The sequence below is a fragment of the Desulfonatronum lacustre DSM 10312 genome (assembly GCF_000519265.1).
GTDB classification, from domain to species: domain Bacteria; phylum Desulfobacterota; class Desulfovibrionia; order Desulfovibrionales; family Desulfonatronaceae; genus Desulfonatronum; species Desulfonatronum lacustre.
Window position 1 is genome coordinate 1 of the sequence record NZ_KI912608.1, and the last position, 230686, is coordinate 230686.

Below are 230686 nucleotides of genomic sequence, written 5' to 3' on the forward strand. Positions count from 1 at the left end.
TCGCCCCCATCGCCATGGAACTTGGCGTGCGCTTCGCCATCCGCGAAGGCGGCCGGACCGTCGGCGCCGGCGTCATCTCCGAAATCGTCGAATAGGGTATGACTATGAACAGCGACCGCATCAGGATTAAACTCAAGGCCTTTGACTACAGAATTTTGGACAAGGCCGTGGCCGAGATCGTCGACACGGCGCGGAATACCGGAGCCGGACTTGCCGGGCCGATTCCCATTCCGACCAATATCCATAAGTACACCGTGAACAGGTCCGTGCACGTGGATAAGAAGTCTCGGGAACAGTTCGAGGTCCGGGTTCACAAACGTCTCCTGGACATTCTGGAACCGACGCAACAAACCGTGGACGCCTTGGGAAAACTCAATCTTCCCGCCGGCGTCGACGTGGAAATCAAGTTATAACGGGGGCAAGTCATGTCGAATACACTGGGAATCCTTGGCCGAAAGCTGGGAATGAGCCGAATTTTCGGGAGCGACGGAATGGTCATCCCGGTAACGGTGATCCAGGCCGGGCCGTGCCCCATCGTCCAGGTCAAGGAACGCGCGAAGGACGGATACTCCGCTTTGCAGGTCGGCTTCGAAGAGTCCCGGCCCAATAAGTTGAACAAGCCGCTGAAGGGCCATTTGGACAAGGCCGGAAGCGGGTATTATCGGCATCTGCGTGAATTTCGTCTCGAATCCGTCGAAGGGTACGAAATCGGACAGGCTCTTGGGCTGGAGATCTTCACGCCTGGTGAAAAGGTCAAGATCACCGGCAACTCCAAGGGAAAGGGCTTTGCCGGCGTTGTGAAGCGCTGGGGGTTTCGCGGTGGATCAGCGTCTCACGGCGCTGAAAAAATCCATCGTAACGCGGGCTCCATTGGGTGCAACACCAAGCCCGGACGCGTCATCAAGGGAAAGAAAATGGCCGGTCACATGGGAGACCGAAAGACTTCATACAAGAATGTCGAGGTCGTGGCCGTCCGTGCGGGTGACAATTTGCTGCTGGTCAAAGGGCAGATCCCCGGGCCGAAGAACGGGCTTGTGATTGTCAGAAAGCAACAGGCGTAAAGAAGAAAAGGTGGATGAAATGGCTGTGGTCGATATTTTTAATCAGCAGCGACAGGTTGTGGGTGAATTGACGCTGGATCCCGAGGTTTTCGAGGTTGAAGCGCGCCCAGAGATTCTCCATTTGGTTGTACGGTCGCATTTGGCCGCGAAGCGCTCTGGAACCGTTGGCGTAAAGACCAGGTCCACTATTCGCGGCGGCGGGAAAAAGCCTTGGCGGCAAAAGGGAACGGGCAGAGCTCGGGCTGGCTCGAATCGCTCGCCTCTGTGGCGTTCCGGTGCGGTCACCCATGGCCCCACGGCCAGAGATTACTCTTTCAAGGTTAATAAAAAGGTTCAAAAGCTGGCCATGCGCATGGCGCTTTCCGCTCGCCTGGCCGACAAGAATCTGACCGTGGTGGACGGCATAGGACTTGAAGAGGTTAAAACCAAGACGTTTAATCAGTTCGTGCAACTGTTCGACATGCCGAAGGTCTTGATTGTTCTTTCGGAAGTGGATAACAAGCTTACGCTTTCGTCCCGGAACATTCCCGGGGTGTCCGTACGAACCGCCGACGGCGTCAACGTCTATGAAGTGTTGCGTCATCCGCGGCTGATGGTCTCCGCCGCTGCCATCGAATCACTTCAGAAAAGGTTGAAATAACCATGAACTACACGCAAATTTTGCTTCGACCGCATGTCTCCGAAAAGGCGACGCTGATCAAAAGCGCGGCCAACCAGGTGGTCTTTCAGGTCCATCCTTCCGCCAACAAGATTGAAGTCAAGAAAGCGGTGCAGGACGCCTTTGACGTGAAGGTCAGCAAGGTCAACATCGCACGGAAAAAGACGCTCACCCAACGCAAGGCCAATCGTCGACTCGCTCGCGATACCGGTTTCCGGAAAGCTTATGTGACCCTTGCCGAAGGCGAAAAAATCGATTTCTTTGAAGGGGTCTAACCAATGTCTATACGTAAGCTCAAACCGACTTCTCCCGGGACACGGTTTCAATCCGTATCGGAGTTCGCCGAGATCAATCGTGGCAAGCCTGAAAAGTCGTTGACCAAGGGACGCGCCAAAAAAAGCGGACGAAACAACCTTGGGCGGATTACTTCCCGCCGGAGAGGCTCCGGTCACAAGAGGCGTTTTCGGGTCATCGATTTCAAACGAGATAAATTTGATGTTCAGGCCAAAGTGGCCTTCATTGAGTACGACCCGAACCGCAGTGCCCGCATTGCCTTGCTGCATTACGCCGATGGCGAGAAGCGGTATATTTTGGCCCCTGACGGCGTCAAGGTCGGAGATACCATCGTCGCCGGAAACAAGGCGGATATTTTTCCGGGCAACGCCATGTACTTGTCGAGAATTCCCGTGGGAACGATCATCCATAACGTGGAGATGACGCCCGGCAAGGGCGGTCAGCTTTGCCGCAGCGCCGGGACCTACGCGCAACTCGTGGCCAAGGAAGAAAAGTATGCCTTGCTGCGGCTTCCTTCCGGTGAAGTGCGTAAAATTTTGGCAACCTGTCGAGCGACCGTTGGGCAGGTCGGCAACACGGACCACGAACAGGTTTCCATTGGAAAGGCTGGACGAAATCGCTGGCTCGGCCGTCGTCCCAAGGTTCGCGGCGTGGCCATGAACCCGGTGGACCATCCTCTTGGCGGCGGTGAAGGCAAGAGTTCCGGTGGCCGGCATCCCTGTACGCCATGGGGGAAACCGACCAAGGGCTATAAGACCCGCAATCGCCGGAAGCCCTCTTCGAAGCTCATCGTCAAACGTCGCGGCCAGAAATAGGAGTCACGGATATGCCACGATCAGTAAAAAAAGGTCCTTTTGTCGACGGGCATGTGCTCAAGAAAGTGACCAAGGCCAATGAAACGAATGATCGGAAAGTGATCAAGACATGGTCACGTCGTTCGACGATTGTTCCTGAAATGGTTGGGCTGACCTTTGCCGTGCATAACGGCAAGAAGTTCATCCCCGTCTTTGTTACGGAAAACATGGTTGGTCATAAGCTTGGTGAGTTTTCACCCACCAGGACCTTTCATGCCCATGCCGGTGGCAAAAAGAGCGCTGTAAAAGGCAAAAAGTAGTTCTGGAGGCTTGTGATCATGGAAGCGAAATCTGTCGCGCGGTTCGTGCGCATCTCCTCACAGAAGGCTCGGCTGGTGGCCGCCAATGTTCGGGGAAAGAATGTCGAGGAAGCGCGGAAAATTTTGAAGTTCACTCCGAAAAAGGCCGCCGCCGTATTGGACAAGGTATTGCATTCCGCCATTGCCAACGCGGAACAGCTCGGCGGTGTGGACGTAGATACGTTGTTCGTTAAAAACATCATTATCAATGATGGTCCTTCATGGAAACGTATTCGCCCACGGGCCATGGGACGCGCCTATCGGGTCCTGAAGCGGACAAGTCATATCACTGTCATTGTTGAGGAAGCGTAGGAGGATAAAGAATTGGGCCAGAAGACGCATCCCATTGGGTTCCGGCTTGGGTACACCAAGAATTGGCAGTCCAGGTGGTTTAGTAAAAAGGATTACGCAGCGTTTGTGCATGAAGATCGCCTGATACGTAATTTTTTGAAAAAGACCTTGTACCACGCCGGTATTTCCAAAATTGAAATTGAAAGAGCCGCCAGTAAGATCAGGCTGATCCTCTTTACCGCGCGACCCGGTATCGTAATTGGACGCAAGGGCGTTGAAATCGAGAACTTGCGGGCAACCTTGAAGAAAAAGTTCCAAAAGGATTTCGCTCTGGAAGTCATTGAAATCCGTCGACCGGAGACCGATGCTCAATTGGTCGCGGAAAACGTCGCGTTGCAGCTGGAGCGCAGGGTGGCTTTTCGTCGTGCCATGAAGCGGACCGTCGGGTTGGCGAGAAAGTTCGGCGCGGAAGGGATCAAGATCAATGTCGCCGGACGACTGGGCGGCGCTGAAATCGCCCGGAGCGAATGGAATCGTGACGGACGCGTTCCGTTGCACACCTTGCGGGCCGATATTGATTATGGGCAAGCCATTGCAAAGACCACGTACGGCGTGATCGGCGTGAAGGTTTGGATTTTTAAAGGCGAGATTCTCGATGAGGTGATTCAGTAATGTTGAGTCCCAAAAAAGTTAAATTCCGAAAGCAACAAAAGAACCGCATCAAGGGTTCGGCCCTCCGCGGCAGTTTGGTGGTTTTCGGCGACATCGGGCTGAAGGCTTTGGAGCCCGGGAAGTTGACCAACCAACAGATTGAGTCTGCTCGTATTGCCATGATGCGGCACATCAAGCGTGGCGGAAAAGTCTGGATTCGGGTTTTTCCCGACAAACCCATTACCGCCAAGCCCGCTGAAACCCGCCAGGGGAAGGGAAAAGGCGCTCCTGTCGGCTGGTGCGCGCCGGTCCGGCGAGGTCGGGTTTTGTACGAAATCAAAGGGGTCAGCCTGGAGCTTGCTTCCGAGGCCCTGCGTCGGGCTTCCTATAAGCTGCCCATCAAGACCAGTATCGTGTTGCGGGAGGCCTAAGTCATGAAATCTAAAGAACTGCGCGAACTCTCCAGCACGGAACTCAACGAAAAGCTTCTTGAATTTCGCAAGGAACTGTTCAACCTGCGCTTTCAGCATAAAACGGCTCAGTTGGAGAACACGCAGCGGCTGCCTTATGTACGAAGGACCGTGGCCCGAATACTGACGGTATTGTCTGAGCAAAACGCTGGAGCAAAATCATGAATGCTGAGTTGAAACAGAAGACCAAACGCACGGAAGTCGGTGTCGTTCTCAGCAACAAGGCTGAGAAAACCATCGTCGTCTCGGTGAACAAGCTGGAAAAACATCCTTTGTTCAAGAAGTACATCCGAAGACGGAAAAAAATGATGGCGCATGATGACCTTAATCAGTGCAACATCGGTGACACCGTCGAAATTATTGAAAGCCGACCCTTGAGCAAGCGCAAGTGCTGGCAACTCAAACAAGTACTGCAAAAGGCTGTCTAAGAGGCTATTATGATCCAGGTTCAATCTTTACTCGACGTCGCCGACAACTCTGGTGCCAAGAAGGTGTTTTGCGTCAAGGTGCTCGGCGGGAGTCACCGCAGATACGCATCCATCGGCGATATTATCGTCGTTTCCGTCAAGGAAGCCATGCCGCACTCCAAGGTCAAGAAGGGCGAGGTGATGCGTGCCGTCATCGTCCGGACCAAAAAGGAAGTCAATCGGCCGGACGGATCCTTCATCCGGTTCGACAACAACTCAGCCGTACTTCTGAACAAGCAGAACGAGCCCGTGGGGACACGTATTTTCGGCCCGGTCGCTCGGGAGTTGCGATCCAAGAATTTCATGAAAATCGTTTCCTTGGCTCCAGAAGTACTGTAGGTAAGTATCATGAAAAATCGAAAGATCCATAAAAACGACAAGGTCATGATCATGGTTGGAAAGGAAAAGGGAAAGATCGGCAAGGTCTTGAAACTTTTTCCTAAAACGGAACGTGTCCTCGTTGAGGGTGTAAATAAGGTCAAGCGGCATTCCAAGGGCAATCCCTACAAAGGGGAGGCCGGCGGGATCCAGGAAAAGGAAAATCCTTTGCACTTGTCCAATGTGACGCTGGTTTGTGATAATTGCGCCAAACCCACCAGGGTTGGGTACAAGATCATCGACACGGACAAAAAAGTGCGTTTTTGTAAAAAGTGTAACGAAATTATTGCGTAAGGTGCGTCATGTCTAGGCTGCAGGAAATATACAAGAGCAAGGTCGCCCCGGAACTGATGAAGGATTTCGGGTACTCCTCTCCGATGGAGATTCCTAAAATCCAAAGCATCAGCCTGAACATCGGCCTTGGTGAGGCTTCTCAGAACAACAAGCTGATCGAAGACGCCGTTTTGGAGCTGACCCAAATTGCCGGGCAGAAGGCCGTCGTCACCAGGGCGAAAAAGTCCATCGCGGCCTACAAGCTGCGCGAAGGAATGCCGGTCGGTTGCCGCGTCACCCTGCGTCGGGAGCGCATGTGGGACTTTTTGGATAAGTTGGTGTCCTTCTCCTTGCCTCGTGTCCGTGACTTTCGCGGCATTCCGGATCGCGGCTTCGATGGCCGAGGCAACTTCACCATGGGCATCAAGGAACATACCATATTTCCCGAGATCAACATGGATCGCGTCGACCGGGTTAAGGGTATGAACATCACCATCGTGACCACTGCTTCCACCGACAAGGAAGGCAAGGCCCTTCTGCAGTTGTTGGGCATGCCATTTAAAAAATAACGCAAGGAGGATGCTTTGGCTCGCACCGCTCTTAAAATCAAGGCCGCAAGAAAACCAAAATTTTCAACTCGCGCCTATAATCGCTGCCCCTTGTGCGGCCGGTCTCGTGCTTTTTTACGGCATTTTGGTATTTGTCGCATCTGCTTTCGCAATATGTCCCTGGCAGGAGAATTGCCCGGGGTAAGAAAATCCAGTTGGTAAACGAGGTCTGCCCATGTTGCTTAATGATCCCATAGCGGACATGCTTACGCGAATTCGGAACGCCCAAAAGGCTCTGCACAAAGATGTCCACTTCCCCGCGTCTCGGATGACGGAGTCCATTGCCGCTATCCTCAAAGATCATGGTTTTGTTTCAGATGTAGCTCGAGAGGAGCGCAATATCCGCGTCGTCCTGAAATATCTCTCTTCCAAGGGTGCTATTTCCGGATCTCGACGGCTGAGCAAGCCCGGTCTTCGAATTTACGTCGGAGCGAAGGAAATACCCGCCGTTCAGAACGGTCTCGGCATCGCCATCCTTTCCACGCCCAAAGGCGTCTTGGAAGGGCGAGCCGCAAGTGCCGAGAATGTCGGCGGTGAACTCCTCTGTGAAGTTTGGTAAGGAGAAGCGATAATGTCACGCATTGGTAAGAATCCGGTTCCGGTGCCCAAGGGCGTCGAGGTCCGTGTCCACAAGGACGTGATCGAAATCAAGGGGCCCAAGGGGGAGCTGAAAACTCCAACCCACGCCAAGATTTCGTATGAGTTGAAGGACGATGCCGTACATCTGTCTCGGGTAGACGATTCTCGGTCCGCCCGGGAACAGTTCGGTCTGCGGCGGACCCTCCTGGCGAATTCCGTTCAGGGAGTGACCGAAGGCTTTCAAAAAATTCTCGAGGTTATCGGCGTCGGGTATAAAGTCGCTGTTGATGGCTCAAAAATCACCCTGAACGTCGGTTTTTCTCATCCAGTCGAGTACAGCCTGCCGCAAGGCATGTCCGCCAAGGTCGAGGGAAATAAGCTGACCTTGCAGGGAATCGACAAAGAGCAGGTCGGCGAAGTTGCCGCGCAAATTCGTCGCTTCCGCCCGCCTGAGCCGTTCAAAGGCAAGGGAATCAAGTACGCGGATGAAGTGATTCGGCGTAAGGCTGGCAAAACAGGTAAAAAGTAGGATTAGTTCATGAAATACACTAAAAATCAAGCCAGGATGCGTCGTAGGCAGCGCATTCGGAAAAAAATTAGTGGTAATGCCCTGTGTCCTCGCTTGGTGGTCTTTCGTTCCAATGCATACATTTATGCGCAATTGGTCGATGACGCCAACGGCCATACCCTTGCTTCATCTTCATCCTTCAATCTGTCGAAGGACGGCGGCGTAAGCGGTTTCACGCGGGACGCAGCCATGCAGGTCGGGAAGGACCTGGCGAGCAAGGCCAAGGAAAAGGATATCCACCAAGCCGTATTTGATCGCGGCGGCTACATCTATCACGGGAAGATCAAGGCTCTTGCCGATGGCGCTCGTGAGGGCGGACTTAAATTTTAATGGGGACCTTCATGGAACAGACGCAGTTAGGGTTCATTGAGAAAATCGTGTATCTGAATCGCGTGGCCAAAGTGGTCAAAGGTGGTCGTCGATTCAGCTTTAGTGCTCTTGTCGTCGTCGGCAACGGCAAGGATTCCGTTGGATACGGCCTCGGCAAGGCCAACGAGGTCCCTGAGGCGATTCGCAAAGCCACGGAAAGAGCGCGGAAGACCATGCAAAAAATCAATCTTGTCGATGGAACCGTTCCGTACAAGGTTGAAGGACAATACGGCGCCGGACGCGTGGTTTTAAAGCCCGCCTCCAAGGGAACGGGAATCATAGCCGGTGGCCCGGTTCGAGCCGTCATGGAAGCCGTCGGCGTGAGCGATATTTTGACGAAAGCCATTGGGACCAACAACCCGCATAACGTGTTGAAGGCCACCGTGCAGGGCCTTGTCTCCCTCCGTTCCGCGGAACAGGTGAGCGCCTTGCGCGGACAGAACGTCAGCCTTGCCCGTTAGGGCGGTTTTCTACGATACCGTCTCCATCTTCAAGCACGTAAACGCGCGGGGAAATTCTTACGCGCGGCCCCTGGAAGGACACTATGCAATTACATGATCTCTATCCGTTTTATGAAGAGCGCAAAAACAGAAAGCGTGTCGGACGAGGGTCCGGCAGCGGCTGGGGATGCACTTCCGGCAAGGGAAATAAGGGACAAAAATCCCGCAGCGGGGGAACCAAGGCGCCCGGTTTTGAAGGCGGTCAGATGCCTCTTCAACGGCGACTCCCCAAGGGCGGATTCAAGAATCCCTTTCGAACGGAATACGCCGTCGTCAATTTGGATCGGTTGTTGGAATTCTTTCCGCAAGCCGAGCATATTTCCCTGGAAGCCATTTATGCCGCTGGATTCGGCAAGCGCGGACTGCCGATCAAGGTTCTGGCTAGAGGGGATATCTCCACCGCCGTTCAGGTAGAGGCGCATCGATTCAGTAAACAGGCCATAGAGAAGATTTCCAAAGCCGGTGGCCAAGCCGTTGCCATGGAAGGCGAACAGAGTGCAGCAAACAACCAGTAAATCCGGTGGTCTGGCGGAATTAAAACGCAAGATCCTGTTTACGTTTTTGCTCTTGGCGACATGCCGGATCGGGGTGCATATTCCCGTTCCCGGGGTCGATTCCAGGGCCATGGCGGATTTCTTCGCCAGCATGCAGGGAACACTGTTCGGAATGTTCGACATGTTCGCCGGCGGCGGGCTGAGCAATCTGTCCATTTTTGCCTTGGGCATTATGCCCTATATCTCTGCATCGATCATCATCCAGCTGTTGACGGTGGTCAGTCCGGAGTTAAAGCGCCTCAAAGAAGAGGGGGCTTCCGGGCGGAAGAAGATAACGCAGTACACCCGGTATGGAACGGTAATGATCGCCGCTGTTCAAGGCTTGGGCATCGCTATCGGGATCGAGAACATGACCAGCCCCGGCGGGGCTGCGGTGGTCATGGACCCAGGCTGGGCCTTCCGCCTGACCACGATCATCACCATGGTGTCCGGGACCGTCCTGTTGATGTGGATTGGTGAACAAATCACCGAATACGGCATCGGCAATGGAATTTCATTGATCATTTTCGCCGGTATCGTCGCCCAGTTGCCGGGGGCGATCATCAATACCTTTCGGTTGATGAGCGCGGGCCAGATTTCGTTGTTCGTCGCTCTGCTCCTGGCTTTGCTTGTCGCCGGCGTATTGATCTTCATCGTTTTCATGGAGCGAGGACAACGCAGGATACCCATCCAGTACGCCAAGCGGATGCTTGGCCGAAAAATGTACGGCGGACAGACGACGCATTTGCCGTTGAAGATCAATACCGCTGGAGTCATTCCCCCGATTTTCGCGTCCTCCATGTTGATGTTTCCGGCAACTTTGGCTTCTTTTTCTCAGTCCGAGATTTTGAATAGAGTTTCGATGATGTTTGATCCCGCGACGATTCTTTACAATACTGTGTTTGTCGCGTTGATTATTTTCTTTTGTTATTTTTATACGGCTATTATTTTTGATCCCAAGGATATCGCCGAAAATATTCGTAAACAAGGCGGCTTCATTCCTGGTATTCGTCCCGGTTTGAAAACACGAGAATACATCGACACCGTTCTTAGTCGGATAACCCTTTGGGGGTCGTTGTACATTTCTGCCATCTGCGTTTTGCCGATGTTGCTCATTTCACAGTTTAACGTTCCTTTTTATTTTGGCGGCACAGGCGTGCTGATCGCGGTGGTCGTCGCCATGGACACCATGAGCAAGGTCGATTCGTATCTCATTACCCATCAGTACGAAGGACTGATGCAGAAAACACGGATTAAAGGCAGGCGGTAGGTGTGAAGAAGTATCTGGGCATCTATTTGAAAAATGAGAAAGAGATCAACATCCTCCGCGAGGCGAATCGGATCGTTTCCATTATTCTGGATGCATTGCAGGAAAGCGTCAGACCCGGCATCAAAACCATCGATCTTGAGGATATTGCCCTGACGTGGTGCTCACGGTTCAATGTGAAGCCGGCTTTCAAGGGGTATCGTGGTTTCCCATACGCAATATGTTGCTCGGTCAATGAACAAGTTGTTCACGGCTTTCCCTCTGATCGGATACTTCAGGAAGGCGACATCGTCAGCATCGACTTTGGAGTCATATACCAAGGATTTTATGGGGACTCCGCTCGGACGTTTCCCGTGGGCGCGATTTCAAACAGCACCCAGACGTTACTTGATGTTACTCGTGACGCACTGGATATCGGAATACAGTCGGCCGTCGTCGGTAATCAGCTCTATGACATATCTCGCGCTATTCAACGGTATGTCGAAGACCAAGGTTGTTCGGTGGTCAAGCGATTCGTGGGACACGGCATCGGTAGAAGCCTGCACGAAAAGCCTGAGATTCCAAACTTTATTCCGCAACGATATTCCGACATACCGCTGAAGACCGGCATGGTTCTGGCTATTGAGCCCATGGTCACGGCGGGCAAGGACGAGGTTGAGATCCTTTCCGATCGTTGGACGGCTGTGACTAAAGACAATAGCCTCGCGGCTCATTTTGAACATACCATCGCCTTGACTTCCAATGGTCCTGAAATATTGAGCAGGAGTTACGCGGAATATGGTCAAGGAAGAAGCCAATAAAAGAGATGGCATGAAGGTTCGAGTGGAAATGTCTTCGTACGATCTCAAATGAGGTCGGATCACTTATCGATTGAATAACCGTTGGAGTACCAAATGAAAGTCAAACCGTCCGTGAAGAAAGTTTGCGACAAGTGTCAAATCATTCGCCGCAATGGAATTTTACGGGTTATTTGCGAAAACCCCCGTCACAAGCAACGTCAAGGATAATGGAGGAACACCGTGGCACGAATCGCTGGGGTTGATTTGCCCAAGAACAAGCGAATGGATATCGCTCTGACCTACATCTACGGAATTGGTCGAGCTACTGCTTTAAAAGTCCTGGATGCGACGAGCATCGCTTGGACGAAAAAGACCGACGACTTGAACGCGGACGAGATCAACGACATTCGTAAGGAAATTGAATCCACCTATAAAGTAGAGGGTGATCTGCGTCGTGACGTGACCAGCAACATTAAACGCCTGATGGACATTGGTTGCTACAGAGGTTTGCGGCACCGCAAAGGCTTGCCGGTACGTGGTCAGAGCACTCACGCCAACGCTCGAACGCGCAAGGGACCGAGACGGTCCATCGTCGGGAAGCGGAAAAAGTAGCCGACGATTTTAAGGGCTGTTGAACAATATTCAATCAGGAACATACAGGGACAGGAGCAAGAGAAGATATGGCAAGACCTGCTCGAAAAGCCGGCAAACGGAAAGAGAAGAAGAACATTCCAGTAGGAGTCGCTCACATCCAGGCCAGCTTTAACAACACCATCATTTCCTTTACAGACCAGAAGGGAAACGTCGTCAGTTGGGCCAGTTCCGGAATGGCCGGCTTTAAAGGATCACGTAAAAGCACCCCCTTCGCGGCGCAATTGGCCGCGGAATCCGCCGCGCGCAAGGCGCAGGAACAAGGAATGCGTACCGTCGGCGTTCTGGTCAAGGGACCGGGGTCCGGCCGTGAAGCCGCCATGCGGGCCATTAACAAGGTCGGCTTTCAGGTGACCTATATCCGTGACATCACGCCGATTCCGCACAATGGTTGCCGTCCGCCCAAACGCAGAAGAGTCTAATTCAGGAGAGGGGAGGTAGGAGATTTTGGCCAGATATACTGAAGCAAAATGCCGATTGTGCCGCCGGGAAGGCGCAAAGCTTTTTTTAAAAGGTGATCGCTGTTTCACCGACAAATGTGCTTACGAGCGGCGTTCATACGCACCCGGAGAGCATGGCCGCGCACGCAAGAAATTCAGCGACTATGCGTTGCAGTTGCGGGAGAAGCAGAAGTTGCGCCGAACTTTCGGAGTTCTCGAGCGTCCGTTCCGAAATTATTTTTCCAAAGCCGACAAGCAGCGAGGCGTGACCGGCACCAACTTGTTGGTATTGTTGGAAACACGCTTGGACAACGTGATTTATCGCATGGGGTATGCCAACTCTCGCGACCAAGCCCGACAGTTGATCCGCCATGGTCATTTCACACTGAACGGCCATAAAGTGAACATCCCCTCCTTACGGATGCGCATTGGAGACGAGATCGTGGTCAAGGAGTCGAGTCGAAAGATTCCCGTGATTCTGGAAGCCCAGCAAGTCATCGCCCGACGCGGAACTCCCGCTTGGTTGGAAGTCGATGGTGCTCAGCACAAAGGCAAACTTGTCTCTGTTCCGACTCGCGAAGATATATCTTTTCAGATCAACGAACAGCTCATCGTTGAGCTGTATTCAAAATAATCTTTGCAGGTGCATAGAATGTTCATTCGTAAAGGCGACAAGCTCCTCAACACCCGCAATTGGACGGAATTGGTCAAGCCCGACCAGCTTGTCAAAGACAAGCGCTCCTCCAATACCTACGGCAAGTTTATCTGCGAGCCGTTGGAACGCGGATTTGGGACAACCATTGGCAACGCCCTGCGTCGCGTCCTGCTGTCGTCCATGCAGGGGGCGGCCATCGTCGCCGTACGCATCGAGGGCGTCCAGCACGAGTTTTCGACAATTCCAGGAGTTCTGGAGGATGTCACGGATATTGTGCTCAACCTGAAGCAAGTCCGATTGGCCATGACCACCGACGAGCCGCAACGTCTTCAGCTCACGGCGAACTCGAAAGGTGCCGTCACCGCCGTCGCCATCCAGGAGAATCAGCGGGTTAAGGTTTACAATACGGATCAGCTCATTGCCACGTTGACGGAGGACATCGATTTTCGCTTGGAACTGGAAGTCCGGATGGGCAAAGGATATCTCCCTGCGGAAATGCATGAAGGGGTGGACGAAGAGATCGGGTTGATCGCCTTGGACGCGAATTTTTCTCCCATACTCAAAGCCGCCTATTCCGTGGAGCAAGCGCGAGTCGGCCAGATGACCAACTATGACAAGTTGGTCATGGAAGTCTGGACCGACGGGTCGTTGCGTCCCGATGACGCCATTGCCTACTCCGCCAAGATACTTAAAGATCAACTCTCCGTGTTCATCGCCTTTGACGACAGCGAGGATGAACAGGGAACAACGGACGCCGCGGACCAAAACATCGATCCGCTTTTGTTCAAGTCCATTGAGGACCTTGAACTATCCGTAAGGGCAACCAACTGCCTGAAGAGCGCCGGGATTTCCATCTTCGGGGAATTGGTTCAAAAGACGGAAAACGAAATTTTGGAAACGCGGAATTTCGGTCGCAAGTCGCTGGAGGAAATTCGGCGCGTGGTCAATAAAATGGGCTTTGATTTTGGGACCGACGTTCCCAACTTCGAAGAGAAATATCAGGAATGGCTGAAGAAGGAAGATACTCATGAGACACAGGAAGAGCGGTAGAAAGTTCAACCGGACCCCGGCTCACCGAAAGGCCATGTTTCGGAACATGGCCAGCGCGTTGATCCAGCATGGCCGTATTCAAACCACGGAAGCCAAGGCCAAGGAACTCCGCGGCGTGGTCGAAAAACTCGTGACCAAGGCAAAACGCAATGACCTGCATTCCAGACGGCTTGTGTACAAGGTATTGGGCGATCATGCGTTGGTTAAACGCTTGTTCGACGAGGTTGCTCCCTTGTATAGGGATGTTCCCGGCGGATATACACGCGTATTGAAGCTTGGGGCTCCACGCCCGGGAGATTGCGCGCCTTTGGCTTTTATCGAATTTACGAAGCATCAGGCCGTGACTGGGCAAGCTGAACAGGGAGTAGCCCCCGCGACCACTGCTCCGCAAAGCGCGGCTCCACTCAGTCCTGCGTCCGAGGAAGCCTCTCCGGCTTCTCGGGAAAAGTCCGCTGAGTGAACCGTCGAGATGCATGATAAAGGCAGAGCAATTGCTCTGCCTTTTTTTTGATTTGGTTGATAGTTAAAAGCTATTGTTTGGATCGTGAATATGGATATGCGTCAACTGCGAGCCTTTGCCAAGGTCTATGAACGCAGGAGCTTTTCCCGGGCGGCGGAAGATATGGCTTTGTCCCAACCAACCATCAGCGCGCATGTGGCCTCGTTGGAACAGTCCATCCAGGTTTCGCTGTTTGATCGCTTGGGGCGCAGTATTTTACCGACCCAGGCCGCTGATATTCTCTATAGACACTGCGCGTCCATCTTCGCCTCCCTGGACCGAGCCGAGTCCGAAATTCGTCTGCTGTCCAACGACGTATCCGGCGAGTTGAAGCTGGGAGGAAGCACTATTCCCGCAAACTACTTGTTCCCCGAATTGCTCAGCCGTTTTTTGCGAAGATATCCCAATGTGCGCATCTCGCTGGCCGAAGGCGATTCCTTGGATATCCTGGACTTGATTTCACGGGGCAAGCTTTGTGTCGGCGTGGTCGGCGCCAAGGACGAATCGTCGGAACTGGAATTTCAGGCCCTGGTGGACGACTCGCTTGTGGTCTTGGCGGCGCCAAGTTTTTTATCCGGACGTCGTCCACCCTTCAGCGTTGAATCCATTGTTAAAATGCCTTGGGTGGCGCGCCAACCCGGATCCGGTACGCGACTTGCCGTGGAGCAGGCTCTGGAAAAAGCAGGATGTCCGCCCAAGGAACTAAACGTGGTGAGCGTCGTGGACGGCACGGAAGCCTTGTTGCGTTTCGTGCGTTGCGGCATGGGAATTTCCGTCAGCTCCCGTCTGGCCGCTCGGGAATACCTTCAACGCGGAGAATTGACCGTCGTCAGTATTCCGGAACTGCACTTCGAGCGCAGTTTTTTCGTTGTCCACCATCCCTTGCGCCACCAGTTTCCGGTCGTACGGTATTTTTTGAAATTCGTCACCGAAGCAGCCGAAACGTTGGAACAACCCGAGGCGAGCCAGCATCAGGCCGAAGGGAACGTGTTCGACTTGGTGCGCCGATCCGGTGGCCACTTTGGTTCACTCCATCATCAACAAGGGTGAGATTATGATCAATCTTGATGCATGCGCTCTGGTCCGCGGCGTCAGTGCCGCCGGTTGAGCCTCTAAAATATCTCCAGGGGACCTGGAGAGCGTTTTGAAAGACCTCGCCATTCGTTCGGACGAGCGCGTACTTTCAGGAACGGCACATGCCGAGGACGCGGCGATACTGCGTTTTCCGCCGAACATGGCGCTGGTTCAGACCGTTGATTTCTTCACGCCCATTGTCAACAATCCTTATTGGTTCGGGCAAATAGCCGCGGCAAACTCCCTTTCGGACGTCTATGCCATGGGCGGGACCCCGTGGTGCGCCATGAACATCGTCTGTTTTCCGATCAAAAAGCTTTCCAAGGATATCCTTAAGGAAATTCTGCGCGGCGGATTGGACAAGATTCAAGAAGCCGGCGCGGTGTTGGCCGGCGGTCACAGCGTCGAAGATCAGGAGGTCAAATACGGTTTGGCGGTCACCGGCTTCGTCGCTCCGGAAGGCTTCGCGACCAATGGCGGTTTGCGTCCCGGCGATCAGCTGATCCTGACCAAGCCGTTGGGCTCCGGCGTCTTGGCCACGGGACTGAAGGCCGAATTGCCCGGCGCGGAAGAGCTGGAAAAGCTTTTGTACCACTGGGCCGGGCGACTGAACCGAATTGGTGGGGAAGTCATTGCCAAGCTGGGATTAAAAGGCGCCACGGACGTGACCGGATTCGGCCTGGGCGGTCACCTGCTGGAAATGGCCAATGCCTCGGATGTGCGGATTATCCTGGAAGCCGAAAGCGTCCCGGTTCTGGATCAGGCCATGGAACTGATCGCCATGGGCATGCTCCCGGCCGGGAGTTTCGCCAACAAAACGCATTGCGCCCGGCAGGTGGAAATCAAGCCCGACGTGGATGCTCTGCGCGCGGACTTGATTTTCGACGCTCAAACTTCTGGGGGCTTGGTGCTAGGGGTTGCCGAGGAGCAAGTGGCCGAGGCCCAAAGGATGCTCCAAGAGGGTGGGGATCTGAGCGAAGTCATCGGGCGGGTCGTTCGGCATCAGCCCGGGGAGCCACGCCTGGAGATCGTGTAGTTGCACGGCCCCGGGAGCGACGAATCAAACGCCGTTCGTTCCGCCCGGGTTCAGGGATGCGCGTCTGTCAGCCCTCCACGACAGTCCTTGCAGCGTCCGAACAGGAACACTTCGTGGTCCTCCAATTCAAACCCTTCCGGAACCATGCGGTGCAGGTCGGCGGGACATTCGTGGACTTCGAAGACGCGGGAACAGACACGGCACTGAAAAAAATGGTGGTGCGAACGATGCGCGTCTTCGTATCTTGGGATTTCACCCGGAATGCCGATTTGTAAGATTGCGCCCTGTTCCAGCATGTCTCGAACGGTTCGATAGACCGTGGCAATGCCCAAGCCTGGCGAGTAGTCTAAGGCCGCCCGGTGAATCTCGGGGATGGTCAGCGGTCCCATGGCTTTGCCAAGGGCCGATTGAATGCCTTGGCGTTGTTGCGTTTTTCGTTTCATTGTCGGCCTTTTTGCGGTCGCTTCCGCTCGGGGCGTTTTTGTCGTGGTCGCCCTCTCCTCTCTCTTTCTCCTTCACCATTAGCCCGGAAGGCTATCAATTGACTCTCAACAAAGCCTGTTGCTTGCCATTGGTTTGATGATATCGCAAGATCAATATCATCGAAAGGTAAAGAGGATAGGCTTACCGTATTGCGTACCGTAACCGGGAGGATGTGAATATGCGCAATTGGAGTTTAAGGTTGGGGATTGCTTTGATCGCGTTCTTGTTCGTGACGCTGGGCGCGGAATCGGTTCGGGCACAGCCTTTTGAGGTGTTCGTGAGCATTGCGCCGCAAAAGTACTTCGTGGAACGCGTCGGCGGACGGTTCGTGAATGTGTCCGTCATGGTCCCGCCGGGAGCCAGCCCGCATGTTTACGAGCCGAATCCGGCCCAGATGCGGACCTTGGCCCAGGCCAAGATATATTTTGCCCTGGGGGTGGAATTCGAGAAAAATCTTTTGCCTAAGATAGCCGCGCTTAACCCTGAACTGCAGCTCCTGCACACGGATGCGGGCATCGATAAACTCTCCATGATCCCCCACCATCAGCACCGTGATTACGGGCACGACCAGGGAAAGAACCACGATCACGGACCCGAAGATGCTAACGGAAAGAGCCACGGCCATGATCATGGGCATGGGCATGGCCAGGGGCATGAACACGCTCACAACCATGGTCATGGCCAAGACCGCGGCAACGACCACCAGCATCACGGCGGACTGGACACCCATATCTGGCTTTCACCGGACTTGGTCCGCATCCAGGCGCGGCACATCCTCGAGGCCTTGACGGCCCTCGACGGTGCTCATGCTCCGGTATATGAAGCCAACTTCAAGGCGTTCATGGCCGACCTGGACGCCCTGGACGCGGACATCCGCCATACCTTGGCTGGAAAGCAGGAGGCGGCGTTCATGGTTTTTCATCCCGCCTGGGGATACTTTGCCCGCCATTACGGGCTGGAGCAGATCCCGGTGGAGCTGGAGGGCAAGGAACCCAAAGCCCAGGACCTACAGCTACTGATTCAGCGGGCCAAGGCAGAGGGGATTCGCGTTGTCTTCGTCTCCCCGCAGTTCTCCACCCGTAGCGCGGAAACCATTGCCTCGGCCATCGAAGGCCAGACCATCGCCATCAACCCGTTGGCCGAAAACTGGATGGAGAACATGCGCACCGTGGCCGAAAAGTTCAAGCAAGCGATGCAGTAACGGAGTTTTCCATGTCCTCCCCAGTCGTGCATGCCCAGGGCGTGTGTTGCGCCTATGACGGACATCCCGTCCTGGAAGACGTGGAATTGCGTGTGCGCCAGGGAGACTTTTTGGCCGTGTTGGGGCCCAACGGCGGAGGCAAGACCACGCTGCTCAAAGTCTTGCTGGGCATCCTGAGGCCACACAAGGGCGTCGTCTCCGTGCTTGATGCGGCCCCTGGGAAAATGTCCCGCAAGGTGGGGTACGTTCCGCAGCACACCAATGTTCACACCCAGTTCCCCGTTACGGTTGAAGATGTGGTGCTGCTTGGTCGTCTGCCTCACCGTACCTTTTGGCGCGGTTTCGACGCTGCAGACCGGGGGGCGGCGCGCCAAGCCCTGGAGCGGGTGGGCATGTGGGATTTGCGTGGTCGGCGCATCGGCCGGCTTTCCGGCGGTCAGCGGCAACGTGTCTTTATCGCCAGGGCGCTGGCCAACGCACCGGAATTGCTCTTCCTGGACGAACCCACGGCCAGCGTGGACCGGGACTTTCAGACCGCGCTCTACGATTTGCTCAAGGAATTGAACGTCTCCATGACCATCATCGTGGTCAGCCACGACCTCTCCATTCTCTCCAGTTACGCCACGTCCGTGGCCTGCGTGAACAAGACGCTGTATTACCACGACCGGGCCGAGTTCACCCAGACCATGCTTGAATCCGTCTATCACTGCCCCGTGGAGCTGGTGACCCACGGGCCGGTGCCCCACCGGGTGCTCAGGGAACATCGCTGCTCATGACGCCGGATTTTTTCCAGTACGAGTTCATGCGCAACGCCTTGACGGCCTGTTTGCTGATCAGCGTCTGTTGCGGGGTGATGGGGGCCCTGGTGGTGGTTAATCGTTTGGTTTTTCTTTCCGGCGGGATCGCCCACGCCTCCTATGGCGGGGTGGGGGCGGCAATCTATCTGGGCGCTTCGCCGTATCTCGGGGCCGCGTTGTGCGCATTGCTGGCTTCCCTGGTCATGGGCGGGGTCAGCCTGGGCGCGAAACATCGCAGCGACTCCACCATCGGCGTGATCTGGGCCGTGGGTATGGCCGCGGGGATCATCCTGGTGGACATGACCCCCGGGTACAACGTGGATTTGATGAGTTACCTGTTCGGGAGCATTCTGTTGGTGCCCGATACCAACCTGTGGCTGATGGCCGCGTTGAATTTGGTGGTGCTGGGCTGGGCGCGGCTTTTCTATCACGACCTGCTGGCCATGTCCTACGACGAGGAACACGCCCGGGTCATGGGCGTCCCGGTACGCGGCTTGTATTTCAGCCTTCTGGCCCTGGCCGCGTTGACCGTGGTCACGGTCATCCAGGCCGTGGGCCTGATCCTGGTCATCGCGCTGTTGACCATTCCGGCCGTGATGGCGGAAGGGTTCGCAAGGTCACTGGGAACCATGATGGTTTGGTCCGTGCTGCTGAGCACAGTGTTCTGCGTGAGCGGATTGCTTCTGGCCTACTACCTGAATCTGACCGCCGGCGCGGCCATCGTCATGGTGGCGGCCGGTGGGTTCTTCATATCTCGTTTTTTTGGAAAAATGAGAGGAACAACTTAAAACCATTGACACGCTCCTCAATAAAATATCCCCTCAGCCCTCAGCCCTCAGCCCTCAGCCCTCAGCCCTCAGCCCTCAGCCCTCAGCCCTCAGCCCTCAGCCCTCAGCCCTCAGCCCTTGTGGGAGGAAAATAAAGTTGGTAACTTTTGTCGCTGGGAAGTAAGCAAATACGGGCAGTGAAATTTCTGAAAAAAAATAAAGTTGGTAACAAATCGCTTACTCTCACTGTCAGACTGCCAAATTTTGTAAAATAAAGTTGGTAACTTTTGTAATTGATTTGACTATCAGCTACCGCTTGTAGTGTGGTAGCAAACCAAAATTGTCAATGCCTTGTGCTGTGACCGACCTTTTTTTTGCCCGTGTCCCGTTATCCTGCTCCCAGCAGATCACCCCAAAGCAACCTTCGCCTTGCACTCAGCTGATATCTTGCCCTCTTCTCTCATGTTATGAACTCCATGTAGATTGTCCAGTTAGACCACAGACCACTGTACTAAAAAAAAACATAACCATGCTCGGCAAATCATTAAATAATTAATGATTTGCCTTCTGTGGCCAAGGCTGTTCATTTAACTCATTCCCCCCTTGTGCATTGGCGTATAAGACGTCAAGCAAAATAGAATGCATTCCGGCACTTGCAAAAGGTATCGTCCTGAGCTACGGCAATTGTCAAAATAAACTTCTTTGATAGGCTAGGATGCCGTTTTCTTGTTGCATTATGCTATTCCGATGAAATGACCAGCTATCCTTGCAAAGTAGGGAAAGTATTTGGGCGATGTGGATATATCAGGAAAGTCTAATTACAAATTAAACAATATCAATCTTGAATTGAAACGTTAATGATTTGGAGGTGATTTGATGTCGCAGATAGATGAAACGAAGAAAGCATTTGAGAGGATGCAAAATTTTGATGTCTCATTATTGCCAAGAAGTGGTGATTTGGGCCAAGAGCTGTCTTTTTCTGCTGCAGTCGAACCAGCCAAAAGATTAATAGAATTGTACTCAAGAATAAGTCTTTCTGCATTGGATGATTTTCCTGAATCTGAACTTAATGGTTTAGAAAACCACGCAAACGCTGATTACAATCATTTTAAAAATATAATTGACTTTAAGGTTCAAGGAACACCAAACCCAGATCAAGTTAGAGACCAATACGTAAAAGCCATTGAAAATAGGTATGCACCAAGCTTCCAAAAACTAAAAGATATAATATCGTATTCTGCTTGTAGAACAACAGATTTTAGACTCATAGAGCATGAAGCACGTGGCGTTTTTCAGAAAATTGAAGATAAATCTGAAGAAGTAACCCGACAGCTAGAACAATCAAAAGAGCAGGCTGAGAGTATTCTTGAAGAAATACGTAAAGTTGCTGCTGAACAAGGTGTATCTCAACAAGCAATATATTTTAAAGAAGAGCATGTTTTTCATGACAATGAAGCAAAAAAATGGTTGAAATATACTCTAATAATGGCTTGTATTTTAGCTGGTATCTCACTTTTGTTTGTACTTGCAAGTAAATGGGATTGGCTTTCCCCCAAGGATAATTACGAGGCTCTCCAACTTATAGCGAGCAAAGTTTTTATTTATGCAACTTTATCCTATCTACTCTACTTAGCTGGTAAGAATTTTCTAAGTCACAAACATAATGCAGTTCTTAATAAGCATAGACAAAATGCGCTTATGACTTTTAAGGCAATCAGTGATGCTGGAAACACTCAAGAATGTAAAGAAATAATTTTGGCTCAAGCATCTTATTGCATGTTTAACCCTCAAGAGACTGGATATATAAAAGTAGTTTCCGGTGATGGGAGAATGAAGACGTTCTTGGAGTCAATACCTAAGACTACAGTTAAAATAGACAGCTAGCAGATATTAAATTTAATATTATCTTTGATTACTAAGACGATCGAGACTGTAGATTCATATCTTTGCTGAGATTTAAGTAAAGAGAAAAATCTTGGATTATGCCATGACAAATTTTCTGCCCATTATAACCCGTCAACAACAAAATGCATTACTTATAAGACCGATCATCGAGATTGAGGTGGAAAAACGCCTCCTATTCGGGGGGCTAGGGATTGATCCCGACATGATTGATACACAGTATCTCGTACTTCAACTCATAGACTATATAGCTGAACGCAACGCTACCGATGAAGGAGCAAGGCGTGATGATATATACGAGACCTGCGGCCAAATGGTACTAGACATGGCACCTAATGCCACTGAAGACGAAGTGAGGTTGATTCTTCGCAAGGTTTTGGATCGTTTAATTAATGCTCCAAACAAGCGATCAAAGTTCATCTTTAACTACTTTGATGGCGAAGAGAGGAAATTCCGGGAGCACTCGTTCTGGCTTGTGGAATTCAAACAAAATCACGTCCATGAGCCATACGCCTATTATGTGACCGTGGAGGCGATGACCCTCTTTGCATCCATGCTCAGCGTGAACCTCATGCTACAGCAGGAGGCCCATGATGCCATGATCTCCCGTCTCCTTGAAAAGGGTCGCATCGAGGAGTCTGTCGTTATGGCCCAGAGCGCGAGACAGATTTCCAGGGATATGAGTTTTTTGCTACGCCAAAAGGTTCTGCTTATTCAGCGAAACCCCCGGTATGAACAGTGGATTGACGAGGTGTCGCCTTCAATCACCGAGGCACGTCAGCACATCTCGGGGCGTTTGGAAGAGGAGGGTGCGATTTTACGGCAGATAGCATTCATTATGGAGACTTCTGAAGGGGAAAAATTGGAACGATTGGTGCAATTGAATGAGATCGTCCAGGAGTGCCGCAACAGGCACAATGACCTCTACATCAAAGTACTACAAACTTTGGAGAGTTATTTGGAGCACCAACTTACTGCCTTGCACACGATTAAGCCCTCGACTCTGCCTGATTTGGAAACTCAAATCTTACCGGAACTCATGACTCGACCTCTTGCGGATCTCCTCCGGATGTCGAAAGAGAAGAGCTATGTGTTTTCCGCAGTGGAGTCTCCCAAAATCCTTGACCTTTTGACATTGTTTGAAGCATTGCTAGAGGCCCAGAGACGTGAACAGGGTCGACCTGTCGAGGACGAGCAGTGGGAGCAGATAGATGTGGAGGCCCTTTTTCGTGATCGTTTCACCATGGAGCGACAAAAGTTCATCCATGACAAGGTGGTGCAGATTCTGCGATCAAGCGGGAAGGTGAGCATCCTAGATATTCTCACAATGATGGAAAATGACAAGAAATTTGAAGATGATGACCTGCTGTGCGCCATTTTTAAGATGGATTGTGCCTTTTCAGATCCGGAAATCTTTAAAGGCTTGGCGAGCCTAAATGGCGACTTCGCACATAGAGTAGCCTCGGGCAGCAACTTGTTGTTGGATCTTCGTCAAGATACGGAGGATAGAATAGGTGGAGTATGACCCCACTGCGGGCAATGCGGCCCGCCTTATTCACAAGGCTCTCGCCCCCCGGCCTAATCCCCACAGGGATGATGTTTACCGAGGGTTGCTCAAACTTTATGCTGAAAACACCGATTTCCAACTTCTCGTAAACAATATCGCCTACGGTTTTGAACTCAAGGTCCTTTACGGAACATCTTATGGTCTTGTACTTGGGGCGATGAGCAAGGACAGCAGATGCTCTGTACGTCTGACGGAAATTAACAATTACTTTAGCGAAGTAGATAAGGCAGCGCTGGTCATCTGCTTCGCGGTCGTGACTATGGCCTTTTTCCCTACAGCCCATGATTTGGAAGACCCCGATTTTACTCCCAAGCCACACTTACTTGACGACATTTTGTTTCACCTCAAGGGATTCATCGATCGGTTCGCAAACAAGGAAAAAAGTGACCCAGAGTCGGTTGATAAAATAATGAAACCTGGATGGCGGTTTCTCGCGGAACTCCCTGACGGAGAACCCGATAGCAAAAGTGGCTCCAAGTTCACCAAAAGCGGACTACTTCAGATCGTGGCGCGATTTCTTCGAAACTATGGGTTCCTCGAAGTGGATGAAGAAGATGGATTGGTCATCTACAACGCAACACAACGTTACAAGATTCACGCCAGGGAACTTCTTTTTAGCGAAATATTTCTGTGGATTTTGGATAATTCGGTAGAACAATCTAACCATTAGCTAGCCGGAAGATGGATAAAAGGCGAAAGAATTGTGAAACATCTGCTACGCTATTATTTACACAACGTCGGCGTCTCCAATGCTTGGTTCAACGATCTGCTCGTGGAATGCTGCAACGAAACTTCAGAGAAGCCCCAGGACACGGTGATTGTTGCCGACAACCAGACTGGCAAGACAACAACCTTGTCGTTGCTCTTTACGGTACTTCAGCCGAACGAGCAGAGGTTCATTCAGGCATCTTCTCAGGATTCGAATCGTAAGTTCGCAGATTATTTTGATTCTACCTATTTGCGCCCTGGAATCATGGTTCTGGAATTTGATTCCGGAGCAACCAACGCCCGAGGGATTATTCCCGGTTTAGCTTTTGCCACAAAACATTTCCTAGTTGGACAAGTGGTGGTGATGGATGCACAGGGAGGGTATCAACGAAGATATTTCTCCATTCGTTGCCTGCGCGGCGTAACACTCAAGGCACTTATCCACGGGGATGAGCCATGTAAAGGTCTAGCATTAAACGCTTTGGCATCATTATCCCACTTCAAAGAGTGGGTAGTAGAAATGCGGCAACGGTTCAGGGGCAGACGTGATGATCCAAACGCTGAATGTGACTTCGAGATTTTCGACGCGCAAGGAGTCTGGATCAGACACCTGTGCGATTCATTCGGAATTGATCCAGAACTTGTAAACGTGCAGGTCCAGATGAACCTGCGTGAGGCTGGCATCAAGGATGCCGAAATGTTCAAATATAAAGATGAACGGGATTTCCTACGCAAGTTCATGAAGTTCTGCCTTAACGAGGGCGAGTCAGATAAAGTGGTCGAATCAGTGCGGCAGGGCTTGGAGCGAATTAAAGAAATTCCCCGGTATGAGAAGATGCTCTTTGCGCTTGAGGCCATCCAGCTTAAGTTTCAGCCATTCAAAGAAGCTTCCGAACGCTTAGTCCAGGCCCAGGCTGCACTAGCTCAGGAGCAAAGCAAGGGGCTGGGGCTCAAGCGTGCTGCCGAACTGGAACGTGATTTGGCTCTTGTGGCCCAGAGTCAACACGAAGGAAATCTTCTGCGTGTAAAGGAGGATTGGGTGAAGGCCAATCAGGAGCTCGTCCAGACCCAGAATCAAATACGCGGCATCGAAGACTTTCAGCGTGGAGTCCAGCACCGCATATTTACAGAACAGTATGAGCAGGAGCGCAATAACTTAATGTTATTGAAGCGCCGCCATAACCTCCTTATGGCCCGAGAGGTGTTGAATAGCCTGGATACATTGCGGGCGCAGACTAAAAATTATCTCGAGTTGTTGAACCAAGAACAAGCAAGCATTGCAGATCTAGCTGAAGGAGTCATGGTCGCCGGTAGGGATTGTAAGGTTGCCATAACAAACAATGTTTATGAAATAAAGAGCGAAATCAGTAAATTGGATGATGAGATCAAGAAGCTTGATTTAGAGGTGCGCGGATTTGCAACACAACGGAAGAAAGCAGGTCGCGAGTTATCCGATACGGTCTCTCTGGCCTCAAGTCTTGATCAGAAGCTGGAAAATGGGAAGTCCGAACGGGAGCACCTTGTCAAGAAGAATGTGCTGCTGGCGGACGAATCAGCGGCGGCTGGACTCACACGTCTGAGGGTGCAGCGGCAGGCCCTTGACGCGGACGTGGCGGCTCTGGATGAACATGTCTCGGAGCTTCGCAAGGAGATTGCGAGGCTGGACAAAGAGATTGAGAACGCTAATCCACGGCTGGAGAAGCTTGGCGGGAACATTTTGGAGATCCAGAAACGTCTTGACAAAGAGGAGTCAACTGCGAAGCATCTGCGCGAATTGTGTCGGGAACTGGGACTTGCGGATACCACAGAAATCGACCTGAACTCGCCACTCATCAGGTCTGGCCTTGAGGAGCGGAGGTGTAAGACCGGTGAGTCCTTTGCCCGGTTGCACATTGAGAAGGAGGCGCTGGCAAAAGACAAACGATGCATCGAGAGCTTCCATGTCCGAGGGGTGGACCACGACGTGACAGCGGTCGTGGAGCAAATCCGTGCCCGCGGTGGAGACGCCATGCCATATAGTTTGTGGCTGGCTAAGCAGTATCCTGATGAACCTGCCCAGGCCAGAAATCTTTTTCTTTCAGATCCTGCCCGGTTTTCGGGAGTGCTGGTGCATACTAGTAAAAAATTTAATAAATTACGTGAAGATACAACCTTTTCTGAATCTTTGCCATTAACACGGACAGTGACTGTCTCGCTCCCCAGTCTCGAAGACAGGTCTACGCTTGAGGATCAGTTCGTGCTTGGGCCTGATGGGGATGCACTCTATAATGAACGTGCGGCGCAATTGCTTCTGCACGCGCTGGACGGCCAGGTGGCCGAGCTCGACCAGAATATCTCACAACTGGAAGGACAGCGGAATCGTTTTGATAGGCTACAGGCCGCGCTTGAAGCATGGAGCCAAGAGTTCGGAGATGGCAGGCTGAAGTACACTAGGGACTCCCTGGATCGGTTGAAAGAGGAAAAGGCCACGTTTCACCAGCGGTTGGCTGGTATAAAAAACAATATTATCGAAAAGAAGGATCTCCTTCATCAAAAGGAAGAAACAAAACGCGAGTTCATAGGGGAAGTTAACTCAATCCTTTCGCTCCAAGATAGTGTCGAGCGCTACAAGAGAGAGCATGAAGATCATCGAGCTAAGTATGAGGAGAAACTGATTGAAGCAAACCACAAAATCAAACAGTTAGAGCGAGAGCAGGAAGAACTGGATAAAGCCAGCGAGAAGGCTATCGCAATAAGCAAGCGGCTGGAGCAGGATAAATTGCCCCTTACGGCACGTCGCGGAAGCTTGTCCCAACAAATGCAGCAAATACATATGTCGCATGAGTTGATCCCTGGACAAGTTGTTGCCGAGTCCATCGAAGAGCTTATGGCAATTTATGAAAATCGATACACGCATTACCAAGCTGCGGCATCTGGAAAAGTCGTCCAGTACCAGGATTTGTTGAGGGCTTTAGAAAAACAGGTTCAAGAAAAAGAACAAACATTGAAGACGAAGTATGCCGATCTAGCGGAAGAAGAGATACGTGCGGTTCAAAGCGTGGACTTGACAGCCGACCTTTCACGGCTTTCTCCAAAACTTGAAGACCTGGAGCTCCAAGTTAATTATTTGTCCAAACAACGAGACAAGTTAGAAAATGAGAGGCAAAACTGGCGCAAGATTTGGAAGAAACAAAAGGAAGAGTACTGGCCTCCCGAGGACATGGACGAAACCAAAGCGACTACTGGATGTGTTGTCGCTCTATTGCAAGCTACTCAGCACCAGGAAAAGGATATTAACCATACATTGATTGCTCTTGCCGCAACCCGTTGTGAAATAGAGAAAGCACTTCAGGAATCTAAAGACCGGCATAATACCTTTGTGGTCGCTGTTCGCAGCCTTGAGATCATGGAACATCCCGAACTTGCTCCTGAACCTATTACGGGAACGCTTGAAACTGCTCAACTTGACGCAATAGTTGAAGCTGCAGTGAAAGGAAAAGTTGCTGCAGAACGAGAAGTAAACAAAGCACAAAATAAAGCTTTCTCCAGTCACAAGGAATTTCGTAATATTCTCGATGACGAGCAGGTCAGAAAATACGCACAGCACGAATGCGCGATCATAGCCGCCAATGGCGTTGAGCATTTTGACTCCTTCTGCGAACAGTCCGTGAATGTCTCCCAGCACCTTGCCAATAGGATTCGGGCTGTGGACCAGATGATCCAGGATAAGGAAAGCGACATAGAGATTTGTGCTAAAGCCCTGCAAAAGCTGGTCGAAGACGGCATCCGACTTTTAAAGCGCGCCATGGGCATTACTATTCCTGGAGGTGTTGAACGCATCGGTGGGCAACCGATTCTCACTTTAAGGCAGGTTGCACTCGACCTGCAGGCTCCATTGTTTGATCTCATGAAAGAGCGCCTACGCCAGATGGTCAGGGACGGGGATTCTCCTGAGAACGGGCAAGCTATGGTGGCTAATACTCTCTGGCACATCACGGCAGAACGAAGCAGAAGTCTACAGATCAAACTGCTCAAGCCGGAACCCACGCTTGATGGCTACAGCCTCGTGCCAGTTGGTAAGTTAGCATTATCAGGGGCCGAGGGGATCACTGTAGCCATGATGCTCTACTTGGTATCGGCCCGTCTTCGCGCTGAGGCCCACGGACGTCAAGTTGGGAGTTGCGGCGTCCTGCTCATGGACAACCCTTTTGGTGAGGCCAACAAGCCTTGGCTCGTGAAGATCCAACGTGCCTTGGCCCAGGCTATGGACATCCAGCTTATATATTTCAGCGGTGTCAAAGACCCAAATACTCTATATACGTTTTCGCGTCATATTCATATGCGTCAATCCGGTCGACTTGAGCGGACCACAGGGCGACAGTGTGTAGAGGCAATTCGTTTGCAGGTACATGAAGATGCTGGAACATAAGAGTCAACTCTTTTTAAGCACATTACAGGCCCATCCACGAGCAAGAGTTCCCTATCAAACAGTAGTTGAGGCCTTTCTCAATGCCTATCCGGAATATGATGAGCTTGACCGTAATGTTCATCACGACGTGATGGATGAACTGGAGGCAATGGCACAGAAAGGACTCATTGGCTTCCCGAAGAACCGCAAGAACTGGAATATTCAGACGACGCCCCACCGACCAGATTGGATTAAAGCCATGGCCGTAGCAAATGGTGGCTCTGAAGAAGGCAGTGAAAAATGCGTGGCTTGGTGCCCAGAATTGGCAGATATTCAGGGCATGTTGAATGCTTCTCAGCGTGAAGCGTTACAACGCATCAACGAGTTTCTTATAGCACGACGGGGTCAGTTCGAACCTGTGCCATTTCGGGAGCGTGCACTTGAAATATTCGGGGACGAACACTATTTCGATAACAAACACAATATAAGAAATGGGGCTATATTTGGGGGGCGTCTTCCTCTTTCAATAATCGGTGCACTTGATATAGGTGATCCTCTGCCTTTTGAACGTCCACCTGATTATCTTGGAGCGAAGGGAAGACCGGTGCTTGTGGTGGAGAACCAACATTCTTACTGGAGTTTGAGTCGCGCTAATGCTCGATATGGTTGGTTTGCTGCTGTGGCTTATGCTGCTGGCAAAGCGATATTCAAAAGAATCACAATGCTTGATCAAATTGGGGAACTAGTAGGTAGTACAACCTATCGATATCTTGGAGATATAGATCCAGCCGGGATCGAATTTCCGGCCAAGGTGGATGAGAAACGTCGTGCAAACGGACTCCCTCAGCTAAAACCAGCGGTTGCTGCCTATCAGTGGCTTCTAGATCATGGCAAGAGATTGGACTTGAAGGGAAAAAAAGAAGGGTTCGAACCCTATTTTCAGTGGTTTGATTGTGCGCCAGTTATAGTGCCAAGGTTGCTTATACTATTTTCATCTGGCCAACGAATAGCCCAAGAAAGCCTTGGTTATGAAACGTTGTTAAATGAAGGCAGTACCCTATTTTCATAAAATGCTGGCATATGAGGGATCTCAAAATTGTACAATGCATTTTCATCTACGTGAGAATCTGTCACCTCACAATTCGGGATGAGATTTCAAAAAACCCTCGGCAACTCTCGCCAGTCCGATGTGTACCGTGGGCTCAAATGCGCCTGCCGCATCACCCAGCGCTGGCCCGTTCCTTCCGCGGCCACGCGCATGGTCATGGCTCCCCATTTGGCGTTGACCCGATCCATGGTGTCCATCAGAGCCTTGCTCCGCGCCCGTTCTTCCTGTGACGGCTCGAACAGGTTCAGCCTGCGGCCCTGTTCTTTTTCGATTCCGAATACCATCACCCCGGCCTTGCGGTACTCGTAGCCGGGCTTGAAAATCTGCTCCAGGACTCTCCGGACAGCCCTGATCAGGGCTGGCGTGTGGCTTGATGGCACGGCCAGGGAGACGGTGGCCGCGTTGCTGTATTGCGGTCTGTCCAGGCGGAAGCGGTCCGTGAGCACGAAGACCTGAAGCTGCCCGGCCAAGCACTTCTGGCCGCGAAGCCGCTCGCCCACCCTGGCCGCATATCCGGAAACAATTTGCTCAAGCTGCTCCTTGTCCGTGACCGCCTTGGCAAAAGTGCGCGAACAGACGACGCTCTTGGGCGTGGCTACGGTCTGATCCAACGGGATACACGGGATGCCCTGAAGCTCCAGCAGGGTGTGCATCCCGTTCACGGTCATCCGCTTCTTCACCCAATCCTTGTCCAGCTTGCTGAATTGCAAGGCGTTGCGAATGCCGAACTCGCGAAGTTTCTTGCTGTATCGTCGCCCGATGCCCCAAACGTCCTCGATTTCAATCCCGGCCAGAATCCGGTCCTGATCCGGATAATCCGCAAAGCTGAAGGCCCCTCCGTGCTCCAGGTTCTTCTTTGCCACACGGTTGGCCACCTTGGCCAAAGTCTTGGTCGGGCCGATGCCGATGGATACCGGGATGCCGGTCCATTGCAGGACCGTGGCCCTGATCTTGCGGGCGAGGTCCAGGGGATGGCCGTGCATCCGGTCCAGACGCAGAAACGCCTCGTCGATGGAATAGATTTCCATGTCCGGGGTGAACCGGGAAACCGTGTCCATCACACGCCGGGACATGTCACCGTACAGGGCGAAGTTGGATGAAAAAACGTGGACTCCGTGCTTTCTGAACAACGGCTGGAACTTGAACGCCGGTGAGCCCATGGGGATGTCCAGGGCCTTGGCCTCGTTGGACCGGGCAATCACGCAGCCGTCGTTGTTAGAGAGAACCACGATGGGTTTGCCCCGCAGCTTGGGGTTGAACGCCCGTTCGCAGGAAGCGTAGAAATTGTTACAGTCCATCAGGGCGAAAATCGTCGAGGGTGGCATGGTCAACCTTGAGTAGCGTCAGTTAGCAGGACCGGGACGATGCATTCCGGATCGTTGTTCTTGGCGTTGTTGATCCTGGCGCTGACCGGCTGCATCAGAGTGGGCATGCCGGTGAAGGGCTGAAGCAGGGTGTCAATCTGCTCCCGAGAACTCTCCAGCGCGAGCCATGTTGGATATTCCTCGGGCCTGATAACCACCGGCATCCGGTCATGGATGAGCGCCACCGCCTCGTTGGAATTGGTGGTCAGGATGGCGCAGGAGTCGATGACCTCGCCCGTCATTGGATTCTTCCAGGATTCCCAGATTCCGGCCATGGAGAATAGTTCCAGGTTCTCGAAGCCAATCAAGTATGGCTGCTTTTTGGTTCCGGACTTCTTCCACTCCAGGAACCCGTTGGCCGGGATCAGGCACCGCCTGTGCCGGATAGCGGAACGAAAACTGGATTTATCCCAAGCCGTCTCGGACCGGGCATTGATGCTCTTCGGCGCTTTTGTCAGGTCGCGAGTCCAGGAAGGGATCAGGCCCCATCTCAGGCGAGCAAGGCTCCGGCCTGAAGATCCCTGGCGCAGCACCATGATTTCCTGCCCCGGCGCTATGTTGTAGCTCTGCTGGATGGATTTCCCGGGTCCAGGAAGTCCGTAGTGCTCGGGGATGGCCAGGGTGATCCAGAGGACAAAACGTCCGCACATTGTGGCAGGCCTCTCTTCCGGTGGTGTCAGGGCATCTTGCGGATCACGCTCGTCACCACGCCCCAGACTTCGCAGTCCATCTCGGGCGTGAGTTCGATCTCCGGAAAGTCGTCATTGGCCGGAACCAGAAAGGCGTGCCCATTGCGCCGTTTTAACGTCTTGACCGTGAATTCACCGTAGACAATGGCGATTACAATCTTGCCGTCCGCGGCCTCGACGGACTTGTCCACGACCAGCACGTCCCCGTCATGGATGCCCACCCCCTGCATGGAATCGCCAGACGCCCGGACCAAATACGTGGCAGCCGGGTTCTTGACCAGGTACTCGTTCAGGTCCAGGCGCTTCTCCAAAAAATCATCAGCAGGTGAGGGAAAGCCCGCTGTCACGGGCGACAGGAACAGCGGCAGTTCAACATCCAGACGCTTGGTGACGCCAGAAATCAGGGCCAAGTCCTTAGATAAGGGAGTCTCTTGAATTTGGTTCATTGAACAAACTTCACGCTGGTTTGCATGGCGAAATTCTAGCGATCCGCGAGTGGTGAGGCAATGGCCTCGCAGTCCAGGATGTTTTCAGGTGTCTCGCTGGTGCTTTTTCCACTCTCCGTGCCCGTTCTTGATTGTCAGGGCCAGCTGGACAGGTACATGGTAGAGCAAAGTTTCGCAAAGAGCTCAAGTTGCCAGGTGCTTCACGCTACGCCCTATGCGGTGCACTTCCAGAACACCAAGTATCGCTATCTCGTAGTACTTCAAGCGCTTGGCCAGCCCTGGAAGGTCTACACGAGTTCCGCTCACCATATCTTCAAAAATTTCTCACAATCCGGCCTTGGCCAAGACTTCCTGTTGCAAATTCAAGTTTTGATCTGTAGTAAATACACGACTTTGGATGTGGAATTGCATAACGGTCTGACTTATTGCAATCCTTGTGGAGCCCTCGCCGGTGGCATCCCCGTCCGTCACCCAAATGAAGCACCAGAAAGCCAAGCCCATCAAGGCATGGCCTAAGCCATCCCCGTAGGGGTCTGCCTTGATGGGCTTGAGCTCGTATCTCCAAGGGGCGAAACTAGTCTCCGTCACTACATGATTTTGTGGTCAATTCCATTCCATGATCGAGGAACCCGGGCATTTATCACTTGAATTCAGCATGCTGGCGCAGTCCAGCCCCAAGTCTCATAGCGTATTTTCCAGTCATCGCAGAACATGGTATGGGGTGATAATAAAAAAATAAGCACAATAAGCCGATGGAGGATATATTCTAGATTCTCCCAAATAGTGCTTAATTTCATCGTTATCCAACAAAAGTTGATAGGTTATATATGATTGAAGAGCTAGTTGATTATCTTTGTAAATTATTTCCAGGTACAAATTTAGATTTGAAAACTAACAAACGAAGTAATGAAGAAAATGGAGTTTACATAGGTAAAGGTAATAAGAGCCTTGAGATCATTCACGATAAAAAACTATATAGAATTATAAGACCTGAAAACTTCTCAAAAATAGAAGAAAAGTGCGTAAAAAAAGCTTTACTGAAAATTTATTCATTCGAGAATAAAGATATTAATCCTTTAATGAAAAAAGTAATAATAGAAAATTTTCTGGACAGTATTATATTAGAAGAATTTATAGGGTTTAATCAAAAGTTTGATGATATTAATAAATACTCTGACCAATTATTTGATGAGATATTAAATTCAATATATTTTTGGAGGAATAAAACTTACGAGGGAAATAAAATATCAATAGGGATTATAATTACACCAGAAAAAAACGACTCCGAGATAAGTATATTTGATACTATTAGAAGTGATTATTTCGCTCCAATCACTGACGGAATGAATAGTTTTATAAGGATAGATATGTATGGAAAAATAATTGGATATGAACAGTTTGATCAGTTCTATGATAATACACTATTACCTTATAGATTCAGCACTATAAAAGAATTAAGGAAAGAAAAAGTTATAATATTAACACGAATGGGAGATATACTTTTAATTTCTGATGGTAGTTTAAGATATTCAAAGAAAAGTAGGCAATGGATACAATATCATGCTGAAAAAATCATCATGAGGTTAACAGCAAGGGCTAATATTAAGGATAATCAACTAAAATATGCTATTTATCAGACTGGTTTAGATGTTTCATTTGCAAAAACTGGTTGTGTTATAGGAGTAATAAATGATGCAAATATAAATTTTAATGAAAATTTAATAGATAGCGAAATGATAAAAGACAGTAGATATATCAAAAAAGTAGAAATTTTAAATAAACTATCTAACAAAAAAAGATTTCAAGATTTGAGAAGATTATTGAGAAAGGAAATGGCAGGCATTGATGGTTGTTTTGCTATTGATAATGAAGGAAATATTATTAGCATAGGTGCAATATTAAAAATAGGGGGAGGAAGTTTAGGTGGCGGGCGTACAGCTGCCGCTGTTGCGATTTCTAAATATGGGATTGGTATCAAAGTATCAGAAGATGGATACATACAACTATTTAGAGATGGCCATAAAGAAGAAGCGTTTAGAATTGAATAAATTTATGGTATATCACTTGAGTTCAAAACATTAGTCGAATAATCTTTGATTTTTAACTAGATGTGCGGATTTGGCTTTGCAATCTGCAAACAATACTAGCTGATATAATTCAGCATTCTTGAATAGCGAGCCGCACAAGGCCCATAGAATTGTGTAAAGTAACCCTCTATTTTAAATGTTTTTTCATGATTGCCACCTACAGAAATGGCGATCCAAATTTGCTTTATTACTACATATCGAAAGTACACAACTGGGCAAGACGGCATGATAAAAATTGTGAAACTTCAGTAGATTTTATTCCTTAAAAATATCTTCTCGACGTGAAGCAATTTTATCTAATATTACTTCATAGCTAGGGTGAGAAATTGCGACAGTTCCATTCTCATGAATTTCTCCGCGAATAGGCATTCCCAAAAACAGTGCCGTAAAGCATAATTTGCTAGGAATTTGAGGTAAATTAATATTGATGCATTTGATTGCTTCTTGAACATCTTTTGAACTAGCTAGAGACATCGTGCACTTCAAACTATCCGAAATATTAAATTGATTGTACGATATCTTTACTGTCATGAATTTTTCAAACAACGTGTTAAGCATATTTGTTGTAGATATGATGTTTAATTTGCAATCGCTGACTGTAAACTGAAGTTTAGTTTTCGATAATAAATATGTTATAATGGTTGATGCTCGCCTTGATGGATTTATTATTAGGATTATATGGTTACTATATATAATAAATGAAGTGCTAAAAAAAGTATATCGATCAAGTTCAATTATTCCATTTACAGGATCGTCGATCTTCTCTGTGTATATAATTTTTTCATAATAAGTAGCTTTTATTTTTTTTTTTGAGTAATCATTTATCTTGATTCCGCGAAATTCTTCATTTGTATATCGCGCGCTATCCAACATTTTCTGTAGGTCTTCCCAGTTTGATGCGAATGAATAAGGAAATAGCTTAGCTCTTATCATTTGTTACTTCCTGTTTTGAAAATCTAGCAGCTTCTTCTAATTTGGACTTATAAGAAATTTTTTCTGGTTCAGATAATTTTTTCCTTGTTGTGCTAAAGGTAGAGTTTTCTTTTTTAAAAGTATATGCACCTTTTACCGCATATTGAAACCCCTTGCAATCTTGGGGATCAGAAAATCCAGCTTCAAATTCGACAAGCTGGTTAGGTACACATGCTATGTCTAAAGACTTCCATGTTAAGTTCGAAATGAAGAAACCTTTATCAACAAAATCTATGTATTCTTTTTGGCTCAGTAAGGCTTTTCCCTTGATTGCTACTTCTCTTATAAATCCAGCTAATTCTGGAGTTGGAAGAACCTCTTCACCGTTGTCTGATTCATGTTCCTCATCGATAGGGGCTCCACCAAACCGTGAAATTTTTACTCCTGAAACATCATCTAGCTGTAGGTCTGCAATACTATTGATTAGAGCAAAGAAGAAGTCGTTTCTTTTTTTTCCATCTGCTACATTCGCTAACTCTATCTCATCAACATCAAGATTTTCATTTTCTGCCCTTTCTATTTCTTGAATTATCTTTTGTATTAATTCTTTGCATTTTTCGTTTGCAGCTGTCCTAATATTAGTTTCTATAATATTGTGTGTAAACTCAATTCTATCCTTTCTGATAACCTCTTGAAGCATAGTAGCTTTGCCATAATCTATATCTTTATATTCATATTCAATTATCAATGTCGGAGAATTTGGATTAGTCAAAATATTAATTTTTTCTCCAATATTAGCTAGCTGTGTAGACAAAGCTTCAACTGAATTATGTATCTGGTCATAAGTTAGAGCTTTTTTGATCTGTTTTGTTGTAATTTTTTCTCTTCGATAGTCCTGTTCAATAATTTCGTACAAATTTACTATATCGTCATGATCAAATGGCAATTGCGAAACATAGTTCGCTAATTTTTGTCTTTCTTCATTTTGCGATACTAAGATATACTTTTGCTTTGCCATGTCTATCAAGCCATGAGCACCGATTTTGCGACCCTTTGCCATCAATGTATCAAAAATATCAATAGACGTGACATGAAATTTCCTACTCATTTCTTAAACCTATTTCCTTGCTAAAAAAATGAGGGACAACTCTGTTGATATGCTCATAATTTATTAGAGGATTAAGTTTCTTTGCGAAATTTTCATCAACTGTTTGTTCATATATCTTCAAAGCTTTTTGAAAGTTGTTTCTTGTCGTTTCCTTAGAAAATGGGATGAAAATTCGAACTTTATTAACACTCTGCAGGCAATTGTATTTTCTTAGATAATCAAATAAATGCTGAAAATTTTCAAACTCATTTTCTTTGTCTTCCATATACACGTCAAGACCTCCAATTGTGTTTGTTTCTTTTGGCTCAGAATATCTATAAATGTGGAAAGAACCACCTATCTGTTCAATCGTAAGCGGAAGTCTTGCTGGATCGTGATATATATTCCGTATTGGTTGTTCAGGATAAAAAAAACCGCAGAATTCTTCATCAGGAAGGTCCTTCTTGCCGCGCAGCCGTTCAATATTTGAACATATATTTGCAAGATAACATATTTTCTTAGGTCCAATTACGGAAATAACATTACCCTTATCGATTACTATCTTTTCAGTAGCCTTTTTGAATAGTTCAAAAAAATCACTATCATACTGATTGTCATTATTAAAAATAAATAGCATACCTTTTATATTAATTGGATCGCTCGTATGTACATAATTTTTGTTCCAGTCTATGCTTTTACGGGCGCATGTAAGTGATTCGTTGAGATTCTCTATAGCTTTTTTTAGTTCTAGTGGTTTTATTGAATTTTTTGAATAGCTTTTTAAATCACATAATATATGAGTTATTTTATCTTCATACGGCTCTGCATATGCGAACACAACATCAGCAGGATGTGTCTTCCGATTATGTGATTGTTCGACACAAGAGAAATTTTCATTGCGTGGACCATAAATAGACCAACCAAAATGAGTTGTTATCTCTTTGCTTATTATTTCAGCCATGGATGATATATTCACTGTTTCCGCCATGTTATGTTTCCTTCGAAAAAGTTATTTGTGCTTTTGTTTGGCTTGTGCTCTTTTTTCTGTTCATAAAAAATAAATAGCGTAATTATTTTAAGTTGACAATAGCACGCTTAATCTAATGCGTATAGCAGGCTTTGAATGAATGATGTCCCTGCAAAAAATCAGCGCCAATTATGCAGACAGCCCCCAGTGTTGCCCCTGTAGGGGGATTCTTTTACCGTTTTCATCGAGTGTGAAGTCAATGACTCCAAGGCCATCCGGTGCTTGCCCCGTGGGCGGACAAACCAAGTTGACTTCGTGTTTTTGAGTTCCTGGTGATTGTCATCAATATCGTAACGTTGACAGCCAACATGCATTATGAAGATTCCATAAAAAAGTTATCCTAGAAGGGGTATGCATAATCAGCCTTTCTTAGCAATAGGTGAGAATATCAGAATCAACCCTCCATCGCTAGGAACCCCTCTCACAAACTCCAACACAGAACATCACCAATTCCACCAGAGCTCTTATTCCCGCTATTTGCTCGCAATGCTCTCTACAACCATCCCGAAGACTTCCCGGATGCGCTCGACTCAATGGAAATTTTGCCTGAAAATATGGCAAAACCAGGGTCTCGCTTGTCGTTGCACCAAGCCTTAACAGCCGCCGGCTCTGGTCGACCGAAAGAGCCCAGGGCCTCGGCCTACCTTGGGCAACGAAAAAACATAGAACCAGCTACTCTCAGGCTCAATAATACTGCACGATATACCCATACGCCTTGTCGAACAGGTCCTGATCCTTGATCTTGTATTTCACGTAGATCACTTTGCGCAGGGCTTTTTGGACTTCTCTTTCACCGGCTTTGGTGTGCTGCCAGCCGGGGAAGCGGACGAGGCGGACGATTTCGTCGATGTCGGCCACGATGCGTTCAACCATCACTGGAGTGTTGCCGCCTTTCACTTCCATGAACAGGTCCGTCAGGGCGGCCTTGGCTTTTGACTGCTCATCAACAGGGTCCACCTGTTTTTCGGCCTGGACGACCTCTCTGGCCAGAGTCAGCAGTTCCTTCAGGAAGTCGATGCTGTGCAGCAGGCCCTGTTCATGGCGTTCCTTCAGCTTTTCCAGGCGTTCTCCCAGGGCGACGAATGACGGATTGTTCTTGTGTTTGCGCAGCCGGGCGATGAGCTTGATTTCGATTTCCTTGGATTTCTTCCCTGGATCATCGACATTGAGAAGACTTTCAAGCACTTCGGCGTCCATGACCAGGGTGTCCAGGTCATCACGCACGGTTTCCAAATGGACATTCTGGTGGACCAGTTCGATGGTCTTGGCTCCAAGTGCGTGCCAGAGCAGCTTGCCATTGCCGCTGGGCGGCTTCACGGACTCGTATACCTGGGACAGCCATTTGTAGTCGGTTTCGTAGGGGCCGAGGCAAGGGTCAGGGGAGAGAGCTTCCCAGACACGGGAGAGCACCGAGTATTGGGCCGCGAAAAGGTCCCGTGTTTCGTTGTTCGGCAGGCAATCCTGGGCAGCGATTAGGCCTTCGTAGCCGCCCACGGAGCGATCCACGCCGGGAAAGAAGGCCAGGCATTTCACGAAAAGGCCGGGAAGCTCCTTTTTGAGTTCATCCAGGTTGGTGATGACCTTCTGGACCGCCTTTTCGTCAAAATCCAGGGCCGTGGCCACGTCGTCGAAGATGCCGAGGTAGTCGACGATCAGGCCATGGGTTTTGCCGGGGAAGATTCGATTGGTCCGGCAGATGGCCTGCAACAGGCTGTGGTCCTTCATCAGCTTGTCCAGGTACATCACCTGCAGAATGGGTGCGTCAAAGCCGGTCAGCAATTTGGATGTGACGATCAGGAACTTGAGCGGATCGTTGGGGTCCCGGAATCGGTCGAGCAGCTTTTCTTCTTCGTCCTTGGACAGCTTCCATTCGGAGAACCCTTCGGATTTGCCGCCCTTGGCATGCATGACGATGGCGCTGGCTTCCGGCCCGACCAGTTCGTCCAGAACCTTCTTGTAGAAAACGCAGCATTCCCGGTCGAAGGTGACCACCTGGGCCTTGAATCCATTCGGCTCCACCTTCTCCTGGAAATGTTTGACGATGTGCCGGCAGATCGCGTTCACGCGGGCGGGCGCTTTTATCAGCATGGCCATTTTCGCGGACCGCTTGGCCAACTCGTCCCGGTCCTCGTCGTTCAGGCTGTCGGTCAGTTGAGCATAGGCCTCGTCAATGGCCTCCTTGTTGATGTGCAGTTTCACGTCCACTGCTTCGAAATGCAGCGGCAAGGTGGACTTGTCACGGATAGAGTCCTGGAAGGAATAGCGGCTCATGTAGCCGTGTTCGTCCTCGTCCGCGCCAAAGGCCCAGAACGTGTTGTGGTCGCGCTTGTTGATCGGCGTACCGGTCAGGCCGAACAAGAACGCATTGGGCAGGGCGTTGCGCATCTTTCGGCCCAAATCGCCTTCCTGGGTGCGGTGGGCTTCATCCACCATCACGATGATGTTTGACCTTTCGTTCAGGCGGTCATCAGCTTCCGCGAACTTGTAGATGGTCGTGATGATGATTTTGCGGGTATCCGAGGCCAGCAGCCGTTGCAGATCTTCCCGGTTCTCGGTCCCGGTCATGTTCGGGATGTCCGCGGCATTGAACGTGGCGGTAATCTGGGTGTCCAGATCGATTCGGTCCACCACGATCATCACCGTGGGGTTGCCCAGCTTGCGATGCATGCGCAGTTTCTGCGCCGCGAAGACCATCAGCAGGGACTTGCCCGAGCCCTGGAAGTGCCAGATCAAGCCCTTTTTCGGATAGCCGTTGACCACGCGGGCGACGATCAGATTGGCGGCCTCATATTGCTGATAGCGGCAGATGATCTTGATGCGCCGGTGTTTCTTGTCCGTGGCAAACAGGGTGAAGTTTTGCAGGATGTCCAGCAGAATATGAGGCCGGAGCATGGAGCGAATGGATCGTTGCACATCGGCCAGGGTGCCTTCGGATTTGTCGTCAAGGTCATGCCATGGCCCCCAGATATCAATGGGCATGCGGACCGAGCCGTAACGGAAGCACTTGCCCTCGGTGGCAAAGGAAAAGACGTTGGGCACGAACATTTGTGGTACGTTTCGCTCGTAGCCGTTATGGATGTCACTGGCCGCGTCCACCCAGGTCACGGCAGGACGCACCGGCGTCTTGGCCTCGCCGATGACCAGAGGAATTCCATTGACCAACAACAGAATATCAAAGCGCCGCCCGCCGTCTCTCGTAGGGTAGACCCATTGGCTCGTCACCACGTAATCGTTATTGCTCAGGTCTTCGAAGTCGATCAGACGCACCGGCGTGTGTTCGCCGCGTTCGCCAAAGGGCATGGATTTCTCACCCCGCAGCCACTCGGCGAACAGCTCATTGGCCCGCACCAGCCCTTCGCTCTGCACCGACAGCGGAATGGTCCGCAGGCGATAAAGCACCTCGTCGGCACGCTCGGGCTGGGCCTTGATTTCCGGGTTCAGGCGGATGAGGGCATCACGCACCATCGATTCCACCAGCACATCGGAGTGCTGGCGGGGCAGGTCCTCGGAGGACACGAAGCGCCAGCCTTTGACCTTGCCGCCGTAACTGGCAAGTTCTTCGGTCAGCATATTCGAAGTGACGCCGCCGCAGAGCGTGTCGAGAACCATCTGCTCGACAGTGTTTTCTTCGTTAAAATTTGCCATTCAGCTCAACCTCTCGCCAATGAGGAAAGCTTCCTGCTTTTGAACCGAGAAAGAATATCGTCAGTCCCTAACCTAGCTTCTATAATCCTATTTGCTGCAAATTCTCGCCATTCTATGACTCCTGGTGCTTGGAAAGCATCCCACAAAGAACGTATAGTCTTCAAACAATCCTCAGCAAATTTTTTGAAATCTTCGACGCTGATGAAATAGACATTTTCGGTATGCGGATTTGCGGCGTAATGCAATTTGTCAGTTGTCGAACACAATACGACAGAAAAAACTACACCAGGGTGCTCTTCGGCAAGCGTTTCGGGATGCGCCTTCGCTTGCAGAGTTTTAGCCTTAGAAACGAGCGGATTGTCGCCGGTTGCGGTGTAGTCCTCAAAGACAACACCTTGTCGCCCAAAGATCCACCAAGGATCCGGATCACCGGATCGCTCAGTGTTGCCCGATTCAAAGCCCAGTAAGCGACCGAGTTTAACCTGTGCTTCTTCGAACGGTTTCGATTCCGAACTTGAAAGACCCTCCCTGATAGCCTGAAAATATTTTTCAATTTTTGCGCTGCCGGACTTTCCAAACCGCTCGAGAACCCCTTCAATACGCTCAATGCGTTCTCCGTAGATGACTTCGACAGGTACTTCCTGTGATTGATTGGAGATCAGTTTTTGAATCTGTTTAAGCCATGGCAACGCGTTGGCGCATGAAAAGGCTGCTGAAAAATGCTCTTGAGCTACCTGTGTTTGTTTCGCTTGGTAGGCGGCTGAACCTGCAAGGTAATTCCAAAGAGCAGAATATCCCTTCAGTTCAGGTCCTCCTGCAATATTGGCAAGCACATCTTTTGCCGAAGAGAGAGCACTATCAAAATCACCAGCCCAAAGGGCATCGTTAAATTTAACTTCATGAACAACCGATTTTCCTAGCGGATTTGCGGAAGGTATGGGCGATTGAGCCAGTTTATCTCTTGTCTCCAATATATGGTTATCGGCCGTTTTCCACTCTGGTCCATGGGCAATGAATATATCGATATTTTCTCCAAATGCAGTTGGATCATCGACATTTGACTGATCAACACCAAAATTGACTTCGGCCTGAAGCTCTGGATGCAATGTATCTCTCTTTTCCGGCATATGGAAATATTGATGCACCTTGTCGCCGATAATAACTACGAGTGAATAGTCCGTTGATGAGCGTGTACACCTTCCTACAGCTTGTGTAATCCTGGTGCGGATGCGGACCTGAAAAAGAATTGAAGAGCCTAATCGATTAGTGATGAAGCGTTCTTGAAGGTTTGTTGATTGAGGGAGGCCATAGATAATCAAGTATCTGCATTCGTCACCGATCAGATCGATTCCATCATACCTATTCGCCAGAACGGCTATTGCGGAACTTGTCTGAGTGAAGGACTTCTTAGAAGCTTCTAATTGTGCGGCGTCAAAGAGCGTATGCCTTTTCGTCGTCGGGAGTGACATAATGACTTCTTTGACTTTGTCGACGTCGCGGTTACTTGGGGTGAGGACGAGTGCTCTGTCAAATTTCGTAACCCAGGAAATCGCGTGATCCAATGAAGTCGCTTCATCCAATTTCCGCATAGGGAACACGAAAAAACGTCGGCCTATTCCTTGCTTATCCCAGCCCTCTGGAGCAGGTATCCGTTCGATAATTTTACGGCCGAAAATTCTTTCTAAGTCTCCACCTTCGCCTAGAGTTGCCGACATGTAGATGCGCTGTCGAGCACTCTGAAATGGCGAGAAGCTCTTCGTAGGGGCTATAAGAGGGCGAATGAGAATTGAGTTGAGGGTGTAATAGATATGGCATGCGTGAAGACGATCTCTGATCATACGCCATCGATAACAGTAGTCCTCTAAGCTTTCACTATCTCTGCAAGCATTGTCCATGAAAACTGTCAGCGATGTCATACAATTAAGTAAATAAGGAGTCGGGACTTTATTGACAAATAATGTGTCAAAAGAATCATCAGTCCACTGATCATAAAGGAGTTGATCACTCTCTGTTGTGTAAGGTGCGATTGTTTTCCATAGTGCATCGAATATTTTTTTATCCTGATAGCGCCGAATTTCCAAAGACCAGAAACTTGACACATAATTTTCAGCAGCATGCGCATCGTCAAAAATTAATGTGTGAACCTCGTTGAAAAACGTATTTGTATTGAATAGAGCACTATAGGTGGCAACGCCAATTGATTCGCAATTGTTGAAAGCCGTTTTATTCGCCTCCGTATAGTGGTGTTTCGATCCAGAAAAATCAAGAGCGTTGATGCCATATTTTTCACAGGACTGCTCGACAACCTGATGGACAAGCTGTTTGGTTGGGCAAAGTATTATGCATCGCTCACGTTTTGTTCTTCTGCGCCACTCTGCGATTAGAAGACCAACTAATGTTTTACCGCTGCCGGTGGGCAATTCAAGTGCAATATCTCGTTTATCAATATGATCCATGTATTTACGAAGCATGTCTGCTTGCTGCGCAAGAAGTCCTTCGACAGTACGATCTCGCAGATCACGGAACAACGTTTCAGGGTCTTTGATCGAAACAGAAGATTTTTGCTGGATTTTAAAAGCCATACGGTAAGCCTCCTGGATTCCTGTTGCACATAGAGCCGTGACTGACTGGCGAGATATTCGAGAACCAGTCGAAGTAACTCTGTCATAGAAAGTATCGAGAATCACCTGTTCGGGTGTTTTCTTCGTTAAACATGGGCGGTTCCAATCGTTTCATTACTGAACAGCGAGAGCATTCTTTTGGTCTTCGAAACGTGATTTGCTATTGCCCCTATATACCTCTTTTGATCATTGAATTCTGAAACAATCTTTTTCTGGATATAAATGTTTGGAACAGGGAATCTGAATTCAGCAAGGGTCTTCCTATTGATCTTTTTCATGCTGTTACTGGTGCCTGAAGCAGTCTTCATCATGTGACGTCTACCCCGATTGGAAAGAAGCACCAATTCGAGATAAGCAGGAAACGCTTTCTGTGTATTTACTGGCAACCGCATCATAGTATCAGGGAAGGAAACATCCGCACGATCTTCGTCAAAAATTCCTGCAAAACCAACTAAATCGACAGTATTCGAACGTGAAATGAGTAAATCACCTTTATATAGGGTAGCTCTACTCATTTTGTTTGTTTTTGTGACAGGTTTTAGATTTCCTCGGACATACCCGTTTGCGGAAAGGGCTGCTAACGACAATACCCAGTGGCCAGTTTCATCGGATGATGGAGGAGCTGAGCAGCCGCTCTCTGGGCTGCCGGAAAGGACTTCTGGTAGCGACATTTCAGGACAATTCAGAGTTTCTAGAGTGTGCTCAAAGCGAAATTGAGAAACAGTGTGAATGTTGTTAAGGGCCTCTTGATAGGCCGATGCCGCCTCATCAGCCGCCCACAGGATTTCAGCAATGCGCTTCTGTTCATCAAGCGGCGGGAGCGGGAACTCCTCCACTTGCAACGTTTTCCAGTTTATCGTTGGCGAGAGCGAGCCCACTGATATTTCAATGGCCCGTTTCATGAACACGTCGGACTGCAGAAAGAACGGCAGAAAGTCTGGCAGAATCATCGTGGGGATTGCCCGGATAACCATGGCGTGGGCCGAGCAGATTCCATCAAACTCAGCCACGGCGAGTTTGCGCTGATAAGCCCGGCGGCGACCGAAAATCACGTCGCCCTTTTTGAAGGTTAGCTTCTGCCCGGTAACATCGGACGGATGACCCCATTGGCGCAGATGAATCGTGCTGGGATCAAGATGTTCTAATCCGACATAAACGTCGGTCTTCGCATCTGCCGGGTCCACCCGCACCGCAACGTTCTGGGCGATGTCGCCGAACTTGACCATGCGCCAGCCGGGTTTCAATTCATTCATGCGCCACCCCCATGCCGATGCTCCTGATGCGGAACTTTGACGCATTGATCGAGCTTTCTGTGCAGCATGGAAATCAGGGTGAGGTAATCAGCGGCGTCGGTCTCTCCCTGCCACAGGATTTTGGGGCCATGTGCCAGTGGGTTACGAATCGCCGCTGAACATCCCTTCAGAAGCTGTGCAAATCCTTTATGTTCCGACTTTTCGGTTTCAGTCTGAAGGGTGTTGAAGGCAAGAGATGGCTTTTCAACCGAGAAAACCCTGTCAATCAGATTCGTACCATCGGCTTCAATTCCGGAAAGATCACGGATTCTCTGAAACAATCCTTTGCAGGCCTCAAACACTGCATGGAAGTAGTTTTCCTGCATAAGTTCTGGTTGGCAGTATTTGTAGACTTCAGGATGAGTGTTGCGGGGGGCCAACTTTTTTCGAACACCCTGTGCTCGTGCCTCTGCTTCATCCAGGGTTCTGGCTTGAGTTGTATGTCTGAATTGGCCGTCCTTGCCGTATTCGAGGCCGTGCAGAATTAAAACAGCGTTCAGTTCGCTGCGATGGTGTTCGAAATCATCTCGTTTTCCAACGAAGCGTGTTGGGACAAGGTAGGATCTGATGAAAGCAAGAATCTGATTGGCGCTTTTTGTCGTTACCTGGCTTTTCAGAAATATCGAATTAATGCGCCGCCACTTGGTGGATACGCCAGAGTCATCAAGTAGACGGTTTGTCTGGAGATAACGACTGATGTCTGTTCCTGATCCGGCCTCTCCTAGCACTTTGGCAATGGCCTCAACTGTACCCGGATCAAAAGGAGGGTGTGCACTCATTCTTCAATCCCCTCAAGCAAGGCAGCGATCTCTTCCGGCTGGGGCAGTTGTCCCCTCAATTCCTTGGGCAGCGTCTTGGTGATTTCATAGGTTGCCACGCCGATGGGTTTGCGGGCGTCGTGCAGGGCATATTCAACTATGGTGCGGCTCTTTTCCTTGCAGAGAATGATGCCAATAGAGGGATTCTCGTCCTCTTGGCGTACCTGCCGATCCAGCGCGGTCAGGTAAAACTGCATCTTTCCGACGAACTCCGGCCTGAATTTGCCGATTTTCAGCTCAATGGCCACCAGACAACGCAACCGGCGGTGGAACAGCAGCAGGTCGAGGAAGAACTCTTCGCCATCGACCTCCAACCGGTACTGGCTGCCCATGAAAGCGAACATGCCGCCCATGGCCCGCAGGAAGTCTTCGATCCTGGCGATCAGCGCCCGTTCCAGCTCCCGCTCGCTGTGCTTCTCGCCCAGCTCCAGAAAATCGAAGGTGTATTCGTCCTTCACCGCCAATTTGGCCTGAGCCCGCAACTCCGGCGTCAGCGCCTGGTCGAAACTGGTCTGCCCGAGCAGAGATTTTTCGTAGCTTTGGTTGTCGATCTGGTGAATGAGGACGTTCTTGGACCAGCCGAACTTTCGGGTCATGCGGATATAGAATTCTCGTTCAAGAGGGTCCTTGCAGCGCTCCAGGATGGCCAAGTTGTGGCTCCAGCCGATTTCTCGCACCAGTGGTGCGAGTTTTTCCAGACCAGCGTACGCCTCGAAAAAAGCCTTCATTCGCCAGAGGTTGGAGGCCGAAAAGCCGCCCACACCGGGAAACTCCGTCCGCAGATCGGCGGCGAGCTGTTCCACCACCGCCTTGCCCCAGCCTTCAACATCCTGCCGCTCCACGATCATCCGTCCGATATCCCAGTACAGCCCGATCAGCTCGGTATTGACAGCTTTCAGCGCGGCGTACTGCGCCGACCGGATGCGCTCTTTCACCTCGGCGAGGAGGTGCGTGTAGCCCGGGCTTGGATTGTTTTTGTTCAGTTCGCTCATTCTTTTCTCCGCTTTCATGATCGTGGCCCTTTTCCACCGGAGGCCCCTATCAATTCCCGACGTCAGGAAATTGATCCGTGTGTTGCCCAAGCATCTCGAAAAGGCCATGCATCGACTCCCGCAAAGCCAGCGAGCTTTTCTGCCAGTTTGCAATGGCGTGTTTGAGGTTGACCGTTTCGGCTGCCCCATTGCCATTGCCATTGCCATTGCCATTGCCGTTCCCGTTGTCCGCTCGAACGTAGAGCGGGATGCTGAGACTGCTGCCTTTCTCCCGGATTTCGTCATTGGCAACCACGCGGGCAAAGCCGTCCTCGTCGCCGAAGGCCCGGTAGGCGGAGACTATGCGTTGAATGTGGTCGTCAGTAAGGAAGCTCTGTGCCCGCTCGCGGGTCACCTCGTTCACGGCATTGATGAAGAGCACCTTGTTCCTGCGATCCTTGGGCTTGTTCATCCGGCAGATGACGATGCATGCTTCCATGGGCGAGTTGTAGAAGAGGTTCGGACCGAGGCCGAGCACGCATTCCACTACGTCATGAACGACCAGCTTTTCGCGCATCGCAGATTCTTCATTACGAAAGAGGACGCCGTGCGGGAAGAGAATCGCGCAGCGACCGATCTTGGCCTTCATGCTCTTGATGATGTGCTGCCAGAAGGCATAGTCGGCCCGGCCCTGAGGCGGGGTGCCGTAGATGTTGCGGCCCCAAGGGTCGGCGGACCAGGCGGCGCGGTCCCATTGCTTGATGGAATACGGCGGATTGGCAAGGACCACGTCGAACTGCATCAGCCGGTCGCCCTCGACAAAGGCGGGATTGGTCAAGGTATCGCCCCGGACGATGCGGAAGTCCTCGATGCCGTGCAGGAACAGGTTCATCCGGCCTATGGCTGAAGTGAGCAGGTTGCGTTCCTGGCCGAAGAGACGCAGATTTCGCCATTCCTTGTTTTGCCGTTTCAGCTGGGCGACGGAGGAGAGCAGCATGCCCGCCGAACCGCAGGTGGGGTCATAGATCGACTCGCCTGGTTTGGGCTCGAGCATCTCGGTCATCAGATGGACCACGGTGCGGTTGGTGTAGAATTCCGCGGCGGTGTGACCGGAGTCGTCGGCGAATTTCTTGATCAGAAACTCATAGCCCACGCCAAGTTCATCCTCCGGGCAGTTGGCCAGGGACAGAGTCTGGGTGCTGAAGTGCTCGACCAGCTCGCGGAGCATGTGATCCGGCAGCCGGTCCTTGTTGGTCCACTGGGCATCGCCGAAGACGCCGTAAAGGGTGTCCGGATTGCCCCGCTCGATCTCTCGCAGGGCGTCTTGAATCACCGTCCCCACGTTTGCGACCTTCGTCCGGGTGGTCTTCCAGTGGGCTTCCTCCGGAATTTGAAACCGATGCTGCTCGGGCAGAGCGGCATATTCCAGATCACCGCCGGATTCCTCCAAAGCGTCAGCGAGTTCTTCATCATAGACGTCGCAAAGGCGCTTGTAGAAGAGCAGCGGGAAGATAAACTGCTTGTAATCCCCGGCATCGATGTAGCCACGCAGCAGAGTGGCAGCGCCCCAAAGGTAGGATTCAAGTTGGGATTGGGCGATGTGCTTGGTCGTCATATCACCCAACTTCTTTTTGAGGACAGTCCTGGCTTTTTCTGCGGCTTCACGTGTAAAGATTTTGTTATTCGCACCGTAATCTTTCGGCCAAGATCCCTGTTTTTTGACCGTCATAACAAACCTTCCCTATTGAGTAGGGACTTCAGTCTATCTTCGGCCGCATACGCCGCCACCAATGATTCCTTGAGGTTGGAAATAGCCTGTTCGACGGTCATGTTTTCTTCCTCGATGACCGGTTCCACATAGCGCGGGATGTTCAGATTGAAATCGTTTTCCCGGATTTCATCCAGGCCGACCACTCGACATGCGCCCTCGACATCCTGGTAATCCTGATACCACCTCAGAATCTTGTCCACGTGTTCGGGCAGAAGTTCGTTCTGCGCACGACCGGTCTTGAACTCTTTCGAGGCATCGATGAAAAACACCTTCCGTCGATGTTCCTTGGACTTGGTGTTCCGAAAAACCAATACGCACGGCGCAAGGCCGGTGCCGTAAAAGATGTTCTGGCCAAGTCCGATCACTGCTTCCAGGATGTCCATTTCCAGCAACTTGCGTCTGATTATGCCTTCCTTGGACATCCGGAACAGCACGCCATGGGGAAGCACCACGGCCATGCGACCGGTTTTGTCGGCCATGGACTTGATCATGTGCTGCACCCAGGCGAAGTCACCCGATTTGGCAGGAGGAAGGCCGGCGAAGTTTCGGCCATAGGGATCGTTGACCCAGACGTCGTCACCCCACTTTTCCAGGGAGAAGGGGGGATTAGCGATCACGCAATCAAACGTCGCCAGGCTGTCGCCTAGGTAAAAGGCAGGCTGTCTCAGGGTGTCGCCGCGTTCAATGTGAAAATCCTCGGCACCATGGAGAAAAAGGTTCATTCGGGCAATGGAGGACGTGGTCAGGTTTTTTTCCTGGCCATAGAGCTTGCCCAGCATGAGATTCTCGTCGCCTCCATGATCCTTGACGTAGTGCAAGGCCTCCAGAAGCATGCCCCCGGTCCCGCAGGCCGGATCATAAATGCTGTCACCGGCCTTGGGTGCAAGGATGCGAACCATCAGAGCGACCACGGAACGCGGCGTGTAGAACTCCCCGGCCTTTTTGTTCGTGAGGTCGGCGAATTTTTTGATCAGATATTCATAGGCTTGACCGAGGACGTCAGCTTTGCAGTAACCATTGCCCAAGTTCAATGTTGAGAAATGCTCGATCAGATCCTTGAGCAATCCGTCGGAGAGGCGGTCCTTATTGGTCCACTGGGCGTCGCCGAAGATGCCGTGCAAGGTGTCCGGATTGGCCTGTTCGATGCACCGCATGGCTTTTTGCAGCGCATGGCCGATATTGGCGCTCTTGGCTCGAATATCCCGCCAGTGGCAGTTTTCTGGAATCTGGAAGCGATGATTCTCCGGAAACTGCGCAAACTCAACGTCACCGTTGGACTCTTCCAGAGCAACGGCATATTCTTCGTCATAGACATCGGAAATTCGTTTGAAGAACAGCAGCGGGAAGATGTAGGTCTTGAAGTCGGCAGCGTCGACGGGACCACGGAGGATGTTGGCGGATTCCCAGAGATGTCCGGATAGGGTCCCGATATCCAGATCGACTGAATTGTTATTTCCGTTCCTCCTGCTCATTCAACTTGATCCTGTCTGGTTTTGTCAGCGCGGTAGCATGTTCACGTCATCTATCATCTTACAATGATTGCTCGAACGTATTAGCAGGCAAACATTAAAAAATTACATCTCCAAATATAGACGTTTTGCCCAACCATGAATAGAATCCTGGTCCAATGAAGGTTTTTTTGACGATGTCTTAGGATGGGATATGCGTTTGTAGTTACTTCCAAACATTTGATTAAGAAATGATGTAGGCCATACTAAAGAGTTCTTCAATAAATTAAGTTCTAGTTCATCAATGAGTATGTTCCAGTTTGTAATTGAATTGATATTTTTTAAGAGCAATGTTGATAAACATTGTTTACTATCTGATGTGTCAACTTCAATTAGAGCGTATACTAAATTATTTTTCTTTACGAAATAAACGGCAAGACAGCGGGGATTGCCATCGTCAAGCAAGTGTTTAGAGCATCTTTTAATTTTTCGAATTTTCTTAATTTTTTTAAAAACATGTGTGCAGTTGGGCATCTTTAACAGCAGGGAAATCATTAACATAAATAATTTAAATTTATTGACATATAGGTGAGTATCGTCGCTCATATCTTCCAGCCCGTCATAATCAGCCGAGCGTAGCGTTCCCAGAATACTCCCTTCATCCGTGCTAACTTCTTCTATCCATGCTTTGGATGTGGTGTTTGTGGTATCTACATTTCTACAGCCAGCGGACCGCTTTTTTCCGACAGCAATCCGCGTGGTTTTAATAGGTTTCGTAAATGAAATAGATACAAGAGGAGTATTAATACGTTTTACAGATGTATCAGAAAAAGGCTCTTGATGATCATCAATTAGAGATTCATTGTCTGGTGGCAGTGGTGTAGATGCAATACGACCGTTTCCAGATTCACTCTCTGAAAATTTTGGATCATGAAACTCAACAAATCTAGGATAATTACAATTTATATTTAATATTTTGTGAATTTCAGTAATGAGAAATTTTTTTGAGTTTTTATCGTAACGGCCACGAAAAGTAAGCTTAGCATTTTCAAGGTTTGGCGGGTCGAACTGAAAATTCCACCTGCGGTATTTATCATTCTCATAACCGTTGAGAAGTTGATATTTATAAATACTTTCGAATGATCGCCGTGCATCATCGTCTGTTAATATCCATGCCAAATGACGTCTGAGATTATGATCTTCTCTGACGTATTGTGGTAATGAGCAGCACGGCAAAATAGTCACCGTGGCCTCGCTCGTACCATCAAATCGCTGAACTTCAAAATCTTGACTTAATCCTTGATGAATTAATGATAGTCTTGTCAAATACGCGTTATGATAAAATAGTACTCGAGCGAGTTCAAGCTGTGGCAAATAATACTCATAATAATCATCTTTAAAAATAAAGCACAATTGCTTTTTATCTTGATATGGGATTGTCGGGATACAACTGGAATTGATTCGGTCCGTTCGCCAATCGTGAAATTTATTGACCAGCAGTTTTCTTTCAAAACCGGCAGGATTGTGTTCTGCAGTCGGATTCAAAACTCTAAGTCTTGCAAGTGCTGGAATTTGAGAGATTCCAAAAAAATCAGTAGGTTGCTGAGGATTTAAGCCAACATTTATCTTCCAATTTGAGTTTGTTGTATCACGGAAAAGTGAACCAATGCTTGTAATTGTACTGTCTTGTTGTACATTTTTGAATTTCATTTCATTGTACCAAACTATTTATATATTTTAGCGTAGCCCTTTTCATTCTCTCTTCGCTCAGTTTCGAAATTCTTAGTAAGCGCCACCTTGATGGTGAATCATAACTCTGACGTAACTCTTCTAATGCATTTCGTAGTCTTCGAATCTGATAATCTTCAACGCTTTCGGCTTGAGCATCGAGAAATGCCTTTGAAAGAGGCATACGGTTGAGATTCTTTTCGTATGTCGTGGAAAACCCAACCATCTTTTGAAAATACGCTTTAGAACGTCTAGGCCCATCTGTGTTGTCCTTCAGTAAGACATCCACTTGATGAAGAGCTTGTAAAAATACTTGATCTCTTTCACTCCAATTCACTTTGCACTTTGATGTAAGGTTTGAGCGGTCATAAGCATGAGATGCATTAAAATCAAGTAACCAATTTGAGTGTTTCCGATAAAGTCTGGCGTAAAGGGCTGGGGCAATTTTTCTTGCCCTTGTGGGAGGATGGCATGACAAAAGCCGTTGCCAACTTTCTTGGTCTGGACTAAGATCAAAGTTACTGATTTTATTGATCTCAACTGGTGGTTTCCGCTTATTGGCAGGATACTGCTGAACTTGATCGAGAACACTGTCGATACGCCATGATTCGCCGATTATTGCTTGATTCACCACGATATGTTGAAGATAGCTGAAACATTTTCTGTGTTTACGAAATATTGATCGCACCCAATCCTCTTCATCATCGTCTGACTCAGCGGGCGTAAGATTATATCTTGCCAGCCATTCAGTTGGCCAGAACCGAAGCACTTTTTCTTTAACAGCATGATGGTTTATGTGTCCGGTCCCACGATTAAGCCCATGTTGAAAAGCCAAGTCCTGATAATAAGCCGTCCATTGCTCATGAGATGAGGATGGTCGAGCGGGACGTTCAAGTAATTGCCGTACTTGGGTTGATATCCGTGTCGTTATGGATGCGCAAGGAATTTGCGGAACTTGAGGACAATATTCTGGTGCTGCAGCAATGAACCTATGACGTTCGGCATTTGATCGGGATAATTGCGTGTTGATCAAATATCCGTGTTTTGAACATGATTCTATCCCAGGAACTTGCCAATCTCGTATCCAATAATATTCACCATGTTCATTCTTTTGTGCCAAAAGGCAGAGTGGACAATAGCAAATATATCGAGGAACTTTAATTCGGGACGCCGTAACTCCTAATGCCAAATGTACTGCCCCTTGAGATTTTCCACGCATCCACTCCAGGCATCGCTTACGGCGTTCTTCAGGTACAAAAGGTGCGTAAATAGGAAAAAGGGTGTGGTTGTATATTATTCCTTCGGCACTGTATTTTGTTGGTAGTAATCGAGATACTGCTGAAAGATGATTGGGTAAATCAATTGTGGCAATGATTCCACGCGACTGAAATATTTCATCCAGCAGCTCTTTTGGACTTGTTATACCTTGTCGAATACCAGCTCTGGCAATGGTGCTGTAAATTAGCTCATCTGGATATGGTAAGGGGAAATTCAACACTTCTAAGCCATGGAACGCAGCCAATTTTCAGTGTCAAAAAGCAAGCGTTCACGATTTAAGCAATCCTGGAATTTATCTTCAGTATCAGCCTGAGACCGCAGAAAGCGTAGATCTCGTGAATCCAAAGTATGCCAGTCTTTCATCTTAATTATTTTGGCCTTTGGCTTCGGCGTCACTTCCTTATTATTACCACTCTGGCTCCATTCGATAACCAGCATCATCCAATCTTTCATGCACAAACCAGGGTGTTCATTTAGTGCCCTGTTTATTAGAGGCTCGAGTAAGCCTGAATCAAAACCCATGTCAACAAGCATATTATGTAATCTAATCGCTATGCTATTTCCTTGATACTTGGGGACGGAGTTAATTTTGTCCTGCTTAGATTGTAAAAGATTGCTAAGTTCCAAAATTTTTATATCCACATCAGGAATTGTCAGATCTGAAAAGCGCGTGATTTTCGATATATCCCCTGAGCGCAAAGCATCAATCATAGGATGGATAGGTTTCAGTTCGTCATGATATACTTTCTGCATTAATTCAGGGGTAATCCGTTCGATTCCAGTTACTATTGCACGTATCTGTGACAGAACAAACAATTTAATGACTATGTCCATGATTCCCTGAGAAAGATCATACCATGTTTCACGGAGATCATTAGTAATGTCGGTTGCCTTGGTAAGCCACTGGTACTTCCACAAACAGTTGGTGAAGGCTCCCCATTCTGTTTTAGACACATTCTCATCCGATTAAGGTTTACTCAGCGGCTCCCATAAAATTGCTCCAAATCCTGCTCCTCGGCGTGCCGATCGTAAATCCATTTCGAAAATTGGCCTCGCCTTGGGAGTACCAACCATCACAATCGGAACAGAAATCTCGTTCACCAGTGTGACAAAAAAATTGAGCATGCGCTCTGCGCCACCCGAGTTCTTGACATTTAAATGCTGAATTTCATCAATAACCAACAAACCAATCGCATGTGTGTTTGCAATTTGCGCCATTAATGCGATAAGTGTTTCAACACTGTGTCTTTTTTGTACAAATCGGCGGACATAATTTGTGGCCATGATCAAATCAATTTCTCTGAAAAAGTTATGACACAAGCTTTTCAGTGAACCGTCATGGGGACAGTCTATCTTGAGAAAAACAACTTGTATAAAATTATAGTTCTCATGATAGATCATTTGTGGATATGTGCCGAGAATACGATTCAGGGAAATTGTTTTTCCCGATCCAGAACAACCAATAAAAACCATGCTTTTCGCGGTGGACTGAATATGTTCAAACCGAAAAACTCCGAGATCTCCTTGCTGTATACGTTCGTACCCATTCTGAATGTGGGAATTCAATAGGCCAGTAGCGAGATTCCGTCCGACATAACCTTGACGTATCATAACTGAGAGTTTGGATTCCAGATGGACATGACGAGATAATGGCTGGAAGAAGCCATCCAATAATTGAGATATTACATGGATTCGTGTTTGTCCGGCGAGGTAAATGTCTGTCGGATTAAATTTTATATTGCTGGACAATCCTATTTTCAGTTTTTGCAGGTCTAAAATGGGAGGCAACGCTTCGATAAACGGGTTTCCTTTAAACCTATCAACTCCAGTATTTTGATAAACTGCTTTAACCATCCTTTCTGGTAGCGTCATTCTTTGTCTCCAAAAAGATCATCGATGAAGCTAGGATATGCATAATCTTCAGGTTCTTGATGTAAATTGGTAACAGTGGCTTTGGATTTTGGCTCGGGTTTGTTTTCCGTCGATAAGCGCTGCTGCCGCTCAATATCGCGTGCTTCACGCCGGTTGTTGCCAATGTCAGTCAGCGCTTTCCTTTTAGTTGGCCCCAGATGGGAAGGGCGTAACTTCTCTGCGTTTTTAATTGTTTCCTGGATAGAGTTTTCCAGATCCTTTTTGCTATGTTGTTCAAGCATTTTCGCAGCGCCTGTTGATTTTTTGATTTGCTGCTTGCTTTCCCATAGTTCCCACATGGATCGCCCCCTATATTCTCTTGAGCGATCGGTCAAATAGCATTCCCAATAATCGGGTTTTCCTTTGTCAGGAAATAGATAAATATGTTCCGCAATCCCTGGATCGTAAGCAGCCACGAATGGACCTGGCCTTTGTTGCCTTGTTCTGTGTAACCAGCCTGAAGCTATGAGTTCTTTGCAGGTGTAAAAAGCACCAAAACATCGGATACCTAGATCTGAAAGTGTTACTTTTTCGCGGGGAAGTAGTGCAATTTTTAAATCAGTCTCAGAGGCATTCTTAAGACGACCGCTACGATTTTGGATTCCCCATTGCCAAATGCGAATCGGGACAGCTGGAAGATCGGTAGGCATATCAGATTCGCGATCATACTTAGTCAGAACGGAGTAAAGGTTTCGATGCAGGATCGACCCAACGATAATTTTTGTGAAATCCTGCATTGTTAATGCCGCATCTAGTCGATAATCTTTTCCGCCTTGTTTTTTTATGGTTGTTCCTGTGACAACCCCGGGGGCATATGGCTTGAAATCGGCTTGTATCGTGCAAAAGTACCTCTCTACTATGCCTTTGGCATCACCACGATATGGAGAAGCAGTCTCAATTCTCACTCCAAATGCCTGTTCAAGATATTCTATCTGATGGCCAAGTAGTTCGCCGCGATCTGCAAGAATTGCCTCTGGTAAACCAATTGAAGGCCATTCTTCGGATTCAATGTCATACCCAAATCTTTTACAGATTTTGGTCTTATCCGTCATTGCATTGATTAAGGCCAACATGGCTGTTGCGTAGGATGGATTCTCAAGTCCGACATAAAATCCAGTTATCATCCTGCTGAAAACATCAACAACAACGTACAAAGTTGGTCGTCCGATGATTCTTTGCCTGTCTGAGGATAATAAATATATATCTGCGATGGTAGCATCAATTTCATATCGCGCACCTGGCCCATGAGTGTTGACGGTTGCTGTGCTCAATAAAGGTCTAATATCTTTATTATACTTTATCCTGTTTGCCCTTAGGCGGATACGATCTGGCCGATTATATTCTCGTTCGTAAAAATATCGCAGTTGTCCAATTGTGGGATAATCCTCTTTTGGAATGTTAGGATTGATGGATTCATAGATGCTCAAGAAACGACGGTGAGCATAGGCTATAGGCTTTTTTTTCTCTGTGAGGTAATAACGATCAAGAACGATACGGAATAAGCGCTCGATGTCGGCATCAACTATGGACCCTTCCCCAGGGGTGGTGCTTCTAGGGCGTCCCAGTTTTTTTTCAGAGTTGGAACGTCTTTTCCCCTTACCTCCTGAATTATCGTAATCCGGAAGTAGGGCGTTGGGAGTTGACCCACGTTGCCAATACTGGCGGAGATAAGAATATATTGTTTTTTTGGCTATTCCACTTTGGTCACTAGCCTGTTGAACCAATGCTCCTCTACCAGTCCTATTAAAAATATTAGGATTTTGTATCAGGCTTTCAATGACCGACAAGCGCTTGTCCCGTACCTGCTGAGAAATGGAACCTTGCTCTGGCAGTTGAGTAACAAGATGTTTATAGGGATCATCCACGTTTCTCATGCATTCTGAAAGGATTGCAGCCTCAACCTCCGATGCTGATATGTATTCTGGAAAAGAATGAATTGAATCAATATTAATCAATACATGTCCATCATTAGTGATGTTCAGAACCCGATGTCGTGTTTCTCCGTAAGTGATTACATCATTGATTCGCAGCATAACGATCCCGTAAATATAGGAAGTCTGATGATGCTTTCAAATCTCCAACAACCAAAGATGTCCAAGGATTTGCAATATCGAACAGAAAAACCCTCAAAGCCATAAGCGAGCGAATCTTTTGCAAAGATTCACCGGGTTCAAGCGAATATGCTTGATCCAGCATCATTGCAGCCTGAGTAATTTTTTTTGCTGGTTCTGCAAGGAAGAAATTCAAGTATAGAGGTGCTATATTGAGCAGATCCTCAATTCCTTCAAGCTTAACTTGGGAGGGGTAAAGCCAGGCTATATTTTTTGCTACGGTGTTTGGTATTTGTCTTTCTGTCAACAAGTGCCAAGGAACGTTATGCTTTTTCCAATATTGCCGCTCAATTTCAAGTTTTTCAATGACTCTGGGATTATAAAGATCAGATGATGTCTTTACTTGTATCGCCATTCTTGGAAGGTCTGGCTTGCTGGTATCAACAAGAAAATCCGTCGACATCACCTGATCTTTACCCCGCACTCCAGGGTGACGAATGCAAGCTTTTCTTGCGATCTCCAATGTGTCGTCAAGTGAGAGGGGGAATTGCTCCCGGATATCCGTCACGACTGGATTCCAGTCAAACAAAAAAAAGGCTTTTAGCTCAAGGTCAGAGAGCAGATGATGGGTTCGTTGTGCCTGGATTCCCCAAACACGATGGGACCTGCCTAAGGAAGGCAGGTCCCTTATCGTCAGCCAAGGCTGATAATCTTTGCCGGTGCCTTCTCCACGTCCCTGCTTTATCCACTTGGAGGAATGGGAATCGAGATTGATGATGGTCATGCTCCGAACCTTTTGAAATCATGATTTGATACCGGAGCGAAGTTACCAACTTTATTTTAAAGTTACAATCTTTATTTTTAAGTTACCAACTTTATTTTACTCCCACAGCCCTCAGCCCTCAGCCCTCAGCCCTCACTCCACCGTCACGCTTTTGGCCAAATTGCGGGGTTGGTCCACGTCCTTGCCCAGGTAGACGGCCATTTCGTAAGCGAACAACTGCAAGGCCGGCAGGGCCAGAAAGGTGTTCAGCGGGCCGTAAACCTGAGGGATCTCCCAGGAGTGGTCCACGGTCAGATCGAATCCGGACTGGCACAAGGCGATGACCCGACCGTTGCGGGCCTGGACTTCAACCAGATTGGAAACGACCTTGGGCAGCAAGGCGTCATTCAAGGCCAGGGCAAAGGTGGGGAATTCCGGCTCGATCAGGGCGATGGGGCCGTGCTTCATTTCTCCGGCCGCATAGCCTTCGGCGTGGATGTAGGAGATTTCCTTGAGTTTCAAGGCGCCTTCCAAGGCCAGCGGGTAGGCCGGGCCCCGGCCGAGGTAGAAAAAGCTGTGCGCCGTGCTGTATTCCGGGGCCAGTTCCTGGGCCTTGCCGCGCAGGCGAGGCAGTTCGGCTTCCAAAACTTGGGGCAGGCCGAGCAGCCCGGTGATGATCGAGGTCTCCACTTCCCGAGCCAGTGTTCCCTTGCGTCGGCCCCAGTACAGGGCCAGCAGGGTCAACAGGACGAGCTGGCTGCACATGGCCTTGGTGGAGGCCACGCTGATTTCCGGCCCGGCCTGGGTGTAAATCACGCTGTCCGCCTCCCGGGCTACACTGGATCCCACCACGTTGCACAGTCCGAGCACGGGCACCCCGTGCTCCTTGGCCAGACGCATTCCGGCCAGGGTATCCGCGGTTTCTCCGGACTGACTGATGGCCAGGACGAGATCGTCCGGCATGAAAAGCGGGTTGCGATATCGGAATTCCGAGGCGATTTCCACGCGAACCGGAATTTTCGCCCACGACTCCAGCAAGTGTTGGCCCCACAGCCCGGCATGATAGGACGTGCCGCAGGCCACGATCTGGATCTGGCCCGGGACGGGTATGGCCTCCAGCTCCGGCAGGGTCACGGACAAGGCTTTGGCGTCCACGCGTCCGGCCAGGCAATTGGCGATCACCGCGGGCTGCTCGAAGATTTCCTTGAGCATGAAGTGACGGTAGCCGCCTTTTTGCGCGGCCTGAAAATCCCAGGTGATGTGGTGGACCTTCTTTTCCAGGGGTGCCAGAGTGGCGGCATCAAAGACCTGCCAGGAAAAAGGCTCCAACTCCACCAGTTCGCCGTCCTCCAGAAAGACGACGTCCCGTGTATAGCCCAGAAACGCCGGGATGTCCGAGGCCACGAAGTTTTCTCCCACGCCCACGCCCAGCAACAGCGGGCTGGATTTGCGGGCCGCCCAGATTTTGTTCGGCTCATCCAGGTTGAGAAAGGCTGCGGCATAGGTGCCTTCAACTTGAGCTAGAGCCTTGCTGAACGCCTCGCGTAGAGTGACGTCGGAGGTCCAGAGCTCGGCGATAAGCTGAACCAGCACTTCGGAGTCCGTATCCGAGAAAAACGTACGTCCTTTGTCTTTGAGCATTTTTCGAAGCGACTGGTAGTTCTCGATGATCCCGTTGTGCACCAGGGCCAGGCGGCCTCCCGGGTCGCGATGGGGATGGGCGTTGCGTTCCACGGGCAGGCCGTGGGTCGCCCAGCGGGTATGGCCCAGGGCCGTGGTGGCGTGAAACATGTCCTGGCCGTTGAGACGGGTTTCCAGCTCGCACAGCTTGCCCTCGGCCCGAATGACGTGCAACTCGTCGTGCTGCGCAAAGGTTACGCCCGCGGAATCGTAGCCGCGGTACTCCAGACGCTTCAGTCCTTCCACGATGATGGGCACGGCCGGTCTGTGCCCCGCATAACCGATGATTCCGCACATGGTTGATGGTCCTCGCGACGTTTGCTGGTGAAGGGAGACGATTCGACCCTGGGACGTTCTACCAAAACGCGTTTTGAAAGCGGTTTCTTCTTAGCCTCTGAACCATGAAAAGTCATCCGGAAACAGATACGAGGGACCGGGACTCGTCCTGATTCGTGCGGCCTCTTCGCGGTCTTGCTCCCGGCATCGGGGTCATGTAGGTATGGGCTGTTCGGCGATGTGGCTCTGACCCATGGTCGTCGGACTGGCCCCGCACAATATCGCCGCTGATCATTTCCTGCCGGTTGTTTCAGAGCTATCAGAAGTACTTTTCAGACCTCGCATAGGCGGTACATCGAAATAAGGCACTTCGTCGGAACGGAGGGAAGACCGCATGGCCGGCAATTGGGCGGAGCAGTTCCGCGTTACGACATATTCCATCTCCTGGAACCTGCTGTTGATCACGATGGGGGCCTTGATCCTCGCCTTCGGAGCCAAGGCCATCGTCGTTCCTCAGGAATTCATCAGCGGCGGCGTGACCGGGGTCGGCTTGATTCTGAGTTACGTGGTCGGAATTTTCCCGCCCGGTGTTTGGCTGCTGATCCTGAACATCCCTATTTTCATTCTCGGCTGGATCTGCGTCAGCAGGCGGTTTTTCTTCTACAGCCTGTACGGCATGCTGCTGCTCAGCCTGGGGCTTGATACCATCCCATGGACCCTGATCATTGAGGACACCCTGCTGGCCGCTCTGACGGCCGGAGCCATTATGGGAGCCGGGTCGGGCATCGCCTTGCGGTCCTTGGGATCCCTGGGCGGGCTGGACGTTATCTCGGTCTTCTTGAGCCAGCGTTTTAATCTCGGGATCGGGAAATTTTCCTTCGGCTTCAACATGGTCCTGTTTTTCGGGAGTCTGTTCTTCATCGGTCTGGAGCAGATGCTGTACTCGGTGTTTCTGGTTTTCGTCCACGCCATGGTTATGGACTACTTCCTGGGCATGTTCAACCAGCGCAAAATGGTGCTCGTGGTCTCGGAAAAGCCCGACGAACTGGCCAAGGCCATCTTGAGCACCATCAACCGGGGCTCGACCTTTCTTTACGGTCGCGGCGCCTACACCGGTAAACGCAAGAAAATTCTGTTGACCGTGGTCACCAGCTTACAGCTCAAGCGTCTGGAAGAAGTCATCTTCACCATCGATCCCAAGGCCTTCACCATCGAGGAAAATACCCTGAACGTCATCGGCCAGGGTTTTTCCCGGCGCAAGGTCTACTGAGCATGACCCTCGTGCGCGAAGATATTATGAAAACAGAGCTCATGGAGGGCAATCTGTTGTCGGCCAGCCGACAGACGCACTCAGGTTTTGGTGCTATGGCTTCTTGAAAAATTCTTCCCGCATCCGTCACCCACAACAAAGGAGAGCGCCATGGCAGAGAAGCTACCCCGAAGAGCAGAGGACCTTTCCATTTGGCCGGACGCCCAAAAAATGATCGAGAAGGCCAGACGCGACAACGTGGAAACCGTCTGGGACAGGCTGGCGGAGCAGCGGCCGGCCTGCACGTTCTGTAAGCAGGGTCTGAGTTGTTCCAAATGTGTCATGGGACCGTGCCGGATCACCCCGGGCAAGGGCAAACGGGAGCGCGGCGTGTGCGGAGCGGATGCGGACTTGACCGTGGCCCGAAACTTCGGCCGGTTCGTGGCCGCGGGAGCGGCCTCGCATTCGGACCACGGACGGGACCTGGTGGAGACGCTGTTGGCCGTCGGCCAGGGCAAAACATCGGACTACGGCATCCGCGACCCGGAAAAACTGCGTCGCATCGCGGCTGAGGTGGGCGTGACCGTTCAGGGCAAAAGCGACAAGGAGATCGCTCGGGCCCTGGCCGAAACGTTCATTGAGGACTTCGGCTTTGCCACGCCCTCGGTCTCCTTTGTCGCCCGCGTCCCTGGAAAGCGTCGGGAGTTATGGGAAAAACTGGGTATCACCCCCCGGGGGATCGACCGGGACGTGGTGGAAATGATGCACCGCACGCATATGGGCGTGGACAGCGACGCGGTGAGCCTGTGCCTGCATTCGGCCCGGGTGGCTCTTGGAGACGGCTGGGGCGGCTCCATGATCGCCACGGAGCTGTCGGACATCCTTTTCGGTACCCCTACTCCCAGGAAGGCCCAGGTCAACCTGGGCGTGCTCAAGGCGGATCAGGTCAACGTGGTGGTCCACGGCCACAGCCCCATCGTCTCGGAAATGATCCTGGCCGCGGCCCGGGATCCAGAATTGATCCGGAAGGCCAAGTCGTCCGGAGCGTCCGGGATCAACGTGGCCGGCCTGTGCTGTACGGGCAACGAAGTGCTGATGCGCCAGGGCATTCCCATGGCCGGCAACCATCTGATGACCGAACTGGCTCTGGTCACGGGCGCGGTGGACTGCATCGTCGTGGACTACCAGTGCATCATGCCTTCCCTGGTGACCATCGCCGGCTGCTACCAGACCCGGTTTATCTCCACCTCGGACAAGGCCAAATTCACCGGGGCCGAACATGTGGAGTTCAACTACGCCAACGCCCGGCAAAAGGCCGTGCAGGTGGTGGAGGCGGCCATTGAGGCGTTCACCAAGCGCGACCCCGGCCGCGTGGATATCCCCGCCGAGCCGGTGGAATTGATGACCGGCTTTTCCAACGAGGCCATTCTCGGTGCGTTGGGAGGCACTCCCGGCCCGCTCCTGGAAGCGATCAAGGCCGGACAGATCCGGGGAGCCGTGGGCATCGTGGGCTGCAACAACCCCAGGCTGAAGCACGATCACGTCCATACAGAGCTGTGCAAGGAGTTGATCAGGCGCGACATCCTGGTGCTGATCACCGGCTGCGCCACCGTGGCCATGGGCAAGGCCGGGCTGATGGTGCCCGAGGCCGCGGACAGAGCCGGAGAGGGTCTGAAGGCCGTGTGCACGTCCCTGGGCATTCCGCCGGTTCTGCATGTGGGCAGTTGCGTGGACAATTCGCGGATCATTCATCTCTGCGCCATGCTGGCCGACGCCCTGGGCACGGACATCAGTGACCTGCCCGTGGCGGCCAGCGCCCCGGAATGGTACTCCGAAAAGGCCGCGGCCATCGGCCTCTACGCCGTGGCCAGCGGGATATACACCCACCTGGGCCTGCCGCCGCATATCACCGGCAGCGAAACCGTGACCAATCTGGCTTTGAGCGGCCTGGAAGGCGTGGTCGGGGCCTGCTTCGGCGTGGAGGCCGATCCGCACAAGGCGGCGGAGGCCATTGACGCGCGGATTTCGGCCAAGCGGCAGAGCCTGGGGTTGACGCCGTAAGTTGAACCTTCTCGGGGGATGGACGCCCGTCCCCCACATCATCCCCATGGGAGCGAAGCATGAAAATCGCGGTCGCCGGCAAGGGCGGGGTGGGCAAGACCACCATCGCGACTTGGCTGGGAGACTTTCTGGCCAGAAGCGGTCATGACGTCTATTTGGTGGACGCGGACACCGCCCTGTCCTTGGGCCAGGCCTCGGGCCTGGAGCGGGAAAGCCTGCCCAAGCCGCTGGTGTTGCGCACCGATCTGGTGGCGGAACGCATCGGCTCCGGCTTCATGCACCTGAACCCGGACGTGGGGGATTTGTCCGGTGATTTGGCCGTGGAATTGCCCGTGGAATTGGCTGATTCCGGTCGCGACGGCGCGGGGCGCAAGCGACTGCTGGTCATGGGGACCGTGACCGGCGCGGGAGGCGGTTGCGCCTGCGGAGCCAATTCCCTGCTCAAGGCCCTGCTGGCCCATTTGGTGCTGGAAGCTCGGGAATGGGTGGTCGTGGACCTGGAGGCCGGAGTGGAGCATCTGGGCCGGGGCACGGTTGCGGCCGTGGATGGACTGGTGGTGGTCAGCGAACCGTCTCGCCGCGGGCTGGACACGGCCGCGGAAATCGCCCGACTGGCCCTGGGCCTGGGGCTCAAGCGCCAAGCTCTGGTGCTCAACCGTCACCAGGAGCGGGACGAATTGCCGGACATTGCCGGGCTGCCGCCTCTGGCCGCGTCCATCCCCGTCCTGCCGAGCCTCACGGCCCGGCAACTGACCTCCGGAAGCGTTCTGGGCCTGGAAGAACGCTCATCTCTCGTCGACCCTCTGTGTCGGAAGATTCTCGCCGCGTTGCGGTAGAATGTTCACGGGCGTGTAGTCCCGCGGGAGATGGTGTGCGCGGGATCGGCACTACTCCAGGGTCGGTGCTGTACTATGAATTCTCTTCGGGGATACAACGACGCACCAGCTCTGGGCAATGGGTTTGCCGGTCAAAAAGGAGGACGATATGGCCACCGACAGGCGACATGCGATGCGGGGCGGGCGTTTGCCGAGAGGGCGCGGGAGATTGGTCAGGCCGACCGTGGCCCTGCTGACGGACTTCGGGCTGGATGATCCGTATGTCGGGCAGATGAAGGGCGTTTTGGCGGGCCTCGCGCCCGAGGCCTCGGTCGTGGACGTCAGCCACCAGGTCCGGCCCTTTGACGTCATGCAGGGGGCCTTTTACCTGGCGGCCAGTTGGCGGTTTTTTCCGGAAGGCAGCGTGCTGGTGGGCGTGGTGGACCCAGGGGTGGGGACCGAGCGTCGTCTGGTGATCGGAAAACGGGAAGGCCGTTTTTTCCTGGGGCCGGACAACGGCCTGCTGGCCCTGGTTTTCGGGCCTGAGCCCAAGAGGCTGGCTGGGGAGGAGCCCGGAGAGCGGGCCTGGGAACTGACCATGCCGTCCGCTTCGGGGGCGCGTTCCAATACCTTTCACGGTCGGGACATCCTGGCCCCGGCCGCGGCCCGGCTGGCCCTGGGCGTTGATCCGCGGCGACTGGGACGACCGTTGGATACGGAGACGTTGCAGCGTCCGGCCTGGGCCTTGCCGGAGCAGCGGGGCCGGGAGATCACGGCCCATGTCCTGCATGTGGACCGGTTCGGCAACTGCCTGCTCAACCTGCCCGAACGTCTTTGGCCCGAAGCAGGGATGGAGCGAGTCGAACTGCTCGCGCCCCTGCTTCAGCCGCTGGTTCCGGTGCAGACCTATGCCCAGATTCCGGCGGGCGGAGTCGGGGTGCTGGTTGGAAGCCAGGGCTATTGGGAGCTGGCGGTCAACCAGGGCAGCGCCGCCGCGGTGCTCGGACTCGCGCCCGGAAAGCGGGTCGTCTTGGACTGCACCGGCACCGCTTTTCCGCCTCACATGTCGTAAATCGTCTCATCCCGGGCCGGCGCGCGCAGGGCGCGGCGCAGCTTTTTGGCTCCGGCGGGGCTGAAGTCCATGTTTTCGAACATGTCGCCCATTTCCGCTTCGACCTGTTCAGGGTCTTCCCCGGCTTCCATTCTGGCCAAAGCCTCCTCCATGCCCTCCCCGAAATGCATGCCCGTGACGTCGCAGAGCTTGCGCATCAACTGGGCCGCCTGACGGGGATCATCCTCGTCCATGCCTTCGGCCTCCCGGGCCATCATGGCCATGGCCCGTTCCAGCTTGGCCTCGTCCAGGCCGGAAAGGTCGGGCATCCCGTCCATGCCGTCCTCACCGTCTCCGGTATCCGGACGATTTTTGGAAATGGCGAACACGGAAACCTGTCGCTCCAACTCCGGGCGTCCGCACTTGGGGCAGTCCGGCTGCTTTTCCGTGTTGATCCGCGGAGAAAAGAAGTTGTAGATGGTGTGGCAATCCTGGCAGTAAAACTCGTAGAGAGGCATTGTTTCTCCATGTATCCTGTTCAAATCCCATCGCCACCGCTGAACAGCTGCGAGCTGGGGCGTTGTTGGATCAGGCGGGAGCCTGGAGGGACGCTTTCGGTGACCCAGACGTTGCCGCCGATGACCGAGCCCTTGCCGATGGTCACTCGGCCCAGGATGGTCGCGCCGGAGTAGATGATCACGTCGTCCTCCAGGACCGGATGCCGGGGCAGGCCCTTGATGATCTGGCCGTTGGCGTCCTTGGGGAAGCTTTTCGCGCCCAGGGTCACGCCCTGGTAGAGCCGGACGTTGTCGCCGATGATGCTGGTTTCGCCGATCACCGTGCCCGTGCCGTGGTCGATGAAGAAGTGGTTGCCGATTTCCGCGCCGGGATGGATGTCGATGCCGGTCTTGGAATGGGCCATTTCGCAGATGATCCGGGGGATCATATCCACGCCCAGATGATAAAGTTCGTGGGCGATGCGGTAGTGGGTCAGGGCCAGGATGCTGGGATAGCTGAAGATGATCTCTCCAGGCGTTTTGGCCGCCGGGTCCCCGGCCAGGGCGGCCTGAACATCCGTGGCCAGGAGGCCGCGAATCTTGGGCAAGGTGGTGATGAACTTGGTGGCCAGATCCACGGCCAGGTCCTGGCAGTCCCCGCAGTCCTCCTCCTCGTTGATCCGGCACAGGAAACAGTACCCGCGCCGGATTTGTTCCGTGACCAGTCGGTAGACCCGGTCCAGCCCGGCCCCGATGTGGTAGCTCAGGGACTCCGGGGTGACCTCGGAGTCGCCGTAGTAGCCGGGAAAGAGGACGGCCCGCAGTCGCTCCACGATTTCCGTGATCGCCGGAACCGAAGGCATGGGCTGGTCGTGGACCGGAGCGCGGCAGACGTCCTTGCAAGAGTCGGGTGCGCAGAGTCGGCTGACCACGTCCCTGAGCGGGGCGATGTTCAATTCCATCATCTCTGGGGTGTTCATGATATGTCTCGGAGGATCAGCAGGCGCAGCCCGCCGCGGTCTCGTCGTTGCCGGTGAAGGGAGACATGGCCCGCAGCCTGGACACGATGCCGGGCAGTTCGCGCAGGACCAGATCGATTTCCTCGTCCGTGGTGTACCGGCTCAGGCTGAAGCGGATGGAGCCGTGGGCAAAGGTGAAGGGCACGCCCATGGCCCGGAGCACGTGGGAGGGCTCCAGACTGCCGGAGGTGCAGGCCGAACCGGAACTGGCGCAGATGCCGTGCTGGTCCAGCATCAGCAGAATGGATTCGCCCTCAATGTACTTGAAGGCCAGGCTGGTGGTGTTGGGCAGGCGGCTTTCCGGGTCTCCGTTGCGGCGCACGTCCGGCACCGTGTCCATGATCCCCTGCTCCAGGCGGTCGCGCAGGGCCTTGACCCGTGAGTTTTCTTCGTCAATCCCGGCTGCGGCCATTTCCATGGCCTTGCCCAGGGCCACGATTCCGGCCACGTTCTCGGTTCCGGCCCGCCGCCCTTTTTCCTGGTGCCCGCCGAGCATGAAGGGCCGAAACGGCACGCCCCGGCGGACGAACAGCGCGCCCATGCCCTTGGGGCCGTGCACCTTGTGGGCGGAGAGGGCCAGGAAGTCCACGGCCAGCTTCTGCAGGTCGATGGGCAGCTTGCCCACGGTCTGAACCGCGTCGGTGTGTAGGAGGATGCCCCGGCTCTTGACGATTTCGGCGATCCGCTCCAGAGGGAAGATCACGCCATTTTCATTGTTGGCGTGCATGATGGAGACCAGGGCCGTGTCCGGGCGCAGGCTGTCCTCCAACTCCTGCACGTCCAGCCTCCCCAGTTCGTCCACCTTCAGATGGGTGACCTCGTACCCGGCGATTTCCAGGTGGCTGGCCACGTTCAGGACCGCGGGATGCTCCACCCGGGTGGTCACAACGTGCCGCTTTTCCGGTTGGGAGCGGACAGCGGAAAAGATGGCCGTGTTGTCGCTTTCCGTGCCGCAGGAGGTGAAGATGATCTCTTCCGGGGAGCAGCCCAGCCCCTGGGCCGTGCGTTCCCGTGCCTCACTGATGAATTTGCCAACGTTGCCGCCAAAGCCGTGCATGCTGGAGGCGTTGCCGTAGGCCTCCCGCAAAAAGGGCAGCATGGCCTCCAGAACTTCCGGGGCGACCCTTGTCGTGGCGTTGTTGTCCAGGTAGATCACGGTCATGAGCGCACCTCCTCCACGATGATGTCCGGGTCCACGGCATCGCGCAACCGGCGTTGGACCAGTTCCTTGATGGTCAACTGGCTGGAGGGACAGCCCGAACAGGCCCCGCGCATGGAGACCAGGACCTTGGCACCTTCGATGTCCAGAAGCTCGATGTCCCCGCGGTCCTTTTTCAGGCTGGGCCGGATTTCCTCGTCAATGACCTTGGTCACCAGCTGCATCCGTTGGAGGTTGGTCAACTTGCGCTTGGGCGCGGCGGGCTTGGGTTTGGCCGGCTCCGTGCCCCGGGTTTCGGCCAGGATGCGCTCCAGGTCCAGGACGCATTCGCCGCACCCTCCGCCGGCCTTGGTGTAGTCGGTGATTTCCTCCACCGTGGTCAGATCGTTTTCGGTGATGGCCCGGCGGATCTGGACGTCCGTGACGCCGAAGCACTTGCAGACGATTTCGCCCTCGGGTTTGACCAGGGGCTCCAACTCGCCGCGAAAGCGCTTCAGGGCCGACTCCAGGGCTTCCTGGCCCATCACGGAACAGTGCATCTTTTCCCTGGGCAGGCCGCCCAGTTCCATGGCGATCTCTTTATTGGTGATGGCCGCGGCCTCGTCCACGGTTTTGCCCTTGAGCAGCTCCGTGAGCACGGAACTGGAGGCGATGGCGCTGGCGCAGCCGAAGGTCTGAAACGTAGCGTCGGTGATCCGTCCCGTGTCGTCGATTTTCAGAAACAGCTTCAGCGCGTCGCCGCAGGCCAGACTGCCCACCTCGCCCACCACCGTGGGGTCGTCCATCGGGCCGGCGTTTCGGGGGTTGAGAAAGTGGTCGCGCACTTTGTCGGTATAATCCCACATGGCTGGAACTCCTGGAAAGACTGTTCGTGTTTGCTGTACACCATGAACCTATGCTTTTTGGACGTTGTGTTCAATAGGCTTGTCATGGTCCTTTGATCCGGCTATATTTAGATATTCCGGGATGTAACATGCTGTTATTTTAAATTGTGAAAAAGTCTGAGTAAATCAATCGGCAATGAAGAAGTCGGTCAACCAAAGGGAGTGGTCATGAACAAGCGTTTCGTGATGGGCGTGGTGCTGGGTTTGCTGGGAGTCGCGATGCTCGTTTGCGGGCCGGTTTGGGCTGGTCAGGACGAACGTGATTCCGCCGTCGAAAAAATTCTTGGCGGTCGGGCCACGGACATCAGGAATTGGCCCTGGGTCGTGGGCGTGCTGCATGCCGGAGTGGACGACGAGTTCCGGGCCCAGTTTTGCGGCGGTACGCTGATTTCCGATCAGTGGGTGCTTACTGCGGCGCACTGCGTGGCGGACCAGAGCGGGGCGGTGAAATACAACCCCGGCGACCTGCACGTGCTCAGCGGCCGAACGGACTTGCGCGGTCAAGGAGGGGACCGGATCCCCATCGCGCGGATCGCCGTGCATCCGCGATACAACGGCAACACGAATGAATCCGACCTGGCCTTGCTCCAACTGGCCAGGGTGCCCGCGGATGGAACCATTTGGGGCGCTTTGCCGCTGATTCCACCCGGAGACCCGGCGGGTCTGACCAATCCCGGCGCTTCGGCCTGGGTTGCGGGCTGGGGAGCTTTAGGGCCGAGAGGCGGCTTTCCTTCGGTGCTCCAGGAAGCACAGCTGCCCATTGTCAGTCAAACCGCCCTGATTCTGGCCTATCCGCCGCCGCTGTTCTCTATCACCGACAACATGATCGGCGCCGGTCCCGGTGACGGTTCGAAGGACACCTGTCAGGGGGACTCCGGAGGGCCGATGATTGTCCGCAATGAGACGGGCAACGCCTACTTGGCCGGGGTGACCAGTTGGGGATTGCAGTGCGGAACCTCGGGGATCTACGGCGTCTATGTCCGGATGGCCAACTACTGCGGCTGGGTCAAGGGCGTTTCCGGTGTGGGCGATTGCGCCGGGGACGACGGAGGCGGCGGTGGATGCACCGTTGCGCCGGGCCGGGGCCTTGGCGGAGAGTGGCTGATCCTGGCGGCTTTTTTCGTGGTCTGGACGGTTGGGCGACGCTTCAGGGAAACTCGCCCCATGTCCCTCAAATCGAGGGCGAACTCGCGTTAGTCGCATTGCGAAGAGGTTGGAAATGCAGGAAGTGGTTCGTGTGACGGTGATCCCACGACGAGAGATGGTCGTGGTGGTCAATGCCGGTTTGGAAGCGCTATGTCGGTTGCGGAAGACTCCGCAAGAGGACGCCAAGCGTTTGCAACTGGCCGTGGAGGAGGTCTTTCTCTATGCCCTGAGCACCATCAAGACCTCCAAACACAACGCGGACATCTCCGCCCGCTTCCGGGTTCATGATGATGGATTTCAGGTGGTGATCGAGTATCCGGGGATACGTGGTCCGCTGGACCACTATCTCCGGGCCGATCACCTGCATCTGTTGCAGGTCAAGACATTCGAGGCGTTGGGGTTGTGCATCGCGCGCAAGCTGATGGACTCCCTCGAGGCCCGCTACTGGCCCCAGGAAGGCATCAATAGTTATGTTCTGTCCTTGAACGCGCCAGCCGGTAAGGGAGATACCGCACCCACCGAGTCCTGACGCTGACCCTCCTTCCTCTCTTTTCCCTTCCCAAACGCGGCGGTCACGTCTTTGAGCCCGCAGCCAGCCGTTTCTGAGCCAGCTGAAGCGCGGCGATGCGGCCCAGGGTCCAGACCATGCGCTCGTACAATCCGGTCAGTTCCAGAAACGCCGTCCGATCCCGGATGTCCATGTTCTGCTCGCCGCTCAGGTAGACGTTGCGGATGGACTGGAACACGTCCCCTTTGTCCTGGGTCAGCAAGACCAATTGCTCGGCGTCCGTTGCTTCGTCGGAGGATTCCGCTTCGCAGACGGTGTGCAGAAGAAAGTCGAGGCCCTGGAGGAAGGTGCCCTGGAAGGTCGAGCGCAGGTTTCCGGTCCACTCCCGGCAGCACAGGGAAAACTGGAGGAGCAGGCCCTCGAAGGCTTCCAGTTGTTTCTGCTTGTTTTGCAGGACCAGCAGCAGTTCGAGGCCGTTATGGGACAAGGGGCGGCTGACCAGCTCGCTGCTTTGAGCGTCGATCTCCTTGGATACGGCCAGAAAGGAAGCGTGCAGGGCCTCCAGGACTTTGCCGCGGTCGTCCCGGATCTGATCCAGGAGGATGGCTGAATATTGCGGCAGGCGGCAGGTCAGGCGGGCTTGCTCCCTGGCAAGGAGCCCGAGGTGCAGTTCCGGAGCGTCCGTGAGGTCGTCGCGCAAAAAGCGGGTTCGAGACCATTCCTCTTCCCTCGTGGCCGGCCAGACGCGCTCGATGCTCCGGGCAAAGGGCGTCAGGAGCAGGGACAGGACCACGGCCCCGCCCCAGTTAAAGAGCAGATAGACAAGGGCCGCCTGCTGTTCCAAGGGCAGGGCCAGACTGTTCACCAGGGCCCGGACCAGCGGGATGCCTGCCAGATTTTCCAGATAGAACAGCGTGACGAAGACCACTCCGGCGAAGAAGTTGAACAGGACCTGGGACATGATCAGTTGTTTGGGGGTCCCGCGGATGGCCGTGGCCAGCAGCCAGCTTATGGCCCCGGAGCCCACGTTGGTGCCGTAGATGATCATCATGGTCTGCTCCATGGAGAACAGCCCGACCTGGGTCATGGCAATGGCCAGGATGGATACCGCGGTGGAGGACTGGCAGAGCGCCGTGAGCAGGACTCCGGCCAGAAAGGCGAGCAGGTAGGAGGAATGGCCGGCCATAAGCACGCTCTCGAACCAGGGCATTTGCGCCAGGGGCTCGGCCCCGGCCCGGAGCATGATCAGTCCGTAGAAGAGCATGGCCCCGCCGAACAGGGCCTGGGACAGGGCCTCAAGGCGGCGCGGGCGCTTGAAGGCGAAACTGATCCCGGCTAGGCCCAGGAGCAGCAACACCACGATCTTGATGTCCAGCACGGCCAGCAGGATCATGATCCCGATCCCGGCATTGGCCCAGAAAATGACCAACATGCCCAGTCGGACCTGAATCATTCCGGCCCCGGCCAGGCTGCCGGCAATGAAGGACAGGGCGGACATGGACTGGGTCAGGAATCCGGCCACGAACCCCACAAGTCCGGCCCGGCCCGGCGTTCCCACCCACTTCGCGAAATGCAGCCGGAACCGGCGTCCGGCCATCTGCTTCAAGGCCGTACTGAGCAGATGCAGGCCGACGAAAAAGACGCCGATGCCCCCGATGAGGTTTCCGATCCCTTCCATTGTCGGCCTCGTGGTCAGATAGGGTTTAGTAGAACCCGACTCCCCGAATATTGTGCGCGGTCATGGCCATCATGATTTCCCGGATGGCCCGGTCCACTTCCCGGCCGATCAGGTCCAACTGGGCCAGCTTGGTCAGCCGGGGCATGACCTGGGGGAGTTCCTGGTCCGAAAACAGGGTCTCGACCATGCCGCAGGAGTGGACGAGTCCGACGAGCACCGCGTCGCGGTACTCCGGGATGTCTCCGCCAAAAAGCAGGTCCCGCAATCGGGCCCGGACTTCCTTGACCTCGCGGTCGTCCAGCAGCGGGTAGCGGCGTTGCGGAAAGACCCAGAGAACTTTGCGGTCCTCGATCTTGAGCACGCCTTTTTCCACCAGGCCTTGGACGACGCGGTCGCGCAGGTTGTCGATCTTCCAGGCGATCTCATTCAGCCAGAAGGCGGCGGGCTGGTCGGCTTCTCCGGTTTGGATGCGTTGGAGAACGTCGTCCAGCAAGGGGTCTCCGGTGGTATCGGGCGTGGAATTGGGTGTGGGATCCGGGGCCACCACGAACAGGGCGTGCAAGTCCGTGTCGATGCGGTTCATCACGGCCAACTCCATCAACAACGCCCCGGCCAGGGCGGTGCGCAGGGCCTGTTCCGGTACGGAAGAGAGAAAGGAACCTTTCTTGTCGTCCAGGCTCAGCAGCAGGATTTCTTCGGCGAATGTCAGCATGAGAGAGGTCTCCTTGCACAAAAGTGGAAAACGCGCGCCAGGGGCTCGAAGCGGGTCGGCGCGGCGTACTTGAGGTGCTTCCGTACAGTCACAAGGGCTTTCAGCGCAAGTCCTTTTTGTAAGTCGACCAAAAGCTCTGGGAACGGATCGGGGCAAGATCTCACTTGGGGAGATTTGCGCTACGGCGTCTCCATGGGTAAGAAACCCGACCGGTATCCACACTTTTCATAAGAAGGGCAACACAACATGACCAACGCCATCATTTTTACGTATTTATTCGGGGTTCTGCTCATCGGAGTCCTGGCCGGGCGGGGCATTTCGAACCTTTCCCAGTATGCCGTGGCCGGAAAATCCTTCGGCTCGATGGTGATTTTCGCCACCTTGTCCGCCTCGTTTATCGGCGGCGGGTTTTCCATGGGCAACGCGGAGAAGGTGTTTTTGTTCGGCGTCGTGAACATCGTGGCCCTGTGGGGCTTCAGCCTGAAGGAAATCCTGGTGGCCGCCTTCATCGCCCCGCGGATGGGCCGCTATCCGGACGCCATTTCCGTGGGCGACATCATGGAGGTCCATTACGGCAAGGCGGCCAAGGTGTTTTCCGGGCTGTTCGGCTTCATTCTCTGCGCCGGAATCCTGGGGGCCCAGATCGGGGCCATTGGCTACGTGACCAATCTTTTTCTGGGCATTGAGCGGATCTGGGGCATTTTGCTGGGCTGCGGCATCGTGATCACCTACGCCACCGTGGGCGGGATGCGGGCCGTGGTCTGGACGGACATCGTCCAGTTCGTGATCCTGGCCGTAGGGCTGCCCCTGACCCTGTATTTCGGCGTGCAGTATGCCGGCGGGTGGGGCCTGGTCCTGGACAGCGTGCCCGCAAACCACCTGACCCTGCCCGCCGAGCCCCTGGCGCTGGTGGCCCTGGCGTCGCTCTTCCTGACCTTTGTGTTCGGCGAAACCCTGGTTCCGCCGTATCTGCAACGGCTGCTCATCGGCCGAAGCACCCAGGACGTGGCCAAGGGCACTTTGTACAGCGGGTTGTTTTCCATTCCGTTCTTCGCGGTCACCGGGCTGATCGGCCTCGTGGCCCTGGTTCTTGATCCCACGATCAACCCGAATCTGGCCTTGCCCTTCGTCATTCAGCAGGCCCTTTCCCCGCTGTTGCAGGGGATCGTCATCGCCGCGGTGATCGCCATCATCATGTCCTCGGCGGACTCCTTCCTCAACGCCGCGGCCATCTGCTGCATCAACGACGTCATCAAACCCCTGCGCAAGATCCCCATCCCGGAGAATCGCGAAGTCGCCCTGGCCCGGGCCCTCACCTTGATCGTGGGGATTCTGGCCGTGATTTTCGCCGTGTCCATTGAAAGCGTTCTGGACATCCTGATCTACTCCTACAACTTCTGGGCCCCGATCATTCTCGTGCCCCTGGTCATGGCCGTGACCGGGCGAAAGGTCAGCCAAACCCGCTTTCTGAGCGGCGCCGCAGGCGGCATCCTGGCCTTGCTGATCTGGAACTACGCTCTGGGCGCTCCCTGGGGCATCCATGGCCTGGTGGTGGGCGTGCTGGCCAACCTGACGGTTTTCGTCCTGGTGGATCGGAACGGACGGGAAGGGGTATGAGGCAGCAATTGAAACCAAAAACTGGAGAGTAAGTAATGGACGTGCAAACCGTTTATCCCGAGAAGCGGCTCAGCTTTCCCGAAGCTGAAGCCAAGCTGACCTGGTTGACCCTGCTTTTGGACGCCTATTCCATCGTGGATCAAGGCGTGGACCTGGAGCTTGCCGGACAGGCCAAGGCCGAGGGCCGTAAATTGGCCTGCCGCAAGGGCTGCGCCAACTGTTGCCGGATTCATGCCGCGGTCCCGGTCTATCCATTGGAAATGGCCGGCATGGCCTGGTACTGTACCGAGGAAACGACGAGCGAGACCCGGGAGACCCTGGTCAGGCAGTTGGAGGATTTTCAGGAAGGAGGCCCGTGTCCGTTTCTGGTCGCCGATGCCTGCGCCGTCCACGCCCTGCGTCCCATGGCCTGCCGACAGTTCAACGTGTTCGATACGCCCTGCGCCGAGGACGAGGACCCGTTCTACAATCGCCGCCAGGACGTGCTCACCCCTTCGGAAGCCTTCAAGAACAAGGCGTTCTGGGTAACGCTGCCGTTTTACGGCATTGTGGACGAAAAGGACAAGGAAATCGCGATCAAGGAAAACCACATCCATCGCCAGGTCCGGGTGCTTCAGCAGTGCAACTGGAAGGAGCTGGCCAAGAAAATGCGCTGGTTCGATGAGCAGCGGCGGGGATAGATGAACCGCCCGACGGGAGCGGGTGGTTCTCTTTCATCAAGTGTAGACAGGTTTGAACCATCCCGGAGAAAGCATGCAGGAATTTCACGAACTGATGAATGATTTTTTGGAGATCGATTGGTGGGGGTTGGGAACGTCCGTGACCGTGGTCGTGGTGGCCCTGGCGTTCGGTTTGATGCTGCACGCGGTGCTGTTTCACGTCTTGCTCCGGGCCGCGCCGGATCAGTCGGATCAGTCAGGCCAGTCGGGCCAGCCGGACAGGGTGCTGGCCCTGATTCCCCGGCACATGGCCGCGCCCTCCCGACTGCTTTTCCCGCTGCTGATCCTAACGGTGGTCGCGCCGACCCTGGTCATGTCCGAGGAACTGCTGGAGACCTTTCGGCACTTCCTGAGCATGGCCTTTATCATGGCCGTGGCCTGGTCCCTGATCCGTTTCACGGCCTTGCTTCAGGACTTGGTGCTACGCCGGTTTCAGATCAACATCCGGGACAACCTGAAAGCCCGCAAGATGCACACGCAGCTGGGGATTTTGCGGCGGATTTTGATTTTCGTCATTTCCGTGATCGCCGTCTCCTCCATGCTGATGACCCTGGAAAACGTCCGCCAGATCGGGGTCAGCCTGCTGGCCTCGGCCGGGGTGATCGGCATCATCGCCGGTTTCGCGGCCCAGCGCAGCATAGCCACCCTGTTCGCCGGAATCCAGGTGGCCCTGACCCAACCCATCAGGCTGGACGACGTGGTCATCGTGGAAGGGGAATGGGGGCGAATCGAGGAGATCACCCTGACCTACGTGGTGATTCGGATCTGGGATCAGCGCCGGTTGATTGTGCCCATCACCTATTTCATGGAGCGGCCCTTCCAGAACTGGACACGGGTTTCAGCGGACATCCTGGGCACGGTGTTCCTGTATGTGGATTACACCGTGCCGGTGCAGGAGGTGCGCCGGGAGCTGCAACGGATTCTGGAGGACAGTCCGGGCTGGGACGGACGGGTGGCCGGACTGCAGGTCACCGACGCCAAGGAGCGCACCGTGGAACTGCGCGCCCTGATGAGCGCCGAGGACGCCGGCGTGGCCTGGGACCTGCGCTGCCATGTCCGGGAGAAACTGCTGGAGTTCATCCAGCGCGAATATCCTCAGGCCTTGCCGAAGGTCCGGGCTGAAGTCGAAACAGAGGGCAAAGCATGAACTTTTTTGACGTGCCGGGAATCACCTGCCTCGTGGCCTCACCCGGAGGCGATCTGTCCGTGACCCCGGCAGCGATGAACATCGTTCTGGATGGATGCGACCAGGGCACGACCTACGGCGACTATTTCGCGGCCATCACCCGGATGCTTGCCCGCGACGACAGGGCGGTACCACGGTTGTTGGCCGGGAGCCTGGATCGCCCGACCCCGCCGGACGAGATGGTGATCCGCGCGGAAAAGCATGGCGCGTTGTACCACCCCGCGAGTCTGGAGCTGGTTTGGCCCCAAGGGGCAGAGGGCAAGGCCGGGGACGGCTTCAGGGCCAGGTTCGCGGTGCTGACCGCGATGTCCCCGCGAGGACGAGACGCCCTACGCCGGGAAGCCCTGGTTCTGGAAAGCCTGCAACGGACTCCTGGCGGGGCGTTCCTGCCCCGGCCCCTGGCCTTCCGGGATGACGAGGCGGTGACCTTTCTCACTGTTCCCTGGTTTGCGGGGTTTCACGAGTTTCATGTCGCCGGGGACGGTGGTTTTTCGCTCTGGGATCATGACCAGGGAATCCGGCGGCTGGGTGCCGAGCAGGCCCGTGAGGTGTTTTTCCAGGCCGGTCGGATTCTAACCCTGTGTCTCGACCCGGCCACCGGAGCCTGCGTCCACCCATGGAGCCATGCCGCCGGCGATTTCATCGTCCGCTGGGATGATGACGGCGTGCAGGTCCGGCTGACCACGGCCAGGAGCCATGATCCGTTGATCGAGACGGAAAATTCGCTTTCGGCTTTGCTGGCCTTTGTCCTGGATCTGGCCCTGCGAATGCGCCTGGACCGGGTGGAGGGCGTCGGGGAGTGGGCCTGGCTGGATCAGGAACTGATGCAGGCCGCGCTCTGCGGGTTTTATGCCGCGGTGGGAGATCGTGGAACGGACGCAGGGGCCTTGCGCGGCTTGGCCGATCTGCTGCCGTCGTTTTCCGCCGAGGAACTCTGGGAAGGACACGAGCCGCTGCTGGGCCTGTTCTCCCGCGCCGAACTGGAAATTATTCTGCCCCGGCTGGAGGCGCATTGCCGTGAGCTGGCAACGGCAATGCGTTTCGCCGACACATCTACACGTCCAGCAGCATCTCCAGATCATTGCGGGTGATGTTCTTCCAGACGTCCTGGCCGGGGATGATGGATTCGGCCACGTTGCGTTTCTGGTCCTGCAGTTTGAGGATCTTTTCCTCCACCGTGTTTTCGCAGATCATCTTGTAGGCAAAGACCTGCTTGGTCTGGCCGATGCGGTGGGTGCGGTCGATGGCCTGGCTTTCCACGGCCGGGTTCCACCACGGGTCGTAGTGGATGACGTAGTCCGCGGAGGTCAGGTTCAGGCCCGTGCCGCCGGCCTTGAGGGAGATCAGGAACAGGCGGATGGATTCGTCGTTGTTGAACTTATCCACCTGCTCGAAGCGGTCCTTGCTGGAGCCGTCCAGATAGGTGAAGGGGATGTCCGTGGTTTGCAGCCAGCCGCGAATGATGTGCAGCATTTGTACGAACTGGGAAAAGACCAGTACCTTGTGTCCGTCCTCCACGATGCCCGTGGTCAGATCCTTGAAGGCTTCGAACTTGCCGGAGCTGATGTTCGTGCTCACTCCGGGCATGTCCAGGCGCAGCAGCCGCGGGTGGCAGCATATCTGGCGCAGTTTGAGCAGGGCGTCCAGGATGGACATCTGGCTCTTGGCCATGCCCTGTTCGTCGATGTTTTTGAGCACCTGGTCCTTGAGCTTCCTGGCCACGGCCGAGTACAGTTCCATCTGTTCGTCTTCCAGGGCGCAGTAGTAGACGTTCTCCACCTTGGGCGGCAGATCCTTGGCCACGTCGGCCTTCTTGCGGCGCAGGATGAAGGGTTTGACCCGCATCCTGAGCTGTTCCAGGGACTCCTCGTCCCCGTCCTTGATCGGTCGGACGAATCCGCTGTGAAAGGCGTGCTGGGACCCAAGAAATCCGGGCATCAGGAATTCGAACAGGGACCACAGTTCCAGCAGGTTGTTCTCAATGGGCGTGCCGGAGAGACAGAGCCGGAACCGGGCGTTGAGCCGGCGCACGGACCGGGCGGTGATGGTGTTCGGGTTTTTGATGTTTTGGGCTTCATCCAGGATGACGCTGTTGAATTCGTGCTTCATCAACTCGTCCATGTCCCGGCGCAGCAGGGCGTAGGTGGTGATGACCAGGTCGGCTTCCGGGATCTGTTTGAACAAGGGTTCCCGGTTGATGCCGTAGATCAGCAGCCGTCGCAGATTAGGCAGGAACTTCTGGGCCTCCCGGTCCCAGTTGGGCAGCACCGAGGTGGGCACGACGATCAGGTTCGGGCCGTCGTGCTTATTGGAGATCATGTGCTGGATGAAGGCCAGGGTCTGCACGGTCTTGCCCAGCCCCATCTCGTCGGCCAGGATTCCGCCGAAGCCGTACTTGCGCAGAAAGTTCAGGTAGCTCAGTCCCTGGAGCTGGTAAGGCCGCAAGTCGGCCTGAAGTTCCTTGGGGGCCTCGATTTGTTCCACGGATTCGAAATCGTGGATCTTCAGCCGCAGATCCTGCCAGAAATCGTCCGTAGAGGCCCCAGGGATATCTTCCAGGATTTTGTCCAGGACCGGGGCCTCGAACTGCTTGAACTTGCGCTTGAGCGGCTTGTCCGGATCAATGCCCAGGGTTTCCAGGCGATGACCCAGGCTTTTCAGCCAGGACTCGGGCAGGCGGGTGTAGGAGCCGTCCTTGAGCTGAACATAGCGTTTGCCCTGGGTCCAGGCCTTCCAGATCTTCTCGATGGGCACCCGTTCGCCGTCGTAATCCACGGAGATGTCCAGGTTGAACCACTTGTCCTCGGCCTTGTCGTCCTGGGTTTCCAGAATGGCGACCACCTCCGGATCGGCCAGCCGGACCTTGTAGCGGTTCAGGCTCTGCTCTCCGAACATCCGGTATTCCTGCACCATTCCGGGATAGGCGTCCAGGAGAAAGGTGATGGCCTCTTCCGGCTCCAGAAACCAGATATCCGGACTGCGGGCTTGGAAATTCATGGAGGTCAGCTTGCTGATCAGCGCGGCTTCCTTTTCCTGGTCCCGACGCATGAGGTAGGCCTTGCCTCCGTGTTGGTAGCTTCCGGTCTGCAAGTCCGGGTTCGGGGCGTCCAGGGTGATTTCGCCGTGCTCCGTCATGTAGGTGTTCTGGATTTGTAAGGTCAGGAAGCTGCCCTCTTCGTCCAGGAAAAGCTTCGGGTCGTGGGTGGCCGGGACGAAGATCGGCTGCATCCGTTCCAAAAAGTCTTCCTGCCCGATGAGGTCCGAGGAAGGGATTTTGGTCCAGACCCGGTCCAGGAATTCGGCGATATCCCCATGCGGGACGATGGGCTGCTGTTCCACGAGATCCTGGACCAGTTGCGGGTCCAGGCCGGTCTGGACGGGCAAAAACTGCTGCCGCCAGCAGACCCAGAGGGGAAACTGACCGTAAAAGTAGAGCTCCTGCCCAGTGATGGAGAACGGGATTTTTCCTTCCCGGCCCAGCAGGAGGTCGAAGTTCAGGCCGTCCTCGGAAAGTTGGGGCCGGACTTGCAGGCGCAGGGTCTTGCTTTCCACGCGCACCGGCTGGTCCGTGTCCTCCCAGCGCAGGTAGTATTCGTTTTTAATCCCCCAGAGAAACCAGGTCAGCAGGCCTTGGGGAATGTCGACCCGATGGCCGAAGTATTCCAGATGCTGTCCGATGCGTTCCGCGATCTGGGGCAGTTCCGGGGAAAGTTCGGCCCATTCCGGGTTGCGGACCAACTGCTCCAGAGTGACCGGGACCGTGACCTGGGAGATGCCGGACTTGTTTTGTCTGGCCCGGAAAAAGGCCACCTGCAAGCGTTTGGGTTCCGGATAGAAGCGCATGATGAAGTACTGCTTGCCCGGTTCCGGCTCCACATCCATGGCGAAAAACTGGCGAAACGTCTTGCGCCACTCGGTCCGGGGCTTGGGCATGTCCTCTTGATTGTCGCTTTGCAAAGAGGCTACAAGATGCAGGGCCGTGGCGGCTACATGCCGGCAAACGCCGGAGAACGAGTCCGGGCAGTTGCAGAAAAAACTGGCGTTGGGATCCTTGAGGTTGATGCCCAGTTCCGCGTTGTAGACCTGGAAGTCGTCCGTCTGAAACTGGCCGGAGACGTCCCAGTGGTCGTCGAATTTTTTCAAGGAGACCTTATAGTCTCCTTCCGCCGCGATCAGCGCTTGCGCGCCGGAGGCGATGTATTCCGGAACGTTTTCCTGGATAAACCGTTTCGCGGCCGAGAGCACTTCGGCTTCTTCACCTTTAACCATGTGTGATCCAAGCTCCTTCTTCGTGGTCGTACTTGTATAATAATCGATATCAACGTCGTTTGCGCGGCGATCTGATCAGGGTTGGTCCATTTAATCAAAATGAGGGAATGTCGCAAGGGCGGCGAAAGAATTGCCTCCCATCCATGGGAATACGGCGTCGCGACGCTGAATGAGCGGAAGGCCGCTCGGTTATTTTAACGAACCATCCAGTTGGAACGATTCAGCGTGACATGCTGTTTCGTTTTCCGTAACAGGCAAGCCATAATGATCCGTATTCACGAAATTCTGGACAAAGTCTCCGGATACATGTCTCCGGAAGACATGAACCTGATTCAAAAAGCCTATGTCTTTTCCGCCGCGGCCCATGCCGGGCAGACCCGGCTTTCCGGTGAGCCGTATCTTTTCCATCCCCTGGAAGTGGCTAATTCCCTGGCCGAAATGAAGCTGGACAAGGCGTCCATCGCCGCGGGTCTGCTCCATGACACGGTGGAGGACACCAAGGTCACCATCAAGGAGGTCGCCGCGGAATTCGGCAACGACGTCGCCAAGATCGTCGCCGGCACTACCAAGATCAGCAAGATGAGCTTTCACTCCAAGGAGGAGGCCCAGGCCGAGAATATTCGCAAGATGATCCTGGCCATGGCCGACGACATCCGGGTGCTGATGGTCAAGCTGGCGGACCGTCTGCACAACATGCGCACCCTGGAGTTTCAGAAAAACATCAAGCAGCGCCTGATCGCCAAAGAGACGTTGGACATTTACGCCCCTCTGGCCAATCGACTCGGGCTGTATCGGGTCAAGGTCCAGTTGGAGGATTTGAGTCTGCGCTATCTGAAGCCGGACATATACCAACAAATAGCCAGCGGCGTCCAGCAGCATCAAAGCGTCGGTCAGGAGTACATCGGCAAGGTCATCTCCATGATCGACGAATTGCTCGCGGCCAACAAGATTTCCGGGCGGGTCAGGGGGCGGATCAAGCACATCTACAGCATCTATCATAAAATGCTGCAACAGGGACTGAACCTGGACCAGGTTTACGACCTGATCGCGTTTCGGACCATCGTCGGCTCCATCAAGGACTGCTACGCCGTGCTGGGGCTGGTCCACTCCTTGTGGAAGCCCGTGCCCGGACGGTTCAAAGACTACATCTCCATGCCCAAGAAGAACATGTACCAGAGCCTGCACACCACGGTGTTCGGGCCGGATGGAGAGCGCATCGAGATCCAGATCCGCACCGAGGACATGAATCGGCTGGCCGAGTACGGGGTAGCGGCGCATTGGCAGTATAAGGAGGGGGGAAAAGGCAAGGACAAGGACGCGGATCGTTTTTCCTGGCTGCGTCAAATCCTGGACTGGCAGCAGGATCTGGAAAATCCGCGTGAGTTCATGGCCTCCTTGCGTATCGACCTGTTCCAGGACGAGGTCTACGTGTTCACGCCCCGGGGTGATGTCAAGGAGCTTCCGGAAGGCGCGACACCGGTGGATTTCGCCTATCTGGTGCATACCGAAGTCGGCAATCACTGTACCGGGGCCCGGGTCAACGGGCGGCTGGTCCCGCTCTCCACTCCGCTGCACAACGGCGATACCGTGGAGATCATTACCGATCCCGGACGCCATCCCAGCAAGGATTGGTTGAAATTCGTCAAGACCGCCAAGGCCAAGGCCCGGATCAAGCATTGGGTGCGCACCGAGGAGCGGGACCGGAGCATCGCCTTTGCCCGCGAGGTTCTGGAGAAGGAAGGCCGCAAGGTCGGCGTGAACATGGCCAAGGCCATGAAGGACGGTCGGTTCGACAAGGTCATGGAGGAACTGTCCTTCAAGACCCCGGAAGACCTGCTGACGGCGGTGGGCTATGCCCGGATCACGCCCAGACAGGTGCTCAACCGGATGCTGCCCGCGGAGCAGAAAACGACCGAAGCGCTGGAGGAACGTCCCGCCTCGCGGGCGGAATCCGCCAAGTCGACCAAGTCCAAGGGGATCAGCATCAAGGGCGTGGACGACATCCTGGTCCAGTTCGCCAAGTGCTGCAACCCGTTGCCCGGCGATCCCATCGTGGGTTTCATCAGTCGGGGACGGGGCGCCATCGTACATACGATGGACTGTCCCAACGTGGGGCTCCTGGAGCCGGAGCGGATGCTGGACGTGTATTGGGAAGGGGACCAGAGCAAACCCTTCCCGGCCAAGATCCGGATCATCTGCAAGAACGTCCCCGGCGTCCTGGGCGAGATCAGCACCCTTATGGCCGGAGAGGGCGTGAACATTGATTCCGGCTCCTTCCATTCCAGGCCGGACGGCAAGACGGAGATGCTGTTCCAGGTCGAAGTGCGCGACTCTGCCCAGCTTTACGGCGTCATCGAGACGATCAGCAAGCTGGATTCCGTGGTCGAGGTGGTTCGTCTCACGGAAAAATGAGCCCGCTCATACGCTCATCCTTCCAGCTGATGGACGGCCACCCGCTCTTGGGGCAGGCTTTGTTTGGCGATGTCCACCAAATGTCCGTGATGCGTGAAGAAGATCACCTGGGTGGACGCGGCGATGTCGTGCAGGAGTTTGAGGGTGGCGGCGCAGCGGTGGTCGTCGAAGTTGACCAGGATGTCGTCGGCGATCAGGGGCAGGGGCGGATTGGTTTGCAGGTAGCGGGTCAGGGCGCCCAGGCGCAGGGCCAGGAAGAGTTGGTCCCGCGTGCCTTCGCTGAGTTGGATCATTTCCAGTAACTGCGCATCGTCCGCCGCGGAGCCGCGGGCGGCCTTGACCACCGGCTCCCCCTTTTCGTCGTAGTCGGCCAGGAGGCCGCTGAAGGATCCCAGGGTCATGTCCCGGAAAAAGCGGGCCGCGGCTTCCAGCACCGGCCCCTGGTTGGCCTCCCGGTAGCGCTCGATTTCCGTGGACAGCACCCGTGAGGCCAGACGCAGTCGGACGTACTCCTGAACGTCGCCTTGGAGCCGGGCCTTTACGTAACACATCTGCTGATGCACGTCCGCGGCCTGAGAGGAGCCGTCCAGTCCGCGCAACTCGGCGTTGACCCGACCGATCTCGGCCATGCACGCATCCCGCCGGGCGCCCAACTCCTCTTTGCGGGTTCGGATGCCTTCCAGTTCCGCGCTCAGTTCGTCGAATCGGTGCTCCCGGGCCGCTGCGATGAATTCGTCCAGGGAATCGCCTCCGGCCAATTCCGACAACCGCTCCTCGATTTTTCGCTCCTCGTCGATCATCCGGGCCTTGATTCGAGAGGCGCTTTCCCGGGCTTGCAGGTCCTGGGGCGAAGCGATGCCGGCCTCGGCGCAGAGCGCGTCGAGTTCACGTTCGCTCTCCTGGATGGTCCTGGCGGCGTCGTGCAGCTCCTGCTCCAGGCGACGTTCCTCGTCCCGCAGGGCCTTTTGACGGTGGGCCTGATCCAGCTCTTGTTCCAGCCGTGCATGCAGCTGACCGATGATTTCCAGGGCTGACGGCTGATCGTCGTCGGGCGAAGCCGTGGCGAAACTCTCGTCGCCGACGCGTTCCGACAAGGGCGAGAGGGGCGCGACATGGCGCAGAGCCAGGACCTGTCCCGCGAACAGGCGGTGGTCGTCGTGGATGTTTTGGATGCGTTGGCGGATGTCCGCGAGTCGGATTTGGGCCTGGGCGATTTCTTCCAGGGTCAGGGTCAGGGCCGTTGCCGCTTCCGGGTCGATCCCCTCCGGCAGGCCGGCGGCGCGAATTGTCTTCGTCCATTGCGCGGTCCACGCCTCCATGGCCAGGACCGCCTTTTCCCGAAGGCGGGCCGCCGTATCCAGGGAGCGATTCAGCTCCTGGAGGCGATCCTCCATCTCAGCGCGTTCTGTGATCTGTTTTTGCAGGTTTTTCAGCGTGTTTCGGGCTCTGGCCAGGACGGCGGCATAGTCCGTTTCGGCCGAAGTCTGATGGCCGAGGTGTTGGAGAGCGTGGACCAGTCCAGCGGTCACGGAGTTCATTTCCGCTTCCATGGCCGCATGGGCGGCCCGGCGTTCCCCAAGTTCCTCAAGCTGCCGGCGCAAACCGAGGACCTTGATCGACCAGGCCTGCATCTCCCGGGGGGAGAGAGGGGCGATGTTCAGAGGGCGCCACAGCTCGCCCCACTGTTCCTGAAGATGCACCCAGTCTTTTTGGAAATCTTCCAGCCGTTCAGCATTGACGCGCAGTTCCTCGTCCAAGCGAGCGGTTTCTCGGCGGAGTTCCATGGCCTGAGCCACGCCGGAGGCGTTGGCGTACAGTTTGTCCGCCAAGTCGTCGGCCATGTCCATGGCGGTTTCAAAACCTTGGGCCAGCGAGGCCGCCGAAGGAACTTGGTCGATGAACGCGGCTTCCCGGTCCGGGTCAACGTCGCCCTGAAGCCAGGCGTTTTGGATCAGTTCCCAGCCAAAATCACGCGTTGTCCTGGCCTGGGTCAGGGCCGCGGGGTCCGGCAGCTCTCCGTGCAGCTCCAGACGCTCCAGTGCGGAGGTCTTTTCCCGGCGGGCCTTTTCCAGGCGGGAGCGGTCCTGTTGAAAAGTTTCGATCCGTTCACGCAGGGACTGGAATTGGTCCGCGAAGCGCTCCAAGGTTTCCGGCATGGGCAGGGCCAAATGTTCCAGATCGGTCAAAGGGCCTTGCCACGGTCCCAGGGACTTCGCTTCCTGGTCCACGCGGCGGGCCAGCTTTTCGACCTCGGACCAGGCTTCGCGCAGACGTTTGGTCGGGTTGCCCACTTCCGCGGCCCGATCCAGGGCCGCTTCCAGGGCCAAAAGGTCGGGTCGAGGCGGCAGGTTTTCCAGCCGCTGCCGCAGATCGGCCGCCGCGGCCTGGGCGTCCTGCTCACCCCGGGCCGTGGAGGCCATGTCCGCCCGCAGGGCCCCGTGTTCCCGGCTCAGAGCATCCATCCGAACCTTCAGTTGTCTGGAAATCGGGGCCGTCCGCTCCCCAGTCGTTGCCTCCGGCCCCAGGGAGTGAATTTTTTCCTGGGTCTGGGCGTGCAGGACGGCTTGGTCGGCTTCCAGTTGACGGGCCTCTTTCAAGGCTTTGCGCAGGGCCGTGGTTTCGCCGTACAGTCGCCGTACGTCCTCGGCCGCGCCCAGCAGTTCCCGGTTGACGTTCCGTTCTCCCAATTCTCGTCGCGCTTGCTGGAGACGAAAGTCCAGGGCGTCCCGGTCATGGCGGGCCTTGGTCAGGGTTTGCTGGACCCGGGTTCGGCGCTCGGTGAAGTCCTCGGCCAGTAAAGGCACGTCCGCGATCTCTCCCAGACGGCGGATCAGGGCTTCACGGGGATCAATATGGCGCAGGGCCTCCCGGTACCGTTCCAGGCGAGCCTTGGTCGTGTCCAGGCCAAAGAGTTCGGCTTGCAGTTCCCGTTGCTCGGCCTGGAGCTTTTTGAACTCGCTCTGGAGTTTTTTCCACTGCGACGGACGAACGGAGAGTTCCCGGAGGCGTTTGGTCAAAGCGGACAGTTCCCCGACCTGCTGGTGAATGGCGGAGGTCGGGGCGCGGGGCCGAAACAGCTTGTCCCGGCGGGCCTCCAATTCGGCCAGGATTCCTCGCAGGTCGGCGATTCCCGAGGCCGCGGCGAACAGGGCCTGGCCCAGGTTGCCCTCGGCCCGCAGCAGACCTTCGGCGCCGAGGCGCAGTTTATCCTGATCCAGCCCGAACATCCGGCCGAACATGTCCTGGGAGACCCCGCCCAGCAGCCGGGTTAGCCGGGCCTGGTCCACCGCCTGCCCTGTGGCGTCCAGCAGGTCGTTCTTGCGGCGCTTGAAGCGTGTCAGGTCCAGAATTTCGCCGTTGTCCAGCCGCAGGGTCGCGCCCACGCACAGGTTTTTGTTCGGATGCAGATGCGCGTCCGGACTCTGATGCGGAAAACCGAACAGCAGGCAGGTGATGGCCCGCAGGATGGTGCTCTTGCCCGCCTCGTTGGGACCATGGACCAGGTGCAGTCGGTGCTCCGGCCCGTCGAAGCGCAGTTCCTTGTCCGTGAACCCGCCAAAAGCCTTCAGTTTCAAGATTTCAATGCGCATGAGGAATATCCGCTCGGGATGGGGAGGCGGAAATCGTCGTGAGCAAGGGCAGGAGCAGATCCCGGGCATCCCGGATCAGGGCCGCGCGGACCCGAGGGTCGTCCATATCCGGCGGCTCCACGCCCGTGGTGACGAGTTTGGCCGTCAGATCGCGCAGATCGGCTTTGAAGTCGTCCAGCCCGGCGGGGTCCTCTTCCAGGTCTTTCAAGGCTTGAAGCAGGGCGGCTTGAGGGGTGTCGCCCTCGGCGATGTCCTCGATGTTCACGTCCGGAGTCGTGTCCAGAATCACCTTTTCAACCCAGACTCCGCGGCGGGAGACGTCGGTGGCGGTCAGTCGGATCTGGGCGACGAGCCGGTCCGGGTCGCGCACGGCCTGGGCGTGCAGCGGGGTTTGGCCGTAAAGGCGCAACCGGATGGCGGTCAGGCGGTCGTCCGGTCCGGCCGTGAGCGCGTCGCGCAGCCCGCTGGTCACGGCCAGGCGGAGGTCGTCCAGGTCGCGGGCCCCGGTCAGGTCCAGGTCCAGAAGCATCCAGCGCAGCACGTCCAGGATCACTCGTTCGGTCCGGACCGAGCCGTCCGGATGGACGTCCACCCGGACGCAGCCTTTGGCCCCGGCTTCCCGAATGTGCCGACCCTGGATACAGCCGCTGTAGACCACGTGCGGATCGCGGTGGACGATTTCGTGGTCGTGGACGTGGCCCAGAGCCCAATACTGGTAGCCTTTGGCCGTCAGGTCGGTCAGGGAGCAGGGAGCGTACCTGGCATGCCCGGCTCGTCCGGTCATGGCCGTGTGCAAGAGTCCGATATTGAACAGGTCGGGCAAGGGGGCGGGGTAGGTCGCGGCCAGGTTGTCCAGGATTTCCCGCCCGGCGTAGGAGCGGCCGTGCACGGCCACGGGGAGGTCCGGAGAGCGCCAGGTGTCGGCTTTGGTCGAGGACAGAACGTGGACGTTTTCGGGCAGGCGCAAGGAAGCCGTCATGGGGTTGTCCGCGTCGTGGTTGCCCCGGATCATGACCACCTGAATGCCGTGCCCGCCCAGTCGGGACATCTGCTCGGCGAAATGGAGCAGGGTCTGGTAGTCCGGGCAATCGGCGTCGTACACGTCTCCGGCCAGGACGATCAAGGGAACGGCGTTGTCCACGGCGTAGTCCACCAGGTTGGCCAGGGCCTGACGGGTCGCTCCCCGGATTTCGTCCACGGGCGCGCCTTCATATCTGGACAATCCGTGCAACGGGCTGTCCAGATGGATGTCGGCGACGTGGAGGAAGGAAAACATGCTGGAAGGGCTATCGGTGAAGCTGCGCGTACAGCGTCTCCGGAGCGATGTCCGCCCCGTTGGGCCAGGCGATTGAGCCTCCCTCAATCCTGGCTCGTTGAAACAAAATCTGGTCTTTGAGCGGTTCGAAGATCGGCCCTTTGTCGAGGTAGCCGGAAAAGTCGATTTCTCCGGCAACTCCGTCGTCAAAGACGATGTGATAGGTGTAACGTCCTTTGTAGGTGATCTGGGTTACGTCATTCATGTTCCACATGTCGGACCTCATCGCAACGGTTCGATAGCGTTCAGTCGTTGATTGGCCTGTGCCAGATTCCAATTTTCTTCAAGGGACTGGGTGTTCAGGTCGATCCAGTCCCGGACCAGTCTGGTGGCCGTGCGGGATTGCAGATCGCCCTTGATGACGTTGCCGTAGAAGTCGAAGATCGCCTTGTTTCCCGAGTACTCCGTATGGATATGAGGAGGGGCGTGATCTTCGAAGAACATTCGAATGATGATGCCGAAAAAGCGGGATATCTCTGGCATGAAGAGTCCGTCGGGGAATGTCCGTTGGTTACCCCTTGACGCCGGGATCCGTCTTGGCTCTGGCCCACCAGGTAAGCAGGCCCAGGGTGAAAAAGGCGCCAGGGGGCATGATCATGATGGTCCAGGAGTGCCACCAGAGGTCCCTGGCCGGGAGTGGAAAGCCGAGGATGGTTCCGAAGCCGAAGGGTTCGCGGATCAGGGCGATAGCGATGAGCACGAAGGAGTAGCCCAGGCCGGTGGCCAGGCCGTCCAGGAGCGAGGGCCAGGGGCGGTTCTGGCTGGCAAAGGCCTCGGCCCGGCCCATGATGATGCAGTTGGTGATGATCAGGCCCACGTAGGGGCCGATGAAGCGGTGAATGTCCGGGGCCCCGGCCCGGATCATGATGTCCACCATCATCACGAAGCTGGCGATGATCAGCACCTGGACCATCATCCGGATGCGCTTGGGAATGTAGTTGCGCAGGATGGAGACGGTCAGGTTGGACATGGCGGTGGTGAAGATCACCCCGGCGCACATCAGCAGGGTGTTGGTCAGCAGGTTGGTCACGGCCAGGGCCGAGCAGATGCCCAGGACCTGGCGATAGACCGGATTTTCGGACCAGATGCCTTTCTCGAAAATGGTTTTGGATGTCTCGGCCATGGCTTAGCCCTCGGGGTCGGCGGCGTGGGAAGCGTCCTGGTAGGCCTGCCGAAACCGGTGCAGGTCGTTGTTCAGCATGTCCATCAGCGCCTGGGAAGTCCCCGTGGCGCCGGTGATGGCGTCAACACGGTTGGGAGCGTCGGGATCCAGGGCCTGGCCGATGATCACCCGACGGTCCCGGGGGCGGTCCCAGGCAATGCTCAGGCCCTGAAATTGTTCGAGAAACCAGTCCTCCTCAATCCGTCCTCCCAGTCCAGGCGTTTCCGCGTGCTGGAGAAAACGGATGTTGCGCACGGTGGTCAGGTCCGGGCTGAGCACGATAATGCCGCGAATCAGGTCCCAGACGCCCTGGCCCTGGAAGATGAAGCCCACGTCCGCGTCGTGGTCGTCCGCCTGGTCGCCCGCTTGGTCGCCCGCTTGGTCTCCGGTGTCCGTGATCCGTTCGAAAACCGTCCAGGTGCGTTGATCCGCGGGCAGGGTCTTTTCCCGGATATGTTCCTGTACAGCGGCGGCATAGGCTTCCGCGTCCCGTCCCTCGACGTTCAGGTCAAAGGCCTGGGCGATGGTCCGGTTGCGGTGGAGCTGTTCATTGCGGGCCAGCATGTCCTTGGTGCCGTGATGGACCAGGGATACTCCGGCACCGAAAAAGACGCTGATGGCCAACATGAAACCAAGCACATAGGGGAGGGAGTCCTTTTTCATGCCTTTCCCCCTCCTGACGCGACTTTCGGCTTGGGAGCGGGCGTCGTGAAGCGCTTGATCCACAGGTCCAGGGAAGGAGCGATCATGTTCCCCAGAAGGATGGAAAAGGCCACGGCCCCGTAAAATATGCCGTAGGAGCGGAAAAAGACGATCATCATCCCGATGAACAGGCCGTAGATCCACTGCGACTTGGGCAGCTTCGGGGCGCTGACCGGCTCGGTGACCATGAAGACGGCGGCAAAGAGCAGGGCCCCGGAGAACAGTGTGAAATGCAGGGGCGGGACAGTTTCCACGCCGAGCCCGTAGCGGAGGAAAAGGCACAACGCGCTCGCGCCAAGGATCGGCGGGATCATCAACCGCCACTGGGCCGTCTTGGTGTACAGCAGGTAGGCCGCGCCGAGCAAAATGGCCGCGGCGCTGACCTCGCCCATGGAGCCGGCCCCCAGGAGCAGGGTCTGCTCCCCGGCCTCGAAGAATCCGCCGATGGCGCCGGTGAACAGATCCAGGAAACCGACCTCGTAATCAAAACTCTTGCTTGCGACCATGGGCGTGGCCGAGGTCATGGCGTCCACGACATCTTGTCCGCTTTGGCGCAGATATTCCGGCAACTCTTCCGTCGCGGTCATGCTCCAGTGGATGAACCCGCCGGGAAAGTCCCGGAACACGGGAACGAATTGGTTGGTCATCTGCAGGGGGAAGCTCAGCCAGACAAAGGCCCGGCCGACAATGGCCGGATTGAAGACGTTCTTGCCGAACCCGCCGAACAACTCCTTGCCGAACAGGATGCCCACGACAATGCCCACGGCCGTGATCCAGAAGGGAATGCTCGGGGGCAGGGACAAGGCGTACAGCGCCCCGGTGACGAAACAGGCCTGGGTGACCTTGCCGCCCCGGCGCGAAGCCATGAACCATTCGGTGAGAAAGGCGAAAAGCATGGAAACGGCCAACACGGCCAACACGCGCAGACCGAAAAAATAGGTCGCGGTCACGATCACGGGCAAGAGCGCGTAGAGCACTTTGACCATGATTTTTTGTTTCTGGATATCAGGGAGTTTGATGGGCATTGGAGTAGCGGTTGGGGATCAGGGAAGGCGTCCGGGTTGGAAGGAATATCCGGAATGGCGCATCATCACATGTTGCTTCCCATTGAGGGGTTTGCCTATCAAATCCACCCGGAAAAGAAAACCGTGAACAGCACGGCGAAGACCAGGGAGGGGAGCATGTTGGTGACGTTGATGGTCTTCAGTTCCAGCAGGTTGATGCCGATGCCCATGATCAGCAGGCCGCCGGTGGAGGTGAGCTGGGCGATGATCGGCTCGGTGAACAGGCCTTGGGCCTGCCCGGCCAGAAGGGTGATGGAGCCCTGGTAGAGTAGGATGGACAGAAAGGAGAACAGGACGCCGATGCCGTAGGTGGAGGCCAGGGGGATGCAGATGAAGCCGTCCAGGATGGATTTGGTCAGCAGGATGGTCCGGTCGCCGCGGATGCCTTCGTCGATGGAGCCGAGAATGGCCATGGACCCGATGCAGAAGAGCAGGGAGGCGGTGACGAAGCCGTCCGTGAACCGGGCGTCCTTGGAGCCGAGGCGGCGTTTCAGGGCGTTGCCCGCCGCGGTCAGGCGATCGTCCAGGCGGATGAGCTGGCCACAGAGCGCGCCGCAGAGCATGGAAAAGACCAGGATCAGGATATTGGTGAAGCTCAAAGCCATGTGCAGGCCGATGACCAGCACGCAGAGCCCGATGGAATGATAGACCAGGGTCCGATAGCGGTCCGAAAATCGGCCGCCGAGCATCAGGCCGAGCAGGCTGCCGAGGATGATGGCCCCGGCATTGATCAGGGTTCCGATGGGCATGGCCGCGTTGTCTACCGCGAAGGGCCGCGGAAAACAATCGGGAACTCTCCCGGATCACGCGAGGGTCGCTCCGGGTGAAAGCTATTTGTCGTCGGATTGTTCAACGTTCTGGCCGATGGAGAATGCCGGTCCGAGATACTCGCCGAGCCCATGATAGGTGCGGATTACCGGGCCGAAGGCCACGGGGCGGAGCTTGTCCAGGTCCGGCAGACCGTCCGGGCCGAGGATCGCTTCGTCGGCCTTGATGTCCAGAATTTCACCGATAAACATGGTGTGCAGCCCCAGTTTCACGGTCTGGAGCAGCCGACACTCGGCCGCCAGGGCGAATTCCTGGATGTACGGCGCGTCTACCAGGGTGCTTTTGACCGGGGTCAGGCCGGTGGCGGCGAACTTGTCCGCGGTTTTGCCCGAAGCGATGCCGCAGTAGTCGGCGAGCATGACGTCCTGTTCCGTGGAGACGTTAACAGTGAAGGCCTTGCGGGCGGTGATGCAACCGTAGGTATAGGTGACCTTGCGCAACGAGATGGTCAGGCACGGCGGCTTGGAGCAGCAGACGCCCCCCCAGGCGATGGTCATGATGTTTGGTTTGTCCTGCTGATCATAGGACCCGACAACCCACACCGGGGTCGGGAAAACAAGGGGCTTTGCTCCGAGTGACTGCTTCATGGGGACCTCCAGGAAACGAATGTTGGCGAACGTTTCAGATAGCATGCTTACGTGCGTGATCGCACTTGATTAACGCATTCCGGCTGATCTGGAAAGGGCGCGAGGATTGACCCTTTGTGCGTATTTGTGGGAACATCCCGCTTTTGCTTCACTGGAGGATATTGGTGGAAAGGGTGGATGGCTCGATTCCTTCATCCTGCGCAGAGAAGCGCTTGAACGCTCTCATCACAAGGGTTGGATCATGGAAAAACACCTGCTTCTGGCTGTCGGCGATGATCAGAGCTCCTTGCAGGCCGTTCGATTCGTAAATCATTTCTTTGGCCAAAAGCATGCGGTTCGATTGACCTTGTTGTATGTGGCGCCTCAACCGCCGGCGGTGTATCTCGACGACAGCGACGTCTATCATCGCAAAAGATGGACCGAGGATTGGAAGCGGGGACAGGAGCATCGGGCCCAGGAGTTGCTTGCCCAGGGCAAGACCGCGCTGGTGGATTCCGGCTTTCTCGCCAAAGGCATCTCGACCAAGTTCATTTTCAGCCAGTACGGTTCGGCCAAGGACTTGATCCAGGAATCCGCCAAAGGTCATTTTGACGCCTTGGTCCTTGGACGTCGCGGGCTTTCCCGTTTCGAGGAGCTGTTCGTGGACAGCGTCACTAAGCGGATCATGAACGAGGAATTATCCTTTCCGATCTGGGTCTGCCAGCGCCCGGAACGGAGGCGGAAAAACGTGCTCGTAGCGGTGGACGGCTCCGAGCCCTGCGTCCAGATCGCCGACCATGTCGGCTTCATCGTGGCCGATCAACCCGAGCAGAACGTCGTTCTCGCGCACATCCCCAACAGCCAGATTCCGGAGTCCGAATACCAGGGCTTTTTTGAGCACGCCCTTGCTTCCCTCTTGGAGAACGGTGTTTCCAGGGAAAGAATTCAGACCAAGGTGCTGAGTGGGGCAAGCCCTGCTTTTGCCTTGCAGCAGGAAGCCGATACAGGACGATATGCGGTTGTCGCCGTGGGCCGCACGGGGGCTTCGGGGCCGGGTTATTTTTCCATGGGTTCGGTCAGCAGGACCCTTTTGGCCAAGCTTGAAGGGGCCGCTTTGTGGGTCAGTCCCTCGTTGTGTCGCCTCAAAAGCTGAATAGGTGATTCCGATAATTTTTAAGGGTCTTGAGAAATACTTCATGGCATCAGAAAAAGGCACGGTTAAGCAATCCTGGCACTCCTTGGATGTTTCGGAAGTGCTCCGGCGGCTGGAAAGCGACGAAAAAGGACTGAAAGGCTCTGAAGCAACCCAGCGGCTGGAGCGGTACGGGCCGAACGAACTGCCCATGGTCAAGGGGCGCGGCGCGCTGATGCGGTTTCTGGCCCAGTTCAACAACGTGCTGATCTATCTCCTGCTCGCCGCCGCGGTGATCACCGGTCTGCTCGGCGAGTGGCTGGATATGGGCGTGATCCTCGGCGTCGTCCTGATCAACGCCCTGATCGGGTTCGTTCAGGAGGGCAAGGCGGAAAAATCCCTGGACAGCATCCGCAACATGCTCGCCCCGTCGGCCGTGGTCTTGCGAGACGGCAAGAAGCAGGACATCCCGGCCACGAACTTGGTCCCTGGAGACGTGATCCTGCTCAGGGCCGGGGACAAGCTGCCGGCCGACGTCCGGCTTTTCAACGTCCGGGATCTGCAGATCGAAGAAGCGGCTTTGACCGGGGAATCTGTTCCAGTGGACAAGATCGCGGACCCGGTGGAGCAGGACAGCTCTCTGGGGGACCGTTCCGGGATGGGCTTCTCCGGAACCATGGTCACCTACGGTCAGGGACGAGGCGTGGTGGTCGGCACGGGCAAGGATACGGAGATCGGACGGATCAGCGAAATGCTCTCGGGCGTCCAGTCCTTGACCACTCCGCTGATCAAGCAATTGGCCCGCTTCGGTAACCTGCTCAGCGTGGCCATTATTGGCATGGCCGCGGTGACCTTCGCATTCGGCTACCTGTTTCAAGGGTTTGCTCCGGGCGAGATGTTCATGGCCGCCGTGGGTCTGGCCGTGGCGGCTATTCCCGAGGGGCTGCCGGCCATCGTGACCATCACCCTGGCCATCGGGGTGCAGCGCATGGCCCGGCGCAACGCCATCATCCGCAGCTTGCCCGCGGTGGAGACCTTGGGCTCGGTGACCGTGATCTGCACGGACAAGACCGGTACCCTGACCCGCAACGAAATGACCGTGCAGACCGTGCGCACAGCGGATCGCACCCTGACGGTCTCCGGTGTGGGGTATGCGCCGAAAGGTCATTTTCAGCAGGACGACGCCGAGATCGATCCGCACAAGGACGATCAGGACGTGTTGGCACTGCTGCGCTACGGGTTGCTCTGCAACGAGGCCGAGGTGGCGGAGGTCGAAGGGCAGTGGAAGGCCCAGGGCGCACCCACCGAAGCGGCTTTGGTAACCGCGGCGATGAAGGCCGGGCTTATCCAGAAGGAGGAAAACGACCGCTCCCCTCGCGTGGACGTGATCCCGTTCAGCTCGGAGCATAAGTTCATGGCCACCCTGCACCGTGATCCGGAGGGCGGGGGGCTGATCATTCTCAAGGGGGCTCCGGAAAAAGTCCTGGAAGTGTGCGACACCCAATGGACCGGGAGAGATCAGGCCAAGCTGGACCCCGAGTTTTGGGCGCAGGAAGAGGAACGGATCGCGTCCCGGGGGCAGCGTCTGCTGGCCCTGGCGGTGCGTCGGGTGGACGACGGCAAGGACCGATTGACCATGGACGACGTCCAGGACGGGTTCACCATGCTGGGGGTCTTCGGCATCATCGACCCACCGCGGGATGAGGCCGTGGAAGCCGCGGGCAAGCTGATCGGCGACTGTGAAACCAGGGTGAACTGCTACAGCGCAGGGATCAACGTAAAGATGATCACCGGCGACCACGTGGTCACTGCCAAGGCCATCGGTCTCAAGCTGGGCATCGGGGACGGCGAGACGGCCCTGACCGGCAAGGACCTCGACGCCATGAGCGACGACGAGCTGCGTCAAAGGGTTACGGACGTGGACGTGTTCGCCCGGGTCACTCCGGAGCACAAGCTGCGCATCGTTACGGCGCTGCAGGCCAGAAACAAGATCGTGTCCATGACCGGCGACGGGGTCAACGACGCTCCGGCCCTGAAACGGGCGGACGTGGGCGTGGCCATGGGCCGGAGCGGCACGGAGGCGGCCAAGGAAGCTTCGGACATGGTCCTGGCGGACGACAATTTCGCCTCCATCGCCAATGCCGTGGAAGAGGGCCGTACGGTCTACGACAACATCAAGAAGGCGATTCTGTTCATCCTGCCCACCAACGGCGGTCAGGCCCTGGTGGTCATTGCCGCGATCTTTCTGGGGCTGGGCATGGCCGACGCGGTGAACGGGTTCAGCCTGCCCATTTCGCCGCCCCAGATCCTCTGGATCAACATGGTCACCGCCGTTTCCCTGGCCCTGGCCCTGGCTTTCGAACCGGCGGAACGCAACGTGATGCGCCGACCGCCGCGCCAGCCGGATGAACCCCTGGTCTCCAGGTTCTTGCTGTGGCGGATCTCCTTCGTGTCCGTACTGTTGACCATCGGCGCCCTGGGCCACTATCTGTTCATGCTGGACAGCGGCTCCTCCCAGGCACTCGCCGCCACCGCGGCCATCAACACCCTGGTTTTCGGGCAGATATGCTACCTCTTCAACAGTCGGTTCATCCATGAAAGTTCCCTGAACCGGACTGCGTTTTTGGGCAGTTCCGCGGTGTTGTGGTCCATCCTGGTGCTGGTGGTGTTGCAACTTGCCTTCACCTACGCCCCTCCGATGCAGTTTCTCTTCCGTACCGAGGGACTGGGTCTCGGGACATGGCTGCGAATTTTCGTATTCGGCAGCATTCTCTTTTTGCTGGTCGAGGGGGAGAAGTTCCTGTGGCGACGCTCCGGGGCCGTCCATTGACCGCATCAATTGGAACAGTCGTCCGGCTTTTTGAAGACATTTTTTGTTTCAAGGCGGAAGCTGCGCGTGTACGGCCCACAGGCACGTCTTTCTTCCGCGCACCATATCAACCCAAGGAGTATGCATCATGACTCGCTATCTGCTCACGTTGGCAACGACCCTCGTTCTCGGCGCGGCCTCTCCCGCCTGGGCCGCTGATCCCATCAAGATCGGCGCGATCCTTTCCGCCACCGGCCCCGCTTCCTTTCTCGGCGAACCGGAGCGCAACACCCTGCACATGCTCCAGGATCAAATCAATGAGCAGGGAGGGCTGCTGGGTCGGCCCCTGGAAGTGATCATCTATGACGATGAAACCGAGGTGAACAAGGCCGTGTCCGCGGCCAACAGGCTGCTCAGCCGGGACCGGGTCGTGGCGGCCATCGGCGCGACCACCTCCGGCAACACCCTGGCCGTCATGCCCCGATTCTCCTCGGCCCGGATTCCGCTGGTCTCCATGGCCGCGGCGGAGCGGATCGTCAAACCCATCAACCCTTGGGTCTTCAAGACACCCCAGTCCGACCGTCATGCCGTGATCAAGATTCTTGAGCACGCCAAATCCGAAGAGCTCAGCAATATCGCCATCCTTACGGTCTCGGACGGCTTTGGCCAGGCCGGACGGGAGGTCCTGCAGGAACTGCTGCCCGCGTACGGTATGAATCTGGTGGCCGATGAGATCTACGGACCCCGGGATACGGACATGACCCCGCAGCTGACCAAGATTCGCGGCCTGAACCCGGACGCGATCATCGTCTGGGGCACGAATCCCGGCCCGGCGGTCATCGCCCGCAATCGCGTCCAGCTGGGTATGCAGACGCCCATGTACATGAGCCACGGAGTGGCTTCCAAGCGGTTCATCGAGCTGGCCGGCGAGGCGGCCGAAGGGTTGATTCTGCCCGCCGGTCGGTTGGCCGTGGCGGACCAGCTGCCCGAGGACCATCCGCAGAAGGCCTTGCTTCTGGAGTACATCCAGGCCTATGAGGCCCGGTTCAACGCCGAGGTGTCCACCTTCGGCGGCTACGCCTACGACGCGTTGATGCTCATCGTCGAGGCCGTCAACCGGGCCGGGGAGGCCACGCCGCAGGCCATTCGGGACAAACTGGAACAGGTCAGCGGGTTCGTCGGCACCGGCGGCATTTTTGAAATGTCCCCCGAAGATCACAACGGGCTGGACGAACGGGCCTTCGTGATGGTCCGGATCACGGACGGAGATTGGGAGCTGCTGGTCGAATAATGGACCTGGGAACCTTTCTGCAGTTTCTGGCGGCGGGCCTGACCGTGGGCAGCACCTACGGTCTGGCCGCCCTGGGATTCACGATCATCTTCAACACCACGGGCATTATCAACTTCGCCCAGGGCGAGTTCGTGATGCTGGGCGGCCTCTTGGCCGTGGTCTTCATGCACTGGCTGGATCCCGGCCTGCCCGCGGCGGTGGTTCTGGCCGTGCTGGCCACCACTCTGGTGGGGCTGGTCATGGAACGCCTGACCATCCGCCCGGTCCAGCACACCTCGGTGATCAACCTGATCATCGTGACCATCGGCGTGTCCATCACCATCCGCGGGCTGATGATGCTGCTCTGGGGCAAGGACACCTACGTGCTCCCGGCCTTTTCCGGCACCACGCCCATTCCACTCCTGGGCGCGACCATCGCGCCGCAGAGCCTGTGGATACTGGGCATCACCCTGCTGGTTCTGGCCGCAATGCGCTACTTTTTCAGTCAAACCATTTTCGGCCGGGCCATGCTGGCCTGCTCCTTCGAGCCCAAGGCGGCCCGGCTGATGGGCATCAGCGTGGAGCGGATGGTCATGGCCTCGTTCATGCTTTCGGCCTTCGTGGGCGCGGTGGGCGGGGTCATCCTCACCCCCCTGACCATGACCTCCTACGACGTGGGCGTGCTCCTGGGGCTGAAGGGCTTTGCCGCCTGCATCCTGGGCGGCCTGGGCAACCCCTTCGGCGCCGCGGCGGGCGGACTGCTCCTGGGCGTGCTGGAAGCCTTCGGCGCGGGCCTGATCTCCTCGGCCTACAAGGACGCCATCGCCTTCGTGGTCATCCTGGCCATCCTGCTCTGGCGGCCTTCCGGCCTGTTCGGGGCGCCGGACACGGAGAGGGTGTAGGCCCATGAAGTCCTCAACTCTTCGCCAACTGGCCCCTGTGGGCGCGTTCTACGTCCTGGTCCTGGCCACGCCGACTCTGCTGTCGTACGACTATTATTATCTGAGCATCTTGAACATGGCCGGGATCATCGCGATCGTCGTCATGGGGCTCAACCTGCTGTTGGGTTTTGCCGGGCAGATTTCCCTGGGCCATGCGGCCTTGTTCGGGATTTCCGCCTATACCACGGCGGTGATGACCGCCACCTACGGGCTGCCCCTGGCCGTGGGCATGCTCTCCGGAGTGGGGCTGACGGCTATCGTGGCCCTTGTGGTGGGCATGCCCGTGCTCAAGCTCAAGGGCTACTATCTGGCCATGGCGACCCTGGGCTTCGGGCTGATCGTCTACATCTTCTTCAACGAAGCCATTGCCCTGACCGGCGGGCCCTCGGGTTTCGTGGGCATTCCCCAGCTTCAGGTCGGCTCGTTCGTCTTTGATTCGGATTTGTCCTACTTTTTTCTGGTCTGGACCACGGTCACCCTGGTGTTGCTGATCTCCCTGAACCTGATCCACTCCCGGGTCGGTCGGGCCCTGATGGCCCTGCACGCCAGCGACAAGGCGGCCCAGTCCATGGGCATCAACGTGGCCCGCTACAAGCTGTTCATCTTCGTGCTTTCCGCCGTGTTTGCCGGAATAGCCGGGGTGCTCTACGCGCACTACCTCAGCTTCGTGGCCCCGTCCTCCTTTGGGTTTCATTTTTCCGTGCAGCTGATCACCATGGTCGTGCTGGGCGGCATGGCCAGCTTGTGGGGCGGCATCGCCGGGACGGTCTTCCTGACCGCCATGCCGGAGTTTTTGCGGGCCTACGAAAACTTGGAAGTGATCATCTACGGGCTGATCCTGATCCTGTGCATGATGTATCTGCCCCAGGGCATGGCCGGCGGCGTCTCCAAGCTGATTGCCCTGATTCGCGGGAGGTTCGGGCATGCCCGGTAGCAATGGAGCTGAGCGGATCTCCGCGGGCGACGTGATTCTGAACTGCCGGGAAGTCCATGTCCGTTTCGGCGGGGTGATGGCCTTGACCGACGTGGATTTTCAGGTCCGCGAAGGAACCATCACCGCCTTGATCGGTCCCAACGGCGCGGGCAAGACGACGTTGCTGAACGTGGTCAGCGGGATGGTCCCTTGCTCGGAAGGCGCGGTAAAACTCCTGGGCCGGGACATGACCCGAAGCCCGGCCTGGGAACGGGCCAAGGCCGGAGCGGTGCGCACCTTCCAGAACCTGGAAGTCTTCACCACCATGAACGTTCTGGAAAACGTGATGACCGGAGCGCATCGGGTGGTCCGCTACGGAGCGCTCAGCGCCCTGTTCAAGACCCCCGGCTTTTTTCAGGGTGAGCGTCGGTGCCGGGAATTGGCCGAGGAAAAACTGGCCTTCGTCGGCCTGGAGGACGACTGGACTCTGCCCGCCGGGGAATTGCCCTATGGTCGACAGCGCCTCCTGGAACTGGCCCGAGCCCTGGCCGCCCAGCCGCGCATCCTGCTCCTGGACGAACCCGCAGCCGGCCTGAACACCACCGAAACCCGCGCCCTGGCCGAACTGATTCGCCGTATCCGCGACGAACTGGGTATCACCGTGGCCATCGTGGAGCACGACATGGACCTGATCATGGGCGTCAGCGACGCCATCACCGTCCTCCACTTCGGCCGGGTCATCGCCTCCGGCACCCCGGCGGAGATCCAGAAGAATCCGGAAGTTGTCGCGGCGTATCTGGGCGAGGAGGCGGAGTGAGTTCAAAGAGCCAGTGGAACCGGAAGCCAGGAGCCGTGCTGATTTTTTCTTCCAACGCGAACAGTTTGTTCTTTGTCTAAGGAGCCCTGGTATGATGAATTTGGATATCGCTAAAATGACCGTTCCGGAGAGAATCCAGGCCATGGAACAACTTTGGGATTCTTTGTCACCTCAGGAGAGCGAGATCGAATCACCGCAATGGCATTGGGATATTCTCGACGAAAGAGTGCGGAAAATTGAAAACGGTACCGCCGAGTTTATTACCCTTGACGAGCTTGCAAGCCTCAAAAAATGAAAAAGATTCAGCAAGTCATTGCGTTACGGGAAGTCAGTGGAGATCTTGTTGATGGGAAACATTTTTATGATTTCATTGAGCCGGGGGTCGGAGATTATTTCTGGGACAGTATCATGGCTGATATGAAATCTCTTCTTCTGTATGGTGGCATTCATCAACGCATGCACGGCCTTTATCGCATGCCCGCCAAGCGCTTCCCCTATTCGATATATTATACGATGGAACAGTCGAATGTTTATGTAGTCGCCGTTTTGCCGATGCGCCGGAGTCCGCACGGGATCGTGCAAACACTGACGGGTAGAACAAAGAAATAAGGCCACGTAATCCATGCTCGTTCTGAAAAACGTCGACGTCTTTTACGGCAGGGTGCATGCCATCCGGCGGGTTTCCCTGCATGTGAACCAGGGGGAGATCGTGGCCTTGATCGGTGGCAACGGGGCCGGGAAGACCACCTTGTTGACCACCATTTCCGGATTGCTCCGGGCCAAGGGGGGCAGTCTGGCCTTCGAGGGCCGGGAGATTACCCGGGAGCGTCCGGAACGGATCGTGGTCGCGGGAATTTCCCAGGTGCCGGAGCGGCGTCTGGTGTTCAAGCCCATGAGCGTGGAGGACAACCTGCTCCTGGGCGCGTACCACCGTTACAGCCTGAAGAACAAGGCCGCGATCCGCAAGGACATCCAGGGGATCTACGAGATGTTTCCGGTCCTGGGGCAACGCAAGGATCAGCCCGCCGGCAACCTTTCCGGCGGGGAGCAGCAGATGCTGGCCATTGGCCGGGCCCTGATGGCCAAGCCTCGGATGCTGCTTCTGGACGAGCCGGGCATGGGGTTGGCCCCGGCCCTGTCCCAGATGATTTTCCGCCATGTGGCCGAGTTGCGCGATGCCTTCGGTCTGACCGTGCTGTTGGTGGAACAGAACGCCAAGAGCGCCTTGAAGATCGCGGATCGGGGCTATGTGTTGGAAACCGGGCGGATCATCCTGCAGGGGCCGTCCGAGGAATTGCTGCTGAATCGGGACGTGCAACGCGCCTATCTGGGGCGGGATGTGGAGGTGCAATGATGTTTGAGCCGGAACTGGAGAGCATGGGGCGGGAGGAACTGGAGCAGCTTCAGCTGGAACGGTTGCAGTCCACGTTGACCAGGGTTTCGCGCAACGTGCCGTTCTACCGTAAGAAGTTCGAGGAACTGGGGCTGGACCCCTACGACTTTACCTCCCTGGACGATGTCCGCCAGCTGCCGCTGACCACCCGCCAGGACCTGCGGGACAACGCTCCTTACGGCCTTTTCGCCGTGCCCTTGCGCGAGGTCGTGCGCTTGCAGACGTCCTCCGGCTTTTCCGGAGGGACCACGGTTTTCGGTTACACCCTGAGCGACATCCGGAAGTGGTCGCGGCTCACGGCCCGGGTCCTGGCCTCCGGCGGGGCGAACAAGGAAGACGTGGTCCATGTGGCCCATACCTACGGCTTGTCTACCATGGCCTTTGGCATGCATTACGGCGCGGAGACCCTGGGGGCCACCGTGGTTCCGGTCTCCAGCGGCAACGCCCGCAGGCAGGTGGGGATCATCCTGGACTACCGGGCCACGGCTCTGGCCTGCATCCCCAGTTACGCCCTGTTTCTGGCCGATGTGATGGACGAGATGGGCGTGAACCGCAACGCCCTGCCCCTGCGTTGGGGCTTGTTCAGCGGGGAGGTCTGGTCCGAGGCCACGCGGCAAGCCATCCAGGAGCGGCTGAACATCACGGCCACGGACAACTACGGGGTCAGCGAGGTCATGGGGCCGGGCGTGGCCGGAGAATGTCTGGAGCGGCGGGGTATGCACATCCAGGAGGATCATTTCCTGGCCGAGATCATCGACCCGCAAACCCTCCACCCGGTCCCGGCGGGGCAGGTGGGCGAGCTGGTGTTGACCACCTTGACCAAGGAAGCCCTGCCCATGATCCGCTTCCGCACCGGAGACCTGACCCGGCTGATCCCGGATCCCTGCTCCTGCGGGCGAACCTTCACGCGCATGGAGCGCATCCAAGGCCGCAGCGACGACATGCTGATCATCCAGGGGATCAACGTCTATCCGGAACGGATCATGGCCATCCTGGCCGAAACCCACCATGTCCAGCCGAACCATCTGATCGTGGTGGACCGCCATGGCGGACTGGACAAGGTCATGCTTCTGGTGGAGGCGGACATGGTCGAGCCGGACCAGATCAAGACCCAGCAGCGTTTCATCGAGCTGACCCGGCAGCAGCTGGCCATGGAATTGGGGCTGGTCTTCGAAGTAAAGCTGGTGGAACGCCAAACCATCGCCGAACTGGAAACCGGCAAGGGGCGGGTGGTGGATCGGCGGCGACCGTAGCAGTCCGTTGAAAAACTCCCAATTGCCGCGTCGCCGTAAAAAGTTCAAACCCTCACGTACCAGGAAATACGCTTCGGCCTTGATTCGATTGTCAGGACGGCAAATCGAAAATGTGGCAAAGCCACAGCCCGCAGGGGCCGGACACAGGACGTGTCCGGATAGCTTTTTGTGCTCCTTGCACTTGGGGTTTTTGAACGGACTGCCGAGGAAGGGGCCTAACAGATACGCGGAAGCTGCTCACCTTCGAGCATGTCCAGCAGGCGGCGCCCGCCCAGCGGGGTTTGCAGGACCACCCGGCCAGGGTGGTCGGGCTGGATGTCGCCGATGTGGGCGGCGTTGGCGCCGAACTCGTCCCGGCGCATGATCTCCAGGGCCTGTTCGGCGTATTGGGCCGGGAGGATGCAGATCAGTTTGCCCTCGTTGGCCAGGTAGAGTGGGTCCAGGCCGAGGAAGGAGCAGCCCGCGGCCACCACGGGATTCACGGGCACGGCCTCCTCGCGGATCAGGCATTGCACCCCGGACTGCCCGGCGATTTCGTTGAGCGTGGTGGCCAGACCGCCCCGGGTGGGGTCGCGCAGGACGTGGATATCCGGGATGGCGGCCAGCAGCTTGGCGATGAGGTGGTTCAACCCGGCGCAGTCGCTCTCAATCGGGGCCTCGAAGCTCAAGCCTTCCCGGGTAGCCAGGATGGTCAGACCGTGGTCGCCCATGGTTCCGCTGACCAGAATCGCGTCACCGGGAGCGGCCCGGTGGCCCTGGGGGCAGGGCTGCACCAGGATTTCACCGATCCCCGTGGTGTTGATGAACATCCTGTCCACCGCGCCCTTGGGCACCACCTTGGTATCGCCGGTAACGATCTTCACCCCGGCCCGGTTCGCAGCCTGGGCCGTGGACCGGACGATCTGCTCCAGCACGTCCAATTCCAACCCTTCCTCCAGAATAAACGCGCAACTCAAATAGAGCGGTCGCGCCCCGAGCATGGCCACGTCGTTGACCGTGCCGTTCACGGCCAGTGAGCCGATGTCCCCGCCGGGAAAGATCAGCGGGGTCACGGTGAAGCTGTCCGTGCTTATGGCCAGGGGGCCCGTGGCCTGAATCAAGGCCGCGTCGTCCAGGCGGTCCAGGACGTCGTTGCTGAAATGCTTCAAAAACACGTCCTTGATCAAACGATGCGAAGCCTTGCCGCCGCTGCCAGTGTCGAGGAGAAGTCGTGGTGTGGTCATGGAGATGTTCTATGCTGTCCAAGGGTTGAGAAGCTTTGCGCCAGTTGACTGGAAATCTTTGGTGTTGCGAGTAACGAGTGTCAAGTTATGTGCAAGAGCAGTCGCCGCGATTAATGCGTCTCTATCAGGCTTGGGGTTGGGGACGTGTAGCTTTGCGCAATGTCGCGCAACAAGAAGGTCAACGCTGAGAATGCGTTGCCTGAAAGCAGGAAGAACTTGCTGTTCAAGCCAGCTTCGCAAAAGCTTGCCTTGAGTGGTGTCTCGGCGCTCGACCAGTTGGATGCCGATTTCAATTTCGAGAATGGTAATTGTGGAAATGAACAAGCCATGAGTTGGTTGACTTGCAGCCCAAGAAAGAACGCGAAGGTCCGCTTTGCCGGACTTGGCTTTTCGCAGTTCGGAGACAATATTCGTGTCGAGGAGAAACATCAGGAAAAATCAGCTGGCTGATAAAGCGTTCCAGAAAGTCGCCTTGGTTCGAAGTCAATCTCAGGGCGCTCCTGCATGGCAAGAAGCTCAAGGATGTTGTGACGCCCTTGAGCCAGTTCCTGGAAGTCTTCGATGGTCATGAAGACATACGTTGGAAGGCCTGCGTCCGTTATGAAGACAGGCCCGTACTGTGCTGCATTCTGGATGTCTTTTGTGTTATGAATGAAGTCTTGGGTGGTAAGTGTCGTTGTCATGTTTTGGCTCTCGAAATGAGGCTTGGAAATTTAAGCGATACGATTAAGGATGTTCCGGTCCGTAGCTGCGGAAACGAGCCATGCTTTGGCCAGCTCCTTGGTCATAATAAAGAAATCCCATTATTTTGTATTTCTCTGGCAAACGAGCTGTTTTGCGTGAAAAAAAGTTTATTCATGGGCTCGGTATGGACCAGCAGGTCAATGCTGATTTTTTGGCGAATATCCTGAATCGGCTTGGAAACTTTTCTGACTAATTGTCTCTTTTCTTGGTAATTTTTAGGAATAAACTGGTCCTTGGTCACGACATAGACATCAAAGTCGCTGTCCTGGCCGGGAGTTCCATGGGCATGGCTTCCGAAAAGGACAACCATTTTGGGATCAATGGTTCGAAGCCTTTCGGCAAGCATTTCTTCAATTGTTTGTGTTTCTTTCATTTTTCAACCGTCGGATGGCCCAGCTTATCTATGCTTCCAGTAATCGGGATCTCGGTGGAGGTGCATGACCGCTACGACGATGATTTCATCGGGACGTTCCCGGAAAAGGACGCCAAAGGGGAATGTCTTGGTGAGACATCGGCGGACATCAAGCTCCACGACGGGGTAAAGGCGAGGATTGACAACGACACGGTTGACTGCGTCCTGAACGGCCGTCAGGAATCGCTTGCCGAGATCGGGTTGCTGCTTTTCGTAATATGTAGCCGCTTCGGTCATCTCGATTTCCGCATCGGGGTAGAACCTGACTTTTTTCATGTTAACGAAGAGTAAGCTTTGGCGAAGACCTTTTCCGCATCGCGAAGGTCTAGTGTTTCGCGATCCATACGGGCGCAACGCCGTCGAACCTCTTCCTTCCATGTGACGGACAAAGGTGGAGTGTCGGGCACATCAAGACTCTCGATCAGTTTCTCGGCCACAAAGGCACGTTGTGCCGGGGGGAGGGCCATTGCTTCGGTTACGACTCTTTCGGCGATGGTAGCCATGATGTATATCTCCTATTGGAGAATGTTTTATGAATAATTCCGTTAGGCTGCTTCTTTTGCGCGATGCCTCGGCCATAAGTCGGTTCTTGAAACGGCTTTCCTTCCTTCTTCAGTAAATCCAACCATCATCGACTATTTCACAAAGCTCCGCGTAACACCTTTCTCGTTGTTTCCCTAGTAGCACACTGTTGGGATTCGTCTTCGTTGTGCTCAAACCGGACCACGTTATCTGTAAAGATCAAAGGGCGCAAACTATACCTTTCGGCTACAGCAACCACGAGCTGTCTAGTCGTTCCAGATGGCAACTCCAACTTCCTGTCAATCTCGCGGAAGTGCAGCAATTTTCCCTGCTGAACAAGCTCCTCTCGTCCAGTATCGATAGACCCATACTTACGCTCTTGATCGTAGTCTGGATGGAATAATTGAGTGTCAATTATCTCCATCAACTCTTCATTACTGTAACCAGAATATTTACCTGAATACAGTGTTCTTTCATTTAGGTCAACGTCCTTTACCTCAACCTTCGCATACTTTGGGATTCGTGAGGTTATGTTTGATGACCTAAATGACGAGATTTTTCCAAATCCAAACTGATCGATTAGTGCCTCAAACAACATTTTTAGGTCTGCAGCACGGCCAAGAGACAGGGCTTGAAGGCGGTTCAATGGAGGTGGAAGTGTATTTAAGTCAATTTCAGACACACATAGTGGATAAATATGGCAGTCGCCTGAGCGACCATTGGACCATGTTGCACCAAGTTCAAACCATAGCCATGGCCTTTCTATCGAAACTGGAGTCACAATAGCAATTACAGCCTGAGCTTTATTGAGCTTTTGTTCGATATCTGTAAGCCAGTCGGTGCCCACGGCTATCGATCCTGGCGAGCTCGTGCAAAATACACTTACGCCTTTTGCAAAAACCTTTTCAATCTCAGCTTTTACAGCATTAGCAAATTCGCCGTCACTGGTAGCGTGACTGATAAATAACTTCGGTTTTTCTATTTCGTGATTCATGCATTATCCTTTCATAAAACCTTAGTATGATATCCTGACCTTACGAAAAATCACATTCCATTTCAGAAAAGGCATGGGCACCCCCTCCAATCAAAAGACTGCATGCGCGTAAAGTTCAGCATTTACAATGGTTACCGATTCGCGCCAGTCATGTCTCAACACTCAAGTCAGTCAACTTTTTGTTTTGCTCTGAAGTCAGCATAATGCGGCCGCCGCACAATCAGGGAAAAGGAGCAATAAAGCCGACCTCAAGCCTTTTTCCGCCAAAAATCATGAACTACAAAACGGCTTGAACCTCCGCCCTGTCACAGCGCATACTTATAATACGCCGCGCAGCTTCCTTCCGTGGACACCATACAGGGGCCGACGGGGGTGGCGGGGGTGCAGGATTTGTTGAAGAGGGGGCAGTGGTTGGGTTGCATTTTGCCTTTGAGGACGTCGCCGCAGCGGCAGCCGGGCAGGGGGGGGAGGTCGTGGACTTGTACGTCCAGGGCCGTGAGGGCGTCGAAGCGTTGGTATTCGCCGGCCAGGGCCAGGCCGCTGTTCGGGATGCGGCCCAGGCCGCGCCAGAGGGCGTCGGAAACCTTGAAGACCTCGAACATGACTTCCCGGGCCTTGGGGTTGCCGTCGTCGGCCACGGCTCGGGAGTACTGGTTGACCACCTGGGGGCGGCCGGTCTTGCGTTGGTCGATGATCAACAGCAGGGCTTGGAGGATGTCCAGGGGCTCGAAGCCGGTGACTATCGAGGGAACGCCGTGCTGTTCGGCAAGGAAACGGTAGGGCTCGACGCCGATGATCGTGGAGACGTGGCCGGGGAGGATCAGGGCGTCCAGGTTGACCTCGGGATCCTGGAGCAGGGCGGCCAGGGCCGGGGGGACGAGCTTGTGCATGGCGAAGACGAGGAAATTGTCCAGGCCTTGCTCTTTGGCGACCTTGATCGTGGCGGCCACGGTGGGGGCGGTGGTTTCGAAGCCGACTCCCAGGAAGACGATCCGGGACTCGGGGTGCTTGCGGGCCAGGGCCAGGGCGTCGAAGGCGGAATAGACGATTTCGATCCGGCAGCCTTCGGCCTGGGCCTGCTTCAGGCTGGTTCCCTTGGGGCCGGGCACGCGCATCAGGTCGCCGAAGGTGGCGATGATTACGCCGTCCTTGCGGGCCAGTTCGAGAAAGGCCGCCACCTCGCCTTCATGGGTCACGCAGACCGGACAGCCGGGGCCGGAAAGATGGCGGATCTCATCCGGGAGCAGGGAGCGCAGGCCGCTTTGAAATATGGCCACGGTATGCGTACCGCAGACTTCCATGAAGGCCAGGGGACCGGGCAGCTCGGCCCGAATTCTGTCCAACAGGTTGCGGCACAGGGCCGGGTCCTTGAATTTGGCCAGCATGTCCGATGCGGTATTCGGGGCCATTGTTTCGTCTCCCCTTAGAGGACTTGAAGGTTCAACCCTTCCTGAAACAGCTTCAGGGTCTCCAGGGCGTCTTCCCGATCCAGGCGGCGCAGGGCGAATCCGGCATGGACGATCACGTAGTCGCCGACCGAAGCCGGGTAGTCGATGATGTCCAGGCGCACCTGGCGCTTCACTCCGGAGATCTCCACGTCCGCGACGTTCAGTTCAGTATTGATGCTTTTTACTTCCATGGGTACGGCTAAACACATGAGGTGTCTCCTTTTGCATTTTCATTGCGCTGTTGATAAGCTCGATAACTTGGCCTGTCAAACCAATAGCGGGTCGGTAGAGGTCCGTAAGGGAGCGCCATGAGCTTGGACGTCGTCAACAAAACCGAGGGTGCCCTTGTTCCGTTTCCGGACGGCTCCGAATGGACGGAGCGGGCCCGGACGCCCTCTGTTGAACAGTGCCGGGAAATGTGGGCGCTTTGGGAGATGCCGGTGCACATCCAGACGCACAGTTTGCTGGTGACCCGGGTCGCCCTGGGCATCGCCGAAATGGTCAGGGAGAAACTCATCACGTTGTTGGATATCGATCAGGTCCTGGCCGCGGCGATGCTCCATGACGTGGCGAAGCTCTACACCATCCGCCACGGCGGCAGCCACAGCCAGATCGGGGCCGCGTGGGTCCAGGAACGGACCGGAAACCCGGTGGTGGCCAGGGCGGTGCTGCATCACGTGGACTGGCCCTTTGCCATGGATGTGCACCGCTACCCGGTTTCCCTGATCGTCTGCTACAGCGACAAGCGGGTCCGGCACACGGAAATCGTCACCCTGGACGAGCGGTTCGCCGATCTTCAGGAGCGCTACGGCGTGAACGCCACGGCGCGGCAACATATTCAACAGTCCCTGGAGCAGGGGCGGGCCATTGAGCGCCTGCTCGGCGAGGGATTGAAGGTGGAACTCGATGCGTATTCTTTTGATTGCCGGCGGATGGTCTGACGAACGCGAGGTTTCCCTGAGCGGGGCTGTGGGGATAGAGGCCTCGTTGCGCCGCCAGGGCCATGCGGTGACGCTCTTCGATCCGCGTGACGGCCTGACCAGGCTGCCACAACTGGTGGAGGATTTCGACTTCGTTTTTTTGAATCTGCACGGGGCCCCCGGAGAGGACGGCCTGGTGCAGGCCATGCTGGACCGCCTGGGCAAGCCTTACCAGGGCAGCGGGCCGGCCGGCTCGATCCTGGCCCTGGACAAGGCAGCCTCCAAAGCTTTGTTCGTCCAGAACAATCTGGCCACTCCTCCGTGGTTTTTCGTGCCCGTGCGCTTTGGGTCGAACCATGGCGATCGCCCGGGTTCCGGCCTGCTTGCCGATATGCCGTGTCCATTCGGTCCGCCCTACGTGGTCAAGCCCAATCTCGGCGGGTCCAGTCTGGGGATCGAGGTGGTGCGCGAGCACGGCGGTCTGGCGCCTGCCGTGGAAAAGATTTTGAGGGAGGGACGCGACGTGCTGGTGGAGCAATACCAGCCCGGAGTGGAGGTCACCTGTTCGGTCCTGGGGGACGAGGCCTTGCCGCTGATCCTGATCCGTCCCGGCGAGGGGGCGACGTTTTTCGACTACGACAGCAAGTACGTTCCCGGCCGGGCCGAGGAGATCTGCCCGGCTCCCTTGCCCGGAGACGTCAGCCGGGCCATCCAGGCCGTGGCCCTGCACGCGCACCGGGCTCTCGGCCTGCGCGGGTACAGCCGGGCGGATTTCATTTTGCACGAGGGGCAGGCCCATCTTCTTGAAGTGAATACCCTGCCGGGAATGACCGCCACCAGCCTACTGCCCCAGGCCGCGGCGGTGCATGGCCTGGACTTCGACCACCTGCTGGCCCGGTTGATTGAGCTGGGGGTGCGGGGGTGTTGAGCGCTGGAAACGACAAAGAAAGAGAAGAAGGCATGAACGCGAGAAAAACCGTTTTTTTGATCGCCGACGGCATGGGTGACTGGCCCGTGGACGAATTGGGCGGCAAGACGCCCATGGAGGCCGCGGACACCCCGCACATGGACGCCCTGGCCCGGGAAGGCGTGGTCGGCCTGTGCCGGACCATTCCTGAAGGCATGCCGCCGGGATCGGACATCGCGAACATGGCCCTGTTGGGCTGCGATCCGGCCATGCACCATACCGGGAGAGGACCCATCGAGGCCGCGGCTCAAGGCTTGGTTCTGGAGGCGGACGATCTGGTCTGGCGCTGCAATCTGGTCCGGGTCAGCTCCCTGGAGCCGGACGGCGTCATGCAGGACTACTCCGCCGGGCACATCGACACGCCCACGGCCACGGCCCTGGTGGAAATGCTGCAACGCGAGCTGGGCGGGACGGACGCGGTTTTTCATCCAGGGGTCCAGTACCGTCATCTGGTGGTGCAACCGGGTCGGGTCAGGGCCGCGGAAGCCGCGTTGGCCATCCGTCCGCCCCACGACATCCTGGACCAGACCCTGGGGCCGGATCTGGCCGCGTACCAGCACTGCCCGGAACTCTGGCGCGTGGTGCGCGAGGCCGCGGTTCTCCTGGGCAATGCCGAACGCAACGCCTCCCAGGCCAATGCCGTTTGGCTGTGGGGCCAGGGACGCCCGCTGCATCTGCCGGACTTTCAGGACCGATTCGGACTGACCGGAGCGGTGATTTCCGCCGTGGATCTGGTCAAGGGCCTGGGCCGGGCCATGGGTATGGCGGTTCTGGACGTACCCGGCGCCACCGGGTACCTGGACACGAACTACGCCGGGAAGGTGGCCGCGGCCCTGGATTTTTTAAAGCAGGGCGACTTCGTCTTCCTGCATGTGGAGGCTCCGGACGAGTGCGGACACCAGGGTGGCCTGGACAACAAGGTCCGGGCCATCGCGGACTTCGACGCGCAGGTGGTCGGGCCGATCCGGGACGGGCTGCGAGGTCTGGACGTCGCGATCCTGGTGGCCTGCGACCACTTCACGCCGCTGATCAAGCGGACCCATGTTTCCGATCCCGTGCCCTTCCTGTTCTGGCACGCGGACGCCAAGGCCTCGGGCGTCCCGAGTTTCAGCGAAGCCCGGGCCGCGTCATCCGGGTTGATGCTGGAACGGGGCGAGGATCTGCTGCCCTGGGCGCTGCAACGATCCGCACTTTAATCCGTTCTTTTCGCCTCTTTCCTTGCCATGCTCCTTGACCAACTTCCGCAATTCCTGCTGTCCGGCCTGACCTCCGGCAGCATTTACGCCCTGGTGGCCGTGGGGTTCTGCATCATCTACAACGCCACGGGTTTGGTGAATTTCGCTCAGGGTGAGTTCGTGATGCTTGGGGGCATGCTGATGATCGGGCTGACCCAGGACATGGGCTTGGCCATGCCGGCGGCTTTTGTGACGAGCATCGCGGCGGCCATGCTGCTGGGCGTCTTTCTGGAGCGGGTCCCCCTTGGCCTGGCCCGGTCCCGCCACGTCCTGATCCTGGTGCTGGTCACCGTGGGTTTTTCCATTGCCGCACGCGGGGCGGCTTCCTTGATTTGGGGCAAGACCGCCCGGGCCTTGCCCGCGTTTTCCACCGAGGCCCCGCTCTTACTGGCCGGTGCGGTGATCTCTCGTCAGGCCCTCTGGATATTGGCCGTGACCATGACCTGCGTGGCCCTGCTGCATCTCTTTTTTCAGCGTACCTCCGTGGGACAGGCCATCCGGGCCGTTTCCGACAATCGTCACGGCGCGGTCCTGGTGGGCATCCCCGTGGCCCGGATGGTGATGGTTTCCTTCGCCCTGAGCGCGGGTTTGGGGGCCACGGCCGGGATGCTCATCGCGCCGATCACGGGCATGCACTACAGCGCCGGGGTGATGCTCGGGCTGAAGGGCTTTGCCGCGGCCATTCTCGGAGGATACGGCCATGTCTGGGGCGCGGTGGCCGGCGGGCTGCTGCTGGGGGTCCTGGAATCCCTGGCGGCCGGATTCATTTCCTCGGCCTACAAGGACGCCTTGGCGTTTCTGATCCTCCTTTGCGTCCTGTGGGTTCGACCAGCGGGATTGTTCGGCCAGGCCGCGACGAGACGGGTGTGAGGGGAAAGGATGAGCGAAGCGAAACCAGGATTGCGGATGAACAGGAATGAGAGGGGGCGTCGAGAGGGAGGCAGGGCGCGGTTGGCGTCCTGGACGCCGTATGCGGCCCTGGCGGTGGCCGTGCTGGCTACGCCCTGGGTGGTCACGGACACCTATTTACTTTCATTGGGCAGCCTGATCGGGGTGTTCGCCCTGGCCGTGACCGGCCTGAACCTGCTCATCGGCATGGCCGGGCAGGTTTCCCTGGGCCAGGCCGCTTTCTTCGGTCTGGGGGCGTACGGTTCGGGCGTTCTCAGCGTCCATTTCGGGCTCCCGGTGGGAGCGGCCATGCTCGTCGCCGTGGCCGTGGCCTGCCTCGTGGCCCTGGTTTTGGCCGTGCCCACGCTCAAACTGGAAGGCCATTATCTGGTCATGGCCACCCTGGGCTTCAACATCATTTTTACGATCGTTTGCATCCAGTGGGAAGCCGTGACCGGAGGCACTTCCGGGCTGTTCGGCATTCCCGGCATGGAACTGGCCGGATTGAACCTCAGCGACGACCGCAATTTCTTCTATCTGGTCTGGGCCGTGCTGCTCCTGGTGCTCTGGCTGTGCGCCAACTTTCTGCGCACCCGCCCGGGCCGGGCCTTGCGCAGTCTACACCAGGGCGATCTGCTGCCGGCTTCGCTGGGCGTGCCGGTGACTCGCTACAAAGTCGGCCTGTTCGTGGCCGCGGCCCTGCTCACCGCCCTTGCAGGAGCCCTGTACGCCCACTATTTCCAGTTCATCAGTCCGCACAGCTTCGACATGTTCGTCTCTCTCCAACTGGTGACCATGACCGCCCTGGGCGGCCTGGGCAACCTTTGGGGCGGCATCTTCGGCGCGGCCTTCCTGCTTCTGCTCCCGGAATGGCTCCACGCCTGGCCCGACCTGATGATCCTGCTCCACGGCTTGATCCTGATGCTTGTCCTGATGTTCTGCCCCAAGGGACTCTTGCCGGCGGTCGTGGAGGGTGGAAAGCGAGTGGTGGGCGTTCTTCGAGGGAGCCGGGGAAGGAAGGGCATTTGATGGTTCGTTGCCTGCAAAATTTAACGGAGAGGCGTCGAAATGGAAGCACATAGGGAAGTCATCGTTCCAGATGGCCCATCTCATTGCATCAAAATTCCACAATGGGCGATAGGACGCAATGTTGAAGTCATTGTAATCCCGGTCGCTGATGGCAAGGAATCGCAAATTCAAGATGCAAGAAAGGACCATGTCAAAGGCCCGCTCGCCGCATTGGGATTTGCCAAGCGATTTCGAAAAACCAGATCCACGGATGATTGGATGCGTGAACTCAGGGAAGGAGAGCTATCTTAGTGGGTTGGGTCGTGGATACCTGTGTTTTGATCGATGTGCTTGATGAAGACGCACGCTATGGAAAGGCTTCCGCCGTGACCTTGCAGGGGATGCTGTCTCAAGGATTGGTTGTTTCTCCGATATCTTTTATCGAACTGTCTCCTGCTTTTATGGGAGACCTACATGCGCAACGGCTTTTTTTAGACGAGTTGTCCGCAGCCGCGGACTTCAGGGCGGTCTTTCCCGACTTGATCATTGTCGATCCAGGGCAAGAGGCTGAGTCTGGACAGTTGGGAACGCATCACTCATGAGCGACAACGGATCACATCTCCTTTCCCTGCGCGACGTCTCCCTGCGTTTCGGCGGCTTACAGGCGCTTTCGAACATTACCGTGGGCGTGTCCTCGGGGTTGTGGACGGCGTTGATCGGGCCTAATGGGGCTGGGAAGACGTCGCTTTTGAACGTGATCTGCGGGCTGTACGCGGCTCAGCGCGGGGAGGTGGTTCTGGGCGGGCAGCCTTTGGACGGGTTGGGCGTGCATCAACGGGCCGCGCTGGGGTTGGCCCGGACGTTTCAAGCCGTGCAACTCGTGCTGGAGATGCACGTTCTGGACAACCTACTCCTGGGGCTGCATTGTCGCGGTCAGGTTGGATTGTTGGGCCATTTACTGGGCAGCCCTGGCAGTCGGCGGGAGGAGCGGGCCTTGCGGGAGACGGGCTTGGCCGTGCTGGAACGCTACGATTTGGCCGACGTCTGGGACCGGCCTGTGAGCGAGCTGTCCTTGTGGCAGCGCAAGCTTCTGGAGCTGGCCAGGGCCGTGGTGGGCGAGCCTCGATTGCTGCTTCTGGACGAGCCCATGGGCGGGTTGACCATGGCCGAACGGGAAGCCATGGCCGAGCTGTTGCATGATCTGCGCGGCCGGGGGCTGAGCATGATCATGGTGGAGCACGACATGGACATGGTCATGACCCATACGGATCATGTCCTGGTGCTGCATCATGGCCGGTTGCTGGCTCAGGGGCCGCCGCGAGAGATTCAAGCCGACCCGGACGTGATCGCGGCCTACCTTGGGGAGTAGGGGGGAATAGGGGAACATGCTGCGCATTCGCAATGTGAGCGCCGGATATGCCGGGATCGCCGTGCTGCACGGGGTCAGTCTGCACGTGGCCCAGGGCGAGACGGTTTGCCTGGTGGGGGCCAACGGGGCGGGGAAAAGCACCCTGTTGCAGGTGATCAGCGGTTTGGTCCGGCCCTTTTCCGGCGAACTGCGGTTCGAGGACGTTGATCTGACGACCTTGCCGCCCCACCGGATCGTGGCCGCTGGACTGGTCCAGGTTCCGGAAGCCCGGGAGCTGTTTCCGTCCATGACCGTGCGGGAGAATCTGGACCTGGGAGCCTTCGCCCTGCGCCGGGCGGCCCAGGCGGAGATTCGGGCTAATCGTTCCAGATTGCTGGAACTATTTCCGGTTCTGGGGCAGCGTCTGGAACAGAAGGCCGGCACCTTGAGCGGCGGCGAGCAGCAAATGCTGGCCATTGCCCGGGCCCTGATGGCCAAGCCCCGGCTGCTGATTTTGGACGAACCGTCCCTGGGGTTGGCGCCTTTGGTGATCAAGGAGATTTTCCGGACCTTGCGGGATCTGCGGACTGAAGGCCTGACCATCCTGCTGGTGGAGCAGAACGCCCTGGCGGCCATGCGCATCAGCGACCGGGCTTACGTCCTGCAGGCCGGAAGGATGCTGCTCAGCGGCACGTCCGAGGAACTGCAGGGCAACGATGATTTTCGCCGGGCGTACCTGGGCCGGGACTACAAGGCAAAATGGGAGCGCTGATCATGGAGCACGCCATCTGGAATCCGCAAGCGGAATGCATGGATCGGGAGAGCCTGGGGCAGGTCCAGTTGGAACGCTTGCAGATGACCCTCAATCTGGTTGTCCGCAACGTGGATTTTTACGCCAAAAAATTTCGGGAGATCGGGCTGCTGCCCGAGGATGTCCGGGACGTGAGCGACCTGGCCGGGCTTCCGTTCACGACCCGGGACGACCTGATCCGGGCCTATCCCTACGGCCTGTTCGCCGTGCCGCTGCGCAACGTGGTCCAGTTGCGGCTGGCCGCTTCCAGCGTCGAACCCATCGTGGTGGGCTATACGCGGCAGGACCTGCGGATGTGGACCGAGCTGATGTGCCGGGCCATGACCGCGGCCGGAGCGGGGCGCACGGACATCATCCAGGTGGCCTTTCACTATAGCCAGTTTCCCGGAGCCTTCACCTTCAATCAGGGCGCGGAATCCCTGGGCGCGGTGCTTACCCCGGCGGCCACGGTGTCCGGGGCCTTGCAGATCAAGATGATGCGGGACTTCCGCTCCACCGTGCTGGCCGGCACCCCGGCCTTTGCCCTGAGCCTGATCAAGACGCTTCAAGATGTGGAAAGCCGGACATCGGCTGAAGGCTCAGGTCAAGGGGAAAGCGGCTCCGGGCTGCATCTGCGGGTGGGCCTGTTCGGGCCGGAGGCGCTGCAACCCCAGGTGCGCGGGCTGCTGGAGCGCGGCCTGGGGCTCCGGGCGTATTCGGTCTACGGAGTGGCGGAAATGATCGAACCGGCCCTGGCCGCGGAATGCGTCCAGCAAAGCGGCATGCATCTGGCCGAGGACCATTTTTACGTGGAGATCGTGGACCCGAAAACCGGACAGCCACGGGCCCCCGGCGAGGAAGGCGAGGTGGTGGTGACCAGCCTGACCACCCAGGGCTATCCGCTGATCCGTTTCCGGACTGGGGACATCAGTAGACTGCATTTGGCGGCCTGTCCCTGCGGCAGGACCTCGGCCCGGCTGTCCCCGGTTTTTCGGCGCAGTGACGACGCTGTCTCGGTTCGCGGCATTCGGGTCCATCCCGGACTGGTGGAACAAGTGATCCGGGACGTGGCGCCGGAGTCTCCGGATTTTCGGTTGGTGATCCAAACGGTGCACGGGTTGGGCGACCAGGTGGAACTGGTCCTGGCCCATCCCGAGGACGGCCCACTGCCCGGGGCGACCCTGGAGACCCTGCGCGCTCAACTTCGCCGCGTCCTGGGCCTCGGCCTGCGCCTGCGTCAAGTTCCGGCCAATCGCCTGCCGCTGGCCGGATTGACCTACAAAACCACGTTTCAGGAGCGCGAAACTCCGGCTTCGGAACTCCCGTTTTGAGGGGTGGGTTCAGGATTCAGAATTCAGGTTGCGTAGCTACGCATTTTGTAACTACTCAGTACATTTTTTGTCCGCTCTTGCTCCGGCAATCGGTATCGGGGTCGGCGCTTCGCTATCGGAGTCGGAATCGAAACAGGAAAAATTAGAACGCATCCCAGCGTTTTCGATCCCGATCCCGATCCCGATCCCGATCCCGATACCGACCCCGGCAACAGAATTACTCTGTGCTGAGTAGTTACCGCATTTTTTTAAGTATTTCGAGAGGAACATACATGTCGCGGAGTCCGGTTTATTTCTCCCTGGTGCTGCATTTTCATCAGCCCGTGGGCAATTTCGACCATGTTTTCGCCAATGCCTACGATTTGGCCTACAAGCCGCTGTTGGATCACCTGTGGGACTATCCGGATATCCGGGTCGGGCTGCACTTTTCCGGTTGTTTGTTGGACTGGCTGCTGGAGCATCGGCCCGCGGTGCATGAACAGGTGGGCCGACTGGTACGCCGCGGGCAGGTGGAGATTCTGGCCGGCGGGTATTACGAGCCCGTGCTGCCCATGCTTCGGCCCGAGGACGCCCAGGGGCAGGTGCGGATGCACATTCGGGCCATGGAAGACCTCTGGTCTGTCACGCCCACCGGGCTTTGGCTGACCGAACGGGTCTGGGAGCCGCACCTGCCGTCCTGGCTGGCGCCCTTGGGCCTCCGCTACAGTCTGGTGGACGACAACCATCTGCATCGGGCCGGAGTGCGATGCCTGCTCGGAACCTGGCTGACCGAGGACTGCGGCCATCCCTTGCGCCTGTTGGTCAACCTCAAGCCGCTGCGCCGATTGATTCCCTGGCAGCCTCTGGACGCGGTCTGGGCCATGCTGGGCGATTTGGCCGCCTTGGGCCGGGACGTCGGCATAGCCCCGCTGGCCTGTCTGGGGGACGACGCCGAGCGATTCGGACTGTGGCCCAGAACCCACGAGCATTGCTGGGAACAGGGCTACATGCGCCGCTTTTTCGACGGGTTGCTGGAGCGGCGGGACTGGATCAAGACGGTCACTCCGACCGAGTACATGGAGCGTCACGCGGACCAGGGCCGGGTCTACCTGCCCACGGCCTCTTATCTGGAAATGATGGACTGGGCCATGCCCACCCAGGAGGCCGCGACCCTGGGGACCTATCGCCGGGCCTGCGAGACCCAGGATATTTCCCGGTTTCTGTCCGGCGGGTTCTGGCGCAACTTTCTGGTCAAATATCCGGAAGTGAACTGGCTGCAGAAGCGAGGGCAGGATCTTTCCCGGGCCCTGGACGGGCTAGCCGTGGAACGGGGCGGGGACGCAGCCGTGGAGTCGGGTCGCAAGCGGGTTTGGGCCAGCCAGTGCAACTGCGCCTACTGGCACGGGGTCTTCGGCGGGGTCTACCTGACCCATCTGCGTCAAACCAATGCCGCCAATCTCCTGGCGGCCCAGGAAGAGTCCGGCCTGTGGCCATCTCCCCACTGGTCCGTTCGGGACGTGGACGTGGACGGACGTGAGGAACTACATGCGCGGTTCGGTCCCTGGCAGCTCTTTCTGAGCCCGGCCAACGGGGCCGCGGCCAAGGAACTGGACTACCTGCCCAAGCGCCTGAATCTGGCCACGGCCTTTGCCCGCCATCCCGAACCGTATCATCAGGCCCTGCGGGAAGCCGCGGAAAAAGGCGAGGTGATCACGCCGAACCATCCGCAATGGAAGGAGTTCTTCCACATCCATTCCGCGGAGGTCCGGGCCAAGGAACCGGGGCTGGAACGATTCCTGGACTATGACCGGTTCGACCATATGCCCTTCGCGGATTATCTCCTGCCCGACGAGACCAGTCTTGATGATCTGACCCACGGACGCTTCCAGCCCTTGGCCAGCTCTTGGCAAACGGCCATGACCTGGGAGGTTCGGGAACTGAAGGAGGGGATGGAGGCGGCGTTTGCGGGCCGGATGGCTTTTACTGAAAAGTCTTCCGAAGAGTCTTCCGAGAAGTTTTTTGGGGTGCCTTCCGAGAAGCCTTTGGGAAAACCTTCGCGATGGCTCGATGTGGAGAAGTCCTTTCGGTTGTTCACGGATCGGGTGGAGGTGGATTACCGGATCACGGCATGCGGGGGGGATGTCCGAAACGCGATCTGGGTCACCGAGCTGGCCTTGGGCCTGACTTCGCGGTGTACCGGACGATCGCATGGCAATGGCGGTGAGGAAGAGGAGAAAGACCTCGAACAGTCCTGGAGTTTCGCTGCTCTCGCGGACGTGACCTTTGCCTGTCCCTATTCCCAGGGCCGGTTTCTGGTGGAGGTCAGCCCGGAGGCCACGTTGCGCCATGTTCCGCTGTGGGCCGTGACCAAGTCCGAAAGCGGCTTCGAGCGCACCCCTCAGGGCTCGGCGTTTTATTTCTGTCGTCCTCTGCGACTGCTCTCCGGCGAACAGGAACGGTTTCGTCTGAGGTTGCGGTTCGTCGAGTAGGGGCAGGCCACGGACCTGCCTCTACGGAACGCGAAGTGCCGAGATTATCGAAATGTTGCTCCCCGAGCCTTTGATCACTGGTGTTCTGATCCGGCGCTATAAGCGCTTCCTGGCGGATGTCCGCCTGGAGAGCGGCGACGTGGTCACGGCGCACACCCCGAACACCGGGTCCATGCTCGGGTGTTCGAGTCCGGGCAGCCGGGTCTGGTTGAGCCGGGCGGAGAATCCCAAGCGCAAGTATCCCTGGACCTGGGAGCTGACCGAGTCCGAGTCCGGCATGCTGGTGGGCATCCATACCGGACGGAGCAACGGCTTGGTCTGGGAGGCCCTGGCCGCGGCAAAGGCGCCTGAACTGGCCGGATATCGCCCCGTGCGCCGGGAGGTCGTGGTGGAACACGGACGGATCGACATGCTGCTGGAAAATGCCGAGGGCCGGGCTTGCTACGTGGAGGTCAAGAACGTCACTGCGATGGAGGAGCAGGGTACCGCGATCTTTCCGGACGCCGTGAGCGTCAGGGCGTCCCGGCATCTGGAAGCTCTGGCCGAACTGGTCGCCAAGGGACACCGGGCCGTGATTTTTTTCTGCGTTCAGCGCGGGGACGCGCGAAAGCTGTCCCCGGCGGACGCCATTGATCCGGTTTATGGTCGGACCTTGCGCCGGGTGTTGGCCCAGGGCGTGGAGGCGTTGGCTTGGCGGGCGGAGGTTTCGCAACGGGCCATTGTCCTGGAAACACCGTTACCCGTGGTTTGTTGAAGAGGATGACGGAGGAAGAATGACGACGAGAACGCCCTTGACGCACCGAGGCTCCATGATGGACGAATACTTTTTCGAGGAGCGCTGTTTCATCAGCGAATGGTGGAACTCCGTACAGGACGCAGACGTGTCCGTGGCCAGGGCCCGCGTCCTGCCCGGCGTCACGACCCGCCTGCACCGTCTGCGCGGCATCATGGAGCGGTACATCATTCTCGAAGGCCAGGGCCTGGTGGAAATCGATGGGCGGCCTGCCGGAACCGTGACGCCTGGAGACGTGGTCCTGATTCCCCCAGACGTTTCTCAACGCATCAGCAATCCCGGGATTTCAGACCTGCTTTTTCTGGTCGTGTGCACCCCTCGATTCGTCCCCGAGGCCTACGAGGATTTGGAAAGCCCGGACGGCATCAAAACGGATCAATGATCCCGTGACCATTTTTTTTGTAACATCTCAAGCCATAGCGACCACGGCTCCCAAGCCAAGAACCCAAAAGGAATCCTGACCATGACAATTGAACGCTTTGAAGAACTGAATCTATCCGAGGAAACACTGAAGGCCATTCAGGAAATGGGTTTTGAGGAGCCGTCGCCCATCCAGTCCCTGGCCATTCCCATGCTGATGCAGGGCCGGGACGTCATCGGCCAGGCCCAGACCGGAACGGGGAAAACCGTGGCCTTCGGCATTCCGGTCCTGGAACAGGTCGACCCCGCAAGCCGGGACATCCAGGCCATCGTGCTCTGTCCGACCCGAGAATTGGCCATCCAGGTGGCCGAGGAGCTGAATACTCTGGCCAAATTCCGCAAGGGAATCACCGTGCTTCCGGTTTACGGCGGGCAACCCATCGACCGGCAGATCCGAGTGCTGCGCCAGGGGGCGCAGGTGATCATCGGAACCCCGGGCCGGGTCATGGACCACATGGATCGAGGGACCATCAAGCTGGACAAGATTCGGGTCGCGGTCCTGGACGAGGCGGACGAGATGCTGGACATGGGGTTTCGCGAGGACATCGAGAAGATTCTCCAGGCCGCGCCCACCAATCGCCAGACCGTGCTCTTCTCCGCGACCATGCCTCCTGAGATTCTGCGCCTGGCGGACACGTACCAGACGGACCGGCTGCTGGCCAAGGTGTCCCAGAAGGTGCTCACCGTGCCGAACGTCGAGCAGTTTTTCTACGAGGTGCCCCGTGGCTCGCGGCTGGAGGCCATGTGCCGGATCATCGACGTGTTCAACCCCAAGCTGAGCATCGTTTTTTCCAACACCAAGCGGAGCGTGGACCAGATCGTGGAGCACCTCCAGGCCCGAGGGTACATGTCCGAGGGGCTGCACGGGGACATGAACCAAGTCCAGCGCGACCGGGTGATGGGCAAGTTTCGCTCCGGCAATGTGGAGATTCTGGTGGCCACGGACGTGGCCGCCCGGGGCATCGACGTGGATGATGTGGAGGCGGTCTTCAATTTCGATATTCCCAGCGACGTGGAGTACTATGTGCACCGTATCGGACGCACGGGCCGGGCCGGGCGAACCGGACGGGCCTTCACCTTTGCCTCGGGCCGGGAATTCTACAAGCTGCGGGACATCCAGCGGTTCACCAAGGCCAAGATGGTCCAGCGCAGCGTGCCCAGCGTGGGCGACGTGGAGCAGGCCAAAACAGAAAAGTTCCTCAGCGGGATCCGGGAGAGTATGGTTCAGGGTGGTCTGGAAAATCAGGTTCGAGTGGTGGAGCACTTTTTGGAGAACGAACAGGTCTCTTCCCTGGATATGGCCGCGGCCATGCTGAAGATGCTCATGGGCCCGCCCAGGGAAGAGCAGAATGACGCGCTGCTGTTCAACGAGCAGTCCCGCGGTCGGCCCGGAGACCGGGATCGGGACCGGGATCGCCCTAGTGGCCCCCGCTTTCGGGAGAGCGGACCGCAGCAGGGCATGACCCGGCTGATGCTCAATGTCGGCCGCAATCAACAGGTGGAAGTGCGGGACGTGGTCGGGGCCATTGCCGGAGAAACCGGTCTCTCGGGCAGGCAGATCGGCAAGATCGTGATGCAGGACAATCGCTGCTTCGTGGAAGTGCCCACGGAATTCGCCAAGGACGTGGTCCGGGTGATGGACGGAAACCAGATCCGGGGGCAACGGGTCGAGGCCAAGGAAGTCTCCGATGGCGGACGAGCCGACGACGACCAACGCCCTATGCGCAAGCGACCGGCCACGGTTCGTCCGTTTCGGGCCAAGCGACCTAACTCGCAAAGCTGGGACAGGTAGGCGCGGCGGGCGCGTTTACACCAGGGCTCGCCAAAGACGCTCGGCCAAGCTCGCTTGACGCTGATCCAGACGGGTGATCCCGGCTTGGGCCGCGGCATTCAGAGCCTGGGCGAACTCCTCGCCGGTGAGCGGACGGCTCAGTTCCGGGAATGCGTTCGCGTTCCCGCACGGTCGGTATTGGTCCATGATGTTCACGTAGGTGTTCTGGGAGATTTTCCGGGCCAGGAATTCCATCCACTGTGCGGTTCCGGCCAGATCTTCCGGCATTACCAGATGCCGGACAAGCAGGCCGTGGACGGCGACGCCCCGATCGTCCAGCTCCAGGTCGCTCACTTGGCGGTGCATTTCTTTGATGGCTTCCCGGGCCCGTCCCGGGTAGTCCTCGGCCCGGCAGTACCGGGCGGCGGCTTCCGGGGCAAAGAATTTGGCGTCGGGCATGTAAATGTCCACCACGCCGTCAAGTCGGCGCAACGTCTCCAGGCTGTCGTATCCGCTGGAATTGTAGACCAGGGGCAAACACAGCCCCTGGTCCGCGGCAATGACCAGGGCTTCGAGGATCTGGGGCACGATGTGGGATGGGGTGACGAAATTGATGTTGTGGACGCCTTGAGCCTGCAATTCCAGCATGACGGCGGCCAGCTGTTCCGGAGTCGCCTCCGGAGCGTTCTTCCCGTGGTGGCTGATGTCGTGGTTCTGGCAAAATACGCAGGCCAGGTTGCACTGGGCGAAAAAGATCGTTCCGGACCCACCGCTGCCCACCAACGGCTCTTCCTCCCCAAAGTGCGGGCTGTAGCTGGCCACCTTGGCCCAGCGACCGATCCGGCAAAAGCCCGATTCCCCTTCGAGCCGGTTCACCCGGCACTGCCTGGGACACATGGCGCAGTCCCGTAGCGCCTCCACCGCCTCGGCGGCACGGGCGCGCAGTTCTCCGGCGGCGTGGAGTTGGAGATAGCCGGCTTCCGGCGTCTTGGTCATGCCGTCCTCCTTGGTTTGCGATCACGCTCCTTTCCCAAAAAACTACCCAGGGACAAGGCGAATGTCACGGGCTCGGATCGCGTTCACAATTCCGAACCCTGGTTGCGGGAACGAAAGCAACGCGAAGCCAGGACTTGACGGCGTGGCCAAAGGCAGGGAAAAGAAGAGAAGGCATGAGGCTCTGATTTAGAATCCATTCCAAGAGGTTTCCCGCCATGTTCATTTTCAGAAAATTCGCTCTCTCCGTCGAAGCATGGATAATCGGCATCGGCCTTTTCGCGTTGTTTGGAGTGATGGATATTTACGCGGCGTTGGTCTTATGATGGGACTTGGTCTCCGCGAAACGTTTTTGACGAGCAATTTCGCCGGCTGGATTTCACCGGAAACGGCGACATAACTTGTCGTGGTCCATGCGGTAACAATGCCCGCGCCCTGGAACGGATACCGTTCCAGGGCGCGGGCATTTTTTCGTGATGGAGGGAAGAGTGCGTGAATGGAGCCAGGCGGTTATAGACCGCTGTCCCTGGAAAGCGAGTCCGCGTTGCGATACGCGTTGTAGACGTCTTCGTTCAGCGGATAGTCCCAGGAGCCGCTACGCAGTTCGATGGTCCCGCCGAATCCGGTCTTGAAGCGGAACAGTCCGTAAAAAGGATGGTCCGGCGCGGCCCCGGGCGAGACCGCTCCCATATCGTAGCGGGTGCAACCTCGGCTTCTGGCCAGCCGCATGGCGGCCCAGTGCAGGGCGTAGGAACCCATGAACGTTCTGTTGGCCGTGGAGGAGGCACCGTGCAGGAAAACGGCGTTGCTCCCGGAAAGAGCGACGATCGCTCCGGCCAGCAGGTCGCTTTCATGCCCGGCCAACAGGAAATGCAACTCCGAAGTGTTGGATTTTAGGGCGTGGGCCTGGAACAGAGCCGCGAAGTGGCGATAATCGCAGGAGGGAAAGCCGTTACGTTTGGCGGTCTGGCGGTACAGGTCATAAAATGAGGGCAGCTTGTCCATGGAGGCCGGGGTTACGACGACGCCCTTGCGCCGGGCCAGCCCGATATTGTAGCGGGTCTTCGCCTTCATCCCGGCCAGAATCTCCTCTTCCGGACGACTGATGTCCACGACCAGGGAACTGGCCACGGTCATGTCCATTTCCGCCTTGCGCAGGTTCCAGTGCCTGGTGCCGATGTTCATGCGCATTTCCCGGATGCGCGGTTCCGGAAAGGCGCTCCAGCTTTTGGCGTGCATTTCCCCGGCGTACCGGGACTCCCAGGGCAGGTCGTAACGGATGAAGGCCACGGAAGGGTCCAGATGGCGGATCAGCGCTTCGGAAAGTTCTTCGAGGTACTGGCCACGATGATCCCCGGGCGGAGCGTGCTCCGGCCCCTGGGGCACGAAGGCTCCCAGGCTATCCCGACCCACGGGCTGGAGCAGGACCAGGACGTCGCCGCGATTGTCTTGGGCCGGGTTGGAAGTCGGCTCTGGGGTAAGGATGTCGAAGGCCACCGGCCTACATCCCAGGCGGGATTTAACATGAGCCCAGTAGTCGGACTGGAACAGAATGTCCGTGGGCAAAAGGGACTGGGTCTTTTTGGGAGCGAGGCGGACAGACATGATGGTGATGGATTCCGTATGAACGGTTGAACGAAAACGGGCAAGGGCCGTGGAAACAAACAAAAAGGGTTTCGGCCTTGCGGTCGAAACCCTTAGTTTTGCCATGATAGGGAGAAAACCAGGTGGCCTTGCGATGCAAGGCTTTTCTCAAGGATCCTCCAGGGGCAACGGAACGGAGACGCTCTTATCTGATTTCAAAGTTGTTGGCAACTATTGATTATTTCTTGAGTTTCTTGGCCAGGAAAACACGCAGTGGGCAGCGGCAGAAGTAGTCGTGCCCGAAGGACAGGGCGAACGCGCAATCCAGGGGAGTATCCTCACGGCACTTGATATAGCCGTCCAGCCCGAAATCTCGGGCTTCGCAGAGATCTTCGAAATCTTGCTGCTTGCATCGGAATTCTTTTGGACACTCAATTTCGGACATGATCCGCTCGATGGTTTCAAGGTCTTGTTCATTCATACGACTGGGCTCTCTCTGTCGTTACGGCGTGTTTTCAAAAGCGGGTCGGCAACGACCTGGGCGATAGCTTGGGCGAATTCCTCTGCAGCTGGAAGGTGTTCGCGCAGCCAAAGTTCGGGTTCGATGAGTTCCAGTTCCATGACCGCCAGCTTTCCGTGTTCGTCCCGGACCATGTCCACTCGTCCGTAGCTCGGGGCCGGTTCGCAGGCGGCCATGGCGCGTTGGGCCAGTTCCACGTGCTCTCGTGTCGGTTCGAGGTGGTGGACCGTGCCGCCGTGGTCGTCCTGGACCCGGAAGTCTCCGGCCTTGGGAACCTTGCGCACGGCGTGGGTGACGCGGCCGTTGACGACCATCACCGTGTCCTCCCCGGTTTGGATCACGTCGTGGATGAACGGCTGGAGCAGGAAGGCCTCGGCGACGAGGAGCGGACGGACCTGCTCCTGAAGCGCGTCGGCGTCGTCGCGATGGACCCGGTAGGTGTGGCGGGCGCCGCCGGAAACGCAGGGTTTGAGCACGGCCTCCTCCCATCCGGCGACTTCGAGCAATTCGCGCAGACTCTGGGGGGCGTCGGGTTCGAGAAGCCGGAACGGGACCACCGGAACGCCTCGGGCCTGCAAGTCCGCGAGATAGTGTTTGTCCAGGTTCCACCAGATGGTTTCCGGGGCGTTGCACAGCCGGGTCTGGGTTTGGACGCGGCGCAACCATGCACTGAATTCGACTATCCGATCAAAGTAGTCCCAAGTGGTCCGGAAGACGGCGCAGCGAAAAGCCGACCAATCCACGTCCGAAGCGGCCCAGTCCAGGCGGACCGAGGAAAGTCCGAGTGCCGCGAGGGCGTTTTGCAGCAACTCGTCGTCACGCAGGATGTTGCGCAGATACCAGTCGTCCGGGGCCGCGTCATTGTATGCGTAGCGGCTCTCGGTCAGGAGGGCCACGTCGGCTGTGGGGTGGTGGGGTACGGGGGGCATTTTCTCGTCGTCAGGGATAGAGGGTTTTGGTTTCAGAGGGATGAGTCACGGCTGTTTCGGAAGAAGAGGCCGCGTGTCGCGGCGTTTTAACAGCATTGAGGAGCGCTGCTCTTCGGAAGCCATGTCTGGATGATGTAGGCGGCGCAGCCGACGCCGGGCGTCACGCTCATGGCTTCGGTGGGGCAGTTCAGGGCGCAGGCCCCGCACTCCATGCAGGCTTCGCGGTCCTGGACGTGGGCTTTGTCGTTTTTCAGCGTAAAGACGCGGTGCGGGCAGACTGCGACGCAGAGGCCGCATCCCACGCACTTTTCCTGATCATAGGCCAAGGTGGCCACGTTTTGCAGATGACGGAATTGTTTCATGGCATGCGTCCTCACTGAAGGTTTCCCCAGATAAAGCAGATCACGGACACCACAGTGGACCCGGCGAGGATGGGGATGGCCGCCCGCATTTCCTTTTCCACGCCGGAGGGCGACGTGTAGGGCGTGGAGCCGGTGAAGTTCAGGGCCGTCCAGGCAGACAGGGTCATGGTCCACAACCCCGCTCCCGCCAGGACGGGCCAGGCCGGAGTCGGGAAGAGCAACGGCAGGGCCAGGGCCGGGATCAGTCCCAGGCCGGCTCCGGCCAGGGAAAAGAGGCGGGTGGGCAGCCGGGGCAGCAGCAACGGAAAGGCCACCGTTCCGCCCAGCAGGCCGAAAAGGGTGGCCGTCGCGGCTACGGCCCAGCGCTGGAAAACGGCCCCAGGGGCAAACTCCGTCCCAATGAGGCCCAGCACCGCCGCCGCGGCCAGGACCGCGAGAATCATTTTCCAGCCCAGGACCAGCTCAACGGGTACCACGGCAAGCCGTTCCCTAAAGGTAAAGGTGATTTCCCGCATGGCCTCGTCGGGACCCTGATCCAGAAAACGCGGCAGATCTTCGGCCCGGATCGGTCCCAGGACGGCTTCGAATCCCGTGGCCTTGCGCACGTCCCGGAGCCGGACGCCGTTGGCGGCCAGTTGGGGCAGAATCAGGCGGCGATGGGACACGACGCGGTCCAGGCCGGCCTTGCGGACCTGGACGGCCACGGCTTCGGCGTTGAAGGAGCCCTTGCCCCCGGCGCACCAGACATTGATGCCACGGGTGTCCGCCACCAGCAACCAAGCGTTCCGCCCATGCAGGGCGAAGCGGACCGTGTCGAAGGTCAGCTTGTAGTTGGCCGTGACCACGACCGGGGCGTCTGGGGACGGGGCGCCGACGGCGTAGAGCCCCGGATTGACGGTATAGTTGTTGCGATCCAGTCCCAACCGGGCCCGGCAGTCGCCGAGGCGGTCCCACAATGTTGGACACGTTCTGACGCGGGGAACGCGCCCCGGCGGGGTGGTGATGAACCCGTCCACATAGGGTTCGATGCGATAGCCCGGCAGATCGTCGGCCCCCGCACCGGGGGCCGGAGGCGGGCCTCAGCACGGTGCGGCGCCTGAATCGGGGCTTGGCCCGGTGGCGGGGGAAAGACCCGGAGTCGGGGTAGCGGGCAAGGGCGGGGCCATGGGAAAGGGCTGTAATGGTTTCATGACGCTTCCAGCTTGGCGATGAGGTTCTTGAACAGAGTCAGGCGTGATTTGTCCACGCAGTAGCAAATGCGTGGCCCGTCGATTTCCCCCTGGATCAGCTCGGCGTCCTTAAGCAGCTTCAGGTGCTGGCTTACCGTGGATTGAGCCAAGGGGAGGATGTTCACGAGTTCGCCGCAAACGCACCGGTCTGCTTGCAACAGGTGGAGCAGGATGGTCACTCGGGCCGGGTGGCCCAGGGCTTTGCAACATTGGGCAATGATCTGAACGTCGGTCATGAGGCTCCCCGAATTGCTTTATCGTTAATAAACGATAAGGCGGGGGAACGTCAATTCATCATCGTGAGAGGGTCGATGCACTGCTGCGAGCGTCGGCCTTGTAAGTTTGACGGGTTGGGGTTCAACCGCTATCTTTTCTAGTTTGTTGACGACTTGCCCGCCCCTGGGCGGAGAAAAGGAGAGCGTGATGCGGGAAAAGGTCCAGGCGGTGCTGGAGACGATCAGACCGCATTTGCAACGAGACGGGGGAGACGTGGAGCTTGTGGACGTCTCGACGGACGGCGTGGTCACGGTGCGCCTTACGGGGGCCTGCAAAGGGTGCCCCATGTCGCAGGTAACGCTGAAAAATGCGGTTGAAAAGACTATCCTGAAGGAACTGCCTGAGATCACGTCGGTTCAGGCGGCTTAACGGGCTACCGGAAGAACCGGATTTTCGGCGGGCTTCGGCCCGCTTTTACTTTCACAAGGAGCAGGCAATGACCCAGATTATCACGCGATTTCCGCCCAGCCCCACCGGGCATCTCCATGTGGGCGGGGCCCGCACGGCTTTGTTCAACTGGCTTTGGGCGCGCAAGAACGGCGGGAAGTTCATTTTGCGGATCGAGGACACGGACGTGGCCAGATCCGCCGAAGAGATGACCCAGGGCATTCTGGACGGGATGCGCTGGTTGGGGCTGGATTGGGACGAAGGGCCGTACTTTCAGAGCCAACGGGTGGATTTGTACAACCAGCATATTGACCAGTTGTTGGAGGCCGGGCACGCTTATTTCTGTTCCTGTACTCCGGAAGAGGTGGAGGCCATGCGCGTCGCGGCCCGGGCCGTCGGGGCGGTGCCCAAGTACGACGGTCGGTGTCGGAATAAGGGATTGGAGGCCGGGCCGGGTCGGGTGGTCCGGTTCAAGACGCCCACGGACGGGGAAACCCGGTTTCGGGACTTGGTCAAGGGGCCGGTGGCGGTGCCCAACACCCAGTTGGACGACATGGTCCTGCGTCGGGTTGACGGCATGCCGACCTACAACCTGGCCGTGGTGGTGGACGACGTGACCATGGGCATGACCCACATCATCCGCGGCGACGACCACTTAAGCAACACGCCCAAGCAGGTCCTGCTGTACGAAGCCCTGGGCCGTGACCTGCCGCTGTTCGCCCATGTGCCCATGATCCTGGGGCCGGACAAGAAAAAGCTGAGCAAACGCCACGGAGCCACGTCGGTGACGGCCTACCGGGACATGGGCTATCTGCCCGAGGCCATGGTCAACTACCTGGTCCGGCTGGGCTGGTCCCACGGGGATCAGGAAATTTTCAGCCTGGAAGAGCTGCTGGAGCACTTCAGCCTGGATCATCTGGGGTCCGCGGCCTGCGTCTTTGATCAGAGCAAGCTGCTCTGGCTGAACAACCACTACATCAAGAGCGAACCGGAGGACCGGGTGGCGGCTCTTTTGGCCGACCATCTGACCGACCATCTGGCAGGGCGCGGCCTGGATGGAGCGGACGAAGCGTATTTGCGCTCCATTGTTCCGTTGTTGCGGCCCCGGGCCGGGACCATGGTCGAAATGGCGGAAATGGCGGAATTTTTCGTGGTGGAGGACGAGGCCTTGCCCATGGATCAGGCCGCTGTGAACAAGTTTTTGACGCCCGAGGCCAAGGAGCATTTCGGTCGATTGCGCGAGTTGTTGTCCGGGGCGTCGAGCTTCGGGCAACAGGAGTTGGAGGCGCTGTTCAAGAACTATCTAGAAGACCAGGGCGTGGCGTTCAAGGTTTTGGCTCAGCCCTTGCGGGTGGCGCTGACCGGAAAGACGAAAAGTCCGGGGATTTATGAAATTATGGAAGTCCTGGGGAAGGATCGCGTGCTTCGGAGATTGGCCAGGGCGGAGCAAGAGGGAGCTGGTTTGTAATCAGGCCGCGGATGTGGCCTTGAAAAAACGCTACGCGACGTAAAAGGGCGACCCTGAGGGTCGCCCTTTTACGTCTTAGTGTTCGTCGATTAGATTACGCTTCGGCTGCTTGCCGCGCAACGGGCTTGACCACTGCATCGGAACGGATGCACCGGGTGCAGACCTTCAGGCGACGGGTTTCGCCGCTGGGCATTTGCGTCCGGACCTGCTGCAGGTTGGGCATAAAACGCCGCTTGGTTTTGTTGTTGGCGTGGCTGACACTGTTTCCGGTGTGGGGACGTTTCCCGCAGATGTCGCATACTTGGGACATATTCGTACTCCTCAAAAGGTTGACATGTGCTCGTCTCCATGTGCTCGGTGCGGAGCTGAAGCGCATGATGGACGTTGAATCGAAGGAAGGGCGACATGCGGCGCCGCGGCTTCCGTTCCTGTCGCTCTTCTCTTATTTGAATGGGGCGCTCGGTGGCTCCCTTGCTGTGTGCAGGGGAGCATGCCGCGGACGCTGCGCATTCGCGAAAACGGAATCGAACGTATTAGCCGGACTTGGTTTCTTTGGCAAGAGATTTCTTGACATGCGGACCAGGGAAGAGATACGAAGCCCCTTTTGGGAGAGAGAGATGATTGAACTGCTTGTCGAGACCACGAATCTCCCGGTCGACGGCCGGGAGTTTTCTTTTGATGAACAGCGCATTTGGGCCGACCCCATCGCGGAGTTTCATCTGCCGTATCGGATTGCCGAACCGTTTTCAGCGGTGATCCGCGTCGTCCCGCACGCTGACGGTTGCACGGTGGAAGGAACACTGCGCGGTTCGCTGGTTCTGTCTTGTGATCGATGCGTCGAGGAATTCACCTATCCCGTGACGGCCGAGTTTCACGAATTCGAGGCCTATCCCGGCGGCGTCTCCCGGAGCGATGCCCCAAACGACGTTTGGTGGGTGGTGGCCAAGGATGGCCTGCACTACCTGGACGTGGCCGGATTCCTTTGGGAGCAGTTCCAGTTGGCCCTGCCGGAGAAGCCGTTGTGTACGGTTTTGTGTCGCGGGATCTGCGCCGAATGCGGGGCGAACAGGAATCTCGACGAATGTCGGTGCGCCGCCTCTGGGAGCGACCCTCGCCTTGCCGCGTTTCGCTCCATGAAACTTTCGTAAACCCTTAGTTCATAAACCATAACCCCCTAATTCATTTCAAGGATACCCTCCATGGCACTTCCCAAGAAGAAAACTTCTCGTTCCAAGCGCGGCATGCGTCGGTCCCACGACGTCGTCGCCATCCCCAATCCCATTTACTGCGAGTGCGGCGAGTTGGCGCTGTCCCATCGGATTTGTTCCGCTTGCGGCTCCTATAAGGGTGTGAAACGTATCGCCGTCCAAGAGCCGGATGCCGCAAAATAAGCCCTGCATCGCCGTGGACGCCATGGGGGGCGATTTCGGTCCCTCGGTCGTGATCCGCGGTGCGCTGGACGCGCTGCGTACGCAAGACATCCGGGTGATCCTGGTGGGTCGTGAGCCGGATATCCGCGCGGAACTGGCCGCCGCGAAGGCGACGGACGCCGACGTGGAGGTGGTGCACGCCGAGCAGGTCATCGAGATGCAGGACAAGCCTTCGGACGCCCTGCGCCGCAAAAAAAACAGCTCGGTGCAGGTCGCTTTCCGGCTGGTCAAGGAAGGTCGGGCCGACGGGGTGGTCAGCGCTGGAAATTCCGGAGCGACCTTGGCTTGCGGCATGTTCATTCTGGGCAGGATCGACGGCATTGATCGACCGGCCCTGGCCGGAATCCTGCCCACGGAAAAAAAGCCCATGGTGCTCATCGACGTGGGTGCCAACGTGGACTGCAAGCCGCACAACCTCTTGCAGTTCGCCTTGATGGCCGATGTTCTGGCCAGGTCCGTGCTGGGGGTGCCCAAGCCGCGGGTCGGCCTGATGAGCATCGGCGAGGAAGAGGGCAAGGGCAATTCCCAGGTCAAGCTGGCCTTTGATCTGCTGCGCAAATCCTCCCTGAACTTCAAGGGCAACGTCGAGGGCCGGGACGTGTTCACCGGAGACGTGGACGTGGTGGTCTGCGACGGGTTCGTGGGCAACGTGGTCTTGAAGTTGAGCGAAGGCTTGGCCGTTTCTCTTGGCCGGTTGCTGAAGCGGGAACTCATGGCCGGTTTTTGGTCCAAATGCGGGTGTCTGTTCGCCAAGGGGGCCTTGCGGCGTTTTTCCCGGCGCATCGACTACGCCGAATATGGCGGGGCTCCCCTGCTGGGTCTGAAGGGCATCGGCATCGTCTGTCACGGCGCTTCCAACCCCAAGGCCTTGAGCAGCGCGATCCACATGGCCGCGACCTTCGTGCGGAATCGTTCCAACGACCATCTGTCGGAAGAACTGGCCGCGAATCGGGATATCGTTCAGCTCAGTCGGGCTGGTACAACCTTGTCGTCGAGCAACGGGCAGGGCCTTTTGAGCCGAGTGCCTGAGAAGTCCTTGGAGAAGACCTCGGAGCAGACCCCAGAACAGCCGTCGGGACAGCCGTCGGCCGAAGGTTTTACGGTGCGCCAAGGCTCGGAGCACGAGTTCAGGCAAGCTCCCGGCGTGGTCAATTGAAGGCCTTTGTAGATCCTTCCGGACGGTTTCAGCCCGTGATCATTTTTTCCGTGTCTTCTTACCTCTCACTTTTTTCGCGCATCAGCGCGCGGTCGTGACTATGTCGGCACATATTATCGGAACTGGGGCCTTTGTTCCTGAACGGGTCGTGACCAACATCGACCTGCAAGGGTTGGTGGACACCAACGATGAATGGATCGTCAGCCGGACGGGAATCAAGGAGCGACGGATCGCCGAGCCCGGACAATCCTGTTCCATGCTGGGCGTCGAAGCCGCCAAGCGGGCTCTGGAGGACGCCAAGATTTCCGCGCGGGACGTGACCCACGTCCTGGTGGCCACCTTTTCTCCGGACGCCTACATTCCCTCCACGGCGTACATCCTGCGTGAAAAGCTGGGCATTCCCCGGGGCATGGCCATGGACGTATCGGCGGCCTGCACCGGTTTTCTGTTCGCCTTGGAGACCGCGCGGGCCTTTGTCGCCCTACACCCCGAAGCCGTGGTCCTCGTGGTCGGCAGCGAAGTGGTTTCTTCCCGACTGAACTGGGAGGATCGCGGAACCTGCGTCCTGTTCGGCGACGGAGCCGGGGCGGCGGTGGTCACGGGCAAGCCTTCCCCGGGCAGCGCGGAGGTGCTGGACGTGCTCTTGGACGGCGATGGGTCGCTTAGTGATCTGTTGGTGGTTCGCGGCGGAGGGTCGGCGACCCCGATGAAGCTCGGCCAGACCGTTTCCGAGGATTTTTTCGTTCAGATGCAGGGCCGGGAGATCTTCAAGCACGCCGTGCGTTCCATGGCCGCCATCTGTCAACGGATACTGGAAAAAAACGGACTGACCCCTTCGGACATCGACCTGGTCGTTCCGCACCAGGCCAACATCCGGATCATCGAGTCCCTGGCCGGTCGACTGGACGTTCCCATGGACAAGGTGTTCGTGAACATCGAAAAATACGGCAACACCTCGGCGGCCTCCATTCCCCTCGCCCTGGCCGAAGCCCGGGAAAAGGCATTGATTCCCCCGGGAAGCAAAGTTATGTTGACGGCCTTCGGCGGCGGACTGAACTGGGCCGCGGCATTGTTGCAATACTGATTCGAATATCAAGACGACGGGACTGACGACATGAGCGAATTGATCAAGACCGCCCTGGTCACCGGGGCCTCCAGGGGGATTGGCCGGTCCGCGGCTTTGCGGCTGGCCCAGGACGGATATCAGGTCTACCTGACCTATGTCAGCAAGCCGGAATTGGCCGAGGCCGTCCAGGGGGCCATCGAATCCCACGGCGGCAAGGCCGAGGCGTTTCGGTTGGACGTGGGGGATGCTCAGGCGGTTTCCGCTTTTTTTCAGGAGCACGTCAAGGACAAGGTTCGCCTGGAAGTACTGGTGAACAACGCCGGGATGACCAAGGACAACCTGATCATTCGGATGAAACCGGCGGATTGGGAAGCGGTTCTGCGCGTCAACCTGACCGGAAGCTTCGTCTGCCTCCAGGAGGCGGCCAAACTCATGATTCGCCAGCGCTATGGACGGATCATCAACATCTCTTCGGTGGTCGGCCAGATGGGCAACGCCGGGCAGGCCAACTACGCTGCGTCCAAGGCCGGCCTGATCGGGCTGACCAAGTCCGCGGCCCAGGAGTTGGCCTCGCGGGGGATCACGGTCAATGCCGTTGCTCCCGGGTTCATCGATACGGACATGACCTCGGGCCTGTCCGAAGAGATACAAAACGTCTACATGGAACGGATTCCCATGCGCCGCTTCGGCCAAGCCGAGGAGATTGCCGACACCGTTGCTTTTTTGGCGTCCGAGAGCGCCGGGTACATCACCGGACAGGTGATCGGCGTGACGGGCGGCATGTACATGTAGAGGACGACGTTCGTCATGGACTGTATTCCGCGGTACGGTGCGGAAGAAGCAAACAAACCACTTACTTTTTTCAGATGAGAGGAGAACAATTATGTCAATGGAAGAAAAGGTCAAAAAAATCATCGTCGATCAGCTCGGCGTTTCCGCCGATCAAGTGACTCCGGACGCAGCCTTTGTCGACGACCTGGGCGCGGACTCTCTGGACCTGACGGAACTGATCATGGCCATGGAAGAGGAGTTCGGCGTTGAAATCGATGATGAAGACGCTCAGAAAATGACCAAGGTCAAGGACGCGTTGGCCTACATTCAGTCCAAGGTGGCCTGATCCGGTTCTCCGAGGCAGCCTGCAGATGTTTCGGGCGTCTTGTGATCCGCTTCGGCACGATCACGGGGCGCTCGTTTTTTTCCCGTCAGCCGGACAAATCAAGGTGGAAGCATGTCCAGAAAGAGAGTAGTCGTCACCGGTCTTTCGGCGGTCACGCCCTTGGGCGTGGACGCACGGACCAGTTGGGAAAGGTTGATCAAAGGGGAGTCGGGTATCGCCCCGTTGACCCGCTTCGACGCCACGGATCACGCAACCAAGATCGCCGGGGAGGTCAAAGGGTTTGAGCCGGAGAAATACATGCCGGTCAAACAGACCCGCCGGATGGAACTGTTTGCGCAGTTCGCCGTGGCCGCCGCCAAGATGCTCCTGGAGGACGCCGACTGGACCATCCCCGAGGACCGGGCCCACCGCACCGCAGCGATCATCGGATGCGGCATCGGCGGGCTGGACGCCCTGGAGCGCTCCCAGACCACCATGCTCAAAAGCGGGCCGCGGAAAATTTCTCCGTTCTTCATTCCGTCCCTGATAGCCAACATGGCTGCCGGGCAGGTGTCCATTTTTACCGGGGCCAAAGGCAACAATCTGGTCACCACTTCGGCCTGCGCCTCGGGGCTGCATTCCATCGGCACGGCCTTTTCCGAACTGCTGCTGGGTCGGGCGGACGCTGCCATCTGCGGCGGGACCGAAGCCTGCCTGACGCCCTTGGCCATGGCCGGGTTCAACGCCCTCAAGGCCCTGTCCACCCGCAACGACGAACCGCAACTGGCTTCGAGGCCTTTTGAAAACAATCGCGACGGATTCGTCATGGGCGAGGGCTGCGGCCTGCTGCTCCTGGAAACCCTGGAACACGCCCAGGCCCGTGGGGCGAAAATTCTGGCCGAGGTGGTGGGTTACGGCGCTTCGGGCGACGCCTTTCATATCACCGCCCCGGACGAGGACGGCTCCGGCATGTCCCTGGCCATGCGGGCCGCCCTGGACGAAGCCGGGATCGCTCCGGAGGAAGTGGACCACATCAACGCCCACGGCACCTCCACCAAGCTCAACGACATCACCGAGACCCGGGCCATCAAGAAGGTTTTCGGCAAGCATGCGGCTTCCATCGCCATCACCGGCAACAAGTCCATGATCGGCCATCTGCTTGGCGCCGCCGGCGGGGTGGAGAGCGTTTTTTCGGTCCTGACTCTGCGCCACGGCATGATTCCCGGGACCATCAACATGGTCGAGCCGGATCCCGAATGCGATCTGGACTACGTCTCCGACGGCTCCAGAAAGGCCGACATTCGATACGTACTCTGCAATTCCTTCGGTTTCGGCGGGACCAACGCCACTATTCTGTACAAGCGCTGGGACGGTTAGTTGAAGCGGCGGGTGGGCGGATTCGATTCGCATTCCCACCCGCCCCCCCTTCGTTCGCGCATCCTCCCGGCTTTCCGTGAAGTCTGGAGGACGCCATCGTCAATTCAATCCTCGGAGAACTGCCATGAACCTTGACGAACTTCGCCGCCACGACCCGGAAATCGCCGAAGCTGTGCGCCTGGAAGAACTGCGGCAACTGCACAAGCTGGAACTGATCGCCTCGGAAAATTTCACCTCGCCGGCCGTGCGCATGACCATGGGCAGCGTGCTGACCCACAAGTACGCCGAGGGGTATCCGGGCAAGCGCTATTACGGCGGCTGCGAATACGTGGACATGGCCGAGACGCTGGCTCAGGAGCGGGCCAAGCAACTGTTCAAGGTTGAATACGCCAACGTCCAACCCCATTCCGGCTCTCAGGCCAACATGGCGGTTTATTTCGGGGCGTTGCAGCCCGGGGACGTGATCCTGGGCATGGACCTGTCCCATGGCGGGCACCTGACCCACGGCAGCCCGGTGAATTTTTCCGGCAAGTTGTACAAGGTGGTTTTTTATGGCGTCAGCAAGGAAACCGGGACCATTGATTACGACCAAGTCCGGACCATGGCTCGGGAGCACCGACCCAAGGTTATCGTGGCCGGGGCCAGCGCCTATTCCCGGGTGATCGATTTTCCAAAATTCCGGGAAATCGCCGACGAGGTTGGAGCCAAGTTGATGGTGGACATGGCGCATATCGCCGGACTGATCGCCGCGGACCTGCATCCTTCGCCCGTGGGCAGTGCTCACTTCATCACCACAACAACGCACAAGACATTGCGCGGACCGCGCGGCGGGATGATCCTGTCCACGGACGAGTTCGGCAAGCTTTTGAACTCCCAAATTTTTCCCGGAATTCAGGGCGGCCCGTTGATGCACGTGATCGCCTCCAAGGCCGTGGCCTTCGGCGAAGCCCTGCGCCCCGAGTTCGCCACGTACCAGCAACAGGTGATCAAGAACGCCCAGGCCATGGCCAAGGCTCTGACCGACGCCGGATTCGCCCTGGTTTCCGGGGGGACGGACAACCACCTGATGCTCATGGACCTGACCAACAAGGACATCACGGGCAAGGATGCCGAGATCGCCCTGGACAAGGCCGGGATTACGGTGAACAAGAATACGGTTCCGTTCGAGACCCGCTCTCCGTTCGTGACCTCCGGAATTCGCCTGGGCACCCCGGCCTTGACCACGCGGGGCATGACCGAAGAGCACATGGTCCGCGTCGTGGAGTGGATCGTGAAGGCCCTGGATCAGCGCGACAACGACACTGAACTGCAGCGGATCGAGGTCGAGGTGCAGACCTTCGCGTCTCAGTTTCCGTTGTTCGCTGGGTAAATCGGTAGTTGATCCATTTTTTTTCGGATATTGTCTTTAATCTTGAAGATATTCAAGGAAAACACCGTCTGATGCGACTGCCGTGGCCGGAATACTTCATGGGTATCGCCAAACTGGTGGCCGAACGATCCACCTGTCTGCGGCGCAAGGTCGGGGCGTTGGCCGTGCAGGGCAAGCGGATCCTGGCTACGGGATACAACGGCGCTCCGGCCGGGCTGGAACACTGCCTGGATATCGGCTGTTTGCGGGAACAGATGGGGATTCCCTCTGGCCAGCGGCATGAGCTGTGCCGGGGCCTGCACGCCGAGCAGAACGTAATTATCCAGGCCGCCACCCACGGGGTTCGGCTGGAGGGCGCGCAGATTTACTGCACCACCCAACCGTGTCTGATCTGCACCAAAATGTTGATCAACTGCGGCGTTGAGGCGATCTTCTTCGAACAGGGGTACCCCGACGATTTGGCCGTGAACATGCTGCGTGAGGCAGGAGTGCGCTTTGAACAGCTTTGTTCTCCCTGACGATGCCGAGAAAATCATGCTCCAGGCCGCGGCCCTGGCCGAGCGGGGCAAGGGCCGGACCGCGCCCAATCCGTGTGTCGGCGCGGTGCTGACCCAAGACGGCCGGATCGTGGCCCAGGGGTATCATCGCGGACCGGGGCTGCCCCATGCCGAGGTGGACGTCTTGCAAGACGCCGCGCGGCAAGGGATCAATCCTCAAGCGTGCATCCTGTGGGTGACCTTGGAACCCTGCAATCATACCGGGCGTACTCCTCCCTGCACCCAGGCCATTCTTCAAGCCGGTATTAGGCGGGTCGTGGTGGGTACGGCGGACCCCAATCCAAGGGTGATCGGGGGCGGCATCGATTCTTTGCGGGACAACGGAGTCCAGGTGGTCGTCGGCGTGGCTGAGCAGGCTTGTCGGGACCTGATCGCGGACTTCCGGACCTGGATCGACTCACCACTTCCCTACCTGTATCTCAAGCTGGCCTGCACCCTGGACGGTCGGATCGCCACTCGTTCCGGAGATTCTCAGTGGATCAGCAACGCCCGGTCCCGGGAAAAAGTCCACGCTCTGCGGGAACGGGTCGGAGCCGTGATGGTCGGGGCGGGCACGTTCCGGGCGGATGACCCCCGGCTGACCTGTCGGCTCTCCGAAGCTGATCGACCGCCGAACCGACCGCCTGACCGTCCGTCGGACCAACTGGCGGACCCGCGGACCCAACCCCTGGCCATCGTAGTGGGCTCCAATCTGCCAAACACGACAAACTTTTTTCTGTTGCGCGAGCGCCCTGGGGAAACCATTTTCTGGACCACCGAGGCCGCGGCGCAAAGCACGGCGGCTGAACGGCTGCGCGCCCTTGGGGCACGTGTCTGGGGAGCCGGAACCGGCGACCGTGTTGATCTGGAGTCCTGTCTGATCCGGCTGCGCTCCGAGTTGGGCGTGATGGACGTGCTGTGCGAGGGCGGGGGGGGCTTGGCTCAGCATTTGATCACCGCCGGTCTCGTGGGAGAATGGTGGTTGTTTCTGGCACCCAAGACCCTGGGCGACGCCCGGGCCGTGCCTGTGCTGTCCGGGGCCGAGGTTCCGCGAATGGCCGATGCGTGGTCCTGGCGGACCAGCCGGGTTCAAGAGCTTGACGGAGATTTTCGGCTGGTGCTGCGTCCGGAACCGACACTGGATCATGGTCAAGACGCTTCATGTGAGGAGGGCGGATGTTCACCGGCCTGATTCAAGGACCGGGCAAGGTTCTGGGCGTCACGGGCCGCCAGGGCGAGGGAAGCGGCAATCGGGAAACCCGCCTGGAGATTGGCCCGGAGTCTCCGATCCGAGACTACGTTCGCGGAGAGAGCATCGCTATCAACGGCGTCTGTCTGACCGTGGAGACGTTCGCCCCGGACCGGTTTTCCGTGTTCGCCTCGGCCGAGACCTTGCGGCTGACGAACTTGGGCGGCCTGCGGACCGGGATGCGGGTCAACCTGGAACGGGCCCTGGCAATGGGCGACCGGCTGGGCGGGCACCTGGTCAGCGGCCACGTGGACTGTCTGGCCCGGGTCGGAGAAACGCGCCAAGTGGGCCAGTCCCGCTGGTTTCGGTTGCTTTATCCCGAGGAGTTTTCTCCTTTGGTGGTGATCAAGGGCTCGGTAACCCTGGACGGGATCAGCCTGACGGTCAATCAGTGCGGCGAAGGATTTCTGGAAGTGAACATCATCCCGGAGACCTGGCAAAACACGACCATTTCCGAATGGCGGCCGGGCCGGGACGTGAATATGGAAACCGACCTGATCGGTAAATACGTGCAGCGCATGCTGGGCCCTTGGGCCGGAACGTCGTCGCGTCCCTCGGGGACGACCATGACCGGAGGCGGCGGGATCAGCGAGGCGTTTTTGCGCGAACACGGCTTTTAACGACCGGCGAAGGAAAGAGGAACTGAATATGGCACTGTGCAGCATCGAAGAGGCCATCGAGGACATCCGCCAGGGGCGGATGATCATTCTGGTGGACGACGAGAACAGGGAGAACGAGGGCGATCTGACCATCGCGGCTCAGAGCGTGACCCCGGAGATCATCAATTTCATGGCCATTCACGGCCGGGGATTGATTTGTCTGGCCATGGAGCCGGAGTTGGTGGAAAAGCTGGATCTGCCTATGATGGCTTCCCGAAACGAATCGCGGTTCGGCACGGCCTTCACCGTGTCCATAGAGGCCCGTGCCGGAGTGTCAACGGGGATTTCGGCCTATGACCGGGCCACCACGATTCTGACCGCCGTGGCCGACGACGCCAAGGCCGAGGACATCGTCTCCCCGGGACACGTTTTTCCGTTACGGGCCAAGAAGGGCGGGGTGCTTGTCCGGGCCGGGCAGACCGAGGGCAGCGTGGACTTGGCCCGTCTGGCCGGCATGAAATCCGCGGCGGTGATCTGCGAGATCATGCGCGACGACGGCAACATGGCCCGGATGCCCGATCTGGAGGAATTCGCGGCCAAGCACGACATGAAGATCGCGTCCATCGCCGATCTGATCCGCTACCGGATGAAGCACGACTCCCTGTCCGTGCGCCGGGTAGGCGAGGCCAATCTGCCCACCTGCAACGGAGGAGACTTTCGGGTTTTTGCCTATGAAAGCGACTTGGACAACAGTGTCCACTTGGCCTTGGTCAAGGGCGAAATTAATCCGGAAGAACCGGTCCTGGTCCGGGTGCACAGCCAGTGTCTGACCGGGGACGTCTTCGGCTCCCTGCGCTGCGATTGCGGCCCCCAGCTTCAGGCGGCCATGCGGATCATCGCCGAGGAAGGCAACGGAGTGATTCTGTACATGCGCCAGGAAGGCCGCGGCATCGGTCTGGCCAATAAGATCAAGGCCTACTGCCTCCAGGACAGCGGTCGGGACACCGTGGAAGCCAACGTGGACCTGGGCTTTGCCCCGGACCTGCGGGACTACGGGGTCGGCGCGCAGATTCTCGTGGACCTGGGCGTGAGCAAGATGCGGTTGATGACCAACAATCCCAAAAAGATCGTCGGCCTGGAGGGCTACGGTTTGGAAGTTGCCGGACGGGTTCCGGTGGAAGTCCAGGCCTGCGAGCAGAACTTGCAGTATCTGCTGACGAAGAAGGAAAAAATGGGACACATGCTGGATTTCAAAGCTGACAAGGAGAAGGCCCATGCATCATCTTGAAACCATTGAAGGCCGTCTGGACGCCACCGGGCTGCGTTTCGCGATTCTGGCCAGCCGGTTCAACGACTTCATCGTGGACCGCCTCGTGGGAGGAGCCGTTGACTACCTGGTTCGGCACGGCGCGGCCAAGAGCGACATCACGCTGGTCCGGATTCCCGGGGCCTATGAAATGCCCCTGGCAGCCAAGCGGCTGGCGGAGACGAAACGCTTTCACGGCGTCGTCTGCCTGGGCGCGGTGATTCGCGGAGCCACCCCGCATTTCGACTATGTCTCGGCCGAGGTTTCCAAGGGCTTGGCCCAGGTGATGCTGGACACCGGGGTCCCCGTGGGCTTCGGCGTCCTGACCACGGACACCCTGGAGCAGGCCGTGGAACGGGCCGGCAGCAAGGCCGGCAACAAGGGCGTGGACGCCGCGGCCGCGGCCCTGGAAATGATTCGCGTCCTGGAACAGGTCTGATTTATCTGGCCTGATAAGGGATATGGCTATTACTGAATTTTCGTGGTGCAGGCATCCTGCCTGCACTGACAGGCAAGATGCCTGTCCCACCATTTTGACATGCCTCCTGCCCACTCTCGCGGAGCAAAAAATGCGGGCGAGGTAAAAAACGGTAAATTGAGACCCGCCAACTCCCTAAGAGGATCAACGAGAGTAACTACTCAGCACCGAGTAGTGCCGTTGCCGGTGTCGGTATCGGAATCGGGATCGGGATCGAAAACGCTTGGAAACGTTCAAAATTTTTTCTGTTCCGATTCTGATTCCGATAGCGACCCCGACTCCGATTGCCGGAGCAAGGGCGGATACAAAATGTGCTGAGTAGATACCAACGAGAAACCATGGAAACCCCGAAAGTACACCGACGAGCGGCCCGCAGGCGGGCCTTGCAGTGCGTCTTTGCCCTGAGTTTTCAGAAATTTGAAAATGCGGAGCAGATTCGGCGGGCGTTTTGGGCCCTGCCCGTGGACGACGACGAGTCGGACGAAGGAAGCGGACCGGGTGAGGTCGGAAAGGCCGGGGCCGGATCGTCCAAAGAGACGATATCACAGACGCCGCTTCCAGAGGATCAGGAATTCGGCCTAGGCTTGGTGACCGGCGTTTTTGGTCGGCTGGACGAGATTGACGCGTTGATTCGGCGTTTTTCCAAGCACTGGAAGATCGAGCGGATCGCCAAGGCCGAACTGAGCATTCTCCGGCTGGGCGTTTACGAATTGCTGTACGAACCGGAGATCCCATTGCGGGTGAGCATCAACGAAGCCGTGGAGTTGAGCAAGGAGTTCGCGGACGACCAGTCCTTTCCTTTCGTGAACGGCATTCTCGACGCCGTGGCCAAGGCGGTGAGCCATGGTGAGTTTGGGATTCGTAAGCAGTTCTGACCGCTGTCCCGACCATGCTCGCCATGTCCGCGTCCTGCCCGGCGATGCATCCTCTGTCTCGTTCATGCCGGCCGACGTCGAAATCGCCCCCGATCCGCTTGGGCGGACGCGCTGGCTCCTGTCCTGGTACGCTCCGGACCTTGTAAACGTCGAAAACTGGGCCAGGGGCATGGCGTCGCAATTGGTGGTTCTGGCCTGGAACCCCTGGTGTCTGGATGTGGAATCCTTGGCACGGACCTTGGACCTGTCGACGGATCGAGCCTTGCTGCGCTGGGGGGAACCGTTCTGGAGCACCTACCACGGTGATTTGCAGGCGGACGTTGTGGTCTATCTGGCCGTGGGTGAGCATCGCCGGTTGGTCTATCAAGCGGTTCGCCACTGGGAGTCCCGGTTCACGCATCTCCGGTTCGCCACAGAGCACGATCTGGACGGGGGCAAGTCTGATGGGCGGTAAGGTTTTGGGCGACTGGCAGGACAAATTACTCTCTTGCTCACATTCTGCGGGACCAGATCAAAATCGAAATCGGTATCGAAATCGATGATGAAAAAGTCACTCTAGTATATTTTGATCAAAGGCTTTTTTCGATTTCGATTTGAGATCCATAGATTTCTTACGCATTATTTCGAGAACTAAATTGCCCCGGGGGCGACGGGAGATGGATATGGACAAGGTGATGGAGCGGTATGATCCGCAAACGGTGGAAGTCAAATGGCAGCGCATCTGGGAGGACCAGGGCGCGTTTCATTCGGAACGCGACGCCTCTCGTCCCAAGTACTACGTGCTGGAGATGTTTCCCTATCCTTCGGGGCGGATTCATATTGGTCACGCCCGTGTGTATTCCATCGGCGACGCCGTGGCCCGTTTGAAGCGGATGCAGGGGTTCAACGTTCTGCACCCCATGGGTTGGGACGCCTTCGGTCTGCCCGCGGAGAACGCGGCCATCAAGCACGGAGTGCATCCGGCCAAGTGGACCATGGAGAACATCGACACCATGCGCGTCCAGCTGCAACGCATGGGCTATTCCCTGGACTGGCGGCGGGAGGTGACCACCTGCCTGCCGAATTACTATCGCTGGGAACAGCTTTTTTTTCTCAAGTTTCTGGAAAAAGGACTGGCTTACCGACACAAGGCGCCTCAGAACTGGTGCGACTCCTGTAACACGGTGCTGGCCAACGAGCAGGTGGAGGACGGCCTGTGCTGGCGCTGCGATACCCAGGTGGTCCAGAAGGAACTGACCCAGTGGTTCTTGCGGATTACGGATTATGCCGAGGAATTGCTGCGGGACCTGGACGAGTTGGAGGGCGGATGGCCGGAGCGCGTGGTGAGCATGCAGCGCAACTGGATCGGCAAGTCCATCGGCGCGGAGATCGTTTTTCCTCTTGAACAGCCCGCTTCGGACGGGACGGCCTCAGTCCGGGTGTTCACCACCCGGCAGGACACGGTGTTCGGAGCCACGTTCATGAGCCTGGCCGCGGAGCATCCGCTGGTGGAAGAGCTGATTGCCGGGACGCCGCAAGAAGCCGAGGTCCGCGCGTTTTGCGACCGGGTTCGGAGCATGGACAAGGTGGTCCGGGGGGCCGAGGATCTGGAAAAAGAGGGCGTGTTTACCGGTAGGTACTGCCTGAACCCTTTCACCGGGCAACGCATGCCCATCTGGGTGGCCAACTTCGTGCTCATGGGCTACGGCACCGGCGCGGTGATGGCCGTCCCGGCCCATGACCAGCGCGACTTCGAATTCGCTCGCAAGTACGGCCTGGAGGTTCTGCCGGTGATCCTGCCCCACGGGGAATCTTCTCTGGACGGCGCGACCATGGACGCGGCCCGGCCCGAGCCCGGGACGCTGATCAACTCCGGGGATTTTACCGGCCTGGACAACGAGCAGGCCAAGATCGCCATCGCCGATCATTTGGAACGCGATAAGATGGGCAAGCGGGCCGTGAACTACCGTCTGCGGGATTGGAACATCAGCCGTCAGCGCTATTGGGGCGCGCCTATTCCGGTGATGTACTGCGACGCCTGCGGCGTGGTTCCGGAACGGGAGGAAAATCTGCCCGTGGAATTGCCCCTGGACTTGCAGGTCCGCCCGGACGGACGTTCCCCGTTGCCCGACGCAACGGACTTCGTGAACACGGTCTGCCCGCAGTGCGGCGGTCCGGCCCGGCGGGAAACGGACACCATGGACACCTTTGTCGAGAGTTCCTGGTACTTTCTTCGCTACACCGCGCCCTGGGAACACGGCCAGGCATTTCGGGCCGAGGATCTGGACTACTGGTGCCCGGTGGACCAGTACATCGGTGGGGTGGAGCACGCCATCCTGCACCTGCTCTATGCCCGGTTCTGGGTCAAAGCCCTGCGCGACCTTGGCTATATCCGGATGGACGAGCCGTTCAAGGCGCTTTTGGCCCAGGGCATGGTGCTCAAGGACGGGGCCAAGATGAGCAAGAGCAAGGGCAACGTGGTTTCCCCGGATGAAATGACCGCGCGGTACGGCGCGGACGCGGTGCGTCTGTTTCTGCTCTTCGCCGCTCCGGCGGAACGCGATCTGGACTGGAGCGACTCCGGGATCGAGGGCGCCCAGCGGTTCACCCATCGGCTGTGGCGGCTGGTGATGGACTTGGAAGGGGACCTCCTGGCCGCAGTGCCCTGCTCGGCTACCGACGAGGACGTCCAAGCCGCGGGAGCGCCCGAGGCCGCGACCCTGCGCCGCAAGGAGCACGCCACCGTGGTCAAGGTGGCCGGTGACATCGCGGATCGGTTTCAGTTCAACACGGCCATCGCCGCGGTCATGGAACTGGTGAACACCCTGTACCAGACCAAGGACGTGCTGCGGAAAACAGAGCCGGGGCGGCGCGTGCTGTCCTCGGCCGTGGCTTCCACCCTGGCCGTGCTCTCGCCGGTCACGCCGCATTTGTGCGAGGAACTCTGGCAGCGTCTCGGGCACGCGGACCTGCTCTCCGGCCAAGCCTGGCCGACCCACGACCCCCAGGCCCTGGTCCGGGACGAAGTGATCATCGTGGTCCAGGTGGACGGCAAGGTCCGCTCCAAGCTCACCGTGCCCGCCGACGCCGCGGCCGAAGACGTCCAACCCCAAGCCCTGGCCAACGAGAACATTCAGAAACACCTGGCCGGTCGCGAAGTGGCCAAAATGGTCTTCGTCCCCGGCAAGCTGCTGAGCATCGTCACGAAGAAGTGATTGACGGCTCAGTTTTCGCGACTCTGTAGGCTCGTCAGAGCCTCCTGATCGTCTTGGTGACCCACGCCATGTCCCGCCCTCCATTTTTTTTCTGCGTCTGTCCGGACCCCTGGATGATCCAGCGGGAGATTCATGCCAGGGTTCAGGCCGCCGGGTGTGGGGAGTGGAGCCGGACGACGCATTGGGCTGACGAGCCGTTGGAATCGGGCTTCTGGACCACCCTGTCCATGCCCGGTCTGCTCAGCTTGCTGGGTCAGGGGCGGGTTTTGGTTTTGCGGCGGGCCAACGTCCTGACGGTCAAGGTCTGGTCCGATTTGGAGCCGCTTTTGCGTAAGGGCAAGCCGGACTTGTGGGTCTTTTTCTGCCTGGAAGGGGAGTGGAAGGGCAGGGAGTCGGCTGTGCCGGCAGTTCTGGCCAAGCAGCCCTATTTCAAGGCGGCCCGGAAAAGGCAATGGGTCTGGGAGTCGCCGGGCATGACGCCCCAGACCCTGCGCAACGAATTGAAGGCCTGGGCCAAGCGGCGCGGGGTCGGGTTCGCGCCGTCCGTGGAAGAGACCCTGGCCGGGTTGTTGCCGCTGGACGGGGCCCGGTTCGGCAACGAGCTGCAAAAACTGGAGCTGGCCCTGGGCGAGCGGCGGCGTGTGGAAGCCTCGGACCTGGGGCTGTTCGGCGAACCGACCTCCCTGGACAACTTCGCCTTTCTCCGGGGGATGCTTCAATCCTCGGCCAACCTGGACGTTTGGCAAACCGTGCTGCTGGACCGGGAAATCAGCAACTCTGGAATGCTGATGCCCGTGCTGGGGCTGCTGCAACGGGAGATGCGCATTCTCTGGCTGCTCAACGCCGGCGAGGACAGCGCCGTCAACCTGCCCCCCTACATCAAGGGCGAAAAGAAACGTTTGGCCGCACAGTTGGGCGAGCAAGGCATCGCCCGGGTCATCGACCTGGTCTTTCAAGCCGAATCCGATCTGAAATCCGGCCGCAAACAAGCCGACCAAATCCTAGAATACCTCGTCTCCAGCCTCTCCCAGCGCCCCGGCTCACACCCTTGAGTCGGACCCTCGATCCTTTTGCTCCGCCTCATAACCGCCTCCTTCACAAGCACGAGCACGGTGACGGTCAGATTCTATCCCGTTGGGAATTTCATCAATCAACCGTGAAGCCCGCCCCGAGTCCAGTTTGCTTTCTCGGGCTTTGCTGATACGAGACGGTTTGTTGTTGCTTTTTTTGCATTTATAGGGCGTTTTCCGGTTCAACGAGGCCTTTTTTGTTGCCACACCCTCCATTCATGCCTATATGCCATGGATAAACACTACATTGGACACCGAAAACGACTGAAAGATCGCCTTGCCAGGAGTTCCCAGGGCTTGGCGGACTATGAAGTCCTGGAGTTGCTGCTTGGTTACGCCTTGCCCCGGAGGGACACCAAGGAGCTGGCCAAGGCGTTGCTGGCCCGGTGCGGATCGCTGCGCGGACTGTTTCATGCCGCTCCAGAGGACTTGGCGGACGTTCAGGGGATGAGCCCCAGCGTGAACGTGTTGCTGAGCGTCTGGCGCGAGTTTTGGAGTCGGGTCCAGGAAGGCTTGATCCAGGACCGGGAAGTGTTCAGCCATCCCCGCATCGTGGCGGACTTCGCCATCGCCCGGCTTGGCCGGGAGCGGACCGAGCAGTTCTGGGTGGCCCTGGTGGACAACAAGAACCGGCTGGTTCACTGGCAACGGGTCAGCCAGGGTACCGTGGATCAGACTCCGGTCTATCCCCGGGAAATCCTGCGCTTGGTTCTGCAGCACCAGGCCAGTGGGCTGATCCTGGTTCACAATCATCCCGGCGGAGATCCGAAGCCTTCGGTCCAGGACCAGGAGTTGACCAAAAAGATGCAACGCGCGGCTCAGGAGATGGACATTCGCGTTTTAGACCATATAGTGGTCACGGACCACGACTATTTCAGCTTTCAAGCCCAGGGGCTGCTGTGAGCCGCTCGGCGAGGACGAACCGGTGAACATCTTGCATGCCCATGTACGTGGACGGGTCCAGGGGGTGTATTTTCGAGGCTGGACCCGGAGCCAAGCCCAGCGTTTGGAACTCAGCGGCTGGGTGCGCAATCTCCGGGACGGACGGGTGGAGGTTCTGGCCCGGGGCGATGAAGCGGCGTTGCGGGAGCTGGAGAAACTGCTCTGGCAAGGACCTTCCTTCAGCCGGGTGGACGACGTCGCGGTCTCGGCCGTCACGGAGGAAGAGCTAACCCCGGAGGGCTTTCATATCGCCCCGACGGTGTAACGAGCACGGCGGTCCGAAGATTGACTTGAAGATTGACGTGGTGATGGCCGTGGCTATGGCCGTGACGCTACGCTGGATTGATGTAACGATACGATTTTCATAAGGAGTATGTTGCGAATATGAGTACGAAAAACGAAAAACACCAATTGGACGTCGTCGGCGATTCCGAAGAGCAGGAAGCGCATGTGAAGCACGGGTCCGAAGTGGAGCCCGTTTCCGAATCCGAGGATCGAGACGGAGGCAGTGTGGGGCAGGAGATGCCCAAGCACGTTCCGCTATTGCCGGTGCGGGACGTGGTCGTTTTTAATTACATGATCCTGCCGCTGTTTGTGGGCCGGGAGCGATCCATCAACGCAGTGGACGCGGCCCTGAACAGCAACCGGCATATTTTGATTTCCACCCAGAAAGAGGAGAAGACCGACGACCCCGGGCCGGAGGAAGTTCACTCCGTGGGCACCCTGGCCACGATCATGCGCATGCTCAAGATGCCCGACGGTCGCTTGAAGGTGCTGGTTCAGGGCGTGACCCGGGCCCGGATCACCGGTTACGTGCAGAACGATCCGTTCCACATGGTGGAGATCGAGCCCATTGAGGAGGGTGAGGTCCGCGAGCCATCGCCGCAACTGGAGGCCATGGTCCGCACGGCCAGGGAGCAGAGCGAGAAGATTCTCTCCCTGCGCGGCATCGCCTCTCCGGACGTGTTGGCCGTGTTGAACAGCGTGGAGGAACCGGGCCGACTGGCGGACCTGATTGCCTCCAATCTGCGAATGAAGATCGAAGACGCCCAGGAAATCCTGGCCTGCGAGGACCCGGTTCAACGCCTGGCCCTGGTCAACAAGCAGTTGATCAAGGAGGCCGAGGTCGCGGAGATGCAGGCCAAGATCCAGAGCATGGCCAAGGAGGGCATGGACAAAGCCCAGCGGGAATTTTTCCTGCGCGAGCAGCTCAAGGCCATTCGCAAGGAGTTGGGCGACTCCGCGGAAGGGGAAGAGGATATTGAGGAACTGCGCACGGCCCTGAAAAAGGCCGGATTGCCCAAGGAGGTGCGCAAGGAGGCGGACAAGCAGCTCAAGCGGCTGGAGTCCATGCATCCGGAGTCCTCGGAAGCCACGGTGATCCGGACGTATCTGGACTGGCTCGTGGAATTGCCCTGGAAAAAGCTGTCCAAGGACCAGTTGATCATTCAAAAGGCCAAGACCGTCCTGGACGACGACCACTACGGCCTGGACAAGGTCAAGGACCGCATTTTGGAATACCTGAGCGTACGCAAGCTCAACCCGGACATGAAGGGGCCGATTTTGTGCTTTGTCGGCCCTCCCGGCGTGGGCAAGACCTCCCTGGGGCGATCCATCGCCAGTTCCCTGGGCCGTAAGTTCGTGCGGATGTCCCTGGGCGGCATTCGGGACGAGGCCGAAATCCGCGGCCACCGCCGGACCTACATCGGCTCCATGCCCGGACGGATCATCCAGAGCATCAAGCAGGCCGGGACCCGCAATCCGGTGATCATGCTGGACGAGGTGGACAAAGTGGGCACGGACTTTCGCGGCGACCCGTCATCGGCCTTGCTGGAAGTCCTGGACCCGGAGCAGAACTCCACCTTCAGCGACCACTACCTGAACGTACCGTTCGATTTGTCCAAGGTCATGTTCATCTGCACGGCCAACGTCCTGGACACCATCCCCTCGGCCCTGCTGGACCGGATGGAGGTGATCCGCATCCCCGGATACACCGAGGCCGAGAAGATCAAGATCGCCAGGCGCTACCTGCTTCCCAGGCAGATCAAGGAAAACGGCCTCAAACCCGAAGACGTGGTCATCTCCGACCAGATCCTCAGCAAGATGATCCGCGAATACACCCGGGAGGCCGGATTGCGGAACCTGGAGCGGGAGCTGGGCTCGGTCTGCCGCAAGCTGGCCCGCAAGGTGGCCGAGGGCGAATCCGGATCGTTCACGGTCACGGCCAGGATGCTGAACAAGCTCTTGGGAGTCGCCCGGTTTCTGGAGAATGAAAAGGACAAGGAACTCTATCCCGGCGTGGCCCTGGGCTTAGCCTGGACCCCGGTGGGCGGCGAGGTGCTGCACGTGGAGGTTTCCACCATGCCCGGAAAGGGCAAACTGATTCTGACCGGACAGCTGGGCGACGTGATGAAGGAAAGCGCCCAGGCCGCCCTGAGCATTGCCCGCAACCGGGCCGGAACCCTGGGATTGGAGCCGGATTTCGCTGAAAAGAACGACATCCATATCCATGTCCCGGCCGGGGCTACGCCCAAGGACGGCCCGTCCGCCGGCGTCACCCTGGTCACGGCCCTGTTCTCGGCCCTGACCAACACACCGGCCAGGAACGATCTGGCCATGACCGGAGAGATCACCCTGCGCGGGCGGGTGATGCCCGTGGGCGGGATCAAGGAAAAGATCCTCGCCGCCGTGGCCCACGGTCTGAAAGTCGTGCTGATTCCGGCTCAGAACAAGAAAGACCTGCAGGAAGTCCCCGCCGACCTGCTGCGCAAGATCAAGGTCCGGTACGTGGAGCACGTGGACGAAATCTGGCCCCTGGTCGTTTCGAAAGAGAAAACGTAGCCCGAAAAAACGGTGCTCCAAACATAAAAAAGGCCGCCTCTGGGCGGCCTTTTGACGTGGATGTTTGACCCCGCCGGACAATTTCGTCGACGGCAATCAATCCAGTTCGCTGGGTGATGCACGCTCCGCGAGGTTCTCGCGGCGGATCAGGCGTCGGCGTTCAAGGGGGAGGAACAGGTCGAAGCGCGTACCTTTATCAACGTTCGAGAAAACTTCAACCTTGCCTTGATGGCTGTCCACGATGCGCTTGAGAATGGCCAAGTCGATGCCGGCGCTGTGGGTTTTGGTGCTGAAAAAAGGTTGGAAGATCGAGGCGATATCCGCTTCCGGAATGCCGGGGCCGGTGTCCTGAACGCTGAACACGTACCACGGTTCACGGGTTGCTCCCGTAACCCGGATTTCTCCTCCGTCATGGAGCGCGTCCGCGGCGTTTTCCATGAGGATGGACAGGGTTCTGGAGATCAGGTTCTGGTCCATGAGCAGGTTAGCGGGTTCCACTTCGATCAGGCAGCGCACCCCGGAGGCCTCCAATTTTTCGGAAAAGATCGAGACGCCCATCTCCACCACCAGTTCCGCCGGCGCGGAAAAGAAGGCCGGTTTGGGCGGGTTGGTGAAGAAATCGATCTTGCGAACGATGTTTTCGATCTTCTTCAGGTTGTCCAGGATGCAGTGGTAGGAGGTGTCGTCTTCGTCCGTGGTCTTGCAGGAGGTATACATCTTGCGCAGATAGCCGCCGATGATCAGCAAGGGGTTGCGGATTTCATGGCCCACTCCGTTGGCCACCCGGAGCAGATCTTGGTAGCCGATCTCCTGAAGGAGCTTTTCCATTTGCTTTTCGTGGTCAATGTCCAGGATATGGGCCAGAAGCAGACGGCCCCGTGGATGCTCGTATCCACGCAAATGGAGCATGGCCATGAATCGGGTTCCGCTGCGGCGAAGCAGCATGGCCTGTTCGTCCACGGCCCCTTTTTCCTCGACCAGGTGCAACAGGTTCGGATACAGAATGTCCTGATCCTCGGGAGTGAAGAGCATGCTCAGCCGCTTGCCGGTCATGCTTTGCGCCCCGTGGCCGAACATGGTCTCCGTCCCGGGATTGGCGACGAGGATGACGCCGTCGGGTTCGCAGACGAATAGGGCCTGGGGCGAGGACGTCAGCAGGTCGCGCAGGAAGTGCGGACAGTCGATCCGGTCCGTGGGAAACCACGTCATGAAGCCTCCTGATGAGAAACAAGTCGAGAGAGGCATCCGCGAGATCCATCCCGTCCGGGATCAGTGGTGAGGATCAGATTGAGGGCGGATGCCGTATTGATCACACTAACAGGAAAACCGGCTGGTTCCAAGGGTGTTGCCCTGAAGAGACGATTGTTGCTATGTCATGAAACGGAGTATCTACTCAGCACATTTTGTGTCCGTTTTTGCTCCGGCAATCGGGGTCGGAATCGGTATCGGTATCGAAACAGGAAGAGTTGAGAACGCATCCCAGCTTTTTCGATCCCGATCCCGATTCCGATTCCGACCCCGGCAACAGAATTATTTTGTGCTGAGTAGTTACGAAACGGATTCGTAAAACCAAATCAAACTCATAATTGCAAGGAGGACGTCATGAAGGAAATACACGCGAAAGCGCGTGCGCTGATGAAGGGATACTGCCGGGTCTGTCCGGTGTGCGACGGCCGGGTGTGCGCGGGCGAGGTGCCGGGCATGGGCGGCCTGGGTACGGGATCGTCCTTTCAGGACAATATCCGGGCCCTGGCGGAAATTCATTTCAACATGCGTTGTCTGCACGACGTGGTCACGCCGGATTTGTCCGTTTCGCTGCTGGGCTTTGATTTGTCTCTGCCCGTCCTGGCCGCGCCCATCGGCGGGGTCTCCTTCAATATGGGCGGCGGGGTGCCGGAGGATGCGTATATCCTGGCCAAGCTGACGGCCTGCGTGGAGGCCGGGACCGTGGGTTGCACAGGCGACGGCGTGCCGGACTTCATCCATGAAAGCGGTTTTGCCGCGGTCAAGGCCCTGGACGGGAAAGGCATCCCGTTCATCAAGCCCTGGGAGGACCAGGAATTGTTCACCAAGCTGGACAAGGCCCTGGACGCCGGGGCCGAGGTGGTGGGGGTGGACGTGGACGCCGCCGGGTTGGTCACGCTGCGCAAGATGGGCCGACCCGTGGCCCCCAAGCCGGTGTCCGAACTGGCGGCGGTGATCCGGCGGACCAAGGCCAGGTTCGTGGTCAAGGGGGTGATGACGCCGGACGAGGCCAAGCTGTGCGTGGATGCCGGGGCCGCCGGAATCGTGGTCTCCAACCATGGCGGACGGGTCCTGGACGGAACGCCGGGCACGGCCAGGGTGCTGCGCGAAGTGGCCGACGCCGTTCGCGGCCAGATCGCCGTACTGGCCGACGGCGGAGTACGCTCCGGCGCGGATGTCCTGCGGATGCTGGCCCTGGGGGCGGATGCGGTGATGATCGGGCGGCCCTTTTCCGTGGCCGTGCTCGGCGGCGGCAAGGAAGGGGCGGCGCAATACCTGGAAAAAATCCGCCAGGAACTGACCCAGTGCATGGTCCTGACCGGCACGGCTTCGGTTCGCGCCGTGGATTCTCGGATTATCCGCCGATAGGTGTAGGGGCACGGCGCGCCCTGCCCCTACTGTGCCCGCCCTGCATGCTGAAGGGCCCGTTCACCAAAACAAAACAGCCGGGATTCCCAGATGTCGTTTGGGAATTCCGCCTGTTTTTATGCTTTTATAGCGGATGCTCGTCAGGCAGCTTCTTCCATGTCCTTGACGATGGCCAGTTCATCGGCGGAGAAAATTTTGTCGATGTTCAAAATGATGATGAATTGTTCTCCGTTCTTGCCCATGCCCTCGATGAATTCGGTCTTGATCCGCGTGCCCAGGCGCGGGGCCGGTTCGATCTGATCCGGCTCCAGGTTGAACACCTCCTGGACCGAGTCGGCCAGGGCTCCCAGGATGGTCGATTCACCATCCACGTCCACTTCCACGATGATGATGCAGGTATTCACGGTCTGTTCGGTCTTGGTCATCCCGAACTTCAGCCGCATGTCCACCACGGGCACGGCCCGTCCCCGAACATTAATCACCCCCCGCAAAAAAACCGGCGTGCGCGGCACCCGGGTGATGTCCGTATACTCCAACACCTCCCGGACCTTGGCAATGTCCATGGCGTAGAGTTCCTTGTCCAGGGTGAAGGTCAGATATTGGTTCAGCGTGGCGCTCTGTTTTTCGGTCATGCTGGGTTCCTCCGAAGAGATGGGAACGGGGTTCAGCAATTCACCGGTTCAGCGGCTTGCATGAGGCAACCATGAACCGTTGAACCGTGAACCCCGAACCACGATCTAAAACTTTTCAAACTCGTCGTCATCCTTGCCCATGTCCAGGGCGAAACCCTGGCCTTTGGGCGCCTGCTTGCCCGCCGGAATGGGCGCGGCGGCTCTGGCTCCGCCGCCGAGCAGATTGCCCGCGGGCTTACGGGGGTGGGGGACGCGTCGCATGGAGCCGGACTCGCTGTTCATTTTAAAGAAGGCCATGGTGGCTTGGAGTTCCTCGGCCTGGCTGGAGAGTTCCTCGGCGGTGGAGGCCATCTCCTCGGCCGCCGATGCGTTCTGTTGGATGACCTGGTCCAGTTGTTGAATGGCCTTGTTGATCTGTTCCACGCCGATGCTCTGTTCCCGGCTGGCCGCGTTGATCTCTTGGATTAGTTCCGCGGTGCGCTGGATGTCCGGGACGATCTTGACCAGCATTTCCCCGGCCTGCTCAGCCACCTGCACGCTGGACCTGGACAGTTCGCTGATCTCCGTGGCAGCGGAGCCGCTGCGTTCGGCCAGCTTGCGCACTTCGGCGGCCACTACCGCGAAGCCCTTGCCCGCGTCTCCGGCCCGGGCCGCTTCGATGGCCGCGTTCAGGGCCAGCAAATTGGTCTGTCGGGCGATTTCCTCAATGATGGAAATTTTCTCCGCGATTTGCTTCATGGCCGTCACGGTCTGAGACACGGCCTGCCCGCCTTCCTGGGCGTCCTTGGCCGCCTGCAAGGCGATCTTCTCGGTCTGCGCCGCGTTGTCCGCGTTCTGCTTGATGTTCGCGGTCATCTCTTCCATGCTGGAAGAGACTTCTTCCACCGAGGCCGCTTGTTCCGTGGCGCCCTGGGACATTTGTTCCGCTGAAGCGGAAAGTTGCTCGCTGCCCGAAGCCACGTTCTCCGAGGCCGACTTGACCCCGCCCACGATTTCCCGGAGCTTGGTCTGCATATCCTGCATGGCCTTGCCCAGCACGCCGATTTCGTCCTTCTGGTCCACGTCCAGGCGGGCATCCAGGTCGCCCTCGGACAGGTCCTCGGAGAAGCGCACGCCCTGGCTGACCGGGCCGGTGACGGCCCTGGTCAGGATGATACCCAGAGCCATGGCCAGGATCACGCCGATGACGACCCCGGCGATGGCCACGGTCTGGGCCATCGCGGCGTCGGCTTCGGCTTCGGCAACGGCTGTATCCGTATAACGCTGGTTCAACTCAAGATTTTGGTCGAGCAATCTGATTGCTTCGACCTGGCGCTCGCGGACTTCAACCATGGCGGTTTGGGTCATATTGTTGAACATGGCCTCAGCTTCCTGGGCCACGGCCAGCAGTTCTTCGAACCGGGCAAAGGTTTCGTTGGCCATCGGGATGGTTTCACGTGCCAAAATTTGGTTTGCCGCTGCGGTGTCGCCGGTGTTCACCAGTCGCTTGATGTTGGCGATGGAAGTGTGAAACGGGTTGTGCGAGGCAGGCATCCGGCGAAGGATTTCCTGCAAGCGCGGGTTCTCAGTGCGGAAGGTGGAGAGCCAGCGTCCGAAGTTGCAGCCTGTGGGATCCTCGCCGCCCTCAAAAGTCTGGTCGCGGGTGATCAAGGCATAAACCTGACCGACCAATGCGTGATGGTCTCCGCGAAACTGCTGCAGGTTCGCACGCAGGACTGCGGGATCGTTGATGCCGGTACGTTGCAGTTCGCGGCCCATCTCAATGAACTGGTCGTTTACAGCCCGCCAGGCGTCCAGGGCCGTAATCGTCTGCCGCCACAGGGCGGCTCCGTCGGCCGTGGCCGGCATCGCCTCGAATTCCTCGCGCAGTTTGGCGATGGCCGCGCGTTGGCGGGTCAGGTTGTCGAATTGGCGTTGCGTATCCTCCTGGCTCAGGCCCGGGATGAGCAGGGTGCGCTGGGCCACGCGCAGGGATTCGTATTCCTTTTCAATGTTCTGCAGGGCCTGAATGCTCGGCAGGCGAACAGCTCCGACCTCTTCGATGTGCCCGGTCAGGTTGCGGGCTTCCCACCACCCGAACGCCCCCACGATGAAGACGATCAACGCTACGACGGCAAACCCACCGATGAGCTTCACACCAAGACGAATGTTTTTCATAGCCCTTCTCCTCACTTGCGATTGGCGACCTAAAGTTGCTGCCCCGGACACACCGGTTCACGTTATCCGTTATCGGCGGTAATGAAAAAAACTTTACCCTTTATTGTCCGTCGATACGGCGTTTTGTATTTTTGCGCGTGAATATCTTGCCTGATGGCTTCGCGCAAGCAATTTTTTTAGTCGGGATCCGAATTTTGGAGATTTGCTGACATTGATGCGGAGTTGAGATACATGCCGAGTGCTGGCCATGAAACGGTCTGAGGTGGTTTGCGATGTTGTTTTGGTTGTCCCTCACATTGGATATCAGCGGCTGGGTCGTGCGTTTGACCATGATTCCGGTTGTGGCCATGCGTCAGCGCAACCCCGCGACGTGCCTGGCCTGGCTGGCGGTGATCTTCGTGATGCCCTGGCTTGGATTGATCGCCTACGTGTTGTTGGGCGAGCAGAGCCTGGGCTTTTTGCGGGTCCGCGAGCGCATGAAGCGGCACAAATCTTTTGATGCCATCCACCGCCATCATGCCGTCCTTCCTGAAGTTGACGACGTTCGGGTCCGGCGGGATCATGAGATTTTGGTCCAACTGGCCGAGCGTCACGGCGGGCTGCCGCTTCTGGGAGAAAACCGGGTAGACCTGCTGGCGGACATCGACGATGTGGTCCGGCGTTTGGTCGCGGATATCGATCAGGCCCGGGAGCATGTTCACCTGCTGTTTTACATTTTTCGCGACGATGCCATGGGCCGAAAGGTCGGAGATGCGCTGATCCGAGCGGCCAAGCGCGGTGTCCGCTGTCGTTTGTTGGCGGATATGGTCGGGTCCAGGGGGATGTTCAGCGGCTTGGGAACGAAGCTCCAGGAAAACGGGGTCCAGGTGGTGGAGGGCTTGACCGCGAATCCGCTCCGGATGCGCCTGGCCCGGCTGGACATCCGCAACCATCGCAAGCTGGCGGTGATCGACGGCAGCGTCGCGTATACCGGGTCCCAGAATATCGTGGAGCCGGTTTTCGGCCATCGCAAGGCCGGAGCCTGGCACGACGTGATGGTCCGGATCGTCGGTCCCAGCACGCGCCAATTGCAGTCCGTGTTCGTGGAGGATTGGTACCAGGAGACCGGCGACGCCCTGGACTGCGCGTCACTTTATCCGCCGGTCCTGGAAGAAGGGGAAGTGGCGCTGCAAATCGTGCCCACCGGCCCGGATCTGCCCACCGAGGGATTCCAGGATTTGCTGATCCAGGCTATCCATTCGGCCCAGCGCAAAGTGGTCATCACGTCCCCGTACTTCATCCCCAACGAGGGCATGCTTACCGCGCTCCGTCTGGCCGTGGGGCGCGGAGTGGTGGTGGACCTGATCCTGCCCCGACGCAGCGACCATCCCATGGTGGACCTGGCCAGTTACCATTATTGCGGCGTCTTGTTGGAGCACGGCGCGAACATTTTTTTGTTCGACGACGGGATGCTGCATGCCAAACTGCTGCGCGTGGACGACGCCATGGCCATGATCGGTTCGGCCAATTTCGACATCCGCTCGTTTTACCTGAACCTGGAAGTGGTCCTTTTTCTTTTTGATCAGGAATTTCTGTACACGGTCCGTCAACTGCAAAGCCAATACCGGTCCCGATCCGAAAAAGTCGACCCCCAAGCCTGGAACCGCCGTCCCCTCCCCCGCCGCCTCCTGGAATCCATCGCCAAGGTGTTCAGTCCGTTGTTGTAAAACTTGCTGTCGCGGTGATTCACTCGGTCGTGATGCAGTGCAGGTGTGCGGAGGTCGCGCCTGTGACGAATCGATAGGATATTCGCCTGTCAAGTGTTACGAAGCGTCCATTCTGGTGGACAGCCAATGCCAGCAGGTAGGCGTCCGTAACTTGTCGATGTCCAAGAATTTTGGGCCATTCAAGGATATTCTCATCCAACAGACTGATATCCGCGGTCCAAAACCTGTGTGATGGATGTCGTGCGGCCTCGGCAAGCCGTTGAGCTACTGCTTGTGCAGGCAAATTCCCAGGGTATGCGGGCTGGGACATGATGCGTATACAGCCGTTCTGAGTGATGGGACAGGATGCCCATCCGGAATGGATTTCCTTTTTGAGCCACTCAGAAACCGGGATGTGGTGGATATGGCCGGCATCCAATACGGCGATCAGTACGTTGACGTCCAGGAGAGCCCGCATCAGACACCCTCTTGATCCCGCAAGGCATTGACTTGATCATTCCCCACGACATGACCTCGTGGAGGGAAGGGGCGAAAACCATAAAGGGAAGAGGAAGAAGGGGCTTCTGGTCGGTTATGATCCAGTGAATTCGAGAGGGCTTGTCGGGCCAGTCCTGAGAGAACTCGACCGACGGAAACCTTTTGGACCCGTGCAAGCTCTTTGGCCACGCTTAAAACATCTTCTTCAATATCCAAAGTTGTCCGCATAAAAAACTCCTGCTTTGGTGGTGCCAACGTATCATGATGCTATTGCATCAATGGCTGCTCGTCAATCCGACTGATGGCTTTTACATGTCGTATTTCGCTTGACGGGCAAGCGTTTTTGGCTTTGTAGTACTTGGGTTCCACATGCAACCAAATATACGCGCCATGCCGGTCGGGCATGGGCAAGAGGGGAAGGGCCGTCGTGAATATTGTGCGTCGATTGTATGACTGGGTGTTGAGTTGGGCCGCGACTCCGTATGGGGCAGCGGCTCTTTTCGTGTTGGCGTTTTTCGAATCCTCGTTCTTTCCAATTCCGCCGGACCCGTTGCTGATCGCCCTGATTCTCGGAGCCCGGGCCAAGGCGTTCCGGTTCGCCGCGGTCTGTTCCGTCGCTTCGGTCAGCGGGGCGATGCTGGGATATGCCATCGGCCACTATTCCTGGTGGACCCTCAGCGGAGAATTCACCGCTCTGGCTCAGTTCTTCTTCAATACTGTTCCGGGGTTCACAGTGGAGAAGTTCGCCATGGTTCAGGGGCTGTTCGAGACCTGGAATTTCTGGATCATTTTCACCGCCGGGTTCACGCCTTTGCCCTACAAGGTGTTCACCATCGCCGGCGGAGCTTTCGACATCTCCCTGGTTCCGTTCATTCTGGCCTCCCTGGTGGGCCGCTCAGCCCGGTTCTTTCTTGTGGCCTGGCTGATCTGGCGCTTTGGCGCACAGATCACCACGTTCATCGACAAGTATTTTAATCTTTTGGCCGTGCTGTTCACGGTTTTGCTGGTCGGTGGGTTCATGGTGCTGAAGATGGTGTAGGGGAAGAGCGGAAGGAAGAAGAGGGACGGGCTGGCACGCATCGAAATCGTGATCGAAATCGATTTCTGGCAACCTTCCGATTTCGATAGCGATTTCGATCACGATTTCGATCACGATTTCGATGCGAAGAGTTCCTGAGGATCAAGAACAAATTTGCCCTGGGGGGATTGTGGAGAAGGTCAAAGGGTATCTCAATGCCAATGATCGGCTGGCCCGGTTTTTGGGGATCGAGATCGTGGACATCGGGCCGGGGACGGCCACGGCCCGGATGACCCTGGCCGAGGAGCATACCAACAGTCTGGGCATGGCCCATGGCGGAACCCTGTTTACCCTGGCGGATCTGGCCTTTGCCGCGGCCTGCAACTCCCACGGCAACGTGGCCCTGGGGGTGCAGGTGAGCATTCATTATCACCGGCCCGTTTCCTCGGGCGTCCTGACCGCCGAGGCCAGGGAGCTGACCCAGGGCGGAAGGATGGCCAGTTATCTGGTGGAAGTTCGCGATGAGTCCGCCAACCTGGTGGCCTCGTTTCAGGGGCTGGCCTACCGGAAGAAGGAACCGCTTCCTTGCTGAACCATCCCAAGGGCGGAACGGTCCCGCCTCCTCCTCCGAAAAAGATCAACTTTGATCCCGCCGCCTCGCCCACCAAGGCCATCTGGCGGCTGGCCTGGCCTCAGGTGGTGATGATGCTGTTTCACTTCCTGATCGGCTTTGTCGACGTCTGGGTGGCCGGGCGGATCAGCCGGGACGTGCAGGCCAGCATGGGCATGGTCAGCCAATCCTTTTTCATCTTTCTGGTGGTGGCCATTGCCGTGAGCAACGGGACCGTTGCCGCCATCAGCCAGTCCTACGGCGCGGGGCTGATCCACCGGGTCCAGCGCTACGTGGGCCTCAGCCTGCAAACCGCCGCGGTCTTCGGCGCGGCCTTCCTGGTCTTCGGCTACGCCTTTCAGGGGTCCCTGATCCGGATTCTTCAGACCCCGGAAAGCATGCTCCCGATCATGACCTATCTGCTCAGCGTTTACCTGCTGATTCTGCCCGCCTACTATCTGTTCATCATCGGCAACGCCATCCTGCGGGCTCAGCAACTGGTCCTTTATCCGCTGTACTGCATGATGTTGGTGGCCGGGCTGAACACCTTCGGAGATTTCGCCCTGGGGCTGGGCATGTTCGGCTTTCCGGATCTGGGGTACAAGGGGCTGGCCTGGAGCACCTTCGGCTCGGTTCTGGCCGGCGGGCTGTTCAATGTCTGGGTTCTGCGCCGCAGAAGGCTTCTGGTGCGCAGAAGCTTCGCCCCCTGGAAATGGATTCGGTGCGCCTTTCCCTACTTGTTCCGGGTGGCCTGGCCCGCCGGGGTGATGCAGTTGGTCTGGCACTCCGCCTACATCACCTTGTTTTCCATCACCGCCAGCCTGCCCGCGGGCAGCGTGGTGGCCTTGGCCGGGATGAGCGCCGGAATGCGGGTGGAATCGCTGATGTTCCTGCCTGGTTTCGCCTTCAATTTCACGGCTGGAATCCTTGTGGGACACTACCTGGGGGCCAGAAAACCCGAGGAAGCCAAGCGGATGGGCTACCGCATCCTGGGCCAGGGCCTGCTGGTGATCTGCCTGCTGACCGTGGTCCTCTGGCAATTCCTGGAACCCATCGCCGCCTTCGTCGCCCCGGACCCGGAGGTCCGGGACGAGGCGGTGAACTACCTGCGCTACAACCTCGCGGCCATGCCCTTTCTGCTGATCTCCATGATCCTGGGAGGGGCGCTCACCGGGGCCGGGGCGACCATCTACCAGTCCCTGATCATGGGCGGCTCGGCCTGGCTGGTGCGCATCCCCCTGGCCTTCGTCCTGGGCCATCTGATCTTTGCCCAGGCCACCGGAATCTGGCTGGCCATGTTTCTGTCCATGGCCGTCCAGGCCCTCTGCGTGGCCTACGTCTACCAGTTCTGGAACTGGCAGCGCTTCGCCATGCGCAAGCAGCGGTGAGGGAGGCAAGAAGGTTACTGTACCCGAACGTCCGCGGCGATGACCCCGAGGATGCGACCTTCGGCATCGCGGAAGGGCGTGGACACGGTGATGCAGGGTTCTCCAGAGGCTTGGGACGTGTAGACATTGGAGATGTAAGGGATGGGGGTGCGCATGGCCTCGGTGAACCAGGGGCGGGCGCTCCAGTCTTTGCCGAAGGCATTCCGGTCCGAGGAGGATTCCAGGCTCGGTCTGGGGATGTTCGCCGTGAGCTGGATGCCTTGGGCGTCGGTGATGTAGAGCAGTTCGAGAAAATTATTGCGGCGGACGGTTTCGCGCATCGTTGTTTCCATCGCCTTACGGTCCAGGGAGAGGACCTCCTTGGAGCGGGCCAGGGAGTCGACCAGCTCTTGCACGGCCCCTTTGCCGATCAACTCGAAGACCCTGGTCAGGGTGATCAGGTCCCGAACTCGGCGGGAGAGGTTGTCAATTTCAGAAAGGGAACGGCTCATGTCGTCCTGGGTGGTGGTGGAGATGGAGCTGACCTCGGTCAATGTCCTGGTAATCTCCTCGCTGGCCTTGGATTGCTGATGCACGGCCTCTGCGATGGATTGGGCTTGAAGGGCCGATTCCTGGGACAGATCGACGATTTCGGCCAAAGACGCTCCGGATTCGTTGGACAGAGCCACGGTCTTGTCCACCAGATCCATGGTTTCGCGGACCTCTTGAACCGCTTTTCGGACACGGGTTTGGATTGCCTGCACTTCATGCCCCACATCCTTGGTGGCGTTCATGGTTTTTTCGGCCAGCTTGCGCACCTCGTCGGCCACCACGGCGAAACCACGCCCGGCGTTCCCGGCCCGAGCCGCCTCGATGGCCGCGTTCAGGGCCAATAGGTTGGTCTGGTCCGCGATGTCCGAGATGACGTCCATGATCCCATCGATGGTTTCGGCCTGACGCCCCAGTTCGGCGATGGAGCCGGACAACTCGCCGCCCTTGTCGGCCACGGCCGTGACCGCGTCCAGGGTTTCCCGAACGATTCGCGCTCCGGCCTCTGCCCTGCTTCGGGCCTGGGATGAACTGGTTGAGGCGTCCCCCGCGTGGCGGGCCGCTTCCAGAATGGAGGCGTTCATCTGCTCCATGGCCGCGGCGGCTTCGATGGTGTGCCGCTGTTGACGCTGGGCGCCCTGGTCCGCCTGGTCCACGGCTGCTTTCAGTTTCTCGGCCTCCCGGGTGATCCCGCCTACCGATTCCCGAAGCACGTCCACGGCGGACCGAATGGTCCCGCAGCGGGCCTGTTCAGCCCCGGACAAGGTTTGGGACAGGGCTGTGCTTGTGGATTGCAGTTGCCCGGAAAGGGAGTGGCGCTTTGCGGTTTCCTGATGGTTACGCCGGACCACGTCTTGATAGGCCGACACAAGCCCGGCCAGTTCCCGCTCCAGGCCATCCAGGTTTGGAAAATGAATTGTTTCCGGTGAGTTCGGGGCGGACCCGGGTAGGTCGGCCTGTTCAGGGCGACCGGAAGTGTCCGTCGCGAGGCGCAGCAGATGGATGGCGCGTTGGACATTTTTGTCTCGACGATGGCCAAGGCCGAGGACAGCCCCCAGGCTGAGCAGAGCCGCCGGAATCAGAGCCCATCGAAGCTCTGCGAGGGTGGTCCCGTGAAGCAAGGAAAGGACGAGCAGGGCCAGAAAAATGCCGGCCAGGATCAATGTGAGCGAAAGATGTGATTTCATGGCTGTGTTTCAGTGACGACGCAGAGGTTTGATGGTGAACGACGCTCGTGACGCCAAGCACGAGAGAATCGTGCTTGGAGCGGAACATCGGAGGCGCGGAACACCCGGCTTGCTGGCACGAATACTGAGTGTTGCTTGAAATGTAAAACTGAGCATCGATAAGGCTTGATGGCATCGAATACATTTTGGAAAGCTGCTTTTCCTGGTTTTTGGTGGATTGGCTCGGTTTTTGGGGTGGTCTGTTTTGACGGAAATGGATTTTTCGCAGTTCTGTTGCCGTGAAGGCGAAGACAGGGGATGAGCATGGAGTCGTCGATTTTTTTGTTTTCAGAAAATATACCCGAACTGTTCCACGGCTCGACACCCGAGGGCATGGCTTCGGTCCATCCGCTTTGGGACCGGGCAATGCGGCAGTGGGGGCCGTGGCGCGAGGGGAGGGCGGCCCTTGATGACCCTGACGGCGGCGTTCTGGGGATCACGGGATGGACCGCCGATCGAAACGGGACGGGTAATGTCTTTTTGTGTCGAGACTGCTCATCGGCCTTTGACCTGGCCTGGAGGTTGAACAACTGGGGCTTGCTGGCGGAATGGGACGCAGTGATCGCCGTGACCCAGTGGACCGGGCGGGGGCAGGTTCGGCGGCCGTGGCAATCGCTGCCGGGCAATCTGCATGTGGTCTGGCGAACGCCGTTGGTTCCGAGCGACTGGGACGGTCTGACGTCCCTGGTTCCGGCCTGGCTTACGGCCCGGGTTCTTGGAAGCCTTGGCTGGGAGGTTCGGCTGAAGTGGCCCAATGATCTGGTCTGGAACGGGTGGAAGGTCGGCGGGATTCTGGCCGAGCAGCGCGGAGAAGCCGTGATGGTCGGACTGGGATTGAACCTGGCCGCGGCTCCGCCTCCGAACATGCTCCGGGATGGCGCGACGTTTCCGGCCGGGTCCATGGGCGGTCGAATCGGTCCGGCAACGTGCTGGGATCGGCTTGTTTCCCAGTACGAATCTTGGTACAGATACAACTTGCCCGTACTCCGGCCCGAGCATTTCGCCGAGGCCTTTTCGGACGTTCTGCTGTGGAAAGGACGCTCCGTTGTCGTCGCGGACCACGACGAGGGCCATGCCGAACTCCGCGGGGTGGTGCTGGGATTGGCCGCTGACGGTGGCTTGCTGCTTTCCGTGGACGGTCAGGTGCGCCGAATCGCCTCCGGGGAGATTCGGCCCCTTGCGTAAGATTAAGGATGTGGGGGCTAGGAAAGTTGAACTGGAAAGTGGGGCGGGAGAGGGTAACGGCGAAACCGGTTTTTCTCACGCGACCAGGTCCGCAGGTTGCGACACCAGGACTATAATGAAACCGCACAACCGAGGAAAGGGATGATTGATGGCAACGAAGACATTTGAGCAAGTGGCCAGGGAAATTGAAGGAAAGCCGATTCTCGTGGCGAACCGGGGCATTCCGGCCCGGCGGATCGTCCGCTCCATTCAGGAGGTTTTTCACGCCATACCGATCATGACGGCCACGGACGTGGACAAGACCGCGCCGTTCACCGCCGGGGCCCAGGAATTGTTGCTGCTGGGGGAGAATCCTCGGGCGTATCTGGACATCGATCTGATCATCCGCAAGGCCAAGGCCCGCGGCGTGATCGCCATTCATCCCGGCTGGGGCTTCGCTTCCGAGGATCAATCCTTTCCGGAGAAATGCGCCGCCGCCGGGATCACCTTCATCGGGCCTCCGCCGGAAGCCATGCACTTGCTCGGCAATAAGGTCGAGGTCCGGAAGCTGGCCAAAAGGCTGGGTGTCCCGGTGGTTCCCGGCTCCGACGGTGCGGTGAGCGTGGCTGAGGCCAGAGAGATCGCTTATTCCTTGGGGTTCCCGGTGATGCTCAAAGCCGAGGGTGGCGGCGGCGGGCGGGGCATCTACGAGGTCTTCAAGCCCGAGCAGTTGGAACGGGCCTTTGCCAAAGCCTCGGCCCTGGCCGAGGCCTCCTTCGGCAACCCCCGGCTGTACGTGGAGAAGCTGCTGACCTCGGTGCGGCATATTGAAATTCAGATCGTGGCGGACCAGTACGGAAACTCCCACGCCCTGGACGAACGGGACTGCACGGTGCAACGCAACCATCAGAAGCTGGTGGAAATAACTCCCTCGCCTTGGCCGAAGTTTACCCCGGAACTGCGGGAACGGTTGAAGAAATACGCCTGCGAGCTGTCCACCAGCGTGGGCTATTACTCGCTGGCCACCGTGGAATTCCTCCTGGATGAGAACGCGACCCCCTATTTGATTGAGGTGAACACCCGCTTGCAGGTGGAGCACGGCATCACCGAGTGCCGCTACGGGATCGACCTGGTTGAGGAGCAGATCGCCATCGCCTTCGGGGCCAAGCTGCGCTTTTCCAAAAAGACCACCCTGCCGTCCAACCATGCCATGCAGGTGCGCATCAACTGCGAAGACCCGCAGCAGAATTTTTCACCCAACTCCGGGACACTCACCCGGTATATCTCCCCGGGCAGTCAGGGCATCCGCGTGGATTCCTGCGTTTCCGTGGGCTATGAGTTCCCGGCCCAGTACGATTCCGCGGCCTCGCTGCTCATCGCCTATGGCCGCGACTGGGAAAAGATTCTGGGTATCATGAGCCGGGCCCTGCGGGAATACATCGTCGGCGGGGTGAAGACGACCATCCCGTTTCACCGTCAGATCATGCTCCACCCTGAATTCCGGTCCGGCGACTACGACACCAATTTTATCGCCAAAACCCCGGAACTCCTGGAATACGTGGACAAGGAGCCCCAGGCCCTGCGCCTTTCCCGCCTGGTGGCCGAGATTTCCGCCCACGGCCACAACCCCTACGTCCAACTCGGCGAATACCGGGGCCGACATGACAAGCGCGTGGGCCGGTTCTCGCCGGTGCTGCCGCATATCGACTTCGAGGCCCATAAGCCCGCCTATCCTCGCGGAGACCGGTTGGCTCTTCTGGACTACATCCGGGATTCCGGGCTGGTCCACTTCGTGGACACCACCACCCGCGACCTGACCCAGTCCAACAGCGGCAATCGTTTCCGGCTGGCCGAGGACCGGCTGATCGGGCCGTACCTGGACAACTGCGGCTTCTTCTCCCTGGAAAACGGCGGCGGGGCCCACTACCACGTGGCCATGCTGGCCAACATGACCTACCCCTTCACCGAGGCCATGGAGTGGAACCAGTTCGCGCCCAAGACCATGAAGCAGATCCTGATCCGCTCCACCAACGTTTTGGGGTATAAGCCGCAATCCAAAAACGTGATGCGCTTGACCGGGGAAATGGTCTGCGAGCACTACCACGTGATTCGCTGTTTCGACTTCCTGAACCACATCGAAAACATGCGTCCCTTCGCCGAAGTGGTGTTGAACTCCCGTGAGCATATCTTCGAACCGGCCATTTCGATGTCTTGGGCCCAGGGGTTCGACGTCCCGCATTATCTGGGCGTGGTGGAGGAAATCCTGGACATGGTTTCCGGGGTCACGGGCATGGACCGGACCAAGGCCACCCGGCATTTTGCCCTGGGCTTGAAGGACATGGCCGGGGTCTGCCCGCCGCGGTTCATGCGGGAGTTGGTGGGGGCGATTCGCGGCAAATATCCCGAGCTGGTGATCCATTATCACCGCCACTACACCGACGGCCTCTTCGTTCCCGCGGTGGGCGCGGCGGCCCAGGCCGGGGCGCATATCGTGGACGTGGGCATCGGCGCGGCGGTGCGCTGGTACGGCCAGGGCGAGGTACTGTCCACGGCTGCCTACCTGGAAGACGAACTGGGACTGAAGACCAACCTGAACAAGGAGATGATCCGGACCTGCGGCTTCGTGCTCAAGCAGATCATGCCTTACTACGACCGCTACACCGCGCCGTATTTCCAGGGTATCGACCACGACGTGGTGGAGCACGCCATGCCGGGCGGGGCGACGTCTTCTTCCCAGGAAGGGGCGATGAAGCAGGGCTACATTCACCTGCTGCCGTACATGCTCAAATTCCTGGCCGGGACGCGCAAGATCGTCCGGTACCACGACGTCACGCCCGGATCTCAGGTTACGTGGAATACGGCGTTTCTGGCCGTGACCGGGGCGTTCAAGCAGGGCGGCGAGCGGGCCGTGCGGCGGATGCTCCAGGTGTTGGAAGCCGTGACCACCATTCCGGAGGCTGAACTGTCTGACGATATTCGTCGGGCCCGCCTGGAGCTGTACGTGCACAGCAATGACGCGTTTCGTAATCTACTGCTGGGCAAGTTCGGGCGGCTGCCCCTGGGTTTTCCGGCGGACTGGGTCTACGAGAGCGCCTTTGGTCCGGACTATCGCAAGGCCCTGGCTCAGCGCGTGGAAGCCTCTCCGTTGGACAACATCGCCGACGTGGACCTGGAGACGGAACGTCAAACCCTATCCACGCACATCCAACGCGACCCCTCGCATGAAGAGTTCGTCAATTATCTGAACCACCCCGGCGACGCCCTGAAGACCATCGAATTCCGGCAGCGCTTCGGCGACCCGAACCAACTTCCCTTGGACGTCTGGTTCGAGGGGCTGGAACCCGGACAGGAGATGCAGTTCCTGGACAGCGACGGCAAGCCCCGTACCATGATGATTTTGGACATTTCCCGCCCGGACGCCCAGGGTGTGAGCGTGATCCGTTATACCCTGGACTCGGAATTTCTCACGCACCAGGTCAAGGTCGCCGAGGCTTCGGGCAAGGTCCTGGAAGGATTGGAGATGGCCGTTCCAGGCAACCCTTACCATGTCGGATCACCCTGCAACGGCGACCTTTGGGTGATGCACGTCAAGCCCGGGGATGTGGTCCATCAAGGCGAGGAACTGTTTAACATTTCCGTCATGAAACAGGAGAAGTCGATCCTTTCCCCGGTTCACGGTCAGGTGAAGCGCATCCTGAAATTCGCCAACTACACCGAGGATCGCAAGATGGTTCCGGTCCGCGAGGGCGAGTTGCTGGTGGAGCTCAGCGACATGCCTCGTCTGTGCGGTGGATGTTCCTGCCCTCTGCCTCCTTTAGACGAGGTGAACTTTTGCCCGTCCTGCGGCCATCAACACGGTCAGGAAGGCTGACCGGCAAAGCATCACGCGGATTGACTTCGAGTTATTTGAAACGCTAAGTGTACACCGGTATTTGCTTGTTGAGATCGTTCGGAGATTTTCACGACATGAATGCCATGGAAACCGACTGCCCTTTCCCCGGGATGAAGTTGCCGCCCGTAAAGCCGGACGTGCCGTCAAGGAGGAGTGAGAATGGCCAAATCAGACAAGGATAAAGGTTCGCCCCCCAAGGAGAGCCACGTCGTCGCAGATGCCGAGGTCAAGCCCGTCAAGGGGGCGAAAAAGGCTGAAATCGCGGCGATTGAAAAAAAACTCGTCCTGAACGGCGAGGACATCGTCACGCTGGGCGAGCCCGCGGAACTGCTGGTGGGGGGAAAGAACTACAACACCGCCCTGATCAGTCAGGTCGAAAACATCCGGGCCCCTCAGTTCAGGGCCATATCATCCATTGTCTTTCATCGGCTGCTTGATGAGACCAAGGTCAACGCGGCGTTGATCCGGTCCACCGTGGACAAGGAATACGACCGGATCAGCTGGAGCGATTCCGACATCAACAAAGACCCGGAATTCATCAGGCACCTTGTGCGCCGCTTGGCAAAACAGATCAAGGATTCCGAAAAAGGGAAGGAAAGCCAGGTCAAGCTGCGGACCTTCATCAACAACATCGTTGAAGGCTTCGCCGTTTCTCCCGAGGGAATCGACCAGCTCCGCAAGCGTTCCGTGCTGGTCCAGGTGGCCATTTTGGCGGTTCAGATGCCCGCGGATCTGGAGGACGCCGTCAAGCAGTCCTACATTGATATCTGCAAGGAAGCCGGCTTGGAGAACATCCCCGTGGCCGTGCGCTCGTCAGCTGCCGGAGAGGACAGCCGCAAGAAGGCCTTCGCCGGGTTACAGGATACCTACCTGAACATCGTCGGCGAGCAGTCCGTGGTGGAAGCCTACCAGTGGGACTGCGCCTCGGCCTACAACCTGCGGAGCATGACCTATCGTCGGGAAGCCATTCTGGACATGGTCGCCCTGGCGGAGCGCACCGGCGACGAGTCCATCGTGGAGAACGCCAAGAAGGAATGGGCCATCGAGAACACGTCCCTGTCCGTGTGCATCATGCGGATGATCAATCCGATGATCTCCGGAACGGCCTTCAGCGCGGACACCTCCACGGGTTGTCGGGGCACGGACCGTCACGACCTGGTCTCCATCGACGCCAGCTACGGCCTCGGTGAGGCTGTGGTCAGCGGGATGGTCACCCCGGACAAGTTCTACGTTTTTCAGCGCGACGACGGAGTGGAAATCGTACTGCGCTATATGGGTTTCAAGACCAAGAAGATCATTTACGCGGAAAAAGGGGCCGGCACCGTCACTGCGGACGTCCCTATCGACGAGGTCTTCCGCTGGTCCCTCTCCCTGGCTCAGGCCGAGGAACTGGCCAGGGGCGTGCGCTGCATCAGCAAGAGCTACGGCGGAATGATCACGGATACCGAGTTCTGCATCGACAGTTCGGACCGGATCTGGTTCGTCCAGGCCCGACCGGAGACTCGTTGGAACGAGGAACTGGAGAAGCATCCGCATACGATTTTCATGCGTCGGCTGGAGGTCGATCCGTCGGCCATCCAGAAAGCCGAACTCATTCTGGAGGGTAACGGGGCGTCCCGCGGGGCGGGGCAAGGGATCGTTCGTTTTCTGCGCTCCGCTCTGGAGCTGAACAAGATCACCAAGGGCGACATTTTGGCCGCTGACCGAACCGACCCGGACATGGTGCCCGGAATGCGGATCGCCTCGGCCATTCTCGCCGACGCCGGCGGAGACACCAGTCACGCGGCCATTACCTCCCGCGAGTTGGGAATCCCGGCGGTGATCGGCATCCAGCGCCTGGAGACGCTCCAGGGATTGGACGGCCAGGAAGTGACCGTGGACGGCTCCCGGGGGCGGGCCTATCGAGGTTTGCTGCCCCTGGTCGAGGTGGGTGGGGAGATCGACGTCAGCGCCCTGCCGAAGACCAAGACCAAGATCGGCCTGATTCTGGCCGACGTGGACCAGGCGCTCTTTTTGTCCCGGTTGCGGGAACTGCCGGATTTCGAAGTCGGTTTGCTCCGGGCCGAGTTCATGCTGGGCAGTGTCGGGGTTCATCCCCTGGCCCTTGAAGCCTACGACAACGGTCAGCTTCAGGTTCTCGTGGACAAAAAGCTGACCGAGTTGAACAACGAGTTGACCAAACTGGTGCGGGAACAGTTGACCCAGGGGATCATCACCTTTGATCTCAAGTTACGCCAGTACGTGGGCATCGTCACCGGCCTGAGCAAGGAGATCGAAACCCTCACCGAAAAAGGCGGGGACAAGGGCACGGATCAGGTCCTGGCCATCCACCGGCAATTGCGGGATCTGGACGTCAAGCTGAACGAGCATTTGGAGTTGGCCTCCCACAAGCTGGAACAATTGAAAACCGCTCCGGATCTGCGCGAGCACGTGATTACGATCATGGGCTTTTCGGAATTGCTCGACAGCACCCACGGACTGGATGAAGGACGACTCAAGCATCGCCAGGAAATCGAGGACAGGGTCCAGGGGATTATCCAGCGGATCAAGGACGAGCCGGTGGTCGTGGACATCATGAAGCGCATCGACGCCATGCGCACGGAAGTCGCGTTGCGTTCCGGTCTGGAACGGGAGCGGGAAGAAGTGCGCACCCTGCCGCAACGGATCAAGGACCTGATTCGCTCCAAGGGCTATCGGTCCGGCAAGGAACACTACATCCAGACCCTGGCCCAGGGCCTTTCCCTGTTCGCCATGGCCTTTTACGGCAAGGAGATCATCTACCGGACCACGGATTATAAGACCAACGAGTACAGGAACTTGATGGGCGGTCTGCTTTTCGAGTCCATGGAAGACAATCCGATGCTCGGCTTTCGAGGCGTTTCCCGCAACATCCATGACTGGGAAATCGAGTCTTTCAAACAGGCCCGGGGGATTTTCGGCGGCAAGAATCTGAATCTGATGCTGCCCTTCGTGCGCACCCTGGAAGAGGCCCGCAGCATGCGCCGCTACCTGGAAGGTGTGCACAACCTCAAATCCGGGGACGACGGCCTGAAGATCATCCTGATGTCCGAAATTCCCAGCAACGCGATCTTGACCAAGCAATTCATCCAGGAGTTCGACGGTTTCTCCATCGGCTCCAACGACATGACCCAGTTGGTATTGGGCACGGACCGGGACAACCCTCGATTGCGGCATATCTATGACGAGGAAGATCCAGCCGTGGTCTGGGCCATCCTGAGCACGATCTTCACCGGACAGAAGTTCGGCAAAAAGGTCGGGTTCTGCGGGCAGGGCGTTTCCAACAGCAAGATCATTCGCGGTCTGGTCTGCATCGCCGGCATTGTGTCGGCCTCCGTGGTGCCGGACACCTATGCCCAGACCAAAAAAGACGTCGCCGAACTGGAAGCCGAGGATATCCCCGTTGAAAAGCTGGGCGTGTGGCTCAAGGATCAGCACTTGGAACGGTTGAGAAAGGTCATGACTGAAAACAAGTATGACCACATCTTGAAGAAGAACCGCACGGCCAAGGACTTGATGGATTGGTTCGAGGGCGAGATGACCCGGCTGCACGAACAGCTTCAGGATCAAATCGGCAAGCCTCGAGAGGATTTCTTGCGTCAAGAGATCGACCAATTCCGGCGGCTTTTCCACAAGCCGGCGATCTATGCCAACTGGGATTGGGAGGAGACCGTCCTGGACGCCCTGCGCCATTCCGGGTTCCAGTCGTATGAAGAACAGGTCGCGGCCTTGCGCGAGCAGCGGGTCAAGTACAACCCCGCCGGTTAGATTGTCGATTTTCCCTCATTGCCCTCTTACGACGTCACGTCGGTCTGAGCGGACGAAATGAGAAAGGCCCCGAAAACGGGGCCTTTCTTCATGGCATGAAGCCATCGCCGTGTCCGTTCACGTTCAAGAAAAGCTCATGGCTTCGTAACTACTCACTTGCGTTCCGGCTTGTCTCGATTTTTCAGCCTCGCAACTCCTTCCCCGGCTTCGTAACATCGAACCATTGCCCGAATATACAACAGTCGGCACTTCAGGCGTCCGGCAATGGTTCGATGAACGAATCCTGGCTCAGTCAGACAAGCGAGGCTGAAAAATCGAGACAAGCCGGAACACTCCATGTCTTGCGTGAAAAAGTGCTGAGTAGTTACACGGCCACGAGCTTACGTGTATGGTTGAGGACGGACTGAATGCAACGCAATTGATCCTTCGGGTGAGTGTCGCGGACTCGATTGACAAGACGAGGGTGCTGGGTTTATATTTTCCTCTTTTCCTTGCTCTGGCCTTGGGGGCCAGGGCCGAATCAGACCGCAAGGAGGAGACGATTATGCGGCACTATGAAACATTGATGCTCTTCAGCCCGGACATGCCGGGAGAGCGTCGTCAGGAGATTCTCGCCGGAATGTCCGCTATTGTGGAGCGGGACGGCGGCAAGATCCTGACAGAGGACGACTGGGGGATGCGAACCTTGGCTTATCCGGTGCGTAAGCAGACCCGCGGGCATTATTTCCGTCTGGAATACGCGGCCTCGGGAGCGGTTGTCGCGGAGATGGAGCGGAATCTGCGCATTACGGACGGGGTGTACAAGTTTCTTTCCGTGAAGCTGGCCGATACCTACGAAGAACCCAAGGAGAGCTGAGCATGGCATTCAGAAAGTTCACCCCCCGGAAAAAGTTTTGTCGCTTCTGCGCGGCCAAGGATCTGAAGATGGACTATAAACGTCCCGACCTGCTGCGGGATTTCGTCAACGAACGAGGCAAGATCATCGCCCGTCGCGTGACCGGAACCTGCGCCAAGCACCAGCGGGAGTTGACCACGGAAATCAAGCGCGCCCGGCAGATGGCTCTGTTGTTCTACACGGCCACGCACAGCGTTGAGGCCATGAAACGGACCACCGGCTAGGAGGGAGTTGGTTATGGAAGTCATTTTGCGTACGAATATGGACAATCTGGGCGCTCTCGGCCAAGTGGTCGACGTCAAGCCCGGGTATGGCCGCAACTACTTGATTCCTCAAGGGCTGGCCATGCTGGCCACTCCGGCCAATAAAAAGCGCTTCGAGTTGGAGCGTAAAAAACTTCAGGAAAAATTGGACGCCGTGCGCTTCGCGGCCCAGGAACTGGCCGACAAGATCAGCGCCGCGGCGTTGCGGATTCCCGTGCGCGTCGGTGAAGGCGACAGGCTCTACGGTTCGGTGACCTCCGCGAACATCGCCGATCTGTTGAATGCAGATTACGGTCTGGACGTGGACAAGAAAATCATCCTGCTCAACGACCCGTTGCGCGCTCTGGGCGAATACACCGTTGAAGTCCGGGTGTATCAGGACATTCGAGCCCAGCTTCAGGTTGCCGTGGTTCGTCACGATGCGGACCAGGCGGCCCAGGTCGAAGCTCTGGAAACGGCCGCGGTCGAGACAACCGAGCCCGCTGTCGACGCGACGCAAACGGAGGAGTAGTCTCTCCCCCGTTGGGACCGGCTCGTGCCACGCTCACCTCAAAAAAACACCGTCGCCACAAAGGCGACGACCATCACCGGCAAGACGCCCCCCCAGAACCTGGAAGCCGAACAGGCGGTTCTGGGGGGGATTTTTTTGCGCCCGGACCTGATCGACGCTTTACTCGAAATCGTCGGCGAGGATGATTTCTACTCACCGGCTCACCGGAGTATTTTTCAGTCCTGCATTCAGCTCTACCAGCGCCGGGTGCCCATTGATCTGGTCACCCTGGTCGACCATCTTCAAAGTTCAGGTATCTTGGAAGAAGTGGGCGGTCCGGTGTATCTGGCCTCCCTGACCGAATCCCTGGTTGCCGCCTCCCATGCCGAATCCTATGCCCGGATCGTCCGGGACAAAGCCATTCTGCGGCGGCTGATCGGCGCCGCGTCCGATATCGTCGTCAATTGTCACGAGGGCGGACAGGACGTGGACAAGGTTCTGGACGAATCAGAAGCGGCCATTTTCGCCATTTCCGAGAACAGAACCAAGAGCATTTTTTCCACCACCAAGGAACTGGTTAATCAGGTCTTCGAGCACCTGGAAAAACGGGTCGAACGCCAGGAGTTGGTTACCGGCGTGCCCACGGGCTACCATAAGCTGGACGAGATGACCGCCGGGCTGCAACCCTCGGACTTGATCATTATCGCGGCCCGGCCCAGCATGGGCAAGACTGCTTTTGCCCTGAACATCGCCATGCGGGCCGCTGTGCTCAAGGATGTCCCCACGGCCATCTACTCCCTGGAAATGTCCAAGGAGCAGTTGATGATGCGCATGCTCTGCGCCTGGGGCAAGGTAGATTTGGGCAGGTTTCGGCGCGGTTTCCTGAACGACGAGGACTGGACCCGCCTGTACCATGCCGCGGATGCCCTGTCTCAGGCCTCCATTTTCATTGACGACACCCCGGCCCTGGGAACCCTGGACCTGCGGGCCAGATGCCGCAGGCTCAAATCCGAAAAGAATTTGGGGTTGGTGGTCGTGGATTATCTTCAGTTGATGCGGGCCAGCCGGCGAATCGATTCCCGCGAACAGGAGATTTCCGAAATTTCCCGGACCCTGAAGGGGCTGGCCAAGGAACTGGATCTGCCGATGATCGCCCTGGCCCAGCTTAACCGCAAGGTCGAGGAGCGCAGCAACCGGCGGCCGATGCTTTCGGACTTGCGTGAATCCGGCGCGATCGAACAGGATGCGGACGTGATTGCCTTCATCTATCGCGATGAGGTGTACAACAAGCAGGAAGGCAATCCCAAGAAGGGTATCGCGGAGATCATCATCGGCAAGCAGCGCAACGGGCCGGTGGGCGAAGTGGAGCTGGCCTACCTGGACTCGTACACCGCGTTTGAAAATCTGGTTGACGTCCCGCCGCCCTCGGAAAGTTTCCAATCCGCCACGTAAGATCGTCTCTTGCGCGGCGACCCCCGTAAGACAAGGAGGCAACGTGTTTTTCGATCCCTTGGAAGGCCTTGATCGCGAGGAACTGGATCGTTTACAGTCCGTCAGACTGCAAAGCGTGACGGAAGCGGCGGTGCGTTCTCCGCTGTATGCCGGATTGTTTCAGGAGCACGGCCTTCAGGCCGACCAAGTCCGTGGCCTGGGCGATTTGGCGCGGCTCCCCTTGACCGACAAGGAACATCTGCGATCCTGTTACCCGGATGGGCTGCTCTGTCGTCCCAAGGAGGAAATGGTCCGCCTGCACGCCTCTTCCGGGACCACCGGCGCGGCGACGGTGATCTTCCATACGGCGGGAGACATTCAGACCTGGGCCGACCTGGTGGCCCGGTGCTTCCACATGGTCGGGGTCCGGCCCGGCGATGTCTTTCAGAATATGAGCGGATACGGTCTGTTCACCGGAGGCCTGGGCATCCATTACGGCGCGGAGCGCCTGGGGTGCCTGACCATCCCTGCGGGCGCGGGCAACAGCAAGCGGCAGATCAAGCTGCTTCAGGATTTTTGCGTCACGGTGATTCACATCATTCCCTCCTACGCCCTGCACTTGGCCACGGTGTTTCAGTCCTTGGGCGTGGAGCCCGGCGGGCTGCACCTGAAGACCGCCCTGATCGGCGCGGAACCGCACTCCGAGGAGATTCGCCGACGGATCGAAGAATTGTACGGAGTGAAGGCCTACAACTCCTACGGCTTGTCCGAGATGAACGGACCCGGCGTGGCCTTCGAATGCCCGGAACAAAACGGGATGCACATTTGGGAAGATGCGTTTCTGCCGGAAATTATCGACCCGGTCACGCTGCGACCGGTTCCGGAAGGAGAGGTGGGCGAGCTGGTCCTGACCACGCTGACCCGGGAGGGCATGCCGATCCTGCGCTATCGCACCCGCGACCTGACCCGCTTTCTGCCCGGAGATTGCCCGTGCGGCCGGACGCATCGCCGCATTGACCGAATTGTCGGGCGCAGCGACGACATGATCATCATCAAGGGCGTGAATATTTTCCCGATGCAGGTGGAGCGCGTGCTGATGGCCATTCCGGAAGTGGGGCAGAACTACCTGATCGTGCTGGAACGGCAAGGCTATCTGGATCAGTTCAAGGTCCAGGTGGAAGTGAAGAGCGAATTTTTCGTGGAAGACATGCGGGTGCTCAAAAAATTGCAGGACAGGATTACCGGGTTACTGCGCGATGAACTGCTGATAACGCCTAAGGTGGAACTGGTGGAAGCCCGGAGCCTGCCTTGCTCCGAGGGCAAGGCTCAGCGGGTGTGCGATTTGCGGGGAGAATGATGTCGTTTGTCCTGGCCGGGCTGTTTCTGGGGTTTCTCGGCTTGCTGCTGATGCTGCATGTGTTCGGCCTGCCGGCAAATTGGCTGATTCTGGCCGCCGTGGCGACCTGGGGCTGGATGCACGCGGGGTTCGCGGGGGGGATCGGTTTTTTCGCTGTCCTGTTCGCGCTCTGCGTGCTGGGCGAGGTCGTGGAGTTCGCGGCCCAGATGTGGGGCGGGCGGCGATTCGGCGGAAGTCGGAAAGGCGCTTGGGCGGCCGTTGTCGGGGCAATTATCGGGGGCGTTTTGGGCGCGCCCTTTTTTTTCGGGCTGGGCGCGGTTCCCGGCTCTTTTCTGGGGGCCTACGCGGGCAGCCTGTTGGTCGAACTGGGTCAGGGCTACCCGATGGCGACCGCGCGACGGGCCGCCTGGGGCGCGATGTGGAACAAGGTTTTCGGCACGGTGGTCAAGGTCTGCATCGGGGTCTGGATGATCGTCTTGAGCTTTGATCTGGTTTGGCCCGACTGATCGCGGTCCTCTCTTAAATTGTCTGACAACTCGGGCAGAAGCAGGTGGTCCGACCGGCGATCTTGGCGGTCTGGATGGGCGTGCCGCACTGCTTGCAGGGTAGGCCTCCCCGCCCGTAGACTTGAAAGGTGTTCTGAAACGTCCCCACAAGCCCCGCTGCGGTGCGGTAGTCCCGGATGGAACTTCCTCCAGCGGCGATGGCCTCGGTCAAGACGCTCTGGAGGCTGTCCAGAAGGCGGGCCAGGCGTTCCGGGACGATCCGGTTCGTCGGCGTCGCCGGATGGATGGCCGCTCGAAAGAGGCTTTCATCGGCATAGATGTTGCCGATTCCGGCAATGATCCGCTGATCCAGTAACAGTGCCTTAATCCGGGCCTTGTTCCGACCATTCTTCCCACTGATCCGCCTCGCGAACGTTTCCAAATCCAACCCCAACGGTTCCGGCCCGAGGTCGCGATAAAAGGGCCATCGCTCCAACTCCTCGCTGGAAAACAGGCCGCAGGTCCCGAACTTGCGTTGGTCCTGAAAATAGAGCGCGGTCCCGTCGTCCAGGTTCAACAACAAATGCACGTGCAAGGCAGGAGGAAGGCCCGAGGGCATGAGGCCCAGCCTCCCGGTCATGCGCAGGTGAAAGGCCATCACGTCCTGGTCCGGAAAATTCAGAAACAACAGTTTGCCCCGGCGGGAGACCCCGCGGATGGTCCGCCCTATCACCTTTTGGGCCAAGTCGCCGCCCTTGACCAAATGTGCGGCGATGTGCGGCACTCCGGTGACGGTCCGGCCTGTGAGCAGAGGCCGGAGCCCCCGGGCAATGGTTTCCACTTCAGGCAGTTCAGGCATGGTTGGCGGCAGGAGTCGTGATTCAGGATTCTGGAAGCGGAAGACGGAAGAGTTGGTGGTGAGGTCCTCAGGGGGAGGAGATGGGTATGGTTAAGTGGTCGCCGTCTCGGAGTACCTTCAGGCGCAAGGGGCGTTGTTCGCTTTTGGCCTGAACTCCTGCGCGGTGCAGGACTTCCAGGGTTGTGATGGGTAGGTCGTCGGCGGCGAGCAGGACGTCTCCGGGTTGCAATCCGGCTGCCTGGGCCAGGGAGTTTGGAATCACGCCGGTGACGATTACCTGGTCCTCGACCCAGGCGATGAGCAAGCCCAGACGTCTCGGCGGCTCCGGGCAGTAGAAAAAGAAATCTCCGGCCGTGGGGGCCGGGACCGGACCGCCGCGCCAGGGGATCAGGGACAGGCTCCGGGGGGCGTCGCCCAGCAGTCCGAGTCGATAGGCAATCCCGTGACCGTCTTCCACATGGGCCGCTCCGGTCAGGATGACCATGGTTTCCTCCGCTCCGCGCCGCTGGATCGCGGCATGGGCCATCTGGGTATCCCAGAGGGACTGGATCATCATGAACCGCTCCAGATCGAACCCGGCTTCCATGGTCCGGTCCGGCATCAACTCCACATGCCGAAGGTACTCTTCTTCAATTATGGCCCGCTGCGGCGGGGGGGGCGGGATCAACGTTGCTGGGAGCAGGCCGCGTTCATCGGCGGGGATGGTCTCCAGGCCGTCGGCACGAATCCGGTGCAGCAGGTCCTTGGGCACGTTCAGACCGTAGACCGGAATGCCGGACTCTTTGGCTTGAGCCAGGATCGGACGATAGAAGGAAAAGTTGTAACCCCAGTATTCCTGCCAGCTCAACTGATCTTCCAGTTCATCCAGGCCGACCTCGCCCCGATGAAACGCGTCCAGGACTTCCTGGGCGGACCAAGGAACCATCTCCAGCCCAACGGCGAGGGGCAGGTCTGATCGAGCCAGGGCGCTCAAGGCATCGGCCTGGAACTGCTGGTCGCAGGCGTTGGCGTGGGACTCGCCGATCAGGATGAAATCGTGGGACGCGACCAGGGCCGTCAGTTCGGATGGTTCGACCTGACGCCCGTCGGCCAGGAAGAGCGTGCCCGGCCGCGGTGTCGTAACGGTTTCGGGGATGGGGGGGCTTGGAGGGAGAAGGCGGGCGCAGCCGACGTTCAGGTTCAGAAGGATCAGGAGAACCAGAACCGTCGGCAGCGCCCGAAGGGAGATCAATCCCACTTGCGCTTGTCCTCGATGGGACGGATTTGAGCTGGAAGCGAACCCGGAGCCACGACTTTCAGGTCCGGTCGCAGGCCGATCTTCTCGCGAAAATGGTGGAAGAGCTCGTTCTCCCGCTTGAACTGGCTGGCCTCAATGTACAGCGTCAATTCGTCGATGCCGCCGGGGTTGGTCACCTCGATCTGCCAGCGTTTGATTTCCTCGAAAGAGGCCATGACCTGTTCGACCTGGTGGGGGTAGACGAACATCCCCTTGATCCGGGCTGTGGTGTCCACGCGGCCGACGATGTTGCCCAGGCGAGGCGAGGAGCGGCCGCAAGGGCAGGGCGCCCGGTCGATGTAGGACAGGTCTCCGGTGGAGAGCCGGATCAGCGGGTAGGTCTTGTTGAAAGCCGTGACCACGATTTCGCCGACCTCGCCGTCCTTAAGCGGAATGCCGGTGTCCGGATGGCAGATCTCCGCGAAAACGCGGTTGGAGACGTGCAATCCGTTCTTGTGGAAGCATTCATAGCCGATGGAGCCGACGTCCGCGGTGCCGTAGCCCTGGCGCATGATGATGTCGAACTTTTTTTCCAGGTTGTTGCGCAGCTTTTCCGGGAATTTCTCGCCGGTGACAAAGGCCACTTCCAGGTACAGGTCCTTGCGCAGGTTCAACCCGGCTTCCTCGCCCTTTTGGGCCAGGTGCATCAGGTAGCTGGGCGTGCCGATGTACCCGGTGATCCGCAGCTTTTGCATGATATCCAGCTGGGTGTTGGTGTTTCCGGGTCCGGCGGGGACCACGGCGCAACCCAGGCTGCGCAGCGGCTCTTCGAACATCAGTCCGGCGGGGGCGAGGTGGTAGTTGAAGGTGATCATGTTTACGTCTCCGGGACGAAATCCGGCGGCGTAAAAGCCTTCGGTCCAGCCCCAGTAATCGTCGACGCGGTCCTCGGGGTCGAAAATGGGGCCGGGGGAGAGAAAAATCCGGCGCAGCTCGCCCAGATCCTTGGTCAGCAACCCACCCAGGCGCGGTCCCATGGTCTGCAAGAAAATCAGTTCCTTTTTCTTGATGATCGGGATGTGCTTCAGGTCGTTGAGCACCTTAAATTTGTCCGGGCTGAACTGGGCCCGGTCGAAGCGCTTCTTGACGTCTTCGGAGTACCTGTAGGCGTAGGTCAGCAGATCCTTGAGGTGGATCTGGTAATATTGCCTGCGTTCGCTTTCATCCAGTACTTCCCGGCGACTATAGATGCCTTCGGTACGGTCTTTTCGGGTCATATCCGGTTCCTCTTTTTCTGTTCACGATTATCCAGTCTTAAGCTATAAACAGTTATAATTAACAACAGGCGACGAGAAAATCAAGTCCGGAGACGCGGGGCTCAGGGCGACTTTGCTCTCTGCAAAATTGCAATAATTCCAGTTTTATAGGCTGTAGGGCACTCAAGGGATACCATCCTGGGTGGGCTGGATATCATCGAAATCGGGAAGTTCTCAGAAATCGATTTCGATCACGATCACGATTTAGATTTCGATTCCGATTCCGATCCGGTAGAGGATGAGAGCTGAGATCAAAAATGCCATGATACGGGTTTTTTAAGACGGTATTTTCGACGGACACGACAAGCAAAAAGGCCGGCTTTCCCTGGGGAAACCGGCCCTATTATCGTGGGGCGCGAGGAGCCTATTAGTCGCCGCGTCGCGATCAATTCAGGTCTTTGATGATCCCCTTGGCCGCCAGCAGTCCGGTGGCCGCGGCGGAGACGATGTTGCCGGCCACGCCGGGGCCGTCCCCAGCCACGAACATGCCGGGCAGGGAGGTGCGCAGGTCGGCGTCGGTCTCCATCTGGGTGGCGAAAAATTTGATCTCCGGAGCGTAGAGCAGGGTTTCGTCGTTGGCCACGCCAGGGACGACGCAGTTGAGCTTTTCCAGCCCTTCCACGAGGTTGGTCAGGATGCGTTCGGGCAGGGCCATGGCGATGTCGCCGCAGGTGACGTTGGAGAGGGTGGGGCGGATGAACCCCTTGGATATCCGGTTCCAGGTGCTGCGCCGCCCGCGCTTGAGGTCGCCGAAACGTTGCAGGATGGGCTTGCCGCCGCCGATCAGACTGGCCAGCTTGCCGATGGACTCGCCGTAGGCCTGGTTGTCCGTGACCGGTTCGGTGAGCACCACTTTGGAGAGAAAGGCGAAGTTGCTGTTTTCGGACTTCTTGTCCAGGTAGGCGTGGCCGTTGACGCAGACGAAGTTCTGGTAGTTCTCCAAGGAAACGTATCCGCCGCGGTTGGTGCAGAAGGTCCGGGTTTGGTCGTCGTATTTCCGGGTCTGGATGAAGAAGGTCGGATCGTAGATCACGCTGGTCAGGTCGTAGAGGATGTCGTTGTGCACCTCCACGCGCACGCCGACCTCAATGCCGCGTTGGGTCAGGTTGATGCCGTGGGCCTGGGCGATTCGTCCGGCCCAATCAGCTCCGACCCGGCCGGGGGCCAGAACCACGTGCCGACACCGCAAGGTTGCCTTTTCGGTGACCACTCCGCCGACGCGGCCCTGGTCCACCAGGATTTCCCGAACATCCTCGTTGGTGCGGATGATTACGCCCTTGCGCTGGATGTGCTCGGCCATGGCCGCGATGTGGTCGGGCAGTTTGTCGCTGCCCAGGTGCTTCTGGCGGATCAGGAGCAGGTCGATTCCGGCTTTTTTGGCTTGTTTGCGGATCTCCCGTGCTTTTTCCATATCCGTGGGGTAGACCGGGCCGTCCATGCCGAATTGGGTGAAGACCGTTTCGGTTTCCCGGATCAGTTCCCTGGCTTGGTCCGGAGAGAGGAACTGGGTCAGGTCCGTCTTGCCGAGGATGTGGATGAAATTCAGCTTACCGTCGGAAAACAGACCGGCCCCGCCGATTCCGGAGAGAATGTTGCAGGGCTTGCAATGATGGCAGGTCGGACTTTGCTTTTGGCCGATGGGGCAGGATCGGCGCAAGGGGGATCGGCCCTTGTCCACAAGCATGATCTTCAGGTCCGTGTTCTCGGCCAGATGGTACGCGGCGAACAGACCGGCCGGTCCGCCGCCGATGATGATCACGTCGGCCGAGGTGGATGTGATGGAGGTGGTCAAAACGTCTCCGGTCAGGTGTGCGAAAAGGTTCAGTGATCGCCGAAGCGGCGCAGCAGGATGGAGTCCAGGTCGCGCTTGGGAACGTGGTGGACGCCTTTTTCGTCTCGCCAATACTTTATGTCGCCGGCCTCGCCGAGACGTTCCAGCACGATCTTTTCCTTGGGCCGACCCAGGGCGATGACCATCAGGATTTCAAAGCCCTCGGGCGTCTCCAGGGTCGCGGCCAGAGCGTCCTTTTTGAGGGAGCCGATCATACATCCGCCTAAGCCCAATTCCGTGGAACCCAGGAGGATGGTCTGGGCCGCGATGCCCAGATCCCAGGCCGAGGTTTTTGCGTAGCGCTGATCTCCAAGGACGATGATGTAACCCGTGGGGCGCTCTCCCTCCTCCGGCCCGTTCCAGTCCTTGAGATAGGCGGCCCAGGCCAAGTGAGGGAAAATTTGGGCGTTGACGTGGGCATCGACGCTGATCATGTACCGCAAGGGTTGCAGATTGGCCGCGGAGGCCGTCAGCCTCGCCGTGTCCACCAAATCCTCCAGGGTTGCCAGCGTGAGCGGGTGGTTTTCATAAAAACGCCGGAAACTGCGGGTCCTGGAAACAAGCTCACGCAGGGTCATTCTCTTCACTCCTTTTCGATCCATTTCGGGCCACGCCCGAGGCCTACATGCAATATGTCGTGGTGTTTCACTATTGTGGCGATTGGTACGTTCATCTCGACTCGCGAAGTGAACGAGAAACATATCACGGCTTGGCGCGTAGGAAAAGTGCCAAGTTTCGTGCCGATTTTTGCCATTGTGGGGGGACAAAAAAACGGCCGGGATTGCTCCCGGCCGTTGGAGGGGCGGTCTAGCGCAACCGTTCGGCCAGCAGTTCGGCCACGTGTTTGACTTCGATGTCCTTGCCCGCGGCCTTCATGCCGCCGCGGATGTGCATAACGCAGCCCGGGCAGTCCGTGGCCACGGCGGAGATGTCTCCGGCTTCCAGGTTGGCCATCTTCTTGGCCAGCAGGGTCTTGGAGATGGCCGGGAACTTCATGGAGTAGGAACCGCCGAAGCCGCAGCAGACTTCCTCTTCGGAGGTCGGCACGTAGTCGTGGGCCATGTTGATGGCCTCCCTCGGCGCTTCGCGGACTTCCAGGCCCCGGCACAGGTGACAGGGGGCGTGGTAGCCGATGCGTTTGCCGGAATGGTTGAACTTCATGGACGAGATTTGCAGGACATCGTGGATAAGGGAGCTGAAATCAATGATCTTGTCCGCGAATTGGGCCACCTTGGAGGCCAAAGCGGTCTCGTTCTCCAGCAGCTTGGGATAGCCGTGCTTGAGATGCGAGGCGCAGGAGGCGCACATGGTCATGATGTAGTCGTACCGGCTCGGATCGAATGCCTGCACGTTCTGCCGGGCCACCTCGACGGCCGCCTGCTTTTCGCCCATCATGTTCACCGGCAGGCCGCAGCAGGACTGCTGCATGGGATAATCCAGCTCCACGGTTCCGGTGGAGGCGATGATTTTCACCGCGGCCTTCATTTGTTCGGGATAGACGAAGTCCTGAACGCAGCCCGAGAACAGGGCTACCCGCAGCGTGGGGTTGACCACCTTGGGCTTGATGGACTTCCATTCGTCGCGAAAGGCCTTGTCCGCGATGGTCGGCAGTTTGCGGAAATCCTGGTCCTTTTCCTTCATGAACACGGTGGGCAGGTGACGGATGTACTGGCCGTCGCGCTCGGCAAAGGGCTTCTGGGCCCAGCGCATGTTTTTGAGCAGGGTGTGGAACAGGGTGCGGTTTTTGAGCACCATGCCCATCAGCTTGGACTGGGCCGGATGCCCGTCCTCGTCCTGGATCATGGCATGGATTTCCTTGATCAGCCGGGGCAGGTCGATGCCCGCTGCGCAGACCTCCTTGCAGGCTCCGCAGTTCACGCAGTTCTGAACCAGGAACTTGGCCTTGTCCTTGCCGTGAAAGAAGTAGGTCATGATCAGGCCGATGGCCCCGATGTAGACATGGCCGTACTTATGGCCGCCCACCAGACGATAGACCGGACAGACGTTGGCGCAGGCCCCGCAGCGAATGCAGCGCAGGATCTGGGCGAAATCCTTGTCCTTGGCCAGCTTTTTGCGGCCGTTGTCCAGGAAGACCACGTGCATGACCTTCTTGTTGTCCGGCGCACTCTTGCACTCGTTGGGACCGGTGATCCAGGTCACGTAGGAGGTGATCTGCTGGCCGGTGGCGTTGCGAGGCAGGGCGCGGAGGATGCGCAAGGCGTCGTGCAGGGTGGGGGTCAGCTTTTCCAGACCCACCAGAGCCACATGGACCCGGGGAAGGGTAGTGGCCAGGCGGGCGTTGCCCTCGTTGGTCACCAGGCCGATGGTCCCGGTTTCCACCACGGCGAAGTTGCTTCCGGAGATGCCCATGTCCGCTTCCACGTATTCCTTGCGCAGCTCCCGACGGGCCACCTTGACCAGCTTCTGGATGTCCGGGTCCTGCTCCTTTTTGGTCACCCCGGCGAAGAGGTCGGCCACCTGGTAGCGGGAGAGATGGATGGCCGGCATGACCATGTGCGACGGGCCTTCGCCGCGCATTTGGATGATCCACTCGCCCAGGTCCGATTCCACGACCTTCAGACCCTCGGCTTCCAGGTGGTTGTTGAGGTGGGTTTCCTCCGCGGTCATGGACTTGGCCTTGATCACCTTTTTACAGTCGTTGTCCTTGGCGATGCGGGCGATGATCCGGTTGGCCTCTTCCGCTGTCTCGGCCAGATGGACGTGGACGCCCATGGATTCGGCCTTTTGCTTGAACTGCCGGTACAGCTCGTCCATGCGCCGGATGCCGTCGTCCTTGGCCTGGGCGATTTCCTCAATCAGGCCCTTGACGTCCATTCCTGTAAAGGCGTTGGCCCGACCGGTACGATAGGCCACGGCAAAGGTGTCCAGGGCCTTGCGCTGAAACTCGTTGCCCAGGGATTCTTCGACTTCCTGGAGATATTCTTCTATTTTGACGGCTGTTTGCATTACGCGTCCTCCCAGAGCAGGATGTGCAGTTCCAATGGTCCGTGGACCCCGATGGCCAGCACCCGTTCAATGTCCGCGGTCCGGCTGGCCCCGGTGATGAAGGCCAGGTAGTTGGGGGCCTTTTGCATCATGGGCAGCAGCTCGGCCTCGGCCTCGTAGCTGGTGGCCCGCAGCTTGGACAGGGGCAGGACCACCACGTTGATCTCGCTGATCATGGTGGACAACCGCAGATCCTCGGAAGAGGAGTCCAGCACCAGGGAACCGGTTTCGGCCAGCCCCAGGTCGGCCACGGCGAATCCGATGTCGATCCCGGCCAGATGGCCGCGCAGGCCGTCGGCGATGAGCTTCACTCCGGCCTTTTCCGCTGCCTTGGCCAGTTCCGCGTACTGGTCGTCGGTCAGCTTGGGCGCGGCCATGACCTTGTCCGCCGCCTTGGCCACGCACAGGTCCGAGGCTTCGTCGGAAATGGCGTTTTCGCAGCCGGAGAGCAGCAGTTGACAGGCGTCCTTGTTCAGACAGACGTCCACGGCGTAGGCGTAGGCCTCGTCCAGTTTGCCGATCCGCTTCACGACAGCGGAAACGGCTTCGGCTTTTTTGGTAAAGAGTTCAATGTGTTCCTGACTCACGCTCAGCCTCCTTATTTCCCAGGACTTCCATGGTCTGGGTGGCGATTTCCAACTCTTCGTTGGTGGGAATGATGAAGATTTTGATCAGGCTGTTGGCGGTGCTGATTTCCGCTGCCTGCCCCCGGGGGGTCTCGGCGTTACGATGAGTGTCCAGCACCGCGCCCAGCCCGCCAAGAGTCGCGCAGGACAGACGGCGGACTGCGGAATCGTTTTCACCGATTCCTGCCGTGAAGCAGATGGCGTCGGCCCCGTCCAGCAAGGCCAGATACTGTCCGATGTATTGGGTCACCCGGCGGCAGAAGACCCGCAGGGCCAGTTGGGCGTCGGCATCGCCCTGGGAGATAAGATCGTGGATGTCGCGCATGTCGTTGCTTCCGCACATCCCCTTGAGGCCGCTGTCCTTGTTCAGCAGCGTGTCGATCTCGCGAATGCTCAGCCCCTTGTTGTCCGCCAGGAAGGCATGCAGGGCCGGGTCCACGTCGCCGGAGCGCGTGCCCATGACCAGTCCGGCCAACGGGGTCAGGCCCATGCTGGTGTCGATGCATTTGCCGTTCTTGATCGCGGCCATGGAGCAGCCGTTACCCAGATGCACGGTCACGCAGGTGGTTTCCTGAAGCGGCTTGCCCAACATCTTTGCGCACTGCTTGGCCACGTAGAAATGGGACGTGCCGTGGAAGCCGTAGCGGCGGATCTTCAGTTCGGTGTAAAGTTCCTTGGGAATGGCGTAGCGGTAGGCTTCCGGGGCCATGGTCTGGTGAAAGGCCGTGTCGAACACGGCCACGTTGGGCACGCCGGGCATCAGCCGCAGCGCGGTCTCGATGCCGGCCAGCCCTCCGGGGTTATGCAAGGGGGCCAGAGGAATCTGGGCCTTGATGCCCTCGATCACGGCCTCGTCCACCAGGGTCGGGGCGCTGAAGGCCTCGCCGCCGTGGACGATCCGGTGGCCGATGCCTTGGATTTCGGAAACCGCGGCGATCACTCCAGTGCTTTGCCCGGTGATCAGTTCCACCACCTTGGCCAGACCCGTGGCATGATCCGGAATGGACATGGCCTCGTTAAAGGCCTGTTCCTGGTCCGTGCCCGGGCGGCGGACATGCTTGACCTTGCTGGTGGCCTCGCCGATGCGTTCCACCAGTCCCGAGGCCAGAACGATTTGTCCGGCCATGTCCAGAAGTTGATATTTGACGGAGGAACTGCCGGAGTTGAGGATGAGGATCTTCATGAATCTTCCCTTCAGATATAGTTGACGTGGTGTTATTGTTAAATTTTTATTTAATATTTTCAGTGTGCTGGGCCTGGATGGCGGTGATGGCCACGGTGTTGACGATGTCCGGCACGGTGCAGCCGCGGGAGAGGTCGTTGACCGGTTTGTTCAGACCCTGGAGCACCGGGCCGATGGCGATGGCGTTGGCGGCCCGCTGCACGGCCTTGTAGGTGTTGTTGCCGGTGTTCAGGTCCGGAAAGATGAACACCGTGGCCCTTCCGGCCACCTGGGAATCGGGCATTTTGGTCATGGCCACGTCCGGGTCGTAGGCCGCGTCGTACTGGATCGGTCCTTCGATGAGCAGTTCCGGAGCCATCTCTTTGGCGATGGTTGTAGCTTCCCGGACCTTTTCGACTTCCTGGCCCGAACCGGATTCGCCGGTGGAGTAGGAAAGCATGGCAATCCTGGGGTCAACGCCGAACTGAACGGCGGTGTCCGCGGAAGCCACGGCGATTTCCGCCAACTGTCGGGCCGTGGGGTTGGGGTTCACGGCGCAGTCGCCGAAGACCAGGACCCGGTCGGACATGCACATGAAAAAGACCGAGGAGACCAGGGAGATGCCCGGCCTGGTCTTGATGAACTGCAAGGCCGGACGGATGGTCTGCTGGGTGGTGGTGATGGAGCCGGAGACCATCCCGTCGGCATGCCCTTTTTGAACCATCATGGTCCCGAAATAGGTGGCCTCGGCCATGGTGTCGTGGGCTACTTCCTCGGTCATGCCCTTGCTTTTGCGCAAATCGTAGTAGGTCTTCCAGTAGTCCTCGAAGTAGTCCGAGGCGGCCGGGTCGATGAACGTGGCCTTGTCCAGGGACAGCCCCATCTGAGCGGCCTTGGCCCGAATGGCGTCCGGCTGTCCGAGGATGGTCAGGTCCGCGATGCCGCGGCGCAGCAGGATGTCCGCGGCCTGGAGAATGCGGGTGGACGCGCCTTCGGGGAGCACGATGTGCCGGCGTTCGGCCTTGGCTTTTTCGATCAGGCTGTACTCGAACATCACCGGGGTGACCTTGGTGGATTTTTTCGTCTCCAGGCGCTGAAAAAGTTCCGCGGTGTCCACGTGCTCCTCAAAAGATCCCAGGGCCGTGGCGATCTTCTTCTGGTCCTCCGGCTCGATTCGTCCGTACATTTCCATCAAGGTTCTGGTGGTCTTGTAGGTGTGCCCCTTGGCCGAGAGAATGGGCATGGGCACGCCGGTCCAGCCGTCCAAAAGCTTCATCACGGATTCCGGAGGCTTGATCCCGCCGGTGAGCACGATCCCCGCGACCTCGGGATAGGTCTGGGATTGCCGGGTGGCGATACAGCCCAGGAGGATGTCCGACCGGTCTCCAGGGGTAATGACCATGGAATTCTTGGAAACGTACTGCAGAAAATTGTTCACCTGCATGGCGGCCACCACGTAGTCGTCCACCTGGACGTCCAGCAGGTCTCCGCCGGCGATCACCTCGGCGTCCAGCCATTTGCGGATGTCGTTGATGGTCGGTTTGCCCAGGGAAGACACCTCGGGGATGGCGTAGGTCAGGCATTCCTCGTGCACCCGGTACTTGCAGCGCAGGCCTCCGATGATTTCGTCCTTGTCCAGGCTCTCGGCCCGATTGACGATGGTGGCCAGGACGTCCAGGCCTTTTTCGGAAAAGGTGTCGATGGCGATCTGGGTCTGGGCCACGATTTGTTTCGGGGTCTTGTTCTGGCCGTTGGCCACCAGGATCACCGGCGAGCCGAGGTTGGCGGCGATTTCCGCGTTGATGTCGAACTCAAAGGCCGAATCTCCGCCGATAAAGTCCGAGCCCTCGCAGAGAATGAAGTCGTACCGGGTTTCCAGGGCCTTGTACTTGGCCAGGATGTTCTCCATCAGCAGGGCGTGTTCGCCTTGATTGATCAGGTCCCGGGCCTGTTCCAGGGTGTAGGCGTAGGCGTCCTGGTAGGTTTCGTTGAGGTGGAACTGGGTCAGGATCAGGTTGGTGTCGTGATCCCGCTTGCCGTTGCCCTGGGCGCTGATGATCGGTCGAAAAAATCCCACCCGCCGGATATGGCGCATGAGCATCTGCATCAGGCCGAGACAAATGGCCGATTTGCCGCTGCGGGATTCCGTGTTGATGACGTAGAGGTTCTTGGCCATGGGCGAGGGTCCTTTGGTTTGAGGTGGTGCAGGGGCGAATCTGTTCTCTCATCGAAATCGAAATCGCAATCGCTATCGAAATCGGAAATGTATCAGAAATCGATTTCGATCACGATTTCGATTTCGATACCGATCCGAATACCCACTAGGAAATGAGAACAAATTCGCCCTTACCCGTTACAACGTTTCCGCGTACAATTCCACCACGTGCTTTACGGGAATCGAATGTCCGGACTTGGACAGCATGTCCGAAATCTGGAGCATGCAGGCCGGGCAACTGGTGGCCGCGATCTTGGCGCCGGTGGCGGCGATGCTTTCGGCCTTTTTGCGCCCGATGACGTCGGACAGCTTGTAGTGCTTGATGTTGAAGCTGCCGCCGGACCCGCAGCAGGAGGGGCCTCCGGGCAGCTCTGCAGCGGCGTATTTGCCTCCGGCGGCCAGGATTTGGCGCGGTTGGGCCGTGATCTTCAACGTGTTCCGCAGGTGACAGGGATCGTGGTAGGCCACCTTGGTCGGGGTTACGGCTTCTTTCGGAGCGACCTTCAGGACGTCGGTAAGAAACTGGCTGACGTCCATGACCTTGTCTGCGAGGTCCTTGACCCGGACCGCGTCCATCTTGTCCCCGTAGTATTTGGGCCAAAGCTCATGAATGGTGGCCGTGCAGGTGGCGCAGGGGGTGATCAGGTAGTCCCATTTACCTTTGGCGAACAGGTCCAGGTTCTGGCGGACCAGGTTGTCGAAGACCTCGGTTTCGCCGCTGGACAGGGCCGGGATGCCGCAACAGGCCTGATTGGGCGGCATGAACACCCCGACCTGATGGTGCTCCATGACCTTCAGCACGGCCTGGCCCACCTGGGGAAAAACCTTGTCCGTGACGCAGCCTGGAAAAAAGGCCACACGCAGACCGGACTTTCCCGGAGGGGTGTCCTTGTGGGGAGTCTGGGAATGGAGTGACTTCGAAGCCAGCTTCTTGAAATGCCGGTCCGCGATCAACGGGGCGTTGAACCGGGCGCAGGACGTTCCGATGACGCTGTCCGCATCCTTGGTGAACAGGCCCTGCAAGGACGACCCCAGGGAGAGCAGGTTGTTCATCAGTTTCGGGTTGGTCAGCAACCGACGGAAGATCAGGCGCTGAGTGGGCGGCAAGCCCAGGTAGCCGGTGAGAATCGCCCGGGCGCGCAGAAAGATGTCCGTGACCTTGACCCCGGAGGGACAGTTGGCCTCGCAGGTGCCGCAGAGCAGGCAGCGCTGGAGCTTTTCATTGACCTCTTCCGGGTCCTTGAGGATTTCCTCGGACAAACCGGAGAGCAAAGCCAATTTGCCGCGGGTGACGTCGGTTTCCCGGCCGGTCTGGGCGAAGACCGGGCACTGGGCCTGGCACATGCCGCAGCGCATGCAGCCGGTGAGCAGGTCGTCCAGCTCCTTAAGCATGGATACGAGTTTTTTAATGTCGGCCATAATGTCCTCCGATTAGGCGAGCAAGGGGCCGAGGATTTTGCCCGGGTTGAGGATGTTGTTGGGGTCGAGCACGCTCTTCATCCTGCGGGAGTAGTTGATGGCCCCTACGCCGTATTCGTTTTTCAGGTATTTGGATTTGGCCAGACCGATGCCGTGCTCGCCGGACAAGGTGCCGCCCAGGGCCAGGGCTTCCTCGAAGATGGCGTCGATGGCCGCTTCAACTCTGTGCCATTCCTTCTGGTCGCGCTTGTCCGTGAGGATGGTCGGGTGCAGGTTGCCGTCCCCGGCGTGGCCGAAGGTGCCGATGGTCAGGTCGTACTTCTTGGCTATCTTGTCCAGGGCCTGCATCATGGCTGGAATTTTGGAGCGGGGTACGGTGGCGTCTTCTAGGACCGTGGTCGGTTTGACCCGGGCCAGAGCCGGAAGAGCGTCGCGGCGGGCTTGCCAGACCGCGTTACGCTCGGCGTCATCCTTGGCCACGCGGACGCTGATGGCCTTGTTGTCCTTGCAGATGGATTCCACCTTGGCCGCGTCGTCCTCCACCTGGGCCGGGTGGCCGTCCACCTCGATGAGCAGCATGGCCGCGGCATCCACGGGCAGGCCGGCCTTGCGGAAGTTCTCCACGGTGCGGATGGTGAAGTTGTCCATGAATTCCAGGGTGGCCGGAACGATCTTGTTGGCAATAATTGCGGCCACGGCCCGGGACGCGTCCATCACGTCCGGGAATACGGCCATCATGGCCTTGTAGGCGGCAGGCGGCGGAACCAGCTTCAGAGTCAGCTTTTCGAATACGCCCAGAGTGCCTTCCGATGCAATCATCAGTCCGGCCAGATTATAACCGGTGACGCATTTCACGGTCTTTCCCCCGGAGCGAATCAGCTCGCCGTTGACGTCGAAAAAGTCCACGCCCATGACATAGTCCTTGGTCACGCCGTACTTCAGGGCGCGCAGGCCCCCGGCGTTCTCGGCCACGTTGCCGCCCAGGGTGGAGACGGCCTGGGAGCCGGGGTCCGGCGGGTAAAGCAGGCCCTTGGCGGCCACCTGGGCCGCGAACTTGGCCGTGACCACGCCGGGCTGGACCACGGCGTAGAGATCTTCCTCGTTGATCTCCAGGACTTTATCCAGCGCAGTGGTCAGGCAGACCACGCCGCCGGGGTGGGGGATGGTTCCGCCGGACAGGTTGGTCCCGGCTCCGCGCACAGTCAGCTTCAGGCCGTTCTCGTTGCACAGCCTGACCACCTGACCCAGGCTTTCGGAATTCTCCGGGCGGACCACGATGGCCGGTTGGGTCTGATCCAGGACCGCGGAATCGTAGGAATAGGCGTGCAATTCGGCAGGCTCGGTCATCACGTTGTCCTTGCCGACGATCCGCTGGAATTCATTCTTTAACGCATCTCTGATCATTGCAAATCTCCTTTGCGTGGGGTTCAAGTTTCAATGGTCACTGCTCACGAAAAGTTTTGGGGCATGAGCCGTGCCCATCAAGCCTTGAAACGAGCCTTGAGCCAATCTGGCGGAGGTTCCCCGGGCGGACGTTGGTCCGCCCGGGGAGGGATGCAGGTTTAGAAGAGGTTGGCCGGCAGGATGTTCAGCAGCAGGATGACCATCAAGCCAACGACCACTCCGTAGAGCAGGAAGGGCCAGAAGGTTTTGCGCAGGATTGCGCCTTCCTGTCCGGACAGGCCGACCACGGCGCACACGGCCACGATGTTGTGGATGCAGACCATGTTGCCCATGCCGCCGCCCACGGCCTGGGCCGCGACGATGATCTGGCGGGGCAGATCAAGCTGAGTGGCCATGCCCCACTGGAACTCGGCAAAGAGCAGGTTGGACACCGTGTTCGAACCGGTGATGAAGGCTCCCAGGCCGCCGACGAAGGAGGCGAACATCGGCCAGCCTTGGCCCACCAATTCAGACAATGCACTGGCCATGGCCAGAGGCATGGAGGGGTAGGCGTTGGGGTTCAGGGCCAGATCGCCGATGCCGGACCCGCGGAAGATGGAGACCAGACCCACGGCGAAGAACAGGGCGATGGCCGGGTTTTTCATCTTCTTGATGGAATCCACCCAGGCGGTCTTGACCTTGTCGCCGGGCATGCCGTGGATGAAGATGGTCAGGATGGCCACGAGCATGAACGGAATGGTGCCGGGCAGGTAGAGGTAGGCGATGGAACCGCTGACGGATTCATAGCCCAGGATGCCGGTCCAGGCGATGCTTTTGGAGGAGAGCCAGGCCTTGAGTCCCAGCTCGTTGATCCGGGTGAGCACCAGGATGATGCCGATGAGCACGTAGGGCATCCAGGCCTTGAACTGGCTCATCCGGGCTTCGAACTTGCAGCCTTCGGCAGCGGTGCTGACCGTGCCGGTCCATTCCGGATCCCAGTTCTTCTGGGAACCGAAGGTCCAGGTGTCCTTGGGCACGGCGATGCCGCGCTTGGCGCCCCAGACCACCACGCCCAGGCCGACCAGACCGCCGATCAGGGATGGGAATTCCGGACCCAGGAACCAGGCGAAGATCAGGTAGGGGACGGTGAAGGCCACAGCGGCGAAGACGCAGAATTTCCAGGCGCCGAAGCCTTCGGACCAGGAGCGGTTCGGGCCGAAGAAGCGGGAGATGAAGCCGAGCATGAAGATGGGCAGGATGAAGATCATCGGCAGGTGCATCAGGGTGGCCCACTGGCCGATGAGCATGCCGAAGGACTCATAGCTGGTGAAGTTCACGCCCACGGCCCCGCTGGCCACGGCGTCGCCCACCAGGTCGCGCAGGAAGGTCAGGCCGATGATTACCGGCGTGCCCACCGCGCCGAAGGTGACGGGGAAGGAGTTGAAGACCAGGCAGATGACCGCCGCGGCCAGGGGCGGGAAGCCCAGGGCCAGGAGCAGCGGTGCGGCCAGGGCCGCGGGGGTGCCGAAGCCCGCCGCGCCTTCAATAAAGGCCGCGAACAGGTAGCCGATGATGATGGCCTGTACGCGCATGTCCGGAGAAATGCTCTGCATTCCGCACTGGATGGTTTCCATGCCGCCGGAATCGCGCAGGGTATGCAGAATTAAAATTGCACCGAAAACAATGATCAAAATGCCGATGGCCGTGATCACGCCTTGAATGGACAGTGCGGCGACGTAGCCGACCGGAAGGCTCCAGACGGCGACGCCGGCCACGGCGGTGACCAACCAAGCCAGCGGCATGGCCTTGGTGGCCGGCCAGCGAAAGCCGACCATCAGCACCAGGGCCAGGGCAATGGGTAATGCGGCGATAAGTGCCAGGACTCCAATGGACATGTTTCAACTCCTCCTTGAAATAAGTTAATCCAACAACCAGGGCTGCAAGCCTTCCACCATATACATCGGCCTTCAGCCCATCTCTTCGCCCGAACATGGTGACGGATCGGGGCGGGACCAGCCTCGGCCGAAGAAAACCGCGACATGTTCGCAGTCCTCTTATCAAAAAACGTGCCTGAATTGTGTCGCTGGATGGCGACGGAAGAACGAGTAAAACCAGATGGTTCGCGAATAATATGTTCCTTCGCGGGCCGAGTTCGAGTCCGGAAAAAAAGACGCCTTGTCCCGACATGAGGCAGGAGACCTCGTTGGCCCCGTATGCCGTGCCCCTATCGTATTCTGAGTTCCCTCGTCGGATTTACTCCTGATCAGCGTTGTTACTCGAAAGCACTGCTTCGGACAAGTCGCCCGGCATGATTCGCAATCGGATGCGAGAATGTCCGAAAAAGAGGATGTGTCTGAAAAAACGGAAAGGCCGACTCGAATCGGGCGGAACATGCAGCCAGAAGACTGAGGACAACAAGAACGCCGGGTCCATAAAAAATGGACCCGGCGTTCTTGTTTGTTGAAGAAGCGCCTCTAAGGCTCAGTGAGGCGATTGTTTGACGGGTGTTACTCTCCCCGCCCGGAGTCGCAGGGTTCGATGTTCGTGTCCGGGGTGGTGTGTTCCGCGGTGTCCGTGAGCACGCAGGCCGGCAGCGGGGCGACATCGGTTTCGCTGTAGGGGTTGGCCTCGGCCATCAGGTTCAGGATCCGCCAACGCTCGTTGACCTCGTGGTCCACGGCCTCGCGCAGCTTCTTGGCGTCTTCGGGGTTGGACTTGGCCAGGGCCGCGAAGCGGTTTTCGGTCAGCAGGAAGTCCTGGATGGTGCCGTCCGGGGCCTTGGAGTCGATGACCAGCGGGTTTTCGCCGCGCAGGGCCCGACGGGGGTCGTAGCGGAACAGGGGCCAGTAGCCGGATTCCACGGCCTTCTGTGTCTGCTCCTGGGTCTTGCCCATGCCCTTCTTCAGCCCTTGGTTGATGCAGGGGGCGTAAGCGATGATGATCGACGGTCCCTTGTAGCTCTCGGCCTCGGTCAGGGCCTTGAGGAACTGGTTCTTGTTCGCGCCCATGCCCACGGCGGCGACGTAGACGTAGCCGTAGGTCATCAGCATCCGGGCCAGGTCCTTCTTGCGGATCTGCTTGCCGGCCGCGGCGAACTTGGCGATGGCCCCGGTGGGCGTGGCCTTGGAGGACTGGCCGCCGGTGTTGGAGTAGACTTCGGTGTCCATGACCAGGATGTTGATGTCCTCGCCCGAGGCCAAGACGTGGTCCAGGCCGCCGAAGCCGATGTCGTAGGCCCAGCCGTCGCCGCCGAAGGACCAGACGGACTTCTTGGTGAACAGGTCGGCGCAGGCCTTGATTTCAGCCAGTTTCGGATCAGAGTTGTCGACCAGCAGAGCCTTGAGCTTGTCGCCGGCGGCCCGGGAGGCGGCGGGATCGTCCTTGCCGGCCAGCCAGGAACGCATGGCCGAAGCCAGTTCGCCGTCAACGCCGTTATTCAGGGAGGCTTCCATCAACTGGGCCAGACGGTCCCGGCGGTGGCGGATGCCCAGGCCGATGCCGAAACCGAATTCCGCGCAGTCCTCGAACAGGGAGTTGCCCCAGACCGGGCCGTGGCCGTCCTTGTTCACGGTGTACGGCGTAGAGGGAGCCGAGGCGCCCCAGATGGAGGAGCAACCCGTGGCGTTGGCAATGACCATCCGCTCGCCGAAGAGCTGGGTCATGACCTTGACGTAGGGGGTTTCGCCGCAGCCCGAGCAGGCTCCGGAGAATTCCATCAGGGACTTCTGGAACTGGCTGCCCTTGACCGAGGTCCGGCTCATGACGGTGTCCTTGAAGGGTACCGTGACGGCGAAGTCGTAGTTGGGGACCTGGGCCGGGGTCTGGGTGGCCAGGGGTTTCATGACCAGGGCCTTTTCCTTGGACGGGCAGATGTCCGCGCAGTTGCCGCAGCCCATGCAGTCCAGGGTGTCCACCTGGACGCGGTACTTCATGCCCTTGAGTTCCTTGCCCTTGGCCTCGACCACGTCGAAGGAGGCAGGGGCTCCGGCCAGCTCGTCGTCCATGGCCAGGACCGGCAGCAGGGCGGAGTGCGGGCAAACGAAGGCGCACTGGTTGCACTGGATGCAGTTCTCGGCAATCCATTCCGGAACCATGATCGCTACGCCGCGTTTCTCATACTGGGACGTGCCGGTGGGGAAAATCCCGTCCGGGGTGAAGCAGGACACGGGCAGCTTGTCGCCCTGCTGAGCCAACATGGGACGCATCACCTTGGAAACGAACTCCGGCACCTGACCAGGGGTTGCGGCCTTTCCGGAGAGATCGGCCCAGGAGGCGGGGTAGTCAACCGAGTGCAGGGCCTCGGTGGCTTTGTCCACGGCGGCGGTGTTCATGTTCACGATCTTGTCGCCCTTGGCGCCGTAGGCCTTTTTGATGGAGTCCTTGAGCATGGCCACGGCCTGCTCGAAGGGCACCACGTTGGCGAGCTTGAAGAAGACGGTCTGCATGATCATGTTGATCCGACCGCCGAGCCCGACCTCCTGGGCGATCTTCACCGCATCGATGGTATAGAATTTCATCTTCTTGGTGGCGATATCCCGCTTCAGGGAATCCGGGAGATGGGTCTCCAGTTCGTTCTGAGACCAGGGGGCGTTGAGCACGAAGGTTCCGCCGGGCTTGGCGCCTTCCAGCAGATCGTACTGGGTGACATAGGCTGAATTGTGGCATGCCACGTAGTCGGCCTGGGTGATCAAATAGGTGGACTGAATGGGGGATTTGCCGAAACGCAGGTGGGAAATGGTGATTCCGCCGGACTTCTTGGAGTCGTAGGCGAAGTAGGCCTGCACGAACATATCCGTGGCATCACCGATGATCTTGATGGCCTGCTTGTTCGCTCCAACCGTACCATCCGCGCCCAACCCCCAGAACTTGCACTGGATGGTGCCGACCGGGGTGACGTCCGGGAAGGACGGATCCAGCGGCAGGGAGCTGTTGGTGACGTCGTCTTCAATACCTACGACAAAATGGTTTTTGGGTTGGGCTTGGGCCATGTTCTGGTAAACCGCCGCGGCCATTCCGGGGCTGAACTCCTTGGAGCCAAGGCCGTAGCGGCCGCCCAGGAACTTCACACCGGTCAGGCCGCGCTCCAGGGCCGCGGTGCAGACATCCAGGTACAGCGGATCGCCCAGGGCGCCGGGCTCCTTGGTCCGGTCCAGGACGGTCACGGTCTTGACCGTGGCCGGAAGGACGTCGAACAGGGCGTCCGGGGCAAAGGGGCGATACAGGCGAACCTTGATCAGGCCGACTTTTTCACCTTTGGCCAGGAGGTGGTTGATGACTTCCTCAATGGTTTCGCAACCGCTGCCCATGGCGATGATCACCCGGTCAGCATCCGGTGCGCCCACATAGTCGAAGAGCTTATAGTTGCGACCGGTCAGCTTGCCGACTTTTTCCATGTATGCGGCAACAATTGACGGCACCTTTTGGTAGAAGGGGTTGGAGGCTTCCCGGCCCTGAAAGTAGATGTCGGGATTCTGAGCCGTGCCGCGAATGTGGGGATGCTCCGGATTCATGGCCCGGGTGCGGTACTTGGCCAAGGCTTCCATATTGATCAGCGCGCGCATGTCCTCATAATTTTCCACTTCGATCTTCTGGATTTCATGAGAGGTCCGGAAACCATCAAAAAAATGCATGAACGGGACCGAGGATTCAATGGCGCACAAATGTGCGATCAGGGCCATGTCGTGGGTTTCCTGAACGGAATTGGAGGCCAGCATGGCGAAACCGGTCTGTCGGGTGGAGTAGATATCCTGGTGGTCGCCGAAAATGGACAGGGCGTGGGCGGCAACGGCCCGGGCCGAGACGTGGAACACGCCTGGCAGCAGCTCGCCGGAAATCTTGAACATGTTCGGGATCATCAACAACAGGCCCTGGGAAGCGGTGAACGTCGTGGTCAACGCGCCGGCGGCCAGAGAGCCGTGTACCGCGCCGGCGGCGCCGGCCTCGGATTGCATTTCCCGGATGGAGAGCACCTGTCCCCAGGCATTCTTGCGGCCCACGGCCGCCCAGTCGTCACAGACCTCGCCCATGGTCGAGGACGGGGTGATGGGGTAAATGGCCGCAACCTCGCTCATGGCGTAGGCTACGTAGGAAGTGGCGGTATTGCCGTCGACGCTCATCATTTTTTTAGCCATGAAACAACCTCCGTGAAATGGGTAGCATTGAGAGGGACCAGTGCCGGGTCCAAATATTCGTTTGCCTGGCCCTACCAAAAAGCGTGCCGAAGACATAACGTGTCGCCCAGTGCATCAGTTTGGAAAAAAAGACGCAGGCGATTTCAGGTGAAAGGGGGAAAGGGCGAGGTGTACGTCTGAAAAAGTGGACGTGACGGACTGCGTCCAAGAAGGAACAAAAGCAAGATTTCATCTTAGACGTCTCGTAATAAAAAATCCAGTCCGGAATATCGCATTGTCCGAAAAAACGGACGACGGCGGGCCGCAACCGTCCAGCCCCGTGGCCGGGAGAAAAATCCTTGCCTTGGGCAAGGGAAGCGGATAACAGAAGCCGGATGCACGTTCTTCAAGGCCTGCTTCAAGACGAATTACCGATCATCAACGATCATTTGGCCCGGGAGACCCGGGAATTGCCGGAATTGGTCCGTGCCGTGGCCGAGCATGTGCTCATGGCCGGGGGAAAGCGGTTGCGGCCTTTGCTGACCATTCTTTTTTTCCGGTGCGTTGCTCGCGACACGGGTGAACGCATTTCGTCCGCGCCTTCTTCTTTTCCATATTCTCCTTCAGGCGGATCGGACATTTATCCTCTGGCCTGTTCCATGGAGTTTCTGCACTCGGCCACGTTGCTGCACGACGACATCCTGGACGCCAGCGACCTGCGCCGCGGCCGGACCACGGCCCATCTCGTCTACGGCAAGACCGAAACCATCCTGGCCGGGGACGTGCTGCTGGCCCTGGCCAACAGGCTCGTGGCCGAGTACGGCGACGCCCGGTTGAGCTGGAGAGTGGCCGAAGCCATCATGCGTACGGCTTCCGGAGAGATTCAGGAACTGGAGTGGATCAAGCGGCCCACCCTGTCCCAGGAGCACTACCTGGAGATCATCACCGGCAAGACGGCCTATCTGATTCAGGCGGCCTGTCATTGCGGGGCCTTGGCGGCCGGCGGGGACGAGCAAGCGGCCCAGACCGCTCTGGACTACGGCATCAACCTGGGTATCGCCTTCCAGCTCACGGACGACGCTCTGGATTACTCGACCACGGCCGAGGTGGCCGGGAAGCCCGTGGGCAATGATCTGCGGGAAGGCAAGCTGACTCTGCCCCTGATTTGTTACCTGGAAACCTTGCCCGAGGCCGAGCGCCTAGAAATTCTGACTTGGGTGCGAGCCCTGGGCGCGGCGGCCGATCCCGGCGCTCTCTCCGTTCAGGACACGGCCCGCCACGGTCGGGTCGTTCAGGCGGTGCGCGACGCAGGCTGCGTGGAAGAGACCCGCGCCCGGGCAGCCCGGTACGTCGCTTTGGCCGAAAAGGCGCTTTCCTCCCTGCCGGAATGTCCGGAACGCATCGCTCTTCTGGAAGCGCTTCAGCACACTCTTCACCGCGAAAAATAATCCCGGCTTTGCGGCTGGGAGCCAATCCGAAATGGTCGCCGCCCTATCCGACGCCGCTTTTTTTCAGCCCGAGCCGAATGCCTTAACTTGGCGCTTCGCAGTCTTTCCGCCTGGAAACCTATCCCAAACGTCCTTGCCTTCTTTCTTTTCTCACGTTCCACCGTGGGAGACAATGAACCGTGAACCCTGAACCGTGAACCCGAAGACTACAGGAGCGCCTATGTTGTGGCGGGTGGAAGTGGGCCTGCGGCCCCATGTGACGGATACCCTCGGAAACCGGGTCAGCCGGAAGATTTCGCAGGAGTTGGGCTTGGCCGTGGGCGATGTACGGACCATCAAAGTCTTTACCGTGGCCGGACTGGACGAAGCCCAGGTCCGTCTGGTCTTGGAGCGCCATGTGCTCCATGACCCCATCTTGCATCAAGCTTCCCTGGAGCCCTTGCCTGTTCCGGAAACCGGATTCGCCTGGACCCTGGAAGTGGGGTTCCGGCCCGGGGTGACGGACAACGAAGGTCGGACCGCGGGCCAGAGCGTGGCCATGGTCCTGGGGTTGCCCACGCCCCGGCCTAAGGATTTCGCCGTGTACACCTCCACCCGGTATCTGCTTTCCGGAAGGCTCGACGAATCCGACGCCCGGCGCATCGCCACGGACTTGCTGGCCAACGAACTGATTCAACGCTTCGACCTGAAGAGTTTGGCTCAGTGGCAAGCTGAACCCGGCTTCCCGGCCCGGGCCGCCCAGGTGATCGGTCGGCCCAGCGACGCGGTCCAATCCATTCCGCTTTCCGGCCTCAGCGACGCGGAATTGCTGGAGATCAGCCGCAAGGGCGTCCTGGCCCTCAGTCTGGAGGAAATGCAGGCCATCCGCGGCTATTACGAGCGGTCGGATATCCGCGCGGCCCGCGCAGCCCAGGGGTTGCCGGAATCCCCTACTGACGTGGAACTGGAAGCCCTGGCCCAGACCTGGTCCGAGCACTGCAAGCACAAGATTTTCAACGCCCGAATCGACTACCGGATCACGAATCCGGACGGTTCCCGGATGGCCGGGGGCGCTTCGAAAACCATCAATAGTCTGTACAAGACCTTTATCCAGAATCCCACGGCCTTGCTGCGTCGGCGCATGGGCGCGGACGACTTCTGCCTGTCCGTGTTCAAGGACAACGCCGGGGTGATCCGGTTCGACCAGGGTCACAACATCTGCGTGAAGGTGGAAACCCACAACAGCCCTTCGGCCCTGGACCCCTACGGCGGGGCCCTGACCGGGATCGTTGGCGTGAACCGCGACCCCATGGGCACGGGCCTGGGCGCGAACCTGCTCTGCAATACCGATGTCTTCTGCCTGGGCTCGCCCTTTTACGATCAGCCCCTGCCCCCTCGGCTGCTCCATCCCCGCCGGGTGCTGGAGGGCGTGCGCGAGGGCGTGGAGCACGGCGGGAACAAGTCCGGCATTCCCACGGTCAACGGCTCCCTGGTCTTTCACGAGCGGTTCCTGGGCAAGCCGTTGATCTTCTGTGGGACCGTGGGGATCATGCCGTCCGTGGTCGCCGGGCGGCCCAGCCATGCCAAGGAGGCCCGTCCCGGAGACGTGATCGTGATGATCGGCGGGCGGATCGGCAAGGACGGCATCCACGGGGCCACCTTTTCCTCCGAGGAGCTGCACGAGGACTCCCCGGCCACCGCGGTGCAGATCGGCGACCCCATCACCCAGCGCAAGATGTACGACTTTCTGATGACCGCCCGGGACCGGGGCCTGTACCGGGCCATCACGGACAACGGCGCCGGGGGCTTGAGTTCCTCGGTGGGGGAGATGGCCCAGGACAGCGGCGGTTGCGATCTGGACCTGAGCCTGGCCCCCCTGAAATACGACGGACTGACGCCCTGGGAAATCCTGCTCTCCGAGGCCCAGGAACGGATGACCGCCGCCGTGGCCCCGGAGGAACTGGACGCCTTCCTGGCCCTGGCCCGGCGCATGGACGTGGAGGCAACGGCCCTGGGAACGTTCACCGACAGCGGGTTGTTCCACATCCGTTTCGGCGACCGGGTGGTGGGCAGCCTGGAGATGGATTTCCTGCACAACGGCACGCCCCAGATGCGCCTGGAAGCCGTTTGGACGCCGCCGGAGCAACATGACGTCCGGATCGAACCCGGCGGTGACATCGACCATGGCGGACTATTGGAACGCATTCTTGGGCGGCTCAACGTGTGCAGCAAGGAGTACGTCATCCGCCAGTACGACCACGAGGTCCAGGGCGGCAGCGTGATCAAGCCCTTGATGGGTATCCTGGCCGACGGTCCCACGGACGCGGCGGTGCTTCGTCCGCTGCTGGATTCCCACCAGGGTTTGGTGGTCTCTCACGGAATCTGCCCCAAGTTCAGCGACCTGGACACCTATTGGATGACCGCCAATGCCGTGGACGAGGCCGTGCGCAACGCCGTGGCCGTGGGCGCGGACCCCGGGAGGATGGCCGGAGTGGACAACTTCTGCTGGTGCGACCCGGTCCAATCCGAAAAGACCCCGGACGGTCGCCACAAGCTGGCCCAACTGGTCCGGGCCAACCAGGCCCTGGCTCATTATTGCCTGGCTTACGGCGTGCCCTGCGTTTCGGGCAAGGATTCCATGAAGAACGACTACTCCGTGGGCGGGGTGAAAATTTCCGTCCCGCCCACCGTGCTTTTCAGCCTGGTGGGCGTGGTGGAGGATGTCCGGGCCTGCGTGTCTTCGGACTTCAAGCAGTCTGGAGATCTGATCTATCTGTTGGGCGTGACCCGCTCCGAACTGGGCGGTTCCGAGCTGGCCGACGAGCTGGCCGACAAGCTTGGAGTGGCTGGCGGACCAGCTACGGGATTGGTCCCCCAGGTGGACGCCCTGGCCAATCGCCGACGCTACCATACCCTGCACAAAGCCATCCGCTCCGGCCTGGTCCGGGCGGCCCACGATCTCTCCGACGGCGGCCTGGGGGCGGCCCTGGCGGAAATGGCCATCGGCGGACGCCTGGGTGCGCGGATCGATCTGGCCCCGGTTCCGACCTGCCCCCACGACCTGCCCGTGACAACCCTGCTCTACAGCGAATCTTCCGGTCGCTTGCTGGTCTGCGTGGCCCCGGATCAGGCATCGGAATTCGAAGCCCTGTTCACGGGCCAAACCCTGGCTCGCATCGGCCACGTGGACCAGAACCCGACACTGCGCATCACCAACGCCGAAGCCCCGGTGCTTGTCGCGTCCGTGGAACGTCTGGCCTTCGCGTGGAAAGCGACCATGGATTGGTGAGTGGGGAAATTGCGGAAATCATCAGTAAATTCAAAGAAATGAGGAGCAACAATTGACCGAAGCGAATAATAGCCAACAATCCCAGATAGCCGGGCCGAATCCTGAACTTCCCGAGGCCGAATTGGCCGGTTTGCCCGAGACGCTACGTGAGGGCTGTGCCCGGGCCGGGTGGTCCGACCTGACTTTGGTTCAGACCAAGGCCATTCCATACGTGCTGGCCGGACAGGACGTCATGGTTCAGGCCCGGACCGGAAGCGGCAAGACCGGGGCCTTTATCCTGCCTCTGCTGGAGCGGATCGACGTTTCCCGTCCGGATTGTCAGGCCCTGGTGCTGACTCCCACCCGGGAGCTGGCCCGGCAGGTGGCCGAGGAGGCCAAGGTTTTGGCCGGGGAGAGCGGGTTGAACGTGGTCCCGGTGTACGGCGGCGTGGGCTACCAGGCCCAGCGGGACGCCTTTCGGTTGGGCGCGCATTTGGTGGTGGGCACCCCGGGCCGGATTCTGGATCATCTGCTGGGCCGCAACCTGACCCTGGATCGCCTGCGCACCCTGATTTTCGACGAGGCGGACCGGATGCTTTCCGTGGGCTTCTACCCGGATATGCGCGAGCTGCAACGCTACCTGCCGTCCTCGGGCTACGACGCCTTCATGTTTTCTGCCACCTACCCGGAAAGCGTGATCCGTCTGGGGCGGGAGTTCCTGAGCGAGCCGGCCTTTCTTGGCCTGTCCGGGGATCAGGTGCATATCGCGGAAATCGACCATTCCTTCTGCGTGGTTCCGCCCATGCAGCGGGACAAGGTCTTGATCCGCCTGCTGGAGATGGAGAATCCCACCTCGGCGATCATTTTCTGCAACACGAAAAACAACGTGGAGTTCGTGGCGGCGATTCTCAAGCAGTACGGGTTCGACGCCGAGGATATTTCCTCCAATCTCACCCAGAACAAGCGCGAGGAAGTCCTGGCCCGGATCCGTTCCGGCAATCTGCGTTTTCTGGTGGCCACGGACGTGGCCGGACGGGGCATCGACATCCCCGGGTTGTCCCATGTCTTTTTGTACGAAGCCCCGGAGGACCCGGAGTCCTATATCCACAGGGCCGGACGAACCGGTCGGGCCGGTGCCTCGGGTTCGGTGGTCACCCTGGTGGACATCATGGAGAAGATCGAGCTGGGTCGGATCGCAAACCGGTTCGGGATCAAGATGCTGGAGCGTCCCGCCCCGGAGGAGGCCGACGTTCTGCCCGCGTTGGAGAACCGGATCACGGTGTTGTTGGAAAATATGCAACGCCGTTTGACCCTGGCCCAAAAAGAGCGGGCCGCCCGCTTTCTTCCAACCATCCCCAGGTTCGCCGAGAGCGAGGATACCGCGGCCCTGCTGGCCCTGCTCCTGGATGAGATGTACCAGCGCTCCATGAACGTCTCTCCGCCTCGTCCCGATGTCGAGGCCGAACCCAAGCGTCGGAAGAAGCCCGTTGTCCAGGTCTCACAGGCTGCCCAGGCCGATCCGTCCGTCGCGGCGGCCAGGAAGAAACGCCGCCGACGCAAGCCCAAGGCCAAGATCGAGGGAGCCGAAACAACGGCCGCTGAAAACGGGTCGGGGGGTATGGGCGGAGCTGAAGGCTGATCGTGATCCTGTAGACAGCCTCTAGGCGGCCTTCTCGTCGGCCCGCGTCACCAGGTCGCACACCGCCTCGAAATCCCGCTCCAAGCGTGGAAACAGGGCCCGAAGTGCGTCAAGGTCGTTGTTGCGGCCCGCGTCTTCCATTTTTCGGGCTGTCTCGGCCAGGAACGGGCAACTGCAGTTCAGGGCCGCGCCCTTCAGGCCATGGGCCTCGTTGCTCACGGCCCGTGCGTCGGCCCGTGCCAGATGGGCCTTGATGGCCGAGATCCGTGCGGCTCCGTTGTCAACCAGAGAACGGAGCACGTCATGAACCAGATCGTGATCCCCCATGACCCGGCCCAGAAGTTCCGGCTTGTTGCAGACAGTGTCGGTTTCCGTGGTCGACTTCATGCCTGACTCTATGCAGGATGCGGTCTTGGAAAGAGACTCGTCGGGTGAGTTTGCCGGTTTCGTCCATTGGATCACGGTTTCGTGCAAGGCCTCGAACCGCAGTGGTTTGGCCAGGTAGTCGTCGAACCCCGCGGCCAGGAACCGCTCTCGGTCTCCATGCACGGCGTGGGCGGTCAGGGCGATGATCGGCGTACGCCGATGGGGGGGCTGAGGGTTGAAACCTGAGACCTGAGGGCCGGAACTCTGACTTCCGGCTTCTGACTCCTGACTCCTTATTTTTCTCGTCGCCTCCAGCCCGTCCATGATCGGCATTTCGATATCCATGAACACCAGATCGTAGACCTGCTTTTTCACGGCGGCCACGGCTTTTTGGCCATTGTTCGCCGTATCCGCGAAAATGCCCATTTTCTGTAACATTTTCTGGGTCACGAGTTGGTTGACCGGGTTGTCCTCCACCAGCAAAACGCGAAGGCCGAGCCGAACTTGAGGAAGCTGTTCCATTTGTTCGGGCCGATGTGCTTCCCGAAGCATGGTTTGACTCGGACTTTCCGAGGCGCATGCGCTGGGCTGCTTAGCGAATTGAGCCGTGAACCAGAAGGAGGATCCCCGTCCCTCGGCGCTTTCCACGCCGATTTGCCCGTCCATCATTTCCGCCAGACGCTTGGAAATGGCCAAGCCAAGGCCGGTGCCTCCGAACTGCCGGGTGGTGGACGCGTCCACCTGCTGGAAGCATTGAAACAGGAGCTGGAGTTTGTCTGCGGGGATGCCCGGGCCCGTGTCGTGAACATTGAAGCGGAGATGTACCATATGGGGTTCACGGTTCACGGTTGGCTCCGGGTTGTTGTCGGAAGGTTTTGCCGTTGGCGCGATATCGCTGGGCGTAAGATTTCTCCTCCCTACGGCGACACCGCCGTTCGTCGTTTCACCAACCGTTGAACCGTTGAACCGTGAACCGTGAACCTCCGCAACAACAACCTCGATCTTCACTTCTCCAGTTTCCGTAAATTTTACGGCATTCCCACATAGATTGAGCAGGATCTGGCGCAGGCGCAGGGGGTCGCCCACAAGGGCGATGGGCACGTCGTCGTGTTTTTGCCAGGCGAGGTGCAGGCCTTTCGTCTGTGCCGTCACGGCCAGCATGTTCACCGTCGCGTCCAGAACCTCGGGGAGGGAAAAAGGCACTACTTCCAGTTCCAGCTTGTCCGCCTCGATTTTGGAAAAGTCCAGGATGTCGTTGATCAGCCCAAGCAGGGCCTCGCCGCTGGAGTGGATCACCTGGGCGTACCTGGACTGTTCCTCGTTCAACTCCGTATCCAGAAGCAGTTCGGTCATACCCACAACACCGTTCATGGGCGTACGGATCTCATGACTCATGGTGGCCAAAAAGCGGCTTTTGGCGATATTGGCCCGTTCCGCCTCGGACCTGGCCGCCTTCAGCTCTTCCTCCCGACGTTTGCGTCGGATGACGTTGACCAGGAGTTCCGCCAGGACCTTGAACAGCTTGATCTCCGTGGCCGACCATTCCCTTCGACGCTGGACCGAGTCGAAACCCACGAACCCGATGCACTCCTGGCCGTCCAGCAACGGCACTGAGAGCACGGAGAGGATGCCTTGGTCCGCCAGATGCTTTCGCAAGGGGTCAGCTTCGGACATGGCGCTTACGTCGTCGATGTAGAAAGGCTCTCCGGATCGGTGGTGGTTGACCTGGTTCGGGGCTTCGTCGAACGAGACGCTTTGGAGGTTGCTGATTTCCGGCTCAACCCCCGGGGGGCACCATTCATATGTGTTGCGCATGGTTTGCTGTTGAAAATCGTAGGAGAAAATATAAACGCGATCGGTCTTGGAAAACGCTCCTACCCGGGCCAGGGCTTCCTGCAGGGCCTCGTCCAGGAAATCCATGGGCACGTTCAGGAAGAGCAAGGAGAGGTCCATAAGCAGGTGCTGCAGGTCGATCTGGTACTGGATCTGCTCGCGGGCCGCGACCCGTTCACTGATGTCCTGGACCGCTGAAAAAATGTGCGGCTCTCCATGAAAATGAATCATCCTGGCGAACATCAGTCCGGTGAGCATCTTTTGGTTTTTCATCCGAAAAGTGGCTTCAAAGTGGGAGCATGCTCCATTCTTTCGCAGCAAGTCCAGGAACACGTCTCGCTGTTCGGGATGTTCCCAAATATTCAGTCCCAGCGTGGTTCTGCCCAGGATTTCGTGACGGCTGAAGCCGCTTAACGTCATGAAAGCCTCATTGATTTCTATGATCTCGCCGTCTTTCATTCGGGTCAGGATCAGCGGGTTGGGGCTGGTATGGAACAGAGTCTGAAAACGTTCCTGGGTCTCGCGCAGGTTTTGTTCCATCCGGTGCCGGTCCGAAATGTCGGACAAGGTCAGCAGGACTCTGCTCCGGTTGTCCGCCGTCAGCCTGGCCGTGGCCGCCAGCAGGACCACGTCCCGGTGACCCTCCCCACTGACCAACGTGGTCCGGAATTCGATGTCCTGAAACGGAACGCCGGTTTGGAGCGTGTTCCGAATGGCGTTGTTCACCTCGCACGTGGTGCAGCTTTCGCCGTATCCGCACCCTCGCGGGTGTTCTTGAGCCCTGATGCATCCGAACACGCCGCAGGCCCGGCCGAGGCGCAAGTCTTCGATGCTCATGCCCAGAAAGTTGCGCATGGCCCGGTTGGCGAACAGGATGCGTTGTTCCTCGTCCAGGGCGCAGATCATGGCCGGGGTGCTGTCGAACACGGCCATGATCTCGTCGGTTGCGGTCATGTTTGCGGTCGGTGTGGGATTTTCAGACATACTTGAGGAGAGGCGGTTGATGACGCAATGAGGAATGCCCTCATACATTTTCGCGACATTACGGAAACGTCGCCGGGGAGGCAAGATATTCATGAGGTTGGACCGGCTTTCCGATGCTGATCAGGCGACGATCCGAAAGTGTTTCGAAAGTATTTTGGGAGCGTTTTGGAAAGTCTTGTGGTTCATTTTGGAACCTTGTAGGGAAAATAGAAGCGGAAAGGTCGAGAGCCTTGAACAACGAGGCAAGGGTCGCGGCATAACGGCTGAGCCAAACACCTGATTATCCGATTTACAGAGGACATCATGCACCTCCACTTTCTTGAGGTCCCGAACTCCACGAACCTGGGCGCGCTGATCCAGCGGGTCGCGGACGATCCGGACGCCCGCTCCCTGATGATTCTGGCTTGCGACGCGGATAATCTGCAGGCCGAGGCTCTGAACCCGGTCCTTCGGTCCTGCCCGAAGCCGGTTTTCGGCGGCGTGTTCCCGCGCATCATCCACGACCGGAAAGCCCTGGAGCACGGGGCTCTGGTGATCGGGCTGCGTTTCGAAGCAAAGTGCGGCGTGATTCCCGGACTGAGCGATCCGGCGGGGGACTATTTCGGGACCATCCTGGACCTGTTCGGCGAAATGGACCCCACGGAGCAGACCATGTTCGTGTTCGTGGACGGGCTGAGCACCCGGATCACGGCCTTGATCGACTCTCTGTTCAACTGTCTGGGCCTGTTGCCCAACTATATCGGCGGCGGTGCGGGGTCCTTGAGTTTTCAGCAAAAGCCCTGCTTGTTCACCAACCACGGGCTGCTTCAGGATGCCGCGATCCTGGCCCTGGCGGACACCCGAAGCTCCATCGGCGTGGCCCACGGATGGGTCCCGATCAGCGATGCCTACAAGGTCACCGAAGCCGATCACAACACGGTGATCAGCCTGAACCGGCGGCCGGCTTTCGAGGTGTACAAGGAAGTCGTGGAGGCCCATTCCGGCCGGACTTTTGCCGCGGAACCGTTTTTCGACTTGGCCAAGTCCTATCCTTTGGGCATTGCCAAGCTGGACGCGGAGATGATCGTCCGCGATCCGATCATCCTGGACGGAACCAAGATGGTCTGCGTCGGCGATGTGGCCGAGGGCGGCCACGTGCATATTCTCAGCGGGAACCCGGACTCCCTGGTGGCCGGGGCGGCTCACGCCCGGGAACTGGCTGAGGCCGGGATTTCCGAAGAAGAAGGCTCAGGCCGGTCGATGCTCTTCGTGGACTGCATTTCCCGTGTCCTGTTTTTGGAGAATGATTTTGATCGGGAGTTGAAGGTGGTGGATGTGGGCCTGCCCATGGCCGGGGCCCTGACCCTGGGGGAAATCGCCAATACCGGAGACGCCTACCTGGAATTTTACAACAAGACGTCGGTGGTCGGAATTTTTGATGACCAGCGTGCCTGAGCGCCTCCCATCTCCACCCTTGTCCCCTATGGCCACGGCCCTGCTCATCGGGCTGTTCGGAGCGGCCGGGGCTTTGGCCCGGTACGGGATATCTTCGGCGGCCTCCCTGCTGCCGGGCCCCTTTCCCTGGGGCACCTCCCTGGCCAACGTCCTGGGCTGCTTCCTTTTCGGCCTGATCTGGGCGCTTTCCGAGCAACGCGCCCTGATCCCCAAACCCCTGGGCCTCGTCCTGCTGACCGGCTTCGTCGGCTCCTTCACCACCTTTTCCACCTACGTCTTCGAGGCCGAGGTATTGCTCCAGCAGGGTCTATGGCTGATCCTCGCCCTGAAAATCATCGGGCAAAACCTGCTGGGCTTCGCGGCCCTGGCCGCGGGGTTTCGGGTCGGGTGGTGGGGAGGGGAACGATGAAACGGCTCGCGGGGTGTCATAATTTCGCTCTCTTCTTGGTGACCTTGCGTCCTGTACGAAGCGGGCGGTTCATTCTTCACGTCAACAGATTTGAACCATCCCGTAAACTCTTCAACAGAACGCAGGTGAGGAGTTACGCTGTCGAAAATCAGAACAGAAATCCGATCACGTAACGTCCGCCGGTAAAGACCAGAATGAAGGCCAGGAGCCACTTGATGGCCTGGGCCGGGACGAATTTTTGCATCCGGGCTCCGGCGTACATGCCGATCATCCCCCCCACGCCCATCAGAATGCCCAGGGTCCAGTCCGGGGCCACGGCCATGTGCGGGTAGAGCGGGGCGATGGCCTGGTAGAAGACGGCCGCCACCACGGACGTGATGAACGTGCTCATCAGGCAGGCTCCGGCGATGGTGTACACCGGCAGCTGGAACACGGCCACGAAGAAGGGGGCGATGATGGCCCCGCCGCCGATGCCGTACATCCCGCCGACAACGCCGACAATGGCGCTGAGCCAGAAGATGCCCATGGTCGGGGCGCTGATGTTCTCACCGTAAAAGGAGTAATCGATGGTCTTCAGCCCGATCTGGTCAACTTTGACTCTTGGAAGGGGCTCTCCGGACCTGGCTTCCTTTTTCCGAAACCCGGCCACCAATTCTTGAAATCGTTTTTCCGATGAAGCCTTGTCCGATCCGGGAGCAGGCCCCTTGATCTGTGAGCGGACCATGATGAAGCCGATATACAGCAGCACCAGTCCGGCAAACGCCTTGAAGTGGGTCGGGTCGGGAAGGTATTTGACCCGCAGGATGACGCCCAGCAAAACGCCGGGCACGGTTCCGGCGATGACCACCCAGGCCAGGGGCCAGACCATCCGGCCTTCCCGGATGAAGCGGTAGACTCCGCTGGGAATGGCCACGATGTTGAACAGGTGATTGGTGGCGCTGACCGCCGGGGTGACGAAGCCCAGCACGCTCATCTGAAAGGGCAGCAACAGGTTGGCCCCGGATACGCCGCCCATGGAGCAGATGAAGGCCACGGCAAAACCGGCCGCAAAGGGAATCCACGGGGCCACTTCGACTCCGGAGACGGGGAAAAGCATGGGGAACCTCCTGGCTTGAGGACGACGGGCAGTTCTGCCTCCGGAGCTTCGGGAAGCTTCCGGCATTCTTGATCCGGGCGATTAACATGAAAAATATTTATTGCGTGTCAGTTCAGGGCTACACCCGGAAGATTGTCGTGTCAACGGGCCGGGCTTGCGGGATTCAGGGCTATTTTGATTTCTGAAAAATATCTATAATTTCAGAGTCGTAGATTGTAGGGTGTTCAAGCCCCCCCCCAAGGGAAGGCCAGCAATCATCGAAATCGACATCGAAATCGAAATCGAAATCGGAATGTTACCAAAAATCGATTTCGATCACGATTTCGGTTTCGATACCGATCCAGAGTGCCCGTGGTTCGAGAACAAAATTGCCCTGCTTGCGGGATTCAAACAGCGATGCCGGTCGGCTGGCGTTGTAAGGTGCCGCGTCATCTCTCTTGCCCGCTCAGGACCACATGCAGCCGGACCAGATGCAGGTCGTCGTACCCGACGGTCCCTTCCAGGGCGTCGAACACCGGGCGGAGGCGGTCCGGGCCGTGTTCGGCGAAGGCATTGAGAGCCCGGTCCAGGGTGTCCGGGGGCAGGGAAATTTGGTCGGCCAGGGTGTCGCCGCGAACGGGGCGGCCGGCCTGGAGGGCTTGCCAGAGGTGGTTGATGATCGTGCCCGGTTTGACCGAGAATGTTTCGCAGAGTTGGGCGATGGTCCGGCCCTGCTCGTGCAGCGCGAGGACTTCCAGGGTCCGGGCGCCCAGGCCTTCGGTCTGCTTGCGGGGGACGGCGGGTTGGGCTGAGGGGAACTGTTCGGCGATGCCGCGCTTTGCGCAGTAATCGCGGATTATGGGCAGGAATTCCTCGGCATAGCGGGCCAGCTTGGCCTCGCCGACCCCGTGGACCATGGCCAGGGCGCCGGGGGACTGGGGAAACAGCGCGGCCATTTCCACCAGGGTGCGATCCGAGAAAATCACGTAGGGCGGGACATTGGCCGCCTCGGCCAGGGCCTTGCGCTTGGCGCGCAGCAGCGCGAACAGATCCGGATCATGGTCCCGGCCCGTCGGGCCGGAGGACGGCGCGGCGGCGTGGTCCGGCTCGGGAAGCACGCCCAGGACCTTGCGGCCCCGGAAGACTTCGTAGGCCTCCGGCCCGAGGCGCAGGCCGCCGTGTTCCATGTCCTGGATCAGCAGGCCCTGCTGGATGAACTGGCGGGCCAGATGCTGCCACTGCTTCTTGGAGTACTCCAGGCCGATGTTGTAGGTGGACAGGGCGTCGTGGCCCCGGCTGAGCACCTTTTCCGAGCGGGAGCCGCGCAGCACGTCGATGACGTGGGTCATCCCGAACATCTCGCCGGTGCGCTTGACGCAGGACAGGAATTTCTGGGCGGCCACGGTCATGTCCTCGGGCTCCCGGCGCGGGGTGAGGCAGTTGTCGCACATCCCGCAGTTTTCTTCCGGATACGACTCGTTGAAGTAGCTCAGCAGGGGAATCCGGCGGCAGACCGTGGATTCGGCGTAGCCGAGCATGGCTTCCAGCTGCATCCGGGCCGGTTTTTGTTGGGCCGGGTCCATTTTCTTGATGAAGGAGGCCGTGGTCTGCACGTCGCCGTAGGTGAACAGCAGCAGACAGTCCGCCCGCAGCCCGTCCCGCCCGGCCCGGCCCACCTGCTGGTAGTAGCTCTCCAGGTTTTTGGGCAGGTCGTAGTGCACCACGTAGCGGATGTCGGACTTGTTGATGCCCATGCCGAAGGCGATGGTGGCCACCATGATCCGGACATCGTCGCGGATGAACCGGCGCTGGTGACGCATCCGGGTGGGGGCGTCCAGGCCGGCGTGGTAGGGCAGGGCATCGTGGCCCCTGGAGCGCAGCATTTCGGACAGTACGTCCACTTGCTTGCGGGTGGCGCAGTAGATGATTCCGGCCTGGTCCGCACGGGCCTGAACAAATTCCATAAGTTGGTCCGCGGCCCGTGCCTTGGGGGCAACCTCCAGAAAAAGATTTTCCCGGTTGAAGCCGGCCAGGTGCGTCTGGGCGTCGCCAATGCCCAGGGCGGCCTTGATGTCCCGGCGGACCAGCTCCGTGGCCGTGGCCGTGACCGCCAGGCAGACCGCGGCGGGCAGCAGGCGGCGAACTTCCAGCAACCGGCGGTACTCCGGACGGAAATCATGGCCCCATTCGGAAATGCAGTGGGCCTCGTCAATGGTCAGGCAGTCCACGGCCACGCTTTTCAGGAGTTCCAGAATTCCGGGCAGAAGCAGGGTTTCCGGAGCCGCGTAGAGCAGTTTGACCTGCCCGGCCCGGATATCCGTCAGCACCGCCTGATACTCGTGCCCCGGAAGGGTGCTGTTCAGAAACACGGCGGGCAGCCCCAGTTCCCGGGCCTGCATCACCTGGTCTTCCATCAGGGCGATGAGCGGGGAGACCACCACGGTCAGCCCCGGAAACATCAGGGCCGGAAGTTGGTAGCACAAGGACTTGCCGCTGCCCGTGGGCATGATCGCCAACGTGTCCCGCCTGGCCAGCACATCGGCAATGACCTCGGCCTGTAATGGCCGAAAGGCGTCGTAGCCAAAGACCTGCTTGAGGATGGTCGCCGGGTCGGCGGAAGCGAACCGGCTCAGGTCCAGGAGCGGAAGGGGCGGCGAAACGGACTCGGGCCGTGCTGCTTCCTCCAGGTCTTGATCCTGGTTCCCCGGCATGTCCGCGTCCGTGAGCGGCGGGGCGTCGTCTTCCGGCGGGGCGAAGCGATCCGTTGGATCGGGCTCGTCCGCTCCGTCCGTCACGCTCACTCCGTCCATCGCGTCTTCATGGCCGGGCTGCTCGCTCAACCCCGAAGCATCCCGCCGTGCCGGCACCGCTGCCTGGGAGATCAGCGCGCCGTGTTCGTCGATATGGACCACGGGCACGCCTTCCGCCGCCAGACTCGTTCCGATCAACAGGGCCCGGTGACAGTGCTCCGGCCTGGCCTCGCAACAGAGCAGGGCCACGCGGGCCTGCTGGGCAAAGGCCTTGCGCAGCCGGGCCAGCCCCCGGCGGAAGGCCGGGGAGTGAGTCGGGGACTGCCGCGGATTGTCCTTGCCCGGCCCAGGTGCCGCGCATTCTTCGGAATCGTCCGGCAAGCCTCCCAGGTCGTCGCCCATGAACACGTAGCGCGGACCGTTCGCTTTCAGCCGCTCTTCCAGGGCTTTCTTGGCGTATTCCGGACGCCGCTTGGAGTACGGTTTGGAGCGGACATCCAGGAGATAGTCGATGTCGTGCGCCCGGAGCAGATCCAGTAGTTCCTCAATGGTTCGGGAGCCGTAGCCGATGGTGAAGATGGGAATTGGATGCATGGGGCGAGGGGCTTGGCGGATCAGGGGGACGTGTCAGGAGAGGTTTTAGGAGAGGTTTTAGCGTCTTCCTCCGGAAAAGGCCCTTTGTCGATCAGGCCGTGATTGCGCAGGATTTCCAGGAGCATTTCCGGCTCAAAGGGTTTGGTCAGATAGGCGTCGGCCCGTTCCTCGAACTGGGCCTTGAGGATGTTGTCATAGTCCGCAAGGCTCGAAACCATCACGGCCTTGGTCCGGATGCCGCCCAGGCGCTGCTCTTCCAGGCGGCGGATCATGCTCAAGGCCTGGTGCCCGTCCAGAACCGGCATCTCGATGTCCATCAGGATCAGGTCGAACAGCTTTTTGTCCTCCAGGGACCGAATAAAGGCGTTCACGGCCTGTCTTCCGTCGGGCACCTGAACGACCCGGCCGTAGGGCGCCACGATCTCCCGAAGATGTTCCCGCATGCTTCGGCTGTCCTCAACAATCAGCGTGCGCATAGACTGTCCTTGTTTTGATGGTGACACGGACTAATCCGGTTTCGATTTGGGACGTTTTTTCGAGACTTTCGCCGAAGGCCCGGCGGGTCGCGGTCGCGAGTCTCTTTTTCGATCCATGCCCGTCGATTCTTTGGAAGAGGCTTGCTTCGGTTTGTCGGAAACGGTCGCCTTGGGCATGGTTCCTTGCTTCGGTTTCGGCTTGTCCGTTCCGGACTTTGTTTTGCCCGCGGTCGAAGACAACTCGGCCACCACGGCATGGCTTTTGGGGTCGCGCCAGGAAGGTTCAGCAAGGCGGACGGGGACGAGATCGCCGGAGCGCGTACCGGGTGCGCCCGGCGCGGAGAGGATCAACAGTTTGCCCTGGGCCGCGCAGCCGTAGCGTCCGATCATTTGTCCGTGGTCCCGTGTCGGAACGGAAAATTCGGCGCTGATGACTCTGGCCGATCCCGCCCCGGCGTCCGGGGCTTTGGGGGCCGGGGCGGGATCGGCCACATCGGGCCCGGCCAAATACGCGTAGCTCAGGCTCACGTCCCGTTTGGTCAATTCGGCTTCCCGGGACAATTCCGCGAGCCAGGGCGGACAGCCGCGGGTGGACAGGGTGAAATGGCACCAGGATGTTTCCCGGTATTCGAGCATCGGACAGGCCTGGTGATGGGTGCAGGGGCCGAGCACGCGCCAGCCCTCGGCCACGGAGCTTTCCCGGACCAGGCTGACCAGCTTCCCGCCGAGGCGGTTTCCGGGCTCCACGAACAGGCACCGGCCGCCGTGCCGCTGATGCGCGGCCACGGTCCGGAAAAAATCCGCGACTTGTTCGCCGAGAGGATCCCGGCGATGCCAGGGCAGTTCGTTCAGGAAATTGGCCGCGGTGAGCAGGTCGGCCCGGGGCAGGTCTTTGAGGCCCACGTGCCACGGGGCGTGAACGAGATGGATTTTCCACCGGCTTTGGCCCTGGGCCAACGTGTTTTCCAGGCTGTTCACCAGGCCGTGGTACAGTTTCCGGCCTTCGCGCATCGGCTTGGGCGTGGCGTCCAGGCAGTGGAAGTGCAGCTCCCTGGTCAACAGGTCCGGCCTGGCCAAGGCCAAAGCCTGGACCACGGTCAGCGGTCCGGAGCCCAGGTCCACGATGGTCGCACCGTCGGGCAGGTCCAGGTCCAGTCCGCCCAGCAGTCGGCTCAGGCGCACCAGGTTCCAGGGCAGGAAGTACCACAGATAGGCCCCCAGGGCCGCCGGAGCGTGCAGGTAGTCCCGCCCCAGAAATTCGGCGCGGTCTTCGATGAGAAACGAGGACAGTTCCTGAATGTTGTCCGCCAGCCTGCGCCGATGGGCGGCCTTCATCGGCATGACCTCCCGCAGCAGGTCGGCGTAGTCCGTCAGGGCCCGCTGGGCAGCAACGGAAAGATCGGGAAACGGCGCGCCGGAGAAACCGGGGGTGCCGACAGGGCGAGATGGGGCGTCAGACATGGCGAAAGACCAACCTTTGCGTGTAGTGTGAAAAAAAATCCGGTTCCTGGCCGATATTCAGGGTCGTGATCATCGGCGCGGTCCTTTCGATCCAGTCCCTGGCCTCGGGGTTGTTCACCAGCAGGGCGGCCCCGGCCAGGGAACTGTTGCCCACGGGATGGATCCGGCGTCGGTAGCCGGGCGGGACGAAACCCAGTTCCTCCAGGGCGGAAAGATCCGCATGCTCGCCCAGGGCCCCGGCCAGATATACGGCCCGCAGCGCCTCCGGTTGAATGCCGCCCTCGGCCAGCAGCCGGGAAAAGGCCAGATTGAAGGCCGCTTTGACCTTGAGCACCTCTTCCACGTCGCGTCCGGTCAGGTAGACGTCCGGACCGAGCAAAAAGCGCCGTTCACCGTCCCGGTCCGCCAAGCCCAATCCGACCCGCCGGGCCAGAGGGCTGTCCCCGGCCGCGAAGCCCCCGGTGCGGTCCAGGAGCCCCAGGCGCAGCAGCCCGGCCAGCAGGGCCAGGTACCCGGTCCCGGAAATTCGCTGTCGATCCGATTTTCTTTGGGCCTCGCTTCTGTTTCCCGCACCTGAGTCTTCCCTGTCCGGGTCTTCAAGGGGCCGGGGCCGCAGTCCAAACGGCGTCACGGCCACGTCCACCCAGACCCCGGGCAGGGCCGCGGAACCACAGGACATGCCGATGCCTTCCAAAGCCGGCCCCATGGGCACGCTGGCCGCTAAATACCGCTTTGGCCCCAGGGCCAGAATGAACTCGCCGTTGGTTCCCAGGTCCGCCAGGAGGAACGGATAGGTCGGCGGGGGGGCGGCGGTGAAATGCAGGGCCGCGAGTCCGGCGCTGAGGTCGCCGCCGATAAACGGCGCTGGTTGCGGCGGGATGTAGGTTCGCCCGCCGTCGGGGCTCCCGGTATCTTCTGGAGCGCCTTCGCTCGCTGTTTCTGGGTTCGCTGTTTCCGGGTTCGTTGTTTCCGGCAGCGCTTCCTGAAAAGGCAGCCTGGTCCAGAATCCGCCTTCGTGGGGCTTCTGATACGGGGCCGCGGCCAGCCCCTTCAGCGGCCATTCCAGCAGCAGGGCAGTCATCACCGTGTTCCCGGCCACGCAGATCCGCTCCACCGGAGCAGGCAGGGCCATGGTCAGTTCGCGCAGCCGTCGCGACACCACGTCCCGGAGCATCCGGGCGTTGTCCGGAGCGGCCAGGGCGAATCCCAGCCGGGACATCACCTCGCTGCCGGCGGCCAACTGCGGATTGAGTTCCCGCCCCTGGGCCAGGACGCCCTTGTCGTCCAGGAATTGCCAGTGCAGGCTGGTGGTCCCCAGGTCCACGGCCAGGGCCAATGACCCGCTGACGGCCCGCTCCAGGGCGATTCCCTTCGTTTCGAAAGCACCGGCAAATTCGGCGGCAGTTCCGGGAAACGCAAACGGCAGCCGGACCCTCAGTCCGCCTTCGGCCTGGCGGCGGCAGGCCAATCGCCCGCCTTGCTCCAGGATCTCCGGGGCCAGGGTCTTCCGTTCGTCCGTCGTTGGCTCGGAATCGCCAGCCACATACACCAGACAATGACCGCATCGCCCCAGACCGCTGCAAAACGGCTTCGTCGGCCAAAGTCCCTCCAGAAACAAGACTTGGGCCAGGGTCCGTTCCGGAGTTATCCGGACCAGTCGGGTGAACCGGAGAGCGTCCTCGACGACAAGCACGTCGGCCGCGCCGGATTCGCTGGTCACCGGACTACTTCTGCTCCTGCTTGGCCATGGTCCCTTTCTCGCCGCACTTGGGACACTTCTGGGGTTTGCATCGGCCTTCCTTCTTTTCACCGCACTTGGAACAAATGAATTCCGCCACGGGGGGGCTCCTTGTCGTTTGGGTTGTTGAGGGTGAATGTTTACGTCCACTTTGCCTTCAAAAAGGATGTCCTCAGGTCAGTCACGCATTGAGACCGGATCGAAATCGGTATCGAAATCGAAATCGAGAAAAGCAGGTGCGTCAATAATTTACGCCGATACCGATCTCGATCTCGATTTCGATTTCGACCCAGAGTTACACCCTGGCTGTTGAATGTGTGGAAGGTATGCGCCCCTACTCCAGGCCGAACGTGACCGATCGCTCCTGGACGTACTGGCGGACATGGCGTTCCAGGGCTTCCCGGTCCATGGTCACGATCCGCCAATTGGCCTGGTATTGGCCCGATTGCACCGAGACGCCCAGCAGGTCGATGGTGTCCGTGGAGACATCCAGGCCCCGCAGATGCCTGTCAAAGGCCTGAATATCCCCGGCGGAGCGCCATCCCTGGGTGACCAGGGTCATCGCGCCTTCGAAGCCTCCGCGAACCCGGTCCAACCGGAAGTAATTGCCCCACAGAGCGGCCCAGGTTTCCGGCAGATCCCGTCCCGCAGCGGTCCAGACCATTCCCTCGTAATCCAGCACGCCTTGCCACCCACCTTCGCTCAAAAACGCGAGGCGCAAAATCAGAGAGTCCGAGCCGTCGTCGTGCACGCCGGAGAGCAGCTCCAAGCTCCGGACCACTTCCAGCTGCTCCGATGCCAGGCCCTGGGGGTCGAGTCGGTAGCCGATTCGGTGGCCCCGTGTATAATATGTACCCAAAGACCGCAGAAAATTTTGCAACGCCTCCCGGTTGACCCGGACATTCAGGTGCAGGACCGCGCCCCATTCCGTGGGCAGATATTCGATTTCTTCCCAGCCCAGGACGTACTCCTCGGCCCGGGACTCCAGAATCCGTTCCAACGCGGCCCGTCGTCCCCCGCTCAGCTCCTCCCGCATCAGAATCTCCGCCTCCTGGGTCACCCCTTGAGCGAGAGCCCGGCGCAGGGCCGAAGGGCGGGGCTCCGAAACACCGGCTTCATCGGCCTCCACGAAGATGCGGACATCCTGCCCGGCCAGTAGAAACGTGGGCAGGCTTGAAAAAAGAACGGCCATCAGCGTGGAGAGGAACCATGTTTTTGGGCTGTTGCTTCGCAAAACGTCGTCTCCTTTCTTCATATGGATCGATATGTGTTCGGGTCAGTCCGAAGTCCGGACCCGACCCGCGGACCCGCTGCAAGGGTTTCCACGAGGCGGACGACCGCGGCCTGGTCTCCGGCCGAGATCCAGTGGACCTCGGGGATGTTGTTGAACCACGTTTCCTGGCGCTTGGCGTAGGCCCTGGTCCGGAACAGCCACAGGTCCTTGGCTTCTTCGAGGCTGGTCTCTCCGCGCAGGTGGGCCAGCAGTTCGCGGCAACCGATGCCGGAAAATCCCGTGGCTTCAGGGTTTGGACAGCCTTCCCAGGCTCGCTGGATTTCCCGGATCGCCCCCAGCTCCAGCATCACGTCGATGCGGCGGGCCAAACGGGCGTGCAGTTCCGGCCGGGGCAGGCGCAGGCCGATGATGAACAGCTCCAGACCCTGGGCCGAGCGGGCATGGGTATGCCACCAGGACAAGGGACGCCCGGAGGACTGGAAGACTTCCAGGGCCCGGCAGACCCGCTGCCGGTCCCGAGGGTGAATCCGGGTCGCGTAATCCGGGTCCACGTCGCTCAATCGGGCGTGCAGGGCTTCGGGACCGTGATCCGCGCATTCCTGGAGCACCGCTTCGCGCACCTGGGCGGGCACGTCCGGAATATTCGCCAATCCGCCGGCCAGGGCGCGCAGATACAGGCCCGTGCCGCCCACCAGAACGGGCATGCGGCCACTCGCCCGATCATTCTCCCGACCATTTTCTTGGCAAGACGCCACCGCTTTTCGAGCCTCGTCCATGAACCTGCCCGCGGAAACGGTTTCATCCATGCCCAGGAAACCGTACAGCAGATGCGGGCATTGGGCTTGCTCAGCGGCGTCCGGCTGGGCGGTGATGATCGGCACGTCCCGGTAGACCTGACGCGAATCCGCGTTGATCACGGTCACCGGAAAATGCCGGGCCAATGTCAGGGCCGCGGCCGTCTTGCCGGTCCCGGTGGCCCCCACCAGGCAGACGATGGGCGTGAGGTGATCGCGGAGCATTTTGGCCTTAATTCCCGCCCGCTGTCTGAATCGGTATCGAAATCGAAATCGTGATCGAAATCGATTTTCTACAAGCACTCGATTTCGATAGCGATTTCGATTTCGATTGATATCTGCCCAACATGGGGGCATCTCCTGAACACCCGGACATTTGCTGGGTTGGTATCATAACGTTGTCACTGAGAACGGAATTGCCCTGGGGCAGGCCTCCGAAAGTTTGACTACCTGGGTACGCGCCAAACCCAAGGCTGTTCCCGCTCAGTCCTTGCTCGTCCCATACTTTTGATGCAGTCGGCGCAGCACGGGTTCCGGCACCAGGCCCTGGACGTCTCCGTGCAGCTTGGCCGCTTCCTTGATGATCGTCGAACTGATGTACAACCACTTATAATCGGTCATCAGAAACATGGTCTGCAAGCCGCGATTCAGGCGGCGATTCATCAGGGCCATCTGAAATTCATACTCAAAGTCCGACGTCGCCCGCAACCCGCGCAGAATTACGCTGCCGCCGCGCTCTCGGACATAGTCCACCAGCAGCCCCTGGAACCCCTCGCCGATAACCCGCGGCTCCGGGGCGAAAACTTCGTCGATCATTTCCAGGCGCTCTTCCAGGGAGAACAGCGGGGTCTTGGGCGTATCCCATGCCACGGCCACGATGATCTGGTCAAAGACTTCCAAGCCGCGCCGGATCAGGCTGACATGGCCGTTGGTCAGGGGGTCGAAGGTGCCGGGGTAGACGGCGATGCGTTTTTTGCAGAAATTTTTGTCCATTTTGGGTTCACGGTTCAACGGTTCACGGTTCAACGGTTCACGGTTCAGGAGGTAGGCGAGGGCGGTCGGGTCGTCCAGATGCAGATGCGGGTTTGACCGTAGGTGCGGTCGGTTTCCAGTTCAAGTTCGGGAAGGGTCAGGGCGGCGGGCGTCCAGGCTTCCTCCACCTCGGCGCAGATCAGGGCGTCCGGGGCGATCCAGCCGTGGTTGCGGGCCAGGGCCAGGGCCGGGGCCAGGAGGTCGCGGCCATACGGCGGATCAAAAAACAAGACCCCGTATCCTCCCGGTCTGGCCTGCCTGGGAGCTCCGGCCAGGGTGCGCAAGGCGTCTCCGGCCAGAATCCGGACGCGTTGTCCGGGACGCTCGAAGGTCGGAGCCTGGTCCCGCAGCAGACGCAGGGCCTTGGGGTCGTTTTCCAGAAAGCACACTTCCGGTGCTCCCCGGCTCAACGCCTCCCAGCCCAAGCTTCCGCTGCCGGCGAACACGTCCAGCACCCGGACCGCGTCCCAATGCACGCCGCGCGAAGCGAGCATGGAAAACAGGGCCTCGCGAACCCTGCCCATGGCCGGACGATAGCCTTCGCCCTCGGTCGTCTTGATCCGGCGGCCCTTCCAGTGTCCGGCGATGATTTTGACCACGGCTGTCTCCGTCTCCAGGACAATTTTGTTCTCTGAAAAATATTTATTATTTCAATGGCGTATATTGTAGGGCGTTCTAACCCCCCCCAAGACTGGGCCAGCAATCATCGCAATCGAAATCGCTATCGAAATCGGAAAGTTGCCGGAAATCGATTGCGATCACGATTTCGATATCGATATCGATTCAGAGTGCCCGTGCTTCGAGAACAAAAATGCCCTGCCTCGGTCTCGCCTTTGTCTTGCCTTTGCATATTCGTCAGGATACTGTCTCGCTTAGAGCCCGTTTATCGGCGTTGCAAGGGCGACCTGCCTTCCTACCCACTCCACGAAACCGAATCAAGCAGCCCCGTCCAGGCCATGAAGTTCACCTCCCTCGAAGACCTCTCCGCGCTGAAGAAGAAGTTCCCCAAGAAGGAGCGCGTCAAACGCATCGTTCCCAAGCCGCGACCAAAAGAAGAACCGGAGAATCCGCCCAATGACGACGCGGACCTGTTCGTCCGGGCCATGTCCGAAGTCACGCCCATCTCCGGCGGGACCAAAGGCCGGGAAGTGCCCGGCGAATCCCGGCTTTCGCAATCCGTGACCACCGAACGCAAGCAAAATTTGGCCGAGAACGACGACCTTTGGGTGGCGGATTATCTGCGCAATTTGGTGCAGGGAACGGTGGAGTTCGAGCTGTCGTATTCCGAGGAATACATGCACGGCTATATCCAGGACCTGGACAAAAAAGTGCTGGGCAAGCTCAAGGCCGGGCAGTTCAGCGTGGAAGCCCATCTGGACATGCACGGATTGAACGCGCTGCAGGCCAGGGACGCCGCCCTCGACTTCCTGCGCGGCCAGTATTACCTGGGGCGACGCTGCGTGTTGCTGATTCCCGGGCGCGGCAAGAACTCTCCCGGGGGCCTGGCCCTGATCCGTGAGGAGCTGCCCCTCTGGCTGACCCGCGAGCCGTTGCGCCGGGTCGTCCTGGCCTTCTGCACGGCCCTGCCCCAGCACGGCGGAACCGGGGCGCTCTATGTCCTGCTGCGCAAGCGCAAGAAAACCGGAGGCAAGGTTCGCTGGGATCTTCCGGCTTCCATGGAGTAATCGCGGCTTTTTGAACGCCGTAAAACCTCGATCCTTCCGAATGCAGGAAATCCTTTTTCTCGGCCTGGCCGGCGCATTGGGCGCCATGTCGCGGTACTGGCTCTCCTCTGCCGTGTATGCGCTTCTGGGCCGGGAATATCCCTGGGGCACCACCACGGTGAACGTCCTGGGAAGCTTCCTCTTCGGGCTGGCCTGGGTGCTGAGCCACGAGGTCGGGGCCATCCCGCCGCAAGCCCGAGTGATCATCCTGGTCGGCTTTCTGGGATCGTTCACCACCTTTTCCACATATATTTTTGAAACCCATCTGCTGTTTCAGGAAGGAAAACGCCTGAAACCGATCCTGAACCTGATCGTCCAGAACCTGATCAGCCTCGCGGCCCTCTACTGCGGTTTTTTGCTGGGCCGGATGTGGTAAGGCGATGATGAGAGAATCCAATGATCCGACTTGAAGATGAAATCCTGACCTTGCTGGAGGCTGGAGAGTCGGCGGCTCTGGCCACCATTGTCGGTCAAACCGGTTCCGCGCCGCGGACTCCCGGAACCCGGATGGTCGTGCGTCGGGACGGTTCCATCCTCGGAACGATCGGGGGCGGACGCCTGGAGGCCGAGGTTATTCAGACCGGGCTGGAGGTCTTGCGTTCCGGTTTCAGCCGACTCCAGCACGTTACCCTGACCGGCACGGACGCCGGCGATATGGACATGATCTGCGGCGGGGAACTGGACGTGCTGGTGGAGCCGTTGCGTCCGGTTTCCCGAACCATGGAGCTGTTCCGGCTCCTGGGCCGCCAGCGCGAACAGGGTGGTGATTGGCTTCTGGCCACCGTGCTCCGGGAGTCTCCCGGTGGTCAGGCCGGGCTGCTCTCCGAGTCGTATCTGGTCCAGCGCTCAGCCTCGGGCTTGCGCTTTTACCCGGAGCAGCCGGACAATCCGGAGCGACTGGCAAGCCTTCCGACAAGCCTTCTGGAAAAGGTCCGGCTCGAATGTCGCCCGATTCTGTGCATGGCCGGAGACTCACGAGTGGTGATCGAGCCGATTCGGGCCAAGGAGACGGTGCATCTGTTCGGCGCGGGCCATGTCGCCAGAGAAGTGGCGATCCTGGCCCACCGGGTGGATTTTCGCGTGGAAGTCCATGACGACCGGCCCGACTTCGCCAACCCGGAGCGTTTCCCGCTGGCCGACGCCGTCCACGTCCCGGAGAACATGGGTCATGCTCTGACCCAGGATGGGTGCCGAATCGACGGGAACAGCTACGTGGTCATCGTCACCAGGGGCCATACGCACGACATGGACGTCCTGGCCCAGGCCCTTGGCACCCAGGCCGCCTACATCGGTATGATCGGCAGTCGCCGCAAGCGGGACGCCATCTACGCGGCCCTGCGCGGGCAAGGCTTCCGTCAGGACAATCTCTCCGGCGTCCACTGCCCCATCGGCCTGGATATCAACGCCCAAACCCCCGCCGAGATCGCCCTGAGCATCGTTGCGGAACTGGTGAAAATCCGCGCGATTGCAAGGTCCGCGATGGGGGGCCGTGACAACCTCCGGCTTCTTGCTATCGAAGGATCGCGAGCGCTACCCGCGAAGCGTGGCCGCTAGACGGAGAGGGTGGCGCAGGAGGTCCAGGGCGTCCAGGATGGAGCTGCAGACCACGTCCGCGGCGGCCAAGGTATGGGCGGCCGCCCCTTCCTCCTGGAGCAGGGCGATGCCCAGGGCCGCTTCCCGGAGCATCAAGGCATCATTGCGGCCGTTGCCCATGGCCGCGGACAGGGTGGGATCGAAAGCCCGCAGATGGTCGGCCTTGGCTTGGGCTTGGTTTTGGGATGGGATGATCAAAAGGTCGCAGGGGAGCGTTCCCAGTGCTTCCCGGACGCTGCCGAAGGTGTCCGCGGTAAGGACGTGGATGTCCAGGTGCCGGGACAACTCCTCCAGGCGCTGTGCGACGCCGGGCAGAAGACGTCCGTCCAGGGCCAGGGTACCGTTGTAATCCAGGAAGAGGTGGGCCAGACGCAGCGTTTTCCAGCCTGGAACGTCGATGTGCAACATGCGTTTTTCCTTCGTGTTCGGTCAGCTCATTTCCACTACTTCCAGAAACGCCTCGATGCGCGTCCGGAGTTGTTCCGTGTCCGACTCCGAGTAGTCGGTTTCAATGTGCAGAAACGGAATGTTCAACGTCTGTTCAGCCAGTGTTTTTATTCCGTGGGCTTCGACGTTGTAGGTGTGGCAGCATTGCCAGGTCTGGTCGACGATGCCTTGGACCTTGAAATCTCGGGTAAGTCTGGAGATCAGGTCGAACCGACCCTGGTTGGGGGTCATGCAGGAGCAGGGGGTGCGCAGGTAGCGGCGGGCCAGGGCCTCGAACGGGTCGACGGTTTCCTCCACAAGAAGGTCGAAATTCTTGAAGCCGGTGCAGTTTTCCAGACAGACCACCACGGCCCCGCTGTCCTCGATCAGTTTCAAGACCTTGTCCGATCCTTTGCCCACCGGGCATCCGGTGAGCAGAATGCGCGGCGCGTCGGGGCCGCGGACGGACAGACCCCGAGCCTTCATCTCGGTCAGTTCCTGAACCAGAGTTTCCAGCAGTCCGGCGAACTCGGGCAGATTCACGACAAACGACGAACTTTCAAAAACACGCATGGCGTCCAGGCCGGAAAGTGGGACCGGATGGTCGTCGGCCAGGTAGGCGATTTCCTTCAGGAGCCGTCGCACCCGGTTGGCGTCACGGATTTCTCGCTGGATCCGGTCCCGGGTGACCCGTTGCCCGGTGGTCTGTTCGAGAAAGGCTTGCATGCGCTGGATCTGGTCCATCCAGAAGGCCAGGGCCGTGGCGTCGTCCTGCAGATAGGGCAGGTGGAGCAGGTGCAGCGGCTTGATGTCTTGGAGCAGCTCGAACATCTTCTTCTTGCCGTCGCAGGTTGTCTCCCCGAGGATGAAATCACTGGCCGCGAAGAAGGGGCAGGTGTCCGTGACGGCATAGCCGTAACTGGATTTGATCAAGGGACAGAGGTTGGCTGGAAGGTGCTTTTCAGCAGCCCCGATGGGCTCCTGCTTCTTTCCGCACAGGGAAACGGGCACGGCCCCGGCGGCCCGGACCAATTCCAACGGCGCGTAGGTGCAGAACACCCCGGCGATTTTCGTACCTTCTCGGCGGGCCGTATCCAGGTCCAACAGGCTCTTTTCCGCCCAGTTCTCGAACCTGGTGAAGCACTGGGGTTTTGGCGTTGTCATGGAAACATTTCCTTGGCTGAAGATTATGGCTGCAATTTGGCCCGGCTGCGATCCATCCAGGCATAGATGGAAACCGAACCCACGACGATCACCCCGTAGGCCATCCGGGTCCAGAATCCGGAGAAGCCCGCGCTGATGATGCCCGCCTCGAGCATCCCGATGATCACCGCCCCGATGAGCGTCCCCACGATGGTCCCCGTCCCGCCGAACACGGACGTTCCGCCCACAAAGACCGCGGCAAAGACCGGCAGCAGATAGCCTTCGCCCTGGGTAGGCCACCAGTTGGCCATTTCCATGCAGACCATGGACCCGCTCAGGGCGGTCAAAGCCCCCAGGAGCATGAACGCTCCGATTTTCGTCGCTCCCACGTTGATGCCCATGGCTCGGGCCGTTTGGGCGCTGTCCCCGGTGAATTTGACGTTCGCGCCGAAGACATGGCGGTTCAGGACCAGCCACAACACGGCGACCAATCCCAGGCACCAAAGCGCCTGGGCCGGGATGCCCCAGAACAGGCGGCCCACGAAGAAGGTATGGGTCACGGTGTCCCGAATGGCCACAATATTGATGGCCAGGCCGGAGCTGACGACCATGGTGAAACCGCTCCAGAAGAACTGGGTGCCGATGGTGGCGATGATCGAGGGCACCCCGATTTTGACGACGATCAGACCGTTGATCAGTCCGATCAGGGCTCCGACGGCCATGGCCGCGACGAGGCCCAGGAGGGGATGGCCTCCGCCGGCAAAGATCATGGAAAAGACGAATCCTGCCAGGGCCATGGTGGAGGGGAAGCTCAGATCGATTTCCCCGCTGATGATCACGAAGGTCGCCCCGAGGGCCACGATGGCCGGAAAGGGGATGATGGACATGTAGGAGAGGTAGATGCGGGAGGAGAGAAAAGTCTCCGGGCTGAGCAGGATGAAGACGCTCAAGACGATACCCAGGATCAGAAAAATGGTGCAGTTGACGTTGCAAATTTTCATGAATGGCCACCTGGCCGAGTCGGGACCTCGCCATCGGCAATGCGGATCATGATCTTGATCAGCTCTTCCAGGGTCGTCCCGTCCTTGGGAAGGTCCAGAGCGATCTTCCCTTTGTCTACGATCACGAACCTGTCCGCTACGGCATGCACCTGGTTCATGTTGTGCGATATGTAGACGCAGGCCTTTCCTTCCCGCTTGATGTGCCGGACAAAGGACAAAACGTTGTCGACCTCGCGCAGGGACAGGGCCGTGGTCGGCTCATCCAGCACGACGATCCGGGAATTGAAGTGCATGGCTCGGCCGATGGCCACGCCTTGCCGCTCCCCGCCGGAAAGGGTTCCGGCTATGGTCTCGGGCCGAAGATTGCTGGCCTGGAGCCCGAGAATGTTCCCAAGAATTTCCCGGGTCACGCGCATCTCGGCCGCCACGTCGATGAAGCCCCAGCGATTGGTCAGGTGTCTGCCCACGAAGAAATTGCTCCACAGAGGCTGCTTCTCTCCCAGGGATTTATCTTGAAAAACAGTCTCGATGCCCAGCTTGCGAGCCTTGGCCACGGTGTGCCCGCGAGGGTCGATGGCTTGCCCGTTGATGTGCATGGTCCCGGCATCCGCCCGGGTCACGCCGGCCAGGATCTTGATCAAGGTGGACTTGCCCGCGCCGTTGTCACCCAACAGGCCGACCACCTCGTTGGAGCCGAGGGCAAAGCTCACGTCGTCCAGGGCTTTGATCTCTCCATAGGACTTGGAGATGTTGGCCATATCCACAGTATAGGTCACGGCATTGCTCCGTAAGTTGGTTCACCCGCTGACTTCATGGAGAGCAGATCATCTGTGATCATGGCTGTTTCTCCGGTTCTGTACTGCCCTGGATAGCAATAACGTCTTGTCGTCTTTTCGAAATAGCGAAATATCATGTCAGCAGCTGACCCTGGACAGGTTCATCATTCGGGAGATGCGATCAATAATTATTGTCAGGGCGATGATCATCAGCAAATAGGTTCCGGCACGCTCGAAGCGGAACCACTCGAAATTGAATGTGAAGAAAAAGCCCAGTCCACCGACGCCGACAATTCCGAAGACCACGGCCGTTCGGACGTTGCTCTCAAATTGGAAGAAGCTGTAGGTCATCCAGTCCCGCCAGGACATGGCCCCCGCTGTGTAGGCAAAACAGTTCAGGCGTGATCCGATGAAGGACTGTTCGAATCGCCTGTACGGAATATTGTCCACGGACTCGCTGAAAACCCGCACCAGGACTCCCATGCTGTGAATGGCGATGGCAATGGTACCAGCCAGCAGCCCTGGGCCGAAAAAGGCGATGAACAGAAAGGCCCACATCACGTCAGGTATGCCGCGTGAGATAAGCCCCGTGCCTTTGGCCACGACCAACTGCGCCATTCGCTGGACACGAACCCACCACGGCGGAGACTCTCCGGAAAAATGCGACGATTCCACCATGAAGGCATAAGAGTGGGGGTAGGTCAGAGCCATGGCCGCAAGCACCCCCATCAATGTCCCGACAATGGCCATGGCCAGAGGGATCGAGGAAGATTTGACGACCCGCCAGACAAACCATTTGCGAAGTTCCAGTTCCCAGGCCACCCAGGCCGAGGGTTTCCAGAACTCTCGAAAACGGTATTCCGCGAACAGGTCCACCGTCTTTCCTTCTGCTTGCAGGGCACGGACCTTTTCCCGGTCGCCGAGGCCGACAGCTTCCAGATCCAGTTCCGGATTGAGCATCCGCTCGAAGAATTTCAGGTTTTGCCATGACTCGGAAGTAATCAGCTTGATGGCCGGTTCCAAGTAGTTGCGACTTTGCTGACTCGGGGGCGCATTGTCGCCCCAGCCCATGAACCACACCGACCAGCACACCACCAGCAGGGTAAAACCCACACCGACATAAGCCCGGGAAAGCTGACCAAAAGTGGATTTTGCCCGCACCGTGCGCGGATGGTTCGGGTCGCTGCGCAGTTGGCGACGGATGAAGTTGCTGGCCAGATCGGCTGTCAAGGTCAGGGCCAAGGTGAACAAGAGCAGCGTCGTCACCTTGGACCAAGCGCCGAACTGAATCTGGTACCAGATGTCGGCGCCAAGTCCGCCCCCGCCCACCGCGCCGATGACGGCGGCGTTCCGAATGGCGCATTCGGCGCGCATCAAGGTGAAACTTTGCACGCTGCGCGCCGCCAGGGGGGCGATGCCGTAAAAGAGGGTCGCCAAGCGGCCTCCTCCGAGGATTCGGACTTGCTCGTACGAACTTTCCTCGACGCTGTCCCATAATTCGCTGTAAACCTTGGCCAGAATTCCGGTGATGTTCAAGGCCAAGGCCAATGCGCCGGTCAACGGTCCGAGTCCGATGACCGCCACCAGGATGACCGCCCAGACAAAATCCGGAACGGCTCGCAGAATGTCCTGGGTCAGGCGGCAGAGAGAACACATCAGGGCTGCTGGACTGCGCAAGGGAAAATGGCGCATCCAGCCACGAGCTTTTTCTTCCCCGACCATTACGTTCTGAGCGGACCCCATGGCCAGCAACGAGGCCAGAACAACGGCCAAAGAGATGCCCAGGATCGCCGCGGAAAGCGTTTGCAGGGTCAGAGCCCAGCTGTGTTTCAGGAATTCCGGGCTGAAATCCGGAGATGAGAAGGTTTTGATCCAAGCCAGCATTCGAGTGAAGGCTTGGCTGCGTTGCTGCGAATCAAGAAGAGAGGAGAAGTCCCATTCAGCCGAAGTGAACGCCCCGGCCACCAGGACGAGAATGATGACCATGCCGGCCCAATGCTTCCAAGGTCGCTTCGAGCCGTACCGATCAAGTTGCCTTGGTTTCATTGGCAGGCTGGACCAGGACACTTTTTTGTTTCGATGCTCTGCTCGTTCAAGTGCATCACTCGATATTCCGCCCCGTAGAGTTCGCGCAGCAGTTCGCCGGATATCTGTTCAGGCGTGCCGGACCAGAAAATCCGACCGTCTTGCAAGGCGATGACCCGTTCAAAATGACCGTGCAGCAGTTCAAGGGTGTGCAGGTTGACCAGAAGCGTGGTGCCCAACGAAGCGGCAATGCCGTTCAGTAGTTCAATGATCTCCCGTCCAAGGCGAATATCCAGTTGGCTGACCGGCTCGTCCGCAAGCATCACCCGGGGCTGCTGCACCAGCAGACGAGCCATGGCCACGCGCTGCTGCTGGCCACCGGACAACTCTCCCGGCATGGCCCAGAGCTTGTCCTGGAGTTCGACCCTGGTCAAAGCCGCCTTGGCCAGGTGCAGATTCTGCGGCCAAATTAAGGAGAGCAAGGCCCGTGGCAGGGACCACCGCCCGAGTCGGCCCATCAGGACGTTGTGTACGACTCGCAAGTGCGGGATCAGGTTGTCTGTCTGGTAAAGGATGCCGATTTCCCTGCGCAGTTTGCGCAACGACCTGCCTCGCAACCCTTTCGTGTCCCGACCAAGTGTCGTGATCCGTCCGGTGGTGGGCTTGAGCACGGCGCTGAGCAACCGAAACAAGGTTGTTTTCCCGGCTCCCGAGGGGCCGATTACGGCCAGCCGTTCCCCTTCGAATATGTCCAGGGAAATGTCCCGCAACACCGCGGCATGTCCGAAGGACATGCCGACATGCTCGAGGTGAAATGCCCGCTTCGTGGCCGGCTCGACGCTTTGTTTCGTCATTGATCGTAAAAGAAGTGCTGCGAGTGATCGCCAAGGGGATGTTCCCAGGAACATCCCCTTGGCGAAGATTCACCTTCAGCCGCCGATGTCCACTCCGGACTTGATCAAGTCCACGTAGCCCATCCATTCACTCATGTCCGCATCCACGAACTGTTTGGATTTCAGATAGCCGAGAGCTTTTTGGCCTTCGGGTGATTCATGCAGGGAGAGCAGCGCGGCATGGATTTGCCCGATAAGTTCCGAGCCCAGCGCTTTGCGGGTTGAGAAGTTGTAATTGGTAAATTTGGGCGTGGTGTAGATAATGGGAGCCTTGAGTTTGAGCTCGTCGGAAGCCCGGTCATACGGTGGCTGGCCCAGTGCGCCGATATGAAATTCCCCATTGGCCACTTTTTGCAGGACCACGTCGTGACTGCCGCTATAGGCGACGGTTCTGAACACCTCTTCAGGATTTTGCCCGCTTTGGTCGGTGAAAAAACTCCGTGGCATCATGTGGCTGGAAGTGCTGCTCTTGCTGCCGAATGTGAACGTCCAGTTTTTGTCCTGTGCCAGTTCCGCCAGTTCCTTCAGGTCGTTGACAGGAGGTATTCCCGCGTCCGCATTGGCGATGAAGTAGCCGATGAATTCCTTGTCGATGTCCCGGGCCGCGATGACTTCCAGCTCATCACCCATCACAATGTACGCCTGAGCCGTGGTCACCGCGCCGAACCACGCCAGATCAGCCTGCCCTGTTGCAAGGGCAGTCACGCTGGCGGCGTAGTTGGCCACATGAACATATTCGGTCGGAATGCCGACTTTGTTTTCGATGTGCTGCGTGATCAGCCCGAAAAATTCGCGCATGTTTTCCGCGCTGTCGTCCGGAATGGCGGTCATGACTAATTTTGAGGGTCTTTCCGCAGTAAAGGCTGGAAGAGTGCTTCCAGTAACGACCAATCCCAGCGTCCAAATCATAATCATTGCCGACAAAATAATTCGCTTCACATTTTCCTCCTGTAAGGTTTGGTGGTAATAATGAAAGGGCCAATTGGTACGCAACGTCTCTTGAATATCGATCAAGAAATTACTCTGAATAACTGGGCCTACGGTGATAATGTCATTTTCCAGGAAACTGCTTCAATGAATCACCGAACTCCCTTCTTCGCCAGGGGCGCAATCTGGGCGATGTTTTCGGCGTCGATCATCCCGCCGCCGGTGTCGACTTCCAGGCCGGTGAAGCCGTATTTTTTGGTCAGGACGATCTGGAGCACTCCGAGGTAGCCCATGAGGTAGGGCTGGGCCTCGGAGACAAGGCTGACGTAGCCGTTCTCGATGGCCGAGGCCGTGGCCGGGGAAAGGGAGAAGCCGGCCACGAAGATCTTGCCCGGTTCCACGGCGGCGGCGCGCAGGAAGTTTTCCATCTGGGAAGTCAGCGCGCCGTGGTCCACGATCATCATTTTGCAGTTTGGATTGCTGGAGAGGTAGCCGGTCACCAGGGGCACGCCCATGGAGGTGTCCTTGTCCACTTCCGGGGAGATTTCATAGTAGTCGACCTTCATGCCCGCGGCCTCCATGACGTCCAGGATGGCCTGGGCCCGCCGACCGCGTTCCTGCAAGCGCTTCAGGCCCCAGACGAATACCTGGTCTCCGGGTTCGAGCTGAGCCCGTTTCAGAGCCTCTTCGGCCAGGGCTTTGCCCTGGGCGTAGTTGTCCGTGCCGACGTAACCGAAGCCCTTGGTCTTGTGGGTGGCAACCATTTTGGACAGTTTTGTGTCCACGCTGGTCACGATGATCCCCTCGGACACCGCCTCGTTGATGAAGGGCTCGTAGGCGTCGTCCCCGGGATGGCCCATGACCACGATGCCGTCGGGCTTGGCGGCCATGGCCTGCTTGAAGTTGGAGATCATTTTTTCCGGGCTCCAGTCGGAATAGAGCAGGCGCAGCGTGACCCCCAGA

Annotated in this window: 214 protein-coding genes (1 of these 214 cut by a window edge); 120 read left to right on the forward strand and 94 right to left on the reverse strand. The window is 58.2% G+C overall.

Annotated features, from left to right (window positions below; translation table 11 throughout):
- The 31 genes from DESLA_RS22050 to selD form a co-directional block, all read left to right on the forward strand.
- On the forward strand, positions 1-95 hold a 95-nt coding region (locus DESLA_RS22050; RefSeq protein ID WP_492207366.1), incomplete at its 5' end, for an EF-Tu C-terminal domain-related protein.
- 3 nt (positions 96-98) lie between these two features.
- Positions 99-413, forward strand: a complete 315-nt coding sequence (gene rpsJ, locus DESLA_RS0100010; protein WP_031388529.1) for a 30S ribosomal protein S10 — start codon at positions 99-101, stop codon at positions 411-413.
- 12 nt (positions 414-425) lie between these two features.
- A complete protein-coding gene (gene rplC / locus DESLA_RS0100015; RefSeq protein WP_028570869.1) occupies positions 426-1061 on the forward strand; it encodes a 50S ribosomal protein L3 in 636 nt (211 codons plus the stop codon).
- 19 nt (positions 1062-1080) lie between these two features.
- Entirely contained in the window at positions 1081-1701 is a 621-nt protein-coding gene (gene rplD, locus DESLA_RS0100020; RefSeq protein ID WP_028570870.1) for a 50S ribosomal protein L4, read from the forward strand.
- Between the two features lie 2 nt (positions 1702-1703).
- Positions 1704-1994: a 50S ribosomal protein L23 gene (gene rplW, locus DESLA_RS0100025; RefSeq protein WP_028570871.1), complete on the forward strand. Its 291-nt coding sequence runs from the start codon at positions 1704-1706 to the stop codon at positions 1992-1994.
- Between the two features lie 3 nt (positions 1995-1997).
- Positions 1998-2828: a 50S ribosomal protein L2 gene (rplB, locus tag DESLA_RS0100030; protein WP_028570872.1), complete on the forward strand. Its 831-nt coding sequence runs from the start codon at positions 1998-2000 to the stop codon at positions 2826-2828.
- A gap of 11 nt (positions 2829-2839) precedes the next feature.
- Positions 2840-3127, forward strand: a complete 288-nt coding sequence (gene rpsS, locus DESLA_RS0100035; protein ID WP_028570873.1) for a 30S ribosomal protein S19 — start codon at positions 2840-2842, stop codon at positions 3125-3127.
- An 18-nt stretch (positions 3128-3145) separates the two neighbouring features.
- Entirely contained in the window at positions 3146-3478 is a 333-nt protein-coding gene (gene rplV / locus DESLA_RS0100040; RefSeq protein ID WP_028570874.1) for a 50S ribosomal protein L22, read from the forward strand.
- 12 nt (positions 3479-3490) lie between these two features.
- Complete coding sequence (gene rpsC / locus DESLA_RS0100045) at positions 3491-4129, forward strand: 30S ribosomal protein S3 (protein ID WP_028570875.1); 639 nt, start codon at positions 3491-3493, stop codon at positions 4127-4129.
- On the forward strand, positions 4129-4539 hold the full coding sequence (gene rplP, locus DESLA_RS0100050; protein WP_028570876.1) for a 50S ribosomal protein L16: 411 nt from the start codon (positions 4129-4131) through the stop codon (positions 4537-4539). The genes rpsC and rplP overlap by 1 nt, the downstream gene beginning before the upstream one ends.
- Positions 4540-4542: 3 nt before the next feature.
- A complete protein-coding gene (gene rpmC, locus DESLA_RS0100055; RefSeq protein WP_028570877.1) occupies positions 4543-4743 on the forward strand; it encodes a 50S ribosomal protein L29 in 201 nt (66 codons plus the stop codon).
- Positions 4740-5006: a 30S ribosomal protein S17 gene (gene rpsQ / locus DESLA_RS0100060; RefSeq protein WP_035261131.1), complete on the forward strand. Its 267-nt coding sequence runs from the start codon at positions 4740-4742 to the stop codon at positions 5004-5006. The genes rpmC and rpsQ overlap by 4 nt, the downstream gene beginning before the upstream one ends.
- 9 nt (positions 5007-5015) lie before the next feature.
- A complete protein-coding gene (gene rplN, locus DESLA_RS0100065) occupies positions 5016-5384 on the forward strand; it encodes a 50S ribosomal protein L14 (protein ID WP_028570879.1) in 369 nt (122 codons plus the stop codon).
- Between the two features lie 9 nt (positions 5385-5393).
- Entirely contained in the window at positions 5394-5717 is a 324-nt protein-coding gene (gene rplX / locus DESLA_RS0100070; protein WP_028570880.1) for a 50S ribosomal protein L24, read from the forward strand.
- 8 nt (positions 5718-5725) lie between these two features.
- Positions 5726-6265 (forward strand): 50S ribosomal protein L5, encoded by a 540-nt coding sequence (gene rplE, locus DESLA_RS0100075; RefSeq protein WP_028570881.1) that lies wholly within the window; start codon positions 5726-5728, stop codon positions 6263-6265.
- A 15-nt stretch (positions 6266-6280) separates the two neighbouring features.
- A complete protein-coding gene (locus DESLA_RS22055; protein ID WP_084031769.1) occupies positions 6281-6466 on the forward strand; it encodes a type Z 30S ribosomal protein S14 in 186 nt (61 codons plus the stop codon).
- Positions 6467-6482: 16 nt separating this feature from the next.
- On the forward strand, positions 6483-6863 hold the full coding sequence (gene rpsH / locus DESLA_RS0100080) for a 30S ribosomal protein S8 (protein ID WP_084032166.1): 381 nt from the start codon (positions 6483-6485) through the stop codon (positions 6861-6863).
- 12 nt (positions 6864-6875) lie between these two features.
- Entirely contained in the window at positions 6876-7412 is a 537-nt protein-coding gene (rplF, locus tag DESLA_RS0100085) for a 50S ribosomal protein L6 (protein WP_028570883.1), read from the forward strand.
- Positions 7413-7421: 9 nt separating this feature from the next.
- Positions 7422-7781 (forward strand): 50S ribosomal protein L18, encoded by a 360-nt coding sequence (rplR, locus tag DESLA_RS0100090; RefSeq protein ID WP_028570884.1) that lies wholly within the window; start codon positions 7422-7424, stop codon positions 7779-7781.
- Between the two features lie 11 nt (positions 7782-7792).
- Positions 7793-8281, forward strand: coding sequence for a 30S ribosomal protein S5 (gene rpsE / locus DESLA_RS0100095; RefSeq protein WP_028570885.1), 489 nt, complete (start codon positions 7793-7795; stop codon positions 8279-8281).
- Positions 8282-8364: 83 nt separating this feature from the next.
- Positions 8365-8835: a 50S ribosomal protein L15 gene (gene rplO, locus DESLA_RS0100100; protein WP_028570886.1), complete on the forward strand. Its 471-nt coding sequence runs from the start codon at positions 8365-8367 to the stop codon at positions 8833-8835.
- On the forward strand, positions 8816-10123 hold the full coding sequence (gene secY / locus DESLA_RS0100105; RefSeq protein WP_028570887.1) for a preprotein translocase subunit SecY: 1308 nt from the start codon (positions 8816-8818) through the stop codon (positions 10121-10123). The genes rplO and secY overlap by 20 nt, the downstream gene beginning before the upstream one ends.
- Before the next feature lie 2 nt (positions 10124-10125).
- The gene (gene map, locus DESLA_RS0100110; RefSeq protein ID WP_028570888.1) at positions 10126-10920 is read left to right on the forward strand and encodes a type I methionyl aminopeptidase; all 795 of its coding nucleotides are present in this window, start codon (positions 10126-10128) and stop codon (positions 10918-10920) included.
- Between the two features lie 93 nt (positions 10921-11013).
- A complete protein-coding gene (rpmJ, locus tag DESLA_RS22060; protein WP_084031770.1) occupies positions 11014-11127 on the forward strand; it encodes a 50S ribosomal protein L36 in 114 nt (37 codons plus the stop codon).
- A gap of 12 nt (positions 11128-11139) precedes the next feature.
- Entirely contained in the window at positions 11140-11511 is a 372-nt protein-coding gene (rpsM, locus tag DESLA_RS0100115) for a 30S ribosomal protein S13 (protein WP_028570889.1), read from the forward strand.
- A gap of 68 nt (positions 11512-11579) precedes the next feature.
- Entirely contained in the window at positions 11580-11972 is a 393-nt protein-coding gene (rpsK, locus tag DESLA_RS0100120; RefSeq protein ID WP_028570890.1) for a 30S ribosomal protein S11, read from the forward strand.
- 25 nt (positions 11973-11997) lie between these two features.
- Complete coding sequence (gene rpsD, locus DESLA_RS0100125) at positions 11998-12624, forward strand: 30S ribosomal protein S4 (protein WP_028570891.1); 627 nt, start codon at positions 11998-12000, stop codon at positions 12622-12624.
- Between the two features lie 18 nt (positions 12625-12642).
- Positions 12643-13695: a DNA-directed RNA polymerase subunit alpha gene (locus DESLA_RS0100130; protein ID WP_028570892.1), complete on the forward strand. Its 1053-nt coding sequence runs from the start codon at positions 12643-12645 to the stop codon at positions 13693-13695.
- Positions 13673-14155, forward strand: a complete 483-nt coding sequence (gene rplQ / locus DESLA_RS17795; protein ID WP_051434234.1) for a 50S ribosomal protein L17 — start codon at positions 13673-13675, stop codon at positions 14153-14155. The genes DESLA_RS0100130 and rplQ overlap by 23 nt, the downstream gene beginning before the upstream one ends.
- Before the next feature lie 90 nt (positions 14156-14245).
- Positions 14246-15244, forward strand: coding sequence for a selenium metabolism-associated LysR family transcriptional regulator (locus DESLA_RS17800; protein ID WP_051434235.1), 999 nt, complete (start codon positions 14246-14248; stop codon positions 15242-15244).
- Positions 15245-15248: 4 nt separating this feature from the next.
- Entirely contained in the window at positions 15249-16304 is a 1056-nt protein-coding gene (gene selD / locus DESLA_RS0100145) for a selenide, water dikinase SelD (RefSeq protein WP_084032167.1), read from the forward strand.
- A 50-nt stretch (positions 16305-16354) separates the two neighbouring features.
- Here the strand turns inward: selD and DESLA_RS0100150 are convergent, their stop codons facing one another.
- On the reverse strand, positions 16355-16747 hold the full coding sequence (locus tag DESLA_RS0100150; protein WP_028570894.1) for a Fur family transcriptional regulator: 393 nt from the start codon (positions 16745-16747) through the stop codon (positions 16355-16357).
- A 218-nt stretch (positions 16748-16965) separates the two neighbouring features.
- On the opposite strand from DESLA_RS0100150, the gene DESLA_RS22065 reads away from it, so the two are divergent.
- From DESLA_RS22065 to DESLA_RS21330, 8 genes are all read left to right on the forward strand, one after another.
- The gene (locus DESLA_RS22065) at positions 16966-17988 is read left to right on the forward strand and encodes a metal ABC transporter solute-binding protein, Zn/Mn family (protein ID WP_035261135.1); all 1023 of its coding nucleotides are present in this window, start codon (positions 16966-16968) and stop codon (positions 17986-17988) included.
- 11 nt (positions 17989-17999) lie between these two features.
- Complete coding sequence (locus DESLA_RS0100160) at positions 18000-18764, forward strand: metal ABC transporter ATP-binding protein (RefSeq protein ID WP_028570895.1); 765 nt, start codon at positions 18000-18002, stop codon at positions 18762-18764.
- Positions 18761-19573: a metal ABC transporter permease gene (locus tag DESLA_RS0100165; RefSeq protein WP_035261137.1), complete on the forward strand. Its 813-nt coding sequence runs from the start codon at positions 18761-18763 to the stop codon at positions 19571-19573. Before DESLA_RS0100160 ends, DESLA_RS0100165 begins: the two co-directional genes overlap by 4 nt.
- A gap of 855 nt (positions 19574-20428) precedes the next feature.
- Positions 20429-21436, forward strand: coding sequence for a hypothetical protein (locus DESLA_RS22635; protein ID WP_156932807.1), 1008 nt, complete (start codon positions 20429-20431; stop codon positions 21434-21436).
- A 103-nt stretch (positions 21437-21539) separates the two neighbouring features.
- Positions 21540-22979, forward strand: coding sequence for a hypothetical protein (locus tag DESLA_RS0100175; protein ID WP_028570897.1), 1440 nt, complete (start codon positions 21540-21542; stop codon positions 22977-22979).
- Positions 22969-23691, forward strand: coding sequence for a hypothetical protein (locus tag DESLA_RS0100180; RefSeq protein WP_028570898.1), 723 nt, complete (start codon positions 22969-22971; stop codon positions 23689-23691). The genes DESLA_RS0100175 and DESLA_RS0100180 overlap by 11 nt, the downstream gene beginning before the upstream one ends.
- Positions 23692-23724: 33 nt before the next feature.
- A complete protein-coding gene (locus DESLA_RS0100185) occupies positions 23725-28137 on the forward strand; it encodes a coiled-coil domain-containing protein (protein WP_028570899.1) in 4413 nt (1470 codons plus the stop codon).
- Complete coding sequence (locus DESLA_RS21330) at positions 28118-29185, forward strand: hypothetical protein (protein ID WP_156932808.1); 1068 nt, start codon at positions 28118-28120, stop codon at positions 29183-29185. Before DESLA_RS0100185 ends, DESLA_RS21330 begins: the two co-directional genes overlap by 20 nt.
- 86 nt (positions 29186-29271) lie before the next feature.
- On the opposite strand, the gene DESLA_RS0100195 is transcribed toward DESLA_RS21330, so the two are convergent.
- The 3 genes from DESLA_RS0100195 to DESLA_RS0100205 are packed head-to-tail and all read right to left on the reverse strand — an operon-like array spanning position 29272 to position 31723.
- The gene (locus DESLA_RS0100195) at positions 29272-30549 is read right to left on the reverse strand and encodes a Y-family DNA polymerase (RefSeq protein WP_028570900.1); all 1278 of its coding nucleotides are present in this window, start codon (positions 30547-30549) and stop codon (positions 29272-29274) included.
- A 2-nt stretch (positions 30550-30551) separates the two neighbouring features.
- A complete protein-coding gene (locus tag DESLA_RS0100200; RefSeq protein ID WP_028570901.1) occupies positions 30552-31238 on the reverse strand; it encodes an SOS response-associated peptidase in 687 nt (228 codons plus the stop codon).
- A gap of 26 nt (positions 31239-31264) precedes the next feature.
- Entirely contained in the window at positions 31265-31723 is a 459-nt protein-coding gene (locus DESLA_RS0100205; RefSeq protein WP_084031771.1) for a LexA family protein, read from the reverse strand.
- Positions 31724-31783: 60 nt separating this feature from the next.
- Here DESLA_RS0100205 and DESLA_RS22640 point away from each other — a divergent pair, with 60 nt between their 5' ends.
- Positions 31784-32239 (forward strand): hypothetical protein, encoded by a 456-nt coding sequence (locus tag DESLA_RS22640; protein ID WP_156932809.1) that lies wholly within the window; start codon positions 31784-31786, stop codon positions 32237-32239.
- Between the two features lie 311 nt (positions 32240-32550).
- A complete protein-coding gene (locus DESLA_RS0100215; protein WP_028570904.1) occupies positions 32551-33771 on the forward strand; it encodes a diadenylate cyclase in 1221 nt (406 codons plus the stop codon).
- A 294-nt stretch (positions 33772-34065) separates the two neighbouring features.
- Here DESLA_RS0100215 and DESLA_RS22645 read toward each other — a convergent pair whose 3' ends face one another.
- The 17 genes from DESLA_RS22645 to glmS all read right to left on the reverse strand — a co-directional run bounded on the left by DESLA_RS22645 (position 34066) and on the right by glmS (position 59110).
- Complete coding sequence (locus tag DESLA_RS22645; RefSeq protein ID WP_156932810.1) at positions 34066-34743, reverse strand: hypothetical protein; 678 nt, start codon at positions 34741-34743, stop codon at positions 34066-34068.
- Complete coding sequence (locus tag DESLA_RS0100220) at positions 34730-35830, reverse strand: hypothetical protein (RefSeq protein WP_028570905.1); 1101 nt, start codon at positions 35828-35830, stop codon at positions 34730-34732. Before DESLA_RS0100220 ends, DESLA_RS22645 begins: the two co-directional genes overlap by 14 nt.
- On the reverse strand, positions 35823-36797 hold the full coding sequence (locus DESLA_RS22650) for a PD-(D/E)XK nuclease domain-containing protein (RefSeq protein WP_156932811.1): 975 nt from the start codon (positions 36795-36797) through the stop codon (positions 35823-35825). The genes DESLA_RS0100220 and DESLA_RS22650 overlap by 8 nt, the downstream gene beginning before the upstream one ends.
- 723 nt (positions 36798-37520) lie before the next feature.
- Positions 37521-40481: a type I restriction endonuclease subunit R gene (locus tag DESLA_RS0100230; RefSeq protein WP_028570907.1), complete on the reverse strand. Its 2961-nt coding sequence runs from the start codon at positions 40479-40481 to the stop codon at positions 37521-37523.
- A 5-nt stretch (positions 40482-40486) separates the two neighbouring features.
- The gene (locus tag DESLA_RS17815; RefSeq protein WP_051434240.1) at positions 40487-43063 is read right to left on the reverse strand and encodes a DEAD/DEAH box helicase; all 2577 of its coding nucleotides are present in this window, start codon (positions 43061-43063) and stop codon (positions 40487-40489) included.
- 125 nt (positions 43064-43188) lie between these two features.
- Entirely contained in the window at positions 43189-44355 is a 1167-nt protein-coding gene (locus DESLA_RS0100240) for a restriction endonuclease subunit S (RefSeq protein WP_028570908.1), read from the reverse strand.
- The gene (locus DESLA_RS0100245) at positions 44352-45173 is read right to left on the reverse strand and encodes a TIGR02391 family protein (protein WP_028570909.1); all 822 of its coding nucleotides are present in this window, start codon (positions 45171-45173) and stop codon (positions 44352-44354) included. The genes DESLA_RS0100240 and DESLA_RS0100245 overlap by 4 nt, the downstream gene beginning before the upstream one ends.
- A complete protein-coding gene (locus tag DESLA_RS0100250; protein WP_028570910.1) occupies positions 45170-46204 on the reverse strand; it encodes a PDDEXK nuclease domain-containing protein in 1035 nt (344 codons plus the stop codon). The genes DESLA_RS0100245 and DESLA_RS0100250 overlap by 4 nt, the downstream gene beginning before the upstream one ends.
- Positions 46205-46253: 49 nt before the next feature.
- Entirely contained in the window at positions 46254-47798 is a 1545-nt protein-coding gene (locus DESLA_RS0100255) for a type I restriction-modification system subunit M (protein ID WP_035262055.1), read from the reverse strand.
- Between the two features lie 110 nt (positions 47799-47908).
- Positions 47909-49426 carry a type I restriction-modification system subunit M gene (locus DESLA_RS0100260; protein WP_028570912.1) on the reverse strand — a complete coding sequence of 506 codons (1518 nt, stop codon included), beginning with the start codon at positions 49424-49426 and terminating at the stop codon, positions 47909-47911.
- Positions 49427-49528: 102 nt separating this feature from the next.
- Entirely contained in the window at positions 49529-51112 is a 1584-nt protein-coding gene (locus DESLA_RS22070; RefSeq protein ID WP_084031773.1) for a Tn7-like element transposition protein TnsE, read from the reverse strand.
- Position 51113: 1 nt separating this feature from the next.
- Positions 51114-52652 carry a TnsD family Tn7-like transposition protein gene (locus DESLA_RS22075; protein WP_211239007.1) on the reverse strand — a complete coding sequence of 513 codons (1539 nt, stop codon included), beginning with the start codon at positions 52650-52652 and terminating at the stop codon, positions 51114-51116.
- Entirely contained in the window at positions 52631-53362 is a 732-nt protein-coding gene (locus DESLA_RS23365; RefSeq protein ID WP_245589974.1) for a hypothetical protein, read from the reverse strand. The genes DESLA_RS22075 and DESLA_RS23365 overlap by 22 nt, the downstream gene beginning before the upstream one ends.
- Positions 53363-53374: 12 nt before the next feature.
- Entirely contained in the window at positions 53375-54280 is a 906-nt protein-coding gene (locus DESLA_RS23370) for an ATP-binding protein (RefSeq protein WP_245589975.1), read from the reverse strand.
- A complete protein-coding gene (locus DESLA_RS17825) occupies positions 54277-56352 on the reverse strand; it encodes a TnsB C-terminal domain-containing protein (RefSeq protein WP_035261141.1) in 2076 nt (691 codons plus the stop codon). The genes DESLA_RS23370 and DESLA_RS17825 overlap by 4 nt, the downstream gene beginning before the upstream one ends.
- On the reverse strand, positions 56336-57154 hold the full coding sequence (locus tag DESLA_RS0100285; protein WP_028570914.1) for a heteromeric transposase endonuclease subunit TnsA: 819 nt from the start codon (positions 57152-57154) through the stop codon (positions 56336-56338). Before DESLA_RS0100285 ends, DESLA_RS17825 begins: the two co-directional genes overlap by 17 nt.
- A gap of 132 nt (positions 57155-57286) precedes the next feature.
- On the reverse strand, positions 57287-59110 hold the full coding sequence (glmS, locus tag DESLA_RS0100290) for a glutamine--fructose-6-phosphate transaminase (isomerizing) (protein ID WP_028570915.1): 1824 nt from the start codon (positions 59108-59110) through the stop codon (positions 57287-57289).
- A 373-nt stretch (positions 59111-59483) separates the two neighbouring features.
- On the opposite strand from glmS, the gene DESLA_RS0100295 reads away from it, so the two are divergent.
- From DESLA_RS0100295 to DESLA_RS17830, 4 genes are all read left to right on the forward strand, one after another.
- Entirely contained in the window at positions 59484-60359 is an 876-nt protein-coding gene (locus DESLA_RS0100295; RefSeq protein ID WP_028570916.1) for a YitT family protein, read from the forward strand.
- A 150-nt stretch (positions 60360-60509) separates the two neighbouring features.
- Entirely contained in the window at positions 60510-62399 is a 1890-nt protein-coding gene (gene cooS, locus DESLA_RS0100300) for an anaerobic carbon-monoxide dehydrogenase catalytic subunit (protein ID WP_028570917.1), read from the forward strand.
- 59 nt (positions 62400-62458) lie between these two features.
- A complete protein-coding gene (locus tag DESLA_RS0100305; RefSeq protein ID WP_028570918.1) occupies positions 62459-63235 on the forward strand; it encodes an ATP-binding protein in 777 nt (258 codons plus the stop codon).
- A gap of 148 nt (positions 63236-63383) precedes the next feature.
- Positions 63384-64286: an SAM hydrolase/SAM-dependent halogenase family protein gene (locus DESLA_RS17830; protein ID WP_245589976.1), complete on the forward strand. Its 903-nt coding sequence runs from the start codon at positions 63384-63386 to the stop codon at positions 64284-64286.
- On the opposite strand, the gene DESLA_RS0100315 is transcribed toward DESLA_RS17830, so the two are convergent.
- From DESLA_RS0100315 to nifU, 4 genes are read right to left on the reverse strand one after another with little or no spacing between them, the layout of a single operon-like run.
- Positions 64274-64783, reverse strand: a complete 510-nt coding sequence (locus DESLA_RS0100315) for an FmdB family zinc ribbon protein (protein ID WP_028570919.1) — start codon at positions 64781-64783, stop codon at positions 64274-64276. The genes DESLA_RS17830 and DESLA_RS0100315 overlap by 13 nt on opposite strands.
- 20 nt (positions 64784-64803) lie before the next feature.
- On the reverse strand, positions 64804-65742 hold the full coding sequence (gene epsC / locus DESLA_RS17835; protein ID WP_245589977.1) for a serine O-acetyltransferase EpsC: 939 nt from the start codon (positions 65740-65742) through the stop codon (positions 64804-64806).
- Between the two features lie 16 nt (positions 65743-65758).
- Positions 65759-66943: a cysteine desulfurase NifS gene (gene nifS, locus DESLA_RS0100325; protein ID WP_028570920.1), complete on the reverse strand. Its 1185-nt coding sequence runs from the start codon at positions 66941-66943 to the stop codon at positions 65759-65761.
- On the reverse strand, positions 66940-67785 hold the full coding sequence (gene nifU / locus DESLA_RS0100330) for a Fe-S cluster assembly protein NifU (RefSeq protein ID WP_028570921.1): 846 nt from the start codon (positions 67783-67785) through the stop codon (positions 66940-66942). Before nifU ends, nifS begins: the two co-directional genes overlap by 4 nt.
- A 207-nt stretch (positions 67786-67992) precedes the next feature.
- Here nifU and DESLA_RS17840 point away from each other — a divergent pair, with 207 nt between their 5' ends.
- Positions 67993-69021, forward strand: coding sequence for a serine protease (locus DESLA_RS17840; RefSeq protein ID WP_051434242.1), 1029 nt, complete (start codon positions 67993-67995; stop codon positions 69019-69021).
- A 22-nt stretch (positions 69022-69043) separates the two neighbouring features.
- A complete protein-coding gene (locus DESLA_RS0100340; protein WP_156932812.1) occupies positions 69044-69499 on the forward strand; it encodes an ATP-binding protein in 456 nt (151 codons plus the stop codon).
- 43 nt (positions 69500-69542) lie between these two features.
- On the opposite strand, the gene DESLA_RS0100345 is transcribed toward DESLA_RS0100340, so the two are convergent.
- Together DESLA_RS0100345 and DESLA_RS0100350 are read right to left on the reverse strand one after the other, a co-directional pair.
- The gene (locus DESLA_RS0100345; protein ID WP_028570923.1) at positions 69543-71156 is read right to left on the reverse strand and encodes a Na/Pi cotransporter family protein; all 1614 of its coding nucleotides are present in this window, start codon (positions 71154-71156) and stop codon (positions 69543-69545) included.
- Between the two features lie 25 nt (positions 71157-71181).
- On the reverse strand, positions 71182-71868 hold the full coding sequence (locus DESLA_RS0100350) for a GOLPH3/VPS74 family protein (RefSeq protein WP_028570924.1): 687 nt from the start codon (positions 71866-71868) through the stop codon (positions 71182-71184).
- A 246-nt stretch (positions 71869-72114) separates the two neighbouring features.
- Between DESLA_RS0100350 and DESLA_RS0100355 the strand changes: the two genes are divergently transcribed.
- The 4 genes from DESLA_RS0100355 (at position 72115) to DESLA_RS17845 (ending at position 76481) form a co-directional block, all read left to right on the forward strand.
- Entirely contained in the window at positions 72115-73485 is a 1371-nt protein-coding gene (locus DESLA_RS0100355) for a sodium:solute symporter family protein (protein ID WP_028570925.1), read from the forward strand.
- Between the two features lie 35 nt (positions 73486-73520).
- Positions 73521-74165 (forward strand): YkgJ family cysteine cluster protein, encoded by a 645-nt coding sequence (locus DESLA_RS0100360; RefSeq protein ID WP_028570926.1) that lies wholly within the window; start codon positions 73521-73523, stop codon positions 74163-74165.
- A gap of 73 nt (positions 74166-74238) precedes the next feature.
- Entirely contained in the window at positions 74239-75351 is a 1113-nt protein-coding gene (locus tag DESLA_RS0100365; protein ID WP_211239008.1) for a mechanosensitive ion channel family protein, read from the forward strand.
- The gene (locus tag DESLA_RS17845; protein WP_051434243.1) at positions 75348-76481 is read left to right on the forward strand and encodes a hypothetical protein; all 1134 of its coding nucleotides are present in this window, start codon (positions 75348-75350) and stop codon (positions 76479-76481) included. Before DESLA_RS0100365 ends, DESLA_RS17845 begins: the two co-directional genes overlap by 4 nt.
- On the opposite strand, the gene DESLA_RS0100375 is transcribed toward DESLA_RS17845, so the two are convergent.
- Entirely contained in the window at positions 76444-79659 is a 3216-nt protein-coding gene (locus tag DESLA_RS0100375) for a DEAD/DEAH box helicase (RefSeq protein WP_028570928.1), read from the reverse strand. The two genes, DESLA_RS17845 and DESLA_RS0100375, sit on opposite strands and share 38 nt — an antisense overlap.
- A 264-nt stretch (positions 79660-79923) precedes the next feature.
- Between DESLA_RS0100375 and DESLA_RS0100380 the strand changes: the two genes are divergently transcribed.
- Positions 79924-82071, forward strand: a complete 2148-nt coding sequence (locus tag DESLA_RS0100380; protein ID WP_028570929.1) for a RelA/SpoT family protein — start codon at positions 79924-79926, stop codon at positions 82069-82071.
- Positions 82072-82085: 14 nt separating this feature from the next.
- Here DESLA_RS0100380 and DESLA_RS0100385 read toward each other — a convergent pair whose 3' ends face one another.
- The 10 genes from DESLA_RS0100385 to DESLA_RS23065 all read right to left on the reverse strand — a co-directional run bounded on the left by DESLA_RS0100385 (position 82086) and on the right by DESLA_RS23065 (position 91650).
- Complete coding sequence (locus tag DESLA_RS0100385; protein ID WP_028570930.1) at positions 82086-85661, reverse strand: ATP-binding protein; 3576 nt, start codon at positions 85659-85661, stop codon at positions 82086-82088.
- Positions 85651-86937: a metallophosphoesterase family protein gene (locus DESLA_RS0100390; RefSeq protein WP_028570931.1), complete on the reverse strand. Its 1287-nt coding sequence runs from the start codon at positions 86935-86937 to the stop codon at positions 85651-85653. Before DESLA_RS0100390 ends, DESLA_RS0100385 begins: the two co-directional genes overlap by 11 nt.
- Positions 86938-86947: 10 nt before the next feature.
- Positions 86948-87190 (reverse strand): DUF2442 domain-containing protein, encoded by a 243-nt coding sequence (locus DESLA_RS0100395; RefSeq protein ID WP_028570932.1) that lies wholly within the window; start codon positions 87188-87190, stop codon positions 86948-86950.
- Between the two features lie 8 nt (positions 87191-87198).
- Positions 87199-87459 carry a DUF4160 domain-containing protein gene (locus tag DESLA_RS0100400; protein WP_028570933.1) on the reverse strand — a complete coding sequence of 87 codons (261 nt, stop codon included), beginning with the start codon at positions 87457-87459 and terminating at the stop codon, positions 87199-87201.
- Between the two features lie 28 nt (positions 87460-87487).
- Positions 87488-88099 carry an electron transport complex subunit RsxE gene (gene rsxE / locus DESLA_RS0100405; RefSeq protein WP_028570934.1) on the reverse strand — a complete coding sequence of 204 codons (612 nt, stop codon included), beginning with the start codon at positions 88097-88099 and terminating at the stop codon, positions 87488-87490.
- Between the two features lie 3 nt (positions 88100-88102).
- Positions 88103-88801: an FMN-binding protein gene (locus tag DESLA_RS21335; RefSeq protein WP_051434244.1), complete on the reverse strand. Its 699-nt coding sequence runs from the start codon at positions 88799-88801 to the stop codon at positions 88103-88105.
- On the reverse strand, positions 88798-89865 hold the full coding sequence (locus tag DESLA_RS0100415) for an RnfABCDGE type electron transport complex subunit D (protein ID WP_051434245.1): 1068 nt from the start codon (positions 89863-89865) through the stop codon (positions 88798-88800). The genes DESLA_RS21335 and DESLA_RS0100415 overlap by 4 nt, the downstream gene beginning before the upstream one ends.
- A gap of 98 nt (positions 89866-89963) precedes the next feature.
- Positions 89964-90653: a DUF554 domain-containing protein gene (locus tag DESLA_RS0100420; RefSeq protein WP_028570936.1), complete on the reverse strand. Its 690-nt coding sequence runs from the start codon at positions 90651-90653 to the stop codon at positions 89964-89966.
- 81 nt (positions 90654-90734) lie between these two features.
- Positions 90735-91319 carry a flavin reductase family protein gene (locus tag DESLA_RS0100425; protein ID WP_028570937.1) on the reverse strand — a complete coding sequence of 195 codons (585 nt, stop codon included), beginning with the start codon at positions 91317-91319 and terminating at the stop codon, positions 90735-90737.
- 148 nt (positions 91320-91467) lie between these two features.
- The gene (locus DESLA_RS23065; protein ID WP_028570938.1) at positions 91468-91650 is read right to left on the reverse strand and encodes a hypothetical protein; all 183 of its coding nucleotides are present in this window, start codon (positions 91648-91650) and stop codon (positions 91468-91470) included.
- On the opposite strand from DESLA_RS23065, the gene DESLA_RS0100435 reads away from it, so the two are divergent.
- From DESLA_RS0100435 to DESLA_RS0100480, 10 genes are all read left to right on the forward strand, one after another.
- Positions 91606-92451: a universal stress protein gene (locus DESLA_RS0100435; protein WP_245590095.1), complete on the forward strand. Its 846-nt coding sequence runs from the start codon at positions 91606-91608 to the stop codon at positions 92449-92451. The two genes, DESLA_RS23065 and DESLA_RS0100435, sit on opposite strands and share 45 nt — an antisense overlap.
- A 43-nt stretch (positions 92452-92494) precedes the next feature.
- On the forward strand, positions 92495-95260 hold the full coding sequence (locus DESLA_RS0100440) for a cation-transporting P-type ATPase (protein ID WP_028570940.1): 2766 nt from the start codon (positions 92495-92497) through the stop codon (positions 95258-95260).
- A 127-nt stretch (positions 95261-95387) separates the two neighbouring features.
- Positions 95388-96530, forward strand: coding sequence for an ABC transporter substrate-binding protein (locus DESLA_RS0100445; protein WP_028570941.1), 1143 nt, complete (start codon positions 95388-95390; stop codon positions 96528-96530).
- Positions 96530-97411 (forward strand): branched-chain amino acid ABC transporter permease, encoded by an 882-nt coding sequence (locus tag DESLA_RS0100450; RefSeq protein WP_028570942.1) that lies wholly within the window; start codon positions 96530-96532, stop codon positions 97409-97411. The genes DESLA_RS0100445 and DESLA_RS0100450 overlap by 1 nt, the downstream gene beginning before the upstream one ends.
- A 4-nt stretch (positions 97412-97415) precedes the next feature.
- Positions 97416-98384 carry a branched-chain amino acid ABC transporter permease gene (locus DESLA_RS0100455; RefSeq protein WP_028570943.1) on the forward strand — a complete coding sequence of 323 codons (969 nt, stop codon included), beginning with the start codon at positions 97416-97418 and terminating at the stop codon, positions 98382-98384.
- On the forward strand, positions 98374-99180 hold the full coding sequence (locus DESLA_RS0100460; protein WP_084031777.1) for an ABC transporter ATP-binding protein: 807 nt from the start codon (positions 98374-98376) through the stop codon (positions 99178-99180). Before DESLA_RS0100455 ends, DESLA_RS0100460 begins: the two co-directional genes overlap by 11 nt.
- Positions 99181-99271: 91 nt before the next feature.
- Positions 99272-99475 (forward strand): addiction module protein, encoded by a 204-nt coding sequence (locus DESLA_RS0100465; RefSeq protein ID WP_028570945.1) that lies wholly within the window; start codon positions 99272-99274, stop codon positions 99473-99475.
- A complete protein-coding gene (locus DESLA_RS0100470) occupies positions 99472-99789 on the forward strand; it encodes a hypothetical protein (RefSeq protein ID WP_051434246.1) in 318 nt (105 codons plus the stop codon). Before DESLA_RS0100465 ends, DESLA_RS0100470 begins: the two co-directional genes overlap by 4 nt.
- A gap of 13 nt (positions 99790-99802) precedes the next feature.
- The gene (locus DESLA_RS0100475) at positions 99803-100534 is read left to right on the forward strand and encodes an ABC transporter ATP-binding protein (RefSeq protein ID WP_028570947.1); all 732 of its coding nucleotides are present in this window, start codon (positions 99803-99805) and stop codon (positions 100532-100534) included.
- Entirely contained in the window at positions 100531-101826 is a 1296-nt protein-coding gene (locus DESLA_RS0100480) for a phenylacetate--CoA ligase family protein (RefSeq protein ID WP_028570948.1), read from the forward strand. The genes DESLA_RS0100475 and DESLA_RS0100480 overlap by 4 nt, the downstream gene beginning before the upstream one ends.
- 215 nt (positions 101827-102041) lie before the next feature.
- On the opposite strand, the gene hypE is transcribed toward DESLA_RS0100480, so the two are convergent.
- The 9 genes from hypE to DESLA_RS0100525 all read right to left on the reverse strand — a co-directional run bounded on the left by hypE (position 102042) and on the right by DESLA_RS0100525 (position 107378).
- On the reverse strand, positions 102042-103049 hold the full coding sequence (gene hypE / locus DESLA_RS0100485; RefSeq protein ID WP_028570949.1) for a hydrogenase expression/formation protein HypE: 1008 nt from the start codon (positions 103047-103049) through the stop codon (positions 102042-102044).
- Between the two features lie 9 nt (positions 103050-103058).
- Positions 103059-103478, reverse strand: a complete 420-nt coding sequence (locus tag DESLA_RS23620; protein WP_028570950.1) for a type II toxin-antitoxin system VapC family toxin — start codon at positions 103476-103478, stop codon at positions 103059-103061.
- Positions 103478-103732: a type II toxin-antitoxin system Phd/YefM family antitoxin gene (locus tag DESLA_RS0100495; RefSeq protein ID WP_028570951.1), complete on the reverse strand. Its 255-nt coding sequence runs from the start codon at positions 103730-103732 to the stop codon at positions 103478-103480. The genes DESLA_RS23620 and DESLA_RS0100495 overlap by 1 nt, the downstream gene beginning before the upstream one ends.
- 101 nt (positions 103733-103833) lie before the next feature.
- Positions 103834-104166 carry a nucleotidyltransferase domain-containing protein gene (locus DESLA_RS0100500; RefSeq protein WP_028570952.1) on the reverse strand — a complete coding sequence of 111 codons (333 nt, stop codon included), beginning with the start codon at positions 104164-104166 and terminating at the stop codon, positions 103834-103836.
- 24 nt (positions 104167-104190) lie between these two features.
- Positions 104191-104583 (reverse strand): type II toxin-antitoxin system RelE/ParE family toxin, encoded by a 393-nt coding sequence (locus DESLA_RS23625; protein ID WP_353740155.1) that lies wholly within the window; start codon positions 104581-104583, stop codon positions 104191-104193.
- The gene (locus DESLA_RS0100510; protein ID WP_028570954.1) at positions 104478-104708 is read right to left on the reverse strand and encodes an addiction module protein; all 231 of its coding nucleotides are present in this window, start codon (positions 104706-104708) and stop codon (positions 104478-104480) included. Before DESLA_RS0100510 ends, DESLA_RS23625 begins: the two co-directional genes overlap by 106 nt.
- Before the next feature lie 137 nt (positions 104709-104845).
- Positions 104846-105721, reverse strand: coding sequence for a toll/interleukin-1 receptor domain-containing protein (locus DESLA_RS0100515; RefSeq protein ID WP_028570955.1), 876 nt, complete (start codon positions 105719-105721; stop codon positions 104846-104848).
- Between the two features lie 305 nt (positions 105722-106026).
- Complete coding sequence (gene hypD / locus DESLA_RS0100520; RefSeq protein WP_051434247.1) at positions 106027-107130, reverse strand: hydrogenase formation protein HypD; 1104 nt, start codon at positions 107128-107130, stop codon at positions 106027-106029.
- A 14-nt stretch (positions 107131-107144) separates the two neighbouring features.
- Positions 107145-107378, reverse strand: a complete 234-nt coding sequence (locus DESLA_RS0100525) for a HypC/HybG/HupF family hydrogenase formation chaperone (RefSeq protein ID WP_028570957.1) — start codon at positions 107376-107378, stop codon at positions 107145-107147.
- A 99-nt stretch (positions 107379-107477) separates the two neighbouring features.
- On the opposite strand from DESLA_RS0100525, the gene DESLA_RS0100530 reads away from it, so the two are divergent.
- The 14 genes from DESLA_RS0100530 to DESLA_RS17875 all read left to right on the forward strand — a co-directional run bounded on the left by DESLA_RS0100530 (position 107478) and on the right by DESLA_RS17875 (position 121129).
- Positions 107478-108110: an HD domain-containing protein gene (locus tag DESLA_RS0100530; protein WP_028570958.1), complete on the forward strand. Its 633-nt coding sequence runs from the start codon at positions 107478-107480 to the stop codon at positions 108108-108110.
- Positions 108076-109017, forward strand: a complete 942-nt coding sequence (locus DESLA_RS0100535; protein WP_028570959.1) for a D-alanine--D-alanine ligase family protein — start codon at positions 108076-108078, stop codon at positions 109015-109017. The genes DESLA_RS0100530 and DESLA_RS0100535 overlap by 35 nt, the downstream gene beginning before the upstream one ends.
- Positions 109018-109049: 32 nt before the next feature.
- Entirely contained in the window at positions 109050-110252 is a 1203-nt protein-coding gene (locus tag DESLA_RS0100540; protein ID WP_028570960.1) for a cofactor-independent phosphoglycerate mutase, read from the forward strand.
- A 27-nt stretch (positions 110253-110279) separates the two neighbouring features.
- Entirely contained in the window at positions 110280-111161 is an 882-nt protein-coding gene (locus tag DESLA_RS0100545; RefSeq protein ID WP_028570961.1) for a branched-chain amino acid ABC transporter permease, read from the forward strand.
- A gap of 36 nt (positions 111162-111197) precedes the next feature.
- Positions 111198-112208, forward strand: coding sequence for a branched-chain amino acid ABC transporter permease (locus DESLA_RS17855; protein ID WP_169732572.1), 1011 nt, complete (start codon positions 111198-111200; stop codon positions 112206-112208).
- Positions 112209-112247: 39 nt separating this feature from the next.
- Positions 112248-112499 carry a hypothetical protein gene (locus tag DESLA_RS0100555; protein ID WP_028570962.1) on the forward strand — a complete coding sequence of 84 codons (252 nt, stop codon included), beginning with the start codon at positions 112248-112250 and terminating at the stop codon, positions 112497-112499.
- Positions 112499-112789: a hypothetical protein gene (locus tag DESLA_RS17860; RefSeq protein WP_051434249.1), complete on the forward strand. Its 291-nt coding sequence runs from the start codon at positions 112499-112501 to the stop codon at positions 112787-112789. Before DESLA_RS0100555 ends, DESLA_RS17860 begins: the two co-directional genes overlap by 1 nt.
- Positions 112786-113556, forward strand: a complete 771-nt coding sequence (locus DESLA_RS0100565) for an ABC transporter ATP-binding protein (protein ID WP_028570963.1) — start codon at positions 112786-112788, stop codon at positions 113554-113556. Before DESLA_RS17860 ends, DESLA_RS0100565 begins: the two co-directional genes overlap by 4 nt.
- Positions 113557-113572: 16 nt before the next feature.
- On the forward strand, positions 113573-114307 hold the full coding sequence (locus DESLA_RS0100570; protein WP_028570964.1) for an ABC transporter ATP-binding protein: 735 nt from the start codon (positions 113573-113575) through the stop codon (positions 114305-114307).
- A 2-nt stretch (positions 114308-114309) separates the two neighbouring features.
- A complete protein-coding gene (locus DESLA_RS17865; protein ID WP_169732573.1) occupies positions 114310-115656 on the forward strand; it encodes a phenylacetate--CoA ligase family protein in 1347 nt (448 codons plus the stop codon).
- A 272-nt stretch (positions 115657-115928) separates the two neighbouring features.
- Positions 115929-118124, forward strand: a complete 2196-nt coding sequence (locus DESLA_RS0100580) for an alpha-amylase/4-alpha-glucanotransferase domain-containing protein (protein ID WP_028570965.1) — start codon at positions 115929-115931, stop codon at positions 118122-118124.
- Positions 118125-118176: 52 nt separating this feature from the next.
- On the forward strand, positions 118177-118878 hold the full coding sequence (sfsA, locus tag DESLA_RS0100585; protein WP_028570966.1) for a DNA/RNA nuclease SfsA: 702 nt from the start codon (positions 118177-118179) through the stop codon (positions 118876-118878).
- 19 nt (positions 118879-118897) lie between these two features.
- Positions 118898-119299: a cupin domain-containing protein gene (locus tag DESLA_RS0100590; protein ID WP_051434251.1), complete on the forward strand. Its 402-nt coding sequence runs from the start codon at positions 118898-118900 to the stop codon at positions 119297-119299.
- Between the two features lie 81 nt (positions 119300-119380).
- Entirely contained in the window at positions 119381-121129 is a 1749-nt protein-coding gene (locus DESLA_RS17875; RefSeq protein WP_084031780.1) for a DEAD/DEAH box helicase, read from the forward strand.
- A gap of 15 nt (positions 121130-121144) precedes the next feature.
- On the opposite strand, the gene DESLA_RS0100600 is transcribed toward DESLA_RS17875, so the two are convergent.
- From DESLA_RS0100600 to DESLA_RS0100635, 7 genes are all read right to left on the reverse strand, one after another.
- On the reverse strand, positions 121145-122104 hold the full coding sequence (locus DESLA_RS0100600) for a radical SAM protein (protein ID WP_028570968.1): 960 nt from the start codon (positions 122102-122104) through the stop codon (positions 121145-121147).
- Positions 122105-122611: 507 nt separating this feature from the next.
- Positions 122612-123706, reverse strand: a complete 1095-nt coding sequence (locus DESLA_RS0100610) for a lipid II:glycine glycyltransferase FemX (protein WP_028570969.1) — start codon at positions 123704-123706, stop codon at positions 122612-122614.
- Between the two features lie 217 nt (positions 123707-123923).
- Positions 123924-124130 (reverse strand): hypothetical protein, encoded by a 207-nt coding sequence (locus DESLA_RS0100615; protein WP_156932814.1) that lies wholly within the window; start codon positions 124128-124130, stop codon positions 123924-123926.
- A 32-nt stretch (positions 124131-124162) separates the two neighbouring features.
- Positions 124163-125134 carry an ATP-grasp domain-containing protein gene (locus DESLA_RS0100620; RefSeq protein ID WP_028570971.1) on the reverse strand — a complete coding sequence of 324 codons (972 nt, stop codon included), beginning with the start codon at positions 125132-125134 and terminating at the stop codon, positions 124163-124165.
- 86 nt (positions 125135-125220) lie between these two features.
- Positions 125221-125496 (reverse strand): mercury methylation ferredoxin HgcB, encoded by a 276-nt coding sequence (gene hgcB, locus DESLA_RS0100625; RefSeq protein WP_028570972.1) that lies wholly within the window; start codon positions 125494-125496, stop codon positions 125221-125223.
- Positions 125497-125507: 11 nt separating this feature from the next.
- A complete protein-coding gene (hgcA, locus tag DESLA_RS0100630) occupies positions 125508-126686 on the reverse strand; it encodes a mercury methylation corrinoid protein HgcA (RefSeq protein ID WP_281172377.1) in 1179 nt (392 codons plus the stop codon).
- Positions 126683-126961 carry an ArsR/SmtB family transcription factor gene (locus DESLA_RS0100635; protein WP_028570974.1) on the reverse strand — a complete coding sequence of 93 codons (279 nt, stop codon included), beginning with the start codon at positions 126959-126961 and terminating at the stop codon, positions 126683-126685. Before DESLA_RS0100635 ends, hgcA begins: the two co-directional genes overlap by 4 nt.
- A gap of 187 nt (positions 126962-127148) precedes the next feature.
- On the opposite strand from DESLA_RS0100635, the gene DESLA_RS0100640 reads away from it, so the two are divergent.
- Together DESLA_RS0100640 and gltX are read left to right on the forward strand one after the other, a co-directional pair.
- Positions 127149-127370 (forward strand): NifU family protein, encoded by a 222-nt coding sequence (locus DESLA_RS0100640; RefSeq protein WP_028570975.1) that lies wholly within the window; start codon positions 127149-127151, stop codon positions 127368-127370.
- A 67-nt stretch (positions 127371-127437) separates the two neighbouring features.
- Entirely contained in the window at positions 127438-128856 is a 1419-nt protein-coding gene (gene gltX, locus DESLA_RS0100645; protein WP_028570976.1) for a glutamate--tRNA ligase, read from the forward strand.
- 94 nt (positions 128857-128950) lie between these two features.
- Here the strand turns inward: gltX and rpmB are convergent, their stop codons facing one another.
- Positions 128951-129166, reverse strand: a complete 216-nt coding sequence (gene rpmB / locus DESLA_RS0100650; RefSeq protein WP_028570977.1) for a 50S ribosomal protein L28 — start codon at positions 129164-129166, stop codon at positions 128951-128953.
- A 307-nt stretch (positions 129167-129473) separates the two neighbouring features.
- Here rpmB and DESLA_RS23070 point away from each other — a divergent pair, with 307 nt between their 5' ends.
- The 20 genes from DESLA_RS23070 to lon all read left to right on the forward strand — a co-directional run bounded on the left by DESLA_RS23070 (position 129474) and on the right by lon (position 149440).
- A complete protein-coding gene (locus tag DESLA_RS23070) occupies positions 129474-130004 on the forward strand; it encodes a YceD family protein (protein ID WP_028570978.1) in 531 nt (176 codons plus the stop codon).
- 51 nt (positions 130005-130055) lie between these two features.
- On the forward strand, positions 130056-130247 hold the full coding sequence (gene rpmF / locus DESLA_RS0100660; RefSeq protein ID WP_028570979.1) for a 50S ribosomal protein L32: 192 nt from the start codon (positions 130056-130058) through the stop codon (positions 130245-130247).
- Positions 130234-131442, forward strand: coding sequence for a phosphate acyltransferase PlsX (gene plsX, locus DESLA_RS17880; RefSeq protein ID WP_084031782.1), 1209 nt, complete (start codon positions 130234-130236; stop codon positions 131440-131442). Before rpmF ends, plsX begins: the two co-directional genes overlap by 14 nt.
- A 100-nt stretch (positions 131443-131542) precedes the next feature.
- Positions 131543-132526 carry a beta-ketoacyl-ACP synthase III gene (locus DESLA_RS0100670; protein WP_028570980.1) on the forward strand — a complete coding sequence of 328 codons (984 nt, stop codon included), beginning with the start codon at positions 131543-131545 and terminating at the stop codon, positions 132524-132526.
- Positions 132527-132556: 30 nt separating this feature from the next.
- Entirely contained in the window at positions 132557-133300 is a 744-nt protein-coding gene (gene fabG / locus DESLA_RS0100675) for a 3-oxoacyl-[acyl-carrier-protein] reductase (protein ID WP_028570981.1), read from the forward strand.
- A gap of 91 nt (positions 133301-133391) precedes the next feature.
- Positions 133392-133625: an acyl carrier protein gene (gene acpP, locus DESLA_RS0100680; protein ID WP_028570982.1), complete on the forward strand. Its 234-nt coding sequence runs from the start codon at positions 133392-133394 to the stop codon at positions 133623-133625.
- 111 nt (positions 133626-133736) lie between these two features.
- Positions 133737-134981, forward strand: coding sequence for a beta-ketoacyl-ACP synthase II (gene fabF / locus DESLA_RS0100685; RefSeq protein ID WP_028570983.1), 1245 nt, complete (start codon positions 133737-133739; stop codon positions 134979-134981).
- Between the two features lie 124 nt (positions 134982-135105).
- Positions 135106-136350 (forward strand): serine hydroxymethyltransferase, encoded by a 1245-nt coding sequence (gene glyA / locus DESLA_RS0100690; RefSeq protein ID WP_028570984.1) that lies wholly within the window; start codon positions 135106-135108, stop codon positions 136348-136350.
- A gap of 71 nt (positions 136351-136421) precedes the next feature.
- The gene (locus tag DESLA_RS0100695) at positions 136422-136868 is read left to right on the forward strand and encodes a deoxycytidylate deaminase (RefSeq protein WP_035261146.1); all 447 of its coding nucleotides are present in this window, start codon (positions 136422-136424) and stop codon (positions 136866-136868) included.
- Positions 136846-138078 (forward strand): bifunctional diaminohydroxyphosphoribosylaminopyrimidine deaminase/5-amino-6-(5-phosphoribosylamino)uracil reductase RibD, encoded by a 1233-nt coding sequence (gene ribD / locus DESLA_RS0100700; protein WP_156932816.1) that lies wholly within the window; start codon positions 136846-136848, stop codon positions 138076-138078. The genes DESLA_RS0100695 and ribD overlap by 23 nt, the downstream gene beginning before the upstream one ends.
- Positions 138063-138755: a riboflavin synthase gene (locus DESLA_RS0100705; protein ID WP_028570987.1), complete on the forward strand. Its 693-nt coding sequence runs from the start codon at positions 138063-138065 to the stop codon at positions 138753-138755. Before ribD ends, DESLA_RS0100705 begins: the two co-directional genes overlap by 16 nt.
- 28 nt (positions 138756-138783) lie before the next feature.
- Complete coding sequence (locus DESLA_RS0100710; RefSeq protein ID WP_028570988.1) at positions 138784-140022, forward strand: bifunctional 3,4-dihydroxy-2-butanone-4-phosphate synthase/GTP cyclohydrolase II; 1239 nt, start codon at positions 138784-138786, stop codon at positions 140020-140022.
- Entirely contained in the window at positions 140009-140479 is a 471-nt protein-coding gene (ribH, locus tag DESLA_RS0100715; protein WP_028570989.1) for a 6,7-dimethyl-8-ribityllumazine synthase, read from the forward strand. Before DESLA_RS0100710 ends, ribH begins: the two co-directional genes overlap by 14 nt.
- A gap of 377 nt (positions 140480-140856) precedes the next feature.
- The gene (gene nusB, locus DESLA_RS0100720) at positions 140857-141393 is read left to right on the forward strand and encodes a transcription antitermination factor NusB (RefSeq protein WP_035261147.1); all 537 of its coding nucleotides are present in this window, start codon (positions 140857-140859) and stop codon (positions 141391-141393) included.
- Complete coding sequence (locus DESLA_RS0100725; RefSeq protein ID WP_156932817.1) at positions 141362-141847, forward strand: hypothetical protein; 486 nt, start codon at positions 141362-141364, stop codon at positions 141845-141847. The genes nusB and DESLA_RS0100725 overlap by 32 nt, the downstream gene beginning before the upstream one ends.
- Positions 141848-142067: 220 nt before the next feature.
- Entirely contained in the window at positions 142068-144587 is a 2520-nt protein-coding gene (gene leuS, locus DESLA_RS0100730; RefSeq protein ID WP_028570992.1) for a leucine--tRNA ligase, read from the forward strand.
- Between the two features lie 68 nt (positions 144588-144655).
- Positions 144656-145639, forward strand: a complete 984-nt coding sequence (locus DESLA_RS0100735) for a DNA polymerase III subunit delta (RefSeq protein ID WP_156932818.1) — start codon at positions 144656-144658, stop codon at positions 145637-145639.
- A 249-nt stretch (positions 145640-145888) separates the two neighbouring features.
- On the forward strand, positions 145889-146560 hold the full coding sequence (gene radC / locus DESLA_RS0100740) for a RadC family protein (protein WP_028570994.1): 672 nt from the start codon (positions 145889-145891) through the stop codon (positions 146558-146560).
- A 22-nt stretch (positions 146561-146582) separates the two neighbouring features.
- Complete coding sequence (locus DESLA_RS0100745; protein ID WP_028570995.1) at positions 146583-146864, forward strand: acylphosphatase; 282 nt, start codon at positions 146583-146585, stop codon at positions 146862-146864.
- A 119-nt stretch (positions 146865-146983) separates the two neighbouring features.
- Positions 146984-149440 (forward strand): endopeptidase La, encoded by a 2457-nt coding sequence (gene lon, locus DESLA_RS0100755; protein WP_028570996.1) that lies wholly within the window; start codon positions 146984-146986, stop codon positions 149438-149440.
- 96 nt (positions 149441-149536) lie between these two features.
- Here lon and DESLA_RS0100760 read toward each other — a convergent pair whose 3' ends face one another.
- Positions 149537-150649 carry a two-component system sensor histidine kinase NtrB gene (locus DESLA_RS0100760; protein WP_028570997.1) on the reverse strand — a complete coding sequence of 371 codons (1113 nt, stop codon included), beginning with the start codon at positions 150647-150649 and terminating at the stop codon, positions 149537-149539.
- Positions 150650-151042: 393 nt separating this feature from the next.
- On the opposite strand from DESLA_RS0100760, the gene DESLA_RS0100765 reads away from it, so the two are divergent.
- Positions 151043-152053 carry an alpha-hydroxy-acid oxidizing protein gene (locus DESLA_RS0100765; RefSeq protein ID WP_028570998.1) on the forward strand — a complete coding sequence of 337 codons (1011 nt, stop codon included), beginning with the start codon at positions 151043-151045 and terminating at the stop codon, positions 152051-152053.
- A gap of 140 nt (positions 152054-152193) precedes the next feature.
- On the opposite strand, the gene DESLA_RS0100770 is transcribed toward DESLA_RS0100765, so the two are convergent.
- Positions 152194-152685, reverse strand: a complete 492-nt coding sequence (locus tag DESLA_RS0100770) for a chemotaxis protein CheW (RefSeq protein WP_028570999.1) — start codon at positions 152683-152685, stop codon at positions 152194-152196.
- Positions 152686-152790: 105 nt separating this feature from the next.
- Complete coding sequence (locus tag DESLA_RS0100775) at positions 152791-154842, reverse strand: methyl-accepting chemotaxis protein (protein ID WP_028571000.1); 2052 nt, start codon at positions 154840-154842, stop codon at positions 152791-152793.
- Positions 154843-155114: 272 nt separating this feature from the next.
- Between DESLA_RS0100775 and cls the strand changes: the two genes are divergently transcribed.
- Positions 155115-156548, forward strand: a complete 1434-nt coding sequence (cls, locus tag DESLA_RS0100780; RefSeq protein ID WP_028571001.1) for a cardiolipin synthase — start codon at positions 155115-155117, stop codon at positions 156546-156548.
- Positions 156549-156567: 19 nt separating this feature from the next.
- Here cls and DESLA_RS0100785 read toward each other — a convergent pair whose 3' ends face one another.
- Positions 156568-157005 (reverse strand): TA system VapC family ribonuclease toxin, encoded by a 438-nt coding sequence (locus tag DESLA_RS0100785; protein ID WP_028571002.1) that lies wholly within the window; start codon positions 157003-157005, stop codon positions 156568-156570.
- On the reverse strand, positions 157005-157253 hold the full coding sequence (locus DESLA_RS22090; protein ID WP_084031784.1) for a hypothetical protein: 249 nt from the start codon (positions 157251-157253) through the stop codon (positions 157005-157007). The genes DESLA_RS0100785 and DESLA_RS22090 overlap by 1 nt, the downstream gene beginning before the upstream one ends.
- Positions 157254-157452: 199 nt before the next feature.
- Between DESLA_RS22090 and DESLA_RS0100790 the strand changes: the two genes are divergently transcribed.
- From DESLA_RS0100790 to DESLA_RS0100800, 3 genes are all read left to right on the forward strand, one after another.
- On the forward strand, positions 157453-158064 hold the full coding sequence (locus tag DESLA_RS0100790) for a YqaA family protein (RefSeq protein WP_028571003.1): 612 nt from the start codon (positions 157453-157455) through the stop codon (positions 158062-158064).
- Between the two features lie 169 nt (positions 158065-158233).
- On the forward strand, positions 158234-158635 hold the full coding sequence (locus DESLA_RS0100795) for a PaaI family thioesterase (protein ID WP_035261155.1): 402 nt from the start codon (positions 158234-158236) through the stop codon (positions 158633-158635).
- Positions 158629-160041, forward strand: a complete 1413-nt coding sequence (locus DESLA_RS0100800) for an MATE family efflux transporter (protein ID WP_245589979.1) — start codon at positions 158629-158631, stop codon at positions 160039-160041. The genes DESLA_RS0100795 and DESLA_RS0100800 overlap by 7 nt, the downstream gene beginning before the upstream one ends.
- A 14-nt stretch (positions 160042-160055) precedes the next feature.
- On the opposite strand, the gene DESLA_RS17885 is transcribed toward DESLA_RS0100800, so the two are convergent.
- Together DESLA_RS17885 and DESLA_RS23075 are read right to left on the reverse strand one after the other, a co-directional pair.
- Entirely contained in the window at positions 160056-161756 is a 1701-nt protein-coding gene (locus tag DESLA_RS17885; protein WP_051434253.1) for a methyl-accepting chemotaxis protein, read from the reverse strand.
- Complete coding sequence (locus DESLA_RS23075) at positions 161753-162130, reverse strand: hypothetical protein (RefSeq protein ID WP_169732574.1); 378 nt, start codon at positions 162128-162130, stop codon at positions 161753-161755. The genes DESLA_RS17885 and DESLA_RS23075 overlap by 4 nt, the downstream gene beginning before the upstream one ends.
- On the opposite strand from DESLA_RS23075, the gene DESLA_RS0100810 reads away from it, so the two are divergent.
- The 9 genes from DESLA_RS0100810 (at position 162129) to DESLA_RS0100850 (ending at position 175579) form a co-directional block, all read left to right on the forward strand.
- Complete coding sequence (locus tag DESLA_RS0100810; protein ID WP_169732575.1) at positions 162129-162980, forward strand: biotin--[acetyl-CoA-carboxylase] ligase; 852 nt, start codon at positions 162129-162131, stop codon at positions 162978-162980. The genes DESLA_RS23075 and DESLA_RS0100810 overlap by 2 nt on opposite strands.
- 148 nt (positions 162981-163128) lie before the next feature.
- The gene (locus tag DESLA_RS0100815) at positions 163129-166830 is read left to right on the forward strand and encodes a pyruvate carboxylase (RefSeq protein ID WP_028571007.1); all 3702 of its coding nucleotides are present in this window, start codon (positions 163129-163131) and stop codon (positions 166828-166830) included.
- A gap of 180 nt (positions 166831-167010) precedes the next feature.
- On the forward strand, positions 167011-170637 hold the full coding sequence (locus tag DESLA_RS0100820; RefSeq protein ID WP_028571008.1) for a PEP/pyruvate-binding domain-containing protein: 3627 nt from the start codon (positions 167011-167013) through the stop codon (positions 170635-170637).
- A 544-nt stretch (positions 170638-171181) separates the two neighbouring features.
- Complete coding sequence (gene rpsF, locus DESLA_RS0100825) at positions 171182-171493, forward strand: 30S ribosomal protein S6 (protein WP_028571009.1); 312 nt, start codon at positions 171182-171184, stop codon at positions 171491-171493.
- 2 nt (positions 171494-171495) lie between these two features.
- Complete coding sequence (gene rpsR, locus DESLA_RS0100830) at positions 171496-171756, forward strand: 30S ribosomal protein S18 (protein WP_028571010.1); 261 nt, start codon at positions 171496-171498, stop codon at positions 171754-171756.
- Positions 171757-171769: 13 nt separating this feature from the next.
- Positions 171770-172306 carry a 50S ribosomal protein L9 gene (gene rplI / locus DESLA_RS17890; RefSeq protein WP_035261159.1) on the forward strand — a complete coding sequence of 179 codons (537 nt, stop codon included), beginning with the start codon at positions 171770-171772 and terminating at the stop codon, positions 172304-172306.
- Between the two features lie 24 nt (positions 172307-172330).
- A complete protein-coding gene (gene dnaB / locus DESLA_RS0100840; RefSeq protein ID WP_156932820.1) occupies positions 172331-173737 on the forward strand; it encodes a replicative DNA helicase in 1407 nt (468 codons plus the stop codon).
- Between the two features lie 43 nt (positions 173738-173780).
- Entirely contained in the window at positions 173781-175073 is a 1293-nt protein-coding gene (locus tag DESLA_RS0100845) for a phenylacetate--CoA ligase family protein (RefSeq protein WP_028571012.1), read from the forward strand.
- On the forward strand, positions 175070-175579 hold the full coding sequence (locus DESLA_RS0100850) for a DUF456 domain-containing protein (protein WP_084031786.1): 510 nt from the start codon (positions 175070-175072) through the stop codon (positions 175577-175579). Before DESLA_RS0100845 ends, DESLA_RS0100850 begins: the two co-directional genes overlap by 4 nt.
- Before the next feature lie 13 nt (positions 175580-175592).
- On the opposite strand, the gene mutM is transcribed toward DESLA_RS0100850, so the two are convergent.
- From mutM to nifJ, 13 genes are all read right to left on the reverse strand, one after another.
- Positions 175593-176417 (reverse strand): bifunctional DNA-formamidopyrimidine glycosylase/DNA-(apurinic or apyrimidinic site) lyase, encoded by an 825-nt coding sequence (mutM, locus tag DESLA_RS0100855; protein WP_028571014.1) that lies wholly within the window; start codon positions 176415-176417, stop codon positions 175593-175595.
- A gap of 67 nt (positions 176418-176484) precedes the next feature.
- A complete protein-coding gene (locus DESLA_RS0100860) occupies positions 176485-177654 on the reverse strand; it encodes a ChaN family lipoprotein (RefSeq protein WP_028571015.1) in 1170 nt (389 codons plus the stop codon).
- The gene (locus DESLA_RS0100865) at positions 177645-178910 is read right to left on the reverse strand and encodes a phenylacetate--CoA ligase family protein (RefSeq protein ID WP_028571016.1); all 1266 of its coding nucleotides are present in this window, start codon (positions 178908-178910) and stop codon (positions 177645-177647) included. The genes DESLA_RS0100860 and DESLA_RS0100865 overlap by 10 nt, the downstream gene beginning before the upstream one ends.
- Before the next feature lie 424 nt (positions 178911-179334).
- Positions 179335-180741 (reverse strand): NAD(P)/FAD-dependent oxidoreductase, encoded by a 1407-nt coding sequence (locus DESLA_RS0100870; RefSeq protein WP_028571017.1) that lies wholly within the window; start codon positions 180739-180741, stop codon positions 179335-179337.
- 29 nt (positions 180742-180770) lie between these two features.
- Entirely contained in the window at positions 180771-181358 is a 588-nt protein-coding gene (locus DESLA_RS0100875; protein ID WP_028571018.1) for a nitroreductase family protein, read from the reverse strand.
- Positions 181359-181587: 229 nt separating this feature from the next.
- Positions 181588-183747, reverse strand: coding sequence for an L-lactate dehydrogenase (quinone) large subunit LdhH (gene ldhH / locus DESLA_RS0100880; protein ID WP_028571019.1), 2160 nt, complete (start codon positions 183745-183747; stop codon positions 181588-181590).
- Complete coding sequence (locus tag DESLA_RS0100885; RefSeq protein WP_028571020.1) at positions 183747-184379, reverse strand: LutC/YkgG family protein; 633 nt, start codon at positions 184377-184379, stop codon at positions 183747-183749. Before DESLA_RS0100885 ends, ldhH begins: the two co-directional genes overlap by 1 nt.
- On the reverse strand, positions 184354-185595 hold the full coding sequence (locus DESLA_RS0100890; protein WP_028571021.1) for an acetate kinase: 1242 nt from the start codon (positions 185593-185595) through the stop codon (positions 184354-184356). The genes DESLA_RS0100885 and DESLA_RS0100890 overlap by 26 nt, the downstream gene beginning before the upstream one ends.
- 46 nt (positions 185596-185641) lie before the next feature.
- On the reverse strand, positions 185642-187750 hold the full coding sequence (gene pta / locus DESLA_RS0100895; protein WP_028571022.1) for a phosphate acetyltransferase: 2109 nt from the start codon (positions 187748-187750) through the stop codon (positions 185642-185644).
- 177 nt (positions 187751-187927) lie between these two features.
- A complete protein-coding gene (locus DESLA_RS0100900) occupies positions 187928-189208 on the reverse strand; it encodes a (Fe-S)-binding protein (protein WP_028571023.1) in 1281 nt (426 codons plus the stop codon).
- A 12-nt stretch (positions 189209-189220) separates the two neighbouring features.
- Positions 189221-190612, reverse strand: coding sequence for an FAD-binding oxidoreductase (locus DESLA_RS0100905; protein ID WP_028571024.1), 1392 nt, complete (start codon positions 190610-190612; stop codon positions 189221-189223).
- 158 nt (positions 190613-190770) lie between these two features.
- Complete coding sequence (locus DESLA_RS0100910) at positions 190771-192486, reverse strand: L-lactate permease (RefSeq protein WP_028571025.1); 1716 nt, start codon at positions 192484-192486, stop codon at positions 190771-190773.
- A gap of 612 nt (positions 192487-193098) precedes the next feature.
- A complete protein-coding gene (gene nifJ, locus DESLA_RS0100915) occupies positions 193099-196722 on the reverse strand; it encodes a pyruvate:ferredoxin (flavodoxin) oxidoreductase (protein ID WP_028571026.1) in 3624 nt (1207 codons plus the stop codon).
- A gap of 374 nt (positions 196723-197096) precedes the next feature.
- Here nifJ and DESLA_RS0100925 point away from each other — a divergent pair, with 374 nt between their 5' ends.
- The 3 genes from DESLA_RS0100925 to DESLA_RS17895 all read left to right on the forward strand — a co-directional run bounded on the left by DESLA_RS0100925 (position 197097) and on the right by DESLA_RS17895 (position 203035).
- Positions 197097-198149, forward strand: coding sequence for a polyprenyl synthetase family protein (locus DESLA_RS0100925; protein WP_028571027.1), 1053 nt, complete (start codon positions 197097-197099; stop codon positions 198147-198149).
- 220 nt (positions 198150-198369) lie between these two features.
- Entirely contained in the window at positions 198370-201417 is a 3048-nt protein-coding gene (locus DESLA_RS0100930; protein ID WP_028571028.1) for an AIR synthase-related protein, read from the forward strand.
- A gap of 52 nt (positions 201418-201469) precedes the next feature.
- Positions 201470-203035, forward strand: a complete 1566-nt coding sequence (locus DESLA_RS17895; protein ID WP_051434254.1) for a DEAD/DEAH box helicase — start codon at positions 201470-201472, stop codon at positions 203033-203035.
- A 21-nt stretch (positions 203036-203056) separates the two neighbouring features.
- On the opposite strand, the gene DESLA_RS21340 is transcribed toward DESLA_RS17895, so the two are convergent.
- On the reverse strand, positions 203057-206188 hold the full coding sequence (locus DESLA_RS21340) for an ATP-binding protein (protein ID WP_051434255.1): 3132 nt from the start codon (positions 206186-206188) through the stop codon (positions 203057-203059).
- Positions 206189-206521: 333 nt separating this feature from the next.
- Between DESLA_RS21340 and DESLA_RS17905 the strand changes: the two genes are divergently transcribed.
- Together DESLA_RS17905 and DESLA_RS0100955 are read left to right on the forward strand one after the other, a co-directional pair.
- Positions 206522-207652 (forward strand): FIST signal transduction protein, encoded by a 1131-nt coding sequence (locus DESLA_RS17905; protein ID WP_051434256.1) that lies wholly within the window; start codon positions 206522-206524, stop codon positions 207650-207652.
- Positions 207636-208061 (forward strand): fluoride efflux transporter FluC, encoded by a 426-nt coding sequence (locus DESLA_RS0100955; protein ID WP_435050747.1) that lies wholly within the window; start codon positions 207636-207638, stop codon positions 208059-208061. Before DESLA_RS17905 ends, DESLA_RS0100955 begins: the two co-directional genes overlap by 17 nt.
- Before the next feature lie 148 nt (positions 208062-208209).
- On the opposite strand, the gene DESLA_RS0100960 is transcribed toward DESLA_RS0100955, so the two are convergent.
- From DESLA_RS0100960 to rsmD, 10 genes are all read right to left on the reverse strand, one after another.
- Positions 208210-209157 (reverse strand): sulfite exporter TauE/SafE family protein, encoded by a 948-nt coding sequence (locus tag DESLA_RS0100960; protein ID WP_028571031.1) that lies wholly within the window; start codon positions 209155-209157, stop codon positions 208210-208212.
- A gap of 428 nt (positions 209158-209585) precedes the next feature.
- Positions 209586-212480 carry a DNA helicase RecQ gene (gene recQ, locus DESLA_RS0100965; RefSeq protein WP_084031789.1) on the reverse strand — a complete coding sequence of 965 codons (2895 nt, stop codon included), beginning with the start codon at positions 212478-212480 and terminating at the stop codon, positions 209586-209588.
- 20 nt (positions 212481-212500) lie between these two features.
- Positions 212501-212956 carry a response regulator gene (locus DESLA_RS17910; protein ID WP_051434257.1) on the reverse strand — a complete coding sequence of 152 codons (456 nt, stop codon included), beginning with the start codon at positions 212954-212956 and terminating at the stop codon, positions 212501-212503.
- Positions 212957-212986: 30 nt separating this feature from the next.
- Positions 212987-214417 (reverse strand): small ribosomal subunit Rsm22 family protein, encoded by a 1431-nt coding sequence (locus tag DESLA_RS17915; RefSeq protein WP_028571033.1) that lies wholly within the window; start codon positions 214415-214417, stop codon positions 212987-212989.
- Positions 214410-216137, reverse strand: coding sequence for an ASKHA domain-containing protein (locus DESLA_RS23080; RefSeq protein ID WP_028571034.1), 1728 nt, complete (start codon positions 216135-216137; stop codon positions 214410-214412). Before DESLA_RS23080 ends, DESLA_RS17915 begins: the two co-directional genes overlap by 8 nt.
- A 4-nt stretch (positions 216138-216141) precedes the next feature.
- Positions 216142-216255, reverse strand: coding sequence for an RCKP-type rubredoxin-like domain-containing protein (locus tag DESLA_RS23565; protein ID WP_028571035.1), 114 nt, complete (start codon positions 216253-216255; stop codon positions 216142-216144).
- Between the two features lie 234 nt (positions 216256-216489).
- Positions 216490-217389 carry a hypothetical protein gene (locus DESLA_RS0100990; RefSeq protein ID WP_156932822.1) on the reverse strand — a complete coding sequence of 300 codons (900 nt, stop codon included), beginning with the start codon at positions 217387-217389 and terminating at the stop codon, positions 216490-216492.
- 17 nt (positions 217390-217406) lie between these two features.
- On the reverse strand, positions 217407-218408 hold the full coding sequence (gene miaA / locus DESLA_RS17920; RefSeq protein ID WP_051434258.1) for a tRNA (adenosine(37)-N6)-dimethylallyltransferase MiaA: 1002 nt from the start codon (positions 218406-218408) through the stop codon (positions 217407-217409).
- Between the two features lie 258 nt (positions 218409-218666).
- Entirely contained in the window at positions 218667-219176 is a 510-nt protein-coding gene (gene coaD / locus DESLA_RS0101000; protein ID WP_028571037.1) for a pantetheine-phosphate adenylyltransferase, read from the reverse strand.
- Positions 219177-219220: 44 nt separating this feature from the next.
- On the reverse strand, positions 219221-219814 hold the full coding sequence (gene rsmD, locus DESLA_RS0101005) for a 16S rRNA (guanine(966)-N(2))-methyltransferase RsmD (protein ID WP_035261163.1): 594 nt from the start codon (positions 219812-219814) through the stop codon (positions 219221-219223).
- Positions 219815-220171: 357 nt separating this feature from the next.
- Here rsmD and DESLA_RS0101010 point away from each other — a divergent pair, with 357 nt between their 5' ends.
- From DESLA_RS0101010 to DESLA_RS17925, 3 genes are read left to right on the forward strand one after another with little or no spacing between them, the layout of a single operon-like run.
- Positions 220172-220900: a Smr/MutS family protein gene (locus DESLA_RS0101010; protein ID WP_028571039.1), complete on the forward strand. Its 729-nt coding sequence runs from the start codon at positions 220172-220174 to the stop codon at positions 220898-220900.
- 40 nt (positions 220901-220940) lie between these two features.
- Entirely contained in the window at positions 220941-221315 is a 375-nt protein-coding gene (crcB, locus tag DESLA_RS0101015) for a fluoride efflux transporter CrcB (protein ID WP_028571040.1), read from the forward strand.
- Positions 221316-221335: 20 nt separating this feature from the next.
- Positions 221336-222493, forward strand: coding sequence for an XdhC family aldehyde oxidoreductase maturation factor (locus DESLA_RS17925; protein ID WP_051434259.1), 1158 nt, complete (start codon positions 221336-221338; stop codon positions 222491-222493).
- Here DESLA_RS17925 and DESLA_RS0101025 read toward each other — a convergent pair.
- The 8 genes from DESLA_RS0101025 to DESLA_RS0101060 all read right to left on the reverse strand — a co-directional run.
- On the reverse strand, positions 222470-222940 hold the full coding sequence (locus tag DESLA_RS0101025) for an HAD family hydrolase (protein WP_028571041.1): 471 nt from the start codon (positions 222938-222940) through the stop codon (positions 222470-222472). The two genes, DESLA_RS17925 and DESLA_RS0101025, sit on opposite strands and share 24 nt — an antisense overlap.
- 21 nt (positions 222941-222961) lie before the next feature.
- Complete coding sequence (locus tag DESLA_RS0101030; protein WP_028571042.1) at positions 222962-224122, reverse strand: double-cubane-cluster-containing anaerobic reductase; 1161 nt, start codon at positions 224120-224122, stop codon at positions 222962-222964.
- A gap of 23 nt (positions 224123-224145) precedes the next feature.
- Positions 224146-225102: an ABC transporter permease gene (locus DESLA_RS0101035; RefSeq protein WP_028571043.1), complete on the reverse strand. Its 957-nt coding sequence runs from the start codon at positions 225100-225102 to the stop codon at positions 224146-224148.
- On the reverse strand, positions 225099-225878 hold the full coding sequence (locus DESLA_RS17930; RefSeq protein ID WP_211239010.1) for an ATP-binding cassette domain-containing protein: 780 nt from the start codon (positions 225876-225878) through the stop codon (positions 225099-225101). The genes DESLA_RS0101035 and DESLA_RS17930 overlap by 4 nt, the downstream gene beginning before the upstream one ends.
- Positions 225879-226016: 138 nt before the next feature.
- Positions 226017-227864: a PhnE/PtxC family ABC transporter permease gene (locus tag DESLA_RS0101045; protein ID WP_211239011.1), complete on the reverse strand. Its 1848-nt coding sequence runs from the start codon at positions 227862-227864 to the stop codon at positions 226017-226019.
- 56 nt (positions 227865-227920) lie between these two features.
- Entirely contained in the window at positions 227921-228697 is a 777-nt protein-coding gene (locus DESLA_RS0101050) for a phosphonate ABC transporter ATP-binding protein (RefSeq protein ID WP_211239012.1), read from the reverse strand.
- A 135-nt stretch (positions 228698-228832) separates the two neighbouring features.
- Complete coding sequence (gene phnD / locus DESLA_RS0101055; protein WP_028571046.1) at positions 228833-229735, reverse strand: phosphate/phosphite/phosphonate ABC transporter substrate-binding protein; 903 nt, start codon at positions 229733-229735, stop codon at positions 228833-228835.
- 140 nt (positions 229736-229875) lie between these two features.
- A protein-coding gene (locus DESLA_RS0101060; protein ID WP_051434260.1) for a sugar ABC transporter substrate-binding protein crosses the window boundary here: on the reverse strand, positions 229876-230686 show its 3' portion. Its footprint extends 185 nt past the window's final position; 811 of the gene's 996 nt are visible here — the last part of the coding sequence; the start codon falls outside the window, past its right edge; the stop codon is at positions 229876-229878.

What these genes read in the sequence shown, in the direction of transcription:
- hypD (WP_051434247.1), bottom strand. Translation starts at nt 107,130, where the DNA reads ATGGCCCCGAATACCGCATCGGACATGCTGGCCAAATTCAAGGACCCG.
- DESLA_RS17885 (WP_051434253.1), bottom strand. Translation starts at nt 161,756, where the DNA reads ATGAAATCACATCTTTCGCTCACATTGATCCTGGCCGGCATTTTTCTG.
- DESLA_RS0100705 (WP_028570987.1), top strand. Translation starts at nt 138,063, where the DNA reads ATGTTCACCGGCCTGATTCAAGGACCGGGCAAGGTTCTGGGCGTCACG.
- mutM (WP_028571014.1), bottom strand. Translation starts at nt 176,417, where the DNA reads ATGCCTGAACTGCCTGAAGTGGAAACCATTGCCCGGGGGCTCCGGCCT.
- DESLA_RS0100480 (WP_028570948.1), top strand. Translation starts at nt 100,531, where the DNA reads ATGATGTTTGAGCCGGAACTGGAGAGCATGGGGCGGGAGGAACTGGAG.
- rpsE (WP_028570885.1), top strand. Translation starts at nt 7,793, where the DNA reads ATGGAACAGACGCAGTTAGGGTTCATTGAGAAAATCGTGTATCTGAAT.
- DESLA_RS0100285 (WP_028570914.1), bottom strand. Translation starts at nt 57,154, where the DNA reads ATGACCATCATCAATCTCGATTCCCATTCCTCCAAGTGGATAAAGCAG.
- DESLA_RS0100930 (WP_028571028.1), top strand. Translation starts at nt 198,370, where the DNA reads ATGTTGTGGCGGGTGGAAGTGGGCCTGCGGCCCCATGTGACGGATACC.
- plsX (WP_084031782.1), top strand. Translation starts at nt 130,234, where the DNA reads ATGCCGCAAAATAAGCCCTGCATCGCCGTGGACGCCATGGGGGGCGAT.
- rpmJ (WP_084031770.1), top strand. Translation starts at nt 11,014, where the DNA reads ATGAAAGTCAAACCGTCCGTGAAGAAAGTTTGCGACAAGTGTCAAATC.
- DESLA_RS17815 (WP_051434240.1), bottom strand. Translation starts at nt 43,063, where the DNA reads ATGGCTTTTAAAATCCAGCAAAAATCTTCTGTTTCGATCAAAGACCCT.
- DESLA_RS17830 (WP_245589976.1), top strand. Translation starts at nt 63,384, where the DNA reads ATGGCCACCGACAGGCGACATGCGATGCGGGGCGGGCGTTTGCCGAGA.
- DESLA_RS0100255 (WP_035262055.1), bottom strand. Translation starts at nt 47,798, where the DNA reads ATGACGACCAAGCACATCGCCCAATCCCAACTTGAATCCTACCTTTGG.
- DESLA_RS17905 (WP_051434256.1), top strand. Translation starts at nt 206,522, where the DNA reads ATGCACCTCCACTTTCTTGAGGTCCCGAACTCCACGAACCTGGGCGCG.
- DESLA_RS0100590 (WP_051434251.1), top strand. Translation starts at nt 118,898, where the DNA reads ATGACGACGAGAACGCCCTTGACGCACCGAGGCTCCATGATGGACGAA.
- rpmF (WP_028570979.1), top strand. Translation starts at nt 130,056, where the DNA reads ATGGCACTTCCCAAGAAGAAAACTTCTCGTTCCAAGCGCGGCATGCGT.
- ribH (WP_028570989.1), top strand. Translation starts at nt 140,009, where the DNA reads ATGCATCATCTTGAAACCATTGAAGGCCGTCTGGACGCCACCGGGCTG.
- nifU (WP_028570921.1), bottom strand. Translation starts at nt 67,785, where the DNA reads ATGTGGGATTATACCGACAAAGTGCGCGACCACTTTCTCAACCCCCGA.
- rplV (WP_028570874.1), top strand. Translation starts at nt 3,146, where the DNA reads ATGGAAGCGAAATCTGTCGCGCGGTTCGTGCGCATCTCCTCACAGAAG.
- DESLA_RS0100380 (WP_028570929.1), top strand. Translation starts at nt 79,924, where the DNA reads ATGATCCGTATTCACGAAATTCTGGACAAAGTCTCCGGATACATGTCT.
- DESLA_RS0100305 (WP_028570918.1), top strand. Translation starts at nt 62,459, where the DNA reads ATGAAAATCGCGGTCGCCGGCAAGGGCGGGGTGGGCAAGACCACCATC.
- DESLA_RS0100340 (WP_156932812.1), top strand. Translation starts at nt 69,044, where the DNA reads ATGCAGGAAGTGGTTCGTGTGACGGTGATCCCACGACGAGAGATGGTC.
- DESLA_RS0100765 (WP_028570998.1), top strand. Translation starts at nt 151,043, where the DNA reads ATGAAGGAAATACACGCGAAAGCGCGTGCGCTGATGAAGGGATACTGC.
- rplD (WP_028570870.1), top strand. Translation starts at nt 1,081, where the DNA reads ATGGCTGTGGTCGATATTTTTAATCAGCAGCGACAGGTTGTGGGTGAA.
- nusB (WP_035261147.1), top strand. Translation starts at nt 140,857, where the DNA reads ATGGAAACCCCGAAAGTACACCGACGAGCGGCCCGCAGGCGGGCCTTG.
- DESLA_RS0100395 (WP_028570932.1), bottom strand. Translation starts at nt 87,190, where the DNA reads ATGTGGAACATGAATGACGTAACCCAGATCACCTACAAAGGACGTTAC.
- glmS (WP_028570915.1), bottom strand. Translation starts at nt 59,110, where the DNA reads ATGTGCGGAATCATCGGTTATGCGGGGCACAGACCGGCCGTGCCCATC.
- DESLA_RS0100195 (WP_028570900.1), bottom strand. Translation starts at nt 30,549, where the DNA reads ATGCCACCCTCGACGATTTTCGCCCTGATGGACTGTAACAATTTCTAC.
- DESLA_RS0100875 (WP_028571018.1), bottom strand. Translation starts at nt 181,358, where the DNA reads ATGACCCTGCGTGAGCTTGTTTCCAGGACCCGCAGTTTCCGGCGTTTT.
- rpsS (WP_028570873.1), top strand. Translation starts at nt 2,840, where the DNA reads ATGCCACGATCAGTAAAAAAAGGTCCTTTTGTCGACGGGCATGTGCTC.
- ldhH (WP_028571019.1), bottom strand. Translation starts at nt 183,747, where the DNA reads ATGCAAACAGCCGTCAAAATAGAAGAATATCTCCAGGAAGTCGAAGAA.
- DESLA_RS0100620 (WP_028570971.1), bottom strand. Translation starts at nt 125,134, where the DNA reads ATGCCCCCCGTACCCCACCACCCCACAGCCGACGTGGCCCTCCTGACC.
- DESLA_RS0101045 (WP_211239011.1), bottom strand. Translation starts at nt 227,864, where the DNA reads ATGGTCATCATTCTCGTCCTGGTGGCCGGGGCGTTCACTTCGGCTGAA.
- DESLA_RS0100230 (WP_028570907.1), bottom strand. Translation starts at nt 40,481, where the DNA reads ATGGCAAATTTTAACGAAGAAAACACTGTCGAGCAGATGGTTCTCGAC.
- DESLA_RS0100615 (WP_156932814.1), bottom strand. Translation starts at nt 124,130, where the DNA reads ATGTCCGAAATTGAGTGTCCAAAAGAATTCCGATGCAAGCAGCAAGAT.
- DESLA_RS0100710 (WP_028570988.1), top strand. Translation starts at nt 138,784, where the DNA reads ATGGCACTGTGCAGCATCGAAGAGGCCATCGAGGACATCCGCCAGGGG.
- miaA (WP_051434258.1), bottom strand. Translation starts at nt 218,408, where the DNA reads ATGCTCCGCGATCACCTCACGCCCATCGTCTGCCTGGTGGGGGCCACC.
- DESLA_RS0100500 (WP_028570952.1), bottom strand. Translation starts at nt 104,166, where the DNA reads ATGAAAGAAACACAAACAATTGAAGAAATGCTTGCCGAAAGGCTTCGA.
- DESLA_RS0100460 (WP_084031777.1), top strand. Translation starts at nt 98,374, where the DNA reads ATGCCCGGTAGCAATGGAGCTGAGCGGATCTCCGCGGGCGACGTGATT.
- DESLA_RS22090 (WP_084031784.1), bottom strand. Translation starts at nt 157,253, where the DNA reads ATGCGGACAACTTTGGATATTGAAGAAGATGTTTTAAGCGTGGCCAAA.
- DESLA_RS0100420 (WP_028570936.1), bottom strand. Translation starts at nt 90,653, where the DNA reads ATGCCCATCGGAACCCTGATCAATGCCGGGGCCATCATCCTCGGCAGC.
- DESLA_RS0100545 (WP_028570961.1), top strand. Translation starts at nt 110,280, where the DNA reads ATGCTCCTTGACCAACTTCCGCAATTCCTGCTGTCCGGCCTGACCTCC.
- nifS (WP_028570920.1), bottom strand. Translation starts at nt 66,943, where the DNA reads ATGACCGTGATCTACCTGGACAACAACGCCACGACAAGGGTCGCCCCG.
- DESLA_RS0100260 (WP_028570912.1), bottom strand. Translation starts at nt 49,426, where the DNA reads ATGAGCAGGAGGAACGGAAATAACAATTCAGTCGATCTGGATATCGGG.
- rpmB (WP_028570977.1), bottom strand. Translation starts at nt 129,166, where the DNA reads ATGTCCCAAGTATGCGACATCTGCGGGAAACGTCCCCACACCGGAAAC.
- DESLA_RS0100465 (WP_028570945.1), top strand. Translation starts at nt 99,272, where the DNA reads ATGATGAATTTGGATATCGCTAAAATGACCGTTCCGGAGAGAATCCAG.
- DESLA_RS0100890 (WP_028571021.1), bottom strand. Translation starts at nt 185,595, where the DNA reads ATGAAGATCCTCATCCTCAACTCCGGCAGTTCCTCCGTCAAATATCAA.
- rplC (WP_028570869.1), top strand. Translation starts at nt 426, where the DNA reads ATGTCGAATACACTGGGAATCCTTGGCCGAAAGCTGGGAATGAGCCGA.
- DESLA_RS0100900 (WP_028571023.1), bottom strand. Translation starts at nt 189,208, where the DNA reads ATGGCCGACATTAAAAAACTCGTATCCATGCTTAAGGAGCTGGACGAC.
- DESLA_RS23370 (WP_245589975.1), bottom strand. Translation starts at nt 54,280, where the DNA reads ATGACGCTACCAGAAAGGATGGTTAAAGCAGTTTATCAAAATACTGGA.
- rpsR (WP_028571010.1), top strand. Translation starts at nt 171,496, where the DNA reads ATGGCATTCAGAAAGTTCACCCCCCGGAAAAAGTTTTGTCGCTTCTGC.
- DESLA_RS22645 (WP_156932810.1), bottom strand. Translation starts at nt 34,743, where the DNA reads ATGATAAGAGCTAAGCTATTTCCTTATTCATTCGCATCAAACTGGGAA.
- DESLA_RS0100535 (WP_028570959.1), top strand. Translation starts at nt 108,076, where the DNA reads ATGCGTATTCTTTTGATTGCCGGCGGATGGTCTGACGAACGCGAGGTT.
- epsC (WP_245589977.1), bottom strand. Translation starts at nt 65,742, where the DNA reads ATGAACACCCCAGAGATGATGGAATTGAACATCGCCCCGCTCAGGGAC.
- rplR (WP_028570884.1), top strand. Translation starts at nt 7,422, where the DNA reads ATGAAATACACTAAAAATCAAGCCAGGATGCGTCGTAGGCAGCGCATT.
- DESLA_RS0100425 (WP_028570937.1), bottom strand. Translation starts at nt 91,319, where the DNA reads ATGAAGCAGTCACTCGGAGCAAAGCCCCTTGTTTTCCCGACCCCGGTG.
- rplF (WP_028570883.1), top strand. Translation starts at nt 6,876, where the DNA reads ATGTCACGCATTGGTAAGAATCCGGTTCCGGTGCCCAAGGGCGTCGAG.
- DESLA_RS0100470 (WP_051434246.1), top strand. Translation starts at nt 99,472, where the DNA reads ATGAAAAAGATTCAGCAAGTCATTGCGTTACGGGAAGTCAGTGGAGAT.
- recQ (WP_084031789.1), bottom strand. Translation starts at nt 212,480, where the DNA reads ATGCATCCAATTCCCATCTTCACCATCGGCTACGGCTCCCGAACCATT.
- DESLA_RS17925 (WP_051434259.1), top strand. Translation starts at nt 221,336, where the DNA reads ATGATCCGACTTGAAGATGAAATCCTGACCTTGCTGGAGGCTGGAGAG.
- hypE (WP_028570949.1), bottom strand. Translation starts at nt 103,049, where the DNA reads ATGACCACACCACGACTTCTCCTCGACACTGGCAGCGGCGGCAAGGCT.
- rpsF (WP_028571009.1), top strand. Translation starts at nt 171,182, where the DNA reads ATGCGGCACTATGAAACATTGATGCTCTTCAGCCCGGACATGCCGGGA.
- rplN (WP_028570879.1), top strand. Translation starts at nt 5,016, where the DNA reads ATGATCCAGGTTCAATCTTTACTCGACGTCGCCGACAACTCTGGTGCC.
- DESLA_RS0100355 (WP_028570925.1), top strand. Translation starts at nt 72,115, where the DNA reads ATGACCAACGCCATCATTTTTACGTATTTATTCGGGGTTCTGCTCATC.
- rsxE (WP_028570934.1), bottom strand. Translation starts at nt 88,099, where the DNA reads ATGGCCGAGACATCCAAAACCATTTTCGAGAAAGGCATCTGGTCCGAA.
- DESLA_RS0100640 (WP_028570975.1), top strand. Translation starts at nt 127,149, where the DNA reads ATGCGGGAAAAGGTCCAGGCGGTGCTGGAGACGATCAGACCGCATTTG.
- DESLA_RS0100400 (WP_028570933.1), bottom strand. Translation starts at nt 87,459, where the DNA reads ATGCCAGAGATATCCCGCTTTTTCGGCATCATCATTCGAATGTTCTTC.
- DESLA_RS0100725 (WP_156932817.1), top strand. Translation starts at nt 141,362, where the DNA reads ATGGTGAGTTTGGGATTCGTAAGCAGTTCTGACCGCTGTCCCGACCAT.
- glyA (WP_028570984.1), top strand. Translation starts at nt 135,106, where the DNA reads ATGAACCTTGACGAACTTCGCCGCCACGACCCGGAAATCGCCGAAGCT.
- DESLA_RS23075 (WP_169732574.1), bottom strand. Translation starts at nt 162,130, where the DNA reads ATGCCCTCGGGTGTCGAGCCGTGGAACAGTTCGGGTATATTTTCTGAA.
- DESLA_RS23625 (WP_353740155.1), bottom strand. Translation starts at nt 104,583, where the DNA reads ATGGAAGGAAGAGGTTCGACGGCGTTGCGCCCGTATGGATCGCGAAAC.
- DESLA_RS0100510 (WP_028570954.1), bottom strand. Translation starts at nt 104,708, where the DNA reads ATGGCTACCATCGCCGAAAGAGTCGTAACCGAAGCAATGGCCCTCCCC.
- rpsK (WP_028570890.1), top strand. Translation starts at nt 11,580, where the DNA reads ATGGCAAGACCTGCTCGAAAAGCCGGCAAACGGAAAGAGAAGAAGAAC.
- DESLA_RS0100670 (WP_028570980.1), top strand. Translation starts at nt 131,543, where the DNA reads ATGTCGGCACATATTATCGGAACTGGGGCCTTTGTTCCTGAACGGGTC.
- fabF (WP_028570983.1), top strand. Translation starts at nt 133,737, where the DNA reads ATGTCCAGAAAGAGAGTAGTCGTCACCGGTCTTTCGGCGGTCACGCCC.
- DESLA_RS0100220 (WP_028570905.1), bottom strand. Translation starts at nt 35,830, where the DNA reads ATGAGTAGGAAATTTCATGTCACGTCTATTGATATTTTTGATACATTG.
- DESLA_RS22070 (WP_084031773.1), bottom strand. Translation starts at nt 51,112, where the DNA reads ATGAAATTCAAAAATGTACAACAAGACAGTACAATTACAAGCATTGGT.
- DESLA_RS0100365 (WP_211239008.1), top strand. Translation starts at nt 74,239, where the DNA reads ATGCAGGAATTTCACGAACTGATGAATGATTTTTTGGAGATCGATTGG.
- DESLA_RS0100775 (WP_028571000.1), bottom strand. Translation starts at nt 154,842, where the DNA reads ATGAAAAACATTCGTCTTGGTGTGAAGCTCATCGGTGGGTTTGCCGTC.
- DESLA_RS21335 (WP_051434244.1), bottom strand. Translation starts at nt 88,801, where the DNA reads ATGAAAAAGGACTCCCTCCCCTATGTGCTTGGTTTCATGTTGGCCATC.
- DESLA_RS0100610 (WP_028570969.1), bottom strand. Translation starts at nt 123,706, where the DNA reads ATGTCTGTCCGCCTCGCTCCCAAAAAGACCCAGTCCCTTTTGCCCACG.
- rplW (WP_028570871.1), top strand. Translation starts at nt 1,704, where the DNA reads ATGAACTACACGCAAATTTTGCTTCGACCGCATGTCTCCGAAAAGGCG.
- DESLA_RS0100440 (WP_028570940.1), top strand. Translation starts at nt 92,495, where the DNA reads ATGGCATCAGAAAAAGGCACGGTTAAGCAATCCTGGCACTCCTTGGAT.
- cooS (WP_028570917.1), top strand. Translation starts at nt 60,510, where the DNA reads ATGGCAGAGAAGCTACCCCGAAGAGCAGAGGACCTTTCCATTTGGCCG.
- DESLA_RS0100865 (WP_028571016.1), bottom strand. Translation starts at nt 178,910, where the DNA reads ATGACCCGAAAAGACCGTACCGAAGGCATCTATAGTCGCCGGGAAGTA.
- DESLA_RS0100160 (WP_028570895.1), top strand. Translation starts at nt 18,000, where the DNA reads ATGTCCTCCCCAGTCGTGCATGCCCAGGGCGTGTGTTGCGCCTATGAC.
- pta (WP_028571022.1), bottom strand. Translation starts at nt 187,750, where the DNA reads ATGGCCAAGAACCTCTACGTCATCAACACGGAATCCCGCAGCGGCAAA.
- DESLA_RS0100200 (WP_028570901.1), bottom strand. Translation starts at nt 31,238, where the DNA reads ATGTGCGGACGTTTTGTCCTCTGGATCACCCTGGCCATCCCCGAGCAC.
- DESLA_RS0101035 (WP_028571043.1), bottom strand. Translation starts at nt 225,102, where the DNA reads ATGAAAATTTGCAACGTCAACTGCACCATTTTTCTGATCCTGGGTATC.
- DESLA_RS0100580 (WP_028570965.1), top strand. Translation starts at nt 115,929, where the DNA reads ATGTCGCGGAGTCCGGTTTATTTCTCCCTGGTGCTGCATTTTCATCAG.
- DESLA_RS0100445 (WP_028570941.1), top strand. Translation starts at nt 95,388, where the DNA reads ATGACTCGCTATCTGCTCACGTTGGCAACGACCCTCGTTCTCGGCGCG.
- DESLA_RS0100955 (WP_435050747.1), top strand. Translation starts at nt 207,636, where the DNA reads ATGACCAGCGTGCCTGAGCGCCTCCCATCTCCACCCTTGTCCCCTATG.
- DESLA_RS17915 (WP_028571033.1), bottom strand. Translation starts at nt 214,417, where the DNA reads ATGTCTGACGCCCCATCTCGCCCTGTCGGCACCCCCGGTTTCTCCGGC.
- DESLA_RS17800 (WP_051434235.1), top strand. Translation starts at nt 14,246, where the DNA reads ATGGATATGCGTCAACTGCGAGCCTTTGCCAAGGTCTATGAACGCAGG.
- DESLA_RS0100760 (WP_028570997.1), bottom strand. Translation starts at nt 150,649, where the DNA reads ATGACGTGGTTTCCCACGGACCGGATCGACTGTCCGCACTTCCTGCGC.
- DESLA_RS0100350 (WP_028570924.1), bottom strand. Translation starts at nt 71,868, where the DNA reads ATGCTGACATTCGCCGAAGAAATCCTGCTGCTGAGCCTGGACGACAAG.
- DESLA_RS21340 (WP_051434255.1), bottom strand. Translation starts at nt 206,188, where the DNA reads ATGACCGCAACCGACGAGATCATGGCCGTGTTCGACAGCACCCCGGCC.
- DESLA_RS0100415 (WP_051434245.1), bottom strand. Translation starts at nt 89,865, where the DNA reads ATGCCCATCAAACTCCCTGATATCCAGAAACAAAAAATCATGGTCAAA.
- DESLA_RS0100245 (WP_028570909.1), bottom strand. Translation starts at nt 45,173, where the DNA reads ATGAGTGCACACCCTCCTTTTGATCCGGGTACAGTTGAGGCCATTGCC.
- sfsA (WP_028570966.1), top strand. Translation starts at nt 118,177, where the DNA reads ATGTTGCTCCCCGAGCCTTTGATCACTGGTGTTCTGATCCGGCGCTAT.
- gltX (WP_028570976.1), top strand. Translation starts at nt 127,438, where the DNA reads ATGACCCAGATTATCACGCGATTTCCGCCCAGCCCCACCGGGCATCTC.
- DESLA_RS0100375 (WP_028570928.1), bottom strand. Translation starts at nt 79,659, where the DNA reads ATGGTTAAAGGTGAAGAAGCCGAAGTGCTCTCGGCCGCGAAACGGTTT.
- rplP (WP_028570876.1), top strand. Translation starts at nt 4,129, where the DNA reads ATGTTGAGTCCCAAAAAAGTTAAATTCCGAAAGCAACAAAAGAACCGC.
- DESLA_RS0100820 (WP_028571008.1), top strand. Translation starts at nt 167,011, where the DNA reads ATGGCCAAATCAGACAAGGATAAAGGTTCGCCCCCCAAGGAGAGCCAC.
- crcB (WP_028571040.1), top strand. Translation starts at nt 220,941, where the DNA reads ATGCAGGAAATCCTTTTTCTCGGCCTGGCCGGCGCATTGGGCGCCATG.
- DESLA_RS22650 (WP_156932811.1), bottom strand. Translation starts at nt 36,797, where the DNA reads ATGGCGGAAACAGTGAATATATCATCCATGGCTGAAATAATAAGCAAA.
- DESLA_RS0100785 (WP_028571002.1), bottom strand. Translation starts at nt 157,005, where the DNA reads ATGCGGGCTCTCCTGGACGTCAACGTACTGATCGCCGTATTGGATGCC.
- DESLA_RS0100250 (WP_028570910.1), bottom strand. Translation starts at nt 46,204, where the DNA reads ATGAGCGAACTGAACAAAAACAATCCAAGCCCGGGCTACACGCACCTC.
- DESLA_RS23070 (WP_028570978.1), top strand. Translation starts at nt 129,474, where the DNA reads ATGATTGAACTGCTTGTCGAGACCACGAATCTCCCGGTCGACGGCCGG.
- DESLA_RS0100360 (WP_028570926.1), top strand. Translation starts at nt 73,521, where the DNA reads ATGGACGTGCAAACCGTTTATCCCGAGAAGCGGCTCAGCTTTCCCGAA.
- DESLA_RS0100540 (WP_028570960.1), top strand. Translation starts at nt 109,050, where the DNA reads ATGAACGCGAGAAAAACCGTTTTTTTGATCGCCGACGGCATGGGTGAC.
- DESLA_RS0100385 (WP_028570930.1), bottom strand. Translation starts at nt 85,661, where the DNA reads ATGCGCATTGAAATCTTGAAACTGAAGGCTTTTGGCGGGTTCACGGAC.
- DESLA_RS0100565 (WP_028570963.1), top strand. Translation starts at nt 112,786, where the DNA reads ATGAGCGACAACGGATCACATCTCCTTTCCCTGCGCGACGTCTCCCTG.
- DESLA_RS23065 (WP_028570938.1), bottom strand. Translation starts at nt 91,650, where the DNA reads ATGCTTTTGGCCAAAGAAATGATTTACGAATCGAACGGCCTGCAAGGA.
- coaD (WP_028571037.1), bottom strand. Translation starts at nt 219,176, where the DNA reads ATGGACAAAAATTTCTGCAAAAAACGCATCGCCGTCTACCCCGGCACC.
- DESLA_RS0100770 (WP_028570999.1), bottom strand. Translation starts at nt 152,685, where the DNA reads ATGACCGAAAAACAGAGCGCCACGCTGAACCAATATCTGACCTTCACC.
- DESLA_RS0100240 (WP_028570908.1), bottom strand. Translation starts at nt 44,355, where the DNA reads ATGAATGAATTGAAACCCGGCTGGCGCATGGTCAAGTTCGGCGACATC.
- DESLA_RS0100345 (WP_028570923.1), bottom strand. Translation starts at nt 71,156, where the DNA reads ATGGAAGGGATCGGAAACCTCATCGGGGGCATCGGCGTCTTTTTCGTC.
- DESLA_RS0100215 (WP_028570904.1), top strand. Translation starts at nt 32,551, where the DNA reads ATGATTGAAGAGCTAGTTGATTATCTTTGTAAATTATTTCCAGGTACA.
- DESLA_RS17840 (WP_051434242.1), top strand. Translation starts at nt 67,993, where the DNA reads ATGAACAAGCGTTTCGTGATGGGCGTGGTGCTGGGTTTGCTGGGAGTC.
- DESLA_RS0100495 (WP_028570951.1), bottom strand. Translation starts at nt 103,732, where the DNA reads ATGACAACGACACTTACCACCCAAGACTTCATTCATAACACAAAAGAC.
- acpP (WP_028570982.1), top strand. Translation starts at nt 133,392, where the DNA reads ATGTCAATGGAAGAAAAGGTCAAAAAAATCATCGTCGATCAGCTCGGC.
- DESLA_RS17825 (WP_035261141.1), bottom strand. Translation starts at nt 56,352, where the DNA reads ATGCTGCGAATCAATGATGTAATCACTTACGGAGAAACACGACATCGG.
- DESLA_RS0100905 (WP_028571024.1), bottom strand. Translation starts at nt 190,612, where the DNA reads ATGATCAGAGATGCGTTAAAGAATGAATTCCAGCGGATCGTCGGCAAG.
- rplE (WP_028570881.1), top strand. Translation starts at nt 5,726, where the DNA reads ATGTCTAGGCTGCAGGAAATATACAAGAGCAAGGTCGCCCCGGAACTG.
- DESLA_RS0101030 (WP_028571042.1), bottom strand. Translation starts at nt 224,122, where the DNA reads ATGACAACGCCAAAACCCCAGTGCTTCACCAGGTTCGAGAACTGGGCG.
- DESLA_RS17845 (WP_051434243.1), top strand. Translation starts at nt 75,348, where the DNA reads ATGAACTTTTTTGACGTGCCGGGAATCACCTGCCTCGTGGCCTCACCC.
- lon (WP_028570996.1), top strand. Translation starts at nt 146,984, where the DNA reads ATGAGTACGAAAAACGAAAAACACCAATTGGACGTCGTCGGCGATTCC.
- DESLA_RS22635 (WP_156932807.1), top strand. Translation starts at nt 20,429, where the DNA reads ATGTCGCAGATAGATGAAACGAAGAAAGCATTTGAGAGGATGCAAAAT.
- rpsJ (WP_031388529.1), top strand. Translation starts at nt 99, where the DNA reads ATGACTATGAACAGCGACCGCATCAGGATTAAACTCAAGGCCTTTGAC.
- rpsQ (WP_035261131.1), top strand. Translation starts at nt 4,740, where the DNA reads ATGAATGCTGAGTTGAAACAGAAGACCAAACGCACGGAAGTCGGTGTC.
- rplO (WP_028570886.1), top strand. Translation starts at nt 8,365, where the DNA reads ATGCAATTACATGATCTCTATCCGTTTTATGAAGAGCGCAAAAACAGA.
- DESLA_RS0100960 (WP_028571031.1), bottom strand. Translation starts at nt 209,157, where the DNA reads ATGCTTTTCCCCGTCTCCGGAGTCGAAGTGGCCCCGTGGATTCCCTTT.
- DESLA_RS0100525 (WP_028570957.1), bottom strand. Translation starts at nt 107,378, where the DNA reads ATGTGTTTAGCCGTACCCATGGAAGTAAAAAGCATCAATACTGAACTG.
- DESLA_RS0100175 (WP_028570897.1), top strand. Translation starts at nt 21,540, where the DNA reads ATGACAAATTTTCTGCCCATTATAACCCGTCAACAACAAAATGCATTA.
- DESLA_RS0101010 (WP_028571039.1), top strand. Translation starts at nt 220,172, where the DNA reads ATGAAGTTCACCTCCCTCGAAGACCTCTCCGCGCTGAAGAAGAAGTTC.
- DESLA_RS0100910 (WP_028571025.1), bottom strand. Translation starts at nt 192,486, where the DNA reads ATGTCCATTGGAGTCCTGGCACTTATCGCCGCATTACCCATTGCCCTG.
- DESLA_RS0100635 (WP_028570974.1), bottom strand. Translation starts at nt 126,961, where the DNA reads ATGACCGACGTTCAGATCATTGCCCAATGTTGCAAAGCCCTGGGCCAC.
- DESLA_RS0100555 (WP_028570962.1), top strand. Translation starts at nt 112,248, where the DNA reads ATGGAAGCACATAGGGAAGTCATCGTTCCAGATGGCCCATCTCATTGC.
- DESLA_RS22640 (WP_156932809.1), top strand. Translation starts at nt 31,784, where the DNA reads ATGGCCTCGCAGTCCAGGATGTTTTCAGGTGTCTCGCTGGTGCTTTTT.
- rplQ (WP_051434234.1), top strand. Translation starts at nt 13,673, where the DNA reads ATGAGACACAGGAAGAGCGGTAGAAAGTTCAACCGGACCCCGGCTCAC.
- rplX (WP_028570880.1), top strand. Translation starts at nt 5,394, where the DNA reads ATGAAAAATCGAAAGATCCATAAAAACGACAAGGTCATGATCATGGTT.
- DESLA_RS0100475 (WP_028570947.1), top strand. Translation starts at nt 99,803, where the DNA reads ATGCTCGTTCTGAAAAACGTCGACGTCTTTTACGGCAGGGTGCATGCC.
- DESLA_RS0101025 (WP_028571041.1), bottom strand. Translation starts at nt 222,940, where the DNA reads ATGTTGCACATCGACGTTCCAGGCTGGAAAACGCTGCGTCTGGCCCAC.
- DESLA_RS0100450 (WP_028570942.1), top strand. Translation starts at nt 96,530, where the DNA reads ATGGACCTGGGAACCTTTCTGCAGTTTCTGGCGGCGGGCCTGACCGTG.
- radC (WP_028570994.1), top strand. Translation starts at nt 145,889, where the DNA reads ATGGATAAACACTACATTGGACACCGAAAACGACTGAAAGATCGCCTT.
- DESLA_RS0100600 (WP_028570968.1), bottom strand. Translation starts at nt 122,104, where the DNA reads ATGACCAAGACGCCGGAAGCCGGCTATCTCCAACTCCACGCCGCCGGA.
- DESLA_RS0100295 (WP_028570916.1), top strand. Translation starts at nt 59,484, where the DNA reads ATGGCCGGCAATTGGGCGGAGCAGTTCCGCGTTACGACATATTCCATC.
- rpmC (WP_028570877.1), top strand. Translation starts at nt 4,543, where the DNA reads ATGAAATCTAAAGAACTGCGCGAACTCTCCAGCACGGAACTCAACGAA.
- DESLA_RS0100570 (WP_028570964.1), top strand. Translation starts at nt 113,573, where the DNA reads ATGCTGCGCATTCGCAATGTGAGCGCCGGATATGCCGGGATCGCCGTG.
- DESLA_RS0100530 (WP_028570958.1), top strand. Translation starts at nt 107,478, where the DNA reads ATGAGCTTGGACGTCGTCAACAAAACCGAGGGTGCCCTTGTTCCGTTT.
- DESLA_RS0100165 (WP_035261137.1), top strand. Translation starts at nt 18,761, where the DNA reads ATGACGCCGGATTTTTTCCAGTACGAGTTCATGCGCAACGCCTTGACG.
- leuS (WP_028570992.1), top strand. Translation starts at nt 142,068, where the DNA reads ATGGAGCGGTATGATCCGCAAACGGTGGAAGTCAAATGGCAGCGCATC.
- DESLA_RS0100515 (WP_028570955.1), bottom strand. Translation starts at nt 105,721, where the DNA reads ATGAATCACGAAATAGAAAAACCGAAGTTATTTATCAGTCACGCTACC.
- DESLA_RS0100815 (WP_028571007.1), top strand. Translation starts at nt 163,129, where the DNA reads ATGGCAACGAAGACATTTGAGCAAGTGGCCAGGGAAATTGAAGGAAAG.
- DESLA_RS17875 (WP_084031780.1), top strand. Translation starts at nt 119,381, where the DNA reads ATGACAATTGAACGCTTTGAAGAACTGAATCTATCCGAGGAAACACTG.
- DESLA_RS0100850 (WP_084031786.1), top strand. Translation starts at nt 175,070, where the DNA reads ATGATGTCGTTTGTCCTGGCCGGGCTGTTTCTGGGGTTTCTCGGCTTG.
- DESLA_RS0100205 (WP_084031771.1), bottom strand. Translation starts at nt 31,723, where the DNA reads ATGAACCAAATTCAAGAGACTCCCTTATCTAAGGACTTGGCCCTGATT.
- DESLA_RS0100695 (WP_035261146.1), top strand. Translation starts at nt 136,422, where the DNA reads ATGCGACTGCCGTGGCCGGAATACTTCATGGGTATCGCCAAACTGGTG.
- DESLA_RS0100130 (WP_028570892.1), top strand. Translation starts at nt 12,643, where the DNA reads ATGTTCATTCGTAAAGGCGACAAGCTCCTCAACACCCGCAATTGGACG.
- DESLA_RS0100455 (WP_028570943.1), top strand. Translation starts at nt 97,416, where the DNA reads ATGAAGTCCTCAACTCTTCGCCAACTGGCCCCTGTGGGCGCGTTCTAC.
- fabG (WP_028570981.1), top strand. Translation starts at nt 132,557, where the DNA reads ATGAGCGAATTGATCAAGACCGCCCTGGTCACCGGGGCCTCCAGGGGG.
- DESLA_RS0100735 (WP_156932818.1), top strand. Translation starts at nt 144,656, where the DNA reads ATGTCCCGCCCTCCATTTTTTTTCTGCGTCTGTCCGGACCCCTGGATG.
- DESLA_RS0100150 (WP_028570894.1), bottom strand. Translation starts at nt 16,747, where the DNA reads ATGAAACGAAAAACGCAACAACGCCAAGGCATTCAATCGGCCCTTGGC.
- DESLA_RS0100315 (WP_028570919.1), bottom strand. Translation starts at nt 64,783, where the DNA reads ATGCCTCTCTACGAGTTTTACTGCCAGGATTGCCACACCATCTACAAC.
- DESLA_RS17855 (WP_169732572.1), top strand. Translation starts at nt 111,198, where the DNA reads ATGAACAGGAATGAGAGGGGGCGTCGAGAGGGAGGCAGGGCGCGGTTG.
- nifJ (WP_028571026.1), bottom strand. Translation starts at nt 196,722, where the DNA reads ATGGCTAAAAAAATGATGAGCGTCGACGGCAATACCGCCACTTCCTAC.
- hgcB (WP_028570972.1), bottom strand. Translation starts at nt 125,496, where the DNA reads ATGAAACAATTCCGTCATCTGCAAAACGTGGCCACCTTGGCCTATGAT.
- DESLA_RS0100925 (WP_028571027.1), top strand. Translation starts at nt 197,097, where the DNA reads ATGCACGTTCTTCAAGGCCTGCTTCAAGACGAATTACCGATCATCAAC.
- DESLA_RS17865 (WP_169732573.1), top strand. Translation starts at nt 114,310, where the DNA reads ATGGAGCACGCCATCTGGAATCCGCAAGCGGAATGCATGGATCGGGAG.
- DESLA_RS17910 (WP_051434257.1), bottom strand. Translation starts at nt 212,956, where the DNA reads ATGCGCACGCTGATTGTTGAGGACAGCCGAAGCATGCGGGAACATCTT.
- DESLA_RS23620 (WP_028570950.1), bottom strand. Translation starts at nt 103,478, where the DNA reads ATGTTTCTCCTCGACACGAATATTGTCTCCGAACTGCGAAAAGCCAAG.
- DESLA_RS21330 (WP_156932808.1), top strand. Translation starts at nt 28,118, where the DNA reads ATGAAGATGCTGGAACATAAGAGTCAACTCTTTTTAAGCACATTACAG.
- DESLA_RS0100390 (WP_028570931.1), bottom strand. Translation starts at nt 86,937, where the DNA reads ATGTTTTCCTTCCTCCACGTCGCCGACATCCATCTGGACAGCCCGTTG.
- DESLA_RS0100810 (WP_169732575.1), top strand. Translation starts at nt 162,129, where the DNA reads ATGGCTTCGGTCCATCCGCTTTGGGACCGGGCAATGCGGCAGTGGGGG.
- rplI (WP_035261159.1), top strand. Translation starts at nt 171,770, where the DNA reads ATGGAAGTCATTTTGCGTACGAATATGGACAATCTGGGCGCTCTCGGC.
- DESLA_RS0101050 (WP_211239012.1), bottom strand. Translation starts at nt 228,697, where the DNA reads ATGTCCTTCGGACATGCCGCGGTGTTGCGGGACATTTCCCTGGACATA.
- cls (WP_028571001.1), top strand. Translation starts at nt 155,115, where the DNA reads ATGTTGTTTTGGTTGTCCCTCACATTGGATATCAGCGGCTGGGTCGTG.
- rplB (WP_028570872.1), top strand. Translation starts at nt 1,998, where the DNA reads ATGTCTATACGTAAGCTCAAACCGACTTCTCCCGGGACACGGTTTCAA.
- DESLA_RS22065 (WP_035261135.1), top strand. Translation starts at nt 16,966, where the DNA reads ATGCGCAATTGGAGTTTAAGGTTGGGGATTGCTTTGATCGCGTTCTTG.